Origin of the sequence: Variovorax ureilyticus (assembly GCF_037889935.1) — a bacterium.
Classification (GTDB): Bacteria; Pseudomonadota; Gammaproteobacteria; order Burkholderiales; family Burkholderiaceae_C; genus Variovorax; species Variovorax ureilyticus.
Window position 1 is genome coordinate 54120 of the sequence record NZ_JBBKZU010000004.1, and the last position, 221755, is coordinate 275874.

Below are 221755 nucleotides of genomic sequence, written 5' to 3' on the forward strand. Positions count from 1 at the left end.
CCGATCTACCGCTGGCCCGCACAGCCGGCGCTGTTCGAGGAGATCAACGCATGGTGGCGCGCGAACGCGGCGCAGGGGAGGGCGTCGGTGCTGCTCTGCTATGCCTTCGGCAAGGCGCAGCGCATCCTGCATGGCGTGGATGCACAGATCGGGCCGATCATCGTGCATGGCGCGGTCGAGCCGTTGAACCAGATCTACCGCGCGGCGGGCGTCGCGCTGCCGCCCACGCTGCGGGTCACCGATCCCGGCGTCGACGCGGCGACGATCCAGCGATCGCTCGTGCTCGCGCCCCCATCGGCGCACGGCACGCCGTGGATGCGGCGCTTCGGCCACTATTCGGACGCTTTCGCGAGCGGATGGATGCAGCTTCGTGGCACCCGGCGGCGGCGCGGCGTCGATCGCGGCTTCGTGATGTCGGATCACGCCGACTGGCCCGGCCTGCAGGCGGCGATCGCGAGCACCGGCGCCGAGCGCGTCTTCGTGACGCACGGCAGCGTGGCGGTGATGGTGCGATGGCTCGCCGAAGCGGGACTGGATGCGCAGTCGTTCAAGACCGAGTACGGCGACGAGGATGCGGTCGAAGGCGCGGCGGAAGTGCCCTCGGAAGTGCCCGTGCGAGGATCGCCCGAGTCATGAAGCAGTTCGCCGCCCTCTACCGCGAGCTCGATGCCACAACGTCCAGCCTCGGCAAGCAGACGGCCTTGCAGCGCTACCTGATGGCCGCCGAGCCACGCGATGCGGCATGGGCGGTCTACTTCCTGGCCGGCGGCAAGCCGCGCCAGCTCGTGCCCAACAAGATGCTGAGGCTGCTCGCGCAGGAGTCCGCCGGCTTGCCCGAATGGCTCTTCGACGAAAGCTACGAGGCGGTCGGCGACCTCGCGGAAACGATTTCGCTGCTGCTCCCGCCGCCGACCGATGCGCACGACCTCGGCCTCGCGGACTGGGTCGAGCAGCACCTGCTGCCGCTTCGCCACACGCTGCCGGATGCGCTGGCCGACAAGCTGCGCCGGCAATGGCAGCGGCTCGCGGTGGAAGAGCGGCTGGTCTATTTCAAGCTCATCACCGGCGGATTCCGCGTCGGCGTCTCGCGCCTGCAAGTCACGCAGGCGCTGGCGGCGGTCGGCGGGCTCGACCCCAAGCGCGTCGCGCAGCGGCTGATGGGCTACACGCACATCGGCGGCCAGCCGGGCGCCGGCGACTACGCCGCCCTCATCGCGCCCGAGAACAACGGCGAGCTCGACCAGCAGACCAGCGGCCAGCCGTATCCGTTCTTCCTTGCGCACCCGTTCAACCTCCCACTGGCGGAGTTCGAGGCTGCGCTCGGGCCGCCCTCGGACTGGGTCGTCGAATGGAAGTGGGACGGCATCCGGGCGCAGCTCGTCAAGCGCGCGGGACAGGCGTGGCTCTGGTCGCGCGGCGAAGAACTGGTGACCGATCGCTTTCCCGAACTTGCCACGATGGGCGAGTCGCTGCCCGACGGCACCGTCATCGATGGCGAGATCGTCGTCTGGCGCGAGGACCGCGTGCAGCCCTTTGCGGAACTGCAGAGGCGCATCGGCCGCAAGACGCTCGGCGCGAAGCTGCTGCGCGAAATTCCCGTGGTGGTGCTGGCCTACGACCTGCTCGAGCGCGAAGGCCGCGACCTGCGCCAACTGCCGCAGCAGGAACGCCGGGAGATGCTCGACGCACTGATCGCGGACGCGCAGCATCCCTCGCTCATCGCCAGCCCGATGCTTTACGGCGAGGACTGGAACGACCTTGCAAGACAGCGCGAGGCGGCGCGCTCGATGGGCGTCGAGGGCCTGATGCTCAAGCAGCGCCATGCGCGCTACGGCGTCGGCCGCACCAAGGACGTGGGCGTGTGGTGGAAGTGGAAGATCGACCCGCTCTCCATCGATGCGGTGCTCGTCTACGCCCAGCGCGGCCACGGCCGGCGCGCGAGTCTCTACACCGACTACACCTTCGCGGTGTGGGATGCGCCGCCCGAGGCGCCCGACCGAAAGCTCGTTCCGTTCGCCAAAGCCTACTCGGGCCTCACCGACGCGGAGATCGCGCGCGTGGATGCGGTGATACGCCGGACCACCGTCGAAAGCTTCGGCCCGGTGCGCAGCGTCACGCCCACGCTGGTCTTCGAGCTCGGCTTCGAAGGCATCGCGCGCAGTAGCCGGCACAAGAGTGGCATCGCGGTGCGCTTCCCGCGCATGCTGCGATGGCGCGAGGACAAGCCGGTCGAAGAGGCCGACACGCTGCAGACGCTTTCGGCGCTTCTGCCGGCCTGAAGCCGCGATGCGTGCGCCCGGCGAATGGCTCCGGGAGCCGGTGTCGCGGACAATCGGACCCATGGACGCCTCCGGAAGCCCACGCACCGACCTTCGCGAACACGCCGTCTTCATGCTGACCCGGGCCGCGCCGAAGTCTGGCATGAGCATGGAAGAAGCCGAACTCGTCGTGGATGCGATGCGCCCGGTGCAGGTGCCGGCCGACACGCTCCTTTTCGAGGAAGGCGACGCAGAGGACACCGACTACATGGCGCTGGTGCTCGAAGGCCAGGTGCGCGCCGAGACCCGCACCGGCATGCCCGGCGAGGAAGTCGTGATCTCGATCATCGGACCCGGCAGCCTGATCGGCGAGATGGGCGTCATCGACGGCGAGCCGCGCTCGGCCAGCTGCACCGCGCTGACCGACATCAAGCTGGGCGTGCTGTCGCGCGAGGCGCTCATGAAGCTGCTGAACGACCATCCGGCCGCGGCCTCGCGCCTCGTTCTCGCGCTGTCGAAGGGGCTCGCCGAGCGCCTGCGCGAAAGCAACCGCCGCCTTCGCACGCTGTCGCAGGTCACGCGCGCCCTGCAGGCCGAGCTGGACGCGGTGCACGCGGTCAACCGCAGATTGCTGGACGCGAGCGAATCCTGAGCGTGCGGCGTCGGATCAGAGGATCACCGGCGCATCCGGAAGCTCGTTGCGGTCCGGCTCACCCTCGGCGAGCGGAAAGTGCTCGACCAGCAAGGCAGACACCTCCTCGAGCGCCTGCGTGAGCCCGTCCTCGAAGCGCCCTTCGCGAAACGCCGCGCCCATGCGCCTAGCCATCGCCGCCCACGCCTCGTCTTCCACATGCAGGTCGATGCCGCGATCGGCCACGATCTCGATCGCGTGCTCGGCCAGCAGCAGGTAGATCAGCACGCCGTTGTTGTGCGCGGTGTCCCAGACGCGCAGCTTGCTGAACATCATGATCGCGCGCTCGCGCGCCGTCGCATCGCGCCAGAGGTAGGACATCGGCAGGCCCGCCTCGACACAGATGCGGATCTCGCCGCTATGTCGCCGTTCGCTTGCGCCGACGCGCTGTTCCAGGCGCCCCAGCATGTCGGCCGGCAGCGCCCGGCGCACGTCGGCATCGTCGACCCAGCGATGGCGCCAGATGCGTGCGAGGCGTGAAGTCAGTGATGCCATGTCACCAGTCCCCCGAGGCGCCGCCGCCGCCGAAATCGCCGCCACCGCCGGAGCTGAAGCCACCACCGCCGGAGGAACCGCCGCCCCAACCGCCGCCGCCCCGACCCGCGCCCCAGCCTCCGCCGAGTCCACCACCCAAGCCGCTGCCGCGCCGCAGCGGGCCGGCGCCGAAGGCCATCGACAGCAGCGTGAACAGCAGGGCGGCCAGCCCGGCCAGCACCGCGATCACGATGCTCGACGTGACCATCATCACGACGAATCCGGCGATGCCGCCCACTGCCAGCGAGCCCAGGGTCTTGCCGAGGATGCGGCGCGCGATCGGCCCGCCGACCATCACCGCGATGAAGAAGAACACCGCGAGGTCTTGCCAGTTGAAGCCACCGCCGCCGCGGCCCTCGCCGCCGAAGTCGCCGCCGCGCGCATCGACTTCCGGCAGCGGCTCGCCCTTGACGCGCGCGATGAGCTGGTCGGCCGCCGCATCGAGCCCGCCCGCGAAATCGTTCTGGCGGAAGCGCGGCTTCATCGCGTCGTCGATGATGTGCGCCGCCGCGAGGTCGGGCACCGCGCCTTCGAGCGTCTTGGCGACCTCGATGCGCATCTTGCGGTCGTTCTTCGCGACGATCACGAGGATGCCGTCGCCGACCTCGCGTCGCCCGATCTTCCAGGTGTTGCCGACGCGGTTGGCGTAGCTCGCGATGTCCTCGGGCGCGGTGGTCGGCACCATGAGCATCACGATCTGCGAGCCCTTCTGTTGCTCGAAGGCGGCCAGCTTGGCGTCGAGCGCAGCGCGCTGCGCGGGGGTGAGCGTGCCGGTCTGGTCGATGACGCGCGCATCGAGCTTCGGCACCGGCAGCAGGCCCTGCGCATGCACCTGCGCGCCGAGCAGCGCCGCCGCAAACAACAGCAGCGCCGCCAGTACGCGCCAGAGGGTGACCATCTTCTCAACTTCTCCCGTCGCCATGTTCTGCCTGCACCCCGTGCAACCGGTCCAGCCCGAGCCAGAGCACCCGCGGAACCGGCTTCGCCGGGCCGCTGGGTGCGCCCCCTGGAGGGGGAGCGCCGAAGGCGCATGGGGGTGGCTTCACTTCTTCGGCGCGCTGAAGTCGACCGTGGGCGGCGTCGAGATCTGGGCCTCGTTCTGCACCGAGAAGTTGGGCTTGGGGTCGTAGTTGAAGATCTTCGCCGTCAGGTTGGTCGGGAAGCTGCGCGCGAGCACGTTGTATTCCTGCACCGTCTGGATGTAGCGGTTGCGCGCCACGGTGATGCGGTTCTCGGTGCCTTCGAGCGTCACGCGCAGGTCGCGGAAGGCCTGGTTGGCCTTGAGGTTCGGGTACTGCTCGGCCACCACCATCAGCCGCGACAGCGCGCTCGACAGCTCCCCCTGCGCCTGCTGGAACTTGTTGAAGGCCTCGGGGTTGTTGAGCGTTTCCGGCGTCACCTGGATCGACGTGGCTTTGGCCCGCGCCTCGATCACCTTGGTGAGCGTCTCCTGCTCGAAGTTGGCCTCGCCCTTGACCGTGGCCACGATGTTCGGCACGAGATCCGCGCGCCGCTGGTACTGGTTGAGCACCTCGCTCCACGCCGATTTGCTGGCCTCGTCGAGCCGCTGGAAGTCGTTGTAGCCGCAGCCCGAGAGGGCGAGCGCGGCGAGGATGATCAATAGCCAGCGTTTCATCATCGCGAGGTCCCTTGTTGTGAAGTGGGCAAAGGTAGCATAGCGGGATGCCCGTCGACACCATCCATGCGTTGCAGGCGGGCCAGCGGGGCCCGGCGCAGGGCACGGCCGATGCGGGTACCGGGACGCTCCTCGTCGCCGGCGCGACCGGCATGCTGGGCCAGGAACTGGTCCGGCGCCTGGCCGGCAGGCACCGCTTCGACCACACCCGCGTGCTGGTGCGCGAGCCGATCCGCGAAGGTTTGAGCGGCGTCGAGACCGTGCTGACGCCCGACGCCCCCATCGACGAATGGCCGCTGGTGGAAGCAGACACCGCAGTGGTTCTGTTCGAGCCGCCGCGCCTCTATTACGACCGCGAGCGCGCACTCTGGACGCCGACGCCGCAACAGTTGCCCGCCCTCGCGCGATGGCTGCGCGCGAGTGGTGTCGAATCGCTCGCGGTCGTGCAGCCGCACGCGCAGGGGCGCCTGCCGGAGGCGCTCAAGCGCGGCCTCGCCTCGCTCGACGAGCAGGCCGTGGTCGCCGAAGGCTTCGAGCGCGTGATCCTCGTGCGCACCGCGCAGAAGCCGGCGAAGGTACGGCAGACGAATCCGGCGGAGCGGCTCGCCGCCTGGATGCTGTCGATCACGCGCTTCATGGTGCCTTCGAGCGAACAGCCGGTGCGCGCATCCAAGGTCGCCGAGCTGGTCGACGTCGCGCTGCGCCTTGCGCCCCCGGGGGCGCGCGTGATGGCGCCGGAGATGGTCTGGCGCGCATCCCAGGGCGATGTGCGCGAGGTCATCGAGGCGTGGCTGGCCGGGTCGCCCTGAGTCGCCCCGAGCACCCGGCGGTGCGGTCCGAGGCAAAATCCACCCTTCCGGCAGATCCACCCATGTCCACCAAAACCAGACTCCGCGCCGCGACGATCGGCGGCACCGCCGACGACGTCGAAGCGGCTTTCTACGAGGCGCTGCAGCGCGGCGACGTCGACGCGCTGATGGACTGCTGGGCCGACGAGGACGAGATCTTCTGCGTCCACCCCGGCGGCCCCCGGCTGGTGGGCGCCGACGCGATCCGGTCGGCCTTCGAGAACATGTTCGGCCACGGCGGCGCGATCCACGCGACGCCCGCGCGCGTGCGCAAGGTCGAGTCGCTGGCAAGCGCCGTGCACAATGTGCTCGAACGCGTCGACGTGCTGACCACCGAAGGGCGCAAGCACGCCTTCGTGCTGGCCACCAACGTCTATCACAAGACCGCGCAGGGATGGCGCATGGTGGCGCACCATGCGAGCCCGGGCAGCGCACAGGAGCCGGGCGACGCCCCCGAGGCGCCGCAGACCCTTCATTGATGCAGTACGTCGCACCGCGCTGGTTGCCGGGTGGCAACCTCCAGACCATTTGGGCCGCCCTGTACGGCCGGCGCGTGATGACGCCGCTGCCGCCGTACCGGCGCGAACGCTGGTCCACGCCCGACGGCGACTTCATCGACGTCGACTTCCTCGACGCGCAGGGCGAGGGCCAAGGCCCCCGGCCGCTGCTGGTGCTTTTCCACGGGCTCGAAGGCTCGTCGCACAGCCACTACGCCGAGGCCTTCGCGGCTTTCGCGCTGGAGCGCGGCTGGGACTACGCGGTGCCGCATTTCCGCGGCTGCAGCGGCGAGATCAACCTCGCGCCGCGCGCCTACCACTCCGGGGATTTCGAGGAGATCGACTGGATCCTCGCGCGCCTTCACCAGGGCCGCAAAGCCGTTCGCGCGGTCGGCGTCTCGCTCGGCGGCAATGCGCTGATGCGCTGGGTGGAAGAGTCGGGCACCGAAGCCTCGAAGCGCGTGCGCGCGGCGGCGTCGATCTGCGCGCCGCTTGATCTCGCGGCCGGGGGCGCTGCCATCGGCCGGGGCTTCAACAAGCTCGTCTACACGCGGATGTTCCTCGCGACCATGAAGCCCAAGGCACTCGCCAAGCTGGCGCAGCACCCGGGCCTGTTCGATCGCGACAAGCTCCTGGCGGCGCGCGACCTGTACGACTTCGACAACATCTTCACCGCACCCCTGCACGGCTTTCGCGACACCGACGACTACTGGTCGCGCGGCTCCGCGAAGCCTCACCTGCATCGCATCCGGATCCCGGCGCTGGTCGTCAATGCGGCCAATGACCCTTTCGTGCCCGCCGCGAGCCTGCCGCGCGCCGGGGAGGTCGGCCGCCACGTCACGCTCTGGCAGCCCGCCCATGGCGGCCACGTCGGCTTCCCGCTCGGCTTTCCACCCGGCCACGTGCGCGGCATGCCCGAGAGCGTCATCGGCTGGCTCGCGGACAGGTAGCCGCGCAAAATACCGGTATGGACGACATCGTCAAGCAGGCCTTGGCCAAGTGGCCGAACGTTCCCCACTGCTACGGCTGGCTCGGCCTCGATGCGCGCGGCAACTGGTATCTGCGCGATGCGCCCACGCAGGCCGCCGGCCCCTTCGCGGCATCGAAGGGCTCGATGCTCCGGCACGAGAAGCTCATCGAATTCATCCAGCGCAACTACGAGCACGACGAAGAGGGCCGGTGGTTCTTCCAGAACGGACCGCAGCGCGTCTACGTCGAACTCGAAGCCACGCCGTGGATCTGGCGCATCGCGGAGGATCTCTCGGTGCGGTCCCATGCAGGCGAGCAGGTCGAGCCTTCTGCCTGCCTGCTCGACGAGGACGGCAAGCTCTACCTGGCCGCGCCGATCGGCCTCGGCCTCGTTCACACGCTCGATGTCGGCCTGGCGGCGGAGGCGATCGAGCAGGGCCGGTGGGTGCCCGAGGAGGTCCGCGCCGCGGACCTGCCGGCCCGCTTCGGCTACGTGCCGAGCCCGGCTGCAGGTCAGCCGGCCGGCGCTCCCGCGCCGCGCTGAGCGCCGCGCAGGCAAAAAAAGAGCCCGCTTGTGCGGGCTCTTCTTGATTCTGGGGAAGGGCCGTTTACTTGGCGGCGCCTTCGGCCGGCTTGGCCGCATCGGCCGTCGTCGCGCCATCGGCCGGCGCTGCGGCGGGCCGGTCCGGCACCGGGAAGGTGGCGCCGCCGGCGTTGGCCATGTAGACCACGGCGCGGCCGATTTCCACGTCCTCGAAGTCGCCGCCGCCTTGCGGGGGCATCGCGTTCTTGCCCTTGAGCGCGTGATCGAGCAGCGTGGCATAGCCCTGGCCGATGCGGGGGCCCCAGGCCGCGGCGTCGTTCAGGTGCGGTGCGCCGGGAATGCCGGGCGAGCCGTGGCAGGTCACGCACTGCGCCTTGAACACGGCTTCGCCGGTGGCCAGCGCCCGGTTGGCGTCGCGGATTTCGATGGAGCCGACCTTCTTGAGACGCTCGGCGACTTCGCGGTCGCGGACGTCCTTCGACACGCCGTAAAGCGACAGGCCTTCACCCTGTTCGGACCCCGAAGGCCGGGTGCCCGAGACCACGTACGAGACCAGGCCCGCAATGATCAGGATGGGAGCGATGAATGAGAAAAATACCGCCAGCAGGAGCTGCCTGGGATTCTTGATCGGTCCGGTGTGGGCTTCTTCTGTGGCCTGGTAGTGCACTTCGTCGCTCATTGGGTCCTCAGTGTGGGGCTCGTCGGGGGCTTTTTAGATCACGGCGGATTATAGGGATCGCCTCAAGACCCAGGCTGTCGCCGATGAGGACCGTGCCAGGGATACCGCGGAACCGGCTTTGCCGGGCCGCTGGTATCACCCCCTGCAAGGGGGTGGGCGAAGCGACACGAAGTGCGCGCAGCCTGGGGGTGTGCCTACCGCGTGCTCCAGCCGCCGCCCAAGGTCTTGTACAGAGCCACCTGGTTCTGCAGCTTCGCCTGACGCGCCTGCGCCGTCGCCAACTGCGCCGTGTACAGCGACCGCTGCGCGTCCAGCAGATCGAGTCCGCTCGCGATGCCGTTGCGATAGCGCATGTCCGACAGCTTGAAGCGGATCTCCTCCGCGTTGGCCTGTGCGATCAGCGCGCGCAGTTGCTCGTCGTAGGTCGCCTGGCCGGCGAGCGCATCGGCGACTTCGCGGAATGCGGTCTGGATGGCCTTCTCGTACTGCGCCACCGCGATCTCGCGCTGGGCCTGCGCCGAATCGAGCCCCGCGCGGTTGCGGCCCGCATCGAAGATCGGCAGCGTGATCGCCGGCGCGAAGCTCCAGGCCTTGGTGCCGCTTTGGAAGAGCCCCGAGAACTCGTTGCTCGCGGTGCCGATCGACGTCGTGAGCGTCACGCGCGGGAAGAACGCGGCGCGCGCCGCGCCGATGTTCGCGTTGGCCGCGATCAACTGCTGCTCGGCCGCGCGGATGTCCGGCCGCTCCGTCAGCAGGTCCGAAGGCAGTCCCCCCGGCAGGTCCTGTATCGGCGCGAGCGCCTGCAGGCCCGCCGCGCTACCCGCGAACGCTTCCGGCGGCACCGGCGAGCCGAGCAGCAGCGCGAGCGCGTTCTCGTCCTGCATGCGCAGGCGTTGCTGCTGCGCATACGCGGCGCGCGCGGTTTCGGCCTGCGATTCGGCGAAGCGGTAGTCGATCTCCGACGCCACGCCGTTGTCGAAACGCAGCTTGGTCAGCTTGAGCGACTCGTCGCGCGTCTCCATCGTGCGGCGCGTGATCTCGAGGAACTCGTCGTCGCTCAGCACCGTGAGCCAGCCCGTCGCGACCGCGCTGACGAGGCTGATCTGCGCCGCCTTGCGCGATTCCTCGGTGGCGAGGTATTGCGCGAGCGCCGCGTCCTTCAGGCTCGTGATCCGGCCGAAGAAGTCGATCTCCCACGACGTGATGCCGACGCTGACCTGATCGACTTCCGACACGTTGCCGATCCCCGTCGCCGAGGGCCGCTGCCGCGTCTGGCTCGCCGAGGCATTCAGGGTTGGGAACAGCGCCGAACGCTGGATCTGGAACTGCGCGCGCGCCTGCTCGATGTTGAGCACCGACACACGCAGGTCGCGGTTGTTCGCCAGCGCGATCTCGATGAGCTTTGCCAGGCGCGGATCGGTGAAGTAGTCCTGCCACGCGATCGTCGCGGCCGGCGGCTGTTGCGCAGCCGGCGCAGCGGTGTTCGGGAAGGCCGAAGGCACCGGCAGTTCCGGACGTTCGTACTTGGGTGCCAGCGAGCACCCGGCCAACACAAGGGCCGCCGCGACAGCGGAAAGGCCCGTTCGGGAAACACCGCGGAACCGGCTCTGCCGGGCCGCCGGTGTTGCCCCCTGCAAGGGGGTGGAGAGCGACACGAAGTGCGCGAGCCTGGGGGTGTGCCTATTGACCTTCATGTGCTTCCTCGATGCCCGCGGCTTCCGCATGGCGCTTATCCATCTGGTGCTGCCGTTCGCTGCCCTTGAACAGGCTGCGCACGACCACGAAGAACACCGGCACGAAGATCACCGCGAGCGCGGTGCCGGTCAGCATGCCGCCCAGCACGCCGGTGCCGATCGCGCGCTGGCTCGCCGAGCCCGCGCCGGTGGCCGTTGCCAGCGGCACCACGCCCAGGCCGAAGGCGAGCGAGGTCATGATGATCGGCCGGAACCGCAGGTGCGCCGCGGCCAGCGCCGACTCGATCACGCCCTTGCCCTGCGCCTGCAGGTCCTTCGCGAACTCGATGATCAGGATCGCGTTCTTCGCCGACAGGCCGATGATCGTGATCAGGCCCACCTGGAAGTACACGTCGTTGGAGTACGCCCGCAGAAGCGTCGCCAGCAGCACGCCGAGCACGCCCAGCGGCACCACCATGATCACCGACAGCGGAATCGTCCAGCTCTCGTACAGCGCCGCCAGGCACAGGAACACCGCCAGGATCGCGAAGCCGTACAGGATGATGGCCTGCGAACCCGCGAGCTTTTCCTCGCGCGACTGGCCGGTCCATTCGAAGCCGAAGCCTGCCGGCAGCTGCGCCGCCAGCTTCTCCATCTCGGCCATCGCGGCGCCCGAGCTGTAGCCCGGCGCGGCCGAACCCGAGATGCGCGCCGCCGGATAGCCGTTGTAGCGAACCGTCTGCTGCGCGCCCGTCACCCAGCGCGTGCTTGCGAAGGCCGACAGCGGCACCGGCACGCCCTTGGTGTTGCTCGCGTTGAGCTTCAGCAGGTTTTCCGGCTGCATCCGTGCCGGCGCATCGGCCTGCACCACCACGCGCTGCAGGCGGCCGCGGTTCGGGAAGTCGTTGACATAGGACGAGCCCAGCGCCGTCGACAGCGTCGTGTTGATCGCATCGAAGGTCACGCCCAGCGCGTTCGCCTTGTCGCGGTCGATGTCGATCTGCAGCTGCGGCGCGTCTTCGAGCCCGTCCGGACGCACCTGCGTGAGCAGCGGGCTCTTGCTCGCCATGCCCAGCATCTGGTTGCGCGCGGCGATCAGCGCCTCGTGGCCTGCGCCCGAGCGGTCCTGCAGACGGAAGCTGAATCCGCTCGCGTTGCCGAGCTCGGGAATCGGCGGCGGGCTCAGCGGATAGATGAACGCGTCGCGGATGCCGGAGAGCGCCCCGAAGGCGCGGCCCGCCACCGCATCGGCCGAGTGCTGTGCGTCCTTGCGCTGCTCCCAGTCCTTGAGCGTCACGAAGGCGAGGCCCGCGTTCTGCCCCTGGCCCGAGAAGCTGAAGCCCAGCACGCCGACCATGTTCTCCACTTCGGGCTGCTTGAGCATGTAGTCCTCGACGCTGCCCATGACCGACAGCATGCGCTCCTGCGTCGCGCCCGGCGGGAGCTGCACGTTCACGATGATGTAGCCCTGGTCTTCCTGAGGCAGGAAGGAGGTGGGCAGGCGGCTGTAGACCAGCGCGACCGCTCCGATGATCGCCGCGTAGATGATCAGATAGCGCGCTGCGCGCTTGAGGATGCGCGCCACCAGGCTTTCATAGCCCTTGGCCGTGCGCGTGAACCCGCGGTTGAACCAGCCGAAGAAGCCGGTCTTCTCGTGGTGATGCCCCGCCTCGACAGGCTTCAGCAGCGTCGCGCACAACGCCGGCGTGAGCGACAGCGCCATGAACGCCGAGAAGCCGATCGACGCCACCATCACCGCCGAGAACTGGCGGTAGATGTTGCCGGTCGAGCCCGCGAAGAAGGCCAGCGGCACGAACACCGAAATCAGCACCACCGTCACGCCGATGATCGCGCCGGAGATCTGGCGCATCGCCTTGCGCGCGGCTTCGAGCGGCGAGAGACCTTCCTCGCTCATGATCCGCTCGACGTTCTCGACCACCACGATCGCGTCGTCCACCACGATGCCGATCACCAGCACCATGCCGAACATCGTCAGCACGTTGATCGAGAAGCCCAGCGCCAGCAGCATGGCGAAAGTGCCCAGGAGCGAGATCGGCACCACGATCGTCGGGATGATCGTGTAGCGCCAGTTCTGCAGGAACAGGAACATCACCAGGAACACCAGCGCGATCGCCTCGAACAGCGTCTTCACCACTTCCTTGATGGAGATGCTCACGAAGCGCGAGCTGTCGTAGGGGATGGTCCACTTCACGCCCTGCGGGAAGAACTTCGAGAGCTCGTCCATCTTGGCGCGGATCAGCTTGGCCGATTCGAGCGCGTTGCCGCTCGGTGCGAGCTGCACGCCGATACCCACGGCGGACTGGCCGTTCAGGCGCGCCGACGTCGAATACGCCTGCCCGCCCAGCTCGATGCGCGCCACGTCGCGCAGCCGCACGGCCGAACCGTCGGTGTTCGCTCGCAGCACGATGTTGCCGAACTGCTCCACCGTCGTGAGCTGGCCGTTGACCACCACCGTGGCCGAGATCGCCTGCCCCGGCACGTTCGGCAGATCGCCGATCACGCCCGAAGACACCTGCGCGTTCTGCGCCTTGATCGCGCTGTTCACGTCGGCCGCCGACAGGTTGAAGCCCTGCAGCTTCGCCGGGTCGATCCACACGCGCATCGAGCGCTCGGTGCCGAAGAGCTGCGCCTGGCCGATGCCGGTGATGCGCTGCAGTTCGGGCACCACGTTGCGCGATGCGTAGTCGCCCAGCGCGATCGTGTCGAAGGCCGGGTTGTCCGACGAAAGCATCGTGAACAACAGGAAGTTGTTGCGCGACTTGTCCACGCGCACGCCCTGCTGCGTCACCGCCGCCGGCAGGCGCGGCGTGGCGCGCGACAACCGGTTCTGCACGTCCACCTGCGCGAGATCGGCGTTGGTGCCGGTCTCGAAGGTGATGGTGATCGTGCCGGTGCCGTCCGCCTGCGCGACCGACTCCATGTAGATGAGGCCGGGCGAGCCGTTCATTTCGCGCTCGATCACCGACAGCACGCTGTCTTCCAGCGTCTGTGCCGACGCGCCGGGGTAGGCCGTGCTGACGACGATCGCGGGCGGCGCCACGGGCGGGTATTGCGAGATCGGGAGCTGCGTGATCGCCACGCTGCCCATCACGATGATGAACAGCGCGATCACCCACGCGAAGATCGGTCGATCGATGAAGAACTTGGCCATGCGGGCGCGCTCCTTACTGCTTGGCGGCAGGAGCCGGAGCGGCCGCCGCGGCAGCAGGAGCAGGCGCTGCGCCCGCGGGCTTCCAGGGCACCGGCTTCACCGGCGTGCCGGGCGGCATCATCTGCAGCTTCTGGAAGCCGTCGACCATCACCTTCTCGCCGGCCTTCAGGCCGTCGATCACCACCCACTGGTTGTTCTGCGCGGCGCTGATCTTGACGGTGCGCTTGCTCAACTTGCCGTCGTCGCTCACCACCGTGACCGTGTCGCCCTGCTGCGTGCGCGTGACCGCCTGCTGCGGCAGCGTGATCGCGTCGGAGGCCTGCGCCTGCTCCACGCGCACACGCACGTACAGGCCCGGCAGCAGGTTCTTGTTGGGGTTCGGCACCTCGGCGCGCAGCGTGACCTGGCCGGTCGTCGAATCCACCGTCAGGTCGGAGAACAGCAGTCGGCCGGGCAGCGGATATTCGCTGCCGTCTTCGAGCACCACGCGCACGCTCGCCGCGTTCGCGCCCTCGGCGCGCTTGAACTGGCCGGCCTCCATCTGGCGGCGCAGGCGCATCACGTCCGTGGCGGACTGCGTGAAGTTCACGTAGATCGGGTCGATCTGCTGGATCACCGCGAGCTGCGTCGCGTCGCCCTGGCCCACCAGCGCGCCTTCGGTCACCAGCGCGCGGCCGATGCGCCCGGAAATCGGCGCCGTCACCGCGGCATAGCCCAGGTTGATCTTGGCCGTCGTCAGCGCGGCGCGGCTCACGCCCACGTCGGCCTCGGCCGTCTTCTGCGCGGCGACCGCGTTGTCGTATTCCTGCTTGCTGACCGCATTGGCCGCCACCAGCGGCTTGTAGCGCTCGGCCAGCGCCTTGGCCTGCGCCGCATTCGCTTCGGCACGGTTGAGGCTCGCTTCGGCACTGCGCGCGGCGGCCGCATACGGCGCGGGATCGATGCGGAACAGCAGCTGGCCGGCCTTCACGTCGCTGCCTTCCTTGAACAGACGCTCTTGCATGATGCCGGCCGCACGGGCACGCACCTCCGAGATGCGCGAGGCCTCCAGCCGGCCCGGCAGCTCCGTGATCAGGCCGACGCTCGTCGGCGTGGCAACGACCACGCCCACTTCAGGCGCCGGCGGTGCCGCACCGCCATGGCCGCCGGCTGCGGGGGCTTCGCTCTTGCCGCAGGCCGCGAGCATCAGGACCACGACGGCGGCGGCGGAAACGGCCGCAACACGCGGCGAGAACAAAAAGGGGCGCGAGACATGCAGTGTGGGCATGCGAATCCTTTGTAGCGAGGACGGGGACAGCGATCTGCCCGCGCGGGTGCCTAAAGCAGCACGGCGAAGCTGGCTATCGGGAAAGGGCGCTAGTTTACATACATTCGTGCATGTATAGTGACGCCCTTGACGCGCAAAGGGCCGATTTTAGAAACGGGAGACAAAAAATGGTGAGACGTACCAAGGAGGAAGCGCAAGAGACGCGCCAGCGCCTGCTGGATGCCGCCGAGGTGCTGTTCCAGTCGCAGGGCGTATCGCAGACCACGCTGCAGCAGATCGCCCAGCAGGCCGGCGCCACGCGCGGCGCCATCTACTGGCACTTCAAGGACAAGGCCGACCTCTTCAACGCCATGATGGAGCGCGTCACCCTGCCGCTGGAGGCCGCGGTGCAGCAGGCGACCAAGGACGACGGCTCGATGGAGAGCGTCGAAGCCATGATGGTCGAGGCCCTCAAGCTCGTGACCACCGACCCGCAGATGCGCCGCGTGTTCGAGGTCGCCACCCACAAGGTCGAATACACGCACGACATGCAATCGGTGCACCGCCGGCACCTGGACGCGCGCAACGAATGCGTGGTCGATTTCGAGAAAGCCATGGTCGCCGAGGCCCGCCGCCTGCGCATCAAGCTGCCCATTCCGGCTGCCGCCGCAGCCAACGGCCTGCACGCGCTGATCGACGGGCTGATCAAGAACTGGCTGCTCGACCCGGAGGCTTTCGACCTCGTCTCGACCGGGCGGCGGACCTTCCGCGTCTACCTGGCGGGGCTGGGTTTCGGCAAGTCCGAACCAAGCGGCGGCTGATAGGCGATAATGTGAGGCTTCCGACCACGTCGGAGCCCAGATCCTCGCTGTATTTCAATGGATAGAATTCGGCCCTCCGAAGGCTGAGATCCAGGTTCGATTCCTGGCGGCGGGACCAGATATGAAGCCGGACACTTGCAAAGGTGTTCGGCTTTTTTGTTTCCCCTTTGTAGACGTCTCGCCGGTCGTGTGAGTGAGTCCATAGAAGCGTGCATCCATTCGGGGTCACGCGGGGGCATTTCTGGGACAGGTCTCTCGATTTTGGGTATGCGATCCACCGATCCCGGCACCCGCGGTACTTTGTGGACTTCCGGCTCGGCGAGTGCTTCGTGCTCCTTCGCGGACGATGACGCAAGCCCTGTTCGCCGCCTTCCAGCTCGCGAGCGGCGACAACCATCCGGCGCACTACGACGTCGCGGTGGCCGATCTCGACGACTTGTGCAGCGACGCGCGATTCACCACCAATGCCGCGCGGGTCGCGAACTTCCGCGGCGCGCCGTTCGCCCGGCGCCGCTGCTCGGCGAGCACTCGCGCGAGATCCTGCGTGAAGCCGGGTATTCGCCGGAGCGGATTGATGGGTTGATCGAGGCGGGGACGGTGGGGGTGGCGAGTTGACGGCGGGGCCGGTCAAGCGGCGCACGTTGGTTGGGGCTGCACCAGAGTGCGCGAGCAGCAGGGGGTCTAACGCCCCTCCGCCTGCGAGAACTCCTGAAACGCGGCGACCGCGCTCGCCGCATACATCAGCGACGGCCCGCCACCCATATAGGTGACCACGCCGAGCGTCTCCTCGAGCTCCTGCCGCGTGACCCCGAGCTTGACGAGCGTCTGCATGTGGAAGGCGATGCAGGGGTCGCATCGTGCGGCCACACCGAGCGCCAGCGCGATCAGCTCCTTGGTCTTGCGGTCGAGCGCACCCTCCGACGTCGCATGCCGGCCGAGCTCGCTGAAGCTCTTCATGACCTCGGGGGTGCCGGCCCGCAGGCTGGCAAGGCTGGCGGAAACGGTCTGCGTCAGATCGCGGTACTTGGTGGTGGGCGGGTTCGACAAGGTTGGCTTCCGGTGCAGGAGAACTCGTTGCATCATGGGGGCGAGCGGGAAACAGGCCATGACGCAGATCAAGAAAAGGAACGGGTCGCAGGCCCCATGGACGAAGGCGCGCTCGGCGGACGGGGGGCGCGTAACCACGATGGCGCGTTGTCCGAAATAGCGTAGACACTCCCTTCCATCGACCGCGACCCAGTCCATGACGACCCGAACCGCTTTCGTATTCGCCGGCGGCGGCAGCCTGGGCGCCGTGGAGGTCGGCATGCTGCGCGAACTGGTTCGCGCCGGCGTTCGACCGGACTTCGTCGTCGGTGCGTCGGCCGGGGCGATCAACGCGGCCTACTTCGCAGGCGCGCCGCACGCGGAGGGCGTTGCGGCCCTCCAGGCGCTGTGGTGCAACATCCGGCGCCGCGACGTGATGCCCTTCAGTTTCACGTCCTTCCTGCGCATCCTGCTGCGCCGCCAGGAGCACCTGGTGCACAACGGCGCGCTGCGAAGCCTGCTTCAGCGTTCGCTCGATTACCACGCGATCGAAGACAGCTTTCTTCCGTTGCACGTGGTGGCCAGCGAACGCGTGACGGGCCATGAGGTCGTGCTGTCCCGCGGGCCGGTCGTCGAAGCCGTTCTGGCGAGCAGCGCGATCCCGGGCGTGTTCCCGCCGATCTCGATCGAAGGCCGTGAACTGGTGGATGGCGGCGTGTGCAGTAACACGCCCATCGCGGCGGCGGTGCGACTGGGCGCGACGGATATCGTCGTGCTGCCGGCCGGCTTCGCCTGCGCGGTGCGGACGCCGCCTCGCGGCTGGATCGGCCACACGCTCCACGCCCTCAGCCTCGTGGTGGCGCGCCAGCTGGTGCAGGACATCGAGCACTTCGCGTCGCGGGTCCGCATCTGCGTCGTGCCCGCGCTGTGCCCGCTCGAAATCTCATCCTATGACTACGACCACTGCGCCGCGTTGATCGAACGCGCGGCCGACACCACGCGATCCTGGCTGCACGGCGGCGGTCTGCGGGCCGAGCCGAATCCGGGTCCGCTGGTTTTCCATACCCACTGAAGCGCAGGTCGTCATCCTTGCGCTTGCGCAAGCAACTCGTCCACCATGGCGCGCATCCGCTGCCAGTGCGAGCCCTCCCAGAAGACGCGGCGGCATGTATCGCACGTGCTGAAGCGCTGATAGCGTTCGCGCACCCTCGCCGGCAAGGCCGATTCGACCAGCGACTTGTCGATCTCGCGCAAGGGGGTGTTGCACTCCAGGCATCGCGTGAACGGCCGCGCGCCGCGCGCGAGGTCGAGCCGATCGAAGACTTCGCGCAACTGCTGGGCGGATCGCAACGCATGCACGTAGCAGCCATGCGTCACGCCCCGGCGCTTGAGCAGTTCCAGGTCTCTGGTCAGCACGATGCGTCCTTGCGCGCCGGCAATGCGCTCGATCTCTTCGTCGCGAAAGCCGTTGTCATACAGCGTGTCGAACCCGGTCATGCGAAGCAGGTGCGCGAGCCCGCCCAGGTGCGCGTCCGCGATGAACCGGGTCTCGCGCAACGCACGCTCGCGAACGCGCAGCAGCGGCGTGATGTCGAGCGCTTCGAACTTCGGAAAGACGGCGACCCGGTCGCCATCGCGCAGCAAGGTATCGAAGCCGACCGACTCGCCGTTGAGCAGCACCAGTTCGACCTCGGTATGCGGAACGCCGAGCGCCTCGATCATGTGCTTGGTGGTCGCCATCCGCGCGCACCGGCACGAGAACTCGCGCCGTCGCCGCTCGCGCGCGAGGAAGTCGTTCAGCTCCTCATAGAACCGGAAGGTCGCCGTGACCATCGCTGCCCGTCGGCCTTCCGTCGCCTTGCCTGCTCAGTGCTCAACGGTCCTTGAAAAACTCCCGTGCGGCTGGGCCTGCATCAGCGCGCGAAACTGTGCGTGCGACATCCGAAGCAGCCGCTCGTGATCGCCACCTTCCATGTAGACGACTTCATTGGATTCGAGTTCGTCGTCGACGATGGTGGGCACGCCCCATGCCATCCCGACCGGCGGTATCGCGCCGGGCTCGCAGTCACCGAACAGCGCTGCAATCCGTGCCTCGCCGGCCAGCTTCAGGTTGTGTCGGCCGACAAAGCGGGAGAACTCGCCGAGCATGACCATCTTGTCCGCGGGCACGACGGCCATCACGCAGCCCTTTTCGTCCTCCAGGATGACCGATTTGGCCAGCTGACCCAGGCTGACGTTGGCGCAGCGGGCGGTTTCCAGGCTGCTATGGCTTTTGCCGTGCACGGAGATCTCGTAGTGCGCGCCACGCTGGTCGAGATAGCTGGACAGATGGGAAGGGATGGACATGGCAATCCTCCTGCGCAAACACGGCGGTGTCGCCGCTCCGTCAGTTTGCTCCCGCCGGCGGGGGATCGCAAATCGTCGGGTTCCGGGGGCCTGCGGCCTCGCGCGTCAGAGCTCGCTGGCGTCGCGCAGCTGTCGTTGCTTGTAGATCAGCCGCAGGTTGGCCCTGCGCGCGTCGCCGGTGCGTTGCAGGATGACATCGAGCTCGCCGCTGCTCCACGACACATAGGTGCTGCCCGGGTCGAGGGCTGCGAGTTCGTTGCCGAATTCGCTTCGACCCCATTTCAGCAGGGTCGAGAACGCGGTCTCACCGCCGTCTGGCAAGCCTTGGGTGGAGGCGTCGTATTCGATGCGCCTCAGTTCCCCACCGGCGAAGTAGTAGGTCGGCTTGAACATCAGCCCGTCGATGGGCGCGGGCTCGCCGCGCCAGCTGCCCAGCAGTCCGCCCGACAGCCGCTGCGGGCGCGACACCGGCTCGGCGGTGGGCAGGGCGGCCTGCAGCTCCTGCGCGGTCATGCCGAGGTGGACGCCGGGTGGCAGCGCCTGGGCGTGCGCGGCAACCGAAGTCGCGCCGACGAGTGCGCCGACGGACAGGATGCGGCTCGCGCGGGCGAGCGAGGCCCGTGAAAGACGAAGGTGCAGGAGCAGGCGTGGCATGGTCAGCACCCGGTGTTCTGCACCCGCTCCACTTCCAGCCCGAACAGCGGCCGCAGCCGCGTGCCGAGCACGTTGCCCGCAAACGCGCAGACCAGCCACAGCCATCCGTGGATGCTGCCGGAGACGATGCCGCTGAAGTACGCGCCGATGTTGCAGCCGTAGGCGAGGCGCGCGCCGTAGCCAAGCATCAGCCCGCCGACCACGGCCGCGACGATCGAGCGCATCGGGATGCGCCACACCGGCGCATAGCGGCCCGCGAGCGCGGCGGCGGCCATGGCGCCGAGCACGATGCCGATGTCCATCACGGTCGTCACGTCGAAGCTGAGCGGTGCAGAAAGCGCGGCGGCGTTCGGGCCGGCGCTCCAGTACTTCCAGCTCGCGATGTCCACGCCGAGTGCGGCGGCGCCCTTGGCGCCCCAAAGCGCAAACGCCGAGGTCACGCCCCAAGGACGGCCCGCGAGTGCGAGCGTCGCGAAGTTGAGCACCGCCAGCGCCACTGCGCCCGCGACGAGCGGCCAGGGGCCATGCAGCCACGGCGATGCGTGCGTGGCGCGTGCGGGTTCGTTGACGAGGCGGCCATGGCGGCGCTTTTCGATGATGACGGTGAGCGCCGCGATGCCGGCGAACACCAGCAGGTTGAGCACGAGCGCAGTGCCGACGCCGAGCGTCCTCACCAGCGACAGCGGCGCGAGCTGCGGCATCGAGGTCCAGAAGGGCATGTGCGCGGTGGCGATGACCGATCCGACGATGAACCCGATCAGCGTGATGACCATGCGCGTGCTGCCGCCGCCCACGGTGTAGAGCGTGCCCGACGCGCATCCACCGCCGAGCTGCATGCCGACGCCGAAGATGAAGGCGCCGACGATGACCGATGTGCCAGCCGGCGAGACGAGGCCGGCCACCGGCTGGCCGAAGAGCGTGCCGGCCGAGAGCGCCGGGAAGAACAGCATCACGCCGACGGCGAGCATCACCATCTGCGCGCGCAGGCCCGCGCCGCGGCCGTCGGCGATGAAGACGCGCCACGCGGAAGTGAAGCCGAAGGCCGCGTGGTACAGCGTGACGCCCAGCAGTGCGCCGACCACGTAGAGCGCGGCCTGGCGGATGCTGACGGTCTGCGCGAGGTACACCGCGCCGAGCGCGACGAGCAGCACGGCGATGCCGAGGGGCTTGGGGTTGATGGGGACCAGGCCGCGCGGCGGCTGGCCCGCGGTCGGGGAAATGGAAGACATGGAGAAGCCTGTTTTTCTTGACTGAGCGGCTGAAGGACCGGGCTTGTCGCCCGGCTCAGCCCGGGAGCCGGCGATTCTCCAGGATTCGCGGAGAGCCTGATGCCAGCGCGGCAATCAGCGGGGCGATACCCCGATCAGCCACGCATGCCCCCAGAACAGGAACACCACGTACACCACCAGTCCGCCGACCAGTGCGATGACGTCGTTCATCGCGCTCGGCGGTGCGCCGGGCACCTTGCGCGGCACGGCGCGGCGCTTGACCGAGATGCGGTCGGCCACCGCCCACACGAGAAAGCCGCCGAACAGCAGCACGTCGGCCAGCGTGCCGTTGGCCAGCAGGTGCGCCGTGGCCCAGAACTTGACCGCGAGCAGCATCGGATGCTTTGCCGCGCGCTGGATGCGTCCGGGCATGTAGGCCGCGAAGAGCAGGGGGAAGACCGGCAGCATCAGCAGCAGCGCGAGATGCCGCAGCGCGACCGGCGGCGAGTAGATGAGCACCGGCGCCTGCCGGGCCAGGCCGTAGCCGTAGATCAGCAGCGCGAACCCGATGATCGAGACGAGCGCGTAGACGCCCTTGAAGGCGCGCTCGTGCTGCGCGACTTGCGCGTCGCGCCAGGCGGGCGCGACGATCGACACCGAATGCACACCGAGGAACAGGACGAGGCCGAGGACGAGCAGGGTCATGGAATTGCTCCGACGAACGAACGGCGCATTGTGGGCGATTGCCGCGCCGGCGTGCGCCCGTATGCTGGATGCCTGAACTGCGTTGGAGCGACTCATGGCCTATCAACTGCACTACTGGCCCACGATCCAGGGCCGCGGCGAATTCGTCCGTCTCGCGCTGGAGGCGGCGGGGGCCGAGTATGTCGACGTGGCGCGCGAGCCGCCGGCCAAGGGTGGGGGTGAATCGGCACTCATGCGCGACCTGGACGCTCCGGGCAACCCGCGCCCTTCGTTCGCGCCGCCGTTCCTGGTCGATGGCGATGTGGTCGTGGGGCAGACGGCGGCGATCCTGCTGTACCTCGGTCCGCGCCTCGGGCTCGCGGGCGCGGGCGAGCTGGACGCGCTCTGGACGCATCAGATCCAGCTCACCATCGCCGACGCCGTGGCGGAAGCACACGACACGCACCATCCGCTGTCGACGGGGCTCTACTACGAGGACCAGCGTGAAGCGGCGCTCGCGCGGGCGAAGGCGTTTCGCGATGAGCGGATCCCGAAGTTCCTCAACTGGTTCGAGCGCATCCTCCAGCGCAACCCGCTGGGCGATGTGCATCTGGTCGGCGATTCGTTGACCTATGCCGACCTGTCGCTGTTCCAGCTCGTGGCGGGTCTGCGCTATGCGTTTCCCAAGGCGACGGCGCGCGCGCTGGCGCACACGCCGGCCATCGTCAAGCTGTATGCCAACGTCGCCCGGCGCCAGCGGGTGCATGACTACCTGCAGAGTCCCCGGCGCATTCCTTTCAACGAGGAAGGGATCTTCCGGGCGTATCCGGAGCTCGACGGCTGAGTTTTGCTGCCTTGCCCGAAGGGTTGCCCCGCAAAGGCGGCGTCTGCGGCGTTGCAAATCCTCGCCGGGCAGACAGCCCGGCTGCGGTTTGCGCCTTGCAGCCACCACCTTTGCGGGGCAACGGGCACTATGAAAATAGTGTGAACAGGCCCTTAGTCGCTCGGTTCGTCGCGCATCCGCAAGCCCGCGTCGTAGAGCGCGTTGCGCGGCGCGCCGGTGATTTCCGCCGCGATGCGCACGGCGCTCTTGAGCGGCAGCTCACCCAGCAGCAGGCGCAGCACGCGCTCGCCTTCGGCGTTCTCGCCGGTGACCACCGGCTTGGGATGCAACACCATTGCAAACTCGCCGCGCGTGCGGTCGCGGCTCTCGGCAAACCAGTCGGGCAACGAAGCCGCGGGTCCGGTGGCGATTTCCTCGAACTGCTTGGTCAGTTCGCGGCCAACCGTCACGCGCCGATCGCCCAGTGCCGCGAGCGAGCGCGCCAGCGCCTCGATGCGGTGCGGCGCTTCGAGCAGCACCACGCTGCGCGGCTCGTCGGCCAGCGCGAGCACGGCGGCGTCGCGCTCACCGGCCTTGCTCGGCAGGAAGCCGGCGAAGACGAATGCGCTGGATTGCTCGCCTTCCGAAACGAGCCCGGCCGCGCCCACCAGTGTCGTGACGCTGCTCGCGCCCGGCAGCGGGAGTACGCGATGCCCCGCCTCGCGCACCGCCGCGACGAGTCGCGCCCCCGGATCGCTCACGCCGGGCGTGCCGGCGTCGCTCACATAGGCGATGCGCTCGCCGTTCGCGAGCCGGTGGATCACCGCCTCAGCCGCTTCCGCTTCATTGTGCTGATGCACCGCCAGCAGACGCGACGACGGGCTCTCGATGCCGTAGGCGCGCAGCAGGCCTTGCGTGTGGCGCGTGTCCTCGCACGCGATGGCGTCGACGAGCTGCAGCACGTGCAATGCGCGCAGCGTGATGTCGGCCAGGTTGCCGATCGGCGTGGCGACGATGTAGAGCGTCCCCTGCGGATAATGCTGCGCGCCCGCAGCGTCGCTCGCGGCCTGAAGCGCGGCGCCGAACGAAGCGGGAGCGAGGGAGTTCAATGGGTTTTCTCCAGAACGACAAGACAACGACCAAGGCGCGCGGCGATGCCGCCGAGGACACCGCGCTCGATCACCTCCAGGCCGCGGGCCTGCAACTGATCGCGCGCAATTATCGAACGCCGGGCCGCGGCGGCGGCGAGATCGATCTCATCATGCGCGTGCCGCGCGACGGCACGCTGGTGTTCGTCGAAGTGCGGCAGCGCGCATCGGGCACGCATGGCGGCGCGGGCGGAAGCATCACCGGTGTGAAGCAGCGCCGCATCATCTTCGCGGCGCGGCACTACCTGAGCCGCCTGCGCACGCTGCCGCCATGCCGCTTCGATGTGGTGCTGGTCGAAGACCGCATCGAGTGGATCCAAGCCGCCTTCGACGCTGGGTAACGCGACGCCGAACCCGGGAATCCCGCGGAACCGGCTCCGCCGGGCCGCTGGGATTGCCCCCTGGAGGGGGTGCCCGAGCCACACGCAGTGGGCGAGGCTGGGGGTGGGCCAGGAATCCCGCGGAACCGGCTCGCCGGGCCGCTGGGATTGCCCCTTGGAGGAGGTGCCCGAGCCACACGCAGTGGGCGAGGCTGGGGGTGGATATCATTCACGCCCATGCTTGAGCAACGGATCCAGCAGCACTTCATCGACAGCGCCGACCTGAAATACCAGGCCGGCCCCCTTCTCGAAAAACCCATCGCCCAAGCCATGCAGGCCCTGCTCGCCTGCGTGACCAGCGGCGGCAAGATCCTTTCATGCGGCGCCGGCGTCTCCAGCTATCTGGCCGCGCAGTTCGCAACGCAGTTCGTCGGCCGCTTCGAACGCGATCGCCCCGAGCTGGCCGCACTCGCCCTGCAGGGCGATGCCAGCGATCCTGCCGCCGACACGCCCGGCGCAGCCGATGCCGACCGCTATGCGCGGCAGGTGCGCGCGCTCGGCCAGGCCGGCGACGTGCTGCTGGCGCTGAGCGCGAGCGGCCAGGCCGCCACGGTGCTGGCGGCCGTCGAGGCCGCGCATGCGCGCGACATGACCGTGATCGCGCTGCTCGGCAATGCGGGCAACGCGGGCGGTGGCACTGGCGGCGCCGTCGGACGCGCATTGCGCGAAACCGACGTGCTGGTGTGCGTGCCGCATGAGCGCGCAGCGCGCATCCAGGAAGTCCACCTGCTCACGCTGCATTGCTTCTGCGACGGCGTGGATGCCCAACTGCTGGGCGACCAGGACACGGACTCGTCGCTGCTCTCCGCCTGAGCCGCTTCAGGGCTGGGCCGTCGCCCGCTTCGAGGGCGGGGCGCTTTCGCTCACATCCCGCTCCAGCCGCCTGAAGGCCGGCGATTCGCGCAGCAGCCGGCCGCCCAGTTCGCGAAGCCGGTCCACGGCCTCCTCGGGCAGCACGAAGCTGGTCGGCAGGTTCATGAAGTAGCGCCGCTCCTCGGGGTCCGTGATGGATTCGAAACTCACGTCGATCGCGTCGAAGCGCAGCTTGGGCACCGAGGCTTCCGCCTGCGCCTTGGACATGCCCGCGAGCCGGCGCTCGGCCACTTCCAGTTCGCGCTTGTCGGCCCAGCGCTGTGCGATGTCCTTGAGCAGCTCCACCGACTCGGATGAGAAATGATCGATCGGCACGCTCGACGACTGGAAGAGCTGCGACACGATGCCCGGTGCGTTCGGCCGGCGGTCCCAGTCGGTGTCGGGCGACGAGCGCGAGTTGACGACCACCACCACGATCCTGCGCAGGTCCTTGAAGCCCACCTGCTCCTGGAACGCGCGGCTGGCTTCCACTTCTTCGAGCGCCTCCAGTAGTCCGCGCAGGCCGAGATTGTCGGAAACGCCTCCGTCCACCACGTGAAGGTACGGGCGGTTCTCGCTGTCCTGGAAGCTCTGGATGTCGCGATAGCGAAGCAGCGCGCGGCCGGCCGGGCGGGAAGGGTTCTCCGGGCGGGTGACGTCGCTCACCCACGGCGGCATCACCGCATCGCAGTGGCCGCCGTAGTTCTGATACGTGACCGGTGAAAGCACCGCGGGCACGGCAGACGAGGTCGCCGCCGCGCGGGCGAGCCGCACCTTGCCGAGATCGGAGCACAGCAGGTCGAAGTGGTCCTGCGAGAACGGGAAGCGCGCGCCGGTCGAAAGGTCGGTCCCCGTGACGGCGGTGACCGGCGTGGGCTTGTCCATCAGGTCGTCGAAGGTCGCGCCGTTGAAGAGGATCTCGTCGTAGTAGTCGGCAGCGAGTTCCGAGCGACCGTAGGAGCCGCTGCCGAGCGCGAACCAGTTGAGCGGATTCAGCGCACGCCGCGTCAGCGTGCCCTGCACGTCGCGCTTGAGGAAGCGGGGCTCGTATTCGGTGAAGAGCCTGTCGCCGTACAGCGCATAGGCGAGGGCGGTGAAGCTGCCGCCCGAAACGCCGGCGATGGCGTCGACCTCGTCGAGCAGATTCACGCTCTCGCCGTGGACCTTCACGTTCGTGCGGCGGAGTTCCTCGAGCACGCCGTACGAAAAGGCCGCCGCACGTGTGCCGCCGCCGGAGAACGTGAGCAGGAACAGCGTTTCGGAATCGTTCTTGACACCGTGCGATCGCTTGAGCTTGTTGCCGACGCGGTAGCCGCTGTCCAGATCGACATGGTCGATGCGCGGATTGACCGGCGCGACCGAGGTGCATCCGCCGAGGATCAATGCCGCCAGCGGCAGCAGAAGGCTGGTCTTTGGATTCAAGTGAGTTCCCCTTCCTCGCTCGATCGCATACGGATGGACAAGGGCTGCGCTTGCAACAACCGCGCCATCGATCGCGGTGCGGGGACACAGCCGTGGCGAATTGTAGGGACGCCACTGCGATGACACGTCGTAACCGGCGGTCGATTTCGCTGGGCTACCATCGACGATCCCGTTCACCCGCACAGGAAGGCACCGATCCATGACGACCACTACCGCACGACGAATCGCAATCGCATTGGCTGCAGGCGCCGTCACGCTCGCAGGCCTTTCCGCTTGCGCGCCGCTGGTGGTCGGTGGCGCCGCGGTGGCGGGCGCCGGCATGGTGGCGACCGATCGCCGCAGCTCGGCCGCGCAGGTCGACGACCAGGCCATCGAACTGCGCGGCGCGGCGCGCATCCGCGACATCGCCAACGATGACATGAACGTGACCGTCACGAGCTTCAACCGCCAGGTGCTGCTCACCGGCACCGTGGGCTCGGAGGCCGACAAGCGCAAGGTCGAGGAAGCGATCCGCCGCGTGGACAACGTGCGCTCCGTCGTCAACGAAGTGGTGGTCGGTCCCGGCAGCAGCTTCCCGGATCGCTCGAACGACGCCTTCATCACCGGCAAGGTGAAGGCCGCGCTGCTGGACCAGAACGACATCTTCGCGAACTCGTTCAAGGTGGTGACCGAGCGCGGCGTGGTCTACCTCATGGGCATTGCCACCCGCACCGAGACCGATCGCGCGACAGACGTGGCGCGCGGCACCTCGGGCGTGAAGAAGGTCGTGCGCATGGTGGAAGTGATCAGCGACCAGGAACTCGCGAACCTGAAGGCGCAGCAGCCGCTTTCGCAGATGAACGGATCGGGCTCGACGTCGACAGGATCAGGTTCGTCGGCGCCAGCTTCGACGTCGTCGTCTACATCGACCTCGCGCGTTCCGCTGCCGCCGATGGAGCCGCTGCCCGGATCCCCGTCAGCGGCGCCCGCCGCCACGCCGGCCGCGAGCGGCGTCGTGACAACCCCGGTCCGCTGATCAGCAACGGCGAAACCGCCGCGCCCCAGCCCAGGGCACCCGCGGAACCGGCTTGGCCGGGCCGCCGGGTGCGCCCCCCTCCCGCCGAAGGCGAGAGAGGGGGGAGCCGCGAAGCGGCTTGGGGGGTGTTTACTTCAATCTCGTGATCAGGCTCGACGTGTCCCAACGGTTGCCGCCGGCCTGCTGCACGTCGGCGTAGAACTGGTCGACCAGCGCGGTCACCGGCAGGCGCGCGCCGTTGCGCTTGGCTTCGTCGAGCACCAGGCCGAGGTCCTTGCGCATCCAGTCGACCGCGAAGCCGAAGTCGAACTGGCCTTCGATCATCGTCTTGCCGCGGTTGTCCATCTGCCAGCTCTGGGCCGCGCCCTTGCCGATCACGCCGAGCACCTCGTTCATGTCGAGGCCCGCGCGCATGCCGAAGGCAATGGCTTCCGACAGGCCCTGCACGAGGCCCGCGATTGCGATCTGGTTCACCATCTTCGCGAGCTGGCCCGCGCCGCTTTCGCCGAGCAGCGTGCAGGCCCGCGCGAATGCCGAGATCACGGGCTTGACGCGGTCGAAGGCGGCCGAGTCGCCGCCGCACATCACGGTCAGCACGCCGTTCTGCGCGCCCGCCTGTCCGCCGGACACCGGCGCATCGATGAACTGCAGGCCCTGCGCGTTCGCGGCCTTGGACAACTCGCGCGCGACGTTGGCGGAGGCGGTGGTGTGGTCGACGAACACCGCGCCCTTGGGCATGTCCGCGAAGGCGCCGTTCTCGCCGAGAACCACCGAGCGCAGGTCGTCGTCGTTCCCGACGCAGCAGAAGACGATGTCGGCATTCGATGCCGCGCCTCGCGGCGTGGCCGAGTGCGCGAGCGTGCCCTTGGCCTGCGGCTTGAATTCATCGATCCAGGCATTGGACTTGGTGTCGGTCCGGTTGTAGACCGTCACGCTGTGACCGGCCAGCGCCAGATGGCCGGCCATCGGATAGCCCATTACGCCCAGGCCGAGGAAGGCGACCTTTTGTGGGGGGATGGCGTCGTAGATTTTGGGGGTAAGGCTTGTCATCGCCCCAAGCTTAGCGCGGGCAGGAACACCGCGGAACCGGCTTTGCCGGGCCGCTGGTGTTGCCCCCGGTCGGGGGTTGGCGAAGCGACACGAAGTGCGCGCAGCCTGGGGGCGAGCTAAACGATCGCGAAGTGTTCGGTGCCGGCCGAGAGGTCAGTGGTCCGCGCGCGCTGGCTGTTGAGCTTGATCTGCAGCCGCAGGTCGTTCGCCGAATCGGCGTTGCGCAGCGCATCCTCGAAGGAGATCGCGTGGCCTTCGAACAGGTCGAACAGCGCCTGGTCGAAGGTCTGCATGCCGAGGTTGCGGCTCTTCTTCATGATCTCCTTGATCTCGCCGACCTCGCCCTTGAAGATCAGGTCGGAGATCAGCGGCGTGTTCAGCAGCACCTCGACCGCGGCGATGCGGCCGTGACCGTCTTCCGTCGGAATGAGCCGCTGCGAGATCAGCGAGCGCAGGTTGAGCGACAGGTCCATCAGCAACTGCGCACGGCGCTCCTCGGGGAAGAAGTTGATGATCCGGTCCAGCGCCTGGTTGGCGCTGTTGGCGTGCAGCGTGGCCATGCAGAGGTGGCCGGTTTCCGCGAAGGCCACCGCGTGCTCCATGGTCTCGCGGTCGCGGATTTCGCCCATCAGGATCACGTCCGGCGCCTGCCGCAGCGTGTTCTTGAGCGCCGCTTCCCAGCTGTCGGTGTCGATGCCGACCTCGCGCTGGGTGACCACGCAGTTCTTGTGCGGGTGCACGAACTCGACCGGGTCCTCGACCGTGACGATGTGGCCGTACGAGTTCTCGTTGCGCCAGTCGATCATCGCGGCGAGCGTGGTCGACTTGCCCGAGCCGGTGGCGCCGACGAGGATGCAGAGGCCCCGCTTGGTCATCGAGACGTCCTTCAGCACCTGTGGCATGCCGAGCCCGTCGATGGTCGGCAACTTGGCCGGAATGGTCCGCAGCACCATGCCGACCTTGCCCTGCTGCACGAAGGCGTTCACGCGAAAGCGCCCGATGCCGGTCGGCGAAATCGCGAAGTTGCACTCCTTGGTGCGCTCGAACTCGGCCGTCTGGCGGTCGTTCATGATCGAGCGCGTGAGCGCCAGCGTGTGCTGCGCACCCAGCGCCTGCTGCGACACCTTGGTGACCTTGCCGTCCACCTTGATCGCCGGCGGGAAGTCGGCGGTGATGAACAAGTCGCTGCCGTTGCGGCTCACCATGAGCTTCAGCAGGTCGTTGATGAACTGACTGGCCTGATCGCGTTCCATGAGAGCTCCTAATTAACTACCTCGAGCAGCCTGCGCGCCGCTCCGATGCCAGGGATGCCGCGGAACCGGCTTTGCCGGGCCGCTGGCATCGCCCCCTGCAAGGGGGTTGGCGAAGCGACACGAAGTGCGCGCAGCCTGGGGGTGTGCCACATCATCCGGGGAAATTCTCGGGGATCTTGGCTTTGCCGCGTGCCTCTGCCGAAGAAATGACATTGCGGCGCACAAGGTCCGTCAGATTCTGGTCCAGCGTCTGCATGCCCTGGCCGCTGCCGGTCTGGATCGACGAGTACATCTGCGCGACCTTGCCTTCGCGGATGAGGTTCCGGATCGCGGGCGTGCCGAGCATGATTTCGTGCGCGGCCACGCGGCCTTGGCCGTCCTTGGTCTTGCACAGCGTCTGCGAGATCACGGCCTGCAGCGATTCGGACAGCATCGCGCGGATCATTTCCTTCTCTTCGCCGGGGAAGACGTCGATGATCCGGTCGATGGTCTTGGCCGCCGACGAGGTGTGCAGCGTGCCGAAGACCAGGTGGCCGGTCTCGGCGGCGGTCATCGCGAGACGGATGGTTTCGAGGTCGCGCATTTCGCCGACCAGGATCGCGTCCGGGTCTTCGCGCAACGCGGAGCGCAGCGCGTTGGCGAAGGAGAGCGTCATCGGCCCCACTTCGCGCTGGTTGATCAGACACTTCTTGGATTCGTGCACGAACTCGATCGGGTCCTCCACCGTGAGGATGTGGCCGTACTCGGTTTCGTTGAGGTAGTTGATCATCGCCGCCAGCGTGGTCGACTTGCCCGAGCCGGTCGGGCCGGTCACGAGCACGAGGCCGCGCGGCTTGAGCGCCAGATCGCCGAAGATCTTGGGTGCGTTGAGCTGCTCGAGCGTGAGAATCTTCGACGGAATGGTCCGGAACACGGCGGCCGCGCCGCGCGACTGGTTGAACGCGTTCACGCGGAAGCGCGCGAGGCCGTCGATCTCGAAGGAGAAGTCGACTTCGAGGAACTCTTCGTAGTGTTTGCGGTGGGTGTCGCTCATGATGTCGTACACCATGGCATGCACCGCCTTGTGGTCGAGGGCATCGACGTTGATGCGGCGCACGTCGCCGTGAACCCGGATCATGGGCGGCAGACCGGCCGACAAGTGCAGGTCGGACGCCTTGTTCTTGACGCTGAAGGCCAGCAGTTGGGTGATGTCCACGAAGCTCCTCGGTGACGTTTTGATACGCTTTGACGATTATGACGATGATTGGCGACAACCTCCAGCAGGTTCGGGAGCGGATCGTGAAGGCGTGCACGACCGTCGGGCGCGATCCCGCGAGCGTGCACTTGCTTGCGGTGTCGAAGACATTTCCCGCGGAGGTGGTGCGGGAGGCACACGCGGCCGGCCAGACGGCATTCGGCGAGAACTACGTGCAGGAGGGTGTCGCCAAGATCGAGGCGCTCCGTGATTTGCGCCAGACGCTGCAGTGGCACTGCATCGGTCCGCTGCAGAGCAACAAGACGCGCGTGGTGGCCGAACATTTCGACTGGGTGCACAGCATCGACCGGCTGAAGATCGCCCAGCGCTTGTCCGAGCAGCGCCCCGAGCATCTTCCGCCGCTTCAGGTGTGCCTGCAGGTCAATGTCGATGCCGGTGCCAACAAGTCGGGCGCGGCGCCCCATGAAGCGCTTGCGCTGGCGCGATCCGTGGCGTCGTTGCCACGTTTGCGGCTGCGCGGGCTGATGGCGATCCCCGAGCCGGCGCCGGATTTCGAGTCGCAGCGCGACCTGTTCCTCGCGGCGGCCCGGGTGTTCGAGGCGATACGGCAGGACGGCATCGAACTCGACACGCTGTCGCTCGGCATGTCCGCCGACCTCGAAGCGGCGATCGCGGCGGGCAGCACGATGGTGCGTGTCGGCACCGCGATCTTCGGGAGGCGCTAGGTCGATCGCGGCCTTGCGGCCGCCTGCGCGCGGCGCCACTCCGCGACGGGCAGGCTGCCTACGCCCCAGTTGTCGAGATCCACTTCATCGATCACCACGAAGGTGGTCGCCGGGTCCTTGTTGAGCACGCGCACCAGCAACTCTGTGGCGCCTGCAATCAACTGCTTCTTCTGTTCCTGCGTCACGCCTTCGCGGGTGACCTCGATCCTGACGTAGGGCATGGTCGTCTCCTTACCAGTGACCGGCGGCCTGCCCGCCGTCGACATGGAGTATCTCGCCGGTCACGAAGCTCGCCCTCTCGAGGAAGAGCACCGCGTCGATGATCTCCTGCATCGTCCCCATGCGGCCCAGCGGATGCAGGCCGCTGAGCGCGGCGTGCGTTTCCGGCGGATGCATCGGCGTCTTGATGATGCCGGGCGCCACCGCATTCACGCGGATGCCGCGCGAGGCGTATTCGATCGCCAGGGACTTCGTCGCCGCATTCAGTCCGCCCTTGGTCAGCGACGCGAGCACCGCGGGCACGCCGTTGATCGGCTGGTCCGCGAGGCTGGTCGTGATCTGCACGATGTGGCCGCCGCCCTGGGCTTCCATGCGTTGCACCGCCTGTTGAGTGACGTGGAAGAAGCCGGTGAGGTTGGTGGCGATGTTGGCGGCCCAGTCGGCTTCGGTGAACTGGGTGAACGGCTTGGCGGTGAAGATGCCCGCGTTGTTGATCAGTGTGTCGATGCGGCCGAACCGGTCGACGCCTTCCCGGAAGATGCGCTCGGCCGTCTCGGGCGACGCGATGTCGCCGGCGACCGCGACGATGCCTGGATCGCTGCTCGGCGCGATCGAGCGTGAATTCGCGACCACGCCGTAGCCGGCCTCGCGGAAGGCCTTGACGAGTGCTGAGCCGATGCCGCTCGAGGCACCGGTGACGACGGCGACTTTGGAAATGCTGCTCATGAGACTGTCCTTTCGAAGTTGAAGCCTGGGGAGGCGGATTCGGCGTGTTGCCAGGACAGAACTCTATTGATGCGTTCAGTGAAGATAAATTGGCTTAGATGCAATTCACTGACTACATGGTGTAATGAATGGCAACCTGCGGAGCCCTTCCATGAACCGCCAATTCGATGACCTGATGCTCGGCAGCATCGAACTGTTCTGCCTCGCGGCGGAGCAGGGCAGCTTCACCGCCGCCGCCAACATCGCCGCGGTCACGCCTGCCGCCGTCAGCCGGTCGGTGTCCCGACTCGAAGAGCGCATCGGCGTGCGGCTCTTCGTGCGGACCACGCGCCAGATGCGGCTGACGGAGGAGGGGCGTGTGTATTTCGAGCAATGCCGGCAGGCGCTGAACCAGCTGATCGAGGCCGAGCGGGAAGTCAGCGGCCATCAGGTCGAGCCGTCGGGCCTGCTGCGCATCAGCGCGCCGAGCACCTATGGGCACTACCGCCTGCTGCCCCTCGTGCCGGGGTTTCGCGAGCGCTATCCGGGCGTCAAGGTCGAGGTGAACATCAGCAACCGCAACATCGACTTCGCCGAGGAGGGCTACGACCTCGCGGTGCGGGCGCGCGTCACCGCCGATTCGGGACTGATCGCCCGGCACCTCGAGGACACGCCGCTGGTGGTGGTGGCATCGCCCGACTACCTCGCGCGGCGCGCCACCCCCAGGTCCCTCGAAGATCTGGCGCAGCACGAGTGCATCCAGTTCGAACTGCCCAGCAGCGGGCGGAGCATTCCCTGGCTGTTCCGGCGCGATGGGCAGGACATCGAATGGCCGACCACCGGCGGCTATGCGTGCTCGGACGACGTGACCGCCGGCGCCACGCTCGCGCGGCACGGGGCGGGCGTCTTCCAGTCCTATCGCTTCGTCGTGGAGGAAGACCTGCGCGCAGGGCGGCTCGTCGAACTGCTCAGCGACTTCGGCGGCCGTTCGCGGCCGCACAGCCTGCTGTATCCGCATCGGCGCTTCGTGCCGCTGCGGGTGCGCGTGTTCGTCGACTACGTGACGGGGCTCGGGAAACCACCGGGCGTCGCGGGCGTTCACGCGGCGCGGCTTGCCGCAAGCGCATAACCGGAAAAGCAACGCGCATAGCCGTGGCGCGGCGGGCGGCGGAGGACTATCGTCGCGCCTATCGTTCAACACCACGAGACCGCCATGAGTTCCTCCACCCTTTCCTACGTCCAGCCGACCGCCAACAGCCCGTGGGGCACGTACCTGTCGCAGGTCGACCGCGTCGTGCCGTACCTGGGCGAACTGGCCCGCTGGGTCGAGACGCTCAAGCGCCCGAAGCGCGCGCTCATCGTCGACGTGCCGATCGAGATGGACGACGGCACCATCGCGCACTTCGAGGGCTATCGCGTGCAGCACAGCCTCTCGCGCGGGCCGGGCAAGGGCGGCGTGCGCTTCCACCCGGACGTCACGCTCGAAGAGGTCATGGCGCTCTCGGCCTGGATGACCATCAAGACCGCGGCGGTGAACCTGCCCTACGGCGGCGCCAAGGGCGGCATCCGCGTCGATCCCAAGAAGCTCTCGCTGAAAGAGCTTGAAAAAGTCACCCGCCGCTACACCAGCGAGATCGGCATCATCATCGGCCCGCACAGCGACATCCCCGCGCCCGACGTGAACACCAACGCGCAGATCATGGCGTGGATGATGGACACCTACTCGATGAACGTCGGCGGCACGGCGACCGGCGTCGTTACCGGCAAGCCGCTGCACCTGGGCGGCTCGCTCGGCCGCGTCAAGGCCACCGGCCGCGGCGTGTTCGTGACGGGTCGCGAAGCCGCGCGGCGTCTCGGCCTCGATCTGAAGGGCGCGCGCGTGGCGGTGCAGGGCTTCGGCAACGTGGGCTCGGTCGCGGCCGAGCTTTTCGCGGAAGCCGGCGCGAAGATCGTCGCGGTGCAGGACCACACCGGCACCGTCATCAACGACAAGGGCCTCGACATGGCCAAGCTGGTGGAGCAGTCGCGCAAGGAGGGCGGCATCGTCGGCTTCAAGGGCGGCGACACGGTCTCCAACGAAGCCTTCTGGGACGTGGCCTGCGACATCCTGATCCCGGCCGCGCTCGAAGGCCAGATCACCGCCGAGCGCGCGAAGCAGACCAAGGCGAAGCTGGTGCTCGAAGGCGCGAACGGCCCGACCGTGCCGGAAGCCGACGACATCCTCGCCGATCGCGGCGTGCTGGTCGTGCCCGACGTGATCTGCAACGCCGGCGGCGTGACGGTGAGCTACTTCGAGTGGGTGCAGGACTTCTCGTCCTTCTTCTGGGGCGAGGACGAGATCAACGAGCGCCTCGACCGCATCATGATGAATGCGCTCAACAGCATCTGGGACAAGGCCGACCACCACAAGATTTCGCTGCGTACCGCGACCTACGCGGTGGCCTGCGGCCGCATCCTCATGGCGCGCCAGGAGCGCGGCCTGTACCCGTGATCGAGCTGCCGGCCTCGGCGCTGGCGCGCATCGATCGCCTGCTGGCCGGCGGGCAGCGCAGGCTGCTCGGCCTGGTCGGCGCGCCCGGGTCCGGCAAGTCCACGCTGGCCCAGGCGCTGCTGGCTGCGCTGTCTCCGGGCCGCGCGCAGGTGGTGCCGATGGACGGCTTCCACCTTGCGAACGTCGAGCTTCGGCGCCTCGGCCGGGCCGACCGCAAGGGCGCGCCGGACACCTTCGACAGCGCGGGCTACGTCGCGCTGCTGCGGCGTCTGCGCGAACAGCGCGAAGAAGAGACCGTCTATGCGCCCGAGTTCCGGCGCGAGATCGAGGAGCCCATCGCGGGCGCCATCGCCGTGTTGCCGCAGACGCAACTGGTCATCACCGAAGGCAACTACCTGCTGCTGCGCGAAGGCCCGTGGGCCGGGGCAGCGCCGCTGCTCGACGAAGTCTGGTACGTCGATGTGGACGACGATCTGCGGCGAGAGCGCCTCGTGCGGCGCCACGAGCAGTTCGGACGCAGCCGGGACGCGGCGCTCGCGTGGGTCGCGCACACCGACGAGCCCAACGCGCGCCGCATCGCGGCGACGCAGGACCGGGCGCAGCATGTGATCCGGCTCGACTGAATCGCGCATTCAACGGGAACGTCCGCTGCGGCGTGATATCCAAGCGGAGCCGCTCGCCGGCGGCTTGCCGCTAGCATTGCCCCCGTTTTGCTTTTTCCCTGCCGACATGCGCCCTTCGTCTTCCCTTGCAACCGCCGCCGCGTTGCTCGTCGCCGTCCTCGTCTCCGGTTGTGGCGTCACCGAACGCCAGCGTCTGACGTACGAGCCGGAAGAATTCGATTCCACCACCACCCATACCCGCAGCTACACCGCGAGCGAGGCGCAGACCTGCGAGGCGGCGCGACGCGCGCTCCTGAGCCAGGGCTACATGGTCACCGCGGCCAACCAGGAACTGGTGACCGGCCGCAAGAGCTTCCAGCCGGCCACCGAGGTCCATGTGGAGGTGGAATTCCGCGTGGTCTGCGCGCGCGAGGGCGGCAAGTCGCGCAGCACCATCGCCTTTGCCAGCGCATTGCAGGACCGTTACGGCGTCAAGAAGGTCAACAACTCGGCGAGCGTCGGCGTGGGCGCGATCGGTTCGCTGTCGCTGCCGTTCTCGTCCAGCGACGACGCGATGGTCAAGGTCGCGAGCGAAACGCTGACCGACGACCGCTTCTACGACCGCTTCTTCTCGCTGATCGAGCGCTACCTGCCCGAGTCGATCGAGCCGGCGGCGCCCCCGGCCGAAGCGCGCCCCGTCGCTCCGCAGCGACCGCCAGCGGGGGTCCCGCTGCAGCTGCAGTCGGTCCCGCTCTCGCCGAGTCGCGGCTAAAGCACCCCTTGGCGCGGCCGCCGCGTTGTGCAATTCTGCGCGGATGATCAAGATCGGCACGCTCTGCTACGTGGTCCCGAGCTGCGTCGCGAGCCCATTCACGCAACGGGCGGTCTGCAGGATCGTCGAGGTCGTCTCCGAGCCGTACGACGCACCGGACTGGACGTACCTGCCGGGCATCTACTACGACGTGATGTTCGAGGGCTGGACCTTCTTCTGCCGCAGCGACAAGCTGCGTCCGATCTCGGACCCGGACGCCGAGGTGTTCGAGTCTTCCCTGGAGGAAGCCCCCGATCCTGTCCGGCCCTGAGCGGCGAGTGCTTCAGGGCACGTTCGCAGAGTTCATCTGGAAAGGCTTGCCCGGCAGGAGCATCGCGCCGCCATATTCGGCCACGGGGCCGTTGACCGGGCAGCCCGCCGGTGCGGGGCAGGCGCCGCCGTCGCGGAAGATCACCGGGCCATAGCGGTAGTTGCGCACTGCCTTGCCGGCGTAGTCGAGCGCCGTAAGCACGTAGCCGAAGTTCGCGAAGTTGTCCGCGTCCTCGACCGCGATCAGATCCTTCATCTCGTTGTGCCGGATCGTGCGCACGATCCTGCCGCTGTTGCCGTTGGAAGCGAAACGCACCCAGTTGATCCTGTTGTCGCCGCGGGAGGCCACGATGACCTGCTGGTTGCTCGAATCGATGCTGTCGTCGGCCGGCTCGCCTTTGGAGACGGCGAGCGACGTCGGATTGCGGCCGATGCCGGTCACCGTGCCCACTTCGGCGATGTTGCCCGCCTGCGGGTTGCCTTTCGCCACGTTCCATCCGTCGCCCGGCGCGAAGCCGTCGAGGCGGTAGATGCGCAGCGTGCCATCCTGCGTCGCGATCCAGGCGCGCGGGGTGGGGCCGAAGATCGACGTCCTCACCGCAGTCGGGCGCGCACCCAGCGACACCGTCTTGACCACCGCCGGCTTCTGCGAGGCCTGCACGTCGAAGGTGAACGGCCACTGGTCGGCTGCCTGACCGAAGCGGGTCGTCTGGCTCACGTTCGAGCTGAAGTACATGCCGTTGAAGTAGCTGAACAGCGGCTTCAGGTCGATGAACGCGGCCTTCTGCTCCGACTTGGAAATCACCACCGCGACGCCGCCCTTGGCGTAGTGGTACTCGTGGGCGCCGCCGCTCGCGAACTTCCGCCAGTGGCTCGTCAGTGGCGAATTCGCGCGGCCGACGAACTGCCCTGCCGTCGAGCCGCCCTGGAAGAGCGACCTGAACTGGTCCATGCCGGTCGTGACGGCGATTTCGGTCGGCGCCGCCATGCCCGGCAGGTCGACGTAGCCCAGGATCTTCATGAAGGCGATGTCGCCCATGTTCGGCAAGCCGGGGTAGACGCCCATCCACTCCTCCCAGTAGTTGTACCAGCGGGAGGCGTCGCGCGGATCGCAACCGTCGCACAGGCCTGCGAGTGCGATGACCGCGACCTGGCCCTTGAGGGCGCGCGTATCCCAGACCGTGACCAGGGCGAACTCGCTGTCGTTGGTCATCGCGATGGCCGTCGGCACCTTGTTGGCCGGCAGCTTCACCGTCGCGCGGTTCTGGGCGGTGTTGCTGCCGACCGTCCCGATGACGCCGTTCTGGAACGCGACGAGGCCTTGGGCGCAGAAGCCGGGCCTGCCGGTGCAGCGGCCCATCGCGACAGGGTCGCCGCTCACGATACCCTGCTCGCGATAGCTCATCACGGTGATGCTGTCGATGCCGCCGCCGTCGACGGTCGCACGCGTCCAGCTCAACTGCGGCGACTGGGCGAATACGCCGTGCATGTAGTTCGAGACCTGAATGTCCGCCACGCCCACGCGCTGCGCCGGAGCGTCCGCCACGAAGGCGATCGAACCCTGGTTCGACGAGTAGGAGCCGGCATCGCTGGACGGCCGTCCGACCTGCCACCAGAACGGATAGCTGGGCGCCGGTGCGTCGAGCCTGATGTCCGCATGCTTGTAAAGCGCCGGGCCGGTATGGGCCGTGCCGGAGGAGATGGCGTCCGGGCCATACCGGTAGGCGATGCCTGCGTCCTTGCCGAGCTGGGCCGCCATGGCGGTGTATTGCGCCGGAATGATGTTCAGGGCGCTGTCCACGATGTCGCCGGACGCGGGCGTGGATGCCGGCCCGCGTGATGGCGTGGGGCTGCCGGGGCCCGCGACGGGCGCCGCGAACGCGTCGAACCCGCTGAATCCGCCACGGCCTTCATTGCCGCCGATTGCCAATATCCCTGCCGCAACAAACAGCAGAAGAGAAGCGCGCTGCATCATCGAGGAACCTCCGGCCAACGACATCCGGGTCTTACCGCGACAAGGTCGACTTGCCGAACAGGCTTTCGATCAGCTCCACCGCCACTTCCGCCGTGCGATTGCGCACATCCAGCGCGGGGTTGAGTTCGACCACATCCAGCGACGACAGCCGCCCGGTGTCCGCGATCATCTCCATGCACAGCTGCATCTCCCGCCAAGTGGGGCCGCCGCGCACTCCGGTGCCGACGCCGGGCGCGTAGTCGGGGTCGAGGCAGTCGAGGTCGAAGCTCACGTGCAGGTGCGTGTCCTCGTCCACGTCCTGCAGCGCCTCGACCATCGTGGTGCGCATGCCGTGCTCGTCGATGTGGCGCATGTCGAAGACGTTGAGTCCCATCGTGCGGATCGCCGCCTTCTCATGCGCATCGACGCTGCGGATGCCGATGAAGCGGATCGCATCGTGCTCGAGCGCGGCGCGTTCGCCGCTCCAGCCTGTCAGTGCATCCGGGCCATGGCCCAGCAGGCAGGACACCGGCATGCCGTGCAGATTGCCGCTCGGGCTCGTGGTCTCGGTGTTGACGTCGGAATGCGCATCGAGCCACAGCACGCGCAGCTTCTTGCCGCGACGGCGCGCATGCCAGGCGATCGCGCTGATCGAGCCCACCGCGATGCTGTGGTCGCCGCCCAGCAGGATCGGCAGGTGACTGGCCGTGAGCGCGGCATTCACCGCGTCGTAGACCGCCCGGTTCCACGCCACGACCTCGTCGAGGTGATGCAGTTCGGTGGTCGGCGCGATCCACGGCGTCGCCGGTCCGGAAAGATTGCCCTGGTCGATCACTTCGAAGCCGAGGCGCGCCAGCATCTGCGCGATGCCGGCCACGCGCAGGGCATCGGGCCCCATGCCGGCGCCTCGCGTGCTGGCGCCGATGTCGGTGGGTGCACCGATGAGTTGCAGGGTTGCGGTCATGAGCGCTGGCCTCCGGGTGTGCGGTACCTAACGGTACAACACCAGGGCCTCCGCGTCATGACGGTCAGGGCTGCGCCATCTTGCAGTCCGTGCCCTGCGCGAGTTCGTTGCCGCTGTACACGGCATCGGTGCGGAAGCCGTAGTTGGTGCCTTCCCAGCCGACCTTCACCGTCTTGCCGTCCACTGGCGCGATGGTGTTGACCACCTGCGGGATCAGCAGCTGATGGTCTTCGGCGCGCATGCGGACCGGGCCTACGACCGAATCGAACGTGAGGTTCTCCATGGCCTTCGCCACCTTGGGCGTATCCGTGCTGCCGGCCTTGTTGATCGCTGCGGCCAGCAGGCGCGGCGTCATCTCGATGCGGGGCGCGAGGAAGTCCTTGCCGGTCTTGGCCTTGTAGGCCTTGGCGAGCGCATCCACCTTCGGCGAATCGGCCTGGCCCGGATGCCATTCGGCCACCCAGGTGAGCTGGCCGAGCTTCGCCTGGGACACCGCGAGCACCGTGCCCGGCACCGAACCGGCGCTGTGGTTGAAGTAGTGCAGGTCGTAGCCCGCATCGCCCGCGGCCTTGAGCAGCAGGGTCATGTCCTGCCCCCAGTTGCCGGTGATCACCGAATCGGCGCCCGACTGGCGGATGTTGGCGACATAGGGTGCGAAGTCCTTCACCCGGCCGATCGGGTGCAGCGTCTCGCCGACGAACTGGATGTCGGGACGCGCGAGGCCGACGAGCTGGCGCCCGTAGCTCGCCCACTGCTTGCCGTGCGCGTAGTCCTGGTTCAGCAGGTAGACCTTCTTCACCTCCGGCGTCTTCTTGATGTAGTTGGCGATGGCCTTCATCTTCATCGCCGTGTTCGCATCGGTCTGGAAATGCCAGAAGCTGCATTGCTTGCCGGTGAGCTCTGGGTCGATCGACGAGTGGTTGAGTACCAGCAGCTCCTTGCCCGGATTGCGCTGGTTCCACTTGTTGACCGCCTGCACGATCGCGCTCACCACCGACGAGCCCGAGCCCCCGGTGACGATCGCGCGCGCACCCTGGTCGATCGCCGCCTGCAGCGCGCTCTGGCTTTCCTGCGCGGAGAGCTTGCTGTCGAACTGGAGCAGTTGCAGCTTGGTGCCGCCGAGCACGCCGCCCTTGGCGTTGATGTCCTCGATCGCGAACTGCGTGTGCGTGAGCATCAATTCGCCCACGTTCGCGAAGGGGCCGGAGAGCGGGTCGATGTAGGCGATCTTGTAGGTCTGCTGCGCGTACGCCGAACCAGCGGTGAGGAGCGCCGCAGCCGCCACGGGCGCGAGCAGAAGGGGGAACTTCATTGAACTGTCTCCGGTAGGGTTGGAAAGGTCAGGTGCGTTCGCGCAGGCCGATCACGCGCCATGCGAGCTTCGAGAGCTCGGCCGTCATCTCTTCGGGCGAGAAGCGGCCGTCGGGCTTGTACCAGCTGAAGAGAAAGCCCGGCAGGCTCAGCGCCGCGAAAGCGGTGATCTTGGTTTCGTCGAAGTCGAGGTCGCCGTCGCTTCGCGCCTGTTCCAGCAGCGGGAAGAGCTGGTCGTAGAAGTGATGGGCGAGCTTCTTCTGCGCCTCGAGGTACTCGGGGCGATACACCTGCGGCTCCTTGTAGGCGAAGAAGGCGCAGGGATAGTGAGAGATGGTCGCGCGGATCAGCCGCTCGATGCCTTCCTTGACCTTCGCGACTGCGGGCCGCGGGTCGTTCGCGGCGAAGTCCAGGGCGGTGAAGCAGTCGACCGCGGGCCGCCACGACAGCGTCTCGAAGATCTCCTGCTTGTCGCGGAAGTAGTAGTAGACGAAGGGCTTGGTCGCGTCGAGCGCGCGCACGATCTGCGCCATGGTGGTGTTGGCGTAGCCCTGCGCCGCGAAGAGCTGCGCGGCCGCCTGGAGGATGCGCTCGCGCTGCACGTCGGTGCCCGCGGTGGCGGTGCGCTGGCGGCCCGTGCCCTGCGGGCGGTCGGGCCGCGCGGCAGGCGGAGGGGCTTGCTCAGAGGGTTTGTGCGGTGTCGCCGAAGTTATACCCATGGGTAGGATTGTTCGTGCACCATGCGGCGCTTGGCAAGCGGCCAGCCCTATCGATAACCCTGTGAGAGTGACGCCATGGAGACAACCCAGCTTCCCGACCGCCCGCAGCAGCCCCTGCACGAGTACCTGCGCACGCATGCGCGCGAGCGCGGCGACCATCCGGCCTGCATCTGGTACGGGCACGCGACCAGCTACGCCGAACTCGATGCCGCGAGCGATGCCTTCGCCGCGCGTCTGCAGGCGATCGGCGTGCGCAAGGGCGAGCCGGTGGTGCTCTTCCTCAACAACTGCCCGCAGTACCTGGCGGCCCACTACGGCATCCAGAAGATCGGCGCGATCGTGTGTCCGAGCGGCCCCCTCAACAAGGAGCACGAACTGGCCTACCAGGTCAACGACCTCCGGGCGCGCGTGATCGTCGCGGCCTCGTCGCTGATGCCGGTGGTGGAGAAGGTGCGCGCGGAAAGCGCGCTGGAGCACGTCTTCGTCGTGCACTACGCGGATCTGCTGCCCTCGGCCTCCACGCTGGATCTGCCTGCGGAACTGGCGGCGGCACAAGACGAGGCGCGCAGCGTGCCCGCCGGCTGCGAAGATTTCCTCGCGGTGATGAAGAGCGGCGCGCGGCCTTCGCCGGTAGATCTGTCGCTCGACGACGTCGCCCTGATGACGTACACGTCCGGCACCACCGGCCTGCCCAAGGGCGCGATGCTGAGCTACGGCAATGCGCTGTTCAAGACGCGCGCCGCGGCGGACTGCAACGGCGTCAACGGCGACGACGTGCTGCTGTCGATCGCGCCGCTCTATCACATCGCCGGCATGCTGATGGGCGTGAACGTGCCGGTGCTCACCGGCGCCACCTCGGTGCTGCTGCATCGCTTCGAGCCGCGCGCCGCCCTGCAGGCGATCGAGCGCTACCAAGTCACCTGGTGGTACAGCATTGCGCCGATGAATGTCGCGTGCATGCAGGTGCCGGGCATCGCCGGCATGGAGCTGTCGAGCCTGAAGATGAATCCCGTGACCAGCTTCGGCATCGCCTTCACCGAGCCGCTGGCGCAGCAGTGGCGCAGCTTCGCGCCGAACTGCAGCTCGTTCGAGGCCGCCTACGGCCTGAGCGAAAGCCACACCTGCGACACCTACACGCCGCACCACGCGCCGCGCTGGGGCACGCAGGGGGTCGCGGTGCCGGGCGTGACGATCCGCATCATCGACCCCGACACCGGCTCGGACAAACCGACCGGCGAGGTCGGCGAGATCGTGCTCGCGAGCCCGGGCACCTTCAAGGGCTACTGGAACAAACCAGAGGCCACTGCCGCGACCCTGCGCGACGGCTGGGTGCACACCGGCGACATGGGCAAGCTCGATGCGGACGGCTACCTCACCTTCATCGGGCGCTTCAAGGAAATGATCAAGGTCTCGGGCTACAGCGTGTTCCCCGAGGAAGTCGAGACGATCCTCATCAAGCATCCGGCGGTGGCGCAGGCCGCCGTCGTCGCGCAGCCCGACGCGGAGAAGGGCGAAGTGGTCAAGGCCTTCATCGTGAAGAAGCCAGGCGGGGACATCGACGCGGACGCGCTGGTCGCCTGGTCCCGCGAGAACATGGCCAGCTACAAGGCGCCGCGCGTGGTGCGCTTCATCGACGCATTGCCGACCACCGGCGCGGGCAAGGTGCTGCGCCGACTGCTGAAGGACTGACCGAATGCTGAAGAAAGTTCTGATCGCCAATCGCGGCGAGATCGCGGTCCGGCTGGTGCGCGCGATGCGCGACCTCGGAATCGCGAGCGTCGCCGTGCATGCCAGGGACGATGCAACCGCATTGCACGTGCAGCTCGCGGACATCGCGGCGCCCCTGTCGGCCACCGGCCCGTCGGCCTATCTCGACACGGCCGCACTGATCGCCGTTGCGCGCGAGCAGGGCTGCGATGCGGTTCACCCCGGCTACGGCTTCCTGAGCGAGCGTGCCGACTTCGCGCAGGCCTGCGCGGATGCGGGGCTGCGCTTCATCGGCCCCACGCCCGAGCAGCTCTCGCTCTTCGGCGACAAGGCGCGAGCGCGAGCGCTGGCCGAACAGTGCGGCGTTCCGGTGATGCCGGGCAGCGCGGGCGCGGTGACGCTCGCCCAGGCGCAGGCTTTCTTCGCGGCCCAGCAGGCCGATGGCGCCGGCGTGATGGTCAAGGCGATCGGCGGCGGCGGTGGGCGCGGCATGCGCGCAGTGCAGAGCGCCGACGACCTGCCCGAAGCGCATGCGCGCTGCATGTCCGAAGCCAGGGCTGCGTTCGGCGTCGAAGGTGTCTATGTCGAGCGCCTGATGCGCAACGCGCGTCACATCGAGGTGCAGGTGCTCGGCGACGGCCAGGCGGTCGCGAGCCTGGGCGAGCGCGAATGCACGCTGCAGCGCCGCTTCCAGAAGCTGGTCGAGATCGCGCCCAGTCCTTCCTTGCCCGAAGCGTTGCGCGACAAGATCACGCAGGCGGCGCTGCGCATGGCGAAGGCGGTGGGCTACCAGAGCCTGGGCACGTTCGAATTCCTCGTCGACGAGCACTCATCGACGCTGCCCTACGTATTCATCGAAGCCAATCCGCGCCTGCAGGTCGAGCACACGGTGACCGAGGCGGTGACCGGGCTCGACCTTGTGCAGCTTCAGGTAAGCGTCGCGAGCGGACAGACGCTCGCGGACCTCGGCATCGACACCGCGCGCACTGCAGCGCAGAGGGGCTTCGCGGTGCAGTGGCGCATCAATGCCGAGACGCTCGATGCGCAAGGCCATGCGCGGCCTTCCGGCGGCACGCTCACGAGCTTCGATCTGCCGGCCGGGCCGGGGGTGCGGGTCGATTCGCACGGCTATGCGGGCCTGGCGCCGTCGCCGCACTACGACACGCTGCTGGCCAAGCTCATCGTGCATTCGTCCTCGCCACGCTTCGCCGATGCGGTCAGGCGATCCCTGCGCGCGCTCGAAGAGTGTCATGTCGACGGCATCGCCACCAACCTGTCGCTCCTTCGCGCAATCGGCACGCGGCCCGAGTTCGCCACGCAGGCGGTGCACACGCGCTTCGTCGAAGCGCACCTGGCGGACCTGCTGGCGGCCGCGTCGCATATCGACGCCGCGGTGGCGAAGCATGCGCGGCCCGCGGCCATCCAGCCCGACGTGCGCGTGCAGCCGGACCACGAAGACGGCCTCGGCGTCAGGGCACCGATGCCCGCGAAGCTGGTGCAGTTCGAAGTCGACGTCGGCGATGTCGTGCCGGCCGGCGCCCAGATCGGCGTGCTCGAAGCGATGAAGATGGAGCACCTGCTGCATGCGCCGGCCGCCGGCCGCGTGGTCGCATTGCTTGCCGAGCCGGGCGACTACCTCGTCGAAGGCCAGTCGCTGGTCAAGCTCGAACCTGTCGACGCGCATTCGGTCGAAGCGGAGGCGCGCGCCGAGCAGGATCTCGACGCCATCCGCCCCGATCTCCAGAAGGTGATCGATCGCCACGCCTTCACGCTTGACGAGAACCGCACGGCCGCCGTTGCAAAACGCCACGCACAGGGAGGCCGCACCGCGCGCGAGAACATCGCGGACCTGTGCGAGCTGGCCGATGACCCGGGCAACTTCACCGAGTACGGCGCGCTCGCGATCGCCGCGCAGACGCGCCGCCGCTCGCTCGAAGACCTGATCGCCAACACGCCGGCCGACGGCATGGTGACCGGCATCGGCAGCATCAACGCGAAGCAGTTCGGCGCGGAGAAGTCGCGCTGCGTGGTGATGTCCTATGACTACACGGTGCTCGCCGGCACGCAGGGCATGCGCAACCACCACAAGACCGACCGCATGCTGGGCATCGCGCACCAGTTGCAGTTGCCGGTGGTGCTGTTCGCCGAGGGAGGCGGCGGCCGGCCGGGCGATACCGACATGCCGATCGTGGCGGGCTTGAACAACCACACCTTCAGCCAGTTCGCGGCACTGTCCGGCAAGGTGCCGGTCGTCGGCATCGTGCACGGGCGCTGCTTCGCGGGCAATGCGGCGCTGCTGGGCTGCGCGGACGTGATCATCGCGACCGAGGCCAGCAACATCGGCATGAGCGGCCCCGCGATGATCGAGGGCGGCGGGCTCGGCACCTTCGCGCCGGAGCAGATCGGGCCGAGCAGCGTGCAGTCGCGCAACGGCGTGATCGACATCCTCGTGAAGGACGAGACCGAAGCGGTCGCGGCGGCGAAGCAGTACCTCTCGTACTTCCAGGGCCCGACGAGCGACTGGGAATGCGCCGATCCGCGTGCGCTGCGCCATGCGGTGCCCGAGAACCGGCTGCGCGTCTACGACGTGCGCGCGGCCATGCGCGGCGTGGCCGACACCGGCTCGCTGCTGGAACTTCGCGCCGGATTCGGCGCCGGCATCGTGACCGCGCTCGCGCGCATCGAAGGCAAGCCTGTCGGATTGCTCGCGAACAACCCGCACCATCTCGGCGGCGCGATCGATGTCGAGGCGGCGGACAAGGCGGCGCGCTTCATGCAGTTGTGCAATGCACACGGCCTGCCACTGATCTCGCTGTGCGACACGCCGGGTTTCATGGTCGGGCCAGAGGTGGAAGCGCAGGCACAGGTGCGCCATGTGTGCCGCATGTTCATGGTGGCTTCGCATCTGCGCGTGCCGTACTTCGCGGTGGTGCTGCGCAAGGGCTACGGGCTCGGCGCGCAGGCGATGACTGCCGGCGGCTTCGATGCACCGGTGTTCACCGTCGCTTGGCCGACCGGCGAGTTCGGCGCGATGGGGCTCGAAGGCGCGGTGCGGCTCGGCTTCCGCAAGGAGCTCGAAGCCGCCGCCGAAGGGACGGAGCGCGACGCGCTCTTCAAGAAGCTCGTCGCGCAGCAGTACGCGAACGGCGAGGCGATCCACATGGCGCAGACACTGGAGATCGATGCGGTGATCGATCCTGCCGACACGCGCGCCTGGCTGGTGCGCGGCCTGGCGTCGGCGGCTGCTCCGAAGCGCGAGGTCACCGCCTACGTCGATACATGGTGAAGCGCAGGCGCCTCCGAAGGCCGAATGCCCAACACTGCGCGGGTGTTCGCTGCACTGCGGAGCGCTTGCGCATGAACGTCTTCCGTCGATTCGTCGGTCTATTGCTGCTGGGCCTCCTGCTGTTTCCTCCGCAGGTGCAGGCCCAGCCGCGCGCGCCGCGTGCTGGAACGCACTGGATCGCGAGCTGGGCCGCGGCGCCGCAGGACTGGGCGCTCGTGCCGCCCTGGGCCAAGGCGGATCGGTCCGCACGGGCTGAGCTCGCCGACCAGACACTCCGCCTGCAATTGCAGCCCACGCTCGGCGGCCAACAGGCGCGAATCCGGTTCTCGAACCGCTTCGGCAAGGCGCCGCTGCACATCGCCTCGGCCAGCGTCGCGCTCGGCACGGGCGGGGCCTCGGCGTCGCCTTCCACCCTGCGAAGCCTGCGGTTCGGCGGGAGGGCGGGCATCACCATTGCGCCGGGCGCGGAGGCCTGGAGCGACGCAGTGCGCTTGGCCGTCGACCCCGCGCGCACCCTGATGGTGAGCTTCCGCGTCGATGCGGCGGTGCCTTTCGCGACCGTGCACACGCTGGCGCCGGGCTCGACCTGGACCACGACGGGGGACCGCGTGCGACAGCCCGCATGGCCCGATGCGACACGTTCGACATGGAACCACATCGTGACCGGGCTGGACGTCGCTCGATCGACGCCCGCGCGCGTCGTGGTCGCGTTCGGCGATTCGATCACCGAAGGCGCGGGCGTCGAGGACGCCGCGGCGCACTATCCCGAGCGGCTCGCATCGCGTCTGCGGGGACAGCCGCGCACGGCGGGCCTCCATGCGGTGCTCAACACCGGCATCTCGGGCAACCGGCTGCTCGCCGACGGCATCGGGCCGCGCGCAATCGACCGCTTCGGGCGGGATGTGCTGGCGCAAAGCGGCGTGTCGCACGTGATCATCCTCATCGGCATCAACGACATCGGCATGAGCATGCCGACCGGCGGATCGCCGCCTGCGCCGGGGCCGCCTTCGGCCGAGCAGTTGGAAGCCGGGTTGCAGCAACTGGTCGCCGAGGCGCGTGCCAAGGGCGTGAAGGTTCTGCTGGGCACGCTGCTGCCCTTTCAGGGGGCACCCTACTGGAGCGCGGAGAAGGAACTGCGCCGGCAGACCCTGAACCGCTGGATCCGCGGGCGGCTCGATGTCGATGCCGTGGTGGATTTCGATGCGGCCTTGCGCGACCCGGCGAATCCCCTCCGGCTGAAACCCGAATACGACAGCGGCGATCACCTGCATCCGGGAAAAGTCGGTCAGGCGGCGATGGCCGACAGCATCGATCTACGCGCGTTGCAGGAATAGACCTACCGCGGCGGATGGCGGGCGACGAGGGGAGTCACAGCGCTACACAACACTTCGTCACAGACTTACAAGCAGTACACATGGGGCGTGGAGGATGAAGTCTCCAGCAACTCAAAAGGAGTTCTCCATGAAGAAACTCGCTGTCACCCTGGTCATGGGAGCCGCATCTTTCCTGACGCTCGGCACCGCCGCGGTCGCGCCGACCAGCGCGATGGCGCAGCCGGCGGTCTCCGTGCATGTCGCGCCACCGCCGCCGCGCCATGAGCCGATGCCGCCACCGCGCCGGGGCTATGTCTGGGCGCCCGGCCACTACGAGTGGAACGGCCATCGCTATGTGTGGAACCGCGGCAACTGGATGCGCGAACGGCCGGGTTATGCCTATCGCGCTCCGGAATGGCGTGAACGCGAAGGCCGCTGGGAATACCACTCCGGCCGCTGGGACAACGATCATGACGGCGTGCCGAACCGGTACGACCGCCGGCCCGACGATCCGAACCGGAGCTGACGCTTCCGCCGTTCTTCGTTCCTAGAAGAACAGGCGGAACACCAGGGGCATGAGAAGTGCGGCCAGCACCACCTGCATGCCCAGCGCCAACCCTGCGTAGGCGCCCGCATCGGCGTTCACGTGCAAGGCACGTGCTGCGCCGATGCCATGCGCTGCAGTGCCCAGGCCGAAGCCGCGTGCGGCGAATCCGGCCGGGCTGGTGCTGATCCGCAGCACGTCGAACAGGTACTTGCCCGACAGTGCGCCGATCATCCCGGTGAGCACCGCGAACACCGCCGAGAGCGCGGGGATGCCGCCGATCTTTTCCGAGATGCCCATCGCGACGGGCGCGGTCACCGACTTCGGTGCGAGCGACAGCACCACGTCGTGCGGCAATCCGAATGCCCATCCCAGGGCGACGGCCGAGCCGCCGGCCGCCGCGCCGCCGAGCAACGAGGCGAGCAGCAGCCGCCCGAAGCGTGCACGCAGTTCGGCGCGCCGCTGCCACAGAGGCCACGCGAGCGCGACCACCGCCGGTCCGAGCAGGAAGTGAATGAATTGCGCGCCCGCGAAGTAGGTCTGGTAGTCCACGCGCGTGAGCAGCAGGCCGCCCGCGAGCACGATCACCGACCAGAGCACCGGGTTGGCCCACGGCGCGCCGCCGAGCCGCGCGTACACCGCCGTCGCGATCAGGTAGACGACCAGCGTCGCCGTGAGCCCGAACAGCGGCGTGGCGGAAAGATAGATCCAGAGTTCGACGAAGCGCGGCACGGCGGTCCTCAGGGCTCGTTGCGTGGTTCGCTCTTGCGGTCCGGCCACCAGAGCACCAGCGCGGTGACACCGAGCCCGATCCACGTCGACAGGGCGATGATGATCAGCATGCGTCCGCCGTACTGGCTGAGCAGCGCGAGATGCGTCATCACGCCGACGCCGACCGGCACGAAGAGCAGCGACAGGTGCGTGAGCAGAAAGCCCGCGCATTCGGCCACCGGCTCGCGAACGACCTGGAAGCGCAGGCCCACGAGCATCAGCATCATCCCCAGCACAGGGCCCGGGAAGGGAAGCGAGAGTCCGCGCGAGAGAACTTCGCCGATCGACTGGAACACCAGCAGCCAGGCCAGCCCCTGCAACCCCTTCATGCTCAGAAACGCGGAATGTCCGCGAAGGGCTGCGGCTGGCCGGCGCGAAACACCTGCTTGCCGTACTCGGCGCAGCGCTGCAGCGTCGGAATTACCTTGCCGGGATTGAGCACGCCGGCCGGATCGAACGCGCGCTTGATGCCGAACATCTGCTCGTTCTCCTCGGGCGTGAACTGCACGCACATGCTGTTGAGTTTCTCGACGCCCACGCCGTGTTCGCCCGACACCGTGCCGCCCATCGCGACGCTGGTCTCGAGGATGTCGGCGCCGAACAGTTCGCAGCGATGCAGTTCGTCCGGGTCGTTCGCATCGAACAGCACCAGCGGGTGCAGGTTGCCGTCGCCCGCATGGAAGACGTTGCAGCAGCGCAGGTTGTATTTCTTCTCCATGCCCTGGATCGCGAGCAGGATGTCGGCGAGCCGCTTGCGCGGGATCGTCGAATCCAGGCACATGTAGTCGGGGCTGATGCGGCCCGAGGCGGGGAAGGCATTCTTGCGGCCGCTCCAGAACTTGAGGCGCTCGTCTTCGTTCTCGCTGCAGGCGATGGCGGTCGCACCGCAGTCGCGCAGCACCTCGGTCATGCGGCCGATTTCTTCCTCGACTTCTTCTGGCGTGCCGTCGGATTCGCACAGCAGGATAGCGGCAGCGTCGAGGTCGTAGCCGGCATGCACGAAGTCCTCGACGGCGGCGGTCATGGGCTTGTCCATCATCTCCAGGCCGGCCGGGATGATGCCGGCGGCGATCACGGCCGCCACCGCATCGCCTGCTTTGCGCACATCGTCGAAGCTGGCCATGATGCAGCGCGCCAGTTGCGGCTTGGGCACCAGCTTGACCGTGACTTCGAGGGTGACCGCGAGCATGCCTTCGCTGCCGATCACCAGCGGCAGCAGGTCCAGGCCCGCGCAGTCGAGGGCCTCGCCGCCGAACTCGAGCGGATCGCCCTCGGCAGTGAAGCCGCGCACCCGCAGCACGTTGTGCAGCGTCAGCCCGTACTTCAGGCAGTGCACGCCGCCCGAGTTCTCGGCCACATTGCCGCCGATGGTGCAGGCGATCTGGCTCGACGGATCCGGCGCGTAGTAGAGGCCGAAAGGCGAGGCCGCCTCGCTGATCGCGAGATTACGTACACCGCACTGCACGACGGCGGTGCGGCTCACCGGGTCGATCTTCAGGATGCGGTTGAACTTGGCGAGCGACAGCGTCACGCCCATCGCGTTGGGCATCGCGCCGCCCGAAAGCCCTGTGCCGGCGCCGCGCGCCACCACCGGAACGCCGAGTGCGTGGCACGCCTTGAGCACGGCGGCGACCTGCGCTTCGGTCTCCGGCAGCGCCACCACGAGCGGACGCTGGCGGTAGGCGGTGAGCCCGTCGCATTCATAGGGGACGGTGTCCTCCGCGTTCCAGATCAGCGCATGAGCCGGCAGGTGCGCCTGCAGGGCCTGGACGATCCGGGACTGCCGTTCGGACTTTTCCAGCGCCGATTGCTGGAGAGGCGTGGTGGGCGCGTTCATGGCGGATGACTCTACGCCAAAGAAAAGGCAACGGTCGCGGATTCGTTTCAGGAATCCCGCGGAACGGCTCGGCCGGGCCGCGGGGATTGCCCCCGGAGAGGGGGTGTCCGAGCCACACGAAGTGGGCGAGGCTGGGGGTGAGGCCCTCTCTTTACTTGAAGACCACGGTCCGGTGGCCGTTGAGCAGCACGCGATGTTCGCTGTGCCATTTCACCGCACGCGCGAGCACCTGGCTTTCGGTGTCGCGGCCGCGTGCGGTCAGGTCTTCGACGGTGTCGGTGTGGTCGGCGCGCTCGACATCCTGTTCGATGATCGGGCCTTCGTCGAGATCGGCGGTCACGTAGTGCGCCGTGGCGCCGATCAGCTTCACGCCGCGGTCGTGCGCCTGGTAGTAGGGCTTCGCGCCCTTGAAGCTGGGCAGGAACGAATGGTGGATGTTGATGGCGCGCCCGGCCAGCTTGGTGCAGAGGTCGTTGCTCAGGATCTGCATGTAGCGAGCGAGCACCACCAGGTCTGCGCCTTCGGACTCGATGATCTCGAGCTGCTTCGCCTCGCCCTGCGCCTTGGTCGCGGCGGTCACCGGGATGTGGTGGAAAGGCACGTTGTAGCTGGCCGCGAGTTGATAGAAGTCGCGGTGGTTCGAGATGATGGCGCGGACGTCGATGGCGAGCAGACCGCTCTTCCAGCGGAACAGCAGGTCGTTGAGGCAGTGGCCTTCCTTGCTCACCATGATGACCGTCTTCATCGGCTCGGCGGCCGGGTAGAGCTTCCAGCGCATGCCGAACTTCGACGCGAGGTCTGCGATCTGCTCGCGCAGCGAGGTCTCGGTCTGGCTGCAGGCGAAGCGCACGCGCATGAAGAACAGGCCCGTGCCGTGGTCGTTGTACTGCGCCGCTTCTTCGATGTTGCCCTCCCGTTCGAGCAGGAAGCCGGACACGGCGTGGACGATGCCGGTACGGTCGGGGCAGGAGAGGGTGAGGATGTACGCGGAGGTCATAACGGCGGCAATTGTCGCAGGGAGCCCGAAACCGGATGCCGGTGCCAAAATGCCCTTTCCGGCAGGAACTCATCCGAGAGGAGCGATATGGCTTACAACGACTTCAGCATGGACAACCAGTGGTTGCCCTTCACCCCCAACCGCCACTTCAGGAAGGACCCGCGGGTCTTCGTGGCGGCGGACGGCATGGAGTTCACCACGCACGACGGGCGCAAGGTGATCGACGGCATCTCCTCCCTGTGGTGCGTGGGCGCCGGGCACAACCGCAAGCCGATCAACGAGGCCATCAAGGCGCAGCTCGACACGCTCGACTACGCGACCGCCTTCCAGGTGAGCAACGACAAGGCGTTCCGGGCCGCCGAGATGATCAGCGCGATGGCGCCGGGCGACCTCAACAAGGTGCTGTTCTGCAATTCGGGCAGCGAGGCGGCCGATACCTCGCTGAAGGTGGCGCTGGCCTACCACCGCGCACGCGGCGAAGGGCACCGCAACGTCTTCATCGGCCGCGAGAAGGGCTACCACGGCGTGGGCTTCGGCGGCATGTCGGTGGGCGGCATCCCAGGGAACCGCAAGGTGTTCGGCTCGGCCTTCCTGCCGCGCGTCGACCACATGCGCTTCATCCACGACCCGGTCAACCACGCCTACATCCACAACGAGGAACCGGTGTGGGCCGAGGATGCGCTGGCCGACCTCGAACAGCGCATCCTGCCGCTGCACGACCCGAGCAACGTGGCGGCGATCATCGTGGAGCCGATCGCGGGTTCGGCCGGCTGGTACATCCCGCCCAAGGGCTACCTGCAGAAGCTGCGCGAGATCTGCGACAAGCACGGCATCCTGCTGATCTTCGACGAGGTCATCACCGGCTTCGGACGCATGGGCACCAACTTCGCGTCGGACTACTACGGCGTGGTGCCCGACATGCTGAACTTCGCCAAGTGCGTGACCAACGGCGTGATCCCGCTCGGCGGCGTGATCTGCCGCGACAAGCTCTACGACGCGATGATGAACACCTCCGCGCCGGAGCACGTGGTGGAGTTCTTCCATGGCTACACCTACTCGGGCCACCCAGTCGCCTGCGCGGCGGCGATCGCGACGCTCGATCTGTTCCAGAAGGAGCAGCTCTTCAAGCGCGCGGGCGAGATGGGCAAGGTGCTGGGCGATGCCTTCCACGGCACCTTCAAGGGCCTGCCGAACGTCATCGGCATCCGCAGCCTGGGCCTGGCGGCGGCGGTGGAACTCGCGCCGGTGGCGGGCCTGCCGGGCAAGCGCGCCTACGACATCTTCCTGGACTGCTTCCACAAGGGGGCGCTCGTCCGCCCCGCGGGCGACGTGCTGGTGATCGCGCCGCCCTACGTCGTCGAGAAGTCGCACATCGACACGCTGGTCAACACACTCGCGGACGCCATCAAGAAGCACGCCTGACCGGCGGGCGGACGTCGGCGCAGTAGTCCTTCTCGGGCACCGGCGGCGTGGGCCACGCGGCGTCGAAGACGCCGGCGGTGCCGCGCGGCGTGCCGGCCTGCATCTGCACCACCTTGACAGACACGTCGGTCGGCAGATGCTGCGGCACGCCGAGCGCCTTGTTGGCGTGCCCGGCCCCGCTCACCAGCAGCACGGTCTTGCCCGGCGCGCGCGACTTGATGATCGCCTGGGCCATCGCCCGGTCGCGGGCGATCTGGATGCGCGTCATCGGCACGATCTGGGATTCGGGCAAGAGGTCGCAATGGCCGGCGCGCACCGCGTCCTGCTGGGCGGTGCGGGCCTCGGTCGTCAGCTGGGCGTCGAGCGACACGTCGGCCATCGCGTCCTTCATGTGCTCGCGCGGCAGGTTGGCGCCGACCACCGGAACGCCCGCGCGCACGGCCGCCATCACCGCGGGGCCATAGGCGTTCCAGGGCCAGGCCTTGTCGTTCCAGGCCAGCGCAGTCCGGACCTGCTCCTCGGTCGCATCGCGCGGCAGGTAGCCGGTGGCATTGCCTTCCTCCGCCATCTCGATCGCCAGCGCGGCCAGCCGGCCCCTGGCGGCGAGCGCCTCGACGGTCTCGCGCTCGATCACCTGGTGTTCCGGCGCGTCATGTTGTTCGCCGAGGAGCAGCGCGTCGACCGGCAGCAGCGCGTCGACGCGGCGCACGATCGGCACGTGAGCCGAGGGCGAGGCCGCACAGGCCATGAGCAGGGTGGCGCCGACGAGCGGCACGAGGCGGCGGAGCGCGCGGTCGGGGAGGATGGGCATGCCGTACTATGCCCCGGCCAGCCACGGTTCGGCCGCAAACGAAAAGGAGCGCCGAAGCGCTCCCGTCACGAAAGTGAGACGGCGTCAGTGCACCAGGACGGGGGTGTGCGCCAGCTCGGCGTAGCCTTCCAGCGTGTCCTCGACTTCTTCCTGCGTGGGCGTGTTGAGCTGCCAGGCGGCGATCTGCTGCTGGAAGAGCTCGGCCCAGGAGCCATCGAGGTAGACCTCCTTGCCCGAGCGCTTGTCCACGATCTCGAAGCCGTGGCGCGCCAGGGCGGGGACGTTCGGCGCCACCGGCGCATCGCCTTCCGTCGGCTGCACGTGCACGACGACGAAAGAGTCGGAGTCGTAGAGCATTTGCATTGCGGGTCCTGTGAGGATTTCGATAGCGTTCATGGTCGTTAGATAGCAATCAACGCGCCAGTTTCAATATCCGTCGTCACAGCGTAGGAATGCGCCTGTATCTTTTTGTGACTTTTTACCTGGCCGTTGCCGAAAGTGGCTCCGGATCGTCCAGCCAGGCAACCATGAGGGTGTACGAGACGGCCAGCAGCACCGGCCCGACGAAGATCCCGACCAGCCCGAAGCCGAGCAGCCCGCCGATGACCCCCGCGAAGATCAGCAGCAGCGGCAGGTCCGCGCCGCGCTTGATCAGGAACGGGCGCAGGAAGTTGTCCATCGTCCCGACGATGAGGGTCCAGACCAGGAGGAAGATTCCCCAGCCGGTCGAGCCGCTCCAGAACACCCAGACCACCGCCGGCGCCAGCACCAGGGTCGGGCCGATCTGGACGATGCAGAACATGAACATCACTGCGGTCAGCAGCGCCGCGAAAGGCACGCCGGCGATGGCGAGGCCGATGCCGCCCATCACGGCCTGCACGATCGCCGTGACGCCCACGCCCAGCGCGACGCCGCGGATGGCCTTGCCGGCCAGCACGACCGCGTCCTCGCCGCGCTGGCCGCCGAGCTTGCGGCCGAACTGCCGCATCGTGGCCGCCGCGTTCTCGCCCTGTGCGTACATCAGGCCCGCGATGACCACGGTGAGCAGGAACTGCAGCGTGAGCGCGCCCACCACGCCCGCTTGTGCGAGGAGCCAGCCGGTGACCTGCTTGGCATAGGGCGCGATCTGGGATTCGAGCCCGGAGACGCCCGAGGCGACCTGGGCGTTCCAGGCCGCCGTCAGCCTCGGTCCGACGAAAGGCAGGCTGCCGACCCACGCCGGCAGCTCGGGCGCGCCCCGGCTGATCAGCGCCTTGACCCAGGAATACACCTCGTCCGCATTGGCGGCGATGGTCGAGATCGCCATCGTCAGCGGCAGCACGAACAGCAGCAGCAGGATCAGCACCATCACCAGTACCGCGAGGCTGCGGCGCCGCCAGAGCTTCTCTTCGAACCACAGCAGCGCCGGCCAGCTCGCCACGACGACCATCGCCGCCCAGATCGTGGCGCCCAGGAACGGGCGCAGGATCCACAGCGACGAGCCGATGAGCAGCGCGATGCTCAGGACGCTGAAGGTGATCTTGGCCAGGTCGGATCGGATATCGGGCATGGTGCGGCGCTCGTTGCTGGAACGCCTCGCAGTGTCACCGATGTCGGCCGGCCCGGGGCCTCCGATCGTCACGCCACCGGCACGGCCCAGGCGTCGTAGCCGTACACCCAGTCGGCGTTGCCGCCGGCCTTGAGCCACTGGTTGCCGCGCGAGCCGACCTGGATGCTGCTCGCGCGCTCGATGCGCATCGCCTCGTAGCGTGCCAGTGCCGCCGGAACTTGAGCCGGCTTGTCCACGCCAGCGAGATTACGCGCCAGCACCACCGCGTCCTCGATCGCCATGCCCGCGCCCTGCGCCATGAAAGGCATCATCGGATGGCAGGCATCGCCGAGCAGCGTCATGTGGCCGCGCGACCAGTTCTTGAGCGGATCGCGCTCGTACAGCGCGGTCTTGAGCACGGTGTCGCAGGCATCGAGCAGCGCGCACGCATCGGGGTGGAAGCCGGCGTAGAAGCCGCGCAGCTCCTCCACGTTGCCGGCGGTGGTCCACGATTCCTCGTGCCACGAATCCTGCGCGGTGGTCGCAAAGATGAAAGTGTCACGTCCCTGATTCAGCGGGAAGGTCACGATCTGGCTTTCCGGCGACGGGCCCCACCACTTGGTGAAGGCGGCGATGTTCGGCACGTCCTTGACGCGCTCGGTCGGCACCACCGCGCGGAAGGCCACCACGCCGGTGAAACGCGGGCTCTCGGCGCCGAACATCGCGTTGCGCACCACGGAGTGGATGCCGTCGGCGCCGATCAGCACGTCGAGCTCGGTGGCTTCGCTCTGGTCCTTGAAGCGGATGCACACGCCCTCGTCGCTCGCTGCGATCGATTCGGCGCGCTTGTCGAAGCGCACGCGATCGAGCGGGAAGGCATCGGCCAGCGCCGCCAGCAGATCGGCGCGGTGGATGGTCAGCTGCGGCGCGCCGTACTTGCGCTCGGCCTCGTCGCTCATCGGAAGGCGCGAGGTCTCCTCGCCGGTGTCCCACATGCGGCTGATGCGGTGCGTGGGGCGGGCACCGGAGGCACGGGCGGCTTGCGCGATGCCGGGGCCCAGCCCGTCCAATGCCCGCACCGCGTTCGGCGTGAGGTTGATGTCCGCGCCGACGCGGAAGAACTGCTTCGCCTGCTCGAAGACGACGACGTCGTGCCCCGCCTGATGCAGCGCGTTCGCCGCGGCCAGACCGCCGATGCCGGCGCCGACGATGCCGATTTTCAAATGACCCATGGTGTCTCCAGTCGTGAGGAAGGCAGGAATCGATATGTCAAGATCGCTTCCCGATGAGGTGGGTCGATTCTTCGGAAAGGGCCGCCGTGCCTCAACCGCCGTGCGTCCGCAAAGAGGCACGATTCATCCCATCCTCCCGCACGGGCCGCTGGAGCCGCGAACCTTGGACGTCCTGAGCGAAGTGCTCGCCATCTGCCGGTCCGAGCGCGCGGTCACCGCGCGTTTCTCGCTCGGCGCGCCCTGGGGGCTGCGCTCGGACGGTGTTCCGGGCGCGATGATCCGGCTGTCGCGCGGCGCGCCGCACTGGCTGCGGCTCGATGGTGCCGAGCCCCTCCGGGTGGAAAGCGGCGATCTCGTGATGCTGCCGCTCGGCGCGGCGCACACCATGTCCTCGTCGCCGGACGCACCGGTCGAACCCTTCTCGGCGCTCATCGCACGGCACGCCGACGGGCCGAAGGACGAGAACCCGCTCGTCTTCAGCCACGGCGGCGGCGGCGAGACCACCGAGATCTTTTCGGCGCTGCTATGGTTCTCCGCGTACTGCCGCCACTCGGTCTTCCGCATGCTGCCGCCGCTGATCCACATCCGCGAAAGCGAGATGCCGATGGCCGGATGCCTCGCCACGACGATGCAATCGCTCATCATGGAAACGCTCGACCGCCGACCCGGCTGGCGTCTGTCGGCGGGGCGCATGGGCGAACTGCTGCTGGTCAACATCCTGCGCGAACGCCTCGGCCGCCAAGCCGCGCAGGACCCCGGCTGGCTGCGCGGCTTGGCCGATCCGGCGATCGCGCGCGCGATCATGGGCATCCACCGCGCGCCGCAGCAGGCATGGAGCGTGGAGCAGCTCGCCAGCGAGGCGGCGATGTCGCGGTCGCGCTTCTGCGCGCGCTTCAAATCCCTGGTCGGCGAAACCCCGATCGGCTATCTCACCGCCCACCGCATGGCGCTGGCCGCCGAGCAGCTCGAAGCCGGCGCGCTGCATCCGGCGCACATCGCCGAGCAGGCGGGCTACGAGTCGGAGAAGGTGTTCGCGCGCGCTTTCCGTCGCTGGTCGGGCGTGACGCCCAGCGCCTATCTGCGGCGCGAACGCGAGCGCCGCAGCCGCGTGCTCGACATCCAGGCGCGCGAGGCCGGCGAGGCCTGAGCGCGGGGCTTACATCGCGACTTTCTCGCGCAACTGCAGGTCGATGAAGTCGCCGTTGGGCTGCGTCTGGCGGATGCGTACCGGCAAGTAGCCGAGATCGGGCGCGAGCCACAGCTCGATCTTGTCGTCGAAGGGCTTGCGGGGATTGCGCGTGAGCTTGCGCGCGGTGAATTCGCCGGCCTGCACAGCGACCTGCTCGTTGCCCGAGAGCGTGAAGGTCCAGATCTCCGCATCGCTGGTGCCGACGGTCTGCACCGCGATGACCGAGTCCGGCGGATAGCGTCCCGGATCGCCCGCCATCAGCGCGCCGAGCTGGAGCACGACGCTCAGGCGGTCCTGCGCGCCCGCGAGCAAGGGCACGGCGGGCGAGTTGTTGCTGAAGATCACCGCCTTCTGGTCGCGCACGAAATGCGAGGCGACCTCGGTGCGGCGCTTGTCCGAATAGCGCAGCGGCTCGATGCCTGTCGGCCCGATCACGCCGGTGCTGCGCGTGTTGCGGAAGGTCACGAACAGGAACTTGATCGACAGGCTGGCGTCGTAGCGCGTGCCGTCCTGCTGCCAGACCAGGTCGCCGAACGCGCCCTGCATCGGTTGCGCGCCCTGCTGGGCGGTCGCCGCGAAAGCGAGCCGCACCGATCCCGAGATCCGCAGCGGCACGGAACCCGGGATATTGCCGCCGGAATCGCCCGCGCCGCTCCCCTGGCCCGCACCTTGCCCGTTCCCGCTGGATGCTCCCCCAGAGGCCGATTCCCCCGCTGTGGCCGCCGTTTCTGTCGGAACCTGCGAGATCAGGTTCTGCGAGTCCGGTTGAGTCGGCGCCGTCGCTTCGGGCGCGGGCGCCGGGGCTGGCGCGACGGGCCGCGGGCGCGCAACCGGGCGAGGGCGCGGCGGCTTCGGCGCTGGCCGGATTTCTGCCTTGGGCGCAGGCGCCGATGCGGGCGGCTCGCTTGCAGCGGGCGGCGCGACGACGATGGTCCGCGTGACGAACTTGTCGATCTCCGGCGTGGGCGGCGTTCCCACGCTGACCGGCGCCAGCCCCAGCACGGCCAGATGGCCGGCCAGCACGATCGCCGTCACCACGGCCAGCGTTCGCCAGCGGGGCCGCGGCGCATAAGACGAGGGAAGAACGGCGGATGTCGGCATGCGGAGTCGGACCCGGCGCCGGCCGCGAGGTTCACCTCGGTAAACTGCCGCCCGGTCAACCAGTTTAGTCACGATGCCGCGCCGGCATCCGCCGCCACCCATGAAACTCGCCACTCTCAAAGACGGCTCGCGCGACGGCCAGCTGGTCGTCGTCTCGCGCGACCTGACGAGCGCCCACTACGCCACCGGCATCGCCAACCGCCTGCAACAGGCGCTGGACGACTGGGGCTTCGTCGGCCCGCAGCTGCAGGACCTGTACGACGCGCTCAACGCCGGGCGCGCGCGGCATGCGTTCCCCTTCGATCCGGGGCAGTGCATGGCGCCCCTGCCGCGTGCCTACCAGTGGGCCGACGGCTCGGCCTACATCAACCACGTCGAACTGGTGCGCAAGGCGCGCAACGCCGAAGTACCGAAGAGCTTCTACACCGACCCGCTGATGTACCAGGGCGGCAGCGACGATTTCATCGGCCCGTGCGATCCGGTGGTCGTGCAAAGCGAAGCCTTCGGCATCGACTTCGAGGCCGAGATCGCCGTCGTCACCGGCGACGTGAGGATGGGCGCCACGCCGGCCCAGGCGCTGGACGGCATCCGCCTCGTGATGCTCGCCAACGACGTGAGCCTGCGCAACCTCATCCCGGCCGAGCTGGCCAAGGGCTTCGGCTTCTTCCAGAGCAAGCCCGCGACCGCGTTCAGCCCGGTCGCGGTGACGCTCGACGAGCTCGGCGACGCCTGGCAGGGCGGCCGGGTGCATCTCACGCTGCAGAGCACCTGGAACGGCCGCAAGGTCGGCATGTGCGATGCGGGCGAGGAAATGACCTTCCACTTCGGCGAACTCGTCGCGCACATCGCCAAGACGCGCAACGTGCGCGCCGGCAGCATCGTTGGCAGCGGCACCGTCAGCAACAAGGGCGTCGAGAAGGACGGCCGCATTGAATGGCCCAAGGGCTACAGCTGCATCGCCGAGAAGCGCTGCATCGAGACCCTCCAGGACGGCCAGCCCAGCACCGAATTCATGAAGTTCGGCGACACCATCCGCATCGAGATGAAGGGCCAGGACGGCCAATCGATCTTCGGCGCGATCGACCAGGAAGTGGTGTCGCCCGCGGGTTCGGCGGCCGGCGCTGGCGGCTGACGACTGGCGACTGGCGACTGGCGAACGCGTCGGCCGGTGAGCGGTACATCCGCTCATTCTCGGCAGCGCGAATGGCGTCGCGGGTCATGCTTGCGGTCCACGCAGCAGTTCCTTCAACGTCTTGATGCCCAGGCGGCGAAACGCGCGGTACTGGTGCGTGCGCGCGGTGGTGAGTTCGATGCCGACCGCGCGCGCCGCTTCCTTGGCGGTCTTCCCCGCGAGCAGATGGCCGATGACCTCGCGTTCGCGCAGGCTCAGCACCAGGAGGCGCGAGGCGAGCAGCGGCTCGGCCGCCTCGTGCCGCGCGGCGGTGCTGCGGGCATGCGCGACGGTGGCGTCGGCCAGAAGCTGCGCGTGTGCTTCGAGGCGGGCGAAGTCCTCGGTTCCGAAGTCCGGCTGCGCGAGGCTGCGGTAGAAGCTCACCGCCGCGCGCTGGCCCGTCGGCAGCAGCAGCAGCACCGACGCGCGCTCGCGAATGCCGACATCGGTGTAGCAGGCGGCTCGAAACGCGGGATCGGCGACGTCCTCGGCGGTGTGATGCCCCATCCACAACTGCGGCCGCTTCGGCAGCTTGCGGGACGCGAGCCACGCCATGTTGGGATCGAGCAGGTCGAAGCGTTCCGCCACGTAGCGCTCGGCAGTGCGTTCGGCGGTGTTGCCGTAGGTGCTCGCGGCGGAGACGGTTTCGATGCGCCCCGATGCACTGGCCGCGAACACCGTGCAGAAGGTCACCGGCAGCACGCGATGCATCGCGGTGAGATAGCTCGCGGCAAGGTGCGAGGTGCCGATGCCGGCCAGTACCCCGCTGACCAGTGCAGGCGAAAGAGGGGTTTGATCGGCTTCGCGCACGGGCCAGCGCTTCATCGGATTCCTGGGGATCGGGTTAATACCTCGTACGAAGTTATGACATCGCGCGCCGCCTCGCATCGGGACAATCCCGTCGCATGAACACCGCAGCCGTCTCTCCTCCCGCCGCACGCGCCGGCGATGCCGCGACAGGCCCGCTTCCGCCGGTCGCAGGCGATCTGCCGCCCTCCGTCGGCGCCTTCGACTACACACGCTTCGCGCCGCGCCTGCCGCAGCTGGAAGGCGGCATGGAGCCCGGCCGTCATCCGGTCGTGATCGCCGGCGGCGGGCCGGTCGGCATGTCGCTCGCACTCGGGCTGGCCAACCATGGCGTGCGCAGCGTGATCCTCGAGGCGGACGACACCGTCTGCGTGGGCAGCCGCGCGGCCTGCATCTCGCGGCGCAGCCTGGAGATCGTCGAACGCCTCGGCGCACTGCCGGCGTTCCTGTCCAAGGGGCTCCCCTGGACCGGCGGGCGCAGCTTCTACAAGACCGACGAAGTCTTCCGCTTCGAGATGCCGACCAGCGCGCAGCAGAAGCTGCCGCCCATGATCAACCTCGAGCAGTACTACATCGAGCAATACCTGCTGGACGAGATCGTGCGCCGCAACGCGAAGACGCCGGGGCTGATCGACATCCGCTGGGGCACCGAACTCACCGGCTTCTCGGAAGAGGGCGAGGGCCTCGTCCTGTCGGCGCGCAATGCGCTGGGGGCGTACCAGCTGCGCGGGCAATGGCTCGTCGGCTGCGACGGCGGGCAGAGCTTCGTGCGCAAGTCGCTCGACCTCAATCTCGAAGGCACGGCCTACGAAGGCCGCTACGTGATCATCGACATCGAGCTGCACAGCGACCATCCGACCGAGCGGCGCGCGTGGTTCGATCCGCCGTGGAACCCCGGATCGACCGTGCTGATGCACAAGCAGCCCGACGACATCTGGCGCATCGACTACCAGCTGCGCGCCGGCCAGAGCACCGAGGAGGCGCTGCAGCCTGCGGCGGTGACCGAGTTCGTGCAGCGTCATCTCGACGCGATCGGCGAAGGGCAACTGCCCTGGAAGACGGTCTGGACCTCGGTGTATCGCGCCGGCGCGATGACACTGGAGAGCTATCGCCACGGCCGCGTGCTGTTCGCCGGCAATGCCGCGCACGCGATGCCGATCTTCGGCGTGCGCGGGCTGAACTCGGGCTTCGACGATGCCGACAACCTCGCCTGGAAGCTGGCGCACGTGGTGCGCGGCCTGTCCGACGTCGCATTGCTCGACAGCTACTCGCAGGAGCGCATCGCGGCCTTCCACATCAACGCCGAGAGTGCGATGCGCAGCACCGAATTCATGTCGCCGCCGTCGCGCGGCTTCGATCTGCTGCGCGAGGCGGCGCTGTCGCTGTCCGGCGCGCATCGCGGCATCGCCAACCTCATCAACCCGCGGCAGACGCAAGCGGTCGAGTACCGCGATTCGGTGCTGTCGACCGAAGGCGACGATCTCACGGAAGGCCCGGGTCCCGGCGAGGCGATGCCCGAGCAGCCGCTCGCGCACGATTTGCACCTGACGGACCGCCTGCGGCCGACCTTCATGGTCCTCGTGCTCAACACCGAGGTGGATGAAGCCCTCGCCGCCGAGATCGCCGATGCGCAGGCCGGTCCGCTCGCCGTCAACGTGTGCGAACTGCCGGCCGGCAGCGCCGATGCATCGGTGTTCGCCGCGCTCGGTGCGCAGCAGGGCGCGGTATATCTGCTGCGCCCGGACGGCCACATCGCCGCCCGCTGGCGCCGCGTGCCCCGAGGCGCGCTGCGAAGCGCGCTGGCGCGCGCCTCCTACCTTGTCGAAACGGAACGCTCATGACTGCCCTTGATCACGACGCGCGTGACCGCGTCTATGCCGAATGCGCCCGCGCGATCAGCGAGGCCGGCTCCGAGCGAGAATCGCTCTTCCTCGCGCGGCTGGCCCTGCTGCTGTTCGAGCAGGTCGGCGACGAAGCGCGCTGCCGCGTCGCACTGGCGCAGGCGCTCGACGGCCTGCCCGTGCCATCGCTGTCCGCGGGGGGCTGAGGCTTTTCATTCCAACATCCAGAACACCAGGAGACCATTCGATGGATCGCAGAACTCTGCTCACGACGCTGGCCGCGACCGCAGCCTCAGGCGCAGCGCCGTGGGCGCGGGCCCAGGACTATCCCACCCAGATCATCAAGTGGGTGGTGCCTTACCCCGCAGGCGGCGGCACCGACGTGATCGCGCGCACGCTCTCCGAGGCCATGCGCCAGACGCTGGGCCAACAGATCGTCATCGACAACCGTCCCGGCGCATCGACCAACATCGGCGCCGACATCGTGGCCAAGTCCAAGCCCGACGGCTACACCATCCTGTCGGCCGACAACGCGGTGCTGGCCTTCAACGAGCACCTGTTCAACAAGCTGCCGTTCAATCCCGAAAAGGACTTCACCTACATCGGGGCGATCGGCAAGTTCCCCCTCGCGCTCGTCGTGCATCCGGACTTCCCGGCGCAGGACTTCAAGGCCTTCCTGGCCTACGTGAAGGCCAACCCGGGCAAGGTCAACTACGCATCGCCCGGCAACGGTTCGCCGCACCATCTGGCGATGGAGATGTTCAAGAACCGCACCGGCACCTTCATCACGCACATCCCCTATCGAGGCGCCGCGCCGGCGATGGCCGACGTCATGGGCGGGCAGGTGCCGTGCATGTTCCTCGACCTCGCCTCGGGCCTGTCGATCATGCAGGGCAAGAAGGTGCGCGTGCTGGCGATCGGTTCGGGCGCGCGCTCGAAGCTGCTGCCCGACGTGCCGACGCTGGCCGAAGTGGGCGTGCCGAATTCGGAAGTGTTCGCCTTCCAGGGCATCCTCGGCCCGGCCGGCATGCCGCCTGCTGTGGTCAACCGGCTCAACGCCGACTTGAACAAGGCCTTCACCACGCCCGCGGTGCAGAAACGGTTCGCCGACTTCGGCATGGAAGCGATGCCCGGCTCGCCGCAGCAGTTCTTCGCGCTGTCGCGCGCGGAGTCGCAGCGCTGGGGTCCGATCATCAAGGCGGCGAACATCAAGCTGGACTGAGCCCGATGTTCACTGGCTCGTGAACGCCTTTCGCGAGCCGTCCTCGAACACCTGGTCGTCGCGCTCGAGCTTGCCGTTGATGTCCCACGCGCGCTCGCGCGTGATGCGGCCGTTCTCGTCGTAGACCGACTCGGCGATCAGCGTGCCTTTCTCGTTGAAGCGCTGGTGCGTGCCGACCGGCGCCTGGCGGAAGCGATCGGTGGCGACATAGCGGCCCACCGCCGCGCGCTGGCCGTTGTCGTAGTACTCGGTGACTTCGATGAGCCGGCTGCCGCCATCGACGCCATACACGGCCTTGCTGCGCGGCTGCCCGTTCAGGTAGAAGCTTTCGTCGGTGACCGGATCGCCCGCGCTGTTCCAGCGCTGTTCGCGCACCAGCGTGCCGCGCTCGGAGAACTCCTGGTCGCGCTGCCGGATCGCGCCGCGCTCGGTGAGCAGCGAGACCACTTCGCGGCGCTTGATGCCTTCGGACGAGAAGCGCCGCTCGGTGCGCTGGTTGCCGACGAGTTCGTCCTGCGCCGCGGGCTTGCCGTTGTCGTAGAAGTCCTCGCTGCGCACGCGCTTGCCGGAGAGATAGGACACGCGCGATCGCAGGATGCCCTTGTTGTCGAACAGCTCGACCCGCGATGGGCTGCCGCCGAAGCCGCAGAGCTTCGCGTCGTCGGCCACCGGTGCGAGCACCGGCTTGTCGCCGCAGCGCAGCGCCGAGAGCTGTCCGCGTTCGGTGAACTCGGCAAAGGCGCGCTCGCCGGCCGAATCGGCGAAGTAGGTCGCGCGGCGCAACTGGCCCGAGGGGTAGAAGCTGCGGACCAGCCCGGTCTCGTGGCCGTCGTCGTAGCTGGCTTCGCGCAGCACCTTGCCGTTGGGCGCGAATTCGCGCGCGGGGCCGTGCATGTTGCCGGCCGCGTTCACGCTGTATTCCTTCGAGAGCTTGCCCTTGTCGTACTGGCGCACGACGCCCTGGAAGGTGCCGCTCTGGATCTGCTGCTCGCGCACCAGCTCGCGGCTGTCGCGATCCCTGCAGCGCATCAGGCCGGACTTGCCGGCGGTCGTGGCGCCGTTGGCAGGGTTCACGGCGACGCCGTTGATCTCGCAGTCCTGCACCGCGTGCGCCGCGCCGTGCGCGAGCAGCAGCGCGGCCGCGATCGGACTCGCGACACGCACGCAGAGCGCCGTGCGGTGGGTCATGCGGCGTAGACGGTGTCCAGCGACCGGAAGCCCTTGACTTCGATCGGGTTGCCGAAGGGGTCGCAGAAGAACATCGTCCACTGCTCGCCCGGCTGGCCCTCGAAGCGGACCTGCGGACGGAGCACGAAGTCGGTGCGGGCGGCCTCGAGCCGGTCGGCCAGGGCGCGCCAGGCGGGCAGCTCGAGAATGATGCCGAAGTGGGGCATCGGCACCAGCACATCGCCGACGTGCCCGGTGCGGGCAGTGGTGAAAGGCTCGCCCAGGTGCAGCGAGATCTGGTGGCCGAAGAAATCGAAATCGACCCAGGTGTCGGTGCTGCGGCCTTCGGCGCAGCCGAGCACGCCGCCGTAGAAGCGCCGGGCTTCGTCGAGGTCGCGCACGTTGAAGGCTAGGTGAAAGATGGACATGTGACTTTCTGTGTCTGGTGGGGCATTTTCCACAAGCAGGGGGGGCGTGGCGAGTCCAATCCATAATGCCGGCCCATGTATCCCCTGCGCCGCGCCCGCCGCCTCGTCAGCTTCGTGCTGGTGTGGTTCGCGTTGTCGCTCGGCGTCGCGATCGCGTCGCCGGTGGTGCATCCGCAAGCCATGGAGCTTCTGTGTTCCGGCTCCGGCGCGGTGAAGGTGGTCGTGCATACCGACGACGGCATCCAGGAAATGGGCGCCACCCATCTCGATTGCGCGATGTGCCTGGTGGCTGGTGCGCCGCCGCCCTCCCCGGTCGTTTCTCTTCCCTCGGTCCAGCCGCTCTCGCATGCGGTGCAACCGATCCCGGCTGCGCGCCTTGCCGCGGCCACTGCCGCGCCGCTGCCCGCGCGCGGCCCTCCCAGCCTGCTCTGACATCGGTCGGCCTTGCCTCGCGCGGCGCTCTCACGAGCGCGCGCGGCGGCTTTCCCGCAATTGATCGGCGTTCCCTCGCGAACGCCGAGGAGCAGTTTCCGGATGAACAAGAAAACCGTGCTGTAGCTTGCCCTGGGCGCAGCATTTCCCTGGCTGGCAGGGCCCGCGTTCGCGCAGGCCGCGTCCGGCAGCACCGCGGACGACGCGCCTGAACGGGTGAAATCGCTCGGCGTCGTGACCGTGACCGGCGGGCAGCCGACCTCGCTGCCCACGCAGATCCCGACCACCATCGAGGGCGTCACCCGCGAGGACATCGAGACGCGCATCAACGCCACCGACAGCGAGGATGCCCTCAAGTACCTGCCGAGCCTGCTGGTGCGCAAGCGCTACATCGGCGACTACAACCACGCGATCCTGTCCACCCGCGCGTCCGGCACCGGCAACAGCGCGCGCTCGGCGGTGTATGCCGACGGCATCCTGCTGTCGAACTACCTCGGCAACGGCATCGCCAACGGCACCAACTACGCGCCGCGCTGGTCGATGGTCGCGCCGGAGGAAATCGAAAGGGTCGACGTGATGTACGGCCCCTTCTCCGCGGCGTACCCCGGCAATTCGGCGGGTGCCGTGGTCGACTACGTGACCCGCATACCGACGCAGCTCGAAGCGCACGTGAAGGCCGGCTTCTCGTCGCAGCCCTTCGACCTCTACAACACCCACCAGACCTTCAACAGCTGGCAGACCAGCGCGTCGATCGGCAGCAGGAGCGGCGACTGGTCGTGGTGGATCGATCTCAACCGCACCGACAGCCAGGGCCAGCCGCTGACCTTCACCACCGCGACGGTGGCCTCGGGCACGCCGGGGCGCGCCGGCACGCCGGTCACCGGCTGGGTGCCGGGGCTGAACACGACCAACACGCCGTGGTACATCCTCGGCACCGGCACGCAGTACCACACGGTGCAGGACCACGCGAAGCTGAAGCTGGCCTACGACTTCTCCCCGACCGTGCGTGCGACCTACACGCTCGGCTGGTGGCAGAACACCGCCGAAGGCCGGCCCGAGAGCTACCTGAGCAATGCCGCCGGGCAGCCGGTCTACAGCGGGCCGATCAACATCGGCGCACGCACCTTCAACCTCGCGCCGACGGCATTTCCGCTCACCAACGACAGCCAGACGCACACCATGCACGGCCTCTCGGTCAAGAGCAACACGCAAGGCGAATGGGACTGGGAGGTTGCCGGCAGCCTGTACGACTACGCGACCGACCAGCAGCGCCAGCCGACGGTCGCGCTGCCACTCGCAGCGATCGGCGGCGCGGGCACCTTGCAGGACCAGGGCGGCACCGGCTGGAACACGCTCGCCGCCAAGGCGACCTGGCGGCCGCAGGGCGTGGGTGGTGGGCATATCGTCGATCTCGGCGTGGGCCGCGATGCCTACAAGCTGCTGATCGTGAAGAACAACGTGCTCGGAACCTGGCTCGGCGGCGCGCCGTACTCGCCGGTGAGCAACGTCGGCGGCCGCGCCGAGACGCAGAGCGCCTGGGCGCAGGACACCTGGTCCTTCGCGCCGAAGTGGAAGGCCGTGCTCGGCCTTCGCTACGAGGACTGGAAGACGACGGACGGCTTCACCTCGAACGCCAGCAGCTTCCTGTCGTACCCCGCGCGCAGCGAATCGGACCTGTCGCCCAAGGCCGCGCTGGCCTACCAATGGACCTCCGACACGGTGCTGAAGGCCTCGGTCGGCCGCGCGGTGCGCTATCCGACCGTCGGCGAGCTCTACGGCGCCACGTCGGGCGGTGCACTGGCGTTCATCAACGACCCCAACCTGAAGCCTGAGAAGTCGTGGACCGGCGAGTTGTCGGCCGAGAAGGACCTGGGCAACGGGATCGCACGCGCGACCTTCTTCCACGAGACGACCGACGATGCGCTCTACAGCCAGCTCATCCCGAACACGAGCATCTCGCGGGTGCAGAACGTCGACAGGGTACGCACCAACGGACTGGAGGTGGCCTACACGGGCGAAAACGTCTTCGTGCGCGGCCTGGACCTCGGCGCGAGCCTCACCTATGCTGATTCGGAGATCGTGGCCAACGCGGCCTTTCCCGCCAGCGTCGGCAAATGGCAGCCGCGCGTGCCGCAATGGCGCTCGACGGTCTACGGCACCTACAAGCCCGACGCGCAGTGGGCCTTCACCGTGGCCGCGCGCTACAGCGGCAGGCAGTATTCGACCCTCGACAACAGCGACGTGAACGGCTTCGCCTACTTCGGCGCGAGCAGGTACTTCACCGTCGACCTGCGCGTTCGCTACCAGATCGACCGCCGCTGGGCGGCGGCCTTCGGCATCGACAACGCCAACAACGACCAGTACTGGAATTTCCACCCGTATCCGCAGCGCACCTACACCGCAGAACTTCGCTACGACCTCTGACCCGACATACAACACTTCACGAAAGTCTCCGATGAACACCTCCATGAACGCCTCCTTCCCGCTTCGCCGGCTCGCCGCCTGCATCGTGTTCGCCTGGACCGGCAGCGCCTTCGCCCATGTGAGCCTGCCGCCGGGCGGCGCCACCGCCGGCAGCGAGTACGAAGCGGCTTTCCGCGTCGGCCATGCCTGCCAGGGCGCGAAAAGCACCACCGGCATCACCGTTCGCCTGCCCAAGGGCTTTGCCTTCACCGACGCGCAGGCGCGCAAGGGCTGGAAGCTCGAAGCACCGCCGGCCGGCGACAACGGCGGCGAAGTGCGCTGGAAGGCGGAGAACGCCCAGGCCGCGCTGCCCACCGGCGAGCGCGCGGAATTCGTGCTGCGCGGCAAGCTGCCCGCCACGCCGGGCGTGCTGTGGTTCAAGGTGCTGCAGGACTGCGACACGGGCAGCTCGGACTGGGCGCAGGTTCCCGCCAGCGGCACCTCCACCGCCGGCCTCGACAGCCCGGCCGCGCGGCTCGACGTGCTGGCAGCCGGCGTCGCGCCGGTCGATGTGCGCGATGCGTGGATCCGTGCTTCCGTGCCCGGCCAAAGCGGCACCGGCGCTTTCATGAAGCTCAGCGCGCCCTCGGGTGCCCGGCTCGTCGGCGCTTCCACGCCTGCGGCGGGCGTCGCCGAAGTCCACGAGATGAAGATGGAAGGCGACACCATGCGCATGCGCGGCCTGCCGAGCCTGGAACTGCCCGCGCGCCAGACAGTCGAGTTCAAGCCCGGCGGCTACCACCTGATGCTGATGGATCTGAAGCAGCCGCTCGTCAATGGAACGAGCGTTCCGCTGACGCTGCTCTTCGAAGACGCGAAGGGCCAGAGGAGCTCGCTCGAGCTCAAGGTGCCGGTTCAGACGGCCTCCGGCGCGGCCGCGGCAGGCGAGCACAAGCATTGACGGACAGGGCGGCGCGGGCCGCCCAAAACGCGGCCGCCTTGGAGTAAGCTGGCCGCACAACAACTCTCGTCCCGAGGCCCTTCATGAGCGACACGAGCAAGCCTTTCGCCTTCAGCCAGTTCGTTCCCGGATTCGATTTCCTCAAGAACCTGGCCAGCGGAAGCGCGGCAGCGGGCGCGACGCCCGGCATGCCGAGTCTCGCGAGTTGGGTCGCCCCGACACTCAGCGTCGAAGAAGTCGACAAGCGCATCCAGGAGCTCAAGACCGTGCAGTTCTGGCTCGAGCAGAACGGGCATGCGCTCAAGGCCACCATCCAGGCGCTCGAAGTGCAGAAGATGACGCTGTCGACCCTGCGCGGCATGAACGTGCAGATGGAGGATCTCGCGAGCGTCTTCACGCGGCAGGCGATGGCTGCGTCCGAGCCCGCGGCGGCACCCGCACCCAAGCCGGAGCCGAAGAAGGCCGAACCGGTCGTTGAAGCAGAAGAAGCGGAACAAGCGGAAGAAGCGGAAGAAGCGGAAGCCCCCGCGACCGCGAAGCCCTCCCGGCGCACGCGCGGCAACGGCGGCGACGCTGCGGCCGAGGAAGCGGGCGTGGTCGACCCGCTGCAATGGTGGGGGGCGCTCACGCAGCAATTCCAGCAGATCGCCAGCGCAGCCCTGCAGGAAGCTTCACAGTTGAAGATGCCCGTGATAGCCCAGCCGGCCACCGGCGCGGCGACGCGAAAGGCGCCGGCAGCCAAATCGGCCAAGCAGCCGGCTTCCGCGGAGAGCAAGGCGTCGGCCGGCGGCCAGCGTGCCGCCGCTGCCGGCAAGACGCGGGCTCCGGCGCGCAAGCGGGCGCGCTGAAGCCGGCACCGTATCCCTTCCCGCAGCGAAAGCCGTGCCCATGAAGATGTTTCCCTCGGGCCACGCCACCCATCCGCAATGGCGCATGGCCGCAGGGCTGGTGCTCGCGCAACTTCGGGCACAGATGGCGCTGCCCGACTACGCGCAGTCGCCGACGTTGGGCCTGCTCTACATCACCGACCACTATTCGGCCGATGCGCAGGAGATCCTTGATCACCTGGGCGCCGAACTGCCCGAGGTGACCGACTGGTCCGGCACGGTGGGCGTCGGCGTCTCGGCCAACAACGCCGAATATTTCGACGAGCCGGCCCTCAGCGTGATGCTTTGCGAGCTGCCGAGCGACCAGTACCGGGTGTTCTCCGGCGTGGCGCCGCTCGCGAGCACCGAGATGAGCGGCTTCTCGGCGCACACGGCACTCGTCCATGCCGACCCGCACACGCCCGAGCTCGCCGAGCTGATCGCCGAGATGGCGGAGCGCACCGATACCGGCTATCTCTTCGGTGGCCTCTCGTCTGGCCGTGCCGGCTCGCTGCAGTTCGCTGTCGGCGGCAACGGCAACATCCCGGGCCACGGCGCGCACGGCGGGGTGTTTTCTGGCGGCCTCTCAGGCGTGGTGTTCGGCGAAGGCGTGCGACTGGTGTCGCGCGTCACGCAGGGCTGCCAGCCGGTGTCGGAGGAACGCGAGATCACGGAGGCCGACGGCAACCTGCTGCTCAAGCTCGATGGCCGGCCGGCCCTCGACGTGCTGCTGGAGGATCTGCACGTGTCGCTCGACGAGCCCGAGCAGGCCATCGCCGCAGTCCGCGCCACGCTGGTGGGCCTCGCGGAAGCCGGCACCGATCGTGTTCGCCGCACGCGCGATCTGGGTTCCGACGTGCGGGTGCGGCACATCATCGGCCTCGATCCGACCCGGCGCGGCGTGGCGATCGCGGACGTCGTCGAGCCCGGCATGCTCATGTCCTTCTGCCGACGCAACGCGCAGGCCGCGCGCGCCGATCTCATGCGCGTCTGTGCCGAGATCCGCGAGGAACTGGAGCCCGAGGAGCAGACGCTCGCCACCGCGCGCGCGGTCGCCGGCGATGAAACCGGTGCGGGGCCGCATCCGGCGCGCCGCGTCGCAGGTGCGGTGTACGTGAGCTGCTCGGGCCGTGGGGGGCCGCACTTCGGCGCGCCGAACGCCGAGTTGCAGATCGTGCGCCACGCGCTTGGCGACGTGCCGCTCGTCGGCTTTTTCGCCGCCGGCGAGATCGCGCGGCATCACCTCTACGGCTACACCGGCGTGCTGACGGTCTTCACGGCCGGCGACTGAGCGGCACGCAGCCCGGTGAACGCGAAATCCACCTCGGGCGCGAGCCCGCTCACGATGCGCGCGATCGACTTTCCGGAGCCGCACGCGTGCGTCCAGCCGAGCGTGCCGTGGCCCGTGTTGAGGAACAGGTTCGGCAGCTTGGTCGCGCCGATCAGCGGCACGTTGCTCGGCGTCGCGGGGCGCAGGCCGGTCCAGAACTGCGCCTTCGATGCATCGCCCGCGCCGGGGAAGAGCTGCTCCACCCGACGCACGATCGCTTCGCAGCGCACGCGGTTGAGGTCGCGGTCGTAGCCGTTCAGCTCCGCAGTGCCGGCGATGCGCAGGCGGTCGCCGTTGGCCGATGTGTAGCGCGAGAAGACGAGCTTGAACTCATCGTCGGTCAGCGAGACCTGGTGCGCCTTCGTGGGATCGATCACCGGCATCGTGACCGAGTAGCCCTTGGCCGGATAGATCGGCAGGCGGATGCCCAGCGGCGCTGCGTAGAGCGGGCTGAGCGAGCCCATCGCGAGCACGTAGGCGTCGCCGCGGATGCGCTGGAAGCGGCCTTCGCTGTCGGTGGCTTCGACGTGATCGATGGTGCCGCCGGCTTCGCGCAGCGCGGTCACGGTGTGGCTCATGAGAAAGCGCACGCCAGCGGCTTCGGCGAGCTTGACGAGCTCGCGCGCGAAGCGGTTCGCATCGCCCGATTCGTCTTCGGCGGTGTAGGTGGCGCCGGCGAGCTGCGGGCGCATGTGAGCCAGCGCAGGCTCGAGTGCCACGGCCTCGTCGGCCGAAATCACGCGGCGCTCGCAACCGAGGGCGCGCATCTGCTCGGCCGGCTCGAGCGCGCCATCGAATTCCTTCTGGTTCGTATAGAAGTGCAGGATGCCCTGGGTGCGTTGTTCGTAGCCGATGCCGGTGTCGCGCCGCAGTTGCTGAAGCGTGTCGCGGCTATAAGTGCCCAGGCGCACGATCTGCTCGATGTTGTGGCGGGTGCGCGCCGGGGAGCATTCGCGCAGGAACTGCAGTCCCCAGAGCCACTGCCGCATGTCGGCGCGCAGACGGAAGAGCAGCGGCGCGTCTTCCTTGCCGAGCCATTGCAGCACCTTGAGCGGTGCGCTGGGATTGGCCCACGGCTCGGCGTGGCTCACCGAGATCTGGCCGCCGTTGGCGAAGCTGGTTTCGGCGGCCGGGGTGGCCTGCCGGTCGATCACGGTCACTTCGTGGCCGAGCTGCTGGAGGTAGTAGGCTGAGGTCACGCCGAGCAGGCCGGCGCCAAGAACGATCACGCGCATTTCAGAACCCTTTGAGGTTGCAGCGCTTGGACGAATGGAAACCGGTGCTGTGAAAAAAGAAAAGCAACCGGACTCTCGCGTCCAAGTTGCCGCTCCCCCTGTCCTCGGTACCTGAGAGATTCACCCGTTGCACCCGCAACAGGGCTTGCTCCTTCGGTGCATCACATGGCGTGATGGCTCTCCAGACGGCTCTGACAGTCGATTGCAGTACGGGCCCGTTGCGAGCCGACCTGAGCGTTTATGGGAGTTTGCGCCTTCGGTGGGGCCGCCTTCGCGGCCCGCTCTCCTGCAAGTGGGGCGATTGTAGGGACTTCGCCGCGCGCCGGCTACAGGTCTACAGGCCGCGGAACGCGAAATCGAGCTCGGGCCGCAAGCCGCTCACGATGCGCGCGATGGACTTGCCCGCGCCGAGCGCGTTCGTCCAGCTCGGCGTGCCGGGGGCCGTATTGAGGAAAAGGTTGGGCAGCCGCGTCTTGCCGATCATCGGCAGGCGGTTGCTGCTGACCGCGTGCATCGCGGTTTCGAGCGACGCGCGGCTGGTGTCGACCACGCCCGGAAAGAGGGTCTCGACGCGGCGAAGGATTGCATCGAAGCGGTCCGAATCGGGTTCGTTCTCCTCGTCATCGGAGACGCGGACCGTGGAGGTGATGCGCAGGTGGTGGCCGCCGGCGTTCTCCACCCGCCGGATGCGCAGCTTGCCCTGGCGGTCGTGCAGCGCGATGCGGGGCGCCATCGAGAGATCCTTGGTCGGCAACGTGACCACGTACTCGCGCACAAAGCGCAGCGGCATGTCGATGCCGAGGTGCTCGGCATGCAGCACGCTCGATGCGCCGAGCGCCAGCACATAGGACTGCGCACGCACGATCATCGGCTGACCCTGTGCATCCAGCAGCTCGACGTGGTCGATGCGGCCGTCGCGCTCCTTCAGCGAGACCACGGTGTGCTTCATCATGAAGCGCACGCCTGCCGCGCGGCACAGGAAGACGATGCCTGCCGCGAACTGCGAAGGGTCGCGCGCCGGATCGTCGGGCGAGTAGGTCGCGCCAGCCAGTCGGCCGCCCAAGAGATGCAGGGATGGCTCCAACCCGATCGCCTCGTCGGCCGACAGCAGGCGGTCCTCGCAGCCCAGTTCCGACCAATGCGGGGCCCGTTCGATGCGTCCCCGGAACGACTTGGCATCGGTGTAGACGGTCATATGACCGGTCGAGCGCGGGCGCTGCGGCATGCCGGATTCATCGCGCAGCGCGAGGGCGCTCCGGCGGCTGTAGGCGGCCAGGCGGACCAGGTGATCGAGCGGATTGCTTCCGGGAGGCATCGCCGCGCGGTCGAGCAGCTTCCCGAAACGACGACGCACGAAGGCCCGAAGGCGCGACCAGGGACCTGGCGCCGGCTTCGTCGGCAACGATACGTGGCCGGTGTCGGGCGCCGCAGTGCCTTCGGGGGAGGGAATCCGGCCCCGGGCCTTGGCAGCCGGCGTCGCATGGCGATCGATCACGATCACCTCGTGACCGAGCTGCTGGAGGTAATAGGCCGTCGTGACGCCGTGCAGGCCGGCGCCGAGTACTACCACGCGCATGTCCGAATCCTTTTGGGAGGGCATGAACGGCCGGGGCGAGTACTCACTGTGCGGAGCGTCGGACCGGGGGTTCAGATCGCCGCTCCCTCTGTCTCTTGTACCTGAGAGATTCATCGGCTGCGGCATGCAGCGGACTTGCTCCTTCGGTGCGCCGCGTCGGTGCGGCGTCTCTCCAGTCGGCGTTGTCTAAAAAGGGGGCAGTCAACGAACCGCGCTGCGGTTCACCTGAGCGTTCATGGGAGATTGCGCCACCGGTGGGACGGGTGCCGTCCGCTTTTCTGCCCGCCGAATTTTATCGAGGAAACCGGTTTCTGTCTTTTTCTGGCGTAGGTCAATTCCTGCGTAGACGGGTGAAAAGTTCGAACTCCCAGTTGCGCATTCCAAGCAGAAGGGTGTAGCCCTCGCGCTCTTTCGGTGACAGTTTCTGGTCGGTCTGATGCTGCTGGGCGAAGTCCTGGGCGACGCGCTGGAGGCGATCCAGAAAAGCGGGCGCGAGCGACTTGCTGATCGAGCCGTGCACCAGTAGCAGCCCTTCCGACGGGCCGTCGAAGCCGCCGCGGTAGTAGTCGAGCACGACGTTCTCGCGGAAGAAATCCATCACCGGCCCGTGCGGACGCCACCGGAAGGTCTTCGCGAGCTTCAGGCGATACCGGTTCAGCGGGCGCAGTTCGATGATGCCGATGCGATCGAGCTGCGCGAGGTAGCCGATGCACTCGGCCTCGGTCATGCGGTAGGCCGCGACGATCTGTTCCAGGGTCCATTGGCTCAGGACGCAGATCGCGACGAGCAGCAGCTTCTTGTCCTTGACCACCGCTTGTTCCTGCTCCAGCGTCAGTTCCTTGAGCAGCGGCTGCGAATCCGCCACGCGGCGCGCGAGTTCGGCGAAGTCGATCTTCAGGGCGCGGCAGATGGCGTCGACCCGGGTGAGCGGCATGTCACCCTTGGCGAGCATCCGCTTGACGCTGGATTCGGCCATGTCGAGCGACTTGGCGAGATCCGCGTAGGTCATGCGGGCATTCTTGAGTTCGTTCTTGAGAGCGACGACCAGGTCGACGGTGGTACTCATGGGAGAGGAGGGTATAGCCCGGCGATACCGGTGGTGGTGGATAAGTGCTCCGTATCGATTTTCGATGCCATGGAGAGGGTTGGCAACCTAGATTGCGCCCATCGAGTTATCTGTTGGAGTCCGCCATGTCGCTCTCGTCCCTCTCGAATCGCGAACGTTGCCTCCTGTCGCTGTTCGCGTTGCTTCTGCTGGCCGCAATCGCCGGGCCGGCGATTCCCGTTTCCGCCCCTGCCGGCGCGCCGTTCGCCGACGAGCAGGCCTGGGGCGCCGTGCCGAACGCCATGGACGTGCTGAGCAACCTGCCTTTCGCCGCGATCGGCATCTGGGGCCTGCGCTGGCTCCGCTGGCTCGACTGCGCGCACGAGGAAGCACTGGACGCCGCGCCGGTGCAGCATGCCGGATGGCACCAGCCGGTGAACACCCTCGATTGCGCCTGGATGTTCTTCGCGGGCCTGATCCTGACTGCGCTCGGCTCTGCCTTCTATCACCTGCAGCCCGACAGCGTGCGACTGGCCGCGGATCGTGCCGGTATGGCCGTCGCGTTCGCGGGCCTGATCGGCTTCGCAACCTGCGAGCGGGTGAGCGCCCGCGCCGGATGGCCCGCTGCATGGTTCACGCTGATCGGCGGATTGCTGGCCGCCGCGGTGTGCCACGAGACCGGCAACGCGCTTCCCTGGGCGCTGGTGCAGTTCGGCGGCATGGCCCTGGTCGCGCTGCTGTCGTTCGCGCGGCCGACAAGCGGCGCAGTGGGGCTCCGTCTGGGCTGGGTGATCTTCTTCTATGCCCTCGCGAAGCTCTTCGAACTCGCGGACCACGCGATCTTCGAGGCCACCCATCACCTGATTTCGGGTCACAGCCTCAAGCACCTGACGGCCGCGCTGGCCGCGTTGCCGGTGCTGCACGCGCTTCAGTCCATCGGCCGTCAGACGCTGCGGCACAATCCGGGCGCCGTCACCGTGACGGCATGAGGAAGGCCGCCAACCAGGCATTGCGAATGACAACGACCGCCAACGCATCATCCTCCGCCGGGCTCGACGCCGAGGCGCATGCCAACCAGTTCGCGCTGCTGGGGCAGCGGCGCTTCGCGCCGTTCTTCTGGACGCAGTTCGCCGGGGCGGCGAACGACAACCTCTTCAAGTTCGCGTTCACCGTGATGGTGACCTACCAGCTCCAGTTGAACTGGATGCCGCCGGCCATGGCGGGGCTGGTGATCGGCGCGCTCTTCATCCTGCCCTACCTGCTGTTCTCCGCGACCGCCGGACAGCTCACCGACAAGTTCGACAAGACGAAGATGATCCGCTTCGTCAAGAACATCGAGATCGTGATCATGCTCATCGCCGCGTGGGGCTTCATGCGCGCCGATGCCGTGGTGCTGCTGGCATGCGTGTTCCTGATGGGGCTGCATTCCACGCTGTTCGGGCCCGTCAAGTTCGCCTATCTGCCGCAAGTGCTGGATTCGCGCGAACTCACCGGTGGCAACGGCATGGTCGAGATGGGCACCTTCGTCGCCATCCTGCTCGGCCAGGTCGCGGGCGGCCTGCTGGTCGCGGTGCCCGGGATCGGGCACACCTCGGTGGCGGCGGCCTGCGTGCTGCTGGCGCTGGCCGGGCGCGCGGTGGCGCAGGCGATTCCGGCCGCGCCGGCCACCGATCCGGGGCTGCAGATCAACTGGAACCCGGTCAGCGAAACCTGGCGCAATCTCAAGCTCGCGCACGGCAACGTCGTGGTGTTCCGCTCGCTGCTCGGCATCTCGTGGATGTGGTTCTTCGGCGCGACCTTTCTGAGCCAGTTCCCGAGCTTCGCCAAGGAGGTGCTGCACGGCGACGAACAGGTGGCCTCGCTGCTGCTGGTGGTGTTCTCGGTGGGCATCGGTATCGGCTCGCTGCTGTGCGAGACGCTCAGCCGCCGACAGGTCGAGATCGGGCTCGTGCCGCTCGGTGCGATCGGCATGAGCGTGTTCGCGATCGACCTGTACTTCGCGTCGCGCGCGCTGCCGGCGCTCGGCGATCTGGGGCTCGGCGCATTCCTGCACCAGCCGGCCCACTGGCGCGTGCTGGCCGACCTCGGCCTGCTGTCCCTCTTCGCGGGCCTCTACAGCGTGCCGATGTATGCGCTCATCCAGATGCGAAGTCAGCCGACACACCGCGCGCGCATCATCGCAGCCAATAACATCCTCAATGCGCTCTTCATGATCGCCAGTGCGGTGATCGCCGGGGCGCTCCTGAAGACCGGCTTCACGATCCCTCAGATCTTCCTGATCATCGGCATCGCGAATGCGGTCGTCGCGTTCTACATCTTCATGCTGGTGCCGGAATACCTCCTGCGTTTCGTTTCGTGGCTGCTGTCGAATGTCGTCTACCGCTTCGGCGTGAAGGGCGGCGAGCACATCCCGGCCGAAGGCGCGGCGGTGCTGGTCTGCAACCATGTGAGCTTCATCGATGCGGTGCTGCTGATGGCGGCAAGCCCGCGCCCGATCCGCTTCATCATGGATCACCGCATCTTCGCGGTGCCGGTGCTCGGATGGCTCTTCCGGCTCGCGAAGGCCATTCCGATCGCGCCACAGAAGGAAGATCCCGTCGCCTACGAAGACGCCTTCAGGCAGGCCGTGCAGGTGCTGCGCGAAGGCGACCTGCTGGCGATCTTCCCGGAAGGCGCGATCACGCGCGACGGCCAGCTCCAGCCCTTCAAGGGCGGCGTGATGAAGGTCCTCGAGGCCGCGCGCGCCGAAGGCATCGCGCCCCCCGTGGTGCCCATGGCATTGACCAATCTGTGGGGTTCCTTCTTCAGCCGCATCGAAGTGCGCCAGGGGCAGAACGTCGCGATGGTGCGGCCTTTCCGGCGCGGCTACTTCAGCCGCGTGGGACTCAACGTCGGCAACGCGGTGCCCTATTCCGATGTGCAACCCGATGTCTTGCAGCAGCGCGTGAGCGGACTCATGGGGGCATGAGTCTCGCCTGATGCTCGCGTTGCACGACCTCGCACTCTGGCCCGCTGTCACCTGGTTCGGTGACAGCGGCTTTCTGCTGCCTGCGTCCCTGTGGATCACCGCGTGGCTCGGATTGCCCCGCGGCACGCGCCCATCCGCACGGCGCTGGGTGCTGCTCTTCGGGCTCGGGTGCAGCGTGATCCTGGTGTCCAAGCTCGCGTTCCTGGGCTGGGGCATCGGCATCGCCGCGATCGACTTCACCGGGTTCAGCGGACACACGGCGCTGTCGGCCAGCATCTGGCCGGTCGCCGGCTGGCTGATGGCTTCGCGGCAGGACCATCGCCTCCGCGTCGGGGCTGCCGTGGCGGGGCTGATGTTCGCGGCCGTCATCGGTGTCTCGCGCATTGCGCTGGACGCGCATTCCCACTCGGAAGTTGCAGCCGGCTTCCTGCTCGGCGCGGCAGTGAGCGGGCTGTTCCTGTGGTGGCAGCATCGTTCGCCGCATCCGCGGCTGAGCTGGCTGCTCGTCGCACTGAGTCTCGCGACGCCGGCACTCCTCCAGCGCCCCGGCACCGCGGCGCCGACGCAGAGTGCCCTGGAGGTCATTGCCATGCGCCTGGCGGGGACCGACCGCGTCTACACACGCGCCGACCTGCTGGCCCGTCGGAACGGTTCGCCGATCGGTATCGAATAGAGATACCTGAGGCGTTGGAAGGCGCCACCGGTTCGTTAGTTTGTGCCTTGCTGCACGGGAGCGAACCATCATCCGCGCACCTTCACTTCGCCGCGAGGCCGACATGCAAACCTACTCTTCGAACGTCTCCACCCAGCGCGATACCCGCGCCTGGCAGCTCCAGGTCTGGATCTCGTTCGGGCTGGCGGTCTTCCTGTGCGCCACCGGCCTCGGCTGGCTGCCGGGCCAGGCGCTCGATCGCGCGTTCATGGTGATGGGGTACGTGTTCTGCCTCTCGGCGGCGTTCGTCCTGGCCAAGTTCGTGCGCGACAACCAGCACGGCAGCGTGCCCTCCGCCGGCGACACGCCGATGTGGAAGCTGGTCGTCTGGGGCGGCTTCTTCACTGCGATGGGGCTGACCGGCTGGGGGCTGCTTCGGATGGAGATCAGCGAAACCTCCAAGGCCTTCCTGGCCGTGAGCTGGCTGTTCCTCATCAGCTCGGCCTTCACGCTCGCCAAGACCCTGCGCGACCGGCACGAGGCCGACATCGCCCTGGACCGCATGCAAGGTCGCCGCGAAGCGCGCGGCGAGATGCACTCCGAGATGCGCGAGGCCGAATGAAACACCCATTCCCACCCCCCACGTCGAACGGAGAGCCCATCATGAAGCAGTACCTCTGGACCTTTCTCCTTGCCGTCTTCGCGGCGACCGTCAACATCTCGATTCCCCTGCCTGCGCGCGCGCAGAGCGAGGCATCGGTGGCGCTGTCGATGCTGCCGGTCGCCTCGGTGGTCGGCGCGGCGTCGGTCACGGGGGCCGCGGTGAGCACCGTCGCCGCAGTGCCGGCGGCACTGTCGGTCGGCAGCGCGACGCTGGCCGTGGTGGCCGTCGAAGCGTCGGTCGACGGCACCGTGTACGTGCTCGAACGTGTGTCGGATGGCGCCAGAGCGAGCGTGAAGGTGCTCGATCGGGCGGCGCGGGGTGCGTCCGTCGCGATCGGCAGCACGGTGACCGTCACGGTGCTTGCGAGCGGCGTCGTCATCTCGGCCGCCGGCGAAGTGTTGGCGTTCGTACCCAACGCGCTCGGCCGAGCGCTGCTCTACAACGAGAAACTGTCATGACACGGATCCCCACGAACTTCGGTCCCTACGAACGCGAATACCAGGCCCGCGTCTCGCGCACGCGTCGGCTGTTGAAGGGCGCGGCGCAGGCGATCCTGGCGGCGGCCGCGGTCGTCCTGGCGGGCGTGTTCCTTTTCCCGCTCAACGCGCATGCCGGCCGCTCCTGCGAGGAGGGCAAGCCCACCGCGGCCACGATCGTGAAGGGCATGCAGCTCGCGGAGCGCACTTCGCAGCAGCTCGACGCGAGCGGGGCGAAGGCGGTCCTGCTGGCGCGCGCCGGACAGGACCTCGGCAAGTACGGGCTGCGCTATTCGCACCTGGGGCTTGCGTACAAGACGGCCGACGGCAACTGGCGCGTGGTGCACAAGCTCAACCAATGCGGTACGGCAATGGCCACGGTCTACCGGCAGGGCCTCGGCGAGTTCTTCCTCGACGATCTCTACCGCTACGAGGCCGCGTGGATCGTCCCGACACCGGCAGTGCAGGCGCAATTGCTGGCCGCGCTCAACGAGCCGCCGGCGCGGATCACGCGGCTGCACACCGCGCCCTACAGCATCGTGAGCTACGCATGGGGGCACAAGTACCAGCAGTCGAACCAATGGGTCATCGAGACCTTCGCCGGCGCCATGGAACCCGGCACCATCGTCAATCGCGACCAGGCGCAGGCGTGGCTGCACTTCAAGGGCTACGAGCCGACGACGCTGCGCCTTGGCCCGCTCACCCGCCTCGGCGGTCGGGCGAGTTCGGCCAATGTCGCCTTCGACGATCATCCCAACGAAAAGCGCTTCAACGATCGCATCGAGACGGTGACCGTGGATTCGGTGTTCGCGTGGATGCCGAGGGTGGGCCTCGGGTCTGCGCCGGTGGTGCTCAAGCTCTAGACCAGAATCCGCAACATTCGAGAGAAGGACCTTCATGAGCAAATCCCTGCGCCTGTCCGAAAAGTGGTTTCGTCGCGGCCTCTGGCTGGTGGCGGTGATCTTCGCGAGCTTCCTGATCGGACTGGGCAGCACCATCGTCGGCGACCTGCCGAGGGTCGAGCACCGGATCGAACTGGACGATTTCATCGACCGCGCTTCCGCAGACCCGCTGCGCAACACGGTTCGCGAAGCCGAGCGCGTCGAGCAGGAAGCCGTGCGCGATCGCGAGCAGGCCGACCTCAAGCTGCTCGCGGCGCGGCAGGCCAGCCGTGCGGCGAGGGAGACCTTCTCGAACTGGCTCGCGACCCGGCATGCGACGGCACAGCCGGACCAGGACACCGAACTCATCGCCCGCACCAAGGCGCTCGATGCCCTCAAGCAGAAGGAGGATGAGGCCGAGCGGGCCGTCGGCGCGCAGCGGCAGATCGCGCTCGATGCACGCCAGTCGCGCCAGCGCGCCGCGGAGCAGCTTGCGAAGCTGGAGGACACAGCGCGCACCCGGATGGATGCGGAGAACCGCCGCGTCGAACTGCGCGTCTTCCTCTACCGCCTCGCGCTCACGCTGCCGCTCCTCGTGATCGCTGGCTGGCTGTTCGCGAAGAAGCGCAAGAGCACCTGGTGGCCCTTCGTCTGGGGCTTCATCTTCTTCGCGCTGTTCGCGTTCTTCGTCGAGCTCGTTCCGTACCTGCCGAGCTACGGCGGATACGTCCGCTACGCGGTGGGCATCCTGATCACGGTGCTCGTGGGGCGCTATGCGATCGTCGCGCTCAACCGCTATCTCGAACGCCAGAAGGCCGCGGAATCACAGCCCGACACGGTGCGCCGCAACGAGCTGAGCTACGACACCGCGCTCGCGCGGCTCGCCAAGGGCGTGTGCCCGGGATGCGAGCGGCCGGTGGACCTGAAGAACACCGAGATCGACTTCTGCCCGCACTGCGGCATCGGCCTCTTCGACCACTGCCATGCGTGCAAGACGCGCAAGAGCGCCTTCGCGCGCTTTTGCCACGCCTGCGGAGCCGGCGCGATGGCGGCCGCGCCGCGCGATCCGTTGCTGCCTCAGGTCCAGCCGGCGTCCACCACGTAGTCCTGCGCGGTGCACATCTTCGAATCGTCGGCGGCAAGAAAGAGCGCCATGCTGGCGATGTCCTCGGCCATCACGCGCCCGGGGAGGCACTGCGCCGCATCGATCTCCGCATGCGACTCGGGCTTGACCCAGAGCTTGAGTTGCCGCTCGGTCATCACCCAGCCGGGCACGAGCGAATTGACGCGGATGTTCTGCTTTCCGAGATCGCGCGCCAGGGCCCGCGTGAGGCCGCGCGCGGCCGATTTGCACGCCTGGTAGACCGGGTAGCCGCGCCCCTTGATCATCCAGCTCACCGAGCCGAAGTTGATGATCGAGCCGCCGCCGGCCGCACGCATGTCCTCGGCGACCGCCTGCGCGGCGAAGAACTGATGCTTGAAGTTGATCTCGGTCATGCGATCGAAGGCCTCGCTGGTGACGTCTTCCATGTTGTGCCGCTGGTCGTTTGCCGCATTGTTGAGCAGCACCCGGATCGGGCCGAACTTCGCGCGTACCGCCGCGATGGTGGCCTGCAGCGCCGCCACGTCCGTGACGTCGCATTCGAGGAAGAGCGGCGCGTTCTCGCCGCCCAGCTTGGCGGCCAGCCCGCGGCCCGCCTCGGCGTCGAGATCGCAGAATCCGACGCGCGCGCCCTGCGCGTGGAAGGCGCGCACCAGGGCCTCGCCGATCCCCGTGGCGCCGCCGGAGATGAACACGGTGCGCCCCGCAAGCGACGGGTAGCGCGCCGAGGGCGCGGGAGAAGTCGAATCGGTCATGAACGATTTCCCATGAAAGATCGGCGTGGAAGAGGGGCCGGGCTCGCGCGATTCTGACGCGCGGCTGCGCCGTGTGCCACTCGTGTGAACGAGAATGCCGCGATTCCCTGCGAACCGTGGTGCGATTCGATGAAAGACAACGCAACAGAACGCGTTCAGCTTGAAGCAGGCGCGCTGCGCCTCGAGCTGGCGCCGGCGGTCGGCGGCGCGGTGGCCGCGCTCTACGACGTTCAGGACGGGGCCCGCTTCGACTGGCTGCGTCCCGCGACCGACGACGCGCTGTCGCGGCGCGATCTCTTCGCGATGGCGAGCTTCGCGCTCCTGCCGTGGTGCAACCGCATCCGCGAGGGCCATGCGCATTTCGGCGGCCGCGAAATCGCCATCCGCGCGGGCCATCCTGCCGGGCCGTCGGGCAGGCATCCGCTGCACGGCATCGGCTGGATGCGACCATGGCGCGTCGCGCAGGCAGCGCCGGCGCGGACTTTGCTCGAACTCGCGGTCGATGCCGACGCGCAGTGGCCGTGGCGATTCGAGGCCTCGCAAAGTTTCGAGCTCGACCCGTCGGGGCTCCGCTGCACCGTCGCGTTGACCAACCGCGACACCGCCCCCATGCCCGCGGGGATCGGGCATCACCCTTACTTTCCGCATCGCGCCGGCACGCGGCTGCAGACCACGACCGCGGCAATGTGGCGCGGCGATTCGGAAGTGATGCCCGTCGGCCTCGAACCCACCGCCGAAGTGGCCCGACTGCGCCATGGCGTGCGCCTGTCCGAGCTCGACCTGGACAACAACTTCACGGGCTGGCAGCACGCCGCGCGCATCGACTGGCCCGGGTCCTCACGCGCGCTCGAGATGTCGGCCGACCCGCCGCTCGACTTCTTCGTGCTGTATTGCCCGAGCGGCGCGGATCACTTCTGCGCCGAGCCGGTGAGCCAGTGCACCGATGCGATCAACCTCGCGGACCGCTACGGACCGGGCGAGGTGGGCGGCACCGTGTTGGCGCCGGGCGAAACGCTCTCGGGAAGCTGGACCCTGCGCTCGGCGCGCTAGACGCCGCGGGCGCGGTCCGCCTTGAACTGCGCGCGGAATTCGGCGAACCGGCCTGCGTCGAGCGCCTCGCGGATTTCGCGCATCAGGTTCAGGTAGTAGTGCAGGTTGTGGATGGTGGTGAGCATCGGCCCGAGCATCTCGCCGCAGCGGTCCAGGTGATGCAGGTAGGCGCGGCTGAAGCCGTCGCGCCCGCCTTCGTTCCATGGCACGCCCGATGCGCCCGCGCAGGCGTGGCAGGTGCAGCTCGTATCGATCGGCTGCGGATCGCTCTTGTGGCGCGCATTGCGCATCTTGAGGTCGCCGAAGCGCGAGAACAGTGTGCCGTTGCGCGCATTGCGCGTGGGCATCACGCAGTCGAACATGTCGACGCCCTGCGCCACGCCTTCGACGAGGTCCTCGGGCGTGCCGACGCCCATGAGGTAGCGCGGCTTGTGCGCCGGCAGCCGGTGCGGCGTGTGGGCCATGATGCGCAGCATCTCGTCCTTGGGCTCGCCGACGCTGACGCCGCCGATCGCATAGCCGGGGAAGTCCATCTCGACCAGCTTGGCGAGCGACTCTTCGCGCAGGTTCTCGAACATGCCGCCCTGCACGATGCCGAAGAGCGCATTGGGGTTTTCAAGGCGCGCGAATTCGTGCTGGCAGCGCAGCGCCCAGCGCAGGCTCAGTTCCATCGACTTGCGCGCCTCGGCCTCGGTGGTGATGTGGCCCTGCGTCTCGTACGGCGTGCATTCGTCGAACTGCATGACGATGTCGCTGCCCAGGATGGTCTGGATCTGCATCGAGACCTCGGGCGTGAGGAAAAGCTTGTCGCCGTTGACCGGCGAGGCGAACTTCACGCCTTCTTCGCTGATCTTGCGCATCGCGCCGAGCGACCAGACCTGGAAGCCGCCCGAGTCCGTGAGGATGGGCTTGTTCCACTTCTCGAACTGGTGCAGCCCGCCAAAGCTCGACATGACGTCGAGGCCCGGGCGCATCCACAGGTGGAAGGTGTTGCCGAGGATGATCTGCGCACCCATCTCCTCGAGGCTGCGCGGCATCACGCCCTTGACGGTGCCGTAGGTGCCCACGGGCATGAAGATAGGCGTCTGCACCACGCCGTGGTTGAGCGTGAGCGTGCCGCGCCGCGCGTGGCTCGAAGGGTCGGTGGCGAGGAGTTCGAAGTTCAGCATGTCTTTCTCTCAAGCAGCATCGCGTCGCCGTAGCTGAAGAAGCGGTAGTGCTCGCGGATCGCGTGGGCATAGAGCGCCATCACGTCCTCGTAGCCCGCGAGGGCGCTCACCAGCATCATGAGCGTGCTCTTGGGCAGATGGAAGTTGGTGATGAGCACGTCGACGTGCTCGAAGATGAAGCCGGGCGTGATGAAGATGCTCGTGTCGCCCGAGGATTCGCCGCTTTTCGCCCACGATTCGAGCGTGCGCACGGTGGTCGTGCCGACCGCGACGATGCGGCCGCCGCGCGCGCGGGTCTCGGCGATCGCGCGCTGCGTGGCAGCGGGCACCTCGTAGCGCTCGGCGTGCATCGTGTGCTCGGCGATGTTCTCGGTCTTCACCGGCTGGAAGGTGCCGGCGCCGACGTGCAGCGTCACGTTCGCGCGCCGGATGCCGCGCGCTTCGAGTTCGGCCAGCAGGGCATCGTCGAAGTGCAGCGCCGCAGTCGGCGCCGCGACCGCACCGGGCACGCGGGCGAACACCGTCTGGTAGCGGCTCTCGTCGTCCGCCGAATCGGTGTGCGTGATGTAGGGCGGGAGGGGCACGTGGCCGCAGCGGGCCATGAGCGCGTACGGGTCTTCGCCCGCGGGGCTCTCGAAGCGGAAGCGGAAGAGGGCGCCGTGCTCGTCGGGCCAGCGGCCGAGCAGCGTCGCGCTGAAGCCGCCGGTCATCGTGAGCGTGGTGCCCACCTGCGGCTTCTTGCTGACCTTCATGTGCGCGACCACCTCGTGGTCCTGCAGCACGCGCTCGACCAGGAGCTCGAGCTTGCCGCCCGTCGGCTTCTCGCCGAAGAGCCGTGCCTTCACGACGCGCGTGTCGTTGAAGACGAGGAGGTCGCCGGGCCGCAGCAGCGAGGGCAGGTCCCGGAAGATCCTGTCGACCGGTGTGCTTCCGGTGCCGTCGAGCAGTCGTGAGGCGCTGCGTTCCGCCGCGGGATGTTGCGCCACCAGTTCGGGCGGCAAATGGAAATCGAAATCGGAAAGCGTGAAATCGCGCATGTTGTTGAGGGCTGGACAGGCCCGTGCCAATGGTTGCCGGAGGTCTCGCATACCCCTTCGCGAAATACCGCGGAACCGGCTTTGCCGGGCCGCTGGTATTGCCCCCTGCAAGGGGTTGGCGCAGCGACACGAAGTGCGCGCAGCCTGGGGGTGTGCGTGATGAACCCGGGCAGAATTGTCCCATGCCCGCAGCCGCCAAGTCCCCGCCGACGGAAAAGCCCGTACCCGCGCCCGCACCCGGCACCGGCCCGAGTGCGGTGCAGCGCGCGCTGCGCAAGCTGGGCTTGCTGCGGGACATCGACTTCGCGCTCTATCTGCCGATGCGCTACGAGGATGAGACACGTCTCGTGAGGCTCGCTGACACGCGCGACGGCGAGATGGCGCAGATCGAGGCCGTGGTCACCGAATGTGAAGTGGTCTATCGGCCGCGCCGGCAACTGATCGTCACGGTCGACGACGGCAGCGACACCTGCCAGCTGCGCTTCTTCAATTTCTACCCGTCGCAGCAGAAGCAGTTGGCCGTTGGCGCGCGGGTGCGCGTGCGCGGTGAAGTGCGTGGCGGGTTCGTCGGGCGGCAGATGATGCACCCGGCGGTCAAGGCCGTCGGCACCGCATTGCCCGAGGCCTTGACACCGGTCTATTCGACCATCGCGGGGCTGGCGCAGCCGGTGCTGCGCCGCGAAGTGCGTTCGGGGCTGGCGCGCGCGGTGCTCGACGAAACGCTGCCGCCCGGCGCGGCGTCTCACGGCATGTGGGACCTGCGCCGCTCGCTGAACTTCCTGCATTACCCCGCGCCCGATGTCGCGATCGCCACGCTGGAAGATCACAGCCATCCTGCGTGGCAGCGCCTGAAGGCCGACGAACTGCTCGCGCAGCAACTCTCGCAACTGCAGGCCCGTCGTGTGCGCGCGGCGCAACGTGCGCCGGTGCTCGAAGTGGATTCGAACGGCGGGAAGCTGCACGGGGATCTGCTGGGCGCGCTGCCCTTTGCACTCACGGGTGCGCAGCAGCGCGTGGGCGAGGAGATCACGCGCGATCTCGCCCGCGAAGTGCCGATGCATCGGTTGCTGCAGGGCGACGTCGGCTCCGGCAAGACCGTGGTCGCTGCGCTCGCGGCCGCGCGCTGCATCGACGCAGGCTTCCAGTGCGCGCTGATGGCGCCGACCGAAATCCTCGCGGCGCAGCATTTCGGCAAGCTGGTGGGCTGGCTCGATCCGCTGCTCGCCGGGCGCGGTTTGCGGGTCGCATGGCTCACCGGCAGCCAGAAGAAGAAGGAGCGCGACGAGATGACCGCCGCCGTCGAGAGCGGCGAAGCAGCGCTCGTGGTCGGAACTCATGCGGTCATCTCCGAGAAGGTGCGCTTTCGCCGTCTCGCACTCGCGGTCATCGACGAGCAGCATCGCTTCGGCGTGGCGCAGCGGCTCGCGTTGCGCGGCAAGGCCGGCGACGATGTCGAGCCGCACCTGCTGATGATGAGCGCCACCCCGATCCCGCGCACGCTGGCGATGAGCTACTACGCCGACCTCGATGTCTCGACGCTCGACGAGCTGCCGCCCGGCCGCACGCCGATCGTCACGAAGCTGGTGGCCGATCATCGAAGGGACGAGGTCGTCGACCGAATCCGCGCGCAGCTCGAACAGGGCCGGCAGGTTTATTGGGTGTGCCCGCTGATCGAGGAAAGCGAGGCCGTCGACCTGCGCAACGCCACCGAGACGCGCGATGAATTGGCAGAAGCGCTCGGGGAGCAGGTCGGCGTCGGCCTCTTGCATTCGCGCATGCCGACCGCCGAGAAGCAGTCGGTGATGGAGGACTTCACCGCCAACCGGCTGCAGGTGCTGGTGAGCACGACCGTGATCGAAGTCGGCGTCGACGTGCCCAATGCCTCGCTGATGGTGATCGAGCACGCCGAGCGTTTCGGTCTCTCGCAGCTGCATCAGCTGCGCGGCCGCGTGGGCCGCGGCGCCGCGGCTTCGGCCTGCGTGCTTCTCTATGCGCCGAACGAGGGCGGCCGCGTCGGCGAAGCGGCCCGGGCCCGCCTCAAGGCCATGGCCGAAACCAGCGACGGCTTCGAGATCGCGCGGCGCGACCTGGAGATCCGCGGCCCCGGCGAATTCCTCGGCGCCCGCCAGTCCGGCGCGCCGCTGCTGCGCTTCGCCGACCTGACGAACGACGCTTTGCTCCTGGACTGGGCGCGCGAACTGGCCCCGGAGATGCTCGACCGCCACCCCGACTTGGCAGCCCGCCACGTCGATCGCTGGCTGGGCAGCAAAGCCGAATACCTGAAGGCCTGAGCTGCCAGGGCGAGCGATAATAGCCTTTAGCTATGACTTTGACTGAGCTCAAATACATCGTTGCGGTCGCGCGTGAGCGGCATTTCGGCAAGGCCGCCGAGGCCTGCTTCGTGTCGCAGCCGACCCTGTCCGTGGCGATCAAGAAGCTGGAGGACGAACTCGAGGTCAAGCTGTTCGAGCGCAGCGCGGGCGAAGTCACCGTCACGCCGCTGGGCGAACAGATCGTCCAGCAGGCGCAGAGCGTGCTGGACCAGGCCGCGAGCATCAAGGAAATCGCCAAGCGCGGGAAGGACCCGCTGTCGGGGCCGCTGAACCTTGGTGTGATCTACACGATCGGCCCTTATCTGCTGCCCGATCTGGTGCGCCAGAACATCGCCCGCACGCCGCAGATGCCGCTGGTGCTGCAGGAGAACTTCACCGCCAGGCTGCTCGAGATGCTGCGTTCCGGCGAGATCGACTGCGCGATCATGGCCGAGCCCTTTCCCGACACCGGACTCGCGATGGCGGCGCTCTACGACGAGCCGTTCATGGCCGCGGTGCCGGCGCATCATCCGCTGGCCGCCAAGGAATCGGTGACCTCGGACGAACTGAAGAAGGAGACGATGCTCCTTCTGGGCACCGGCCATTGCTTTCGCGACCATGTGCTGGAGGTCTGCCCGGAATTCGCGCGCTTCTCCAGCAATGCGGAAGGCATCCGCAAGAGCTTCGAAGGCTCGTCGCTGGAAACGATCAAGCACATGGTGGCGTCGGGCATGGGCGTCACGCTGGTGCCGCGGCTGTCGGTGCCGGCCGATGCGCTCAAGCCGAGGTCGAAGAGCCGCAAGGAGCCGGAACAGATCGTGCGCTATCTCCCGGTGCTCGACACGCAAGGTGGCGATCCGCCGACCCGGCGCGTGGTGCTGGCGTGGCGCCGCAGCTTCACGCGCTACGAGGCCATCGCCGCCTTGCGCAACGCCATCTATGCCTGTGAGCTGCCGGGCGTCAAGCGACTTTCCTGAAGATCGCCGCTGGCCTGCGAATCGAAGGGCCGCCCCGGACGATGCCTGCGCTAGAGTGCGGTGTTGCCGTCAACCCATCTGAAGAAAGAGCTCATTGCCATGGCGAAAGCTGCTAAGAAAGCCAAGTCGACCGCCCAGGCGCCGGCCGGATCTGCCGGCAAGGCGCCCAAGAAGGGCGGCATAGCGGTTGCGGAGTCCGGCAACGGCGGCGCGCCGGTCATCAACATCGGGATCGAGCGCCAGGACCGCGCCGCCATCGCAGAAGGGCTCGCCCGCGTGCTGGCCGACACCTACACGCTTTATCTGACGACCCACAACTTCCACTGGAACGTGACCGGTCCGCATTTCAACTCGCTGCACGCGATGTTCATGGCGCAGTACACCGAGCTGTGGGCCTCGACCGACGTCATCGCCGAGCGCATCCGCGCGCTCGGGCACTATGCGCCGGGCTCGTATGCCGAGTTCGGCAAGATCGCCACCGTGCCCGACGTTCCGCAGACGCCGCCCAAGGCCATGGAAATGGTGCGCATCCTGGTCAAGGGTCACGAGACCGTGTCGCGCATCGCGCGCGAGTTCATTCCCGTGGCCCAGGAAGCCGGTGACGATCCCACCGCCGACATGCTGACCGCGCGCTGCACAGTGCACGACCAGACCGCGTGGATGCTGCGTTCGCTCCTGGAAGACTGAGGTTTCCGCCATGGCCGCCGCAGGGTCGATCCAACCCACGCCCGCACCCCGCCGCGGGCGTCTTGCCCTCTACCTCGACCTGATCCGCTGGAACCGTCCGGCTGGCTGGCTGCTGCTGCTCTGGCCGACGCTGGGGGCGCTATGGTTCGCCGCCGGCGGCTGGCCGGGCTGGCATCTGCTGGCGGTGTTCGTGATCGGCACCATCCTCATGCGCAGCGCGGGCTGCTGCGTGAACGACGTCGCCGATCGCGATTTCGATCGCCACGTCAAGCGCACCGCGAAGCGGCCGGTCACCAGCGGCGAGGTCTCGGTGCCCGAGGCGCTTACGGTGGGCGCCGTGCTGGCGCTTGCCGCCTTTGCGCTGGTGCTGACCACCAATCGCCTGACGGTCCTGATGTCGTTCTCGGCGCTTGCGGTGACGCTGGTCTATCCGTTTGCCAAACGTTTCGTTTCGGTGCCGCAGGCGGTGCTCGGGATCGCCTTCAGCTTCGGCATCCCGATGGCCTTTGCCGCCGTTCGCGACAGCGTGCCGCCGGTGGCGTGGTGGCTGCTGGCCGGCAACCTGTTCTGGGTGCTGGCGTACGACACCGAGTACGCGATGGTCGATCGCGACGACGACCTCAAGATCGGCATGAAGACCTCAGCCATCACCTTCGGCCGCCTGGACGTGGCGATCGTCATGGCGAGCTATGCGATCTTCCTCGCGATCTGGACCGTCATCGGCGCCGCGGCCGGGCTCGGCGCGGCGCTTTATCTGGGGATCGGCATTGCCGCGGCGCAGGCGCTGTGGCATTGGCGGCTGATCCACGACCGCACGCGCGAAGGCTGCTTCAGGGCCTTCCGGCTCAACCACTGGCTGGGCTTTGCCGTTTTCGCCGGCATCGTTGCAGGCTACGCCTTGCGTTGAGGCGCGATTCCTGTCGCGTCGCCGCTCTTGTCAGGCCTTGCCGAACTCCTGGCCGAGTTCGGCGGCACGCTGATGGGCGGCGCGAATCGCAGTCTTGAACTTCGCTTTCACAGCGTCGCTTTCCATCGAGGTGATCGCCGCGTAGGTGGTGCCGCCTTTCGACGTCACGCGCTCTCGAAGGACGGCCGGCGGCTCGGCGGCATCGGCCGCCAGCGCGGATGCGCCGGTGAAGGTGCCCACGGCGAGCTGATGCGCCTGCTCGGGCGTCAGACCCAACTCGACGCCGGCCTCGGTCATCGCCTCGATGAAATAGAACACATAGGCCGGACCGGACCCCGAAACCGCCGTCACGACATCGAGCGACTCCTCGGCGTCGACCCACATCAGTTCGCCGGTCGCGTCGAGGACCTGCTCGATGAGCTTGCGGTCGCCCATGTCGACGGCCGCGCGAGCGAAGAGCCCGGTCATGCCCTGGCCGACCAGCGCCGGCGTGTTCGGCATGGCCCGGACGACGCGCTCGGTGTCGAGCCAGCGCGCGATGCTGCCGGACGGAATGCCCGCCGCCACGCTCAGGTGCAGGGCGTCGGGCGCCAGGCCGCGCACGGGCCGCGCCGCCTCGGCAAAACTCTGCGGCTTGACGGCCCAGACGATCACCTTGCAGCGCGCCAGCGCGGGGCCCGCCGCGGGCTGGGCCAAGATGCCGAAGTCGTTGGCGAGCCGGGCGCGCGCCTCGGCGAAAGGCTCGACGACCTCGATGCTTGCGGCAGGTACGTCCTGCTTGATCAGCCCGCCGATGATCGCGCTGGCCATGTTGCCGCCGCCGATGAAGCCGATGGGGGGGAGGGGAATCGGTTCCCGCCGGGGCAGGAAGGTGACTGCGATGTTCATGATCTATCCGGTGAATTCGAATGCCGCGAACTGGGTGATCTGCAGCGGATTGAAATTGTCGTCGCTCACGGCGACCAGCAGCCGATGGCCGTTCGGCAGATCAGGTCCCCAGCACAGGCCCTCGGTGTTGTCGAGCCGTGACAGGCCGAGGGCGGCGAAATCGGCCACCAGCGTCTTCGGCGCCGGCCTGTGATTGTCCGACGCGAGCGCGTCGAGGGCCAGGACATCGGATCCGTGGCGCGTATCGATCTCGTAGAGCCGCAGCGAATTGCCGGCGCCCACCGCGTAGGCGCGCTCGAGCACCAGCATCCGGTCGGCGTCGATCATCAGGATCTCGCTGACGCCGTTGTCGGCGTAGGTGCCGGGCAGCAGGGGCCGGCGCGGGATCGGGTCCGGCACGTAGGCGATCTGGCGGACTGCCTTTCCGCTCGACAACTCGATCTGCGTGAAGCGGCAAGGTCCGCCGGGCGACGTGAACGAGGGGACCGGACCGTCCTGGCGCAGCGCGGCCTCCATCGCGAGCCATGCGTGGCGGCCGTCCGGCGTCAAGGCCAGGCCTTCGAGGCCCAAGTTCTCCCGGGGGCCGCGACCGCGATCGTCGGCTGCGTCGAACATGGCAGGCAGGGCGATCTGCCGCACGAGCGAGCCGTCCCGCCGGCATTCGTAAAACGCCTGGCCGAACCCTCGCTGCGGATCGCCCTCGCTGGTCCAGAGCAGCGTGTCGGTTTCTGGGCGCCACCGGATCGCCTCCGGGTCCGGGACGGCGACTTCGGGGGCGGCCTCTCGCCGTCGAGGCCAAAGTGCGCCGTCCGCCTGCCGCAGGTAGGTGACGCCAACCGGTCGGGGTGGTTCGGCGTTGGCGACGGGCGACCACTGCATCGCATAGAAACGCGCTGGAGCGAAATCCGACCGATCGTCGCTCAGAAGCAGGTACTCACCTCTGCGCCGGTCGTAGTCGATTCCGGATAGCCCGCCAACACTTGTTCCGTCAAAAGAAAGGCGGTGCTGCAGCCGCGATTCGGCGACCAGGTGCAGCCGGCGCGACCCGTTTCCCGCCGGCTCGACCCCGCTTCTGCAGCCTGCCGCCGCGAACGCCAGCGCACCCGCGGCCCAAAGGGCTCGGCGGCGCGTGAAACCAGGCAAGGCAAGATCGTGCACCGCGAGGAGTCTAAGAGCTCGCCGGCCGGGCGATATGGAAGTAGTTGACGCGAAACGGACGCTATGCCACAATCGCTGGCTTCGCTTCAAAAAGGCGAAGCTTCTGCCCAGCGGAAGCGCATTGGAGTGGTTTCAATGCGTGGACGACGGGCCCAAGACTGATCGTTTGGTTGCTCCGGAGCGTCCGGGTGGCAAGCGGTACAAGTTGGGAATATCACGAAATGATCCAAACTGAATCCCGGCTCGATGTGGCCGACAACACGGGCGCGAAATCCGTCCTGTGTATCAAGGTGCTCGGTGGCTCCAAGCGGCGCTATGCCAGCGTCGGCGACGTCATCAAGGTCTCCATCAAGGAAGCCGCTCCGCGTGGTCGCGTCAAGAAGGGCGAGATCTACAGCGCTGTGGTGGTCCGCACCGCCAAGGGCATCCGTCGCGCCGACGGTTCGCTCGTCAAGTTCGACGGCAATGCCGCCGTGTTGCTCAACGCCAAGCTGGAGCCGATCGGCACCCGCATCTTTGGACCGGTCACGCGCGAACTGCGTACCGAGAAGTTCATGAAGATCGTGTCGCTGGCCCCCGAAGTTCTCTAAGGACAACAACGCCATGAACAAGATTCGCAAAGGCGACCAGGTCATCGTGTTGGCCGGGCGCGACAAGGGCAAGCGTGGCACCGTCACGCTGCGCGCAGACGACTCGCACCTCCTCGTCGAAGGCATCAACCTGGTCAAGAAGCACACCAAGCCGAACCCTCTGAAGGGCACGACGGGTGGCATCGTTGAAAAGGCCATGCCGATTCACCAATCCAACGTGGCGATCTTCAATGCCGCGACCGGCAAGGCCGATCGCGTGGGCATCAAGGTCACGGACGGCAAGCGCGTGCGCGTCTTCAAGTCCAGCGGCGAAGAAATCAAGGCCGCCTAAGGGGTACTCACATGGCACGTCTCCAACAACACTATCGTGAAAAGATCGCGAAGGATCTGACCGAAAAGTTCGGCTACACCTCGCCGATGCAGATCCCCCGCCTGACCAAGATCACGCTCAACATGGGTGTGGGCGAAGCAGTCGCCGACAAGAAGGTGCTCGACAACGCTGTGGCCGATCTGACCAAGATCGCTGGCCAGAAGCCCGTGGTGACCAAGTCGAAGAAGGCAATCGCCGGCTTCAAGATTCGCGAGCAACAGCCGATCGGCTGCATGGTCACGCTGCGCGGTGTGCAGATGTATGAATTCCTCGATCGCTTCGTGACCGTGGCTCTGCCGCGCGTTCGCGACTTCCGCGGGATCTCCGGTCGTGCGTTCGATGGTCGTGGCAACTACAACATCGGCGTCAAGGAACAGATCATCTTCCCCGAGATCGAGTACGACAAGGTCGACGCCCTGCGCGGTCTGAATATCAGCATCACGACGTCGGCCAAGACCGACGAGGAAGCCAAGGCGCTTCTCGCCGGCTTCCGTTTCCCGTTCAAGAACTGAGGTGGTTTGTGGCTAAAGTAGCTTTGATCGAGCGCGAGCTCAAGCGAGAAAAACTGGTCGCAAAGTACGCCGCCAAGCATGCGGAACTGAAGGCGATCGCCAACGACGCAAAGAAGAGCGACGAAGAGCGCGCAGCTGCCCGCCTGGCACTGCAGAAGCTCCCGCGCAATGCGAACCCGACGCGCCAGCGCAATCGCTGCGAAATCACGGGTCGTCCGCGCGGCACCTTCCGTCAATTCGGTCTGGCCCGCGCCAAGATCCGCGAAATGGCCTTCAACGGCGACATCCCCGGTGTCACCAAGGCCAGCTGGTAAGCCAGGCAGGAGCAAACAACATGAGCATGAGTGATCCCATTGCCGACCTGCTGACGCGTATCCGCAACGCGCAGATGGTGGCGAAGCCCACCGTGTCGGTTCCGTCTTCCAAGGTGAAGGTTGCAATCGCACAAGTCCTGCAGGACGAGGGCTACATCGACGGTTTCAAGGTCAAGACCGAAGCCGGCAAGAGCGAGCTCGAAATCTCGCTGAAGTACTACGCTGGTCGCCCGGTCATCGAGCGCATCGAGCGCGTGAGCCGCCCCGGCCTGCGCGTCTACAAGGCCAGCGCCGCGATCCCGCAAGTCCAGAACGGCCTCGGCGTTGCCATCGTCACGACCCCCAAGGGCGTGATGACGGACCGCAAGGCACGCGCCGCCGGTGTCGGTGGCGAAGTTCTGTGCTACGTCGCCTAACGAGACATCAAGGAGAAACTGAATGTCCCGCGTAGGAAAAATGCCGGTTGCCATCCCCGCAGGCGTGGATGTGTCGATCAAGGAAGACCAGATCAGCGTCAAGGGCTCGGGCGGCACGCTCAGCCTCGCGCGCAATGCGCTGGTCAATGTCGTCAACAAGGACGGCAAGCTGAGCTTCGAGCCCGCCAACGATTCGCGTGAAGCCAACGCGATGAGCGGCACGGTTCGCCAGCTGGTGAACAACATGGTGGTCGGTGTGACCAAGGGCTTCGAGAAGAAGCTCAACCTGATCGGCGTGGGCTACAAGGCCCAGGCGCAAGGCGCCAAGCTGAACCTGTCGGTCGGTTTCTCGCATCCGGTCAACAAGGACATGCCGCAAGGCATCACGGTGGCAACGCCCACCCCGACCGAAGTCGTGATCAAGGGTGCCGACCGCCAGCGCGTCGGCCAAGTGGCCGCTGAGATCCGCGCCATCCGTCCGCCTGAGCCCTACAAGGGCAAGGGTATCCGCTACGCGGACGAGAAGGTCGTGATCAAAGAGACCAAGAAGAAGTAAGGGGCAGCAAAATGATGTTGACCAAAAAAGCACAGCGTCTCCGCCGCTCGCGTCAGACCCGTATCCGCATTGCAACGCAAGGCGTGGCCCGTCTGACCGTGAACCGCACCAACCTGCACATCTACGCCACCGTCATCTCCGGCGACGGCTCGAAGGTGCTTGCAAGCGCCTCGACCGCAGAAGCCGAAGTGCGCGCCGCCCTGGGCGGCTCGGGCAAGGGTGGCAACACCGCTGCCGCGACCGCCATCGGCAAGCGCATCGCCGAAAAGGCGAAGGCCGCTGGTGTGGAAAAGGTTGCCTTCGATCGCGCAGGTTTCGCATACCACGGCCGCGTCAAGGCGCTGGCCGATGCGGCCCGCGAAGCCGGCCTGCAGTTCTAACCGGACACGAGATTCAAAATGGCAAAGATTCAGGCAAGAACGCAGAACGAAGGACCCGAGGACGGTCTGCGCGAGAAGATGATCGCGATCAACCGCGTCACCAAGGTGGTGAAGGGTGGTCGTATTCTGGGTTTCGCAGCGCTCACCGTGGTGGGTGATGGCGACGGTCGCGTCGGCATGGGCAAGGGCAAGTCGAAGGAAGTGCCTGCTGCCGTGCAGAAGGCCATGGAAGAAGCGCGTCGCAATCTGATGAAGATTTCGATCAAGAACGGCACGCTGCATCACCAGGTGACGGGTCACCACGGTGCTTCGTCGGTCGTGATGTATCCGGCCCCGAAGGGGACCGGCATCATCGCCGGCGGTCCGATGCGCGCCGTGTTCGAAGTCATGGGCATCACGGACATCGTGGCCAAGAGCCATGGTTCCTCGAACCCCTACAACATGGTTCGCGCGACCCTGGACGGTCTGCGCAATTCGACGACCGCTTCCGAAGTGGCTGCCAAGCGCGGCCTCACCGTTGAGCAACTCTTCGCCTAAACCGGGAGTTACGAAATGACGACGCAACAACAAACCGTCAAGGTGCAATTGGTCAAGAGCCCGATCGGCACCAAGCAATCGCATCGCGCCACCGTTCGTGGCCTGGGTCTGCGCAAGCTCAACAGCGTGAGCGAGCTCCAGGACACCCCCGCGGTCCGCGGCATGATCAACAAGATCAGTTATCTGGTCAAAGTGCTCTAAGCAGAGTCACTGAGAGAGACGCATATGGAACTCAATGGCATCAAGCCGGCAGCTGGCGCCAAGCACGCCAAGCGCCGCGTCGGCCGCGGCATCGGCTCCGGCCTTGGCAAGACCGCGGGTCGCGGTCACAAGGGTCAGAAGTCGCGCGCGGGCGGTTTCCACAAGGTGGGCTTCGAAGGCGGCCAGATGCCGCTGCAGCGCCGCCTGCCGAAGCGCGGCTTCAAGTCGCACCTGCTGAAGTTCAACGCTGAAGTGACGCTCGCCTCGCTGGAACAGCTGGGCCTGGCGGAAGTCGACGTGCTGGCTCTCAAGCAGGCCGGCCTGGTGGGTCAGATCGCCAAGGTCGTCAAGGTCGTGAAGTCGGGTGAGATCACCAAGGCCGTCAAGCTGACGGGTATTGGTGCGACGGCCGGCGCCAAGGCGGCGATCGAAGCCGCCGGTGGCAGCATTGCCTGAACAAACGGACTGAAAGAAGTTCTTCGTGGCAACCAACGCGGCAACGCTCGCAAAAACTGGCAAGTTCGGTGACCTGCGTCGCCGGCTTGTCTTTTTGCTGCTCGCTCTCGTGGTCTATCGCGTCGGGGCTCACATCCCGGTGCCCGGCATCAACCCGGACCAACTGGCGCAGTTGTTCCAGGGGCAGCAGGGCGGCATCCTGAGCCTGTTCAACATGTTCTCGGGCGGGGCGCTGTCGCGCTTCACCGTGTTCGCGTTGGGCATCATGCCTTACATCTCCGCGTCGATCATCATGCAGTTGATGACCTACGTGCTTCCGACCTTCGAGCAATTGAAGAAGGAAGGCGAGGCGGGCCGCCGCAAGATCACCCAGTACACCCGCTACGGGACGCTGGCTCTGGCGCTGTTCCAGTCGTTCAGCATTGCCGTTGCGCTCGAGTCCTCGCCGGGTCTCGTTCTGGTCCCCGGGTTCGGTTTCCGCCTCACCGCGATGATCAGCCTGACCGCCGGCTCGATGTTCCTGATGTGGCTCGGCGAGCAGATCACCGAACGGGGCCTCGGCAACGGGATCTCGATCCTGATCTTCGCCGGCATCGCTGCCGGCCTGCCGAATGCGATCGGCGGCTTGCTCGAACTGGTTCGCACTGGCGCCATGAACGTGCTGGTGGCACTGTTCATCGTGGCAGTGGTCGTTCTGGTGACCTACTTCGTGGTGTTCGTGGAACGTGGCCAGCGCAAGATCCTCGTGAACTATGCGCGGCGCCAGGTGGGCAACAAGGTGTACGGCGGCCAGTCGTCGCACCTGCCGCTCAAGCTGAACATGGCCGGCGTGATCCCGCCGATCTTCGCGTCGTCGATCATCCTGCTGCCGACCACCATCGTGGGCTGGTTCAGCACCGGTGAGAGCTCGCGCTGGATCCGCGATATTGCGAGTGCCCTGCATCCGGGTCAGCCGATCTACGTTCTGCTGTACGCCAGCGCGATCGTGTTCTTCTGCTTCTTCTACACGGCGCTGGTTTTCAACAGCCGCGAGACCGCAGACAACCTGAAGAAGAGTGGCGCGTTCATCCCGGGCATTCGTCCGGGTGACCAGACCGCGAGGTACATCGACAAGATCCTGGTTCGCCTCACGCTGGCTGGCGCGGTGTACATCACCTTCGTCTGCCTGCTGCCGGAGTTCCTGATCCTGAAGTACAACGTGCCGTTCTATTTTGGCGGCACCTCCCTGTTGATCATCGTGGTGGTCACGATGGACTTCATGGCCCAGGTGCAGAACTACATGATGTCTCAGCAATACGAGTCCCTGCTCAAGAAGGCGAACTTCAAGACCTCGTAGGTATGAGATGTCGAAGGACGATGTCATCCAGATGCAAGGAGAGGTTCTGGAGAACCTTCCCAACGCGACATTCAGGGTGAAGCTCGAAAATGGGCACATCGTTCTTGGTCATATTTCCGGAAAGATGCGGATGCACTACATCCGCATCCTTCCAGGTGACAAAGTCACCGTTGAGTTGACGCCCTACGACTTGAGCCGGGCGCGCATTGTGTTTCGGGCGAAATGAGTCGCCGGGTTGAAGAGTTTTAGGAGAAAGAAATGAGAGTTTCGGCTTCGGTCAAAACCATCTGCCGTAATTGCAAGATCATCCGCCGCAAGGGTGTGGTGCGTGTGATCTGTTCCGACCCGCGCCACAAGCAGCGCCAGGGTTGATTGATAGAGTACTAGAGGACGCACATGGCACGTATTGCTGGCATCAACATTCCGCCGCACAAGCACGCTGAAATCGGCCTGACGGCCATCTTCGGCATCGGTCGCACGCGCGCTCGCAAGATCTGCGAAGCGAGCGGCATCGAGTACTCGAAGAAGATCAAGGATCTGACCGACGCCGATCTCGAGAAGATCCGCGACCAGATCGCGCTCTTCACGATCGAAGGCGACCTGCGCCGCGAAACGACGATGAACATCAAGCGTTTGATCGACATCGGCTGCTACCGCGGTTTCCGTCATCGTCGCGGCCTGCCGATGCGCGGCCAGCGTACGCGCACCAACGCCCGCACTCGCAAGGGTCCGCGCAAGGCTGCGCAGTCCCTGAAGAAATAAGGATAGACCAGCATGGCTAAAGCTCCTGCCAACAACGCCGCACAACGCGTTCGCAAGAAGGTTCGCAAGAACGTCGCGGACGGCATCGCGCACGTGCACGCTTCGTTCAACAACACGATCATCACGATCACGGACCGCCAGGGCAACGCCCTGTCGTGGGCTTCGTCGGGTGGTCAGGGCTTCAAGGGTTCGCGCAAGTCGACGCCGTTCGCTGCGCAGGTGGCCTCTGAAGTCGCCGGCCGCGCTGCGGTCGAGCAAGGCATCAAGAACCTCGACGTCGAGATCAAGGGCCCCGGCCCGGGTCGCGAATCGTCGGTGCGCGCGCTGGCCGCGCTCGGCATCCGGATCAACTCCATTGCCGACGTGACCCCGGTGCCGCACAACGGCTGCCGTCCGCAGAAGCGTCGTCGCATCTAAGGCGATGGCGTTCGGCGCAGACCGCTTCACGGCGGCTGCGCATTTTGTTTTTTAACAAGCCCACCGCCGTCGGCCCACGCTGATGGCTCCCGCAGTCCGCTGCGGCAGATGAACAAAGGAAGATCAAGTGGCACGCTACCTCGGCCCCAAGGCCAAACTTTCCCGCCGCGAAGGCACCGACCTGTTCCTGAAGAGCGCCCGTCGTTCGATCCAGGACAAGGCCAAGTTCGACTCCAAGCCCGGCCAACACGGCCGCACTTCGGGTCAGCGCACCTCGGACTTCGGTCTGCAACTGCGCGAAAAGCAGAAGGTCAAGCGCATGTACGGCGTGCTCGAGAAGCAGTTCCGCCGCTACTTCGAAGAAGCTGACCGCCGCCGTGGCAACACGGGCGCCAACCTGCTGTTCATTCTCGAATCGCGCCTGGACAACGTCGTCTATCGCATGGGGTTCGGCTCGACACGCGCGGAAGCCCGCCAGCTCGTGTCGCACAAGGCGATCACGGTCAATGGCCAGTCCGTGAACATCCCGTCGTACCTGGTCAAGACCGGCGACGTGATCGCTGTCCGCGATAAGTCGAAGAAGCAGAACCGCGTCGTCGAAGCACTCCAGTTGGCTCAGCAAGTCGGCATGCCGGCCTGGGTCGAAGTGAATGCCGACAAGGCCGAAGGCACGTTCAAGAAGGTGCCGGATCGCGACGAATTCGCCTCGGACATCAACGAGTCGCTGATCGTCGAACTGTATTCGAGGTAAACGGACGATAACGTGCCGCGCTTTGCGCGGCCCGTCCTTGTGTTTTTTTGTTCCCGGCGAGAACGTCGCCGGGCACTTCACCAGCCTTACCGGTGTAACGAGCCGGGGGTATTGAGAGGAAGTCTGCATGCAAACCACCCTGCTGAAACCCAAGACCATCCAGGTCGAGCAACTCGCGCCCAACCGCGCGAAGGTCACGCTCGAGCCATTCGAGCGCGGCTATGGCCATACGCTCGGCAACGCGCTGCGTCGCGTTCTGCTGTCTTCGATGGTCGGCTATTCGGCGACGGAAGTCACCATCGCAGGCGTGCTGCACGAGTACTCGTCCATCGATGGCGTGCAGGAAGATGTGGTCAACATCCTCCTGAACCTCAAGGGCGTGGTGTTCAAGCTGCACAACCGCGATGAAGTCACGCTGAGCCTGCGCAAGGATGGCGAAGGCGCCGTCACCGCGTCGGACATCCAGACGCCCCACGACGTCGAGATCATCAATCCCGACCACGTGATCGCTCACCTGTCGCAGGGCGGCAAGCTCGACATGCAGATCAAGGTCGAGAAGGGCCGTGGCTACGTGCCGGGCACGATGCGCCGCTATGCCGACGAGCCGACCAAGTCGATCGGCCGCATCGTTCTGGACGCGTCGTTCTCGCCGGTCAAGCGCGTGAGCTACACCGTCGAAAGCGCGCGTGTGGAACAGCGCACCGACCTGGACAAGCTGCTGGTCGAAATCGAGACCAACGGCGCGATCACCGCCGAAGATGCAGTTCGCGCTTCGGCAAAGATCCTGGTCGAGCAACTCGCCGTGTTCGCGCAGCTCGAAGGTGGCGAACTCGCCGCGTTCGATGCACCGGCACCGCGCAGTGCCCAGCAGTTCGATCCGATCCTGCTGCGCCCGGTCGACGAGCTCGAACTCACGGTCCGTTCGGCGAACTGCCTGAAGGCGGAAAACATCTACTACATCGGTGACCTGATCCAGCGCACCGAGAACGAGCTGCTCAAGACCCCGAACCTGGGTCGCAAGTCGCTCAACGAAATCAAGGAAGTGCTTGCCTCGCGCGGCCTGACCTTGGGCATGAAGCTCGAAAGCTGGCCGCCGGCTGGCCTGGATAAGCGTTGATTTTTTGAATTGGCCCGCTTGGGCCTGTGCACCGGGCAGTACCTGACACGGCTGCCTGTTCTTATAAGGTAAAGGAAAAGCACCATGCGTCACGGACACGGACTCCGCAAACTCAACCGCACCAGCTCGCACCGCCTTGCGATGCTGCAGAACATGATGAATTCGCTCATCGAGCACGAAGTCATCAAGACCACGGTCCCGAAGGCCAAGGAACTGCGTCGGGTCATCGAGCCGATGATCACGCTCGCCAAGAAGCCGACGGTTGCCAACAAGCGCCTCGCCTTCGACCGCCTGCGCGATCGCGACAGCGTCGTGAAGCTCTTCGGTGAACTCGGCCCGCGTTACCAGGCTCGTCCTGGTGGCTACACCCGCATTCTGAAGATGGGTTTCCGCGTGGGTGACAACGCCCCCATGGCACTCGTCGAGTTGGTCGATCGCCCTGAAGTTTCTGAGGCTTCCGACGAGCAAGCCGCTGCGGAATAAGCTATAATTTCTGTCTGCCGCGCGATGGAGCAGCCTGGTAGCTCGTTGGGCTCATAACCCAAAGGTCGCAAGTTCAAATCTTGCTCGCGCAACCAAATTTCCGGCGATTCAAAAGATCGCCGCTGAATTGAAAAAAGCCCACTTCGGTGGGCTTTTTCTTTTCTGCGATTCGATGTGTTCCGTCGAACCGTCGACTGCACACGTCGAGAAACCGGCTCCGCCGGGCCGCTGACGTTGCCCTTGAAGGGGCCGAGAGCCGCAGCTACGCGCCTACCTGCGCAGCCCGAACACCAGCCGCCTCTGGCAATCGCAAGAGAGAGACACGCAGTGCGCGAGCCGGGGGCTCAGTCCGGCACGACGGCAGTCACCTCGATCTCGACCTTGGCGCGAGCTTCTACCAGCGCCGCCACCTGCACGCACGTCATCGCAGGGAAGTTGCGCCCCATCGCGTCCCGGTACACCGGGCCGAGTTCGGAGAGGCGCCTGTTGTACTCATCGCGGTCGGTCACGTACCAGGTCATGCGCACCATGTGCTCGGGGCCGGCGCCGGCTTCGCGCAGGACTTCGACGATGTTTCGCAGGGCCAGGCCCGTCTGTTCGATGAAGTCGTCGGACTCGAATTGCTGCTGTGCATTCCAGCCGATCTGTCCGCCGACGAAGACCATGGTGCCGCGTGCGGCCACGCCGTTCGCATAGCCCTTCGGAGGGGCCCAGCCAGGGGGTTGGAGAAACTTGATCATGGGAGTTGCCTCAGTTTGAATCGTTGGAGTTTTCCGGTTTCGGTGCGCGGCAGGTTCGCCACGAACGCGACTTCACGGGGATATTTGAAAGGGGCGATGGTTGCCTTCACGTGGTCCTGCAGCGCCTTGACCAGCGCCGCATCGCCGGCGTGCCCCGGCTTGAGCACGCAGAACGCCTTGACGATCATCCCGCGCTCCTCGTCCGGCTTGCCGATGACGCCGCACTCCGCCACCGCAGGATGCTTGAGCAGCGCGTCTTCGACCTCGGGGCCGCCGACGTTGTAGCCCGCGGTGACGATCATGTCGTCGGCGCGCGATTGATAGAAGAAGTAGCCGTCCTCGTCCTCCACGAACGCATCGCCGGGGTAATTCCAGCCCTTCTTGACGTAGTTGGCCTGGCGCGGGTCGTCGAGGTAGCGGCAACCCACCGGCCCGATGATGGCCAACTTGCCGACCGTTCCGCGCGGCACCTCGTTGCCGTCGTCGTCGACGATCCTGGCGGTGAAGCCCGGCACCGCCTTGCCGACCGCGCCTCGGCGCACCTCGTCGCCGGCAGCCGAGATGTAGATGTGAAACACCTCGGTGCCGCCGATGCCGTCGAGCATCTCGATGCCGGTCGCCTGCTTCCACATCTGCCGCGTCGCGTCGGGGAGTGCTTCGCCGGCGCTGACACTGATGCGAAGACTCGGCACGCCGTGCTGTTTCGCGAACGCAGCCATCTGCCGATAGAAGGTCGGCGCGGTGTAGCAGATCGTGGCGCCGACGTTCCGGATGACCTGGACCATCGATTCCGGCGAGTACGGGCCATCGTGGAAATACACCGAGGCACCGGCCCACATCGGGAAGATCAGCAGGCCGCCCAGGCCGAACGTGAAGGCCAGCGGCGGCGAGCCGATCACGATGTCGTCGCTGCGGGCGCGCAGGATGTGGCGAGGCCAGGTCTGGCACATCGCGAGCACATCGCGATGCGTCGTGACCGGTGCCTTCGGCTTGCCGGTCGTCCCCGAGGTGAAAGCCAGCAACGCGATGTCGTCCGCGGACGTGGGGCATGCCTTGAACACCCCGCTCTTCGACGCCGCCCGTGCCGACAATGAATCCGGCGCGTCCGGCTGGTTGAACGCGACGATCGTCTTCAGAACAGGATGCGCCTGCTGTGCCGTCTGCAACTCGTCGAGAAGCTTTCCGTCGCACAGCGCGGCCGAAGGCTGCGACTTCTCCAGGATCTCGCCGAGCTCCTTGGCCCGAAGCAGCGGCATGGTCGCGACCGCGATCATGCCGGCTTTGACCACTGCCAGCCACGCCAGTGCCATCGCGATCGAATTGCCGCCACGCAACAGCACGCGATTGCCGGGCACCAGCCGCAGGTCCTCGGTGAGCACCTGCGCGATCCGGTTGACCTCCACGGCGGCCTCGGCATACGTCAGCGTCCGCACCGGCGAGCGCAACATCGGCTTGTCGGCGAAACCTCTGTCGGCCGCCTTGTCGAGCAACTCCTCGACCAGGTTCGCCTGATCAGGCAGCTGAAGCTCGGGCAGGTCGTACCGGAAGATCGGCAGTTGGTCGGCCGGCGGCAGCCGGTCGTGCACGAAGCGGTCGATTTGCGCACTTGCGGTCATGGCTGGTCCTTCTGCCCCGACGCTCCGCGCTTCGCGTCGTCGCCGCCCCCCGAGGGGGCGTCGTCCGTCTTGGGGCGGCCCGGCGCCGGGCGCAAGACGGACTTGCCGATGATGAGCTGCTGAACCTCCGTCGCACCTTCGTAGATGCGCAGCGAGCGGATGTCGCGATAGAGGCTTTCGACCTTGGTGCCCACCTTGACGCCCAGGCCGCCATGCATCTGCAGCGCCATGTCGATCACCCGGCTGGCGTTCTCGGTGGCGGTCATCTTGGCCATCGCGGCGGCGGCGGTCAGATCGCCAACGGCGGGCTCGCCTCGATGCTCGCTGTCGTCGCGCATCCAGGCCGCCCGATAGGTCAGCAACGCGCCGGCGTCGATCAGGGCCGCCATCTCGCCGAGCTTGGCTTGCGTGAGCTGGAAGTCGGCCAGCGTCTGTCCGAACATCTTTCGCTTTTGCGCGTGCCGGACGGCTTCCGAAAGCGCGCGGCGTCCCATGCCCAGGGCGGCACCCGCGACCGAGGCGCGGAAGATGTCCAGCGTGCGCATGGCCAGCTTGAAGCCGCCGTTCAGTTCGCCGAGCTGCGCGCTGCGCGGAACCACGCAGCCGTCGAAGCGCAGCGTGGCGAGCGGGTGGGGCGCCATCACGTCGATGTGCGATGAGGTGTCCAGGCCCGGCGTCCTGGCATCGACGATGAAGGCGGTGATGCCGCGCGAACCGGCGGTCGGGTCGGTCTTGGCGAACACGCAGTAGAAGTCCGCGAGCCCGCCGTTGCTGATCCAGGTCTTCTCGCCGGTCAGGCGCCAGCCGTCCGCGGTGGGCTCGGCGCGCATGGCCATCGCGCCCACGTCGGAGCCGGCGTCCGGCTCGCTCAGCGCAAAGGCCGCGATCTTGTCGCCGCGACCCACGGGAGCCAGGTAGTTCGCATGCTGCAGGGCGGTGCCGGCGAGCGTGATCGCGCCGCTGCCGAGGCCCTGCATCGCAAAGGCGAAATCGGCGAGCGGCGAATGGAACGCCAGCGTCTCGCGCAACAGCACCAGCGCGCGCGAGTCGAGACGCTCAAGCGCGCCACCCGATGCGGCGGGCACGCAGTAACGCAGCCAACCGGCATCGCCGAGGCGGCGCACCCAATCGCGGCAGGCGGCGCGATCGTCGCGCTCGTCCACCGACTGCGCGCGCGCCCACGGCAGCAGGTCGCGTGCGAGCGCGCGATGCGCTTCGTCGAAGAAGGGCAGCGCGAGGTGTGTCGTGGAGGGATCGACAGAGGAGGCGGCCATCGATCAGTCTCCTTCGAACACCGGCTTGCGCTTGGCCGCGAAGGCCTCGAACGCGCGTTTGAAGTCCTCGGTCTGCATGCAGATCGCCTGGGCCTGCGCTTCGGCCTCGATGGCCTGGTCGATGGTCATGGCCCATTCCTGCGAGAGCATCGTCTTCGTCATGCCATGCGCGAACGTCGGCCCCTGCGCGAGTTCGCGCGCCATCGCGGTCGCGGCATCGAGCAGCGCATCGCCTTCATGCAGTGCATTGAAGAAGCCCCACGCGAGCCCCTCCTGGGCATTCATCGCGCGGCCGGTGAACAGCAGTTCCGACGCGCGGCCCTGGCCGATCACGCGCGGCAGGAGCGCGCAGGCACCCATGTCGGCGCCCGCCAACCCGACGCGCGTGAAGAGGAAGGCGGTCTTCGTCGACGGCGATCCATAGCGGATGTCGCAAGCCAGCGCGATCATCGCGCCCGCGCCCGCGCAGACGCCGTCGATCGCGCCGACGATCGGCTGCGGGCAATGGCGGATCGCCTTCACCAGGTCGCCGGTCATGCGCGTGAATTCCAGCAGTTCGGGCATCTGCATCTTCGTCAGCGGGCCGATGATCTCGTGCACGTCGCCGCCCGAGCAGAAGTTGCCGCCCGCGCCGGTGACGACGATCGACTTCACGTCGGTGGCGAAGTACAGCGCGCGGAACAGGTCGCGCAGCTCGGCATACGAATCGAAAGTCAGGGGGTTCTTGCGCTCGGGCCGGTTGAGCGTGACCGTGCCGACGCCGTCCTCGAATGACCAGGAGAAATGCTTGGCCTGGTAGCCCGCCTTCGGATCGAACTGGGCGCGCATGGGATTGTCCGCGCCGATGTAGTGCTTCATAGAGCCTCCGCCAATTGTTGATGTGAGTGCTGCTTGACCTTGCCGAGCAGCTTGTGAAGTTGCGCGATCTCCTTCGGGTTCAGCGCGGAGAACGCTTCGCAGATCCAGGCTTCGTGCTGCTGGGCCATCTCGTTGAAGAGCTTGCGTCCTCGAGACGTGAGGCGTACGCGCCAGGCGCGGCGATCGCCTTCTACGTCGACCCGCTCCACGAGGCCTTCCGACACGAGCTGGTCGGTGATGCCGGTGACGTTGCCACCGGTGACCATCATGCGGCGCGAAAGCTCGTTCATCTTCAGCCCCTCGGGCGCGCGCTCGAGCTGCGACATGAGGTCGAAGCGCGGCAGCGTCGTCGCGAACTGCTCGCGCAGTTCGTTGCGGACCTGCTTCTCGATCAGCTGGGTGCAGGTCAGCAGGCGCAGCCAGAGGCGCAGTTCCTCCGGATGCTCGCTGTGGGCTCGGGCTTCGAGGTCCATCTCAGCGCCCGCCCGGCCGCCCGAAGGGCGCTGAGCGCCCCCTCTGGGGGCAGCGACACACGAAGTGATGAGCGTGGGGGCTTCTCATATCAATGGCTTTCTTCGGCCGCCGGGCGCTGTCCTGCCGCCATCGCCGCAGCGAGTTGCTGCTGCTTGGCGATCTCGCGGTACATCTGGTCGCGGCCGCTGAGGTATTGCTTCGGCCAGTCGACGTCGCGGTTCTGCAGCTTGGCCGTCTCGTGTAGCGTCCAGGCCGGATCCGCGAGGTGCGGTCGCGCGAGGGCGCACAGGTCGGCCCGACCCGCGGCAATGATGCTGTTCGCCTGGTCGGCATCGGTGATCGCGCCGACCGCGATGGTCGAGATGCCGACTTCGTTGCGGATGCGGTCGGCAAACGGCGTCTGGTACATGCGGCCATACACCGGCTTGGCGGCGCGCGTGGTCTGGCCGGAAGACACGTCGATGAAGTCGGCGCCGGCTTCCTTGAAGGTGCGCGCCATCTCGACCGCGTCGTCGGCGGTGTTGCCGCCGGGCGCCCAGTCGTGCGCCGAGATCCGCACGCTCATCGGGCGCTCTTGCGGCCATGCGGCACGCATGGCGCGGAACACTTCGAGCGGATAGCGCAGGCGGTTCTCGAGGCTGCCGCCGTACTCGTCCGTGCGCAGGTTCGTCAGCGGGCTCAGGAAGGACGAGAGCAGGTAGCCGTGTGCGCAATGCAGTTCGAGCCAGTCGAAACCCGCTTCCGCGGCGCGCTTCGCGGAGGCGACGAACTGGTCGCGCATGAGGTCCATGTCTGCGCGGGTCATCTGCGCCGGCGTCTGGTTCTGTTCGCCGTAGGGCAGGGCGCTGGCGGAGAGCAGCGGCCAGTTGCCCTGGGGCAGCGGCTCGTCGGAGCCTTCCCAGCCGACCTGTGTCGAGCCCTTCGGCCCGCTGTGGCCGAGCTGCATCGCGATCTTCGCGGTCGACTGCGTGTGCACGAAATCGACGATGCGCTTGAACGCGGCCTGCTGCTCGTCGTTGTAAAGGCCCGTGCATCCGGGGGTGATGCGGCCTTCGGGCGTCGGGCTTGTCATCTCGACGAAGACCATGCCGGCGCCGCCGAGCGCGCGTGCGCCGAGGTGCACCAGCAGGAAGTCCTGCGGCACGCCGTCGACCGCGCTGTAGGTCGCCATCGGTGAGACCACGATGCGGTTCTTGAGCGTGAGCCCGCGCACCGTCAGCGGCATGAGCATCGGAGGCAGCGGCTTTCCGCCAGCGAGCCATTGCTCGTAGCCGTTGAGCCAGGTCGCGTCGCGCAGGCGCAGGTTCTCGTGGCTGATGCGCTGCGAGCGGGTGAGCAGCGAGTACGCGAACTGCTCGATCTCCATGCCGGTGTAGCGATCGACGTTCTCGAACCATTCGGTGGAGTTGCGCGCCGCATTCTGGATCTTGAGCACTTCGACGCTGCGGCGTGCCTCGTAGGCGGTCAGCACCTCGTCGATGGCGTGCCCGGTGCCGAACTCGTTCGCGAGGTCGATCGCGTCTTCCAGCGCCAGCTTGGTGCCGGAGCCAATGGAGAAGTGCGCGGTGTGCGCGGCATCGCCCATGAGCACGACCGGTACCTTGCGGCCGTTCACGTCGATGCGATGCGTCCAGTTCTTGCAGATGACGCGCGGGAAGCGGATCCAGTTGGCCGAACCGCGCAGATGTGTCGCGTTGCTGATGAGCGGGTTCCCGCCGAGGTACTTTGCGAACATCTTCTCGCAGAAGGCGATCGCCTCCGGCTGCTCCATCTTGTCGAGGCCGTGGGCCTTCCAGACTTCCTCGGGCGTCTCGACGATGAAGGTGGAGGTGTCGTTGTCGAACTGGTAGGCGTGCGCCTGGAACCAACCGTGCTCGGTCTCTTCGAACGCGAAGGTGAATGCATCGAAGGTCTGATGCGTGCCGAGCCAGACGAAGCGGCACTGGCGCAGGTCGATGTCGGGGTCGAACACATCCGCGTAGCGCTGGCGGATACGGCTGTTGAGTCCGTCGCTTGCGATCACGAGGTCGGCGTTGTACTGCGCGGCCAGTGCCTGGTCGTCCGTGACGTCGGTCTCGAACACCAGCTTGACGCCGAGCGCGAGGCAGCGCTCCTGCAGGATGTTCAGGAGGCGCTTGCGGCCGATGCCGCAGAAGCCGTGCCCGCCCGAGCGCACCTGCCGGCCCTTGAAGAACACCTGGATGTCGTCCCAGTGATGGAACTCGCCACCGATGAGCTTCGCCGTTTCCGGATCGGCCGCGGCCAGGTTGTCGAGCGTCTGGTCGCTGAGCACGACACCCCAGCCGAAGGTGTCGAAGGGGCGGTTGCGCTCGACCACGGTGATGTCGAGGGCCGGATGCCGGGCTTTCATCAAGAGCGCGAAGTACAGGCCGGCGGGGCCGCCGCCGATGCACAACACGCGGTGAAGGTTCGGGGTTGAGCTATTCATGGATAAATAGTTTAGACATAAACGATCTGGTGTCAACCCACGTTGCCACCGGGTTTGCCCGAGGACCCCAGTTGACGCGGCCGCGTGCGCTCGCAAGAATCAGTAACATGCAAAGCCTGTTGCCGAAGATCGAGTCCCAGCTTTCCGCGCTGCCCGTTCCCATCACGCTGCAACTGCCTGACGGCCGGCAGGTCGCCAAGCCCGGTTCCCGCATCACCCTGGCTTTCACCGAGTGGTCCGCGCTCGCCAAGCTCGCGACCCGGCAGGTCGGCGCCATCGGCGAGGCCTATGTCGAAGGCCGCGTCCAGATCGAAGGCGCGATGCGAGATCTCATCGACGCCACCGTCAGCCTGCTGCCGGGCAACCCGGCCGAGACCAACACCACCTGGTGGAGCCGCGTGCAGCGGCGCGCCAAATCGCGTGGCTCGCACTCGCTCGGCAGGGACGCCCGCCAGGTCGAGTTCCATTACGACGTCTCCGACGACTTCTACGCGCTGTGGCTCGATGAGCGCCGCGCGTACTCCTGCGCCTACTTTCGTGACGCGAACATGACGCTCGCCCAGGCGCAGGAAGCCAAGCTCGATCACATCTGCCGCAAGCTGATGCTCAAGCCCGGCGAGCGTTTTCTAGATATCGGCTCAGGCTGGGGTGCCCTGCTGATGTGGGCGGCCGAGCACTATGGCGTCGACGCGACCGGCATCACGCTGTCGAAGAACCAGCACGCGCATGTGCAGCGGCTGATCGAAGCGAAGGGCCTCCAGGGCCGCGTGCGCGTGGAGCTGCGTGACTACCGCGAGCTCGACCCCGCCAAGCCTTTCGACAAGATCTCGTCGGTCGGCATGTTCGAGCACGTCGGCGCGGCCAACATGCCGGTGTATTTCCGCAAGATCCACTCGCTGCTCGTGCCGGGCGGCCTGGTGCTCAATCACGGCATCACGTCGGGGGGGCTCGACTACAAGCAGCTCGGCGCCGGCATGGGCGACTTCATCGAGAAGTACATCTTTCCGGGAGGCGAACTCCTCCACGTGACGCATGTGCTGCGCGAGACGGCCGCGGCTGGGCTGGAGATGGTCGACACCGAGAACCTGCGCCCGCACTATGCGCGCACGCTCTGGGCATGGTCCGACGCGCTCGAATCGCAGCTCGACAAGGCGCGCGAAGTGCTCAGGGGCAGCGGCGGCAAGCAAGGCGAGAACGCCGAGCGCATCCTGCGCGCATACCGCCTGTATCTGGCGGGATCGGCAATGAGCTTCGAGCAGGGCTGGATTGCGCTGCACCAGATGCTTTCCACCAAGCCGGACGGCAAGGTGGACGACGGCACGATCCGCGGCGCGCAGTCGCAGTACCCGTTTGTCCGCGATTACATCTACAAGTAAGAGAGAGAGGCACCATGCTGTATCGATTCAACTCCCGTGCGACGCCACCCTTCGTGATGCTCGAAGTGCACGCGCGCCAGATGTTCGACATCATCGGCAAGGCGCCTGCGCCCAAGGGCGTCATCACGGTGGAGCAGATGCCCGCGGCCATCGCGGCGCTCGAATCCGCCATGCAGCGCGAAGCGGCCAATGTCCACAACGACGACGACTACGCCGTCGAAGGCCACGACAACGAGGCCGAGAAGCACCACATCGGCATCCGCCAGCGTGGCGCGCCGCTGCTGCACATGCTGAAGGACTCCCTCGCCGACAAGAAAGACGTGACCTGGGAGGTCTAGCCAGGCTCGCCCCCAGGCCCGCGCACTTCGTGTCGCTCTCCACCCCCGACCGGGGGCAACACCGGCGGCCCGGCCAAGCCGGTTCCGCGGTGTTTCTGGCTTCAGGGTCTTAGTCCACTTTCGCGCCGGAAGCTTTCACTACCTTTGCCCACTTTTCGTGCTCGCTGTCGATGAGCTTGGCGAACTCGGCGGGCGTGTTGCCGCTCGGGATGGCGCCCTGGGCTTCCATCTTTTCCTTGATCGCGGGAGTCGACAGCGACTTGGCGACTTCGTGCTGGATGCGGTTGATGATGTCCGGGGACGTGCCGGCGGGCGCGAGCAGGCCGAACCACGAGCTGGCTTCGTAGCCCTTGAGCAGCGGCCCGCCAGCTTCTTCGACGGTCGGCACGTCGGGCAAGGCCGGGGAGCGCTTCGCGCTGGTGACGGCCAGCGCCTTGAGCTTGCCGCCCTTGATCTGCTGCATCGACGAGGGCAGGTTGTCGAACATCACGTCCGCATTGCCGGCCACCATGTCCATGAGCGCCGGGCCGGAGCCGCGATACGGGATATGCGTCATGTAGCTGCCGGTCATGCTCTTGAACAGTTCGCCCGCGAGGTGGATCGAGGTGCCGCTGCCGCTCGACGCCATGTTGAGCTTGCCGGGATTGGCCTTGGCGTACTTCACGAAGTCCGCGACGTTGTTGATGCCCAGCGCCTTCGCCTTGTCGACATTCATCTCCATCACGTTCGGCACCGCGGCGACCAGCGTGATCGGCGCGAAATCCTTGATCGGGTCGTACGGCAGCTTGGGGTAGAGCGCGCGGTTGATGCCGTGCGTGCCGACCGTGCCCATCAGCAGCGTGTAGCCGTCGTTCGGCGACCGCGCGACGATCTCGGCGCCCACGTTGCCGCCCGCGCCCGCGCGGTTGTCGACGATGAACTGCTGGCCGAAGGCCTTCGACAGTTCGGGCGCGACCGCGCGCGCAAGGATGTCGGTGGTGCCGCCGGGCGCGAACGGCACGACGATGCGCACCGGCTTGTTCGGCCAGCCGGACTGCGCGGCAACCGGACCCGCGACGAGGGTGACTGCAGTCAATGCGGCGAGGTTCAGCGCAGTGCGTCGGCGCAGCGGAAAGGATGGAGGCATGGGGTTCCCTGTGGGTTCGAATGCAGGGTTTTTACAGGGGAAGCACCCGTCGCGTCGCGGGTGGAAACCCCCGTCGCCCGGTCCGGTTCAGGCGGGCCGGTCGGCACGGTCCGCAACCGATTCGATCAGCCTGTCGAGGATCGCGTCGAGCTGCCCGAGTTCGTCCGGCGCCACCCCGGCGAACAGCTCGGCCTCGCGCTGGCGTGCCTGCGCCTTGACGGTCGCGAAGAGCGACTTGCCGACGCTGCTGAGATACAGGCGCGTGCACCGCAGATCGGTCGGGTCCTCGTGCCGATGCAGTCGCTTGTGGCGCTGCAGGCCTCCCAGCGCGCGGCTCACCGCCATCTTGTCGAGTCCGGTGAGATCCGCCACCTGCCTGGCGGTGAGGCCCGGCCGCGTGCCCAGCACCGCCATCGTCCGCCATTCGTTGAGCGTGAGCTGATGCTGCCGCCCGACGCGCTGCTGGAAGGGCCGCGCCGTCAGGTTCACGACGCGCACGAGCTTGAAGAAGACCGAGTCCGGCAGATCGGCCGGTTCCGGCGCGGGCGTCATGGTCAGCCCAGCAGCGATCGGGCAGCCCGCGCGATTTGCTCCGCGCTCACGCGCGATTGCGCTTCGAGCACCGGCGCATAGCCGACCGGAATGCGCGGCGCGCCGAGGCGGGCGACGCGGCAGCCGGTCGCTTCGGCTGCCGTGGCGGCAATCTCGGCGCCGAAACCGGCGGCCTGCACCGCCTCGTGCACGACGAGCAGGCGCCCCGTGCGTGCGCAGGAAGCGAGCACCGTCTCGCGATCCCACGGCCAGAGCGTGCGCAGGTCGATCAGATCCATCTCGATGCCCTCGGCCGCGAGCGTGTCGCACGCGGCCGCGCAGACGTGCATCTGCCGGCTCCAGCTCACCAGGGTCAGCGCGTTGCCGCGCCGCACGCGCGCGGCCTGGCCGAGCGCAATGTCCAGCGACGGATCCACCGCGCCGCGCGTGCCCCACAAGGTCTTGTGCTCGATGTAGACCACCGGATCGCCGCAGCGCAGCGCCGCACGCATCAGCGAATGGTTGTCCTGCGGTGTCGACGGGCACACGACGACGACACCGGGGAGATGGGCGAACCACGCCTCCAGCGACTGCGAGTGCTGCGCTGCCGAGGCATCCCAGATGCCGCCCGGCATCCGCGCCACCAGCGGCACGCGGCCCTGTCCGCCGAACATGAAGCGGTTCTTCGCCGCCTGGTTCACGAGTTCGTCCATGCCGCAGAGCGCGAAGTCGACCACCCGCATCTCGACCACCGGCCGCAGTCCGGCGAGCGCCATGCCCACGCCGGCGCCCATGATCGCGGCTTCGGAGATCGGCGTGTCGATCACGCGCTCGCTGCCGAAGTGCTGCTGCAGGCCCTTGTACTGGCCGAAGATGCCGCCGCGCCCGACGTCTTCGCCGAGCACGACCACGCGCGGATCGGCTTCCATCTCGCGCCGTACCGCCAGCGCGGCGGCCTCCGCGTAGCTGAGTTCGATGGTCGATTCGGCGCGTGCGCCGGCGCCTGCCGCGGCGCTGCCCATGTCCATCATGTCCATTGACCTTCTCCGGTGGTTTGAACGTCGCTGAAGGCCGCACTCGCCTCGGGCCAGGGCGCGGCATCGGCGGCGGCGAGCGCGGCTTCGACTTCCGCGTGCGCTTCGTCTTCGATCGCCTCCAGCAAAGCCGCGTCGATGTCGCCCGCAAGGAGCGCGCGCGCATGCGCGATCGGATCGGTTTCTAGCGCGGCGGCCACCTCGGCCGGATCGCGATAGGCCGCAGGGTCCACCGAGACGTGCCCCTTCACACGGTAGGTCAGCGCGTGCAGCAGGCGCGGCCCGCTTCCGGCGCGCACCTCGGCCACCAGCCTGCCCGCCGCCCCATGCACCGCGAAGACATCGTTGCCGTCGACCTGCGTCGCCGCGATGTCCATCGCCTGCGCGCGCACCGAAGCGCCGTCGCCGGCGGTCATGGGGCCGCTCGCGGTGGTGGCGCTCCAGCGGTTGTCCTCGCAGACGAACAGCACCGGCAGCCCATACACGCGCGCCCAGTTGAGCGATTCGAGAAACGGTCCGCGATTGATCGCTCCATCGCCGAAGAAGCAGACGGTGATCGCGTCCTGCTTCAGCAGCTTCTGCGCATGCGCCGCGCCGACCGCGATCGGCAACCCTGCGGCGACCACGCCGTTCGCGCCCAGCATGCCGACCGAGAAATCGGCGATGTGCATCGAGCCGCCCTTGCCGCCGTTGAAGCCGCATGCCTTGCCGAAGAGCTCGCACATCATGCGCACGAGGTCCGCACCCTTGGCCAGCGTGTGGCCGTGGCCGCGGTGCGTGGAGGTGAGGTAGTCGACTGGCGTGAGATGTGCGCAGACGCCGGCCGGCACGGCTTCCTGTCCCGTCGAGAGATGCAGGGGCCCGCGCACCTTCGCGACACCTGCCGCCTGTTGGCCGTAGGCGCTGACGCCGCCCTGGCTGGCCGCCTCGGCGGCGTTCTCGAAGGCGCGGATTCGCACCATCGTGCGGTAGAGCGCGATGCGCTCCGGCACTGGGATTGCAGTCTCCATATCGTCTCCAGCCCGCGCGGGGCATGCGTTGTGCTGGAAATCGTATCGGTCGTGACCAATCCAAAAGTAGCGCATTTACCCGCAGGGATAGTCCCGATGCCACGCGCCACGGACCGCTGCGATAGTTAGTTCGGCACTCGAACTAACTGCCGTTCAATGGTTGCGGCAGGTCGGTCCCGAGCCATACCCATCCATCACAAAGCCTGGAGACCCGCATGAAGCTCGCCCGTACCCTGACCACTCTCGCCTTCGGATTGACCGCCATCGGCGCCTGCGCCCAGACCGTGGTGGGCGTGAGCTGGTCCAACTTCCAGGAAGAGCGCTGGAAGACCGACGAGGCCGCGATCAAGGCGCAGCTCGAGAAGCTCGGCGCGAAGTACATCAGCGCCGACGCGGGCGGCTCGCCGGAGAAGCAGCTCGGCGACATCGACGGCCTGATGTCGAAGGGCGCCAAGGCGCTGATCGTGCTGGCGATGGACAAGGACGCGATCCTCCCCGCCGTCAACAAGGCGCTCAAGCAGAAGGTGCCCGTGGTGGCCTACGACCGGCTGATCGAAGCGCCCGGCGTCTTCTACATCACCTTCGACAACGTCGAGGTCGGCCGCATGCAGGCGCGCGCGGTCTACAAGGTCCAGCCCAAGGGCAACTACGTGATGATCAAGGGCTCGCCGACCGACCCGAACGCCAACTTCCTGCGCGCCGGGCAGCAGGAGGTGATCGACGAGGCGGTCAAGAAGGGCGACATCAAGATCGTCGGCGACGAATACACCGAGGGCTGGAAGCCCGAAGTCGCGCAGAAGAACATGGAGCAGATCCTCACCAAGGTCGGCAACAAGGTCGATGCGGTGGTGGCGGCCAACGACGGCACTGCGGGGGGCGCGGTGGCGGCGCTCACGGCCAAGGGCATCCGCGGCATTCCGGTGTCCGGGCAGGACGCGGACTTCGCGGCGCTCAACCGCGTGGCGCTCGGTACGCAGACCGTGACCGTATGGAAGGACTCTCGCGAACTCGGCCGCGAAGCCGCCTCCGCGGCCGTCGCGCTGGTGCAGGGCAAGCCGGTCGAGAAGGCCGCCGAATGGAGCGCCGGCGAGAAGAAGATCCCCCTTTCGTCGCGCCTGCTCACGCCGGTGCCGATCACGCGCGACAACCTCGACGTGGTCGTGAAGGCCGGATGGATCAAGAAGGACGAGCTCTGCAAGGGCGTTCCGGCCGACAAGGCCCCTGCTGCCTGCAAATGATCCCCACCCCTAGGCTGCGCGCACTCCGTGTCGCTACGCCAACCCCCTTGCAGGGGGCAACACCAGCGGCCCGGCGGAGCTGGTTCCGCGGTGTTTCACGCATTGAGGTCCAACCACCATGACATCGTCTCCTTCTCTCTGGCGCCGCACGGGCGTCGACCTCCGGCTGCTGCTGATGGGCGTGCTGCTGGTGGTGATGGCGGTCGTGTTCCACGTCATGTCGGGCGGCGTGTTCCTGTCGCCCGAGAACCTCTACAACATCGCCCAGCAGACCGCGGTGGTGGGCATCGTCTCGACGGTGATGGTGCTGATCATCGTGGCCCGCCACATCGATCTCTCGGTCGGCTCGGTGATGGGCTTCGTCGGCGTGCTGGTGGCCTACCTGCAGTACACGTCGGGGTGGTCGTGGCCGGCGGCGAGCCTCGCGGGGCTGGCGGTGGCGCTGCTGGTGTCGCTCTACCAGGGCGGGCTCACGGCGGTGCTGGGCGTGCCGTCGTTCGTCGTCACGCTGGGCGGGTTGATGTCGTTCCGCGGTGCGGCCTTCCTGGTGGCGGACGGCAAGACGCAGCCGGTGAACGACGAGTTCTTCCAGCGCCTGGGCGGCGGCTACGACGGCGGAATCGGCACCACCGCGAGCTGGGTGCTCGCAGCGGTCGTCGGTGTCGTCCTCTTCGCCCGCATGCTGCAGAAGCGCCGCGCGCGCCAGCGGCACGAGATGCCGGTCGAGCCGCTGTGGATCGAGCTGCTGCTTACCGCGGTGCCGGTGGTGATCGTGTGCGCCTTCGCGGCGGCGATGAACAGCTACCAGATCGCCTCGAAGACCGAGCCGCAGGGCATGCCAATCCCGGTGCTGATCTGGGCAGCGGTCGCGGTCACGCTGTCGTTCATCGTGCATCGCACGCGCTTCGGTCGCTACGTGTTCGCGATGGGCGGCAATCCGGATGCGGCCGCGCTGGTGGGTATTCCGGTCAAGCGCGTGACGCTGATGCTCTTCGCGCTGCTCGCGGTGCTGGTGACCATCGCGGCCATCGTGTCCATCGCGCGGCTCAACGCCGGGACCAATTCGCTCGGCACCGGCATGGAGCTCTACGTGATCGCGGCGGCCGTCATCGGCGGCACCGCGCTCGCGGGCGGCAGCGGGTCGATCCTCGGCTCGGTGCTCGGGGCGCTCATCATGCAGTCGCTCGACAGCGGGATGCTGCTGCTCGACGTGCCGATCGGCAAGCGCATGGTCATCATCGGGCAGGTGCTGATCATCGCAGTCGTCTTCGACGTCCTTTATCGCAAGCGCTTCGGAGAAACGTCATGAACGCGCCACTGGTCGAACTGCGCAACATCCGCAAGGCCTTCGGCGGCGTGAAGGCGGTGGACGACGTCAGCGTCAATCTCTATCCCGGCGAAGTGGTGGCGCTGCTCGGGCACAACGGAGCGGGCAAGTCGACGCTGATGAAGATGCTCGCGGGCGCCTATCCGATCGATTCGGGCGACACGCTGATCGCGGGCGAGAAGGTCAACATCCGCACGCCCTCCGAAGCGCAGGCGCAGGGCATCGAGACCATCTACCAGACGCTCGCGCTCGCGGACAACCTCGATTCGGTCGCCAACCTCTTCCTCGGCCGCGAGAAGCTCACGCCCTGGCGCACGCTCGACGATCACTTCATGGAAGGGCAGGCGCGCAAGGTCTTCCAGCGGCTCAACAAGAACTTCACCAACATCCGCGTGCCGGTGCGGCGGCTGTCCGGCGGCCAGCGGCAGGTGGTGGCGATCTCGCGTGCGCTGTATTTCAACGCGCGCATCCTGATCATGGACGAGCCCTGCGCCGCACTCGGGCCGGAAGAGACGGCGATGGTCGGCGCGCTGGTCAAGCAGCTGAAGGCCGACGGGGTCGGCATCTTCCTCATCACCCACGACATGCCGGATGTGTTCGGCCTGAGCGACCGGCTCGCGGTGATGAAGAACGGCAAGCTGGTCGGCACCTACCGCACCGCGGACGTGACCGAGGACGAGGTGCTCGGAATGATCATCGCGGGCAAGCGCCCCGAGGGTAAGGCGCAGGCGGAACATTCGGCATGAACCTGGCTTAGGCGCGGCATGAAGACCAAGGGCGACCAGCAACTGGTCCGGCGAATCAACCGCAGCGTGCTGCTGCGCCTGGTGCGTGCGCAGCCGGGCCTTTCGCGTGCCCGCCTCGCGGCGGAAAGCGGACTGACCAAATCCACCGTCAGCCTGCTGGTGCGCGAACTGCTCGACGAAGGCTGGCTCGACGAGGCCGGCGCCTCGGTCGGCGACGGCATGGGGCGGCCTTCGACGCCGCTGCACATCAACGTCGGCGTGCGTGCGCTGGTCGGGGTCGAGATCGCGATCGAGGTGCTGCGCGTGGTGTGCGTTTCGCTGCAGGGCGACGTGCTCCATTCCGATGCGCAGCCGCTCGCCGATCACACGCCTGCGGTGGTGTGCGCGCAGGTGGCGCGCATGGTCGCGGCCGCCCATCGTCATCTGCTCGCGTCGGGACTGCGGCTGTCGGGCATCGGCGTCGGCGTGCCGGGCGCGGTGCACGATGCGACCGGCGTGGTGCGCTTCGCGCCGAACCTCGGCTGGCGCGACGTCGACCTGCTGCCGCGACTTTCGCGCGCGCTCGCGCGCGAAAAGGTCCCGGACGTCGCGGTGCAGCTCCAGAACGATGCCGACGCAGCGGTGCTCGGCGAGTTCGAGTTCTCGGACGGCGAGGGCGAGGACCCCTTGATCTTCGTGAGCTGCGACGTCGGTGTCGGCGCCGGCATCGTGCTCAACGACCGGCTCTTCATCGGCGCGCAGGGCATGGCCGGCGAGATCGGACACACGGTGCTGCAGGTCGACGGGCCGCGATGCTCGTGCGGCCGGCTGGGCTGCGCCGAGGCCTTCATCAGCTCGCGCGCGCTGGAGCAGGCGGGCGGCGACACAGTTCGTGCCGCGCGCTACCTCGGCGTGCTGCTCCAGAACCTCTGGGTGACGTTCGAGCCGCGCGCGATCGTGGTCGGCGGAAAATCGTGCGAAGCCCATCCGGAGTTTCTTCGTGGCGCGATCGACACCGTCGCGCACTACGCGCAGAGCGCGGGCCTCGTGCCGCCGGTGATCCGCTCGCCGCGCTATGGCGCGTGGACGCCCTCGGTCGGCGCCGCCGCGCTGGCCTTGCACGAATACCTGCGCCCCGTGCGCACGGACGCGCAGGCGCGGCGCGTGCGCCCCGCTGGCGCGGAATCGCTGGCCTGAAGCCTCAGCCGGCGCCGCGTTCTCGCAGACTCTTGAGATGGCGATACAGCGTGCCGCGCGACACGCGCAACTGGCGCGCGGCGTGCGAGACGTTGCCGCCATGAAGGGCCAGCGTGTCTTCGATCAGCTTGCGGCTGTGTCCGCGCAGGGTGCCATCTGCGTCGTGCGCCGATGGCGCGGCATCGACCGCCTGCTGCGGGGTCGCGCCCGCCGCCTCGGCCTTCTCTTCCGGCAGCGCCATGGCGACGGCGACCGCGTGGCCGAAGTCCACGCCGTCGTGCCCCTGCAGTCGCGCCTGCAACCACACGCCGAGTCCGCTGGCAAGCCGCACGGGCTGCGCCGCTTCCCTGCGCGTCAGGCGCAGCAGCGCAGCGAGGTCGAGGCCGAACAGCATCTCGACATCGCACGGCCCCGCCTCGGGGACGCCGCCGATCAGGCGCGCGCCCGCCGCGTTGAGCCACGCCACGGTGCCATCGGGCGCAATGCCGGCGAGCGCTTCGAGGGGCGTGCCAAGCAGCGCGGGACTGGCCTGGAAGTGCAGCACCAGCCGGTCCTGCGACTGCGCGAGCATCAACCGGTTCTCGATCGTGGTCGCATACAGCGCGACCATCGATGCCGCGTCGAACCCGAAGCGGCGCGCTTCCACCGTGAGATCGAGCACGCCGGCGAGTTGCCCGTGCACATCGCGGATCGGCGCGGCCGCGCATTGCATGTGGCACAGGTACTCGAAGTAGTGCTCCGCGCCATCGACGGTGCAGGCCTGGCCGGTGGTCGCGACGATGCCCGGTGCGGTGGTGCCCACCACGCTTTCGGCGATGTTCACGCCGATGCGCGCAGTCTTGCGCAGGATCGGCTGTTCGGCCGTCCCCGGGTGCTGCGTGACATGCACGATCACGCCCTGCCCGTCGGTCAGCAGCACGCGGCAGTCGGTACCGGCGAGCGAGCTTTCCATGCCGACCAGTTCCTGCCGTGCGGCGTCGAGCAGTTCGCGGTTGCGGCCCATGGTGGCGTGCAGCCGGCTCGGCGTCACTGCATCGAAGGCGATCACGCGCTGCCGGTCCGCGTGGATGCGGGCGCACCGCATCCACGACTGGATGACGGCTTCGCCAACGAGCCCTGAAGGACGCACGCCCTCCTCGAAGAACTGCCGCCGCGCCAGCGCCACGCGCTCCGCGGGCGACCTTGCGAAAAGCTGCCGGGGACCCCCCGCCGGGTTGCGCGTCGACAAGGGCACTTCCGCCTCCAGAGTGGGGAAAGACGTCGAATCTGTTCCGCAATAGAACAGTCGGGGTCTAGGGAAATCCCGAAGATGAACAAAGCGCCCGGGCGGACCATCCTTCGCTCACAACGAAGGAGACGACACGATGACCAACACGCACGCCACGCTGGCGCTGGGCGCGTTGCTGTGCCTGGGCGCAGCAACCGCCGTGGCTCAGCCCGCGAAGGGCTCGCCCGAGCACATCAAGGCCGCGACGCAGAAGGTGGATGGGGGCTTCATCCGCGCCAACGCGGCCAGGACGCCCGACTGGCCGAGCTACGGCCTGGACTATGCGGAGACGCGATTCAGCAAGCTCGACCAGGTCAATGCGGCCAACGTGAAGGACCTCGGGCTCGTGTGGTCGTACGACCTGCAATCGACTCGCGGCGTGGAGGCCACGCCGCTGGTGGTCGACGGCATCATGTACGTCACCGCGTCGTGGAGCGTGGTGCATGCGATCGATGCGCGCACCGGCAAGGCGCTCTGGACCTTCGATCCGAAGGTCGATCGCGCCAAGGGCTTCAAGGGCTGCTGCGATGTGGTCAACCGCGGCGTGGCGATCTACCAGGGCAAGGTGTACGTGGGCGCCTATGACGGCCGCCTCATCGCGCTCGATGCGGCCACGGGCAAGGTGGCTTGGGAGAAGGACACGCTCATCGATCACGCGCGCTCCTACACCATCACCGGCGCGCCGCGCGTCTTCAAGGGCAAGGTCGTCATCGGCAACGGCGGCGCCGAGTACGGCGTGCGCGGCTACGTCACTGCCTATGACGCCGCGACCGGCGAGCAGAAGTGGCGCTGGTTCACCGTGCCCGGCGATCCGTCCAAGCCCTTCGAAGACGCCTCGATGGCCAAGGCCGCGAAGACCTGGGACCCGAGCAACAAGTACTGGGTCTCGGGCGGCGGCGGCACCCCATGGGACACCTTCGCCTTCGACCCCGAACTCAACCTGATGTATGTCGGGACCGGCAACGGTTCGCCTTGGGCGCGCAGCCAGCGCAGTCCGAAGGGCGGCGACAACCTGTATCTCGCATCGATCGTCGCGCTCAACCCCGACACCGGCAAGTACGTCTGGCACTACCAGGAGACGCCCGGCGACAACTGGGACTACACATCGACCCAGCCGATGATCCTGGCCGACCTCAAGATCGACGGCAAGCCGCGCAAGGTGATCCTGCATGCGCCGAAGAACGGCTTCTTCTTCGTCATCGATCGCACCAACGGCAAGTTCATCTCGGCGAAGAACTTCGTGGAGGTGAACTGGGCGACCGGCTATGACAAGAACGGCCGGCCGATCGAGGTGGCCGCCGCGCGCGACGGCACCAAGCCGAACGACAGCATTCCAGGCCCGTTCGGGGCGCACAACTGGCATCCCATGTCGTTCAACCCGCAGACGGGGCTGGCCTACCTTCCGGCGCAGCATGTGCCGCTGAACCTGATGGACGACAAGGACTGGAAGTTCAACGAGAACGCGCCGGGCCGGCCGCATTCGGCGTTGGGCTGGAACACCGCCAAGTTCGCCAATGCCGAACCCCCTGCGAGCAAGCCGATGGGCCGGCTGGTCGCGTGGGACCCGATCGCGCAGAAGGAAGTCTGGGGTGTCGAGCATGTGTCGCCATGGAACGGCGGCACCCTCACCACCGCCGGCAACCTCGTGTTCCAGGGCACGGCGGATGGGCGGCTCGTCGCCTACAACGCCAAGACCGGCGAGAAGCTCTGGGAAACGCCCACCGGCACCGGCGTGGTTGCGGCACCCGCGACCTACATGGTCGACGGCAAGCAGTACGTCTCGGTCGCGGTGGGCTGGGGCGGCGTCTACGGCCTCGCGCAGCGCGCCACCGAGCGGCAGGGGCCGGGCACGGTCTACACCTTCGCCGTCGGCGGCAACGCGCCGAAGCCCCAGTTCGTGGAATACCGCATGGGCAAGCTGCTGCAGGGCGTGAAGTACGACCCGGCGAAGGCCGAGGCCGGCACGATGCTCTACGTGAGCAACTGCGTCTTCTGCCACGGCGTGCCCGGCGTCGATCGCGGCGGCAACATCCCGAACCTCGGCTACATGGACCCGAACTTCATCGAGAACCTCGACAAGTTCATCTTCAAGGGCCCGGCGATGGAGCGCGGCATGCCGGATTTCACCGGCAAGTTGACTCAGGAAGATGTCGAGAAGCTGAAGGCTTTCATCCAGGGTACTGCCGATGCGATCCGCCCCAAGTAGATGTCAGCAAACAGAAAAGAGAAAAGGCCCCGCGAGGGGCCTTTTCTTGTTCGCGAAACCCCGCGGAACCGGCTCCGCCGGGCCGATGGGGTTGCCCCCTGGAAGGGGGTGCCCGAGCTACACGAAGTGAGCGAGGCTGGGGGTGAGCTTAATCAGCATAGACACCGGCAGCCTTGATGATCGGGCTCCACTTGGCGATCTCGGCCTGCACGAACTTCTTGTGGCCTTCGGGCTCGATGCGGCCGTCGCTTGCGACCACCGCGCCGAGGCCTTCCTGCTTGCGGATGAACTCGGGGTCCTTCAGGGCCGTCTTCAAGGCTTCGTTGAGCTTCTTGGCGATCGCCGGCGGCGTGCCCTTGGGCGCATAGAGGCCGTGCCAGATCGTGACCTGGAAGTCCTTCAGGCCTGCTTCCTGCAGCGTGGGCAGGTCCTTCAGCAGCGGGGTGGTGAGCCGCTTGGAGGTGGTCACCGCGAAGGCCTTCACCTTCTTGGCTTCGATCTGCGGCGAGGTGTTCGTGGTCTGGTCGCACAAGAGGTCGATCTGGCCGCCCATCAGGTCGGTGATCGCCGGCGCGGTGCCCTTGTACGGCACGGGCGTCATCTCGGTCTTGGTCGCGCTCTGGAAGAGCAGGCCGCACAGGTGCGATGCCGAGCCCACCCCTGCGTTGCCGAGGTTGATCTTGCCCTTGTTGGCCGCGATCCAGGCGCTGAGTTCCTTGTAGTTGTTCGCCGCCATCGTGGGACGCGAGATCAGCGTCATCGGCACGTCGTTCACGATGCCGAGGTATTCGAAGTCGGTCTCGACCTTGAAGGGCACGTTGCGCACCAGCGTCGGGATCGTCGACATGCCGATGTGGTTGAGCAGCAGCGTGTAGCCGTCGGGCGCGGCGCGCGCCACCTTGGCCGCGCCGATCGAGCTGCCGGCGCCCGGCACGTTGTCGACCACGATGGTGGCGCCGCCGAGCGGCTTGCGCAGCGCTTCGGCCAAGTCGCGGGCCACGCGGTCGGTCGGGCCGCCGGCGGCGAATGGCACCACCATGGTGATGGTCTTGGAACCGGGGAAATCCTGGGCATGGACGCCTGCGACGGCCGCGGCGATCGCGGTGAAGGCGAGCAGTTTCTTCATAGTCTCTCCGAGTACGGATGGGGTAAGCAGTTGGACCGGCGATCTTATCGGCTGACCCCTTGCCGACTCATCGCGGTATCTCCCTAGGAGACAGCAGGGTCACTCGCCCTTGAGGATCGTCTCGCCCCGCAGCGGACCCATGTCGCGGATGTTGAACCGGTGCCGCCTCCAGCCCGCGACGGTACGGCGCCAGTTGAGGACAGAGATGAAGTAGTACAGCACCTTGAACATGAACAGCGAACGCCGGTAGGCGGGCCCGTGGTGGATGTCGGCCGCCAGCAGCGACATCAGCCCCTGCTTGGCCTTGAAGGCATTGTTCGGGTGCATGAACATGTCGCGGATCGTCGGATTGGTCACGCGGTAGATGAACCACGAATAGTCGCGCGGCCCCACGCGCATGCGCTTCTCCAGTGCCTTGCGCGCCGCGGGCAGTTCGGCGGGGCGGTCGAGCGCGGTTTCCACCAGCTTCGCGCCGTCGAACGCACTCTGCATCGCAAGGTACACGCCCGACGAGAACATCGGGTCGATGAAGGTGAAGGCGTCGCCCACCATCAAATAGCGCTCGCCGGTGGCGTGCGTGCTGCTGTACGAGAAATTGCCGGTGGCGTGCACCATGTCGTCCACCAGCGTGGCGTCCTTCAGGCGATCGTGCAACTCGGGGCACATCGCGATGGTGTCGAAGAAGTAGTCCTTCAGCGGCTTGTCTCGCGCCTTCAGGTAGTAGGCCCAGCACACCGCGCCCACGCTGGTGGTGCCGTCGGCCAGCGGGATGAACCAGAACCAGCCATGCTCGAACCAGCAGATGCTGATGTTGCCTTCGCGCTTGCCTTCGAGCCGGCGCGCATTGCGGAAGTGGCCGAACAACGCGGTGCTGTTGTGGTCGGGATTCTTCTGCTTGCTCTTGAGCTTGTTGGCGAGCACCGTGTCGCGCCCGCTCGCGTCGACCACGAAACGGGTGCGCCAGGTGCGGCGGGTGCCGTCTTCGAGCGTCGCCTGCACCGTCGCGCCTGCGTCGTCGAAATCCACCTGACGGACGCGCGCGCCTTCGAGCGTCACCGCGCCCTGTCTGGCCGCATGGCGGAAGAGCAACTCGTCGAGTTCGGAGCGCCGCACCTGCCAGGCCGAATCCTTGCGCGGGTTCCAGCCCTCGGAGAAGTCGACATAGCTGCGGTAGTCGAGGTCCGGCGGCACGAACTCGATGCCGAACTTGGGCATGCCGATCCTGTCGACTTCCTCGCGCACGCCGAGCTTCTCGAAGAGCTCCACGTTGCCCGGCAGCAGCGATTCGCCGATGTGGAAGCGCGGGTGATGGTCCTTCTCGAGCATCACGACGCGGCGGCCCTGCCGCGCGAGCAGGGCGGACACCGTCGAGCCCGCTGGGCCGCCGCCGATCACGAGCACATCGCAGTCCTGCGGGCTTGCTTGCATGGTCTTTCCCTTCTTGCCGTTGGTTGGAACAGTTGACATCGAACGGGTGCGGATTGTGCCGTCGACCGCGCGCCCCCCGTGCAAGAATCATGGCCCCGCCGGATGCCCCGATCCATCGATGACCGAAAGCCGAGAACCGCTGGCGACCGCCATCGCGTTGCTGCGCGAGGCGCGCCGCGTCGTCGTCTTCTCGGGCGCGGGGCTGTCGAAGGCCTCCGGCATCCCCACCTACCGCGATGCGGACGGCCTGTGGATGAACCAGAACGCGTTGCAGTATTCGCATGCCGACGATCTCCAGCGCGATCCCGCGGGCTTCTCCAGGTTCTGGTCGCAGCGGCTCTCCGCCGTCGAAAGCGCGCGGCCCAATCCCGGCCACCTGGCGTTGGCGCAACTGCAGCGGCTGCGCCCCGCGACGCGGCTCATCACGCAGAACGTCGACGGGCTGCTCACCGCCGCGGGCTGCCTGGACGTGCTCGAACTTCATGGTTCGCTGCGGCGCTGGCGCTGCGACCACTGCGGCAACCGCCGCGGCCCGTGGCTGCTGAACCGCTGCAAGCGCTGCGGGGCGCGCGCGCGGCCCGACGTGGTGATGTTCGGCGAGATGCTCAACGCGGGGGTGCTTCTCGACGCGCGCACGGCCGCGCAGGAGTGCGACGTCTTCGTCGTGGTCGGCAGCACTGCGGTCGTCTATCCGGCGGCCGATCTGCCGCTGGAGGCGCTGTCCGCGGGCGGCCGGCTCGTTACGCTCAACACGGAGCCGTTGCACCTCGACACGTCCGCCAGCGCCGTGTTGCGCGGCGCGTCCGAGGATCTGCTGCCGAGGCTGCTCGCAGGCCTGGCGCCACCGGGTGCAACGTCCTGAAAGTAGAACTGCCGTCGTAATTTCGACGCTCTCGTCAGTGTTTGTCTTGTGAGCGCCGTGCGCGCCGCGCAGAATGGAAGCGCTTGCCATCCCGGAGGACGAAAAGCATGAAGACAGTGGCTGAAATTCTCAAGGCCAAGGGTAGCTCGTCGGTGTACTCGATCGCGCCCTCGGCGACGGTCTTCGAGGCCGTCAAGCTGATGGCCGAAAAAAACGTCGGTGCGCTGCTGGTCATGGAGGGAGATCGCATCGTCGGTGTCGTGACAGAGCGCGACTACGCGCGAAAGGTCGTGCTGCTGGCGCGCTCTTCCAAGGACACGCCGCTGCGCGAGGTGATGACCAGCGCGGTGATCTACGTGCGGCCGAACCAGACCAGCGAGGAGTGCATGGCGCTGATGACCGAGAACCGCGTGCGGCACCTGCCGGTCATGGACGGCGACAAGCTGGTCGGGCTGATCTCGATCGGCGACATCGTCAAGGGCATCATCTCGGAGCAGAGCTTCATCATCGAGCAGCTCCAGAACTACATCGCCGGATAACCAGGCAGCAGCCGTCGCCTGCAAGCGTGTGGCGCAGGCCGTGAAGTGGGCGGGGGGCTGCGCTTCAGTCCGCCGCTTCGCCGCCCCTGACGCCGGAGCCACGCGCCAGCAGCTGGCGCAGGCGGTCGCGCAGCACCGCAATGGACTGGCCGGTCTCGACGGCGGCATCCCACTGCCGGTAGATCGCACGCTCCCGTTCGAGGCAGTGGCACAGCGCCGCCAGGTTGCGCTCGTTGTAGGCCCAGACGCCCTGCACCACGAAGTTGCCCGGCGTCTCGGAGTCCGGACGCGGCGAGATCGCGACCGCCTCGGCGCCGATCGCCTGCAGCAGCGCGACCTGCATGCCGTCGCCGTGCAGCTCGATCTCGCGGCTCAGCAGGTAGCTCACCGCCTGCAGCCCCTGGAACTGCTCGGCAAGATAGGTGGTGACCTCCAGCAGCACCAGCGGGCCGAAGTTCCGCTTCTCTTTCTTGAGGAAGGCCGAGGGGATGAAGCGCTGGATCAGCACCTCGGTGCCGTCGCGGCTGACGCTGACCGGGTCGAGCGTGCCGAGGAAAGTCTCTCTGTCATGGACTTCCATGGGCTCGCCGAGCCTGTAGGGTTGTCCTTCTCGTCCGGATATCCGCAGTTTCTCAAAAGCCATCGTCTGCCGCGTCGCGCGGTGTCTGCCTGTTGCGCGATCGAGGATGCCATGGCGCTGCGCACCGGCGCGGCCGGCGTCGGTGCGCGCCGCGCCGGCACCGTCAAGACCGCACGAAAGCGCGCGAAAGTTGGGGCGGATTTCTACGGTCCGTGATCAGACGGCCATCAGGTCGTCGAGCAGCCGATAGTCGGGCAAGGTGGTGTCGATCGCACGTCCCGAACGAACGACCGTGCGATCGAACTGCATGCGCGACAGCATCTCGGAATAGTTGCGCGCCTTGAGCACCAGGAAGTCCGCACCCGCGCCCGCCTTCAGCACGCCCCGGTCGATGCCCATGATCGCGGCCGGCGTCTCCGTGGCCGCGCGGATCCAGTCGCCCGGCGGGTGGTCCAGGTGCAGGATCTTCACCGCCTGGGTGAAGGTGTCGAGCATGTCGTGGTCGCCGTATGCATAGAAGGGATCGCGGCAGTTGTCGCCCGCCACCGCCACGCGCAGGCCGTGGGCCTTCATCTCGTGCAGCACGGTCACGCCGCGCCAGCGCGGGGTTCGCCCGGCCGGGCTGCGGTCCTGCAGGTACATGTTGACCGTCGGCAGGCTCACGATGTCGATGCCGGCATCCCGGCACGCGTCGAGCGTCTCTTCGATGAATTCGTCCGTCTGCAGCGCGAGCGCCGTGCAGTGGCCGCACAGGATGCGCCCCGCGAAGTCCTCGGCGACCGCGGTCCGCGCGACGCGGATCAGCGCACGCGCGTTCGGGTCGGTCGATTCGTCCACGTGCAGATCCAGATCCAGCCCGCGTTCGGCGGCGAGGCGGAACACCTGCACCAGCGCTTCGTCCATGTCCGGCGGCATCGTCTCGCCGGGGAAGCGGCCCGAGCGCGTGACGCAACCGAGCCGGCCGCCGCTCTCGGCCACGATGTCGGCGAGCTGGCGGCCTTCGCCCGTGAGGAAGATGTCCAGCGGCGCGATCGACGAGACCTGCAGGTCGACGCGCCCCGCCCAGCGTTCGCGCACTTCGCGAAAGACGGGGAAGGAGATCGATGCCTGCGGTGCGAGCGAGTCGAGATGCGTGCGGATCGCGACCACGCCCTTGGCGTAGGCGGTCGCGAGGCCGAACTCCATGCGGCGGCGCACATCCTCCGCGGTCCAGCGGGCGGTGCGGTCGCGCATCGTGGCGGCCGATGCGCCGGCGCCGTCGCCGGTCGGATTGGCCTGGCGCGGCCAGATGTGGCCCTTGTCGAGATGCGTGTGGCAATCGACCATGCCGGGCAGCACCATCGATGCGTCGAGATCGGGGCCGAGCTCCGCAGGCATGCGGCCCGCGGCATCGATGGAGGCGATGCGCCCGCCGTCCACCAGCAGGTCGACGGCCACGAGATCTTCGGCCGCGCCGGCCGGCAGGTCGGCCTGCACGAGGCAGCGGGGCGCGCGCAGGTTGCGCAGGGCGTAGCGGGAAGCGGTCGGCGGCTGGAAGAAGGAGTGGGTCATCGCGAAGACGCCGCAAGGAGCATGCCCACGCCCGCGCGATCAGTGCGCTGTCCGGTCGTTGAGGATGCGCATGACGATCGGCTTCAGGATCTGGCTGCCCGCGTAGCGGTCGTCCGCGGTGGGCGCCTGCCGGTCGGTGAGGTTGCTCACGAAGATGTAGTGCTCGGCGCCGCCCTCGACGAAGCCGACGAACCAGCCGTCGCGCAGCTTGCTGGGCGTGCGGTCGCTGGTGCGCATGCGGTGGCGGCCCGCGCCGGTCTTGCCGTAGATCTCGGCGCCGTTCTCGAGCTTGCCGAGCGCCATGTTCTGCCGCGTCTGGTCGATGGCTTCGCGCGACACCGGCAACGCGTGCGCCTCCATCGCCTTCAGGAAGTCGAGCTGTTCGTACGCCGAGATCTGCAGGCTGCTGCTCAGCCACGCGTTGGTCAGGCCGTTGTTCTTGCCGATGTCGCCGCTGAAGTCGAGGTTGCCGTAGTTGAAGTCGTCGAGGTACTTGCCGACGCGTGCATACCCGAGCGACGGCGCGATGTCCTGCGACACCCAGAGGGCCGAGTGCTGCAGCCAGCTGCGCGGCGTCTGGTCGCGGTTGAGTTCGGGGCGGTCGTACTTCTGGCCGCTCCACTTGAAGACGGTTTGCTGGTCGATGAGCTTTTCGTTGAACGCCATCAGCGACAGCGGCACCTTGAAAGTCGAGTTCGGCGCGATGCGCTGCTTGCAGCGGCCGCCGGGGTTGTATTCGGCGACGAGCTTCTTCGCGCTCACGTCATAAAGCAGGAAACAGGCGTCGTAGCCCTTGAAGGCTTCGTTGAAGGCGGGCGCGTCCGAGGCGGTGGCGGCCGCCCATGGGGCGAGCATGGCGGCCGCGAGAGCGAGTGGGGAAATGCGAAGGAGCTTCTTGATGTTCATGTTGGCGGCCTGGAGCCTCTGATCCGGCGCTTCCGGCAGGTAGCGCTCAGGGATAATTCTCGCCGACCGAGCGAGGATCCAAATTGACCACCGACAACGCTTTTTCCGAACTGGGACTGGGCTCCGACGCCACCGAGCGTGAAGTCAAGGCCGCTTGGCGGCGGCTCGTGTCGCAGTGGCATCCGGACCGCAACAACAGTGCCGACGCGGTGGCACGCATGCAGCGCATCAACCGCGCCTTCGAGGAAATCCGCAATGCCGGATTCCGCGCGCCCCCCGAAGTGGCGGAGCCGCCGGTCCACGAGACCGCCCCGCAGCATGCCGAGGAAGACGCCGCGCAACCGCGCCGCCGTCCGATCCAGCGAAAGATCAAGCTCACCCTCGAAGAAGCCGCGGCAGGTTGTATCAAGGCGTTGCGCGGTCGCACGACATTGACGTGCACCACCTGCGACGGCGCCGGGCACCAGGTGCTCGGCGGCAATTGCGCGCAGTGCGGTGGATCGGGCGCGATCCCGAAGCGCAGCTTCTTCGGCTGGCCCGGCGGCATGACCGAATGCGCCGCCTGCCACGGCGGCGGCATCGCGCAGCGCACCTGCCCGGACTGCCAGGGTGCCGGAACGCTGACGCGCACCTACCAGCTCAAGGTCCGCATCCCGCCGGGTGTTCGGCAGGGCGACCTGTTGCATGTGGACGGACGCCGCGCGCGCGGGAACCCGCCGCCGGCCGATCTCGAGATCCGCGTCGAGCTGCTCGCGCACGAATTCTTCGAGCTCGACGAGGACGGCACGATCCGCTGCGAGGTCCCGGTCGATGGATTCGCATGGATTGCCAACCGGACCATCGAGGTGCCCACGCTGATGGGGCTGAAACCAGTGGCGCTGCGTCGCGACCGCCTGAACTACAGCCTGCCGGGGCTGGGTTTCCCGGTGACGCGGCGCGGCGCGAACGCGGACCACGTCGTCATCGTGAAGCCTGTCTTCCCGGAAACGTTGAGCGCCGAGCAGCAGCACCTGCTCAGCCATCTGATCGCCAGTGCGTCGGGCGAGAGCGGCGAGCCCACCGACAAGCGGCTGCGCGAGTGGAATCGCAAGCAGCGCGCCTGGGCGCGTGGTGCGGCCCGCGGATCAAAGGACGAGTGACCGCGTCTTACGTGCGCGCGGCGTGACGCCGTTCACTTGCGTCCCCGGGCCTTGTCGTACTTGCGCCAGTACTGGAACTCGTCCTCGTGCACCTCGATGTCCAGCTCCATCACCCGGGCCTGGATCCGCTCCTGCACATCGGCCACGGCCTTGTTGTAGATCACCGGGCCGATTTCCTCGAGAAAGAAACCGAGCAGCGCGCCGGCGGCGATGTTGCCGATGGGTTCGTCCATGTTCGCGCGGAAATAGCGCTCGATCGAGGCGATGGCTTCCTGGCGGGCTTCCTTGTTCAGCTCGATGGTCATGGCGGTCTGCGCGTTGGGGATCCACCGGCATTCTGCCGGGCCTCGCCGGGTCAGCGGTAGGAGCGCAGGTCCTCGATCACCTTGCCGTCATTGGGCAGATTGCCTGGCGCGACGAACTCGACGGCGCCGCGCAGCTTGGTCACCTCGCGGATCGCCTCGCCGATGCGGTCGGCCAGCCCGTCCGGCGCGTTTGCGCATTCGAGCTTGAGCGTCATGCGGTCGTCGGCCATCTCGCCTTCGACCACCAGCCGCGCGCGCTGCACTTGCGGAAAGCGCCGGGCGATCTCCGCGATCTGGCCCGGGTGGACGAACATGCCGCGCACCTTCGTCGTCTGGTCGGCGCGGCCGAGCCAGCCCTTGATGCGCTGGTTGGTGCGCCCGGTGGGGCACTGGCCCGGCAGTACCGCCGACAGGTCGCCGGTGCCGAAGCGGATCAGCGGATAGTCGGGGTTGAGCGTGGTCACGACGATCTCGCCGACTTCGCCTTCCGGCACCGGATCGCCGGTGCCCGGGCGCACGATCTCCACGATCACGCCTTCGTCGAGCACCAGCCCTTCGCGCGCGGAAGTCTCGTAGGCGATCAATCCCAGGTCCGCTGTCGCGTAGCACTGCATGCCGGTCACGCCGCGCTCGGCGATCCAGTCGCGCAGGCTCGGCGGGAAGGCTTCGCCCGACACCAGCGCCTTGGTGAGCGAGGGCAGCGCGACGCCTTTCTCGGCCGCCTTCTCGATGATGATCTTCAGGAAGCTCGGCGTGCCTGCATAGCCCGCCGGCTTGAGATCGACGATCGCTTCGACCTGCTGCTCGGTCTGGCCGGTGCCGCCCGCGAACACGGTGCAGCCGAGCGCATGTGCGCCGCTTTCCATGATCGAGCCGGCCGGCGTCATGTGATAACTGAAGCAGTTGTGCACCAGCTCCCCGCCGCGAAAGCCGGCCGCGAAGAGTGCACGCGCGGTGCGCCAGTAGTCGCGCGCCTCGCCCTCGGGTTCGTAGATGGCGCCGGGGCTCGCGAACACGCGCGTCATGCGCGGGCCGAAGCGGATCGCGGAGAAGCCGCCGAAGGGATCGCCCGCGCGGCGCGCCTTCTGCAGCGCGAGCAGTTCGGACTTGCGCGTGACCGGCAACTTCGCCAGGGCCTCGCGGCTCGTGATGTCTGCGGGCTTCACGCCATCCAGCAATTGCGCGAAGGCCGATGCCGCCGTCTGCGCCTGCAGGACCTGCTTGGGCAGCGCCGCGAATAGATCGCGCTCGCGCTCTTCGGGGTCGCGCACTTCGAGTGCGTCGTAATACTCAGTCATGAACCGTCGCTCCCTTTCAAATCCGCGCGGCCAATGCGGGAAACACCGCAGAACCGGCTCCGCCGGGCCGCCGGTGTTGCCCCCTGGAAGGGGGTGTCAGAGCCACACGAAGTGGGCGAGGCTGGGGTGGGGTCATCAAGCCAGCCAACGCTTTCTTCGCTTGTAGCTTTTCACATCCCTGAAGCTCTTGCGATCGGCGCCGCCGACGCCGAGATAGAACTCCTTCACATCCTCGTTCTCGCGCAGGCTCTTCGCCTCGCCGTCCATCACGATGCGGCCGTTCTCGAGGATGTAGCCGTAGTCGGCGTAGCGCAGCGCCATGTTGGTGTTCTGCTCGGCGAGCAGGAAGGTCACGCGCTCTTTCTCGTTCAGGTCCTTCACGATGCCGAACACTTCCTCGACGATCTGCGGCGCGAGGCCCATCGAGGGTTCGTCGAGCAGCACCATGCTCGGGTTCGCCATCAGCGCGCGGCCGATGGCGCACATCTGCTGTTCGCCGCCTGATGTGTACGCGGCCTGCGAGGTGCGCCGCGTCTTCAGGCGCGGGAAGTAGGCGTAGACCTTCTCCAGCGTCTCCTCCACCGCGGCCTTGCCGTCGGTGCGGGTGTAGGCGCCGGTCATCAGGTTGTCCTCGATCGACAGGTGCGCGAAACAGTGCCGCCCCTCCATCACCTGGATCAGCCCGCGCTTGACCAGCTCGGCGGGCGACAAGGCTTCGATGCGTTCGCCGCGCAATTCGATCGTGCCCTTGGTCACCGCGCCGCGCTCGCCGGCCAGCAGGTTCGACACCGCGCGCAGCGTGGTCGTCTTGCCCGCCCCATTGCCGCCGAGCAGCGCCACGATGCCGCCTTCGGGCACCGTGAGCGACACGCCCTTGAGCACGAGGATCACGTGGTTGTAGATGACCTCGATGCCGTTGACGTCGAGGAGGACCTTGCGTTCGCTCATGGTGCTTCGAAGTGCTTGGGGTCAGGCTCCGCAGTCGGAAGAGTCGCGGCGATTGAGCTTCTTCTCTCCGGCGTACTTCTCGCCGGCCGCCTTCACCATCGGCTTGAGGATCTGCTCGTCCGCCTGATACCAGTCCGCGCCCACGTTCCACTTGGCGCCGTCCCACGTCTCGATGCGCGCCCAGCTCGATCCCATGTGGTCCTGGCAAGAAGTGCTGATCGGCCGCAGCACGCCCGCGAAGCCCAGCGCATCGAGCTTCTTCTGGTCGAGCGCGAGGTTCTCCAGGCCCCAGCGCACCTGCTCGCCGGTCATGACCTTGCCCTTGCCGAAGCGCTCCTGCGCGCGCCGCACCGCCTCGATGCCGAGCATCTGGATGATCACGCCGCGTGTGTAGAGCACCGAGCCGACCTCGTCGCGCGGGCCGGTGCCCTGCCCCTTGTCGTGCACGTTCTTCAGGATGTCCTGGATCACCTTCGGCTCGGTGCCCGAGGTGTTGAGTGCGAGCGCGTTGTAGCCCTTGGCGTTCGCGCCGACGTCCTTCACGTCCGGCTCGGCGCCGGCCCACCACACGCCGTACATCTTCTCGCGCGGGTAGCCGGTGGCGACCGCTTCCTTCAGCGCGGTGGAGTTCATCACGCCCCAGCCCCAGAGCAGCACGTAATCGGGCCGCTGCTGGCGCACCTGCAGCCAGGCCGACTTCTGCTCGATGCCCGGTGCCGCGACCGGGATCAGCGACAGCTCGAAGCCGTTCATCTTCGCGCGCTCCTGCAGGAGCGGAATCGGCTCCTTGCCGAACGGCGAGTCGTGATAGACCAGCGTGATCTTCTTGCCCTTGAGCTTGTCCGCGCCGCCTTCTTTCTTCGCGATGTGCTGGATCAGGATGTCGGCCGCGGTCCAGTAGCTGCCCATCAGCGGGAAGTTCCACTTGAAGACGTTGCCGTCCTGCGACGCCGAGAGGCCATAGCCGAGCGTCAGCAGCGGGATCTTGTCGTTGGGCGCCTTGTCGGTCAGCGCGAAGGTGATGCCGGTGGCCTGCGGGTCGATCATCGTCGCGCCCTTGTCCTTCAGGCGCTCATAGCATTCCACGCCCTTGTCGGTGGCGTAGCCGGTCTCGCATTCCTCGAAGCTGATCTTCACGCCGTTGATGCCGCCGGTCGCGTTGATGAGCTTGATGTAGTCCTGCTTGCCGTTGGCCCACGGTGTGCCGTTGGGCGCATACGGGCCGGTGCGGTAGACCAGCAGCGGGAAGAACTGCTCCTTGGCCTGGGCCTGCGCGACCGAGGGCGCGAGCGACGCACCGATGGTGGCGGCCACCATGGCGGCCAGAGCGAGCGATTTCACTTTCATGCCTGTCTCCTTATGGGTTTGCGAACGAAATCAATGCGGGAAGGGCCAGAGGCGGAGCTTCTCTTTGGCCGTCGACCACAGCCGTGCAAGCCCGTGCGGCTCGACGATCAGGAAGAAGACGATCAGCGCGCCGAAGATCATGAATTCGAGGTGCGACTGGAATGCGGTCGAGATCGACAGCCCGAACCACCCCGGCAGGTTGTTCAGCAGGATCGGCAGCAGCACGATGAAGGCCGCGCCGAAGAAGCTGCCCATGATCGAGCCCAGCCCGCCGATGATCACCATGAAGAGGAGCTGAAACGAGCGATCGATGTTGAACGCGGCCGGCTCCCAGGTGCCCAGGTGCACGAAGCCCCAGAGCGCGCCCGCCACGCCGACGATGAACGAGCTCACCGCGAAGGCGGAGAGCTTGGCGTACACCGGACGGATGCCGATGACCGCGGCCGCGACGTCCATGTCGCGCATCGCCATCCATTCGCGGCCGATCGCGCTGCGCACGAGGTTCTTCGCGAGCAGCGCGAACATGGCGAGCAGCGTGAGGCAAAGCAGGTACTTCTGCGCCGCCGTCTGCACCGGAAGGCCGAAGAGGCTCAGGCTCGACACGCTCACCGAACCCGAGGCCGAGTTGTTGGTGAGCCAGTTGATGCGCAGGAAGGCCCAGTCGATGAAGAACTGCGCGGCCAGCGTCGCGACCGCGAGATAGAGGCCCTTGATGCGAAGACTCGGAATGCCGAACAGCACGCCGACCGCGGTCGAGCACAGCCCGCCGAGCAGCAGCGAGAAGATCAGCGGCATGCCGTCGATGCGCACATGGAAGTTGTAGGCCGCATACGCGCCCACGGCCATGAACGCCCCGGTGCCCAGCGAGATCTGTCCGCAGTAGCCCACCAGGATGTTGAGCCCGAGGGCGGCGAGCGCAAGGATCAGGAAGGGAATCAGGATCGCGCGGAACCAGTAGTCCGACGCGATCGCCGGCACCACCGCGAAGGCGACGACAAGCAGCGCGAGGATCGCGATGCGGTCCTGCCGGATCGGGAAGATCTGCTGGTCGGCGCGGTAGGTCGACTTGAACTGGCCGTTTTCCCGGTAAATCACATACACCCCCAGTCTTCGCGGACTTCGTTCCGCTTCGCCAACCCCCTTGCAGGGGGCAATGCCAGTGGCCCGGCAAAGCCGGTTCCACGGCATTCCTGGCGAAGACAGTGACGCTTCAACCGCACGGCTACACCCGATCGATGATCTTTTCGCCGAACAGGCCTTGCGGCCGGACCAGCAGGAACACAAGCGCCAACACGTACGCAAACCAGATCTCGATCCCGCCGCCGAGCATCGGCCCGAGATAGATCTCCGAGAGCTTCTCGCCCACGCCGATCAGGAGGCCGCCGACGATCGCGCCCGGAATCGAAGTGAGCCCGCCAAGGATCACCACCGGCAGCGCCTTCAGCGCCACCAGCGAGAGCGAGAACTGAACCCCGAGCTTCGAGCCCCAGATGATTCCGGCCACCAGCGCCGCGAAGCCCGCGACGGACCACACGATCACCCAGATGCGGTTGAGCGGGATGCCGATCGACTGCGCGGCCTGGTGGTCGTCAGCGACGGCCCGCAGTGCGCGGCCGGTCGAGGTCTTCTGGAAGAACAGCGCCAGCACCACCACCAGCGCGGCGGCGATCAGCGCCGCGATCAGGTCTTCCTTGCTCAGGAGCAGGCCGCCCTGGAAGACGTTCTCCAGCACCATCAGCGGGTCCTTGGGCATGCCGACGTCGATCTTGTAGATGTCGTTGCCGAAGATCGACTGTCCGAGACCATCGAGGAAGTACGCGATGCCGAGCGTCGCCATCAGGAGCGTGATGCCTTCCTGGTTGACCAGCTTGCCGAGCACCAGCCGCTCGATGAGCCATGCCACCGCGATCATCACCGCCATCGCCGCGAAGAAGGCCAGCAGGTTCGCGAGGATCTGGCTCTCGAAGCCGAGCCACTTCGGAATCCACTCCGAGAAGCGCGCCATCGCGAGTGCCGCGAACAGCACCATCGCGCCCTGCGCGAAGTTGAAGACGCCCGAGGCCTTGTAGATCAGCACGAAGCCGATCGCGATCAGCGAATACAGCATGCCGACCATCAGGCCGCCGAAGAGGGTCTCGAGGAAGAAGCCCATTTCAGTGCTCCGTGATGCCGGTTGAAAATCGCGTTGCGGCGTTCGGGGTGCGTGGCGAGGACGCAGAGTGGTCCCCTCCGCGAATGTCCCCCGGCTTCGCCTCCTCCTTTATTTCGCTGCGGGGACCACCCGGCATCCTCGCCACGGGAAACGGTGTGTCGTGCCGGCCGATCAACCACGGCCGTGACGGATCGCGACGATGGTGTGCTCTGCGCAGCGAAATAAAGGAGGAGCCCGAAGGGCGGGGGACATTCGCGGAGCAGGGTACGCCGTCGGCGCGATCCCGCCCCAAACCCAAACCCTGCGTTGCAGTGGAACGCGTCATTCCTAATGCTCCGTTCCAAGGTAGGCCCGGATCACGTCCGGATTGCTGCGCACTTCATGAGGCGTGCCATCGCCGATCTTCTTGCCGTAGTCGAGCACCACCACGCGGTCGGAGATGTCCATCACCACGCCCATGTCGTGCTCGATCAGCACGATGGTGGTGCCGAACTCGTCGTTCACGTCGAGGATGAAGCGGCTCATGTCCTGCTTCTCCTCCACGTTCATGCCCGCCATCGGCTCGTCGAGCAGCAGCACCTGCGGCTCCATCGCGAGCGCACGGCCGAGATCGACGCGCTTCTGCAGCCCGTAGGGCAGGCGGCCCACCGGCGTCTTGCGGTGCAGCTGGATCTCGAGGAAGTCGATGATGCGTTCGACGAACTCGCGGTGCGCCAGCTCCTCGCGCTCGGCCGGCCCCCAGCGCAGCGCCTGTGCGAGCAGGCCGCTCTTCATCTTGAGATTGCGGCCGGTCATGATGTTGTCGAGCACGCTCATGCCCTTGAAGAGCGCGAGGTTCTGGAAGGTCCGCGCGACGCCCATCTCGGCGACCTGCCGCGAATTCATGTGCTTGAACTGCCGGCCGCGGAAGGTGATCGAGCCCTGCTGCGGCTGGTAGACGCCGTTGATGCAGTTGAGCATCGAACTCTTGCCCGCGCCGTTCGGACCGATGATCGCGCGCACCTCGTGCTCGCGCACGTTGAAGCTGATGTCGGTCAGCGCCTTCACGCCGCCGAAGCTGAGCGAAATATTCTGGACATCGAGGATGACCTCGCCGATCTTGCGGTTCATGTTGGCCCCCACGCTCGGCACTTCGTGTCCTCGCTGCCCCCCGATGGGGCGCGAGCTTGCTTGGGGCGGCCCGGCGCTGCGCTCGTCATGCTGCGGCCTTCATCGGAGCGAAGCGCTTGGCCTCGACGACCTTGAGCGTCGCACTGACGACGCCGGTACGTCCATCCTCGAACTTCACCTGCGTCTCGACGAACTGCTCTTTCTTGCCACCGTAGAGCGCATCGACCAGCACCGCGTACTTGCCGGCGATGAAACCGCGCCGCACCTTGCGGGTGCGGGTCAGCTCGTCGTCGTCCGGGTCCAGTTCCTTGTGCAGCACGAGGAAGCGAGCGATCTGCGTGTCGGCCATGCCTTCCTCGGCCGCGAGGTCGGCGTTGACCTGCGCGATGCAGTCGGCCACGAGTGCCAGCACCTCCGGCTTGCCCGCGAGATCCACGTAGCCGCCGTACGGCAGCCCGCGCCGCTCGGCCCAGTTGCCCACGGCCTCGTAGTCGATGTTGATGAAGGCGCACACCTCGTCGCGCTCGTGGCCGAAGCACACCGCTTCCTTGATCTGCGGGAAGAACTTGAGCTTGTTCTCGATGTAGTTCGGGGCGAACATCGCGCCGGCGGTCGCACCCTGCGGCGCGGCCATGCGGCCCACATCCTTCGCGCGGTCGATGATGCGCAGGTGCCCTTCGGCATCGAGCACGCCCGCATCGCCGGTGTGGAAGTAGCCATCGGCGTCGAGCACTTCCGCCGTCGCATCGGGCCGCTTGTAGTACTCCTTGAGCACCGACACGCCACGCACCAGCACCTCGCCATCGGGCGCGATCTTCAGCTCGATGCCCGGCGCGGCGCTGCCCACCGTCTGCAGCTTGACCTTGCCGTCCTGCTGCAGGCAGACGTAGGCGCAGGTCTCGGTCTGGCCGTAGAACTGCTTGAGGTTGACGCCGATCGAGCGGTAGAAGCGGAACAGGTCCGGCCCGATCGCCGCGCCGGCGGTGTAGGCCACGCGGATGCGGCTCATGCCCAGCACGTTGCGCAGCGGGCCGTAGACAGCCAAGTCGCCCAGCTTGTAGAGCAGCCGGTCGCCGAGACTCACTGGAGCGCCGTTCAGGATGTCCGCGCCGACGCGACGCGCGAGCGCCATGAACTTCGCGTAGAGCCAGCGCTTGGGCGCGGCCGCGTCTTCCATGCGGATCGACACCGCGGTGAGCAGGCCTTCGAAGGTGCGAGGCGGGCCGAAGTAGTAGCTCGGGCCGATCTCGCGCATGTCGTTCATCACCGTCTCGGCCGACTCGGGGCAGTTGAGCGTGAAGCCGCCGACCAGCCACTGCGCGACCGAGAACAGGTGGTCGCCGACCCAGGCCATCGGCAGGTAGCTCATGATGTTGTCGCCGGGGCCGAGCCTGTCGGTCTCGACGCCGCCGCGCCCCGCCGCGATGAAGCTCGCGTGCGTCTGACACACGCCCTTGGGACGGCCGGTGGTGCCCGAGGTATAGAGGATCACCGCGACATCGGAAGGCTCGCCGGAGGCCGCCGCGGCATCGAAGGCCCCGGGGTTCGCCGCATCCCATGCGCGGCCGAGCTCGCAGAGCTTCTCGTAGCTCAGCAGCCCGGGCTGGTCGTAGTTGCGCAGGCCGCGCGGATCGTCATAGACGATGTGGCGGATCGCATGGCCGCGGTCCTTCTGGAGGTCGCGGCATTCGAGCAGCTTGTCGACCTGCTCCTGGTCCTCGGCGATCACGAACTCGACCGAGGCATCGTCGAGCATGAAGACCATCTCGCCGGCCACCGCATCCTGGTAGAGCGGCACCGGCACGCCGCGCAGGCTCTGCGCCGCGACCATCGCCATGTAGAGATGCGGGCGGTTGGCGCCGACGATTGCGAGGTTGTCGCCGGCCTGGAAGCCCAGGCTCGCGAGCCCGCAGGCGATCTCGCGCACGTCCCGCGCGACCTGCGACCAGGTCCAGGTCTGCCAGATGCCGAGGTCCTTCTCGCGAATGGCCGGCGCGTCGGATTGCCGCTGGGCGTGGCCTTGCAGCAAACGGGGAAAGGTGTTGGCTGTGGTCTGCACGATGGGGCGGACTGTAGAACCAACTTTGACGCCAACTTGTCGTTACGACGACAATCCTAGGGACACTACTCCCCGGAGTTTCCCCATGCCCCAAGGCAAGGAAGGCGGCGCCTCGACACTGCGCGATCGCGTGCGGCCGGCCACCGTCGAAGAGCTGGACAACATTCCCTGGATGCAGACGCTCACGCCGGTCGAGCGCCGCCGCGCCGAGTCCGCGGTGGTCGTCGGCGAGGCCGAGCCGGGCGATCTCGTCTGCCGCATCGGCCGGCCGCCGACCTACTGGTTCGGCGTGGTCGAGGGCCTGCTCAAGATGAGCAACGACAACGCCGACGGCACCTCGATGACCTACAGCGGCCTGCCGCCCGGCGGCTGGTTCGGCGAGGGCACGGCGCTCAAGCGCGAGCCCTACCGCTACAACATCCAGGCATTGCGGCGCAGCGTGGTGGCGGGGCTGCCGGTGGACGACTTCCATTGGTTGCTGGACCACTCCATCGGCTTCAACCGCTTCGTGATGAACCAGCTCAACGAGCGGCTGGGGCAGTTCATCGCGGCGCGCGAGGCGGACCGGCTCAACAACCCGGATGCGCGCGTGGCGCGCAATCTGGCGGCGTTGTTCAACCCGGTGCTGTTTCCCGGCGTGGGCGAATTGCTGCGCATCACGCAGCAGGAGCTGGCCTATCTGATCGGCCTGTCGCGCCAGCGGGTGAACGAAGCCCTGCGCACGCTGCAGGCGCAGGGCGCGATCCGTGTCGAGTACGGAGGCCTTCGTGTGCTCGATCTCGCCGCGCTGCGCGTGAACGGGATGAGCGGCAGAAATTAGGGCCTGTTCACACTACTTTCATAGTGCCCGCAAGGCAGCAAAAAGCCGCAATCCAGGCGCGTGCCGCAGTCCATGCTGATGCATGGAAGTGTGAACAGGCACTAACGCGGCAGGATTTCCCGCACCAGCTTGTCGTCGGCGTAGGGCCGCAGATACGCGGCGGTTTCCTCGACCGGGCAGTGGAGCCAGTCGTCGACCCAGGCATCGCGCAGGATCGCGGAGCGGCGCTGCTCGGGGCGCTCGGGCAGGCAGAAGGTGAGCAGCGCGAAGCTTTCGACGCAATCGCCATTCGGTGCGCGCCAGCCGTTCCAGAGGCCGGCCAATGCGAGCGGCTCGCCGTCGGAACGCGAGACGCGCACGACCGAACCCGGTTCTTCGCCCCGCTGGAAGAGCGCGTCGGCCAGGATCACGCAGCGATGGCCGCGCTTCCAGGGCTGGTAGAAATTACGTTCGGCGGCGGCGGTTTCGCTTTGCGCCTCGAAGGTGTCCTGTTCCTGCCCGTCCTTCGAGAAGAGGGGGATCAGCCCCCAGCGCCCGGGGGCGACCTCGAAGCGTTCGAGTTGGGCCTTGCTGCTGGCGTCGGCGCGCGGCCGGCGCACGAAGTGGCCCTGCTGACCGGGTTGCACCAACGACGACTGCGGCTGGAAGGAAATACCGAAGCGCCGCGCGAAAGGGCCTGGATCACTCGCTGCTTGGTAGTGCGTGGGCATGTTCTGTCGAGGAAAGCGGGCCAATTCTAGTCAGCGCCTGTCGCCGCGCCGATACCATCGCAGGCGCGGCACGTCCCGTCCGCAAGATGTTTCTCACGAAATCCGCCATGACTTCTTCGCATCTCACCGTCATCACCGGCGCATCCCGCGGGCTGGGCCGCGCCATGGCCGAACAGCTTCTGCAACCGGGCCGACGCCTCTTGTGCATCTCGCGCCACAGCGACGACGCGCTGGCCCGGCGGGCCCGTGAGGCCGACGCCGAGCTGGAGCAGTGGCAGCTCGATCTCGCGGAGCCGGTGGCCGCCGCCGAGCGGCTTTCGGCTTGGCTCGCAACACTCGACGCCGCGTCCTTCGACAGCGCCACCCTGATCAACAACGCCGGCACCGTGGGTCGCATCCGTCCGCTGGCTGAAGCCGTGCCCGCCGATCTGTCACAGGCGCTGCGGGTCGGCCTGGAATCGGCCATGCTGCTCACCGCGGCCTTCCTGGGTGCGACCAAGGCCTGGCGCGCCGACCGCAAGGTGCTCAACATTTCGTCCGGTCTCGGCCGCAATGCGATGGGAAGCCAGGCGCCTTACTGCGCCGCCAAGGCCGGCATGGACCACTTCTCGCGCGCCGTGGCGCTGGAAGAAAAGGGGCCCGGCGCCGCGCGGATCGTGTCGCTCGCGCCGGGCGTGATCGACACCGACATGCAGGTGGAGCTTCGTGGCGGCGATCCGGACCTGTTCCCGGACCGCGTGCGCTTCGAGCGCCTCAAGGCCGACGGAAAGCTCGATTCGCCGCAATCCGCCGCGGCAAAGGTCCTGAAGTACCTGGACCGCGCCGACTTCGGCAGCAACCCCGTCGCCGACGTGCGCGACTGACGCGCTGCAACCTCAAGGCCGGCGAAGCCAGGCCCGTTCGGGAAACACCGCGGAACCGGCTTCGCCGGGCCGCCGGTGTTGCCCCCTGCAAGGGGGTGGCGACACGAAGTGCGCGAGCCTGGGGGTGCTACTCGATGGTTGCGCCGGAAGCTTGAACGATGCCCTTCCACTTCTGGTAGTCGTTCTTCAGCAGCGTGCCGAACTGCTCCGGCGTCATCGCCTGCGGCTCGGCGCCCTGGCCGATGATCGCGTCCTTCATCTCCTGTGTCGCCAGGAGCTTGTTCACCTCGGCGTTGACCTTGGCGACGATGTCCTTCGGCGTGCTGGCGGGCATGAAGAGGCCATACCAGGTGCTCACGTCGAAGTCCTTGTAGCCCAGCTCGGCCACGGTCGGCACGTCGGGCAGCGAGCTGCTGCGGCGCAGCGAGGTCACCGCCAGCGGGCGCAGCTTGCCCGACTTGATCTGGGCCATCGCCGACGGCACCGACGACACCATCAGGTCGACGTTGCCGGCCAGCACGTCCATCATCGCGGCGTTCGAGCCCTTGTAGGGCACGTGCCGCAGCTTGATGTTGGCCGCGCTCTTGAAGATCTCACCCGCGAGGTGGATGGTGGTGCCGTTGCCCGGCGAGCCGTAGGTGATCGCATCGGGCTGCGCGCGCGCCGCGTTGACCACGTCGGCGAGCGTCTTGAACTTCGATTCGCTGCGGGTCACGATGATCACCGGCGTGTAGGCCACGTGCGCGACGGCGACGAGGTCCTTCGTCGGGTCGTAGCTCAGGTTCTTGTAGAGCCAGGGCGCGACGACCATGTTGTCCTTCTGGCCCATGACCATCTCGTAGCCCGAGGGCGCGGCGCGCGCCGCTTCGGCGATGCCGATGGTGCCGCCCGCGCCGGCGCGGTTGTCGGCCACCACGGTCCACTTGCTGGTTTCGGTGAGCTTGTTGGCCACCAGCCGCGACAGGATGTCGGTGCCGCCGCCGGGCGGGAAGGGCACGACCATGCGGATGGGCTTGGAGGGATAGGTGTCGGCGTGTGCGGTGGCGGCAAAGGCCAATGCCAGCGTGCAGAGGGTGAGGAGCTTTCGGATCATGGGTGTCTCGTCGTGGAATGGCGCCGTGTTCCGGCGCATGAAGCGCCGGAGTGTGCCGGAACGAGACGGCCGGAGGGCTCTGGATTCGAGATGCCCGCCGTATCGAAACAAGAACTCAGTGGATGGTGGGCGGGCCGAGATCCTCTTCGGGATCGACGTAGGTGGTGATGATCGGCGCGCCGCCTGCATCCGTGCCTCGCGCATCCGCCCGGCGCTGCAGCGCCTCGATGCCGGCCATCATGGCCGCGCCATAGGTCGGCATCGGCCCCGCCGCTGCATCGATGGGCTTGCAGTCGGCGCCGTCCTGCTTCTGCAGCACCCAGTAGAAGTGGCCGGCGATGGGTTCGTCGACCACCAGTGCAATCGATTCGCTGTCCATGATGTTCCCTTTCCACAGGTCGCGAAAAGGGTTGTAAGCGTCCGGCGGAAGAGAGGGTATCGACAAATTCACGCTGCGGCCCATGCCATTGCAACAGCCGAGGGTTGCGTGAAAAACGCAACGCGCGGCGACCTGCGCGCGGGTGGCATTTACGCTTTCTTTACGGCCCCGCACGGAGTCTGTTCCCCCTTTTTACGCGTGCCTGCCGAGACTGCACGGCATGTCTTGTACTGAGGAGTGAATCGAATGGACATCGTGTGGTTGGCCTCGCTGGCGGCCTTCTGGATCGCCATGGTGGCGATGGTGGCCGGCCTGACCAGGCTCGAAACGCCACGGAGGGCGCGGCCATGATCAGCCTTGAGATCCTCTACGGATTCGGCGGCCTCGTCGCCCTTGTGCTGCTCGCCTACCTGGTCTTCGCGCTGATCTGCGCTGAGGAATTCTGAAATGAACGCCTCCGCCTGGGCCCTGCTGGGCCTCTACCTCTTCGTGCTGGGCGTGCTCGCATGGCCGCTTGGGCGCTATCTGGCCGCACTGTGCGAAGGGCGACTGCCGCGCTGGATGCAGGCGGCCGAAGCGCCGTTCTACAAGCTCGCGGGCACGTTGCCCGGCCGGTCGATGCACTGGCGCGGCTACGCGATCGCGCTGCTCGCCTTCAACACCCTCGGCGCGCTGGCGGTCTACGCGCTGCAGCGGATGCAGGCATGGCTGCCGCTCAATCCGGCGGGCCTGACGGCGGTCTCGCCGGATTCGGCCTTCAACACGGCGGTGAGCTTCGTCTCCAACACCAACTGGCAGGGCTACGCCGGCGAATCGACGATGAGCTATCTCACGCAGATGCTCGGGCTCGCGGTGCAGAACTTCTTCTCCGCGGCCACGGGCATCGCGGTCGCGTTCGCATTGGCGCGCGGCTTCGCGGCGCACAGCACCGACGGCAGGGGCTTCGTCGGCAACGTCTGGGTCGACATCACGCGCATCACGCTGTGGCTGCTGGTGCCGCTGTCCTTCGTGCTCGCGATCTTCTTCGTGGGCCAGGGCGTGATCCAGAACTTCGATGCGTACAAGACCGTGACCACCGTCGAAGCGACCGCCTACCGGAACCCCAAGCTGGACGCCGCAGGCGAACCGCTCAAGGATGAGCATGGAAATCCGGTGACGGAAGACGCGAGCACGACGACGCAGACGCTCGCGATGGGCCCCGTCGCGTCACAGGAGGCCATCAAGATGCTGGGCACCAACGGCGGCGGCTTCTTCAACGCCAACTCGGCGCACCCCTACGAGAACCCCTCGGCGCTCGCCAACTTCGCGCAGATGCTGGCGATCTTCCTGATCCCGGCCGCGCTGTGCTTCGCGTTCGGCCGCGTGGTCGGCGACCTGCGCCAGGGCTGGGCCGTGCTCGCGGCGATGACGGTGATCTTCGTCGCCGCGGTCCTCGTGGTGATTCCGGCCGAACAGGCCGGCAATCCGCTGCTGGGCACCCTCGGCGCGGACCAGGCCGCAAGCGCGCTGCAGTCGGGCGGCAACATGGAAGGCAAGGAGGTGCGCTTCGGCATCGCCGCGTCGGGCCTCTTCGCCGCGATCACCACCGCGGCCTCGTGCGGCGCGGTGAACGCGATGCACGACTCGTTCACGCCGCTCGGCGGCATGGTGCCGATGGTGCTGATGCAGCTCGGCGAAGTCGTCTTCGGCGGTGTCGGTACGGGGCTCTACAGCATGCTGATCTTCGCGATCCTAGCGGTGTTCATCGCGGGGCTGATGATCGGCCGCACGCCGGAGTACCTCGGCAAGAAGATCGAGGTCCACGAGATGAAGCTGACCTCGATCGCGATCCTGGTGACGCCGATCCTCGTGCTGGCTGGCACCGCCATCGCGGTGATCGCGGACGCGGGCAAGGCTGGCATCGCCAATCCGGGGGCGCATGGCTTTTCCGAGATCCTTTACGCGCTCACCTCGGCGGCCAACAACAACGGCAGCGCCTTCGCGGGACTGTCGGCCAACACGCCCTTCTACAACGGCCTGCTCGCGGTGGCGATGTGGTTCGGGCGCTTCGGCGTGATCGTGCCGGTGCTCGCGATCGCGGGTGCGCTCGCGGCCAAGAAGCGCATCCCCGCCACCGCCGGGACCATGCCCACGCACGGGCCGCTGTTCGTGGCGTTGCTGATCGGCACCGTGCTGCTGGTGGGCCTGCTCAACTACGTGCCGGCCCTTGCATTGGGTCCGGTCGTCGAGCACCTGATGCTCTGGAAATAGATAGGACCCACCCCCAGGCTGCGCGCACTTCGTGTCGCTCCGCCAACCCCCTTGCAGGGGGCAACACCAGCGGCCCGGCAAAGCCGGTTCCGCGGTGTTCCTGGAAAGGTACCGATATGCATACGAAAACCTCCTTGTCTTTGTTCGATGCCCAACTCGCCAAGCCGGCGCTCCGGGCCGCCGTCACCAAGCTGAGCCCGCGCGTGCAGTGGCGCAATCCGGTGATGTTCATCGTCTACATCGGCAGCATCCTCACGACGGTGCTGTGGGTGCATTCGCTGAGCTTCCCCGGCGACACCGGCATGCCGCCGGCCTTCGTGCTCGCGATCTCGGTCTGGCTGTGGTTCACCGTGCTCTTCGCCAACTTCGCCGAAGCGCTGGCCGAAGGCCGCAGCAAGGCGCAGGCGGCTTCGCTGCGCGGCCTGCGCAAGGACACCTGGGCCAAGAAGATGGCCGAGCCCTTCCACGGCGGCAAGTGGTTGCCGGTGAAGTCGACCGACCTGCATCGCGGCGACGTGGTGCTGGTCGAGACGCACGACGTGATCCCGCTCGACGGCGAAGTGATCGAAGGCGTGGCCTCGGTCGACGAGAGCGCGATCACCGGCGAATCCGCACCGGTGGTGCGCGAGTCGGGTGGCGACTTCTCGGCCGTCACCGGCGGCACGCGCGTCTTGTCGGACTGGCTGGTGGTGCGCATCTCGGTGAACCCGGGCGAATCCTTCCTCGACCGCATGATCGGCATGGTCGAGGCCGCCAAGCGCCAGAAGACGCCGAACGAGATCGCGCTGACGATCCTGCTGGTGGCGCTCACGATGGTGTTTCTGGTCGTCACCGCGACGCTGCTGCCGTACTCGGTGTTCAGCGTCGGCGCGGCGGGCGCGGGCACGGTGGTGTCGCTCACGGCGCTGGTCGCGCTGCTGGTGTGCCTGATCCCGACCACCATCGGCGGGCTGCTCTCGGCGGTCGGCGTGGCCGGCATGAGCCGCATGATGCAGGCCAACGTGATCGCCACTTCGGGCCGCGCGGTCGAGGCGGCCGGCGACGTCGACGTGCTGCTGCTGGACAAGACCGGCACCATCACGCACGGCAGCCGGCAGGCCAGCGCCTTCATCGCCGCGCCTGGCGTGTCGCAGGAGCGCCTCGCGCGCGCCGCGCTGCTGGCATCGCTGGCGGACGAAACGCCCGAGGGCCGCAGCATCGTCGAACTCGCGCGGCGCGGCGGCACCGCCGATGCGCCGGTCGAAAGCGTGCATGTCGTGCCCTTCACGGCGCAGACGCGCATGAGCGGCGTCGATCTCCCGGCGGCCTCGAACAGCCTCGACGCGCATCCGATCGTGCTGCGCAAGGGCGCGGTGGATGCGGTGCGACGCCATGTCGAAGCGCTCGGCGGCACGATGCCCGCCGCGCTCGCGAATGCGTCCGATGCGGTCGCGCGTCGCGGCAGCACGCCGCTCGCGGTGGCCGAGGGCGAGCGTGTGCTCGGCGTGGTCGAGCTCAAGGACATCGTGAAGACCGGCATCCGCGAACGCTTCAATGAGCTGCGCCGCATGGGCATCAAGACGGTGATGATCACCGGCGACAACAAGCTCACCGCCGCCGCGATCGCGGCCGAGGCCGGCGTCGACGACTTCCTGGCCGAAGCCACGCCGGAAGACAAGCTCGCGCTGATCCGCCGCTACCAGGCCGATGGCCGCCTCGTCGCGATGACCGGCGACGGGACCAACGACGCGCCCGCTCTCGCCCAGGCCGACGTCGCCGTCGCGATGGGCAGCGGCACGCAGGCAGCGAAAGAGGCCGGCAACATGGTCGACCTCGACTCCAACCCGACCAAGCTGCTGGAAGTGGTCGAGACCGGCAAGGCGCTCCTGATGACGCGCGGCTCGCTCACCACCTTCTCGATCGCGAACGACGTGGCGAAGTACTTCGCGATCATCCCGGCGATCTTCATCTCGACCTATCCGCAGCTGGGTGCGCTCAACGTGATGCGGCTCGCGAGCCCGTCGTCGGCGATCCTGTCGGCGGTGATCTTCAACGCGGTGGTGATCGTGTTCCTGATCCCGCTGGCGTTGAAAGGCGTGCGTTATCGGCCGGTGGGCGCGGCGTCGCTGCTGCGGCGCAACCTCGCGATCTACGGACTCGGCGGCCTGCTCGTTCCCTTCATCGGCATCAAGCTGATCGACTGGCTATTGGTGGCCATCGGTCTGGTCTGAGGACATCTCCATGAAAGACACCCTTCGTCCCGCCATCGTGCTCTTCGTGCTTCTCAGCGCGATCACGGGCATCGTCTACCCCTTCGCCGTGACCGGCGTGGCGCGCACCGCGTTTCCCGAGCAGGCGGCCGGCAGCCTCATCATCCGCGACGGCAGGCCGGTCGGGTCGACGCTGATCGGCCAGAACTTCACCGACCCGAGGCACTTCTGGGGCCGTCCTTCGGCCACCGCGCCGATGCCCTATAACGGCGCCGCGTCCACCGGTGCCAACCAGGGGCCGCTCAATCCGGCGCTGGCCGATGCGGTCAAGGCGCGGATCGAAGCGCTGCGGGCGGCCGATCCGGGCAATACCGTGCCGGTGCCGATCGACCTCGTCACCGCATCGGCGAGCGGTCTCGATCCGGACATCAGCCCGGCCGCCGCGCGCTATCAGGCGCCTCGCATCGCACGTGCCCGCAACCTGCCGGTGGAGCAGGTACTGGCGATGGTCGATGCGCGCACCGAGCGGCCGCTGTTCGGCCTGTTCGGCGAAGCGCGCGTGAACGTGCTGGCGCTCAATCTCGCGCTCGATGCCCAACCGGCCCCCTGATCCATGGGGTAACCTGCGCCGCCCGACCCGATGAACGACGACGCCCGCCCCGACCCCGACGTCCTGCTCGCGCAATGGCGCGCGGACGAGGCACGGGCGCGGCGGGGGCGGCTGCGCATCTACTTCGGCGCCAGCGCGGGGGTCGGCAAGACATGGGCGATGCTGAGCGCGGCGCAGCGCGAGCGCGCGGCCGGCCGCGACGTGATGGTCGGCGTCGTCGAGACCCATGGCCGCAGCGAGACGGCGGCGCTGCTCGCGGGGCTCGACGTGCTGCCGCTGCGCGGCGTGAGCCATCGGGGCCGCACGCTCGCCGAGTTGGACCTCGACGCCGCGCTCGCCCGCAAGCCCGCCGTGTTGCTGGTCGACGAACTCGCGCACACCAACGCGCCCGGTTCGCGCCACGCCAAGCGCTGGCAGGACGTGGAGGAACTGCTCGCCGCCGGCATCGACATATGGTCGGCCCTCAACGTCCAGCATCTTGAAAGCCTCAACGGCACGGTCGGCGCGATCACCGGCGTGCGCGTGCACGAGACGGTGCCCGACTCGGTGCTCGACGATGCCGACGAGGTGGTGCTGGTCGACGTCACGCCCGACGAACTGACCGCGCGGCTCGCGGCCGGCAAGGTCTATGTGCCGCACCAGGCCGAGCGCGCGGCGCAGAACTTCTTCCGCAAGGGCAACCTCATCGCCTTGCGCGAGATCGCGCTGCGCCGCACCGCCGAGCATGTGGAAGACGACGTGCGCAACTGGCGCGTCGAACAGTCCGGCCCGCTCGGCGATGCGGGTCCGCCGGCCTGGAACACGTCGGGCGCGATCCTGGCCTGCGTCGGCCCGGACGAAGGCGCGGCGCAGACGGTGCGCACCGCGGCGCGACTGGCCGGCCAGCTCAACGTGCGCTGGCATGCGGCCTACGTCGAAACGCCGCGCCTGCAGCGGCTCGATGCGGCCCGGCGCGACCGCATCCTCGCGGTGCTCAAGCTCGCGGAAGGCCTCGGCGCGGAGACCGCGGTGCTGACCGGCGAGGACATCGCCGCTGCGCTCGCCGCGCAGGCGCAGCGGCTGAACTGCGCGACGCTCGTCGTCGGCCGCGCGACGCCGGCGACGGGCTGGGCGCGCTGGTGGCCTGCGCCTTCGCTCGCACACCGGCTCGCACGCGAAGCGCCGGGGCTCGACATCGTCGAAGTCGCGCGGGCCGAGAGTTCGCGCCGGCTGTCGAGCGGGCCGGTGGCTGCGCGGCGCTCCGGGGCGGCGATGGAGGACCGCCCCCGCGCGCGCTGGCCCGCCTACGCGTGGGCCGCCGCGATCAGCGTCGCGGTCACCTTGCTGGCGGTGCCGCTCGTGGGCGTGCTGGAACTCGCGAACATCGTGATGCTGTTCCTGCTCGGCGTGGTGGGGGTCGCGATGCGCTTCGGCCGCGGTCCCGCGGCGCTGTCGGCGCTGCTCAACGTCGCGGCATTCGATTTCTTCTTCGTCCCGCCGCGCCTGTCGTTCGCGGTGGGCGATATCCAGTACCTGCTGACTTTCGCGGTGATGCTCGCGGTCGGCCTGCTGGTGGGACAGCTCACCGCGGGGCTGCGCTTTGCGGCCAGCGTTTCGGCGAGCCGCGAGCGGCGCGCGCAGTCGCTCTTCGAGCTCACGCGCGAGCTGTCGGCGGCGCTCGAGAGCACGCAGGTCGCGGAGCTCGGCGCGGCCGCGGTCCAGGGGCATTTCGGCGGCCGCGCCCGGGTGCTGCTGACCGATGCGAACGACCGGCTCGTGATCCCGCAGGATGCTGCGCCCGGCTTCGACGCCAGCGTGGCCGACTGGGCCTTCCGCCATGGGCAACCGGCCGGCCTCGCCACCGCCACTTTGGCGGCGCAGCCGTGGCACTACGTGCCGCTGAAGGCGCCGATGCGTGTGCGCGGCGTGCTCGCACTCGAACCGGCGCAGCCGCGCTGGCTGCTGATCCCCGAGCAGGCACAGCAGCTCGACACGCTCGCGCGGCAGATCGCGATCGCGCTGGAGCGGGTGCACTACGTCGACGTGGCGCAGCAGGCGGTGGTCGAGATCGAGTCGGAGCGGCTTCGCAATGCGCTGCTCGGCGCGATTTCGCACGACGTCCGGACGCCGCTCACCGCACTGATCGCGCTCGCCGAATCGCTGCAGACGCTGCCCGAGGGCGGCGAACAGCGCGAGGCCGCGCGCGCAATCGTCTCGCAGGCGCACCAGCTCCATGCGCTGGTCAGCAACCTGCTGGACATGGCGCGGCTCGAAAGCGGCATCGCCGGCGGTGCGGTCCACCTGCGGCGCGACTGGCAGTCGGTCGAAGAAGTGGTCGGTTCCGCCATCCGCGCCGCGCGGCCGGCGCTCGGCAACGGTGCGGTGCAGACCGATCTGCCGCCGGACCTGCCACTCGTGGAATTCGATGCGGTGCTGATCGAGCGCGTGCTGGTCAACCTGCTGGAGAACGCGGCGAAGTACGGTGCGCCGCCGGTGGTCGTCACCGCGCGCGCGCCCGAAGGTTCGCTCGTGCTCGGCGTGCGCGACCACGGGCCGGGCCTGCCTGCCTCGCTGAAGGGCCGCGAGCAGACGCTGTTCGACAAGTTCACGCGTGGCAAGGCCGAGTCCGCGACGCCGGGTGTCGGGCTCGGGCTCGCGATCTGCAAGGCGGTGGTGAGTGCGCACGGCGGCCGGATCGCGGCGGCGAATGCGGAAGGGGGCGGTGCAGAATTCACGGTGACCCTGCCAAGACGAGACCCACCCCCGTTGCTTGCTCACTTCGCGTAGCCGCCTCCCCCTCGAGGGAGCGCACCCGGCGGCCCGTCGAAGCCGGTTCCACGGGTGCCCTGGGCTGTTGACCCCGCCAAGAACTGAAGCCATGCCCAATCCCACTGCCATCATCATCGAGGACGAGCCGCAGATCCGCCGCTTCGTGCGCGGCGCGCTGGAGGCCGAAGGCTGGCAGGTGCACGAGGCCGGCACCTTGCGCGACGGGCTGGCCGCGGCCGGCACGCGCCAGCCCGACCTGCTGGTGCTCGATCTCGGACTGCCCGATGGCGATGGCGTGAACCTCATCCGAGATGTGCGCGGCTGGTCGGGCGTGCCGATCATCGTGCTCTCGGCCCGCAGCGACGAAGCCGACAAGATCGCCGCGCTCGATGCCGGCGCCGACGACTACCTCACCAAGCCCTTCGGTACCGGCGAGCTGCTTGCACGCGTGCGCGCGAACCTGCGCAGGCCGCGCGCCGCAGCCGGCGGCGAGGAGCCCGAGCCGGTGTTCCGTTTCGGCGACGTCGAGGTCGATCGCGCCGCGCGGCTCGTGCGGCGCGGGGGCGCGGACGTGCATCTCACGCCCACCGAATACCGGCTGCTGTCCGTGCTGGTCGCCAATGCGGGGCGTGTGCTCACCCAGCGGCAGCTCCTGCGCGAAGTGTGGGGGCCGTCGCATGGCGAGCAGAGCCACTACCTGCGCATCTACATGGGCCACCTGCGCCAGAAGCTGGAAGCCGATCCGGCGCAGCCGCGCCATCTGCTGACCGAGACGGCGGTCGGCTATCGGCTGGTGGCCTGACGGGTGCGCACCAGCAGCACGATCGCCACGCCGCCGAGCACGAGCACCGAAGCGACCAGCAATCGCAGGCTGGCGGATTCGCCCAGGAAGGCCACGCCGCCGAAGGCCGCGATCACCGGCACGCTGAGCTGTACCGTGGCGGCGCTGGTCACCTTGAGCTCACGCAGCGCCGCATACCAGATCACGTAGCCGAGCCCCGAAGTGAGCGCGCCCGACGCGACCGCGTAGGCGACGCCGGCGGGGCTCCAGCGCATCGACGACAGCATCGCGGCGCTGACGATCAACGCCATCGGCGCGGATCGCGCGAAGTTGCCGGCGGTCACCTGCGTCGGGTCGCCTGCCCCCTTGGCACGCAGCGAATACACGGCCCACGCGATCCCCGCCACGATCATCAGCAGCGCGCCTTGCAGCGGCGGCGACGCGATCCCCGGCAGCAGCAGGAAGACCAGCCCGCCCACCGCCAGCACGAAGCCGATCACCTGCCAGCGCGAGAACTTCTCGCCCTTCGACAGGCCCCACCCGAGCATGCTGATCTGCACCGCCGCGAACAGCAGCAGCGCGCCGGTGCCTGCCGGCAGGCTGATGTACGCAAAGGAAAACGCCTCGGCATAGGCGAAGAGGGCCAGCGCCGAAAGCCATCCGCCCGCGAGCCGCCGCGGCCCCGGGGCCGACTGTCGCGACGCGATCGCCCAGAGCACCAGCGCGCCGGACACCAGCCGCACCGACGTGAAGGTGGCGGCATCGATGCCGGTGTGCTGCAGCGCAATCCGGCACAGCAGCGAGTTGCCCGCGAAGGCCAGCATGGCGAGCGAAGTGAGGACGACGATGTTCATCGGGGCGGCGCAGCGGCGAGGAAGCTGCGATTGGAACATCCGCGCGTGGATGTCGGAAAATCGCCGCAATCCGAGCCCGCCGATCCCCATGTCCGACACCGCCGCACCTTCCCGCCTCAACAAACGCATGGCCGAACTGGGCCTGTGCTCGCGCCGGGAGGCGGACGACTGGATCGCCAACGGCTGGGTCAAGGTCAACGGGCAGGTGGCGGAGATGGGCGTCAAGGTCATGCCCGCCGACCGCATCGAGGTCGACCGCAAGGCGCAGAGCCAGCAGCAGCAGCAGGTGACGATTCTGCTGAACAAGCCCGTCGGCTATGTGAGCGGGCAGGCCGAGGATGGCCACGATCCGGCGGTGGTGCTGATCAATTCACGCACGCACTGGCGCGAGGACCAGAGCCGGAACCGCTTTTCTCCGCAGCAGCTCAAGGGGCTCGCCCCGGCCGGCCGGCTCGACATCGACTCCGTGGGGCTGCTGGTGCTGACCCAGGATGGACGCGTGGCGCGGCAGCTCATCGGCGAAGACTCGTCGATGGAGAAGGAATACCTCGTGCGAGTCTCCTACGGCCCGGTGGCGCAGAACTCGCAGGCCGCCTTCCCGCGCGAACAACTCGCGAAGCTGCGACACGGCCTGAGCCTCGACGGCCAGGCGCTGAAGCCGGCCAAGGTCGACTGGCAGAACCCGGAGCAGCTGCGCTTCGTGCTGACCGAAGGCAAGAAGCGGCAGATCCGCCGCATGTGCGAACTGGTGGGGCTCAAGGTCGTCGGCCTGAAGCGCATCCGTATCGGGAATGTGGTGCTCGGCAACCTCCCGGTCGGCCAATGGCGCTACCTCGCCCCCGGCGAGCGCTTCTAGCTCAGGCCAGGAACCCCGCGGAACCGGCTTTGCCGGGCCGCCGGGGTTGCCCCCGGAGGGGGGTGTCCGAGCCACACGCAGTGGGCGAGGCTGGGGGTGAACTCAGCTACATGCTTTGTTGTGCGAGGCGTGCATGCCCTTGGCCTTGGCGTCGGCTTCGGTCATGTATTCGCCCTTCTTGGTCTTGCCGTAGTAGCGGTCGCCCATGCAGTGGTAGACCTTGGTCTCGTCGTTGGCCCAGACCTTGCCGGCGCCGCCGCCGGGTGCCGCGGCCATCTTCGACGGGTCTGAGGCTGCGGGCGCCTTGGCTGCGGGTGTCGCAGGCGCGGCGGCAGGGGCGCCCGCCGGTGCTGCTGCTGCCGGTGCCGCCGCAGCCGTGCCGGCCTTGGCGTCGGCCCTGCCGTACCAGGTCTTGATGCCCTTGTGGCCTCGGCAGGCGCCGGACTTCGTGTCGGGCGCGGCGTAGCTTCCGTCCTTGCACTGCACCGTGGTGCCGGCGGGCGCATCGGCCGGGAGCTGTTGTGCCTGGGCGCCCAGCGCGGCCAGCAGGGCGGCGCCGACCAGTAAAGCCTTGAGTTGGAACTTCATCCCGATGTGCTCCTGAAGCGGTGTGTGGACAGACACCCCCATGTTCTGGACCCAATCCCAGCAGAAGCTGACCAAGTGCCATCTCCGCCCGCCAACGCACTCATGCAAGGCTAAGAAAACGGGCGTAGCCTCCCGGGGACTCTGTTCCCGTCACGAGGAGACCCCGTGCGCGCACTGCTGGTGGAAGACGACGAAATGATCGGCCGCAGCCTCGTTCATGCGCTCGACAACGCCGGCTGGTCGGTCGATTGGGTGCGCGATGGCGCATTGGCCCACAGCGCGCTGGCCGATGGCGGCTACACCTGCGTGCTGCTCGACATGGGCCTGCCCAGGATCGACGGCACCGAGGTGCTGCGTCGCGCCCGCAAGCGCGGCGACGCGACGCCGGTGCTGGTGCTCACCGCGCGCGACGGCCTCGACGACCGCATCGAGACCCTCGACCTCGGCGCAGACGACTACCTGCTCAAGCCCTTCGAGTTGCGCGAGCTGCTGGCACGCATGCGCGCCGTGGTGCGGCGGCGCGATGGCGCGGCGCATTCCGTGATCGGCACGGCCACGCTGCAGCTCGACCTGACCACGCGCGACGTGATCGTCAACGGGGTGCGCGAGGTGCTCACCGCGCGCGAGTTCGCACTCCTTCACGCGCTGCTGGAGCGCCCCGGCGCGATCCTGTCGCGCGAGCAACTGGAGGACCGCATCTACGGCTGGGGCGAGGAAGTCACGAGCAACGCGATCGACGTGCTGATCCACGGCATGCGGCGCAAGCTCGGCGCCGAGGCGATCCGCAACGTGCGCGGCCTCGGCTGGCGCGTCGCGCCGGCGTGAGAAAAGCACCGCGTGTTGCCTAGCTTCAGGCTCCGTTCGCTGCGCAGCCGGCTGCTGCTGTGGCTGGTGGCGCTGTACGTGGTGGCGATCGCCGCGACGGTGTGGTTTTCATACGGCGCCTACGGGCGGCTGGTCAACAGCTTCATGGACGACCAGATGCGGCTGGTGGCCGAGTCGCGCGCGACGCATCATCGCGCGCCGCCACTGCAGCCGGTGACGAGCGACGACGTGCTTCGCCGCGGCACCTTCGTCGTGCAGGTCTGGAGCGGCGACGGGCGCACGCTGCTGGGCACGTCCTGGCCGGATCTCGCGATTCCGCTTCAGTCCGATGCAGGGTTCAGCGATCTGCGCACCGGGCCGCGAAACGAGGATGCCTGGCGAGTCTTCACCGCCGAGCCCGGGGCGCTTGCCGACATGCCCCGCGTGCAGGTGGTGCAGAACGATGGCTTCCGCCGCAACCGCATCGTGCGCCGCGCCTTGCTGGAGAGCCTGCCGATCTTCCTGATGCTGCCGGTGACGCTGCTGCTGCTGCTGTTCATCGTCGCCGCGGCTTCGCGCTCGCTGCGCGTGGTCGCGCGCGACGTGGCGGCTCAGCAGGTGGGCGACACGGCCGAAGTCGCGACCGCACGCGTGCCCGAGGAGATCGCGCCGCTCGTCGGTGCCTTCAACAGCGTGCTCGGCCGTTTGCGCAGCGCCTTGTCGACGCAGCGCCGCTTCATGCAGGACGCCGCGCACGAGTTGCGCACGCCCATGGCGGCGATCCGGCTGCAGATCGAGAACCTGCGCGGTCACGTGCCGGCCGGCGATGCGGCCGAGCGCTTCGCACAGCTCGAAGGCGGCGTCGAGCGCGCCCAGCATCTCATCGAGCAGCTGCTGCGCCTGTCGCGGCAGGAAGGCCCGCCGCCGGTTGCACGTGGGCCGGTCGACGTGGCTGCGCTGCTGCGCGACAGCGTGGGCCAGCTCATGGTGCTGGCGGACCAGCGAAACATCGACGTCGGCTTCGAAGGCCGGGTCGCGCCCCTGGTGTCGGCGCCGCCGTCGGAGCTGCGCAGCGTGTTCGACAACCTCATCGACAACGCGGTGCGCTACGCGCCCGAAGGCGGCGTCGTGGACGTGCGGCTGCACATGATCGATGGGCATCCGGTGGTCGATGTGCTGGACGATGGTCCCGGCATCCCTCCGGAGCAGCTCGACCGCGTGTTCGATCGCTTCTTCCGCATCACCGGCGCGCCCGCCGGGGGCAGCGGACTGGGGCTGGCGATCGCGCGCACCGCGGCCTTGCGCAACGGATTGCGCATCGTGCTGGCGAACCGCGCCGACGGGCCGGGGCTGCTGGCGCGCGTGTACCTGCCGGCCTCATCCTGAGCTCATTTTTCGCTCATGCCGGTCTCAGATTGCCTGCCTAGAGTGGCAGGGGCAACTTCAGGAGACCCACATGCATGCTTCCCTCAAGGTTCTGGTACTCGGAACCTTCGCGACCCTGGCCGCTTTCGCTTCGTTCGGCGCAAGCGCGCAGTCGCAGACCTCATCCGACGGCTCCGACTACCGCCCGATGCAGACGGGCAACACGGCGTCGATGCCGGAGGTGGACGCCGGCGCCATGGCCGCGGCCCGTCCGACCGGGACCGAGTCGATCGGCCAATCGACCAGCGCACCGCTGCCGGGCCAGCTCTCGCGAGCCGAGGTGTACAGGGGTGCGGTCGAGGCGTCGCATCCGATGCAGACGGAGGCGATCGGCCAGTCCACCGGCATGGCCGGCATCACCGGCGGCGCACCGCACTGACCCTGATTTCGCGCGCGGCGCGTGACGCTATCCTGCGGTTTCCTCGTGAAACCCGGGATGGCCCATGTACGTTCTCGCTTCCAGAAGAATCCTTGCTGCCGCCGGCACATTGCTCGGCCTGCTGGCGGCAACAGGCGCCGATGCGCAGGGCACGGTCAACGCGCTGTGCAGCACCGACGCCAGCTGGTGCGAGGCCGCGGCCGCCGAGTTCACGCGCGCCACCGGCATCCGCGTGCTGCAGGCCCACAAGGGCACCGGCGAGATCGGCGCGCAGCTTCGCGCCGAAGCGGCCAACCCCAAGACCGACATCTGGTGGGGCGGCACCGGCGACCCCTTCCTGCAGGCGGCCGAACAGGGCCTGCTCGATCCCTACCGGCCGGCCTACATCAATGACCTCTACGACTGGTCGGTGCGCCAGTACGCGATGTCGCAGAACATGGTCGGCGGCTTCTACACGAGCGCGATGGGCTTCGGCTTCAACACCGACGTGCTCAAGAAGAAGAAGCTGCCCGAGCCCCGCTGCTGGGCCGACCTCATCAAGCCCGAATACAAGGGCGAAGTCGAGATGTCGCACCCCGCGACCAGCGGCACCGGCTACACGATCGTGGCCGGCCTCGTGCAGCTCATGGGCGAGGAGCAGGCCTTCGACTACCTCAAGAAGCTGCACCGCAACACCACCGCCTATACCCGCAGCGGCCAGGCGCAGGCGCCCAACGTCGCCAAGGGCGAGGTCGCCATCGGCATCAGCTTCATCTTCGGCTTCGACCGCTGGCGCTACGACAAGTACCCGGTCAAGTCCGTCGCACCCTGCGAAGGCACCGGCTACGAGATCGGCGGCATCGCGCTGGTGAAGGGCGCGCGCAACAAGGCCAACGCGATCCGCTACTACGACTGGCTGATGAGCCCGGCCGGGCAGTCGATCGGCGCGAAGGCCGGCAGCCTGCAATCGCCGGCCAACAAGACTTTCAAGCCGGACCCGCGCATTCCGTCGATGAGCGACGTGCGGCTCATCAAGTACGACTTCGAGAAGTACGGCAGCGCGGCCGAGCGCAAGCGGCTGATCGACCGCTGGACGCGGGAAGTGGAATCGCAGCCGAGGTAGGGGCTTCGCGCCCCGAAGCCGCGGGGCGTGTAAGTTTTTGCAACACTTCCTGCCGGCGCCCCGCTGCGATCGTGAATCCGGTCGCGGTTGGTTGCGCCGAGAGCGTCCAGTAAAGTTCTCACTTCGCCACCGGCGATGTGTTCACTCCCGACTGACAACGTGTCATGACCATTTCCAAGACCAAACTCCCCTTCCAGGCCGAAGTCGCACAACTGCTGCACCTCGTCACGCATTCGCTCTACTCGAACAAGGAAATCTTTCTCCGCGAGCTGATCTCGAACGCGTCGGATGCGTGCGACAAGCTGCGCTTCGAAGCCATCGACCAGCCGGCGCTCTACGAGGACCAACCCAACCTCGAAGTGCGCGTGTCCTTCGACCCCGCTGCCAAGACCATCACCATCGCCGACAACGGCATCGGCCTCAGCCAGCAGGAAGCCATCGACAACCTCGGCACGATCGCCAAGAGCGGCACGCGCGAGTTCATGAGCAAGCTCTCGGGCGACCAGAAGGCCGATGCGCAGCTCATCGGCCAGTTCGGCGTGGGCTTCTATTCGGGCTTCATCGTGGCCGACAGGATCACCGTGGAATCGCGCCGCGCGGGCCTGCCGGCGGCAGAAGGCGTGCGCTGGGTGAGCGCTGGCGCCGGGGACTTCGAAGTCGATACCATCGATCGCCCGCAGCGCGGCACCAGCGTCACGCTGCACCTGCGCGACGACGCGAACGAATACCTGAACGCGTGGAAGCTCAAGTCGGTGATCGGCAAGTACTCCGACCACATCTCGCTGCCCATCCTCATGGAGAAAGAGGAATGGAAGGAGGGCGAGGACAGCAAGGGCGGCTCGATGGTCAAGACCGGCGAGTGGGAAACCGTCAACCAGGCGAACGCACTCTGGAGCCGCGCGAAGAAGGACATCACCGAAGAGCAGTATGTCGAGTTCTACAAGAACATCAGCCACGACTACGACGCGCCGCTCGCATGGAGCCACAACCGCGTCGAAGGCAACACCGAGTACACGCAGCTGCTCTACATCCCGGCCAAGGCGCCGATGGACCTCTGGAACCGCGACAAACACGCGGGCGTGAAGCTCTACGTCAAGCGTGTCTTCATCATGGACGACGCCGAATCGCTGCTCCCGAGCTACCTGCGCTTCGTCAAGGGCGTGATCGATTCGGCCGACCTGCCGCTCAACGTGAGCCGCGAGCTGCTGCAGGAAAGCCGCGACGTGAAGGCGATCCGCGAAGGCAGCACCAAGCGCGTGCTCGGCATGCTGGAAGACCTCGCGAAGAAACAGAAGACCGGCAGCGAAAGCGGCGAAGGCAAGATCGACGTGGGTTCGGGTGAATCCGTGCCCTCGCCCGAGCCGACCGAGGGGGTGACCGATGTTGTCGACAAGAACGCGCAGCCCACGCCCGCCGCCGAAGCCGCCGCGGAGTTCGGGGACGAATCGGGCAAGTACGCGAAGTTCTACGCCGAGTTCGGCGCGGTGCTCAAGGAAGGCCTGGGCGAGGACTTCGTCAACCGCGACCGCATCGCGAAGCTGCTGCGCTTTGCATCGACCACCAGCGACACCGTGAGCGTGAGCCTGGCCGACTACAAGTCGCGCATGAAGGAAGGCCAGGACGCCATCTACTACATCACCGCCGACTCGCTGGCGGCCGCCAAGAACAGCCCGCAGCTCGAAATCTTCAGGAAGAAGGGCATCGAGGTGCTGCTGATGACGGACCGTGTCGACGAATGGGCGCTCAACTATCTCACCGAGTTCGACGGCACGCAGTTGCAGAGCGTGGCCAAGGGCGCGGTCGACCTGGGCAAGCTGCAGGACGAGGCCGAGAAGAAGGCGGCCGAGGAAGCCGCCGAATCCTTCAGGCCGGTGCTGGAGCGCCTCAAGGAAGCGCTCAAGGACAAGGCCGAGGACGTGCGCGTGACCACGCGTCTCGTCGATTCACCGGCCTGCCTGGTGGTGCAGGACGGCGGCATGAGTACGCAGCTCGCGCGCATGCTCAAGCAGGCGGGCCAGCCGGCGCCCGAAGTGAAGCCGGTGCTGGAAGTCAACGCCGAGCACCCGCTCGTGAAGAAGCTGGAAAGCTCGGCGCACTTCGACGATCTGGCGAACATCCTGTTCGATCAGGCACTGCTCGCCGAAGGCGGCTTGCCGGCCGATCCGGCGGCCTATGTGAAGCGAGTGAACGCACTGCTGGCCTGAGGCGGTGCGGCATGCCGGCCGGCGCCGAAAGCGTTCGGTCGGCTCTCCTGAGGAGGCGATATGGATGCCTTGTCAGAGGTCCTGAAGGTCCTGCAATTCAACAGCGCGATCTTCTTCAAGGCCCGGTTCACCGCGCCGTGGTGCCTGGCCTCCCCGGAGGCCGACACGGTGGCCAGACAGGTCAACGCCGGGTCCGAGCGCCTGCTCTTCTATCACCTGTTCGTGGACGGCTCGTGCACCGTGACGCTGGACGGCTTGCCGCCGCTTCACCTGCAGGCCGGCGACATCATTCTTCTTCCCCACGGCGATGCGCACACGATGGCGTCGTCCATATCGAACGGGCCCATGCCGATGCTCGACGTGCACGGCCTGTTGCGCGAAAGGCCCGAGGAACTGCAGCTCGGCGGCGGGGGCGCGCCCACGCGAATCATCTGCGGCTACCTGTCGTGCGATCCGGTGCTGTGCGAGCCGATTCTCGCGACGCTGCCGCGGGTGCTGACGGTCAGCCTGAGGCGGAACGAAAGCACCGACTGGGTGGAGCGTTCCTTTGTCTATGCGGTGGCGGAGGCGGCGGCCACGGAGCCCGGCGGCGAAGGCGTGCTGGCCAAGCTGTCCGAAGTGCTGGTGGTCGAGACACTGCGCCGCTACATCTCCCAGATGCAGGAGGGCCACACCGGCTGGTTCGCCGGCTTGCGCGATCGTGTGGTCAGCAGAAGCCTCGCCCTCATGCACGAGAAGCCGGCGCATCCGTGGACGCTCGAAAGCCTGGCCCATGACGTCGGAACCTCGCGATCGGTTCTCGCCGAGAAGTTCACCCACTACGTGGGGCAGCCTCCGATCCAGTACCTCGTCAAGTGGCGCATGGCGCTCGCGTCGAACCTGCTGCGGCGCAGTGCCCTGAGCATGATGCACATCGCGCTGGAGGTCGGCTATGAAACCGACACTGCCTTCAGCCGTGCGTTCAAGCGCGAGTTCGGCATGCCTCCGGCCTCCTGGCGTCGTGAACACGGGCTCAGGAGTCAGCACGACCTCAGCGATGCAACACGATCAGCGCGATCACCCCGAAAAAGCACGCGAACTGGACGAAGAACAACGCAAAGCGCACCGACACGACACGATCCGTCTGCTCGAAGCAGACATGGACCAGCGACTGGGGGATCCGCGCCGCCAGGATGAGCACGCACAGTGCGTCCACCGCGGGCTCGGAGATCGAGAAGGCGCGCAACGCATAGACCAGCACCGCGAACACCGGCAGGTTCTCGAGGCAGTTGGCATGGGCGCGCATCGCGCGCCGGTACCAGTCCTGCCCTTCGACACGGTCGGCCGGGAACTCGCTCATACCGGCCCGGCCCAGGAAGACCCGGCTCAACCTGTAGGCGCCCACCGTGGTGAGCAGAAGAAGCAGGGTCCAGGCCGCGAAACCCAGCAGCATCAGTTCCGGCAGCATGTCGTCCTCCTTTCGGGACCCTGGCGAAAGTTGCGGTGCGCTAGTGGCGAGTCATGCCGGACGTCGGCGCGGGCATCGCATGGAGCAGCGGCTGCAATGCGTCCGTCACCCGGGCGGCCTGGCTGTCGTCCAGCACGCCGAACAGGATCTTCTGAAAGCGCGGCGCCGTCACGCCCGACACGATGTACTGCCAGCGATAGGCCTTCAGGATCCCCTCCGCGATGGCCGCGCGCTGCGCATCGTCGTAGCGCGTGCCCGCGATCGATGCGAAGTAGCTCGCATCGGCGCTTGCCTGCGCGGTGAGGATGCCGTCCACCGCCACGACCAGGTCGATCAGGTCGCCGACGGCGGCATCGCGCTCGGCGGCGGTGAGGTGCGCGTCCTCGCGCAGGAACTCCAGCTCGTCCAGCATCGCGTGCTGCGACTCTTCCTTCCAGTGGGCCAGGAAGACGTCCTTCCACAGCGCGCAGAGGTCATCCTCCGGTTCGATGCTCGCGCGATAGTGGGCCTGCGTGAAGAGCTCGATGTCCAGCGTCAGCGCGAGCACCGACCAGGTGCTTTTGCTGAGCACGGCCGCGGCGACCGCGTCGGGGTCGGCGGTGGCCATGTACCCCGCCGGCATGTCCTCGGCCATCATCGATTCCATGCGCCGGAACAGTTGCTGGTGCTTCAGTTCCTCGTCGGTCATGCGGACCAGCGCTTCGAGGGCGGTCTGGTCGCCCAGTGCGTGCTGCCGGCTCACCTCGAGCATCTTGGCGCCGATGAAGCGTTCCACGAGGCCGAAGATGTAGGCATAACTCCGGCCCTGCACCTGGCTGAGCAGGCGGCGATCGCCGGGCGCCATGAAATCCAGCTCGTCGACCAGCGACAGGCCGGCCGGCAGGAAGGTCTTCTCGAGATCGAATCGCCGGTTGCGGATGACGTCCTTGTCGATGTCCCAGCGGACGCGCCTGGAGTTCTCGATGACCTTGGCGTACTGGCTTGCAGAAGGAGCGCTTTGCATGATGGCCTCTTTCAATGTCGTTGAAGGAGACTCGATGATCCAAGCGGGGTGCCCGTCACGTCGGGCCAGGCGTCTGCAAAACTTACCCGATCATCCGGACGCGGGCTATGGTGGGATCACGACGGTCGTCCGTTCAGCCACACGGTCCCGATGCCGCCCAGCCCGATGAGGCAAATGCCGGCGACCGCCCAGATGTCCGGCGCGTGGGCGAACAGCAGCCAACCGATCGCCGTCGCGAAGACGATCTGCGCGTAGGCGAAGGGCATCAGCACCGACAGCGGTGCCACCCTCACGGCGCCCGCCATGCAGACATGGCCCGCGGTGGCGAACGTGCCCATCAAGAGCAACAGGGCCCACTGCTTGCCGCTCGCGAGTCGAAGCGTCGGCGCGAGATCGAGCGGAAGTGCCCACAGCACCGCGCCGAGCACCGATGTCACGAGCAGCGCCGACAGAAAGTTCGTGACGACCAGATCGTCCGCGCTGGCGATGCGGCGCGTCACCAGTTGGAACGCCGCGTAGCAGAGCGCGCTGGAGATGGGCAGCAGCGCACTCCAGCCCAGGGCGCCTGCGCCCGTCGGCCTCACGACCGCCAGCATGCCGGCGACGCCGAGCGCGACCATCGCCCATCGCGCGGGCGAGACGGACTCCTTGAGCACGAGCGCGCTCAGCACGGTGGTCGCCACGGGGGCGAGCAGCATCAGCGCTGTGAACTCGGCCAGCGGAAGAGCTTGAACACCGTAGAAGGAAGCCGCCGAGTTGCACAGCAGCAAGGCGCCGCGAAGGCACTGCAGCGCGGGAACCCGGCTGCGGATCTTCATGGGGCCGCCCCGCAGCAAATGCCATCCGGCCATCGTGGCGGTCTGGAACATGTAGCGCACCCACAGCAGCACCAGCACGGGAATCGATCCGCCGAGGTATTTGATCGTCGCATCGCTGCCGGCGAACATGCACGTGGTCAGGAGGACGAGCCCGATGCCGGTGCTCAGGTCCGGGGCTGGGGGCGCCTTGTTCGCGGGGGACATTCCAGGAGAGGTGAGGTGGTCGCAGGCAGCGCATCGCGATCACGTCGGCACCTGGCCGCACATTATCTCCGCCTGAAGCAGGGTCCTCGGAAAGGACGCAGTACTTGATGGGCGTCAAACATCGGCGATGCGGACTGACTATGCTGGACATCGCGCCGGGGCACGGCGAAGGAGTGTGCGCGATGGAACATCCGCTCGACAGTCAATCCTTTCTGGAGGCGCCCGCGGTGCGCCGCGTCAGCGTGCTGCGGCCCTTCGCCTGGCTGTGGATGGGGGCGCGGGATCTGGGGTTCCGTCCCGCCGCGAGCTTCGGCATCGGTGCGGTGGTGGCGGTCATCGGGCTGATCCTGATGACTGTGACCTGGCACGCCACTTATCTCGCGCCGGCGCTGCTCGGCGGATTCCTGCTCGTGGCTCCGTTCATCGCGATGCCTCTGTATGCGCTGTCGCGCCAGCGGGCGCAGTCCGCCGCGCCTGACACCCCACAGGCCTTTCGCGCGTGGCGCGGCAACGCCGATTCGATTGCGCTGTTCGGTCTGATGCTCGCGCTGGCGTACCTGGCCTGGGAGCGCTTGGCGGCGATCGTCTTCGCATTGCTCTTCACCGAGCAGGTGCAGCAGGTGCCGAACCTGCCGCCGGCGCTGCTCCTGTCGGGCCAGCCGGCCAGCCTGGTGCTTGCCTTCTTCGCGGTGGGCGCTACGGTGGCCGCGCTCGTCTTCGCGCTCGGGGTCGTGAGCGTGCCGTCGCTGATGGACCGCCCCCTGGACGTGATCACCGCGGCGCTCACCAGCCTGCGCTGCTGCGGCCGCAATCCGGTCGCCATGCTGCTGTGGGCGGCGTTGATCGCAACCCTGACGACCTTGGGCTTCGCGACGTTCATGCTCGGGCTCGTCGTGATCTTCCCTTGGCTCGCACACGCGAGTTGGCACGCCTACCGCGAGATGGTTGACACCTGAGCCCGTGGGCAGCGGGCTCGACGCCTTACTCGTCGAGGAACCGATCGCCCTTCGTCAGCGGCGCATGCCGGTAGGTCGCCGGCGTGCGGCTGAGCTTGACCGGCGAGCCGATGCCGCGGTAACCGCCTTCGAGTTCCACCACCATGCCGCGATGCGCCGTGTGCGGATGCGTGAGTGCCGCATCCACCGGCAGCACCGGCGCGGCGGGAACGCCGGCGGCCATCAGCGTGTCGACCAGCGTGCGTCCGTCGAAGCCGGCCAGCGCGGCTTCGAGCTGCTGCTTGAGCCCGTCGCGGTTCACCGATCGTTGGCCGGCCGTGGCGTAGCGCGGGTCTTCCGACAGCGCCTGCTGCCCGATGCACGCGCAGAAGCTCGCGAACTGCCGGTCGTTGCCGACCGCGACGAAGATCGGATCGGTGCGCGTCTTGAGCGCGTCGTAGGGATAGATGTTCGGATGCGCATTGCCGGTGCGCTTCGGCTCGGTCCCGTCCATGAACCAGTTCGCCGCATGCGGGTGCAGCAGTGAAAGGCCGCTGTCGTACAGCGCCGCTTCCACGAACTGGCCGCGACCGCTGCGCTGGCGTTCGTTGAGCGCGAGCAGCACGCCGATCACCGCGTTGAGGCCGGTCACCATGTCCACCACCGGCAGGCCCACGCGCAGCGGGCCACCGTCCGCTTCCCCGTTGATGCTCATGATGCCGGTCATCGCCTGAACCGCCGCGTCGTAGCCGGGCAGCGCACCGAGCGGGCCATCCGCTCCGAAGCCCGAGACGCGGCACCAGACGAGGCGCGGGAAGCGCTTCGACAAGGTTTCGTAGCCGATGCCCCAGCGCTCCATCGTGCCGGTCTTGAAGTTCTCGATCAGCACGTCGGCTTCGGCGACCAGGGCCAGCAGCACCTCGCGCCCCTCGGGCGTGCCGAGGTCCAGGTGCTGGATGCGCTTGTTGCGGTTGAGCCCGTGGTAGTAGGAGGCCACGCCGTCGCGGAAGGGCGGCCCCCAGGTACGGGTGTCGTCGCCTTGCGGCGGCTCGACCTTGAGCACGTCGGCGCCGTGATCGCCGAGGATCTGCCCGCAGTACGGGCCGCCGAGGATGCGCGAGATGTCGAGCACGCGGACGCCCGCGAGGGCGCCGGTGGAGGGGGCGTTGATGGTCATGGGGTCTGCTCCTTGGCCGGCTTCAGTCGAGCTGTGCGCCCGATTGCTTGACCACCGTTGCCCACATGCTCATCTGCGCGGGGATGAACCTGGCAAGCGCCTCCGGCGAGGTCGACGGTGCCGGTTCGAGGCCCTGGCTCGCGAACTGCTGCTTCACCTTCGGCGTTGCGAGCACCTTCGCGAAGGCTTCGTTGAGCTTCTTCACGCGATCCGTCGGGGTGCCGGCAGGCGCGACGATGCCGAAGAACACACTCACGTCGTAGCCCTTCAGGCCCTGCTCGGCGAGCGTGGGCACGTCGGGCAGCGCCTGCGAACGTTCGGCGGTGGTGACGCCCAGCGCGCGCAGCTTGCCGGCCTTGAGGTAGGGCATCGCGGTCAGCACGTCGGTGAAGCTCATGCTCACCTGGCCACCGAGCAGGTCGTTCAGCGCCGGGCCGGTGCCCTTGTACGGAATATGCTGCAGGTCCACGCCGGCCATCGAGTTGAACAGCACGCCCGCCAGGTGCGACGACGCGCCGTTGCCCGACGAGGCGTAGCTCAGCTTGCCCGGATGGCTCTTGGCGTAGGCGATCAGTTCCTGGACGTTCTTGGCCGGCACGGACGGATTCACGACCAGGATGTTCGGCAGGTGGCCGACCTGGATCACCGGCGCGAAGCTCTTGACCGGGTCATAGTTGATCTTGCGGTAGAGGCTCGAATTGATCGCGAGCGGCCCCGAGGTGCCGAACAGCAGCACATACCCGTCGGCCGGCGCGCGCGCGACGAACTCGCTGCCGATGTTGCCGCCGGCGCCGCCGCGGTTCTCCACGATCATGGTCTGGCCGATGTGCTCCTTGATCTCGGCGGCGAGCGTGCGCGCCATCGCGTCGGTGGGGCCGCCCGGCGGGAAGGGGACGACCAGCATCAGTGGCTTGTCGGGGAAGCTCTCGGCGTGAGCCGCCGGCACCATGGGCAGCGCCGAGGCGCAGGCAACGAGAAGGGGTGCGAGGAATCTTTTCATCTATGTCTCCGTGTCGTGATCGTGAAAGGCGCGGTTCAGGCAGTCGCGAGCGCGGGTGCCGCCTTGGCGGACCAGTCGGCCGGCACTGCGTCGGGCGTGAGCGGATCGCGCGGCAGCACGCGGTGCAGCAATACGAGCTGCGCCCACTCGACGCGCTGAGGGGAACCGGTGCGCGAGCCTTCCCAGGCCATCGCGATCGCACTGCAGGTGTGATAGAGGGCGGACGCCGCCTGGCGCGCGATCACGTCGCCGCCTTCCTGCATGGCGGTCGCGGCCAGTGCGGCTGCGCGCGCCAGTGCATCGCGAAGGGCGTCTGCAAAGGCCGGGGCGACCGTGGCTTCGTCCAGCAGCTTGCCGAAGTGCGCCTGCAGCGCGGTCAGCGAATCCTCGCGCTTGATCGCGCGCAGCACGTCGAGCGCGACGATGTTGCTCGTGCCTTCCCAGATCGAGCCCAGGTGCGCGTCGCGCACGAGCCGCGGATCGGACCATTCCTCGATGTAGCCGCAGCCGCCGCGCACTTCCATCGCATCGCCGGTGACCTTGCGCGCGTCGCGGCAGGCGCGAAACTTGATGAGCGGCGTGAGGATGCGCAGCAGCGAATAGGCGCTCTTGTCGCCGCCGTCCGAGCGCGCGAGCGCCAGCGCCGTCTGGAACACCATCGTGCGCGCCTGCTCGGCCGGCAGGCGCAGCTTGGTGAGCTGGCGCTGCATCAGCGGCATGTCGGCCAGGCGCTTGCCGAAGGCGCGGCGTTCGCTCGCGATGTATTCGGCTTCGGCGACTGCGCGGCGCATCAGGCCCGCGGCGCGCACGCCGTTCGACAGGCGTGAGTTGTTGACCATGTCGGCCATCTGCTGGAAGCCGCGCCCCGCCTCGCCGACCAGATAGGCCACCGCGCCTTCGAGGCGGATCTCGCCGCTCGCCATCGAGCGCGTGCCCAGCTTGTCCTTGAGGCGGACGATGCGGTAGTGATTGGCGCTGCCGTCATCGAGCTGACGCGGGAGCAGGAAGAGCGACACGCCCTTCATGCCGGCGGCCGCGCCATCCGCGCGCGCCAGCACCATCGCGAAGTCGGCGTCGGGGTTGGAGCAGAACCACTTGTCGCCGGAAAGGCGCCACTGGCCCGCTTCGTCCTGCCACGCACGGGTGACCGTGGCGGCGATGTCGGAACCGGCAGCCTGTTCGGTCATGAACATCGCGCCCTGCGCGAGCGTGTCGAAGTCCAGCGAGGTGAGCCGGCCGATGAAGCGCTCGACCAGTTCGGGGCTGCCGAACTTCTTGAGCGTGCGGGTGAGCGAATCGGTCATCGAGACCGGGCAGCACAGGCCGAACTCGGCCTGCACGAAGAGATAGGTCAGCACGTACTTGACCAGCGGTGGCATCCTGCCTTTCCAGCCCAGCGTCTCTTCGCGGTGCGAGATCGCCGCGAGGCCGAATTCGCTCAGCGCGAGGCGTTCCATCTCGACGTAGGCCGGATGCTTGACGACCTTCTGCTCGTCGATGCCGGTGCGGGTGCGCAGCTTGAGCGTCGGCGGGTTGCGGTCGGCCGTCTGCGCCAGATCGTCGAGCGGGCCGCCGGCCAGCGCGCCGAGCCGCTCGAAATGCGGCTGCATGTGTCGCGCCAAGTCCGCCGGCAGATACAGCGCGATGAGCTGGTGCAGCTCGGTGTCGCTCGTGAAGAGGTTCTGCCCGTGGCGGTCGGGCACGGGGTGGGTGGCGTTCGCTCCGGCTGGGCCGGTCATCGCTGTGGTGCTGGACATGGCTCGTCTCCTTGGTGGGCGGATGTTCGAGCGTGCGACGATTCTTGTCCAATATCGAATAGGTCTTGATTGATCCGGTTTGCCTATCGTGGGAGACTGCGCCGCATGGAACTGCGACACCTGCGCTACTTCGTCGTGCTGGCCGAGGAACTGCATTTCGGCCGCGCCGCGCGCCGGCTCTCGATCTCGCAGCCCCCGCTGAGCGTCGCCATCCGGCAGTTGGAGGAATCGGTCGGCGCGCGCCTGTTCGATCGCAACAGCAAGGAAGTGCGCCTGACGCCGGCGGGCCATGCGCTGCTGGCTTCGGCCCGCGCGCTGTTGCGGCAGGCCGAGGAGGCGGCGCTCGAGGCACGCGACGTGTCGCAAGGGTCGGCGGGACGCCTGCGCATCGGCTTCGTGGGGGCGATGCTCTATCGCGGGCTGCCCCAGGCGCTGCGCAAGTTCCAGGCGAAGCACCCGGCGGTGCGCGTCACGTTGTCCGAGCTCAATTCGGGCGAACAGATCGCCGAACTGCTGCATGACCGTCTGGACTTCGGCTTCGTCCACACGAGCCGGATGCCGGCGGAACTGCGGCACGTGCTGCTGATGTCGGAGTCGTTCGTCGTGTGCCTGCCCGTGGGGCATCGCCTGGCGCGGCGGCGCACCGTGCCCGCAGCGAGCCTGCGCGACGAGCCGTTCGTGCTCTTCTCACGCAACGTGTCGCCGGACTACCACGAGCGGATCCTGGCCATCTGCGCGGATGCCGGCTTCCGGCCGGAGGTGCGTCATGAAGTGCGCCACTGGCTGTCCGTGGTGTCGCTGGTGTCCCAGGGCATGGGGGTTGCCCTGGTGCCGAACGCGATGCGCCATTCGGCGCTGCGCGGCGTGGCCTTCCGGCCGCTGGAGGAGCCGGTTGCGCAGTCCGAGTCCTATGGCGTGTGGCGCGACGGGCCCGAGAACGCCGTGGTCCAGGCCTTCCTGCGTACGGTGCAGGCGGGGCGTGCCGGTTGAATCTCTTCGGGCGTCAAGATGCACCGCCGCCATCGCCTCGCACTGTGCCGGATAGGCCGAGGGAAGCGTCGACTTTTCTCGGTCGGCGAGAAGCGGGCATGCACGGTCCGGCAACGCCGCAAATGAACCAGCCAGCATCGGACCTGATTCAGGCAGCCACGCTTGCTGCAGTCTTGGTCGAGCAGAAGGACGAGTTCATGGTCGAGAGGGCGCTCGATTCGTGACGACGGCAGAACCCGGCCATGGCACTGGTGCGCTTTATGTTCGCGGTCACCGCCACGCTCATCGAGTGAACGTGTTCTTCACTCGCTTCGCGGCCTGGAAGTACCACGTCCAAAGACCGGCTTCCAACAACAGAATCGAATTCAATGACGGCAGCTTGTCGTGACTGTCGAAGATTGGTGCGATCAGGTGATGCAAGTGCTGTGCGAGCTGATCCTCGAGGACATACAGCGTGCAGGCGAAAGCCATGTGTGCGACATACAGCTTTGGCGCCCGCTTGCTCTTTGCGAAGAAGGTCCACCCGACACAGATTGAAAAGGCGACTCCGATCAAGTAGTGGATGAGCCGCAGCGTGCACAGCGGCTCGATCAGCGCGAGCGCGCGCCGGTCGGCGCTCAGAGGGTGTTGCCCGATGAACGTCGCCGTGCAGGCGGAGTTGGGCGAGCGATGGGGCGGCGTCCGTCGTCAGGCCGGTCGCCCCGCGCGGTGGCCGCGATCATGACGAAGGCCTCGTTCCGCAGGCAACTTCCCATTCGCGCTGCACATCGAGCGACGGCCGCGCGGCGAACGGCTTCCGGGTGCCGACCGCGTGAATGCGAGCGAGAAAGCGGCCGATCAGCCTGCCGCCGTCGCCCGCCTTGTCGCCACCGGCGACCATCGCGGCTCAACGCCGCGCGGGCTCGAGAAGGAACGCGGCGAAGAAGTCGCTCAGTTCATTGCGCGCGGACAGCGGCAGCACGTGCGCGACGTACTGGTCGGGCCGCACCACCACGATCGCGCCGGCGCTGGAGATCCCGCGGGCGCTGAAGATGTCGTCGCGCGGGTCGATCGCCCACACCTTTTCCCAATCCTGCAGTCCCAGCGGCCCCGAGCAGGGACGCAGGATCGCGGGCACCGTGCCGATGTCGACGTCGTGGTGGCCGCTGCGGAAGATGCCGTGCACGTCGACGATCGCGTCGAGGTCCGCGCCCGCAGGGGCGAATCGCAGCGCCGGCGAAGCGGGCGATTCGCTGAGCCAGCGCGCGAAGTCGCGCAGGCCTTCGCCGGTGTCGCCGAAGGCGTAGAGACGCCAGCGCCCATCGGCGGCGTGGACGTGGCCGAGATGCAGCCGCCTGCCGTCGGCGACGCGGATCACGGGCGACGAGTGGAAGCGCGTGCCGATCTCGAAGCCCGTCGCCAGATGCTGGTAGGTGTCGTTCCCGGTCAGCAGCGACGGCTTGTACCTCGTCGCCTGGCCGGCAACGTAGCGCAGCTGCCGCCCGTACTCCGCCTTCATCTGCTCGGAAGTCACGCCGCCGCGTTCGGGATGTGCCGGATCGACCGTGGGCTGCGCGATGAAGGCCGACCAGTGCCGGTCGAAATCGATCAGGTCCTGAGCGACCGACTGCCGCTCGGCCGAGTAGCTGTGCAGCAGCGACGCCGGCGATCGGCCTTCGAGCACCGCGGCGAGCTTCCAGCCCAGGTTGAAGGTGTCCTGGATCGACACGTTCATGCCCTGACCGGCCTTCGCCGAGTGCGTGTGGCAGGCGTCGCCGGCGATGAACACGCGCGGCAGGCGACCGCTGGCATCGCCGACGGGCACGTCATCGAACCGGTCCGTCACCCGCTGCCCCACCTCATACACCGACGACCACGCGACCGACTTCACGTCGACGGAGTACGGGTGCAGGATCCCGTTGGCGATCGCCGTCATCTGCTCCACCGTGGTCTTGCGGATATCCGAATCGCCCGCGGGCACCTCGCCGAGATCGACATACAGACGCACCATGGTGCCGCCTTCGCGCGGAATCATCAGCAGGCTGCCCTTGCCCGCGGACTGGATCACGTTCTTGGTGCGCCAGTCGGGAAAGTCGGTGTTCGCGAGCACGTCCATCACGCCCCATGCGTGGTTGGCGGCATCGCCGTGCAGTTCCCGCCCGATCGCGCGGCGCACATTGCTGCGTGCGCCGTCGCAGCCGACGACGTACTTGGCGCGCACCGTGAACTCCTTGCCCTCGTCGGCGCCGCTCACGTGCCGCAGCGTGACTGTCACGGGGTGCTCGCCTTCGCCGACCTCGAGGGCGACGCACTCGATGCCGTAGTTGGTGGTGAGCCGGCTCGGCGACTTGGCCATGTAGTCCTGCAGGTACTCCTGCATGCGCGCCTGGTTCACGATGACGTGCGGGAACTCGCTCAAGCCCTCGGGGGCGTCCGGCACCCATCCGGTGCGAACGATCTTCGAGCGGTCCTGCTCTGAAGGACCCCAGAACCGCACCTCGTTGATCCAGAACGCCTCGCGCATCAGCGCATCGGCGAGCCCGAAGGTCTGGAAGGTCTCGACCGTGCGGGACGCGACGCCATCGGCATGGCCCACCTCCAGCGGCCCTGCGCGGCGCTCCACGATGCGGGTCTCGATGTCCGGAAACACCGACAACTGGGCGCCGAGCACCGTGCCTGCGGGGCCCGTGCCGACGATCAGCACATCGACCTCGGCGGGAAGCTCCGCCGTGCGGGCGAGCGCCCGAGGGGCGGCGGGGCGGATATCCGGATCGCCGGGGCGGTATCCATCGCGATAGAACTGCATGCGTCTGCTCCGATTGAAGTGTGAGGGGAAAACTGAGGTTGATGCACTGATTATCAGTGTGCTGATGATTAGTGTAGGGATAGAATGCGTTTTGATCAATCAAGGGTTAACCCTGATCCCTCACCCCATGACCCCGACCGATTCAGCGGACATCGACCTCCAGGACCTTCCCGGCCACTTCATTCGCCGGCTGCAACAGATCGCCGTCGCGGTGTTCCTGCAGGAAACCGAGCCTTTCGGCGTGACGCCGGTGCAGTACGCCAGCCTCCGCGCGGTGCAACGCACGCCCGGAGTGGACCAGCGCTCGCTCGCGCGCTCGATCGGGCTCGACACCTCGACGATGGCGGGTGTGATCGACCGGCTGGAGTCGCGCGGCCTGATGGTGCGCAGCGCTTCGCCGGACGACCGGCGGGTCCGGCTGCTGAGCCTCACGGATGAAGGACAGGCCCTGCTCGGCCAAGTCGCGCCGGCCGTGCTGCGGGCCCAGAAGCGCATGCTCGAGCCGCTGCCCCGGAAGGATCAGCAGGCTTTCATGCGCATGCTGCGCGAGATCGTCGAGGCCAACAACGACCTGAGTCGCGCCCCGAGCCAGGCGGACGCGGCGGCTTGAGCGCCGCAGGTCAGGCGTAGAGGGGATCTTCCGACATCGCCTCGCACTGGTCCTGCAGCATCTGGATCTGCCCTTTCCAGTAGTCGCTGCTGCCGAACCATGGGAAGTTGATCGGGAAGATCGGGTCTTCCCAGCGCCGCGCGAGCCATGCGCTGTAGTGGATGAGCCGCAGCGTGCGCAGCGGCTCGATCAGCGCCAGTTCGCGCCGGTCGAAGTCGCGGAACTGCTCGTAGCCGTCGAGCAGCCCGCTCAATTGCCCCGTGCGCTGCGCGCGATCACCGGACAGCAGCATCCACAGGTCCTGCACCGCGAAGCCGGTGCGCGCGTCGTCGAGGTCGACGAAGTGCGGGCCGCCCTCGGGCCGGTCGGTGGGCGTCCAAAGGATGTTGCCCGGGTGCACGTCGCCATGAAGGCGCAGCTTCGCCAGTGCCGGATCGGCGTCGCCGGCCCCTTCGCCGAGCGCCGTGGCTGCGATCATCCCGAAGGCTTCGTTGCACGCCGCTTCCCATTCGCGCTGCACGTCGAGCGGCACCATGTGATGCCCGATGAGCCAGTCGCGCGACGCGATGCCGAAGGTCTGCAGGTCGAGCGCCGGGCGTGCGACGAAAGGCTTCTGCGCGCCCACCGCGTGAATGCGCGCGAGGAAGCGTCCGACCCATTCGAGCACCTCGAAGTCGTCCAGCTCCGGCGCGCGCCCGCCGCGATAGGGGCTGACGCTGAAGGCGAAGCCGCCGTGATGGTGCAGCGTGCGCCCGTCGATCGCCATCGGGGGAACGGCCGGCACTTCGGCCGCCGCGAGTTCGATCGAGAAGCCGTGTTCTTCCAGAATCTCCGCTTCGCTCCAGCGGCCCGGCCGGTAGAACTTGACGACCACCGGCACGCGGTCCTCCAGGTACACCTGATAGACGCGGTTCTCGTAGGAATTGAGCGCAGTGAGCCGGCCGTCGCCGTGCAGGCCAAGCGCGGCCAGCGCGTCGAGCACCACGTCCGGCGTGAGGCTTTCGTAGGGATGGGCGTTGGCGGGTGCCGCAGACTGGGTCATGCGGCGATTGTCGCTAGCTTGTGGCGGGCTGCCTCGAAAGCGACACGATGTGTCCGACTCGCGGGTCGCCCTTGCCGGCCAGCACTTCGGCATAGACGGCTTGCGCCGCGACGTCGCCTTCGTGATGCGTCACGCGCAGCCATGGCGTCTTCGCGTCCATGACCCGGCCGGTGAAGGCCCGCCAGGCCTGCCCCAGCCGCTGGCCGAAGGAATCTTCGCCCCATTCGCCGACCCGCTTCTTGATCTGCGCCGGCGCGAAGAAGAAGGTCGCGCGCGGGCCGGGAAGCGCCTTGGCGCTGCCGCTCGGCGCGAGTTGCTCGACGTGCGTGCCTCCGATCACCGCGCTGTGCCTGAGCTGCGAGAAGCGCGTATGGATCGCCTGGCGCAACTCGCCGTTGCCCGCGAAATCCACGTAGATGCAGGGCGTGTCGGCGGGAATCTGGTCGAGTTCCGCGTAGGCGAGCACGCGGTGGTAGCAGCCCAGGCTCGTGCAGAAGTCCTTGTTGGCGGCCGAAGTGAGTCCTACGACCTGGATACCTTCGCGCTGCGCAAGCTGGAACGCGGTGCCGTACGCGGTCTTGCTCGATGCGCTCGACAGCAGCACCGCGCCGGGCCGTGCGCCGAAGAAACCGTTGTCATCGAGAAAATCATCGATCAGCCACGACGTGATGAAGAGCGGCCGCAGCAACGACTGCACGTCTTCGGTGTCGGCGGTGTAGAGCGGGTCGGACTTGCAGCGGAAGTACTGGTTGTAGACCGCCGGCAGCGCCGCCCGGTGCTCCGAGCCTTCGGAGAGCAGGCCGGGCGAGAGGCGTCTGGGCGTCAGCACGGCGCCCGAGGCCATCGGGAAGTAGCCGTACAGCCGCTCGCCGACCGCGACGCCGGGGTGCAGCGATGCGACCACCGTCGCGAAACCCCATACGGGAATGACCCCCCAGCCTTCTTCGCCGCTCGGGAAGAACTGCCAGTAGCTCATCGAGTCGCCGAACGCCGCGTAGGTGATGTTGTTGGAGGTGAGGGCGAAGCTGTCGATGCGCACGCGGACCTGCCCATCGGCGAGACGCTGGTCCTCGGCGGCGTGCAGGCGCGTGGAAGAGAGGTCGTCCTTGCGGACCAGGAAATGGGTCGTGCTCACGAGGTTCTCCTGTTGCCTTGGGCGGGGAGCACCTTAGCGCAGTGCCGGGTCGGTTGCATGAAAAAAGCCCGCCGGGCCGTCGCGTAGGCGACGCCCCTGGCGGGCTCTGGCGAAGCGCCGGCGCGGATCAGTTGATCGCGAGTTCGACTTCGACGTTGCCGCGCGTGGCGTTGGAATACGGGCACACCTGGTGCGCGGTTTCGACCAGCAGTTTCTTCTGCGCATCGTCGAGGCCCGGCAGCGTGATCGCGAGCTTGACCGCGATGCCGTAGGCCGCGCCGCCGTCGATCGGGCCGAGCGACACGCTGGCGTCGACCGCCACGTCTTCCGGCACCTTGACACTGATCTTGGGCGACACCGCCTTCATCGCGCCGATGAAGCAGGCCGAGTAGCCGACCGCGAAGAGCTGTTCCGGGTTGGTGCCGGCCTTGCCGGAGCCGGGCGGGTTGAGCTTGACGTCGAGCGCACTGTCGCTGCTCTTGCCGGCGCCGCCGTCGCGGCCGCCGGTGGTGTGGGCTTGCGCGGTGTAGAGGACCTTGTCGAGTTTCTTGACCATGATGCTTCCTTCAGGTTGGTGGGTGGAGCGGAAAAAACGGGGGGCTACGCCGCCTTGATGCGGTCGCGCAATTGCTGCACCTGCTGCGTGAGCGATGCGATCTCGTCGAGCGAGCATTGCGAGGCCGCCAGGAGGCAGGCGGGAACGCTGGCGGCGCGCGACTTGAGCTTGCGGCCTGCGGCGGTGAGGTTGACGTGCACGCGGCGCTCGTCCGCCACGTCCCGAATTCGGGCCACGAGGCCGTTGGCTTCGAGCCGCTTCAGAAGCGGGGTCAGCGTGCCGGAATCGAGGGAGAGCTTTTCGCCGAGCTCCGACACCATGAGGCCGTCGCGCTCCCAAAGCACCAGCATCACGAGGTATTGCGGGTAGGTGAGATTGAGCTTCTCGAGCAGCGGCTTGTACAGCTTGGTCATCGCCAGCGAGGCGGAATAGACCGCGAAGCACAACTGGTTGTCCAGGCGCAGCATCTCGTCGGCGGAGGGGAGAGCGGATGGCGAAGAGCGCATGGGCTGAATTGTAGTCAGCAATTTAATTGCGTGCAATGTAATTTGTAGCCGGATGTTCGGGAAGCTCGCTGAGGCGCAGCCCGAAGGCCGCACCGGATCAACGACCGCTGAAGCGCGCCGGACGCCGTTCGACGAACGACCGCACGCCCTCGGCCGCGTCCTCGCTGTTCGCGAGATGCTGTTGCACGGGGATGAAATCCTCGACCGCGGCAAGAGGCCCTTCCTCGATGGCCTTCATCACGTTGAGTCGCGTCGCGACCACCGCGAGCGGGGCCTGCGCCGCGATGCGTTGCGCGATGCGCAGGGCTTCGTCGAGTTCCTTGCCTGCCGGGACGACTCTCTGCACGAAGTTGAGGCGAAATGCCTCGGCGGTGTCGAACTCGTCGGCCGTCAGCAGATGCAGCATCGCGTTGCCGAGCCCCGCGCGCTCGGCCATGCGCAGCGTCGCGCCGCCGGTGGCCATGATGCCGCGCTGCACTTCCATCTGCGAGAAGCGGCAGTTGTCCGCGGCCACCACGATGTCGGCGCCGAGCATCAGCTCGATGCCCACCGTGAAGCAGATGCCCTTGACGGCCACCACCATCGGCTTGGTGCGCCTGCGGTAGCCCGGCAGGCCGAAGTCGTGCGGCTCGACCAGCCCTTGCGGCACGGCCTTCTCGCCGCGCTTCATGAACTCGGCGACCGCCGGCAGGTCCAGTCCCGCCGTGAAGTGGTCGCCGAAGGCGTGCAGCACGCCCACCCTCAGCGATGGATCGTCGTCGAGCTGCGTGTAGGCCTCCGCGAGCTGGCGGAACATCGGCGGCGTCCAGCCGTTGCGCTTGGCGGGGCGGTTGATGCCGATCAAGAGCACATGGTCGAGCACCTGCGTGTCGATGCAGCCTTCGGGCGGCGGCGAGGTTGGCGTGGCGGTCATTCGCTTGTCTCCAGGTTCTTCAAAAGGTGTGCAGCTCCATGCCAGGGATACCGCGGAACCGGCTCCGCCGGGCCGCCGGTATCGCCCCCTGGAAAGGGGGTCAGTACGTATACACGCCGCGGCCCGTCTTGCGGCCGAGCTGGCCGGCGGACACCATCTCCTTGAGCAGCGGGCAGGGGCGGTACTTCGAGTCACCGAATTGCTCCAGGTACACCTCCATCACCGCGAGACAGACATCGAGGCCGATCATGTCCGCCAGCGCGAGCGGGCCGATCGGCTGGTTGCAGCCGAGCTTCATGCCCGCGTCGATGTCCTCTGCCGTGGCCAGCCCTTCGGCGAGCACGAAGAAGGCCTCGTTGATCATCGGCACGAGGATGCGGTTGACCACGAAGCCCGGTGCGTTCTTCACCGTGATCGGCGACTTGCCCAGGCGCTCGGCCAGCGCCTTCACCGTGTCGTGCGTCGCATCACTGGTGAGGTAGCCGCGGATGATCTCCACCAGCGCCATCATCGGCACCGGGTTGAAGAAGTGCATGCCGATGAAGCGGTCCGGGCGCGAGGTCGCGGCGGCCAGTTGGGTGATCGAGATCGACGAGGTGTTCGACGCGACGATGACCTCGGGCGGCAGCAGGGCGTCCACCTGCTTGAGGATCTTGAGCTTGAGCTCGTGGTTCTCGGTCGCCGCCTCGATGACGAGCTGCGCGCTCTTCAGGGCGTCGTAGCTGGTCGATCCCTTGATCAGCGCCAGTGCAGCGCTCTTCTGGGCCTCGGTGAGCTTTTCCTTCTTGATCAGCCGGTCCAGGCTGCCCGCCACGGTGGCGATGCCCTTGTCCACGGCGGCCTGCGCGATATCGATCATGATGACGTTGACACCGGCCACCGCGCACGCCTGCGCGATGCCGTTGCCCATCGTTCCTGCACCAATGATTCCGACGGTCTGAATGGTCATGGGATAGCTTTCCTTGAGATGAAAAATGAAGGGACGCCGAAATCACTGTGGCGGCGCCGCGTGCATCGATTGTGAAACAGCCCCGGGCGGTCCCCGTTGCCGCGTGTGACAGCCCGGGGTGATTTACAGTGCCGCGTTCTCCCTGCAAGCGACGGAACCGCACCATGACCACCCTCGGCACGCCCCTTTCCCCCTCCGCCACCCGCGTGATGCTCCTCGGCTCCGGCGAGCTCGGCAAGGAAGTCCTCATCGCCCTCCAGCGCCTCGGCGTGGAGACCATCGCGGTCGACCGCTACGACAACGCGCCCGGCCAGCAGGTTGCGCACCACGCGCGGACCATCACGATGAGCGACCCGGACCAGCTCAAGGCGCTGATCGAGGCCGAGAAACCCCAGCTCGTCGTGCCCGAGATCGAGGCGATCGCCACGCCGATGCTCCAGCAGCTGGAGGAAGCCGGTGTGGTGCGCGTGATTCCCACCGCCCGCGCCGCGCGCCTCACGATGGACCGCGAAGGCATCCGCCGCCTCGCCGCCGAGACGCTCGGCGTGCCGACCAGCCCTTACAAGTTCTGCGATTCGCTGGCCGAGCTGCAGGCCGCGATCGACGGCGGCATCGGCTACCCCTGCATCGTCAAGCCCGTGATGAGCAGCTCCGGCAAGGGCCAGAGCAAGATCGACGGCCCCGCGGACGTGCAGAAAGCCTGGGACTACGCCATGGCCGGCGGCCGCGTGAGCCACGGCCGCGTGATCGTCGAGGGCTTCATCGACTTCGACTACGAGATCACGCTGCTCACCGTGCGCGCCCTCGATGCCGGCGGCGTGGTGCAGACGCATTTCTGCGACCCGATCGGCCATGTGCAGGTCAGCGGCGACTATGTCGAAAGCTGGCAGCCGCACCCCATGTCCCCGGTCGCGCTCCAGAAGGCGCAGGACATCGCCCGCAAGGTCACGGCCGACCTCGGCGGGCAGGGCCTCTTCGGCGTCGAGCTGTTCGTGAAGGGCGAGCAGGTCTGGTTCAGCGAAGTCAGCCCGCGCCCGCACGACACCGGCATGGTGACCATGGCCACCCAGTGGCAGAACGAATTCGAACTGCACGCCCGCGCGATCCTCGGCCTGCCGGTGGACACCAGCCTCAAGAGCCCGGGCGCGAGCGCCGTGATCTACGGCGGCGTGGATGCCAAGGGCATCGCCTTCGACGGCGTCGCGCAGGCGCTCGCGGTGCCGGGCGTCGACGTGCGGCTCTTCGGCAAGCCGGAGAGCTTCGTCAAGCGCCGCATGGGCGTGGCGCTTGCGCACGCCGCCGATGTCGACACCGCGCGCCGCAACGCCAAGGAAGCAGCGTCGCGCGTCAAGCCTCGCCAAGCCTGATCTGATTCCATCCCAACCGGAGCCACGCATGCTGCATCCCCAAGCCAAGGCTTTCATCGACCTGCTGATCGAGAAAGGCGTTCCGCCGACGCACACGCTGCCGTACACCGACGCCCGCAGGTTCTACCGCGAGCGCCGGGCCCTCGCGCAGCCGGAGCCGGGCGAGGTGGCAGAGGTGCGCGACCTGAGCGCCGATGGCCCGCACGGGCCGATCCCCCTGCGTTACTACCGTCCATTGGGTTCGCACGCGGCTGCGCTGCTGCCGGTGCTCGTGTACTACCACGGCGGCGGCTGGACGATCGGCGACCTGGACACGCACGACACCCTCTGCCGCGAGCTTTCCAATCTCTCCGGCTGTGCGGTGGTCGCCGTCGACTACCGCATGGGGCCGGAGCATCGCTTCCCCGCCGCAGTGCACGACGTGCTCGCCGCCACGCGCTGGGTGCGCCAGCAGGCGGCCTCGCTCAAGGTCGACGCCAACCGGCTCGCCGTGGGCGGCGACAGCGCCGGTGGCAACCTCGCCGCAGTGGTGGCGATCGCTGCGCGCGACGCAGGCGACCTGCCGATCTCCTTCCAGCTCTTGATCTACCCCGCCACAGACATGCGCCGGGGCCACGCCTCGCACACCACCAACGGTCAGGGCTACGTGCTGACCAGCGACAGCATCACCTACTTCCACGACCACTACATCGACGACCCGAAGCACGACCACGACTGGCGCGCCTCCCCGCTCCTGCACGAGAACCTCGAGGGCCTGCCGCCGGCATTGGTGATCACCGCCGGCTACGACCCGCTGCGCGACGAAGGGCTGGACTACGCCCGCGCGCTCACCGAGGCCGGCAACCGCGCGAGCTACGTCTGCTTCGAGCGCCAGATCCACGGCTTCATCACCATGGGGCGCATCCTCGACGAAGCCAATACGGCCGTGGGCCTTTGCGCCGCCGAACTGCGCCGTGCGCTGAAGCCCTGAGAGAGCGTCGTTCGAGTCACCTTCGCGACAGCGAGGTGACCGTTTAAGGGAAAGCCCTCGCGTCGCGGTTGCACGCCGCGAGCCCGCCCGCCGCTACGATCGGTCGCGCGGAGGGCGACATCTTGGCCAGTACCCAGTCGACGCTTGCACCACGCAGCAATGCCCGCGGCGAGCGCCTCATGTGGATCACGCCGGAGCGCGTGTTCTACGCCGGGCTTCTCGGCGATGCCGCCGAGCGCACCATGGGCGGGCATGGCGTCTACGTCTCGCCCACCGGGGCGTCGCTTTCGATCCGGATCGGCGGAGGCGCATGGCAAAGCGGCGAGCTGCTGGTGGTGCCGTCGCAGGTGCCGCACCAAGTCAGGACCGAACACCGGCTGGTGCTCAACCTTCTCATCGAAGCCGAATCGGTGGACCCTTCGCGCCTGCCGCCTTACCTGCAGCACTGCGGCCCGGTCGATGCGCCAGCCTTCGTGCAGCGTGTGCGCGACGCGCATGCCCGGCTGCTCGACGCCTCCGGCAGCGGCAGCTTCGAGGGCTTCGCGTTCGACATGCTCTTCTTCGACGAACGGCTCGCCGCGCGCACCATGGATGCGCGCATCCGCGCGGTGGTCGACCGCATCAACGCCGATCCGGCAGCGCAGATGTCGGCCGAGGAGTGTGCGACGGCAGTCAGGCTCTCGTTCTCGCGATTCCTGCACCTGTTCAAGCAGGAAACCGGGGTGACCTTCCGCGCCTTGCGCGGCTGGAAGCGGGCACGCAGCCTGTTGCGCCACGTGCGGCAGACCGCGACGCTGACCGACATCGCGCTCGACACCGGCTACCCCGATTCGACCCACTTCAGCCACTCGATCCGGCAGGTCTACGGCCTGCGGCCCAGCGACATCCTCGCCGGGTCCAGGCGCCTCATGCTGTACCAGTGACGCGCGCCGGCCGCGGCCGTCGAATGCGGGACAACCCTCTGCGCCGCGTGTCGAACCCCCCGCTATAAACCGCGAAACCCGGACGAGACCCTCCTTGCAACTCCTCCAGCTCTTGCTTTCAGGCATCGCCCAAGGCTGCATCTACGGCCTGATCGCGCTGGGCTTCGTGCTGATCTACAAGGCCACCGAGACGGTGAGCTTCGCGCAGGGTGAACTCATGATGCTCGGCGCGTTCGCGGCATTCGCGGGCATGTCGCTGTTCGGGCTGCCGTTCTGGCTCGCGGCGCTCCTCGCCATCGGTGCGATGGTGGCTTTCGGCGTGCTGCTGGAGCTCGTCGTGATCCGGCCGATCCTCGGCCAGCCGCAGTTCTCGATCGTGATGCTGACCATCGGCATCGGCTACGTCGCGCGCGGGCTGATCACCATGATCCCGGCCATCGGCACCGAGACGCACACGCTGGCCGTGCCCTACAAGGACGAGATCTGGAAGCTCGGCGAGCTGGTGCTCAACGTCGAGCAGATGGCCATCATCCTCGCGACCGCGGTGCTGTGCGGGCTGCTGTTCGCGATGTTCCGCTACAGCAAGCTCGGCATCGCGATGCAGGCCTCGTCGCAGAACCAGCTCGCGGCCTACTACATGGGCATTCCGGTGAAGCGGCTCAACGGGCTGGTGTGGGGACTCGCGGCGGCGGTGGCGGCGATCGCCGGCATGCTGCTCGCGCCGATCACCTTCGTGCACGCCAACATGGGCTTCATCGGGCTCAAGGCCTTTCCGGCGGCGGTGGTGGGCGGCTTCGGCAGCCTGCCGGGCGCGATCGTCGGTGGGCTCGTCATCGGCATCGTCGAATCGCTCGCGGGCTTCTACCTGCCCGATGGCTTCAAGGACACGGCGCCCTACATCGTGGTGCTGGTCATGCTGATGGTGAAGCCCAACGGGCTCTTCGGCGAAAAACTCCGGAAGAAGGTCTGAGCCGATGCGCTTCATCTTCAAGACCAGCTACGCGCAGGACATCAGCCTCGCCAAGCACGGCGGGCATGTGTTCTGGTACAGCCTCCTCGGCGTGGCGCTGATCGCCGCACCATGGGTGCTGCCCGAATACTGGCTCGCGCAGCTGACCTTCGTGCTGATCTACGGCATCGTCGGGCTGGGGCTGATGCTGCTTGCGGGCTTCACGGGGCAGTTCTCGATCGGCCATGCGGCCTTCCTGGGGACGGGCGCCTACACGCAGGCGGTGCTGGCGAACATGGGCATGCCGTTCCCGCTCGCGCTGGTCGCGGCGGCCGCACTGTCGGCCGCGGTGGGCGTGGTGGTCGGTCTGCCGGCACTGCGGGTGAAGGGTATCTACCTCGGCATTGCGACGCTGGCCTTCGGCTTCATCGTGGAAGAGGTGTTCGCGCGGTGGGAATCGGTCACCGGCGGCAATTCGGGGCTGCACGTGAAGTCGCCGACCTTGTTCGGCACCGAGTTGGGATCGAGCGAGAACTTCTACCTCGTATGCCTGATCGTCGCCGTGCTGTGCACGCTCGCGATCCTCAACCTGCTGCGTTCGCCGACCGGGCGCGCCTTCGTGGCGATCCGCGATTCGGAGATCTCGGCGCAGAGCATGGGCATCCACCTGGCGCGCTACAAGACGCTGTCCTTCGCGATTTCGGCGGCGCTGGCGGGCCTGGGCGGTGCGCTGTACGCGCACAAGCTGAGCTTCATTTCGCCGGACCAGTTCAACATCCTGCAATCCATCGATCTGCTGCTGCTGGTGGTGATCGGCGGGCTCGGTTCGGTGCACGGCGCGTTCCTCGGCGCGATCTTCCTGATCGCGATGCCGCAGTTGATCGCGCTGGGCAAGGACTGGCTGCCGCCGGTGATCGGTCAGGCGCCGGGGCTGCAGGGGCTGGTCTATGGCCTCGTGCTGATTGCCTTCGTGCTGTTCGAACCGCTGGGGCTGTATGGGCGCTGGCTGAAGATCCGCACCTGGCTGCAGCTCTTCCCGTTCTATCGCCGGGGCCTGTTCAAGCGGCAGAAGTCCTTCACCAAATCGGATCGCCTGAGATGAGCGAGTCGGACATTCTTCTGTCGGCGAAGGACCTGAGCGTGCGCTTCGGCGGCGTGCTCGCGGTCAACAAGGTCAGCTTCGACGTGCGGCGCGGCGAGGTGTTCACGCTGATCGGGCCCAACGGCGCGGGCAAGACGACCGTGTTCAACCTCATCAGTCGCATCTACACGCCGACCACGGGGGAGATCGTGTGGCATGGCGAGGGATCGCCGTTGCCGCTCACGCAGCGCGCACCGCACGAGATCGCGGCGCTGGGCATCGCGCGCACCTTCCAGAACATCGAGCTGTTCGAGCATGCGACGGTGCTGCACAACCTGCTGATCGGGCGGCATACGCATCGCAAGACAGGCTTCTGGAGCGAGGTGTTCTTCACCCAGGCCACGCGACGTGCCGAAATCGAGGCGCGCGAGGTGGCGGAGCGGGTCATCGATCTCCTGGACCTGCAGCACCATCGCGACTCGATGGTGGCGGGCTTGCCCTACGGCGTGCGCAAGGTGGTCGAACTCGCACGGGCGCTGTGCACCGAGCCGAAGCTTCTCTTGCTCGACGAGCCTTCGTCGGGCCTCAACGTCGAAGAGACGGCGGACATGGCGTTCTGGATCCAGGACATCCAGCATGAACTCGGCATCTCGGTGCTGATGGTGGAGCACGACATGTCGCTGGTGTCCAAGGTGTCGGACCGGGTGCTGGCGATGAACATGGGGGAGGCCTTGTCTACCGGGACGCCGCGTGAGGTCCAGTCGGATCCTCGGGTTGTCGAGGCGTACCTCGGGACTGTCGATGACGTGAGCAGTTTGCGGAGGGCCGCTTGATGCCTGCACCTCCTGGAAGCGTGCCCGGCATGCGGAGCCCTGCGAGCGACCCCACTGCGCCGGCCCTTCGGGCTGCCCTGCGCCGCTCGCCTTTCGCGGGGTCACGCGCAAACTCGCTTCGCTCGGACAAGCGCGCGCCCTTGTCCGCGAAAGGCTGCGCTGCCCGGCGGCGCAGAGGGGATCGCCCGCAGGGCTCCGCATGCCGGGCATGGTCGAAGCGCGACGGATTTGCGCGCCTCCAACGTTCGCAGCCCGTGTGCTCCGCGCAGGCATGGGGGCGAACAGTTCATCCCCAACGCATCTGCATTGGCGGGGGGTGTGCCTTGGGCCGGTCGTTGAGGCACCGCCGAGCAGCGCAGCGGTACGCGGAAAAAGGGCCGCGCGTGTTCGAGCGAAGCGAGTTTCGCGCGGACCCCGCGTACCGTGAGCAGCGCAGGGCAGCCGCGAAGCGGCCGGTGACGTCGGCCGGCCCAAGGCACACCCCCCGCCAATGCCACCCCGAACAAGGGAGGACCACAAGGTGACGGACACCGTCCTCCAACTCCTCAACGTGGAAAGCGCCTACGGCCCCATCAAGGCCATCCGCGGCGTCAGCCTGAAAGTCCGCCAGGGAGAAATTGCGACGGTCCTGGGATCGAACGGCGCAGGCAAGACGACGATCCTCAAGACCATCTCCGGAATCATCGACCCCCGAAAAGGCAGCATCGAGTTCCGCGGCCAGAACATCACGGCCAAGGACCCGGCGTACATCGTCCAACAGGGTCTGAGCCACGTCCCCGAGGGCCGCGAAGTGTTCCCGCTGCTGTCGGTGCGCGACAACCTGCTGATGGGCGCCTACACCCGCAAGGATCGCGACGGCGTGGCGCGCGACATCGAAACCGTCTTCGGCTACTTCCCCATCCTCAAGGAACGCGCGACGCAGGATGCGGGGCTGCTTTCCGGCGGCCAGCAGCAGATGCTCGCCATCTCGCGCGCCATCATGGCGGCGCCGCAGCTCATCCTGCTCGACGAACCCAGCCTCGGCCTGTCGCCCAAGCTCACCAAGGAAATCTTCGAGATCGTCGTGCGCATCAACCGCGAGCGCGGCACCACCATCCTGCTGGTCGAACAGAACGCCAACATGGCGCTCAACGCCTCCGACTACGGCTATGTGCTCGAAAACGGCCGCATCGTCATGGAAGACACCTGCGAGCGCCTGCGCGAGAAGGAAGACATCAAGGAGTTCTACCTCGGCCTCAAGGACGACGGCGTGCGCGGCGAACGCCGGTGGAAGAAAAAGAAGACCTGGAGGTAGCGAGCGATGAACACGAAGGCGGCCACATCCCCCGGGCTCTGGGACATGAGCCACATCCAGCCGCGCAGGGACATCGTCGTGCCGGGCGAAACCATCCCCGCCATGTTCTGGAACGCGGCTCGCATGCGCGCCGACAAGGTGTGGATGCGCCAGAAGGAGCTCGGCATCTGGAAGAGCTGGACCTGGCGCCAGACCGCCGGTGCCGTCGCCGAAGTGGCCGGCGGCCTCATGGCCATCGGCTTCGCGGCCGGCGAATGCGCGTCCATCCTCTCCAACACCGTCATCGAATGGGTCCTCGCCGACCTCGCGGTCCTCAGCTGCGGCGGGGTCGCCAACGGCATCTACCCGACCGACGCGCCATCGCAGGTGCACTACCTCTGCGAAGACTCGCGCACCACCGTCCTCTTTGTCGAGGACGACGAGCAGCTCGACAAGGCCCTCGAAGTCCGCGCCGACCTCCCGCTGCTGCGAAGGATCGTCGTCTTCGACATGGAGGGCCTGCGGGAACTCGACGACCCGGATGTGATGAGCCTCGATGACCTGCGCGCCCTCGGCCGCGACTACAACAAGGCCCATCCCGACGCGCTGGAGCAGCGCGTCGCCGCCTGCCGGCCCGACGACCTCGCGATCCTGGTCTACACCTCCGGCACCACCGGCAGGCCCAAGGGCGCGATGCACAGCCACCACGGCCTCGTCTACACCGCGCGCGGCTACAACACCCTCGTCGCGCAGGACGAGCGCGACGAGCGCATGTGCTTCCTGCCGCTGTGCCACATCGCCGAACGCATGGGCGGCGAGTACTTCGCGCTCTACGCGGGATCGGTCCTCAACTTCGTCGAGAACCCCGAGACCGTGCCCGAGAACGTGCGAGAGATCGCGCCCACCGTCTTCACCGCGGTGCCGCGCGTGTGGGAGAAGTTCTATTCCGGCGTGATGATCGCCCTCAAGGAAGCCAGCCCGCTGCAGCAGGCGGCCTATCGATGGAGCATCGGCGTCGGCACCACGATCGCCGACCGCGTGCTCGCGGGCCAGCCGGTGGGCGGCCTGCTGCGCTTCAAGTTCCGCATCGCGCGCTGGCTGGCGCTCGACAACGTGCGCAAGATGATCGGCATCCACCGCTCGCGCTTTCTCGTCACCGGCGCGGCGCCGATCTCGCCGGACCTCGTGCGCTGGTATCTCGCGCTCGGGGTGCCCATGCTGGAGGTGTGGGGCATGACCGAATCCTGCGGCGCCGCCACCGGCGTGCCCGCGACGCGCATCAAGCCCGGCGCGATCGGCCCGGCCGCCGAATACAACGAAGTCCGCATCGACGAGGCCACCGGCGAGATCCTCGTGCGCGGCCCGAACGTCTTCATGGGCTACCTCAACCTGCCAGAGAAAACGGCGGAGACCATCGACGCGCACGGCTGGCTGCACACCGGTGACGTCGGCACCGTGGACCAGGACGGGTATTTCCGCATTACCGACCGGATGAAGGACATCATCATCACGGCAGGCGGCAAGAACGTCACACCCAGCGAATTGGAGAACGAACTCAAGTTCAGCCCCTACATCACCGATGCGGTCGTGATCGGCGATGCCAAGCCCTACCTGACGGTGATCATCATGATCGACCAGGAGAACGTCGAGAAATTCGCGCAGGACCATGACGTGCCGTTCAGCAACTACCAAAGCCTCACGCGCTCGCGCGAAGTGCAGGACCTGATCCAGTCCGAGATCGACCGCGTCAACGCCAAGTTCGCGCGGGTCGAGCAGATCAAGAAGTTCTTCCTCCTCGAAACCCAGCTCAGCGCCGAAGACGAAGAGCTCACGCCCACGATGAAGCTCAAGCGCAAGCTGGTGCAGACCAAGTACGCCGATCGCATCGAGGCGATGTACGCGTAGCCCCTTTTCAGCCAACCAGGAGACAGCGGTATGAAGATCAAGAAGACTCTCTTCCCCATTGCCGCGGCCACCGGCCTCGCGATGGCTTCCGGCGCAGCCTTCGCGCAGCAGCAGGGCGTGAGCAAGGACGAGATCCGGATCGGCACGATCCAGGACCTCTCCGGTCCGCTCGCGGGCTTCGGCAAGCAGGCGCGCAACGGCATGCAGCTTGCCGTGGACGAACTCAACGAGCAGGGCAGCGTGCAGGGCCGCAAGCTCAAGCTCTACGTCGAGGACTCGGGCTACGACCCCAAGAAGGCGGTGCTCGCCGCGCAGAAGCTGGTCAACCAGGACAAGATCTTCATCATGGCCGGCCACATCGGAACCGCCCAGAACATGGCGGCCATGCCGGTGCAGTTCGAGAAGAACGTGATCAACTTCTTCCCGATCACCGCCGCGCGCGAGATGTACGACCCCTTCCACAAGCTGAAGTACTCCTTCGCGGCGACCTACTACGACCAGATCCGCCTCGCCCTGCCCAAGATGATCAAGGACAAGGGCGCCAAGAAGGTCTGCACCATCTACCAGGACGACGAGTTCGGGCTCGAGGTGCAGCGCGGCGCCGAAGCCGGTCTCAAGGCCGCCGGCATGGAGCTGACCGAGAAGACTTCATACAAGCGCGGCGCGACCGACTTCTCCTCGCAGGTCGCGAAGATGAAGGCCGCGGGCTGTGATCTCGTCGTGCTCGGCACCATCATCCGCGAGACCATCGGCACCGTGGGCGAGGCGCGCAAGACCGGCTTCAACCCGACCTTCCTCGGATCGAGCGCGGCCTACACCGACCTCATCCACAAGCTCGGCGGCAAGCCCATGGACGGCATCTATGCCACCATGACCGTGCAGAACCCCTACACCGACGAGCAGGCGCAGAACATCCGCTTCTGGGCCAACAAGTACAAGACCAAGTTCAACGAGGACCCGACGGTGTTCTCGGTGTACGGCTACTCGATCATCCAGGACTTCATCCAGGCCGCGAACAAGGCCGGCCCGAACCTGACCACCGACAGCTTCGTCAAGGCGATGGACGGCATCACCTTCGAGCCCGACATGTTCGGCAGTCCGAAGATGACGTTCAGTGCGACCAAGCGACTGGGCAATGACCAGTCGCGCCTGTCGCAGATCGTGGACGGCAAGTGGAAGGTGGTGTCGGACTACGTGGCGCCGTGATGCGCCCCGGCGCGCGGACGTCGCGGCCGCACGCCTGAATCGCGCGCGGCGGACTGCGGTCGTCGCGCGGCTTCTTGTCGGCCATCTCGATCCGCACCTCGATCGGGCCGGGCGCGCGAAACGCCTCGATGCCCGCGTCGATCCGGCCCAGCACCTGGATCGCGCCGCTGATCGTCTGCCCGTCGTGCCCGTGGAAGATCGTGAGATCGGGCCCGGGCGACCAGCAGACCATGTCGCCCACCTCGTAGTGTTGCGTGCTTGTTCCCCGGCCCGAGATCGCCCGCGGCAGCGGTCCGAATTTCTCGCGCCGGAACATGTCGTGCATCGTGATCGTCATCGGCAGCATCAGTGCGAACTCGCGTGCCGTGTCGTTGTCGGCCAGCGTGGCCTCGATCACCTTGTCATTCAAAACCAGATGAATCTTCATGTGAACCTCGTCTGTCAATCGGTTGGAGCGCGCGCGAGGGGCGACGGCCTCTCGCGGCGGACGCCTCGCGGCGCCGCTGGATTCAGGGATCGGAAATGCGCAGCCGGCCGTCGCCTGCGCCCTGGCAACGGCCGGCTTGCGCGTTGTCTCAGTTGTTGGTGCGGGCGCCGAGCTGAAGCTCGCGCAGGCGCTTCACGTCGCGCGCCGGCGGCATGCCGAAGAAGCGGCTGTACTCGCGGTTGAACTGGGATTGGCTCTCGTAGCCCACCCGGTGGCCCGCGGTCGCGGCATCGACATGCTCGCTCATCATGATCCGCCGCGACTCCTGCAGCCGAAGCTGCTTCTGGAACTGCAGCGGGCTCATCGCGGTCACCGCCTTGAAGTGCAGGTGCAGCGACGAGACGCTCATGTGCACCGCATCGGCGATGTCCTCGACCCGCAGCGGCTCCTGGTAGCGCTGCGACAGCAGGCTGATCGCCTGCGCGATGCGCTGCGAATGGCTGTCCACCAGCGCCATCTGCGCCAGCCGCCAGCCGTCGGGCGACTTCAGCAGGCGGTAGAGGATCTCGCGCGTGATCAGCGGTGCGAGCGCCGGCACGTCCTCGGGCGTGTCCAGCAGCTTGACCAGCCGCAGCAGCGGATCGAGCAATGTCGCCGACAACTCGCCGGTGAAGATGCCGCGCTCCGATGCGCGCCGCTGCACCTGTTCGCCGAGCTTGAGCTCCAGCCCCAGCGCCGCGATGTCCTTCGGATCGAAGTTCAGGCGCAGGCCGAGATAGGGGGCCTCGGGCGAGGCGTCGATCACCTGGCCCGACACCGGCAGGTTCTGCGACACCACCAGGTACTGGCTGCTGTCGTAGACATAGACCTCGTCGCCCAGCAGCACGCGCTTGCTGCCTTGCGCCAGCACGCAGAAGGCCGGCTCGTGCATCGCGCGAACCGGCTTCTGCATCTGCGAGGCGCGGGCGAGCGCGAGACGCGGGATCACCGTCTCGTGCGCGCCGTCGGTGGCGGTTGCGCGGTCGATCATCGCGGCGAGCTCGGCCCGCATCACCGTGGCCTGCAAGGGGCCGGAGGGGCGATCGCTGCGCAGTGCGTGGGGGGTGGAAGTGAGCATGGGTGGAAGCTTAGGCGTCCGGCCGCCGCTTGTCTGCGGCTGCGCGCGATGGCCGGACGATCGTGCAAATATCTTCAACGATTCTGCAAGCGGCACGGGCCGTGGCAGGATGGATGCTCGTCTCCACTCCTCGAAACTTCCATGGGCGACCTTCATCAGCGCATCGCGGGCAGCTTTTCCGCTCAAGGGATGATGACCACCATGGGTGCGCGCCTCGCGCTGGTCAGCGATGGCGAAGTTCATATCGAACTGCCGTTCTCGAGCACCCTGTCTCAACAAAACGGATTCCTGCATGCCGGTGCGACCACGAGCATCGTCGACAGTGCGTGTGGCTACGCGGCCTTGACCAAGGCCCCGCCGGGATTCGATGTCGTCACGGCGGAGTTCAAGCTCAATCTCATGCGGCCCGCCGTGGGCCAACGCTTTCTGGCGATCGGGCGCGTGGTCAGCGCGGGCAGGTTCCTCACCGTCTGCACGGGCGAAGTGAGGGCCTTTCCCGACGCCGGTGAGGCATTCAAGGTCGTCGCGCTGATGCAGGCGACGATCGCCAGCGTGAACGCCGAGGCGGGTTCGAGGCAAAAGCCGGCCTAGAAATCCCATGCGTCGCTTCGGCAGTCTCACGACTCTTGCGCTGGCCCTCCTGATCACAGGTTGCTCGCTGCCGCCGCTCGAAGGACGCAGCCAGTCGCAGGCCTTGCCGGCGGCCGAAGCCCGCAACACGAGCCTGGGCCAGTCGGTCGATGCGGCCGTGAAGCTGCATGCGGGACTGACCGGGGTTCATCCGCTGACCGACGCGCACGAGGCGTTCGCCGCCCGCGTGCAACTGGCGCAGCACGCCGAGCGCACGCTGGATGTGCAGTACTACATCTGGCGCAACGACATCACCGGCCACTTGCTGCTGGAGGCGCTGCGCGCGGCAGCCGACCGCGGCGTGCGCGTGCGCCTGCTGCTGGACGACCACGGTGTTGGCGGTCTGGACGAAGAGCTGGCCGCGCTCGATGCCCATCCCAATATCGAGGTCCGGCTGTTCAACCCGTTCGTGTTCCGGGCCTTCAAGCCATTGGGCTTCGTGACCGACTTCTCCCGCGCCAACCGGCGGATGCACAACAAGAGTTTCACCGCCGACAACGCGATCACGATCCTCGGGGGCCGTAACGTGGGCGACGAGTACTTCGGCGCGACCGACGGCGTGCTCTTCGCCGACCTCGACGTGCTGGCGACCGGGCCGGTGGTCGAAGAGATCTCGAATTCGTTCGATGCGTACTGGGCGAGTGCATCGGCCTATCCGATTGCGTCGCTGGTGAAGGCGCCTGCCGCAGAGACCGTCGCCGCGATCGCGGCGCGCGAAGCCCTGATCGATCGCTCGGAACCCGCTGCGATCTACAAGAAGGCGGTGCGCGAGCTGCCTTCCTATGGCGCGTTGATTCGCGGGGACCTGCTGCTGATCTGGGCCCCTGCGCATCTGCTGGTGGATCCCCCGGCCAAGGGACTGGCGCTGGCCGAGCCCGAGCAACTGCTGCTGCATCACATGAACGAGGCCGTCGGGACCCCGGTCCGCGCGCTGGATCTGGTGTCGCCGTACTTCGTGCCGACCGATTCCGGAACCGACTATTTCGTGGACCTGGCCCGCCAGGGCGTGCGCGTGCGCATCCTCACCAACTCGCTGGCCGCGACCGACGTGCTGCCGGTGCATTCGGGCTACGCGCGCCATCGGCAGCGGCTGCTGGCCGCGGGCGTGGTGCTGTACGAGCTCAAACCCGAGCCGGGCGAGCCGGTCACGAAGCCCGTGCGAAGGGATGACGGTTCCTGGATGCCCGGCGGTTCGGGCGGCAGCGGCAGTTCGGGCTCCAGCCTGCATGCCAAGACCTTCGGCGTGGACGAGGAGCGAATCTTCGTCGGCTCCTTCAACTTCGATCCGCGCTCGGCCCGCCTGAATACCGAGCTGGGGATCATCATCGACAGCCCCGAACTCGCCGCGAGCATGGCGGAGATCTTCGAGAAGCGCGTGCCTCTCAGCAGTTGGGAGGTGCAGCTCGATCCCCGCAACGGCGCGCTGCAGTGGTTCGACGCCGCAAGCACGCCGCCGCAGACCTTGTCGGTCGAGCCCGGCACCACATGGTGGGAGCGCGCCGCGGTGCGGCTGCTCGAGCCTTTGCCGATCGACTGGCTGCTCTGAGGCGCCAGCCCCGTCAGCGCAGGACCAGCACCGGCGTGTGCGAGTGGGTGAGCACCTGCAGCGTCTCACTGCCCATCAGCATCCGCTTGATGCCCTTGCGGCCGTGTGAGGCCATGACGATCAGGTCGCACTGCTGGTCGCGCGCGGTCTCGATGATGGCGTCGGAGACGGTCTCCGACTGCACGACGATGGCTTGCGTCTTCTTGACGCCCTTGGCGTCGGCCTCGGCCTTGACCTTGTCGAGTGTGCTCTGCGCCTCGGCGTTGATCTGCTCGACGAGCCGGGCGACGTCCACTTGCGGGAGCACGACCGAGCCTTCGAAGTAGCTGTTGGGATCGCGGCGCACGACCCTGACGGCGACCAGCTCCGCCTGCATGGAGAGGGCCAGGTCGATCGCGGCCTGAACCGCCCGCTCCGCGAGCTCGGAGGCGTCGGTGGCAACGAGGATGCGTTTGTACATCGCCATGATGTGTTGCTCCATAGGCTGGAAAAGGCAGCCGCGGAACCCAGCCTAGCGCACCGGCGAGCGGCGGGCAAGGCGCATGAACGGAGAGCACGAATAGCGCGCTAGCCCCGTTCTTCCGCCAGCCGGATCGGCACGCGCGCGTCATGCGTTTGTGGCGTTCGTGTCGCCCGCGCCCGCAACTGCCCGCAGCCGCCATCCACGTCCTGCCCCGCGGAGTAGCGCAGCTTCGTCAGGATGCGCCTGTCGAGCAGCGTGCGGGCGATCTGCTTGCAGCGCTCGAACGACGGGCGGGTGAAGTCCGTGCCGTCGACCGAGTTGAAGGGGATCATGTTCAGCACGCAGTACTTGCCGGACAGCAGGCGCACGATGCCTTCGATCTCGTCCTCGCCGTCGTTGATGCCTTCGAGCAGCGTCCACTGGTACTGGATGGGGTAGCCGGTGGCGCGCGCATAGCGTTCGGCTTCGTCGACCAGTTCCTCGGGCGTCAGGTCGGGCGCGCGCGGCAGGAGCTTGCGGCGCAGGTCGGCACGGGTCGTGTGCAGCGACAGCGCGAGCGCCGGTTTCACGCGGCCCTGCTTCAGCCGCTCGAACGCACGCGGATCACCGACCGTGGAGAACACCAGGTTCTTGTGCCCGATGTCGCCCGCGGTGCCCAGCAGGTCGATCGCCTCGATCACGTTGTCGAGGTTGTGCGCCGGCTCGCCCATGCCCATGAAGACCACCTTGCGCACCGGCCGGCGCTGGCGCGCGAGGGCGACCTGCGCCACGATCTCCGCACTGCCGAGCTGGCGCAGCAGCCCCTCGCGACCGGTCATGCAGAACTGGCAGCCGACCGCGCAGCCGACCTGCGACGACACGCACAGGCCATCGCGCGGCAGCAGCACGCTTTCCACGGTCTGGCCGTCGGCGAGCGCGACGAGCAGGCGCTCGGAGCCGTCGGCGCCAGGGTGCACCGAATGGATGCGCGCCAGCGCCGCCAGATCGGCTTCGATGGACGGCAGAGCCGCGAGCAGCGATGCGGGAAAGAAGCTCTCCGGCAGACGCCTGCCGCTGTTGCGCGGCAGCGCGTGGGACCACAGCCGCAGCACCCGGTGCTCGTGGAGCGGGCCTGCGCCGGCTTCCTGCAGCCGGCGCTTCAATTCTTGGATTCGCATGGGGGCCGATATTGTGCCTATGGCCGTCCTGGGGGCCCTCACTGGATCACCTTGTCCGCCCGCGCCAGGACCGAGCGCGGAATTGCGTAGCCCAGCCGCTTGGCAGTCTTCAGGTTGATCAGCAGCTCGAACTTCGTCGGCTGCTCGATCGGCAGGTCGGCCGGCTTGGCGCCTTTCAGGATACGCACCACATAGCGCGCGCCGTCCTTGCCCTCGTTGCCATAGCCGGGGCCGTAGGCCATCAGGCAGCCGTTCTCGGCATAGTCGCCGCGCGCGCAGATGGAGGGCAGCTTGTTCTCGATCGCCAGTTCCGCGATCAGCTTCTGGTTGGAATTGGCGACCGGGTTCAGGGTGACCCACACCGCATGGCTGCGCGCCTTGACCGCCTCCTTGAAGGCGGCGGCATAGCTCTCCGCGCTGCTCGCTTCCATCGAATAGAGCTCCAGCCCGAGTTGCTGCGCGGGCTGCCGGCTGGCTTCCCATTGCGGAATGGAGCCGGGCGCCTTCGGGTCCCACAGCACGGCGACGCGGACCATCTTCGGGTTGGTCTCCTTCAGGATCTCCAGCCGCTTGCCGGTGAGGATCGCGGCCACGTTGGTCACGCCGGTCGCGTTGCCGCCGGGCCGCGCGAGGCTTTCGGCGAGGCCGGTGGTGATGGGGTCGGTCACGCCCATGAAGACGATCGGCACGGTGCTGGTCGCCTTCTTCGCCGCCTGCGCCGCGTTGGTGGTCACGGCCACCAGCACGTCGATGTTCATCGCCACCAGATCGGCGGCGTGCCTTGGGAGCCGCCCGAGATCCTCGCTTTCGTGGCGGTAGTCGATCCGGAGGTTCTGGCCTTCGACGTAGCCGAGGTCGCGCATGCCCTGCCGGAAGGCCTCCAGCCGCGGTGCGTCCGCGGCGGCCGAGACGGCTGCGAGGTAGCCGATGTGCACCGCCCTCTTGGCCGGCTGCTGCGCCGGCGCCGGAGACGCACCCGCCAGCAGCGCGGCGCAGAAAAGGAACCGCAGGAACTTGCTGCGCATCGGCGTCTCCTGGTTGCCAGCGTGCTTCGGAGTTGGATTTTGCGCCGCTTCGGCCGCTTTGCCTGTGCCACTTCCGTGCTGCCCGGATGGCCTTGCCTCGGCCAATCGGTGTAGCGGCGCGGTCTTCCCAGGGCGCGGACGCCGATGTCCAATGGCAGGGCCATGACGCCCCCGGATTCGTCTCCCTCCTCGCTTTCGGGCGATTCGGGCGAGCTTGCGCCGACGGCCGGCGGCAACGGCCGTCGCTTCACGGTCTTCTCGCAGGCTACGCGGGAGGTGCATCGCGGGCGGCTGTTCCGCAAGTACTTCCTGCTGATCCTTTCGCTGGTCACCATGGTGCTGCTCGCATCGAGCGCGATCAGCCTCTATTTTTCCTACCAGGAGAACAAGGCCGCGCTCGCCAGCCTGCAGCACGAGAAGGCGCTCGGCGCCGCATCGCGGATCGAGCAGTACGTGCAGCACATGACCGAGCAGCTCGCGTATGCGTCGCTCGCGCAACTCGATGCGTCGGACCTGGAATCGCGCCGCACCGAGTTCTGGCGGCTGCTGCGCCAGTCGCCGGAGGTGACCGACATCGCGCAGATCGGCCGCGACGGCCGCGAGCAGATCGCGGTGTCGCGGCTCGGCATGGACGTGATGGGGTCGGGCCGGAATCGCTCGCGCGACGCTGCCTTCCTCGGCGCGGTCCCGGACGCGGCGTGGTTCGGCCCGGTGTACTTCAACCGCGACACCGAGCCCTACATGACGGTCGCGATCCGCGCCGGCGGCGAGAAGGGACCGGTGACGGTGGCCGAACTCAACCTCAAGTTCATCTGGGACGTGGTCTCGCGCATCCAGATCGGGGAGAAGGGCAAGGCCTACGTGGTCGACAGCAACGGTCTGCTCATCGCCGACCCCGACATCGGCCTCGTGCTGCGCAAGACCAGTTTCGCGGGGCTGCCGCACGTTCAGGCGGCGGAGGCCGACGCCGGCGCGCTGGAAGACGACGCGATGGTGTCGCGCGACCTGCAGGGCAGGGCGGTGCTGACCTCGATGGCACCCATCAAGCCGCTGGGCTGGAAGGTGTTCGTCGAGCAGCCGATCGGCGAGGTGTACGCCAAGCTCAACGCCTCGTTCCTGCGCGCCGCGGTGCTGCTACTCGCGGGCCTCCTGATCTCGGCGGTGGCGGCGTCGGTGCTCGCGCGCAGCATGGTCCGGCCGATCCGCACGCTCGCGCGCGGTGCGCGGCACATCGGGCAGGGCGATCTCAACCAGCAGATCGTGGTGAACACCGGCGACGAACTCGAAGGACTGGCGGAACAGTTCAACAGCATGTCGGCCAAGCTGCGCGAGTACTACGGCGGGCTGGAGCGCAAGGTCGAGCGCCGCACCGCCGAGTTGAGCGCGGCGCTGGAGCACCAGACCGCGACGGCCGAGATCCTGCGCGTCATCAGCCGCTCGCCGACCGATCTGCGGCCGGTGCTCCTGGCCGTGGCGGAACGCGCGGCCACGCTGTGCAAGGCATACGGATGCCGGATCTGGCTGCCCGAGGATGACCATCTGCGATCGGTGACGGGCTATCTGGGGGCCAGCGGCGACGTGGTTTCGGGGCGCGACGAGGTGCTGCCGCTCACGCGCGGGTCGGTGGTCGGCCGTGCCTTCCTCGACCACCGCACGGTGCACGCCGAGGACGTGGTGAGCCTGCTCGACACCGAGTATCCGGACTCGCGCGAGCCGCAATCGCGCCACGGCTTCCGCACCGTGCTGGGCGTGCCGATGATCCGCGAGGGCGCATCGCTCGGCGTCCTCGCGGTCATCCGCAAGGAGGTGCAGCCGTTCTCCGCCGGGGAGATCCGCCTGGTCGAGACCTTCGCCGACCAGGCGGTGATCGCGATCCAGAACGCGCGGCTCTTCCAGGAGATCGAAGACAAGAGCCACCAGCTCGAAGTCGCGAACCAGCACAAGTCGGAGTTTCTTGCGAACATGTCGCACGAACTGCGCACGCCGCTCAACGCGATCATCGGTTTCTCCGAAGTGCTGGTGGAGCGCATGTTCGGCGACGTCAACGACAAGCAGATGGAATACCTGCGCGACATCCACTCGTCGGGCCAGCACCTGCTGACGCTCATCAACGACGTGCTCGACCTGTCGAAGATCGAGGCCGGCCGCATGGAGCTCGACCTGAGCAGCTTCGACCTCGGCCTCCTGCTCGAAAACGCGCTCACCCTGGTGCGCGAGCGCGCGCAGCGCAACGGCATCGCGCTGTCGCTGGAGGTCGGCGAAGGGCTGCAGGCGTGGGTGGCCGATGCGCGCAAGGTCAAGCAGATCATGGTGAACCTGCTCTCCAACGCGGTGAAGTTCACGCCGTCGGGCGGGCAGGTGCGCGTGACGGCGCGGCGCATCGACTCCGGCGGCCAGCCCGCGGCCGAAGTGTGCGTGGCGGACACCGGCCCGGGCATCGCACCGAAGGACCATGCGCTGATCTTCGACGAGTTCAAGCAGGTCGGCGGCGACTACCTGCGCAAGTCCGAGGGCACCGGGCTCGGCCTGTCGCTCGCGCGGCGGTTCGCGCAGCTGCACGGCGGCACGCTCACCGTCGACAGCCGGCTGGGCGAAGGTGCCGTCTTCACGCTGGTGCTGCCGCTGAAAGACGAGGAGGTTGCCCAATGAGCAGAATTCTCATCGTCGAAGACAACGAGAAGAACATGAAGCTGGTGCGCGACATCCTCCGGCACCAGGGCCACGAGACACGCGAAGCCACCAACGGCGTGGACGGCGTGCGGCTGGCGATCGAAAGCCCGCCCGATCTCATCCTCATGGATATCCAGCTCGCCGGCATGGACGGCATCGCTGTGCTGCAGCGCCTGCGGCAGGAGCGGGCACTCGATGCGGTGCCCGTCATCGCGGTGTCGGCGTCGGTGATGCCCGACGACCAGCGCGTGATCGCCAGTTCCGGCTTCGATGCCTATCTCGCCAAACCGATCTCGCTCAAGCCGTTCCTGGCGGTGGTGGAGCGACTGCTCAACGAAGGGCGACAGACATGAACGCGCACATCCTCGTGGTGGACGACGTCCCCAGCAACGTCAAGCTGCTGACCGACATCCTCACCGCGCGCGGCTATCGCACGAGCACCGCGACCTCGGGCGAGCAGGCGATGGCGAGCATCGCGGCCGATCCGCCGGATCTCGTGCTGCTCGACGTGATGATGCCGGGCATGAACGGCTACGACGTGTGCCGCGCGATCCGTGCCGATCCGCATTTCGCGGTGCTGCCGGTAGTGCTGGTCACCGCGCTCGACCCGGAGCGCGAGCGCGTCAACGGCCTGAACGCGGGCGCCGACGATTTCCTGAGCAAGCCGATCCACCAGGCGGAACTGATGGCGCGGGTGCGATCGCTCCTGCGCGTGAAGACGCTCTACGACGAGGTGCAGCGCCAGCGCGCCGAACTGCAGGCCTGGAACAACACGCTCGAAGAGCGCGTCGCGGAGAGCGTGCAGCAGCTCGAGCGGGTGGGGCAGCTCAAGCGCTTCTTCTCGCCGCAGCTCGCGGAAGCGATCCTCGCGGGCGGCGCGGACGATCCGCTCAAGAGCCATCGGCGCGAGATCACCGTGGTGTTCCTCGACCTGCGCGGCTTCACCGCCTTCACCGAGACCGCCGATCCGGAGGAAGTGATGGCGGTGCTCGCGCAGTACCACGCGGCCATGGGCCGGCTCGTGATCGAGCACCAGGGCACGCTGGAGCGCTTCTCGGGCGACGGGATGATGATCTTCTTCAACGACCCGCAACCGGTGCCCGACGCGCCCGCGCGCGCCCTGCGCATGGCGGTGCGCATGCAGCGCGAGATGGTCGCGCTGTGCAACCAGTGGAGCCGCCGCGGCTACGACCTGCACATGGGCGTGGGCATCGCGCAGGGGTTCGCGACGCTCGGCGGCATCGGCTTCGACGGGCGCATCGACTACGGCGCGATCGGCACCGTCACCAACCTCGCGGCGCGGCTGTGCGGGGAAGCGGCCGGCGGCGAGATCCTGATCTCGCAGCGCGTGCACGGCGCGCTGCAGGATCTCTCCCCCAACGGCGAATGGAGCTTCGGGGAGGCGGGCGAGCTGGAACTCAAGGGCTTCCAGCGCAAGGTGCCGGCGTGGCGGGTGGTGCCGGCGGGCGTGGCCTAGGGCCTGTTCACACGACTTCCGGGGTCGCGAAGGTCTGCCAGGACGGGCCAATCAAGGCGCGCGACGCCGCATGTGCGTTGGCACATGCAAGGAGCGCAACGCCGAGTGGCCCGTCCTGGCACACCTTCCCTTCGGGTTGTCGTGCAAAGGGGCCGTCTGCGGCGTTGCCCGCGCTTGCAAGGCCAAAGCCTTGCTGCGCGCGGGCGCCTTGCATCCAGCCCCTTTGCACGGCAACGCGATCCCCGGAAGTCGTGTGAACAGGCCCTAGCCGGCGCCCTTCGCTGCCATCGCGAGCAGCTCGGGCGCGCGCGCCGTGGCCTGTGCCGCCCGCGCGGCGATGGCGGCGAGCTTGTCCTTCACTTCGGGCGTGAATTCCACGCCCCGGAGGATCACGGCCTGCGCGTTGAGGCGGCATTTCGACAGCCAGGCCATGAGCTCCGGATGCTGGCGCCACCGCGCCGCGTTGGCGAGCGTCTCCACCCACATGAGGACGAAATCGGCCGGCCGCTCCGGCCCCCGCACGGCCTTGCACAGCGCGCGCTGCTCCGCCGTGTCGTCGATGTGGGCCTCGATCCATGCGATGACGCTGGCGCTCATCAGCGGCTGGCAGAAGCGCACCATCAGCAAGTTGATGGCGTCCGGCGCGAAGATCGGCACGTCCGGCAGCGGCTGGATCGCCGAGGCCGAGCAGTCGATGTAGAGCGTGTCGGCGTCCGACGCGAGTTCGCCGCGTTCGAGCACCATGCGTGATGGCGAGATGCTTCGCACCCGGCCGAGCCGCACGATTCCGCCGACCTCGGCGATGCGCCGGAGCTGCCCGAGTTCGCCGCGCGAGACCACGGCGCAGCGGTAGGTGGTGGGCGCCACCGCAGGGTCGATGCGCATCAGCGCGCCGCTGTCCTCGAGGCGCCGGAACAGGTCCGGCAGATCGGTCGCCTCGCACAGTGCGTCGAACTGCGCCATCGAGAACGCGAAATTGTTCCGCCAGCCGTCCGGGCCCGGCTGCAGGTTGGCACGATCCATCATCCACGGGTCGCGCGGCACGATCCAGCGGATGCGCTCGTGCGGCACGCCGTTCTCCACCAGCCAGATGCAGGCGTCCATGCCGGTCTTGCCTGCGCCGACGACCGTGTAGTTCGCCCAGGCGCGCGTGACGCCGGGCAGCCCGTTCAGCGGGATGCAGGTCACGCCCGGCGTCAACGCGTACTTCGGCGCATGGGTGGAGGGCACTTCGATGCGCGCGTGCGTCGCGTTCACCAGCTTCCGGCGCACTTTCACCGTGTGGGATTCGCCGGCCATGAGGGAGCGGACGCGATGCGCGCCATCTTCCGCGCCCAGCCATTCGCATTTCGGCAGCCACCGCACGCGCCCGCTGGAAAGAAAGCGGTGCTTCATCACGTGCTCGAAATGCGCGAGCACTTCCGGGCCCGAGGCGAGGCTCCACATGCCGGCGTTGAAGCCGGTGGTCTCGCGGTGCCAGTCGCTCAGTTCGTACGACGCGACGCCGTACCACGCGGCGGGTTGGTGCAGCCGCACGAAGGAATACGCGTCGTTCCACTGGCCGCCCGGGCGGTGGTGCCGGTCGACCATCACGACCTGTGCCCCGGGGTCCTCGGTGAGCAGCGTATCGACGAACGCCATCGCGCTGCCGCCGGTGCCGATCACGAGGTAGTCGGTCTCGAGTGCTGCCATGGGGCGCTCCTGTCGAGCAAGGGGACGAAGAGGGTATCGGCAGCGCCGCGCCGACCGAGCGTGAACAAACTCACGGCATTGTTTGATACAAATGAATTACATTTGCTACCGTTTTAGAACGAATTGCTTCCTTCTCCGCCATGAACAAGACCTTCCGTACGCTCTGGAATCCATCGCTTTCCACCTGGATCGCCGCGCCCGAAACCGCGCGGGGCCACGCCCGCACGCGCAGCGTCGGCAGCGCCTGCGCTGCGGCGGTCGCCGTCATCGGGCTATGGGGTGGACCGGCGCTGGCTGCGGGCGGTGCGGGTGGCGCGGCCATCGGAAGTAACCAGACCTACTACGCGGGCAACGGGGGAAGCAGCGGGCAAGGCGGTGGAGGCGCACTGAACGACCTCGGCAGCGGGGCCCATGGCGGAGCGGGCGGATCGGCCAACGAATCGACCTCCACGGCGGGCGCGAGCGCGGTCATCGGCCTTGCCCCCGGCGGGATTGCGGGCGCGGGCGGTGCGGCCGGCGCCTCCTTCGGTCAAAGCGGCGCGCCGGGCCAGAGCCAGGCGGTGGCCAACGGCTACGGCGGCGGCGGTGGCGCAGGTTTCGTCGGCGATCAGCTGCCGACCGGTATCAGCAGCGTGTTTGGGGCGATCACGGGCGGCAACGGCGGCAACGGCGGCGATGGCGATTGGGCCGCGGGCGGTGGGGGCGCCGGAGGTTATGGCGCCACGGTCTTCTCCCCCTCGTTTGCCTGGTCGGTGACCGGATCGCTGACCGGCGGTGCCGGCGGCAAGGGCGGTGACACCTGGTCGCAGGCCGGCGGCGGTGGCAGCGGCGGCGGCGGGTTGTTCATGAGCGTCGGCAACGCGGCAGCGCCGCTCTCCGTCTCAGGGAGGATCGTCGGGGGCGCGGGGGGTGCCGGCGGTTCGGAGTTCGCGGTCGGTGCGCACGGCAACGCCACGGGCGGTGGCGGCGGGGAAGGCGGGTTCGGCGTGGTCTTCGCCGGAAATCGCGGCACCTTGAGCATCGGCGCCGCGGGCGTGGTCTCGGGCGGCGCGGGCGGCGCGGGCGGTGCCGGCGGCGGAGAACGGGCCGATGGCAGCGGCGCGCCCGGCGCCGGCGGCGATGGCGGTGTCGGCCTCCGGTCGCAGGGTGCGGGCCTGAGCGTCACCAACGCCGGGCTCATCACCGGCGGCAACGGCGGCGTGGGCGGTGCCAGCAGCAACAGCGGCCCGAACGGCGCGAACGGCGTCGGCGGCGTGGGCGTCCTGGGCGCCAACGTCGACATCACCAACACCTCCGGCGGCACGATCTCGGGCGGCCTCGGCGGCGATGGCGTCACGCGCGCCGCGGCCGTGCAGTTCACCGGCGGCGCCAATTCACTGACGCTCAGCGGCGGCGCGCTGGTCGGCGCGGTGGCGATCGACGGCGCCGCGACCGCGACGATCCGCGCGGGCAGCACCAACCAGAGCGCAAGCAGTGCGCTGGTCCTCGGCGGCGCCGGCACTTTCGACACCAACGGCAACGACATGACCTGGGCGGGAGCGATCTCCGGCGGCGCCGGGCTGACGAAGGCCGGCTCCGGCGCGCTCACGCTCAGCGGCAACAACACCTACACCGGCGGCACCGCCCTCAAGCAGGGTCGCCTGAACGTCGGCAGCAACACCGCGCTCGGCACCGGCGAACTCGCGATGGACGACGGCACCACGCTCGGCTTCGCGGCCGACGGGCTCACGATCGGCAATGCGATCCGCCTGACCGGCACGCAGGACCCCGTCATCGATACCGGCGCCTTCAACGCGACGGCGGCCGGCGCGATCACCGGCGCCGGCTTCCTCACCAAGCAAGGCACCGGCACGCTGACGCTCACCGCCGCCAACAACTACACCGGCGCGACGAACGTCGCGGCAGGCACGCTGCGCGCGGGTGCGGCCAATACCTTCAGCGCGGCTTCGGCACACACCGTCGCCGCTGGTGCGACGCTGGATCTCGCGGGCTTCAGCCAGACCGTGCAGTCCGTCACCAATGCCGGCACGGTGTCGCTGGTCGGCGGGGCGCCGGGCACCACGCTGACCGTCACCGGCCCCTGGATCGGCAACGGCGGCACGCTGCGCGTGGGCACCGCGCTCGGCACCGACGGGAGCGCCACCGACCGGCTGGTGCTGCGCGGCGCGACGGCCGTCGCGAGCGGCACCACCGGCGTGCTCGTGACCAACCTGGGCGGCCTCGGCGGCCAGACCACCGGCAAGGGCATCGAGATCATCAGCACCGAAAACGGCGGCGGTATCCAGTCCGGCGCGTTCGCGCTCGCCGCGCCGGTGGCGGCCGGGGCCTTCCAGTACCGGCTGGACACGACCGGTACCGCGGCCTATCTGAGCAACACGATCACCGTGGTGCCGCCCGCCGCGCCGACGACTTCGACCGCACAGGCTGCGTCGTTGCCCACGGCGGCCGCGGCCGTGGTGCCCCTGTACCGCGCGGAAGTGCCGCTCTTCGCCGCGCTGCCGGCCCAGCTGCGTCAGGCCGACACCGCGATGCTCGGCAACATGCACCAGCGCATCGGCGACACCGACGTGGTCGCCGGCGGCGCGGCGCCGTCTGCGGCGGGCCAGCGCCGTGCCTGGGGCCGCGTCATCAGCACCGACATGGACATCCGCCAGGAGGGCACCGTGAGCCCTTCGAGCGACGGACGCCTCAACGGCTTCCAGGCCGGCACCGACCTCTGGGCCGATGGCCGCTGGCGCGCGGGCGTCTACGCGGGCCAGCTCGACGGCAATGTCGACGTGACCGGCTTCGCGCGCGGCGTCAGCAACCTCGCCGTGGGCTACAACGACCTGCGCAGCCAGTACCTGGGGATCTACGGCACGTACATGAGCGAAGGCGGCTTCTACGCCGATGCGGTCCTGCAGGGTTCGCGCCACCGCTACACCGTCAACCCGGTGTCGGCGCTGTCGGTGGACGGCAAGGGCAGCGGCTTCCTCGCCTCGCTCGAAGTGGGACAGGCCTTCGCGCTCGCGCCGGGGTGGACCATCGAACCGCAGCTGCAGGTCGCGCACCGGCAGCAGAGCCTGGACGACACGCTGATCTCGGGTGCGCTGGTGCAGAACGACAGCGAGAACGGCTGGCTTCTGCGCGCCGGCGTGCGCGTCAGGGGCGAGATCGCGACCGGGGCGGGCCTGCTGCAGCCGTACGCGCGCGTGAACATCTATCACGCCGGCAGCGGCACCGACGTGGCGCGCTTCGTCGGCCCGGCCGCCTTCACCGACATCAGCTCGCGCACCGGCTACACCACCACCGAGGTGGCCGTGGGCGCCACGCTGCAGCTCAGCGCAGCGACCAGCGTCTACGGCGAACTGGGCCAGCTCTTCGATTCGGGCGGCGACCAGCGGCTCAAGAGCGGCGTACAGGGCTCGGTCGGCTTGCGCGTCAACTGGTAGGCGCGGTAGGCGCGCCGCGGACGCTTGCGGGACAAACGCGCCCGCCGGTTCCCTACCGCCCCATGTAGCGGTCGTAGCTGCGCGAGATGCGATCGATCAGCGCCGGGTCGCGCGGACCGTTGGCATCGAACTGCACCCGGACGCTGCCGTCGGCCTGCTGGCGCACGCTGGCCGTCACGCTCGCGTTGCCTTGCGTCCCGACGATGGTCCCGCTGGACCGGTCCTCCGTGCGGATCGCGAGGCCCTGTTCGCGCATCGCACTGGAGGCGGCGTTGAACGAGCGGTCGAAGCTCGCGGGGGCCGGCGCGGGATACGCGACCGGCGGGTAATAGCACCCCGACACCGACATCGAAAGGGCACAGATCAGGGCGCCTTGGATCAACCAGCGGTTCATGCAGTCTCCAGTCAGAACGAGAGTCACGGTCGTCGCAAAGTGTAGGGCCCGCAAGAAAAAAACGGGTCCCGAAGGACCCGTTGAAACTGCGCCGCATCCGCGACCAGGGAGACACTCGCCCTCGAAGGCGAGCCGCCATTGTTGGCGAAGGCTCCCGGCGGTCGAACGAAGGATTTCGCATACCCGTTTTCGTTTTCTGCCTGAAGCCGGAAACCCCGCGGAACCGGCTCTGCCGGGCCGCTGGGGTTGCCTGGGGGTGGGTCAATCCTCGACGAACGCTTCTTCGCGCTTCGACTTCACTGCGGGCAGCAGCACGATCCCCAGCAGCAGGCACGCGGCCACGAGCAGGCCGGCCGACAGCGGCCGCGTGACGAAGACCGCCCAGCTGCCGCGCGACAGCAGCAGCGCGCGCCGCAGGTTCTCTTCCATCATCGGACCGAGGATGAAGCCCAGCAGCAGCGGCGCGGGCTCGGCCCGCAGCTTGATGAACAGGTAGCCGATGAAGCCGAAGGCCGCGACCATCCAGACGTCGAAGGTGTTGTTGTTGGTCGAGTACACCCCGATCGCGCAGAACAGCACGATGGCCGGGAACAGGAACTTGTAGGGCACCGTCAGCAGCTTGATCCACATGCCGATCAGCGGCAGGTTCAGGATGATCAGCATCGCGTTGCCGATCCACATCGAGGCGATGAGGCCCCAGAACAGCTCGGGGTTGCTGGTCATCACCTGCGGGCCGGGCTGGATGTTGTGGATGGTCATCGCACCCACCATCAGCGCCATCACCGCGTTCGGCGGAATGCCCAGCGTCAGGAGCGGGATGAACGAGGTCTGCGCGCCGGCGTTGTTGGCCGATTCCGGCGACGCGACGCCGCGGATGTTGCCCTTGCCGAACGCGATCTCGCCGGGCCGCATGCGGATCTTCTTCTCGAGCGCATAGGCGGCGAACGACGCCAGCAGCGCGCCGCCCCCCGGCAGGATGCCGAGCGCCGAGCCGAGCGTGGTGCCGCGCAGCACGGCAGGCGCCATGTTCTTGAAGTCTTCCTTGGTCGGCCACAGGCCCTTCACCTCGGAGGTGAAGACCTCGCGCTCCTCGTCCGGCTGCGAGAGGTTGCCGATGATTTCTCCGTAGCCGAACACACCCATGGCGATCACCACGAAGCCGATGCCGTCGGTGAGTTCCGGCACGTCGAAGCTGAAGCGCGCCACGCCCGAGTTCACGTCGGTGCCGACGATGCCGAGCAAGAGGCCCAGCACGATCATCGCGACCGCCTTGAGCAGCGACCCCGAAGCCAGCACCACCGCGCCGATCAGGCCCAGCACCATCAGCGAGAAGTACTCGGCCGGGCCGAACTTGAAGGCCAGCTCGGTCAGCGGCGGCGCGAACGCCGCCAGGATCAGCGTGCCGACGCAACCCGCGAAGAACGAGCCGAGGCCGGCCGCCGCGAGCGCGGGGCCCGCACGGCCCTGGCGCGCCATCTGGTAGCCGTCGATACAGGTCACGACCGAGGACGACTCGCCCGGCAGGTTGACCAGGATCGCGGTGGTGGAGCCGCCGTACTGCGCGCCGTAGTAGATGCCGGCCAGCATGATCAGCGCCGACACCGGAGGCAGCGCATAGGTCGCCGGCAGCAGCATCGCGATCGTCGCGACCGGGCCGATGCCCGGCAGCACGCCGATCAACGTGCCCAGGATGCAGCCGATGAGGCAGTAGAGAAGATTGGTGAGCGTGAACGCGACGCCGAAACCGGTCGCGAGGTTGTGAATCAGATCCATGGTGCCCTCCTCAACCCGCGACGAAGGTCGGCCAGACCTGGATCTGCAGCTTCAGCGCCCAGATGAAGGCGACGTAGCTGCCGGCAGCCAGGATGGTCGCGAGGATGAGCACGTCCTTCAGGTTGAAATGCTCGCCTGCGAGGCTCGAGATGATGGTGAGCGCGTAGATCGCGAGGATCATCCCCATGGCCGGCACGCCGATGCTTGGCAGGCCGCCCAGCAGCACGCCGAACGCGAGGTTGGCCGCCAGCACGAAGAACAGCGGCTTCCACGCCCACTTGCCGATCGGGTCGCCATCGACCGTCTCGACCACCAGCGACTGGAACAGCACCGCCGCCCCCAGGATCGCCAGGAGGATGCCCAGCATCAGGGGAAAGTAGCCCGGCCCCATGCGGGCGCCGTCGCCGATGTTGTAGGACGTGGCGCCGATGGCGAAGGCGCCGCCCGCGGCCATGAACATGACCCCTGAATAGAAGTCCGCTTGACTCTTGATACGCATGTCTCTTGTCTCTCGACCCTCGTTGTTATGAACGCGATCAGAGTCATCCTGCGTACCTGACCCCGGGCTGACTTGTCCGGTACGGACTTACACGTACCAGCCGGAACCCTTCAGCCCTTGCGACGCAGCGGCGCGAGCAAGCCCTTGAGACCGTTGTGGTCGATCTCCTGCATGAGCGCCAGCAGCCGGCCGATCTCCCCCTTGGGGAAGCCTTCGCGCGCGAACCAGTTCAGGTAGTTGCCGGGCAGGTCGGCGATCACGCGGCCCTTGTACTTGCCGAAGGGCATCTCCAGGGTGACGAGCTTCTCGAGGTCTTCGGGCTTCATGGCGAGGGGGCGGGTTGTCGTGTCTTCCGCCTTGCGCGGCTGGTGCGGGTGTCGAAGGCGGCGACGCCGATGATCACGATGGAGGTCAGCACGTTCATCGTCAGCAGATCGAGCTTCGATGCGATTGCGATCAGCGCCAACGCGGCGAGCAGCCCCGCGATGTGCGACAGAGGGAAGCGCCCGTACACGATGCGCTTGTAGAGCCCGTTGCCGAGCAGGTAGGCCACCGGCGCGCCGACCATCACGATCAGTTCGGCAAGGTCCATGGGGCCATGCGGATGCGCGATGACGAGCTCGTTGCCCACCGCGGTGACGATGATGCCGCCCACCAGCAGCACATGCACGTAGTGGAACCACGCGCCGATGCGCCCCGGGTCGTCGGAATGCTCGATCACATGGCTGCCGTCCGCGCTGCTGGTGTCGAAGTAGAGCCACCACATCGCGAGGCTGCCGACGAAGGCGCAGAGAAAGGCGGCCGTCGACAGCGTGCCCAGCGCCTCCGTCTTCGCGAAGGTGTCGCCGGTCAGCAGGATCGACTCGCCCAGCGCGATGATCACGAAGAGCTGGCAGCGCTCGGCGAGATGGCCGCCTTCGATGGTCCAATCCGAAGTCTGCGAGCGTCCCAGCCCCGGCAGGCGGAAGCCGAACATCGGCGAGAGGTACTCGCACGCGACCGCCACCGCCCACCATCCGATCCGCGCCGGCCCGGCCGCGAAGGCGCCCGCGATCCAGAACACCGCCGCGATGCAGTTCCAGCCGAGGATGCGCACGAAGTTGGCCGCCAGCACATGCCGGTCGCGCAGCATCAGGTAGACCATGATCGAGCGCCCGACCTGGATCGTGACGAAGGCCGCCGCGAACGTGGCGCCCCGTTCCGCGAAGGCGCCCGGGATCGCCGCCGACATCACGAGGCCCACCAGCATCACCCCGAACAGCAGCAGGCGCACCGGCGCCGAGCGCGGGTCGAACCAGTTGGTCACCCAGGCCGTGTACTGCCAGCCGAGCCACACCGCGAACCAGAGCAAACCCGTTTCGAGCGCACCGAGCGGCGTGAGATGGCCGAGCAGGTAGTGCGACAGCTGCGTGACCGCGAAGACGTACACCAGGTCGAAGAACAGTTCCTCGTAGGTGACCTTGGCTTCGCCACCGTTGCGGCGCCGCAGCGCGGGATGGGTGTCGGGGTTGGCGTGGCCGTGCATGGCCGGATTCTCTCCGGCCCCATTCATCTGCGCGCCAGGCTCTGTTCCAATCCACCATGTCTTTCGAAACCCTGGGGCTCGACCCCGCCCTGCTGCGCGCCGCCGCCGACAGGGGCTATGCCGCGCCCACCGCCATCCAGCGCGAAGCCATCCCACCGATCCTGCAGGGCCGCGACCTGCTGGGTGCGGCGCGCACCGGTTCCGGCAAGACCGCGGCATTCGCGCTGCCGTTGCTGCAGCGGCTTGTGCAGCAGCCGCAGGCGCCTCGGGTGCTGCGCGCATTGGTGTTGGTGCCCACGCGGGAACTCGCGGCGCAGGTCGGCGAGGCGATGCGCGGCCTGGCGCAGCACCTGCCCGTGCGGCCGAAGATCGCCGTCGCTTTCGGCGGCGTGTCGATCAATCCGCAGATGATGGCCCTGCGTGGCGGCGCCGACGTCATGGTCGCCACGCCGGGCCGCTTGCTCGATCTGGTCGATCGCCGCGCACTCCGGCTGTCGGCGGTATCGATGCTCGTGCTCGACGAGGCCGACCGGCTGTTCGACCTCGGCTTCGCCGACGAACTCGGGCGCATCCTGGCCCTGCTGCCGGCGCGGAGGCAGAACCTGCTGTTCTCGGCCACTTTTCCGCAGGCGATCCAGTCGCTGGCCGAAGCGCAGCTTCACGACCCGGTGCGCGTGGAGAGCACCGAGGAGAAGACCGCCGAGCCCGCGATCCTCCAGCGCGCGATCGAAGTCGACGCGGCCAAGCGCACGCAGCTCCTGCGGCAGCTCATCGAGAAGAGCGGCTGGGCGCGCGTGCTGGTCTTCGTCGCGACGAAGCACGCCGCCGAGACCGTGGCCGACAAGCTGCGCAGGGCGGGCGTCGAGGCCGAGGCCTTCCACGGCCTGCTGAGCCAGGGCAAGCGCACGCAGGTTCTCGCGGATTTCAAGGCGTCGCGGATCAAGGCGGTGATCGCGACCGATCTCGCGGCGCGAGGGATCGACGTCATCCAGTTGCCGGTGGTCGTGAACTACGACCTTCCCCGTTCGGCGGTCGACTATGTGCACCGCATCGGCCGCACCGGCCGCGCCGGCCAGAGCGGCCTGGCCGTGAGCTTCGTCAGCGCCGCCACCGAGGCGCATTTCAGCCTCATCGAGAAGCGACAGGGCCTCACCGTGCCGCGTGAACGCGTGGCGGGATTCGAGCCGGCGGAAGCCGCCCCGCCCCCCGGTGCAGGCACGGGCGGCATCAAGGGCAAGCGTCCGAGCAAGAAGGACAAGCTGCGCGCCGCTGCTGCGGCCGCGTCGCGCTGACCCTCATTCCCTCGGCGGCTTCTTCGCAATCCCCATCGTCTTCGCGAGGATGCCGAGCATCACCTCGTCCGCGCCGCCGCCGATCGAGGCCAGCCGTCCATCGCGGTACAGGCGCGAGACGCGGTTCTCCCAGGTGAAGCCCATGCCGCCCCAGAACTGCAGGCAGGTGTCCGCCACCTCGCGGGTGAGGCGGCCGGTCTTGAGCTTGGCCATCGACGCCAGCTCGGTCACGTCCTGGCCTTGCACATGGAGCTCGCAGGCCCGGTAGGTGAGGGCGCGCAGCGCCTCGATCTCGGTCTTGAGCTCGGCGAGCTTGAACTGCACCCACTGCTGGTCCGCCAGCGTGCCGCCGAAGAGCTTGCGCTGCTGCGCCCATTCGATGGTCTCGGCGATGCATTCCTCCATCGGCAGCAGCGAACTCGCGGCGCACCACAGCCGCTCTTCCTGGAACTGCTGCATCTGGTAGACAAAGCCCTGGCCTTCCTCGCCGATGCGATAGCGCTGCGGCACCCGCACCTCGTCGAAGTAGATGAGGCCCGTATCGCTGGAGTGCATGCCGATCTTGCGGATCTTCTTCGCCTTGGTGATGCCGGGGGTGTTCATGGGCACCATCACCAGCGACTTGTTGCGGTGCACCGGGCCGTCGCTCGTGTGGACCAGCATGCACATCCAGTCGGCCTGCAGGCTGTTGGTGATCCACATCTTCTGGCCGGTGATGACGTAGTCGCCGCCGTCCTTGCGCGCATGGCTCTTCAGCCCCGCGACGTCGCTGCCGGCGCCGGGTTCGCTCACGCCGATGCAGCCGACCGTCTCGCCCGCGATCGCGGGCGCGAGGAACTCGCGCCGCAGCGCATCGCTGCCGAAGCGGGCGAGCGCCGGCGTGCACATGTCGGTCTGCACGCCGATCGCCATCGGGATGCCGCCGCAGCTCACATGGCCCAGGGCCTCGGCCATCGCCATCGCGTAGGAGTAGTCGAGGCCCGAGCCGCCATAGGCCTCGGGCTTGTTCAGCCCCAGCAGGCCGAGCGCGGCCAGCTTGCGGAAGAGCGGGTGCGCCGGAAACTGCTCGGCCGCTTCCCATTCGTCGACATGCGGGTTGATCTCCTCGTCGATGAAGCGGCGCAGCGTCTTCTGGATTTCGAGGTGTTCGTGGGTGTACTGCATGCTGTCTCCGGTCGATCCGGAGACTGTAGGGCGCGCCCCGCGCGGCGCGCTTGCGGCAATTGGCTACAGCCTGTTACGCCGCCTGCTGCTGGCCATTGGCACCGGGTGCCTGCAGGCACCCCAGCCCTTCGAGCGTGGTGCGGACCGCTGCGTCGAACGGCGTGTGGGGCTCGGCGCCCAGGAGCGCCACCAGCCGTGCATTGCGCATGCGAACCGGCTTCTGCCACAGATACCGCATCTCGCGCAGCTCGCGCAACGTCGGCACGAAGGGCGAGGCCAGCGCGGCGAGCCACCACGGAAAGCGCTTCACCGGCAGGTCGGGCCGGCCGCTCGCGTGCCGGATGGCGGCCTGCATGCGGGTTCCGTCGGCGTCCCAGTGGCCGTCCATGTGGAAGGTGTCGAAGGTGGCAAGTGCGCTTTCGCGCTCGACGAGCTGCGCGATGGTCTCGGCCACGTCCGGCAGGTACGCCCATTGGTGGCCGACGCCCCGCCGGGCCGGATCGGCGATCGCCGACACCGGCTTGCCCGGTTTCACCAGCCCCTGCGAGAACCAGTTGTTGGCCGCCCGCGGCCCGAAGAAGTCGCCGGCGCGCACTACGAGCGTCCGCACGCCGCGCGCGGCGGCTTCGCGCAGGCGCTGCTCCATCTGCACGCGGATCGCCCCCTTGCGCGTGACGGGGTGTTGCGGCGCGCTTTCGTCGATGTCGGGAAAGGCGTCGGGCCCGTAGTTGTAGACGTTGCCCGGCAGCACGATCCGCGCGCCGGTCGCCTCGGCGGCGCGGAGGGTGCTTTCGAGCATCGGCAGCACGAGGGTCTCCCAGTTGCGATAGCCGGGCGGATTGACCGCATGCACGATCAGCGCAGCGCCGCGCGCGGCGGCGATCACGCTGTCGGGATCCATCGCATCGCCGGCGACCCACTCCGGGCGCGGCGTGCCTGCGGGCCATTGCGCCGCCGCCCGGGCCGGGTCGCGGGCCAGCGCCCGCACTTTCCAGCCCCGCCGCAGCAGGGCAGTCGCGGTCTCCCCGCCGATGCCGCCCGTTGCGCCGAGCACCAGTGCCGTACCTCTTTCCATGACTCGTTCCTTTCGTGTTGCGTGATGGAGCGATTCTTCGGCCCGGCATGGATAAACACAATTGTCTGAACTGTGCAGTCGGCTAGTATGAAATGTATGAACCTCGACCCTCTGGACTGGGAAAGCCAGCGTGCCTTTCTCGCCGTGCTGCGCGAAGGCAGCCTCTCCGCCGCCGCACGTGTGATGGGGGTGGCGCAGCCCACCGTGCGGCGCCGCCTCGATGCGCTGGAGCGCTCCATCGGCGTCGCGCTCTTCACGCGCTCGCCCTCCGGACTCACGCCGACCGATGCGGCGCGCGACCTCCGCGCGCATGCCGAGGCCATGGCCGCCGCGGCCGATGCGTTTGCGCGCGCGGCATCGGCCGACACCGGCGCGGCTTCCGGCACCGTGCGCATCACGGCCAGCGATGTCGTCGGCGCCGAAGTACTGCCCTCGATCCTGGCCGGCCTGCAGCGCAAGCACCCGGGCCTCGCATTCGAGCTGAGCCTGACCAACCGAAACGAGGACCTGCTGCGGCACGAGGCCGACATCGCGGTCCGCATGGCGCAGCCCACGCAGGCGGCACTCGTCGCGACACGCGTGGGCACGGTCGAGCTCGGCTTCTTCGCGCGGGCGGACTATTTGAAGCGGCACGGCACGCCGAAGCGCCTCGACGATCTCGCCCGCTTCGCGTTGATCGGGCCGGATCGCGAGACCGGCGTGCTGCGCTGGTTTCGCGATCTCGGCATCGACCTCAAGCGTTCGATGTTCAGCTGCCGCACCGACAACCAGATCGCGCAGCTCGGTGCGATCCGCGCCGGGCTCGGCATCGGCGTGTGCCAGAAGGCGCTGGCCGCGCGCGACCCGAGGCTGGTGCCGGTGCTGCCGCGCGCGTTCAGCCATGGGCTCGACACGTGGGTCAGCATGCACGAGGACCTGCGACGCATGGGGCGCGTGCGCGTGACTTTCGCGCACCTGGTCGCCGCGCTGTCCGCTTACTACGGCAAGGCGGCGCCCGGCGCGTGAAGCCGGCGAGAATTCAGCGCTGCGGCCGGATGCGCAAGAGCGCGTTGTTGCGGTCGGCGGTCATGTAGATGGTCCCGTCCTTGCCCACCGCCACGCCGGTGGGCACGTAGGGCGGCGGCATGCCGGGGCCGCCTTCGAGCCCGATCGGCAGCCCTTCGGCGACGATGCGCCGCGTGCCGGTGGCGAGGTCGATCTCCACCAGCCGGCGCGCCGCGCTTTCCGCGACGATGAAGCTGCCCCACGGCGTCTGCGCCACGCCTTCCGGCAGCGCCAGCCCCTCGGCCACCGCGCGAAGCGGCGCGCTGGCATCGAGCGGAATGCGCGTGAGCTTGCCCGCGGCTTCGGTGACGTAGAGCGCGCCGTCCTTGCCGAGCGTTATCTGCACCGGGCCGCCGAGTCCGCTCGCGATGACTTCCTTGTGCTCGAACTTCGGGCCGCTCGCGCGCGTGATGCTGCCGGTCGCGATCTCGGCGTAGATCACGCTGCCGTCGGGCATCGGCATGGCGTCGTAGGGCGCCTTCAGGCCGTGGATCACGGCGGTGGTCTTCAGGCTCTTGCGGTCGACCAGTTGCACCGTGCCGGTGAACCACGACGCCAGCGCGAAGTGCGTGGACGAAAGTCCGACCGAGAACGGGTATTCGAGATCCGGATCGCGCTGCATGCGGAAGATGTCGCGCACCGCGCCGGTGCTCGCGTCGACCTGCCGGAAGCCGAAGACGTCGGCGACGAACAGATCGTTGCCGTCGATCTTCAGGCCCGCCGGCACCGCGAGCTTGCCGCTGGTGAGCGTGCGCAGCGTGCCGGTGTCGGGGTCGAAGGCCTCGACGGAGTTGTCGGCCATGTTCGAGACATAGATCGTGCCGTCGGGAGCGATCGCGAGGTTGTCCAGCGAAGGTTTGAGCTGCCTGACCACCGTCTTGCGGCCGCTGGCGAGTTCGACGCGGACCAGCTCGCCGCTGCGTGCGTCGACCACCCACAGGTTCCCCTTGCCGTCGAGATTGGCGGCCGCGGGGATCTTGAAGCCATCGGCGATCACGGTCATCGCGCCGTTCGCCGGGTCGATCTTCACCACCTGCCCCTTGAACCACAGCGGTCCGTAGAGCATGCCGTCCGGCCCGACCTCGAAGCCGTTGAAACCGCCCATGTCCTTCTTGATGAGCCGCGGCGGCTTCTGGCCGGCGGGATCGATCTCCCACAGCGCGTCGCCGAGGAACACCTGCGACGCATAGAGCTTGCCGCTCTGGCGGTCGAAGTCCAGCGAGTTGAGGCCGGGCAGGTCCTTCGCGACCACGCGGATCGGCGCTGTGTCGCTGTCGCGCATACGCAGCATGCCCATGAGGTAGTTGGTCCAAGCGAGCTCGCCCCTGGGCCCGACCGCGATGTCGTCGGCCTGGCCTTCCATCGCCGGGATCATCACGCGCGTGGCGCCGGACTGCCGGTCGACCTCCCAGATGGCGTTGCCCACCACCGAGCCCGCGAGCAGCCGGCCCTGCTTGTCGATCGCCAGGCCGTGCACGCCGCTGAAGGACGAGGGCGCGACGATCGCTTCGGGTGCAGCCCACGCCGACGGCCGTGCGGGCGGTGTGGTCGGCGCCGTGGTGCACGCGCCGAGGAGAAGTACCGAGGCCGCAAGGGCACCGCCGATGATCCGCTTCATGCTGTCTCCTGGTTGTGGTTGTTGGCCGGTCGCAGTCTAGGAGCCGCTCCGGCCTTTGCAGTCACCCGCGGGACAAGGTGCCTCAGGCCCGGAAACGCTTGCGCGTGAGGCCGAGCGCGATCCAGTACGCGGCGACCGTGTAGACCACCAGCACGAGCGCATGCCGCAGCCAGTCGTCGGGCCATTGGTCCATGAAGAGCGGCCGCACCAGCATCACCGCATTCGTCAGCGGCAGCCACGCGGCCACCGCGCGCACCACGCCCGGCAGTTGCTCCAGCGGAAAGAACACGCCCGACAGGAACATCATCGGCGTCATGAACAGCGTGAAGTAGTAGGTGAAGAAGTCGTAGCCCTTCGCGAGCGCGTTGAAGATCAGCGCGATGCACGAGAAGGTGATGCCGCAGCCCACCAGCACGAGCCACGCGATGACGAGCTTCGGCGTGTGGCTGATGCCCAGCGCGAGCATCACGAAGAGGATCGCCGTCGTGGTGAAGATCGCCTTGAAGCCGGCCCAGAGCATCTCGGCCAGCACCACGTCGTCGAGGCCGACCGGCGCGTTCATGATGCCGTCCCAGGTCTTCTGCACATGCATGCGCGAGAAGGCCGAATAGAGCGCCTCGAACGAAGCCGCGTTCATCGCGCTCATGCAGATCGAGCCACTCGCGAGGAAGAGGATGTAGGGGATGCGCGTGCCCTCCACCTCGACCTGCCCGACCAGCGCGCCCATGCCGTAGCCGAAGGCCACCAGCCAGATCAGCGGCTCGGCGATGTTGCCGATCAGGCTCGGGATCGCGAGCTTGCGCCACACCAGCAGGTTGCGCAGGAACACCGGCCACCAGCGCATCGAGAGCTCGGGCGGGCGCCAGACGGAGCGCGTGGGCGGTGCGGCATCGATCACTGCGGACATGGCTCTTGGTCTCCTTGGTCGCGATCAGCCATCCTCACGAATCTGCCGACCGGTCAGTTTCAGGAACAGGTCTTCCAGGTTCGCCGGCCGATGAAAGGTGCGCAGGCCGCTCCGATCGCCGAGCGCCGCCATCAGGCCGCGCGCATCCTGCGTGTAGAAGAACACCGTCTCGCCGCTCACTTCCACGCGTGCGGCGTAGTCCTTCAGCGGCGAGTGCGCAAGTTCGAGCGCGCCGTCGCCGTAGAGCTCGACAACGTCCGGTTCCAGATGCTGGGCGATCAGGTCGCGCGGCCGGCCTTCGGCGATCTTGCGGCCGTGGTCGAGCACCAGCAGCCGCGAGCAAAGCCGCTCGGCCTCGTCCATGAAGTGCGTGGTCAGCAGGATCGACTTGCCCTGCTGCAGCAGCACCTGAAGGCGTTCCCACATCAGATGCCGCGCCTGTGGGTCGAGCCCGGTGGTGGGCTCGTCGAGCATCAGCAGCTTGGGATCGTTCACCAGCGCGCGCGCCAGCGACAGTCGCCGCCGCATGCCGCCGGAGAGCTCGCCCGGCTTCGCGTCGGCCTTGTGCGACAGCGCCGCAAACTCGAGCAACTGCGGGATGCGCGGCATGATCTGCGCGCGGCGCATGCCGAAGTAGCGCGCGTAGACCATGAGGTTCTCGGCGCAGGTGAAGTCGGGGTCGAGCGTGTCGAACTGGCTCACCACGCCGAGCTGCGCCTTGATCGCGCGCGCATCGCGCGGCATCGTGAGCCCGCCCAGCGCCTCGATCGTGCCGTGGTCCGGCGCGGTGAGGCCGAGGCACATGCGGATGGTCGTCGTCTTGCCGGCGCCGTTCGGGCCGATCACGCCGAGGCATTCGCCGGGCGCGATCTCGAACGAGAGGTCGTTGACCACCACGGCTTCGCCGTAGCGCTTGTGAAGGTTGTGGGCCTGGAAGAGGGGTGTCGGCACCGGCCCATTGTGGCGCATGACACTCAGAGGCGGATGCCTGCGAACTCCTGCTTCATCCAGTCGACGAAGACGCGCGTGCGGGCCGGAAGCAGCCTCGCGTGCGGATAGATCACGCTCACCGGGCGCGGCGGCGGCTCGAATTCCTCGAGGACGATCTCCAGGCGCTTCTGCGCCACCAGCGGCAGCACCTGGTAGGAGAAGAAGCTCCCGAAGCCCATGCCCGCGGCGCACGATTCGATCGCCGGCGCGATGTGGTTGAACTCGAGGTTGCCTTGCACCGCCACCGACAAGGTGCGTCCGCGGTCGCGGAACCGCCAGGGGCCGATGGTGGTGGGGTGGATGCGCACGCAGTTCGCGTGCATCAGCTCGTCCGGATGGCGCGGCCTGCCATGCCTGTGCAGGTAGTCCGGGCTTGCCACCACCACGCGGCGGACGCTGCCGAGCTGCTGCGCCACGAGGGAGGAATCCTCCAGCGCGCTGATCCGGATGCCGACATCGACACCTTCCTCCAGCAGGTTCACGGGCCGGTCGTGCAGGAGCACGCTGCAGCGCATCTTGTCGTAGCGCTGCAGGAATCGAACGATCGCCGGCGATACGTACATGTGGCCGAAGAGCACCGGCGCGGTGACGGTGAGCTGCCCTGTGGGCTCGGTCGCGCCCTGGGTGAGCGCGCGATCGGCCGCATCCGCCGCGGCCAGAACCTCGCGCGCGCTCTGCAGATAGGTGCGGCCCTCGGCCGTGAGCGAGATGCGCCGGGTGGTCCGGTGGAACAGGCGCACGCCCAGGTGCGCTTCGAGCGCGGCGAGCGAACGCACCACCGCCGGAAGCGAACTGTCGAGCGCATCGGCGGCCCGGGTCAGGCTGCCCTGGTCGGCGATCTGCACGAAGGTCTGCATGGCTTTGAGTCGGTCCATGGCCGCGATTAGACCGGAAAGTGGAGCAGTCAAGTGCGGTCCGCGCCATTGTTCCCCGAAGGGAAGCAAACAAGAATGCCTTCATCACAGCCCGACAGGAGAACCCCATGAGTGCCAAGCGTCCCGCCCAGCCGATCAAGGTTTACAGCGCATCCCTTTCCGGCCACGCGCATCGTGTGCGCCTCTTCCTTTCGCTGCTCGGCCTGCCGTTCGAGGTCGTCGAGGTCGACATGCGCGCCGGCGCGCATCGCGGGCCCGAGTTCCTGCGACGCAACGCCTTCGGCCAGGTGCCGGTCATCGAGGATGGCGAGGTGACCGTGGCCGACTCGAACGCGATCATGGTGTACCTGAACGAGCGCTATGCGGACGATCCGGGCCGGTGGTATCCGCGCGATCCGTTCGGCGCCGCGCAGGTGCAGCGCTGGCTGTCGGTCGCGGCCGGGCAACTCGCGGGCGGGCCTGCAATGGCGCGCATCACCGTGCTGTTCGGCCTGCAAAAGGACCCGGCCGAGATCGTTGCGCGATCGCACGATCTGCTGCGCGTGATGAACGACGAACTCGCGACGCGCCCCTACCTCGCGGGTGCGACGCCGACCCTGGCCGATATTGCGAATTACAGCTACGTGGCCCACGCGCCGGAAGGCAACGTGTCGCTCGCGGAGTATCCGCACGTGCGCGCCTGGCTCGCACGCATCGAAGCGCTGCCGGGCTTCCTGCCGATGGCCGCATCGCGCATCGGGTTGGCGGCATGAACGCCGGCCCCTGGCACGAAGGCGAACGCGCGATGCAGGCGCGCGTGGGCGTGGCCGAGAAGCTCGCGGAGTTCGGCCCGCGCATCATGCGCGGCTTCATGCCGGACCAGCACCGCACGTTCTTCGCGCAACTGCCCTTCATGATCGTAGGTAGTCTCGACGAGGCGCGCCAGCCCTGGGCGAGCGTGCTCGCCGCGCCGCCCGGCTTCGCGCATTCGCCGGACGCGCATCACCTGCGCATCGATGCGCTGGCGAGTGCGGGCGATCCGCTGTCGAGTGCGCTCGTCGCGGGTGTGCCGGTAGGGCTGCTCGGTATCGAGCCGCACACGCGGCGGCGCAATCGCATGAACGGCGTCGTGTCGGAGATCGACGCGCGGGGCTTCATGGTCGACGTAGGGCAGAGCTTCGGCAACTGCCCGAGGTACATCCAGGCGCGCGAGCCGGTGTTCGTGAACGAGAGCCGTCCTGTGCTCGAAGCCCGTCGCATGGACCATCTGGATGTGGCCGCCCGGCGCATCGTCGAAAAGGCGGACACGTTCTTCATCGCGACCGCGCATCCCTCGGTGGGGGATGGCGACGCCTCGCACGGGATCGACGTGTCGCATCGCGGCGGCCGGCCGGGCTTCGTGCGGGTGTCGCGCGACGGCATGCTCGCCGCGCCGGATTTCAACGGAAACACCTTCTTCAACACGCTCGGCAACATCGTGGTGAACCCGCGCGCCGGCCTGCTGTTCATCGACTTCGAAACGGGCGATCTCTTGCAGGTCGCGGTGAGCGGCGAAGTGGTATGGGACGGCCCCGAACTTGCCGCATTCGAAGGGGCGGAGAGGTTGCTGCGCATGCAGGTCGTCTCGGTGCTGCACCGTCCCGCGGCACTTCCCCTGCGCTGGGGTCGCGCGGAGATGTCGCCCTTCCTCGCGGATACGGGCGACTGGGCCGACGTCGCGCGGCTCAGTGAAAGCGCGGAATCCGCGCGTTGACGGACGGCTGATAGTCCCAGCCGCGCTCCAGCAGCGCATCGGTGCGGAGATCGCCGGCGAGCAGCGCCTGGAGCCCAGCCGCCGCGATGGTGAACGCGAGCACCTGGCCGGGGCACGCGTGCGGGCCATGGCCGAAGCCGAGCGTCTGGCGATGGGCCCGCATCAGCTCGAAGGTCGCGGGCGCGGGGTTGAGCGCAGGGTCGCGGTTCGCGGCGGCGAGCACGAGCAGGATCGCGTCGCCCGGTGCGAGCACGGTTCCACAGGCGGTGGTGGGCTGCGCGACGAAGCGGCGCGTGTTCTGCACCGAGGGATCGTGCCGTGCGACTTCCTCGACCAACGCGGGCAGAAGCTCCCAGCGGGAGGCGAGCCTGCGCCGAAGATCGGGCTCGCGCGCCAACGCCGCGAGGCTGTTCCCCAGGAGGCCTGCGCTTGCTTCGCAAGTCTGCGACAGCAGCCCGACCAGATTCGCCCGCAACGTGCGCGACCGAGCATCCGGCGCCTCGGCCTGCACCGCGGCGAGCAGACTGCCGTGCGGTGCGGGCCGGGCATGCGCGAGACGCTCGAAGCGGTCCATCAATGCGGCGGCCGCGCTGCTCGCTGCGTCGAGTTGCGTGGGCGTCGACAGCGGCGACAGGCAGGCCACGAAGTCACGCATCCAGTCCGACAGGTGCGGCAGTTCCCCATCGGCGAAACCCAGCAGGTGGGCCGCCGCGCGCACCGGATAGGCCAGGCAGAAGCCGGACAGCGGCGCGTGCGGGGTGTGGTGCGCCGCGACGCGCAGCGCGGCCCCGTGGGCCGATCCGAGGTCCAGCCGGGCCAGCGCGCGCTGCAGCACGGGCTTGTGCGTCGCATGCGTGTCGCCCTCGTTCATCCGCACCAGCCGCCCGAACACTTCGCCCGCGGGCGTTCCGGCGATCGCGTGGGGCACGGGCTCGGCGAGGGGGCGCACCCGCAGCGCATCGTTCGTCAGCAGGTCGCGCACCACGTCGGCGCGGCTGGCGATCCAGAGCCGGAGACCTTCGTCGCGGACCAGCGCCGGCCCGCTTCGCAGCGCGGCATACCAGGGGTAGGGATTCGGATGCGTGACGGCCGCGATGGCGTCGCCGGGTGGGGCAGTGTGTGTCATGGCGCAAGTGTGGTTCTTCCCGCGCGAACACACTTCGCTTACCATCGAAATGTGGATGCAAATGCCGACACCCATCTCTCTCGTCTGGCTGGAGCCATTGCCGAGCCCGCACGCGCCCGCATGCTGTGCTGCCTGATGGACGGCCACGCACGCACCGGGACCGAACTCGCCGCCGTCGCCGACGTCGCGGCATCGACCGCCAGCGCGCATCTGTCGCGCCTGAAGGAACAACGCCTCGTCGAGTCGGTCGCGCAGGGCAAGCACCGTTACTTCCGCCTCGCGAGCACGCAGGTGGCGGCCGCACTCGAAAGCCTGCTCGTCGTCGCCGGTACTCCGCGCGGCGAATTCCGTCCGACGACACCGACGCGCCTGCGCAGCGCGCGCACCTGCTACGACCACATGGCCGGCGCCGCCGGCGTCGCGCTGCACGACCGCCTGCACGAGCAAGGCTGGCTGCAAGGCGCGTCGGACGATGGCGACTAC

Annotated in this window: 217 protein-coding genes, 2 tRNA genes, 2 pseudogenes and 3 riboswitches (2 of these 224 only partly in view); of the genes and pseudogenes, 116 read left to right on the plus strand and 105 right to left on the minus strand. The window is 67.7% G+C overall.

What is annotated here, in order from left to right:
- The 3 genes from WKW77_RS10420 to WKW77_RS10430 form a co-directional block, all read left to right on the plus strand.
- Window positions 1-636, plus strand: partial view of a ligase-associated DNA damage response exonuclease gene (locus WKW77_RS10420; RefSeq protein ID WP_340356775.1) — the 3' portion only. It extends 441 nt beyond the left edge of the window; 636 of the gene's 1077 nt are visible here — the last part of the coding sequence; the start codon falls outside the window, past its left edge; its stop codon occupies window positions 634-636.
- Window positions 633-2279: an ATP-dependent DNA ligase gene (locus WKW77_RS10425; protein ID WP_340356776.1), complete on the plus strand. Its 1647-nt coding sequence runs from the start codon at window positions 633-635 to the stop codon at window positions 2277-2279. The genes WKW77_RS10420 and WKW77_RS10425 overlap by 4 nt, the downstream gene beginning before the upstream one ends.
- A gap of 61 nt (window positions 2280-2340) precedes the next feature.
- Window positions 2341-2910: a Crp/Fnr family transcriptional regulator gene (locus WKW77_RS10430; protein ID WP_340356777.1), complete on the plus strand. Its 570-nt coding sequence runs from the start codon at window positions 2341-2343 to the stop codon at window positions 2908-2910.
- A 15-nt stretch (window positions 2911-2925) separates the two neighbouring features.
- Here WKW77_RS10430 and WKW77_RS10435 read toward each other — a convergent pair whose 3' ends face one another.
- The 3 genes from WKW77_RS10435 to WKW77_RS10445 form a co-directional block, all read right to left on the minus strand.
- Window positions 2926-3444: a TPM domain-containing protein gene (locus WKW77_RS10435; RefSeq protein ID WP_340356778.1), complete on the minus strand. Its 519-nt coding sequence runs from the start codon at window positions 3442-3444 to the stop codon at window positions 2926-2928.
- A gap of 1 nt (window position 3445) precedes the next feature.
- Window positions 3446-4381: a TPM domain-containing protein gene (locus WKW77_RS10440; protein WP_340356779.1), complete on the minus strand. Its 936-nt coding sequence runs from the start codon at window positions 4379-4381 to the stop codon at window positions 3446-3448.
- A gap of 144 nt (window positions 4382-4525) precedes the next feature.
- Window positions 4526-5122 (minus strand): LemA family protein, encoded by a 597-nt coding sequence (locus tag WKW77_RS10445; RefSeq protein ID WP_422823171.1) that lies wholly within the window; start codon window positions 5120-5122, stop codon window positions 4526-4528.
- 44 nt (window positions 5123-5166) lie between these two features.
- Here WKW77_RS10445 and WKW77_RS10450 point away from each other — a divergent pair, with 44 nt between their 5' ends.
- From WKW77_RS10450 to WKW77_RS10465, 4 genes are all read left to right on the plus strand, one after another.
- On the plus strand, window positions 5167-5928 hold the full coding sequence (locus tag WKW77_RS10450; RefSeq protein WP_340356780.1) for a Rossmann-fold NAD(P)-binding domain-containing protein: 762 nt from the start codon (window positions 5167-5169) through the stop codon (window positions 5926-5928).
- A 62-nt stretch (window positions 5929-5990) separates the two neighbouring features.
- Window positions 5991-6446 carry a YybH family protein gene (locus tag WKW77_RS10455; RefSeq protein ID WP_340356781.1) on the plus strand — a complete coding sequence of 152 codons (456 nt, stop codon included), beginning with the start codon at window positions 5991-5993 and terminating at the stop codon, window positions 6444-6446.
- Entirely contained in the window at window positions 6446-7414 is a 969-nt protein-coding gene (locus WKW77_RS10460) for a YheT family hydrolase (RefSeq protein WP_340356782.1), read from the plus strand. The genes WKW77_RS10455 and WKW77_RS10460 overlap by 1 nt, the downstream gene beginning before the upstream one ends.
- A gap of 17 nt (window positions 7415-7431) precedes the next feature.
- Window positions 7432-7977: a DUF2946 family protein gene (locus WKW77_RS10465; RefSeq protein WP_340356783.1), complete on the plus strand. Its 546-nt coding sequence runs from the start codon at window positions 7432-7434 to the stop codon at window positions 7975-7977.
- 64 nt (window positions 7978-8041) lie between these two features.
- Here the strand turns inward: WKW77_RS10465 and WKW77_RS10470 are convergent, their stop codons facing one another.
- From WKW77_RS10470 to WKW77_RS10485, 4 genes are all read right to left on the minus strand, one after another.
- The gene (locus WKW77_RS10470; protein ID WP_340356784.1) at window positions 8042-8656 is read right to left on the minus strand and encodes a c-type cytochrome; all 615 of its coding nucleotides are present in this window, start codon (window positions 8654-8656) and stop codon (window positions 8042-8044) included.
- A gap of 194 nt (window positions 8657-8850) precedes the next feature.
- Complete coding sequence (locus tag WKW77_RS10475; protein WP_340356785.1) at window positions 8851-10350, minus strand: efflux transporter outer membrane subunit; 1500 nt, start codon at window positions 10348-10350, stop codon at window positions 8851-8853.
- Window positions 10337-13501, minus strand: coding sequence for an efflux RND transporter permease subunit (locus WKW77_RS10480; RefSeq protein ID WP_340356786.1), 3165 nt, complete (start codon window positions 13499-13501; stop codon window positions 10337-10339). Before WKW77_RS10480 ends, WKW77_RS10475 begins: the two co-directional genes overlap by 14 nt.
- 13 nt (window positions 13502-13514) lie before the next feature.
- The gene (locus WKW77_RS10485; RefSeq protein ID WP_340356787.1) at window positions 13515-14768 is read right to left on the minus strand and encodes an efflux RND transporter periplasmic adaptor subunit; all 1254 of its coding nucleotides are present in this window, start codon (window positions 14766-14768) and stop codon (window positions 13515-13517) included.
- Window positions 14769-14935: 167 nt separating this feature from the next.
- Here WKW77_RS10485 and WKW77_RS10490 point away from each other — a divergent pair, with 167 nt between their 5' ends.
- From WKW77_RS10490 to WKW77_RS10500, 3 genes and pseudogenes are all read left to right on the plus strand, one after another.
- Window positions 14936-15568 (plus strand): TetR family transcriptional regulator, encoded by a 633-nt coding sequence (locus WKW77_RS10490; protein ID WP_340356788.1) that lies wholly within the window; start codon window positions 14936-14938, stop codon window positions 15566-15568.
- Between the two features lie 43 nt (window positions 15569-15611).
- A tRNA-Arg gene (locus WKW77_RS10495) sits at window positions 15612-15686 on the plus strand.
- A 154-nt stretch (window positions 15687-15840) separates the two neighbouring features.
- Window positions 15841-15983, plus strand: a pseudogene (locus tag WKW77_RS10500) (dehydratase); the annotation flags it as partial.
- 266 nt (window positions 15984-16249) lie between these two features.
- On the opposite strand, the gene WKW77_RS10505 reads toward WKW77_RS10500, so the two are convergent.
- Window positions 16250-16813 (minus strand): carboxymuconolactone decarboxylase family protein, encoded by a 564-nt coding sequence (locus WKW77_RS10505; protein ID WP_479694167.1) that lies wholly within the window; start codon window positions 16811-16813, stop codon window positions 16250-16252.
- Between WKW77_RS10505 and WKW77_RS10510 the strand changes: the two genes are divergently transcribed.
- Window positions 16812-17666 (plus strand): patatin-like phospholipase family protein, encoded by an 855-nt coding sequence (locus WKW77_RS10510; protein ID WP_340356789.1) that lies wholly within the window; start codon window positions 16812-16814, stop codon window positions 17664-17666. The two genes, WKW77_RS10505 and WKW77_RS10510, sit on opposite strands and share 2 nt — an antisense overlap.
- Window positions 17667-17677: 11 nt before the next feature.
- Here the strand turns inward: WKW77_RS10510 and WKW77_RS10515 are convergent, their stop codons facing one another.
- The 5 genes from WKW77_RS10515 to WKW77_RS10535 form a co-directional block, all read right to left on the minus strand.
- Window positions 17678-18427: a Mut7-C RNAse domain-containing protein gene (locus WKW77_RS10515; RefSeq protein WP_340356790.1), complete on the minus strand. Its 750-nt coding sequence runs from the start codon at window positions 18425-18427 to the stop codon at window positions 17678-17680.
- A 33-nt stretch (window positions 18428-18460) separates the two neighbouring features.
- The gene (locus WKW77_RS10520) at window positions 18461-18940 is read right to left on the minus strand and encodes an aminoacyl-tRNA deacylase (RefSeq protein WP_340356791.1); all 480 of its coding nucleotides are present in this window, start codon (window positions 18938-18940) and stop codon (window positions 18461-18463) included.
- A gap of 105 nt (window positions 18941-19045) precedes the next feature.
- Window positions 19046-19594: a hypothetical protein gene (locus WKW77_RS10525; protein WP_340356792.1), complete on the minus strand. Its 549-nt coding sequence runs from the start codon at window positions 19592-19594 to the stop codon at window positions 19046-19048.
- Window positions 19595-19596: 2 nt separating this feature from the next.
- On the minus strand, window positions 19597-20823 hold the full coding sequence (locus tag WKW77_RS10530; RefSeq protein ID WP_340356793.1) for a YeeE/YedE family protein: 1227 nt from the start codon (window positions 20821-20823) through the stop codon (window positions 19597-19599).
- A gap of 114 nt (window positions 20824-20937) precedes the next feature.
- Window positions 20938-21507 carry an NnrU family protein gene (locus WKW77_RS10535; RefSeq protein ID WP_340356794.1) on the minus strand — a complete coding sequence of 190 codons (570 nt, stop codon included), beginning with the start codon at window positions 21505-21507 and terminating at the stop codon, window positions 20938-20940.
- Window positions 21508-21601: 94 nt separating this feature from the next.
- Here WKW77_RS10535 and WKW77_RS10540 point away from each other — a divergent pair, with 94 nt between their 5' ends.
- The gene (locus WKW77_RS10540) at window positions 21602-22330 is read left to right on the plus strand and encodes a glutathione S-transferase (protein ID WP_340356795.1); all 729 of its coding nucleotides are present in this window, start codon (window positions 21602-21604) and stop codon (window positions 22328-22330) included.
- A 152-nt stretch (window positions 22331-22482) separates the two neighbouring features.
- Here WKW77_RS10540 and rsmI read toward each other — a convergent pair whose 3' ends face one another.
- Window positions 22483-23418, minus strand: a complete 936-nt coding sequence (rsmI, locus tag WKW77_RS10545; RefSeq protein WP_340356796.1) for a 16S rRNA (cytidine(1402)-2'-O)-methyltransferase — start codon at window positions 23416-23418, stop codon at window positions 22483-22485.
- Here rsmI and WKW77_RS10550 point away from each other — a divergent pair.
- Both WKW77_RS10550 and WKW77_RS10555 read left to right on the plus strand, forming a co-directional pair.
- Window positions 23418-23798: a YraN family protein gene (locus WKW77_RS10550; RefSeq protein WP_340356797.1), complete on the plus strand. Its 381-nt coding sequence runs from the start codon at window positions 23418-23420 to the stop codon at window positions 23796-23798. The two genes, rsmI and WKW77_RS10550, sit on opposite strands and share 1 nt — an antisense overlap.
- Before the next feature lie 216 nt (window positions 23799-24014).
- On the plus strand, window positions 24015-24650 hold the full coding sequence (locus WKW77_RS10555; protein WP_340356798.1) for an SIS domain-containing protein: 636 nt from the start codon (window positions 24015-24017) through the stop codon (window positions 24648-24650).
- A gap of 6 nt (window positions 24651-24656) precedes the next feature.
- Here WKW77_RS10555 and WKW77_RS10560 read toward each other — a convergent pair whose 3' ends face one another.
- The gene (locus WKW77_RS10560) at window positions 24657-26111 is read right to left on the minus strand and encodes a patatin-like phospholipase family protein (protein ID WP_340356799.1); all 1455 of its coding nucleotides are present in this window, start codon (window positions 26109-26111) and stop codon (window positions 24657-24659) included.
- 199 nt (window positions 26112-26310) lie between these two features.
- Here WKW77_RS10560 and WKW77_RS10565 point away from each other — a divergent pair, with 199 nt between their 5' ends.
- A complete protein-coding gene (locus WKW77_RS10565; RefSeq protein WP_340356800.1) occupies window positions 26311-27126 on the plus strand; it encodes a BON domain-containing protein in 816 nt (271 codons plus the stop codon).
- 129 nt (window positions 27127-27255) lie between these two features.
- Here WKW77_RS10565 and WKW77_RS10570 read toward each other — a convergent pair whose 3' ends face one another.
- The 3 genes from WKW77_RS10570 to WKW77_RS10580 all read right to left on the minus strand — a co-directional run bounded on the left by WKW77_RS10570 (window position 27256) and on the right by WKW77_RS10580 (window position 30624).
- Window positions 27256-28176 carry an NAD(P)-dependent oxidoreductase gene (locus WKW77_RS10570; RefSeq protein ID WP_340356801.1) on the minus strand — a complete coding sequence of 307 codons (921 nt, stop codon included), beginning with the start codon at window positions 28174-28176 and terminating at the stop codon, window positions 27256-27258.
- 116 nt (window positions 28177-28292) lie between these two features.
- The gene (locus tag WKW77_RS10575; protein WP_340356802.1) at window positions 28293-29429 is read right to left on the minus strand and encodes a PilT/PilU family type 4a pilus ATPase; all 1137 of its coding nucleotides are present in this window, start codon (window positions 29427-29429) and stop codon (window positions 28293-28295) included.
- Between the two features lie 151 nt (window positions 29430-29580).
- Window positions 29581-30624, minus strand: coding sequence for a type IV pilus twitching motility protein PilT (locus tag WKW77_RS10580; RefSeq protein ID WP_088954845.1), 1044 nt, complete (start codon window positions 30622-30624; stop codon window positions 29581-29583).
- A 38-nt stretch (window positions 30625-30662) separates the two neighbouring features.
- Between WKW77_RS10580 and WKW77_RS10585 the strand changes: the two genes are divergently transcribed.
- On the plus strand, window positions 30663-31349 hold the full coding sequence (locus tag WKW77_RS10585; RefSeq protein WP_422823172.1) for a YggS family pyridoxal phosphate-dependent enzyme: 687 nt from the start codon (window positions 30663-30665) through the stop codon (window positions 31347-31349).
- Here WKW77_RS10585 and WKW77_RS10590 read toward each other — a convergent pair.
- Window positions 31346-31570, minus strand: a complete 225-nt coding sequence (locus WKW77_RS10590; protein WP_340356804.1) for a tautomerase family protein — start codon at window positions 31568-31570, stop codon at window positions 31346-31348. The genes WKW77_RS10585 and WKW77_RS10590 overlap by 4 nt on opposite strands.
- Window positions 31571-31580: 10 nt before the next feature.
- The gene (locus WKW77_RS10595; protein ID WP_340356805.1) at window positions 31581-32294 is read right to left on the minus strand and encodes an SDR family NAD(P)-dependent oxidoreductase; all 714 of its coding nucleotides are present in this window, start codon (window positions 32292-32294) and stop codon (window positions 31581-31583) included.
- Between the two features lie 151 nt (window positions 32295-32445).
- Here WKW77_RS10595 and WKW77_RS10600 point away from each other — a divergent pair, with 151 nt between their 5' ends.
- The 5 genes from WKW77_RS10600 (at window position 32446) to WKW77_RS10620 (ending at window position 36448) form a co-directional block, all read left to right on the plus strand.
- A complete protein-coding gene (locus WKW77_RS10600) occupies window positions 32446-33402 on the plus strand; it encodes a LysR family transcriptional regulator (RefSeq protein WP_340356806.1) in 957 nt (318 codons plus the stop codon).
- An 84-nt stretch (window positions 33403-33486) separates the two neighbouring features.
- On the plus strand, window positions 33487-34764 hold the full coding sequence (locus WKW77_RS10605) for a Glu/Leu/Phe/Val family dehydrogenase (RefSeq protein WP_340356807.1): 1278 nt from the start codon (window positions 33487-33489) through the stop codon (window positions 34762-34764).
- Complete coding sequence (locus WKW77_RS10610) at window positions 34761-35387, plus strand: nucleoside/nucleotide kinase family protein (protein ID WP_340356808.1); 627 nt, start codon at window positions 34761-34763, stop codon at window positions 35385-35387. Before WKW77_RS10605 ends, WKW77_RS10610 begins: the two co-directional genes overlap by 4 nt.
- A gap of 106 nt (window positions 35388-35493) precedes the next feature.
- On the plus strand, window positions 35494-36138 hold the full coding sequence (locus WKW77_RS10615; protein WP_340356809.1) for a DUF2242 domain-containing protein: 645 nt from the start codon (window positions 35494-35496) through the stop codon (window positions 36136-36138).
- Window positions 36139-36181: 43 nt separating this feature from the next.
- Complete coding sequence (locus tag WKW77_RS10620) at window positions 36182-36448, plus strand: hypothetical protein (protein ID WP_340356810.1); 267 nt, start codon at window positions 36182-36184, stop codon at window positions 36446-36448.
- Between the two features lie 12 nt (window positions 36449-36460).
- Here the strand turns inward: WKW77_RS10620 and WKW77_RS10625 are convergent, their stop codons facing one another.
- The 4 genes from WKW77_RS10625 to WKW77_RS10640 form a co-directional block, all read right to left on the minus strand.
- Entirely contained in the window at window positions 36461-38422 is a 1962-nt protein-coding gene (locus WKW77_RS10625) for a hypothetical protein (protein ID WP_340356811.1), read from the minus strand.
- Window positions 38423-38453: 31 nt separating this feature from the next.
- Complete coding sequence (gene rocF, locus WKW77_RS10630) at window positions 38454-39365, minus strand: arginase (RefSeq protein ID WP_340356812.1); 912 nt, start codon at window positions 39363-39365, stop codon at window positions 38454-38456.
- 64 nt (window positions 39366-39429) lie between these two features.
- Window positions 39430-40677, minus strand: coding sequence for a branched-chain amino acid ABC transporter substrate-binding protein (locus WKW77_RS10635; RefSeq protein ID WP_340356813.1), 1248 nt, complete (start codon window positions 40675-40677; stop codon window positions 39430-39432).
- 28 nt (window positions 40678-40705) lie between these two features.
- On the minus strand, window positions 40706-41395 hold the full coding sequence (locus tag WKW77_RS10640) for a TetR/AcrR family transcriptional regulator (RefSeq protein WP_340356814.1): 690 nt from the start codon (window positions 41393-41395) through the stop codon (window positions 40706-40708).
- A 75-nt stretch (window positions 41396-41470) separates the two neighbouring features.
- On the opposite strand from WKW77_RS10640, the gene WKW77_RS10645 reads away from it, so the two are divergent.
- The 4 genes from WKW77_RS10645 to WKW77_RS10660 all read left to right on the plus strand — a co-directional run bounded on the left by WKW77_RS10645 (window position 41471) and on the right by WKW77_RS10660 (window position 48227).
- The gene (locus tag WKW77_RS10645; protein ID WP_340356815.1) at window positions 41471-43084 is read left to right on the plus strand and encodes an AMP-binding protein; all 1614 of its coding nucleotides are present in this window, start codon (window positions 41471-41473) and stop codon (window positions 43082-43084) included.
- Window positions 43085-43088: 4 nt separating this feature from the next.
- Entirely contained in the window at window positions 43089-46388 is a 3300-nt protein-coding gene (locus WKW77_RS10650) for a carboxyl transferase domain-containing protein (protein WP_340356816.1), read from the plus strand.
- Between the two features lie 71 nt (window positions 46389-46459).
- On the plus strand, window positions 46460-47722 hold the full coding sequence (locus tag WKW77_RS10655; RefSeq protein WP_340356817.1) for an SGNH/GDSL hydrolase family protein: 1263 nt from the start codon (window positions 46460-46462) through the stop codon (window positions 47720-47722).
- Between the two features lie 127 nt (window positions 47723-47849).
- The gene (locus WKW77_RS10660; RefSeq protein ID WP_340356818.1) at window positions 47850-48227 is read left to right on the plus strand and encodes a YXWGXW repeat-containing protein; all 378 of its coding nucleotides are present in this window, start codon (window positions 47850-47852) and stop codon (window positions 48225-48227) included.
- 21 nt (window positions 48228-48248) lie between these two features.
- Here the strand turns inward: WKW77_RS10660 and WKW77_RS10665 are convergent, their stop codons facing one another.
- The 4 genes from WKW77_RS10665 to purU all read right to left on the minus strand — a co-directional run bounded on the left by WKW77_RS10665 (window position 48249) and on the right by purU (window position 51850).
- Entirely contained in the window at window positions 48249-48977 is a 729-nt protein-coding gene (locus WKW77_RS10665) for an LrgB family protein (protein WP_340356819.1), read from the minus strand.
- An 8-nt stretch (window positions 48978-48985) separates the two neighbouring features.
- Complete coding sequence (locus tag WKW77_RS10670) at window positions 48986-49345, minus strand: CidA/LrgA family protein (protein WP_340356820.1); 360 nt, start codon at window positions 49343-49345, stop codon at window positions 48986-48988.
- A 2-nt stretch (window positions 49346-49347) separates the two neighbouring features.
- A complete protein-coding gene (locus tag WKW77_RS10675) occupies window positions 49348-50853 on the minus strand; it encodes an FAD-linked oxidase C-terminal domain-containing protein (protein ID WP_340356821.1) in 1506 nt (501 codons plus the stop codon).
- Window positions 50854-51004: 151 nt separating this feature from the next.
- Window positions 51005-51850: a formyltetrahydrofolate deformylase gene (gene purU / locus WKW77_RS10680; RefSeq protein ID WP_340356822.1), complete on the minus strand. Its 846-nt coding sequence runs from the start codon at window positions 51848-51850 to the stop codon at window positions 51005-51007.
- An 87-nt stretch (window positions 51851-51937) separates the two neighbouring features.
- Between purU and aptA the strand changes: the two genes are divergently transcribed.
- On the plus strand, window positions 51938-53272 hold the full coding sequence (gene aptA, locus WKW77_RS10685; protein ID WP_340356823.1) for an omega-aminotransferase AptA: 1335 nt from the start codon (window positions 51938-51940) through the stop codon (window positions 53270-53272).
- Here aptA and WKW77_RS10690 read toward each other — a convergent pair.
- From WKW77_RS10690 to WKW77_RS10705, 4 genes are all read right to left on the minus strand, one after another.
- Window positions 53256-54083, minus strand: a complete 828-nt coding sequence (locus WKW77_RS10690) for a ChaN family lipoprotein (protein ID WP_422823173.1) — start codon at window positions 54081-54083, stop codon at window positions 53256-53258. The two genes, aptA and WKW77_RS10690, sit on opposite strands and share 17 nt — an antisense overlap.
- An 84-nt stretch (window positions 54084-54167) precedes the next feature.
- The gene (locus WKW77_RS10695; protein WP_172843856.1) at window positions 54168-54446 is read right to left on the minus strand and encodes a BTH_I0359 family protein; all 279 of its coding nucleotides are present in this window, start codon (window positions 54444-54446) and stop codon (window positions 54168-54170) included.
- A 115-nt stretch (window positions 54447-54561) separates the two neighbouring features.
- A complete protein-coding gene (gene ydiK, locus WKW77_RS10700; protein WP_340356824.1) occupies window positions 54562-55632 on the minus strand; it encodes an AI-2E family transporter YdiK in 1071 nt (356 codons plus the stop codon).
- A 68-nt stretch (window positions 55633-55700) separates the two neighbouring features.
- On the minus strand, window positions 55701-56843 hold the full coding sequence (locus WKW77_RS10705) for an FAD-dependent monooxygenase (protein ID WP_340356825.1): 1143 nt from the start codon (window positions 56841-56843) through the stop codon (window positions 55701-55703).
- 163 nt (window positions 56844-57006) lie between these two features.
- Between WKW77_RS10705 and WKW77_RS10710 the strand changes: the two genes are divergently transcribed.
- Window positions 57007-57990, plus strand: a complete 984-nt coding sequence (locus tag WKW77_RS10710; RefSeq protein ID WP_340356826.1) for an AraC family transcriptional regulator — start codon at window positions 57007-57009, stop codon at window positions 57988-57990.
- Window positions 57991-57999: 9 nt separating this feature from the next.
- Here WKW77_RS10710 and WKW77_RS10715 read toward each other — a convergent pair whose 3' ends face one another.
- Window positions 58000-59133, minus strand: a complete 1134-nt coding sequence (locus tag WKW77_RS10715) for a DUF3108 domain-containing protein (protein WP_340356827.1) — start codon at window positions 59131-59133, stop codon at window positions 58000-58002.
- Window positions 59134-59233: 100 nt separating this feature from the next.
- Here WKW77_RS10715 and WKW77_RS10720 point away from each other — a divergent pair, with 100 nt between their 5' ends.
- Complete coding sequence (locus WKW77_RS10720; protein ID WP_340356828.1) at window positions 59234-60265, plus strand: fumarylacetoacetate hydrolase family protein; 1032 nt, start codon at window positions 59234-59236, stop codon at window positions 60263-60265.
- Between the two features lie 84 nt (window positions 60266-60349).
- On the opposite strand, the gene WKW77_RS10725 is transcribed toward WKW77_RS10720, so the two are convergent.
- On the minus strand, window positions 60350-61129 hold the full coding sequence (locus WKW77_RS10725; protein ID WP_340356829.1) for a helix-turn-helix transcriptional regulator: 780 nt from the start codon (window positions 61127-61129) through the stop codon (window positions 60350-60352).
- An 80-nt stretch (window positions 61130-61209) separates the two neighbouring features.
- Here WKW77_RS10725 and WKW77_RS10730 point away from each other — a divergent pair, with 80 nt between their 5' ends.
- From WKW77_RS10730 to WKW77_RS10740, 3 genes are read left to right on the plus strand one after another with little or no spacing between them, the layout of a single operon-like run.
- Entirely contained in the window at window positions 61210-62952 is a 1743-nt protein-coding gene (locus WKW77_RS10730; RefSeq protein ID WP_340356830.1) for an FAD-dependent monooxygenase, read from the plus strand.
- The gene (locus WKW77_RS10735) at window positions 62949-63158 is read left to right on the plus strand and encodes a hypothetical protein (protein WP_340356831.1); all 210 of its coding nucleotides are present in this window, start codon (window positions 62949-62951) and stop codon (window positions 63156-63158) included. The genes WKW77_RS10730 and WKW77_RS10735 overlap by 4 nt, the downstream gene beginning before the upstream one ends.
- A gap of 41 nt (window positions 63159-63199) precedes the next feature.
- Window positions 63200-64174 carry a Bug family tripartite tricarboxylate transporter substrate binding protein gene (locus WKW77_RS10740; protein ID WP_340356832.1) on the plus strand — a complete coding sequence of 325 codons (975 nt, stop codon included), beginning with the start codon at window positions 63200-63202 and terminating at the stop codon, window positions 64172-64174.
- A 9-nt stretch (window positions 64175-64183) separates the two neighbouring features.
- Here the strand turns inward: WKW77_RS10740 and WKW77_RS10745 are convergent, their stop codons facing one another.
- Window positions 64184-65362, minus strand: coding sequence for a toxin-antitoxin system YwqK family antitoxin (locus WKW77_RS10745; protein ID WP_340356833.1), 1179 nt, complete (start codon window positions 65360-65362; stop codon window positions 64184-64186).
- The gene (locus tag WKW77_RS10750) at window positions 65359-65769 is read right to left on the minus strand and encodes a VOC family protein (RefSeq protein WP_340356834.1); all 411 of its coding nucleotides are present in this window, start codon (window positions 65767-65769) and stop codon (window positions 65359-65361) included. Before WKW77_RS10750 ends, WKW77_RS10745 begins: the two co-directional genes overlap by 4 nt.
- Window positions 65770-65844: 75 nt before the next feature.
- Here WKW77_RS10750 and WKW77_RS10755 point away from each other — a divergent pair, with 75 nt between their 5' ends.
- From WKW77_RS10755 to WKW77_RS10775, 5 genes are all read left to right on the plus strand, one after another.
- Window positions 65845-66201 carry a DUF2946 family protein gene (locus tag WKW77_RS10755; RefSeq protein WP_340356835.1) on the plus strand — a complete coding sequence of 119 codons (357 nt, stop codon included), beginning with the start codon at window positions 65845-65847 and terminating at the stop codon, window positions 66199-66201.
- Between the two features lie 132 nt (window positions 66202-66333).
- Window positions 66334-68625, plus strand: coding sequence for a TonB-dependent receptor (locus tag WKW77_RS10760; protein WP_422823178.1), 2292 nt, complete (start codon window positions 66334-66336; stop codon window positions 68623-68625).
- A 31-nt stretch (window positions 68626-68656) separates the two neighbouring features.
- The gene (locus WKW77_RS10765) at window positions 68657-69565 is read left to right on the plus strand and encodes a copper chaperone PCu(A)C domain-containing protein (protein ID WP_340356836.1); all 909 of its coding nucleotides are present in this window, start codon (window positions 68657-68659) and stop codon (window positions 69563-69565) included.
- Window positions 69566-69648: 83 nt separating this feature from the next.
- Complete coding sequence (locus WKW77_RS10770; protein ID WP_340356837.1) at window positions 69649-70413, plus strand: PhaM family polyhydroxyalkanoate granule multifunctional regulatory protein; 765 nt, start codon at window positions 69649-69651, stop codon at window positions 70411-70413.
- A 40-nt stretch (window positions 70414-70453) separates the two neighbouring features.
- Window positions 70454-71722 (plus strand): FIST signal transduction protein, encoded by a 1269-nt coding sequence (locus WKW77_RS10775; protein ID WP_340356838.1) that lies wholly within the window; start codon window positions 70454-70456, stop codon window positions 71720-71722.
- On the opposite strand, the gene WKW77_RS10780 is transcribed toward WKW77_RS10775, so the two are convergent.
- The 3 genes from WKW77_RS10780 to WKW77_RS10790 form a co-directional block, all read right to left on the minus strand.
- Window positions 71683-72996, minus strand: a complete 1314-nt coding sequence (locus WKW77_RS10780) for a D-amino acid dehydrogenase (RefSeq protein ID WP_340356839.1) — start codon at window positions 72994-72996, stop codon at window positions 71683-71685. The genes WKW77_RS10775 and WKW77_RS10780 overlap by 40 nt on opposite strands.
- Window positions 72997-73084: 88 nt before the next feature.
- Window positions 73085-73191: riboswitch (glycine riboswitch) on the minus strand.
- A riboswitch (glycine riboswitch) is annotated at window positions 73192-73295 on the minus strand.
- Window positions 73296-73330: 35 nt separating this feature from the next.
- Entirely contained in the window at window positions 73331-74572 is a 1242-nt protein-coding gene (locus WKW77_RS10785) for an FAD-dependent oxidoreductase (RefSeq protein ID WP_340356840.1), read from the minus strand.
- A 78-nt stretch (window positions 74573-74650) separates the two neighbouring features.
- Window positions 74651-74758, minus strand: a riboswitch (glycine riboswitch).
- Window positions 74759-74903: 145 nt separating this feature from the next.
- A complete protein-coding gene (locus tag WKW77_RS10790) occupies window positions 74904-75638 on the minus strand; it encodes a helix-turn-helix domain-containing protein (RefSeq protein WP_093162376.1) in 735 nt (244 codons plus the stop codon).
- A gap of 125 nt (window positions 75639-75763) precedes the next feature.
- Here WKW77_RS10790 and WKW77_RS10795 point away from each other — a divergent pair, with 125 nt between their 5' ends.
- The 7 genes from WKW77_RS10795 to WKW77_RS10825 all read left to right on the plus strand — a co-directional run bounded on the left by WKW77_RS10795 (window position 75764) and on the right by WKW77_RS10825 (window position 82363).
- Window positions 75764-76606: a hypothetical protein gene (locus WKW77_RS10795; RefSeq protein ID WP_340356841.1), complete on the plus strand. Its 843-nt coding sequence runs from the start codon at window positions 75764-75766 to the stop codon at window positions 76604-76606.
- Between the two features lie 26 nt (window positions 76607-76632).
- Window positions 76633-78585, plus strand: a complete 1953-nt coding sequence (locus tag WKW77_RS10800; RefSeq protein WP_340356842.1) for an MFS transporter — start codon at window positions 76633-76635, stop codon at window positions 78583-78585.
- A 10-nt stretch (window positions 78586-78595) separates the two neighbouring features.
- Window positions 78596-79258, plus strand: coding sequence for a phosphatase PAP2 family protein (locus WKW77_RS10805; RefSeq protein WP_340356843.1), 663 nt, complete (start codon window positions 78596-78598; stop codon window positions 79256-79258).
- Window positions 79259-79361: 103 nt separating this feature from the next.
- Window positions 79362-79859 (plus strand): YiaA/YiaB family inner membrane protein, encoded by a 498-nt coding sequence (locus WKW77_RS10810; RefSeq protein ID WP_340356844.1) that lies wholly within the window; start codon window positions 79362-79364, stop codon window positions 79857-79859.
- A gap of 41 nt (window positions 79860-79900) precedes the next feature.
- Window positions 79901-80359 (plus strand): hypothetical protein, encoded by a 459-nt coding sequence (locus tag WKW77_RS10815; RefSeq protein ID WP_340356845.1) that lies wholly within the window; start codon window positions 79901-79903, stop codon window positions 80357-80359.
- A complete protein-coding gene (locus WKW77_RS10820) occupies window positions 80356-81240 on the plus strand; it encodes a DUF2145 domain-containing protein (protein ID WP_340356846.1) in 885 nt (294 codons plus the stop codon). Before WKW77_RS10815 ends, WKW77_RS10820 begins: the two co-directional genes overlap by 4 nt.
- A gap of 34 nt (window positions 81241-81274) precedes the next feature.
- Complete coding sequence (locus WKW77_RS10825) at window positions 81275-82363, plus strand: zinc ribbon domain-containing protein (RefSeq protein ID WP_340356847.1); 1089 nt, start codon at window positions 81275-81277, stop codon at window positions 82361-82363.
- Here the strand turns inward: WKW77_RS10825 and WKW77_RS10830 are convergent.
- Window positions 82336-83115: an SDR family NAD(P)-dependent oxidoreductase gene (locus WKW77_RS10830; protein WP_340356848.1), complete on the minus strand. Its 780-nt coding sequence runs from the start codon at window positions 83113-83115 to the stop codon at window positions 82336-82338. The two genes, WKW77_RS10825 and WKW77_RS10830, sit on opposite strands and share 28 nt — an antisense overlap.
- A 129-nt stretch (window positions 83116-83244) precedes the next feature.
- Between WKW77_RS10830 and WKW77_RS10835 the strand changes: the two genes are divergently transcribed.
- Window positions 83245-84165 carry an aldose 1-epimerase gene (locus WKW77_RS10835; protein WP_340356849.1) on the plus strand — a complete coding sequence of 307 codons (921 nt, stop codon included), beginning with the start codon at window positions 83245-83247 and terminating at the stop codon, window positions 84163-84165.
- On the opposite strand, the gene tgt is transcribed toward WKW77_RS10835, so the two are convergent.
- Together tgt and queA are read right to left on the minus strand one after the other, a co-directional pair.
- Window positions 84162-85334, minus strand: a complete 1173-nt coding sequence (tgt, locus tag WKW77_RS10840) for a tRNA guanosine(34) transglycosylase Tgt (RefSeq protein ID WP_340356850.1) — start codon at window positions 85332-85334, stop codon at window positions 84162-84164. The genes WKW77_RS10835 and tgt overlap by 4 nt on opposite strands.
- Window positions 85328-86371 carry a tRNA preQ1(34) S-adenosylmethionine ribosyltransferase-isomerase QueA gene (gene queA, locus WKW77_RS10845; protein ID WP_340356851.1) on the minus strand — a complete coding sequence of 348 codons (1044 nt, stop codon included), beginning with the start codon at window positions 86369-86371 and terminating at the stop codon, window positions 85328-85330. The genes tgt and queA overlap by 7 nt, the downstream gene beginning before the upstream one ends.
- Window positions 86372-86553: 182 nt before the next feature.
- Between queA and recG the strand changes: the two genes are divergently transcribed.
- From recG to ubiA, 4 genes are all read left to right on the plus strand, one after another.
- The gene (recG, locus tag WKW77_RS10850) at window positions 86554-88662 is read left to right on the plus strand and encodes an ATP-dependent DNA helicase RecG (RefSeq protein WP_340356852.1); all 2109 of its coding nucleotides are present in this window, start codon (window positions 86554-86556) and stop codon (window positions 88660-88662) included.
- A 32-nt stretch (window positions 88663-88694) separates the two neighbouring features.
- Complete coding sequence (locus WKW77_RS10855) at window positions 88695-89660, plus strand: LysR substrate-binding domain-containing protein (protein WP_340356853.1); 966 nt, start codon at window positions 88695-88697, stop codon at window positions 89658-89660.
- 99 nt (window positions 89661-89759) lie between these two features.
- Complete coding sequence (locus WKW77_RS10860) at window positions 89760-90347, plus strand: Dps family protein (RefSeq protein WP_340356854.1); 588 nt, start codon at window positions 89760-89762, stop codon at window positions 90345-90347.
- Window positions 90348-90357: 10 nt separating this feature from the next.
- Complete coding sequence (gene ubiA, locus WKW77_RS10865; protein ID WP_340356855.1) at window positions 90358-91254, plus strand: 4-hydroxybenzoate octaprenyltransferase; 897 nt, start codon at window positions 90358-90360, stop codon at window positions 91252-91254.
- Window positions 91255-91284: 30 nt separating this feature from the next.
- On the opposite strand, the gene proC is transcribed toward ubiA, so the two are convergent.
- Window positions 91285-92142 (minus strand): pyrroline-5-carboxylate reductase, encoded by an 858-nt coding sequence (proC, locus tag WKW77_RS10870; RefSeq protein ID WP_340356856.1) that lies wholly within the window; start codon window positions 92140-92142, stop codon window positions 91285-91287.
- A 3-nt stretch (window positions 92143-92145) separates the two neighbouring features.
- Entirely contained in the window at window positions 92146-93300 is a 1155-nt protein-coding gene (locus tag WKW77_RS10875; RefSeq protein ID WP_340356857.1) for an esterase-like activity of phytase family protein, read from the minus strand.
- 221 nt (window positions 93301-93521) lie between these two features.
- Here WKW77_RS10875 and rplN point away from each other — a divergent pair, with 221 nt between their 5' ends.
- From rplN to WKW77_RS10970, 19 genes are all read left to right on the plus strand, one after another.
- Complete coding sequence (gene rplN, locus WKW77_RS10880) at window positions 93522-93890, plus strand: 50S ribosomal protein L14 (RefSeq protein ID WP_068674584.1); 369 nt, start codon at window positions 93522-93524, stop codon at window positions 93888-93890.
- A gap of 13 nt (window positions 93891-93903) precedes the next feature.
- Entirely contained in the window at window positions 93904-94221 is a 318-nt protein-coding gene (rplX, locus tag WKW77_RS10885) for a 50S ribosomal protein L24 (RefSeq protein WP_340356858.1), read from the plus strand.
- A gap of 11 nt (window positions 94222-94232) precedes the next feature.
- Window positions 94233-94772 carry a 50S ribosomal protein L5 gene (gene rplE / locus WKW77_RS10890; protein WP_340356859.1) on the plus strand — a complete coding sequence of 180 codons (540 nt, stop codon included), beginning with the start codon at window positions 94233-94235 and terminating at the stop codon, window positions 94770-94772.
- Window positions 94773-94780: 8 nt separating this feature from the next.
- On the plus strand, window positions 94781-95086 hold the full coding sequence (rpsN, locus tag WKW77_RS10895; RefSeq protein WP_088954788.1) for a 30S ribosomal protein S14: 306 nt from the start codon (window positions 94781-94783) through the stop codon (window positions 95084-95086).
- A 20-nt stretch (window positions 95087-95106) separates the two neighbouring features.
- On the plus strand, window positions 95107-95502 hold the full coding sequence (gene rpsH, locus WKW77_RS10900) for a 30S ribosomal protein S8 (protein WP_340356860.1): 396 nt from the start codon (window positions 95107-95109) through the stop codon (window positions 95500-95502).
- A 22-nt stretch (window positions 95503-95524) separates the two neighbouring features.
- Window positions 95525-96058, plus strand: coding sequence for a 50S ribosomal protein L6 (rplF, locus tag WKW77_RS10905; protein ID WP_088954786.1), 534 nt, complete (start codon window positions 95525-95527; stop codon window positions 96056-96058).
- A 14-nt stretch (window positions 96059-96072) separates the two neighbouring features.
- Window positions 96073-96438, plus strand: coding sequence for a 50S ribosomal protein L18 (gene rplR / locus WKW77_RS10910; RefSeq protein WP_340357155.1), 366 nt, complete (start codon window positions 96073-96075; stop codon window positions 96436-96438).
- A gap of 18 nt (window positions 96439-96456) precedes the next feature.
- Window positions 96457-96975, plus strand: coding sequence for a 30S ribosomal protein S5 (rpsE, locus tag WKW77_RS10915; RefSeq protein WP_093162406.1), 519 nt, complete (start codon window positions 96457-96459; stop codon window positions 96973-96975).
- Between the two features lie 15 nt (window positions 96976-96990).
- On the plus strand, window positions 96991-97176 hold the full coding sequence (rpmD, locus tag WKW77_RS10920; protein ID WP_088954784.1) for a 50S ribosomal protein L30: 186 nt from the start codon (window positions 96991-96993) through the stop codon (window positions 97174-97176).
- A 24-nt stretch (window positions 97177-97200) separates the two neighbouring features.
- Entirely contained in the window at window positions 97201-97632 is a 432-nt protein-coding gene (gene rplO / locus WKW77_RS10925) for a 50S ribosomal protein L15 (protein WP_340356861.1), read from the plus strand.
- Window positions 97633-97657: 25 nt separating this feature from the next.
- Entirely contained in the window at window positions 97658-98968 is a 1311-nt protein-coding gene (gene secY / locus WKW77_RS10930; RefSeq protein WP_340356862.1) for a preprotein translocase subunit SecY, read from the plus strand.
- Between the two features lie 7 nt (window positions 98969-98975).
- A complete protein-coding gene (infA, locus tag WKW77_RS10935) occupies window positions 98976-99194 on the plus strand; it encodes a translation initiation factor IF-1 (protein WP_086919801.1) in 219 nt (72 codons plus the stop codon).
- A gap of 32 nt (window positions 99195-99226) precedes the next feature.
- Complete coding sequence (gene rpmJ / locus WKW77_RS10940) at window positions 99227-99340, plus strand: 50S ribosomal protein L36 (protein WP_068641696.1); 114 nt, start codon at window positions 99227-99229, stop codon at window positions 99338-99340.
- 24 nt (window positions 99341-99364) lie between these two features.
- Complete coding sequence (gene rpsM, locus WKW77_RS10945) at window positions 99365-99730, plus strand: 30S ribosomal protein S13 (protein WP_093162412.1); 366 nt, start codon at window positions 99365-99367, stop codon at window positions 99728-99730.
- Between the two features lie 12 nt (window positions 99731-99742).
- Window positions 99743-100147, plus strand: a complete 405-nt coding sequence (gene rpsK / locus WKW77_RS10950) for a 30S ribosomal protein S11 (RefSeq protein WP_009124825.1) — start codon at window positions 99743-99745, stop codon at window positions 100145-100147.
- Between the two features lie 127 nt (window positions 100148-100274).
- Complete coding sequence (rpsD, locus tag WKW77_RS10955; RefSeq protein ID WP_340356863.1) at window positions 100275-100898, plus strand: 30S ribosomal protein S4; 624 nt, start codon at window positions 100275-100277, stop codon at window positions 100896-100898.
- Window positions 100899-101025: 127 nt separating this feature from the next.
- Window positions 101026-102015 (plus strand): DNA-directed RNA polymerase subunit alpha, encoded by a 990-nt coding sequence (locus WKW77_RS10960; RefSeq protein ID WP_093162415.1) that lies wholly within the window; start codon window positions 101026-101028, stop codon window positions 102013-102015.
- 84 nt (window positions 102016-102099) lie between these two features.
- Entirely contained in the window at window positions 102100-102498 is a 399-nt protein-coding gene (gene rplQ / locus WKW77_RS10965) for a 50S ribosomal protein L17 (RefSeq protein ID WP_340356864.1), read from the plus strand.
- Between the two features lie 18 nt (window positions 102499-102516).
- Window positions 102517-102593: transfer RNA gene (locus tag WKW77_RS10970), tRNA-Met, on the plus strand.
- A 249-nt stretch (window positions 102594-102842) separates the two neighbouring features.
- Here WKW77_RS10970 and WKW77_RS10975 read toward each other — a convergent pair.
- From WKW77_RS10975 to WKW77_RS11000, 6 genes are all read right to left on the minus strand, one after another.
- Window positions 102843-103238: a RidA family protein gene (locus WKW77_RS10975; protein ID WP_340356865.1), complete on the minus strand. Its 396-nt coding sequence runs from the start codon at window positions 103236-103238 to the stop codon at window positions 102843-102845.
- Window positions 103235-104854, minus strand: a complete 1620-nt coding sequence (locus WKW77_RS10980; protein ID WP_340356866.1) for an AMP-binding protein — start codon at window positions 104852-104854, stop codon at window positions 103235-103237. The genes WKW77_RS10975 and WKW77_RS10980 overlap by 4 nt, the downstream gene beginning before the upstream one ends.
- Window positions 104851-106128, minus strand: a complete 1278-nt coding sequence (locus WKW77_RS10985) for an acyl-CoA dehydrogenase family protein (protein ID WP_340356867.1) — start codon at window positions 106126-106128, stop codon at window positions 104851-104853. Before WKW77_RS10985 ends, WKW77_RS10980 begins: the two co-directional genes overlap by 4 nt.
- Window positions 106129-106131: 3 nt before the next feature.
- On the minus strand, window positions 106132-106986 hold the full coding sequence (locus tag WKW77_RS10990; protein ID WP_340356868.1) for an enoyl-CoA hydratase family protein: 855 nt from the start codon (window positions 106984-106986) through the stop codon (window positions 106132-106134).
- Entirely contained in the window at window positions 106983-107459 is a 477-nt protein-coding gene (locus WKW77_RS10995) for a MarR family winged helix-turn-helix transcriptional regulator (RefSeq protein ID WP_340356869.1), read from the minus strand. The genes WKW77_RS10990 and WKW77_RS10995 overlap by 4 nt, the downstream gene beginning before the upstream one ends.
- Window positions 107460-107548: 89 nt before the next feature.
- On the minus strand, window positions 107549-109909 hold the full coding sequence (locus WKW77_RS11000; RefSeq protein ID WP_340356870.1) for a bifunctional salicylyl-CoA 5-hydroxylase/oxidoreductase: 2361 nt from the start codon (window positions 109907-109909) through the stop codon (window positions 107549-107551).
- A 107-nt stretch (window positions 109910-110016) separates the two neighbouring features.
- On the opposite strand from WKW77_RS11000, the gene WKW77_RS11005 reads away from it, so the two are divergent.
- Entirely contained in the window at window positions 110017-111285 is a 1269-nt protein-coding gene (locus WKW77_RS11005) for a class I SAM-dependent methyltransferase (protein WP_340356871.1), read from the plus strand.
- Between the two features lie 14 nt (window positions 111286-111299).
- Window positions 111300-111623, plus strand: a complete 324-nt coding sequence (locus WKW77_RS11010; protein WP_340356872.1) for a DUF1840 domain-containing protein — start codon at window positions 111300-111302, stop codon at window positions 111621-111623.
- Window positions 111624-111732: 109 nt separating this feature from the next.
- Here the strand turns inward: WKW77_RS11010 and WKW77_RS11015 are convergent, their stop codons facing one another.
- The 4 genes from WKW77_RS11015 to WKW77_RS11030 all read right to left on the minus strand — a co-directional run bounded on the left by WKW77_RS11015 (window position 111733) and on the right by WKW77_RS11030 (window position 115324).
- Entirely contained in the window at window positions 111733-112749 is a 1017-nt protein-coding gene (locus WKW77_RS11015) for a Bug family tripartite tricarboxylate transporter substrate binding protein (protein WP_340356873.1), read from the minus strand.
- Window positions 112750-112836: 87 nt separating this feature from the next.
- Window positions 112837-113301: a MarR family winged helix-turn-helix transcriptional regulator gene (locus tag WKW77_RS11020; RefSeq protein ID WP_340356874.1), complete on the minus strand. Its 465-nt coding sequence runs from the start codon at window positions 113299-113301 to the stop codon at window positions 112837-112839.
- Window positions 113302-113303: 2 nt separating this feature from the next.
- Window positions 113304-114311: an alpha-ketoacid dehydrogenase subunit beta gene (locus tag WKW77_RS11025; protein ID WP_422823179.1), complete on the minus strand. Its 1008-nt coding sequence runs from the start codon at window positions 114309-114311 to the stop codon at window positions 113304-113306.
- The gene (locus WKW77_RS11030) at window positions 114308-115324 is read right to left on the minus strand and encodes a thiamine pyrophosphate-dependent dehydrogenase E1 component subunit alpha (RefSeq protein WP_340356875.1); all 1017 of its coding nucleotides are present in this window, start codon (window positions 115322-115324) and stop codon (window positions 114308-114310) included. Before WKW77_RS11030 ends, WKW77_RS11025 begins: the two co-directional genes overlap by 4 nt.
- Window positions 115325-115539: 215 nt before the next feature.
- On the opposite strand from WKW77_RS11030, the gene xylF reads away from it, so the two are divergent.
- The 4 genes from xylF (at window position 115540) to WKW77_RS11050 (ending at window position 119811) form a co-directional block, all read left to right on the plus strand.
- Complete coding sequence (gene xylF, locus WKW77_RS11035; protein WP_340356876.1) at window positions 115540-116562, plus strand: D-xylose ABC transporter substrate-binding protein; 1023 nt, start codon at window positions 115540-115542, stop codon at window positions 116560-116562.
- Window positions 116563-116680: 118 nt separating this feature from the next.
- Window positions 116681-117871, plus strand: coding sequence for a sugar ABC transporter permease (locus WKW77_RS11040; protein WP_340356877.1), 1191 nt, complete (start codon window positions 116681-116683; stop codon window positions 117869-117871).
- A complete protein-coding gene (locus WKW77_RS11045; protein ID WP_340356878.1) occupies window positions 117868-118635 on the plus strand; it encodes an ATP-binding cassette domain-containing protein in 768 nt (255 codons plus the stop codon). The genes WKW77_RS11040 and WKW77_RS11045 overlap by 4 nt, the downstream gene beginning before the upstream one ends.
- Window positions 118636-118653: 18 nt before the next feature.
- Window positions 118654-119811, plus strand: coding sequence for an ROK family transcriptional regulator (locus WKW77_RS11050; protein WP_340356879.1), 1158 nt, complete (start codon window positions 118654-118656; stop codon window positions 119809-119811).
- A 4-nt stretch (window positions 119812-119815) separates the two neighbouring features.
- Here WKW77_RS11050 and WKW77_RS11055 read toward each other — a convergent pair whose 3' ends face one another.
- Entirely contained in the window at window positions 119816-121039 is a 1224-nt protein-coding gene (locus WKW77_RS11055; RefSeq protein ID WP_340356880.1) for a helix-turn-helix domain-containing protein, read from the minus strand.
- 136 nt (window positions 121040-121175) lie between these two features.
- Between WKW77_RS11055 and WKW77_RS11060 the strand changes: the two genes are divergently transcribed.
- Window positions 121176-123284, plus strand: a complete 2109-nt coding sequence (locus tag WKW77_RS11060) for a PQQ-dependent dehydrogenase, methanol/ethanol family (RefSeq protein WP_340356881.1) — start codon at window positions 121176-121178, stop codon at window positions 123282-123284.
- A gap of 148 nt (window positions 123285-123432) precedes the next feature.
- Here WKW77_RS11060 and WKW77_RS11065 read toward each other — a convergent pair whose 3' ends face one another.
- Window positions 123433-124410, minus strand: coding sequence for a tripartite tricarboxylate transporter substrate-binding protein (locus WKW77_RS11065; protein ID WP_340356882.1), 978 nt, complete (start codon window positions 124408-124410; stop codon window positions 123433-123435).
- 99 nt (window positions 124411-124509) lie between these two features.
- The gene (locus WKW77_RS11070; RefSeq protein WP_340356883.1) at window positions 124510-125838 is read right to left on the minus strand and encodes an NAD(P)/FAD-dependent oxidoreductase; all 1329 of its coding nucleotides are present in this window, start codon (window positions 125836-125838) and stop codon (window positions 124510-124512) included.
- Between the two features lie 118 nt (window positions 125839-125956).
- Between WKW77_RS11070 and WKW77_RS11075 the strand changes: the two genes are divergently transcribed.
- Both WKW77_RS11075 and WKW77_RS11080 read left to right on the plus strand, forming a co-directional pair.
- Window positions 125957-126700 carry an SIR2 family NAD-dependent protein deacylase gene (locus WKW77_RS11075; RefSeq protein ID WP_340356884.1) on the plus strand — a complete coding sequence of 248 codons (744 nt, stop codon included), beginning with the start codon at window positions 125957-125959 and terminating at the stop codon, window positions 126698-126700.
- 107 nt (window positions 126701-126807) lie between these two features.
- Complete coding sequence (locus tag WKW77_RS11080) at window positions 126808-127239, plus strand: CBS domain-containing protein (protein ID WP_340356885.1); 432 nt, start codon at window positions 126808-126810, stop codon at window positions 127237-127239.
- 64 nt (window positions 127240-127303) lie between these two features.
- Here the strand turns inward: WKW77_RS11080 and WKW77_RS11085 are convergent, their stop codons facing one another.
- Window positions 127304-127819, minus strand: a complete 516-nt coding sequence (locus WKW77_RS11085; protein WP_340356886.1) for a hypothetical protein — start codon at window positions 127817-127819, stop codon at window positions 127304-127306.
- On the opposite strand from WKW77_RS11085, the gene WKW77_RS11090 reads away from it, so the two are divergent.
- Window positions 127808-128035, plus strand: coding sequence for a hypothetical protein (locus tag WKW77_RS11090; RefSeq protein WP_340356887.1), 228 nt, complete (start codon window positions 127808-127810; stop codon window positions 128033-128035). The two genes, WKW77_RS11085 and WKW77_RS11090, sit on opposite strands and share 12 nt — an antisense overlap.
- Here the strand turns inward: WKW77_RS11090 and WKW77_RS11095 are convergent, their stop codons facing one another.
- Both WKW77_RS11095 and WKW77_RS11100 read right to left on the minus strand, forming a co-directional pair.
- Window positions 128036-129370, minus strand: coding sequence for a cytosine deaminase (locus WKW77_RS11095; RefSeq protein ID WP_340356888.1), 1335 nt, complete (start codon window positions 129368-129370; stop codon window positions 128036-128038).
- 39 nt (window positions 129371-129409) lie between these two features.
- Window positions 129410-130276, minus strand: coding sequence for a penicillin-binding transpeptidase domain-containing protein (locus WKW77_RS11100; protein WP_340356889.1), 867 nt, complete (start codon window positions 130274-130276; stop codon window positions 129410-129412).
- 83 nt (window positions 130277-130359) lie between these two features.
- Between WKW77_RS11100 and WKW77_RS11105 the strand changes: the two genes are divergently transcribed.
- Window positions 130360-131415 (plus strand): DnaJ C-terminal domain-containing protein, encoded by a 1056-nt coding sequence (locus WKW77_RS11105; protein WP_340356890.1) that lies wholly within the window; start codon window positions 130360-130362, stop codon window positions 131413-131415.
- A 32-nt stretch (window positions 131416-131447) separates the two neighbouring features.
- On the opposite strand, the gene WKW77_RS11110 is transcribed toward WKW77_RS11105, so the two are convergent.
- From WKW77_RS11110 to WKW77_RS11145, 8 genes are all read right to left on the minus strand, one after another.
- On the minus strand, window positions 131448-131720 hold the full coding sequence (locus tag WKW77_RS11110; RefSeq protein WP_340356891.1) for a DUF2164 domain-containing protein: 273 nt from the start codon (window positions 131718-131720) through the stop codon (window positions 131448-131450).
- Between the two features lie 50 nt (window positions 131721-131770).
- Window positions 131771-133018, minus strand: coding sequence for a phenylacetate--CoA ligase family protein (locus WKW77_RS11115; protein ID WP_340356892.1), 1248 nt, complete (start codon window positions 133016-133018; stop codon window positions 131771-131773).
- 135 nt (window positions 133019-133153) lie between these two features.
- Window positions 133154-133966, minus strand: a complete 813-nt coding sequence (locus tag WKW77_RS11120; RefSeq protein ID WP_340356893.1) for an ABC transporter ATP-binding protein — start codon at window positions 133964-133966, stop codon at window positions 133154-133156.
- A 21-nt stretch (window positions 133967-133987) separates the two neighbouring features.
- Window positions 133988-135313: an ABC transporter substrate-binding protein gene (locus tag WKW77_RS11125; protein ID WP_340356894.1), complete on the minus strand. Its 1326-nt coding sequence runs from the start codon at window positions 135311-135313 to the stop codon at window positions 133988-133990.
- A gap of 30 nt (window positions 135314-135343) precedes the next feature.
- Entirely contained in the window at window positions 135344-136408 is a 1065-nt protein-coding gene (locus WKW77_RS11130) for a branched-chain amino acid ABC transporter permease (protein WP_340357157.1), read from the minus strand.
- A 127-nt stretch (window positions 136409-136535) separates the two neighbouring features.
- Entirely contained in the window at window positions 136536-137465 is a 930-nt protein-coding gene (locus tag WKW77_RS11135; protein ID WP_340356895.1) for a branched-chain amino acid ABC transporter permease, read from the minus strand.
- 327 nt (window positions 137466-137792) lie between these two features.
- Window positions 137793-138575 carry an ABC transporter ATP-binding protein gene (locus tag WKW77_RS11140; RefSeq protein ID WP_340356896.1) on the minus strand — a complete coding sequence of 261 codons (783 nt, stop codon included), beginning with the start codon at window positions 138573-138575 and terminating at the stop codon, window positions 137793-137795.
- Window positions 138576-138660: 85 nt separating this feature from the next.
- A complete protein-coding gene (locus tag WKW77_RS11145) occupies window positions 138661-140634 on the minus strand; it encodes an AMP-dependent synthetase/ligase (RefSeq protein WP_340356897.1) in 1974 nt (657 codons plus the stop codon).
- A gap of 85 nt (window positions 140635-140719) precedes the next feature.
- On the opposite strand from WKW77_RS11145, the gene WKW77_RS11150 reads away from it, so the two are divergent.
- Entirely contained in the window at window positions 140720-141454 is a 735-nt protein-coding gene (locus WKW77_RS11150; protein WP_340356898.1) for a Crp/Fnr family transcriptional regulator, read from the plus strand.
- Window positions 141455-141555: 101 nt separating this feature from the next.
- Here WKW77_RS11150 and WKW77_RS11155 read toward each other — a convergent pair whose 3' ends face one another.
- On the minus strand, window positions 141556-142164 hold the full coding sequence (locus tag WKW77_RS11155) for an SOS response-associated peptidase family protein (protein WP_340356899.1): 609 nt from the start codon (window positions 142162-142164) through the stop codon (window positions 141556-141558).
- Window positions 142165-142271: 107 nt separating this feature from the next.
- On the opposite strand from WKW77_RS11155, the gene WKW77_RS11160 reads away from it, so the two are divergent.
- Window positions 142272-143027: an SDR family NAD(P)-dependent oxidoreductase gene (locus tag WKW77_RS11160; protein WP_340356900.1), complete on the plus strand. Its 756-nt coding sequence runs from the start codon at window positions 142272-142274 to the stop codon at window positions 143025-143027.
- A gap of 127 nt (window positions 143028-143154) precedes the next feature.
- Here WKW77_RS11160 and WKW77_RS11165 read toward each other — a convergent pair whose 3' ends face one another.
- Complete coding sequence (locus WKW77_RS11165; protein ID WP_340356901.1) at window positions 143155-144120, minus strand: Bug family tripartite tricarboxylate transporter substrate binding protein; 966 nt, start codon at window positions 144118-144120, stop codon at window positions 143155-143157.
- 115 nt (window positions 144121-144235) lie between these two features.
- Window positions 144236-144499, minus strand: a complete 264-nt coding sequence (locus WKW77_RS11170; protein ID WP_340356902.1) for a hypothetical protein — start codon at window positions 144497-144499, stop codon at window positions 144236-144238.
- A gap of 347 nt (window positions 144500-144846) precedes the next feature.
- On the opposite strand from WKW77_RS11170, the gene WKW77_RS11175 reads away from it, so the two are divergent.
- The 6 genes from WKW77_RS11175 to kdpE all read left to right on the plus strand — a co-directional run bounded on the left by WKW77_RS11175 (window position 144847) and on the right by kdpE (window position 153098).
- A complete protein-coding gene (locus WKW77_RS11175; protein ID WP_340356903.1) occupies window positions 144847-144945 on the plus strand; it encodes a potassium-transporting ATPase subunit F in 99 nt (32 codons plus the stop codon).
- A 1-nt stretch (window position 144946) separates the two neighbouring features.
- Window positions 144947-146749, plus strand: a complete 1803-nt coding sequence (gene kdpA, locus WKW77_RS11180) for a potassium-transporting ATPase subunit KdpA (protein ID WP_340356904.1) — start codon at window positions 144947-144949, stop codon at window positions 146747-146749.
- A gap of 116 nt (window positions 146750-146865) precedes the next feature.
- On the plus strand, window positions 146866-148959 hold the full coding sequence (gene kdpB, locus WKW77_RS11185; RefSeq protein WP_340356905.1) for a potassium-transporting ATPase subunit KdpB: 2094 nt from the start codon (window positions 146866-146868) through the stop codon (window positions 148957-148959).
- 10 nt (window positions 148960-148969) lie between these two features.
- Window positions 148970-149548 carry a potassium-transporting ATPase subunit KdpC gene (kdpC, locus tag WKW77_RS11190; protein ID WP_340356906.1) on the plus strand — a complete coding sequence of 193 codons (579 nt, stop codon included), beginning with the start codon at window positions 148970-148972 and terminating at the stop codon, window positions 149546-149548.
- A gap of 30 nt (window positions 149549-149578) precedes the next feature.
- Window positions 149579-152314, plus strand: a complete 2736-nt coding sequence (locus tag WKW77_RS11195; RefSeq protein ID WP_340356907.1) for a DUF4118 domain-containing protein — start codon at window positions 149579-149581, stop codon at window positions 152312-152314.
- Between the two features lie 91 nt (window positions 152315-152405).
- Window positions 152406-153098 (plus strand): two-component system response regulator KdpE, encoded by a 693-nt coding sequence (kdpE, locus tag WKW77_RS11200; RefSeq protein ID WP_340356908.1) that lies wholly within the window; start codon window positions 152406-152408, stop codon window positions 153096-153098.
- Here kdpE and WKW77_RS11205 read toward each other — a convergent pair.
- A complete protein-coding gene (locus WKW77_RS11205) occupies window positions 153080-153931 on the minus strand; it encodes a DMT family transporter (protein WP_340356909.1) in 852 nt (283 codons plus the stop codon). The two genes, kdpE and WKW77_RS11205, sit on opposite strands and share 19 nt — an antisense overlap.
- Window positions 153932-154019: 88 nt before the next feature.
- Between WKW77_RS11205 and WKW77_RS11210 the strand changes: the two genes are divergently transcribed.
- Window positions 154020-154787: a pseudouridine synthase gene (locus WKW77_RS11210; protein WP_340356910.1), complete on the plus strand. Its 768-nt coding sequence runs from the start codon at window positions 154020-154022 to the stop codon at window positions 154785-154787.
- Between the two features lie 102 nt (window positions 154788-154889).
- On the opposite strand, the gene WKW77_RS11215 is transcribed toward WKW77_RS11210, so the two are convergent.
- Window positions 154890-155375 (minus strand): DUF3761 domain-containing protein, encoded by a 486-nt coding sequence (locus WKW77_RS11215; protein ID WP_340356911.1) that lies wholly within the window; start codon window positions 155373-155375, stop codon window positions 154890-154892.
- A gap of 165 nt (window positions 155376-155540) precedes the next feature.
- On the opposite strand from WKW77_RS11215, the gene WKW77_RS11220 reads away from it, so the two are divergent.
- The 6 genes and pseudogenes from WKW77_RS11220 to WKW77_RS11245 form a co-directional block, all read left to right on the plus strand.
- Window positions 155541-156200, plus strand: coding sequence for a response regulator (locus tag WKW77_RS11220; protein ID WP_340356912.1), 660 nt, complete (start codon window positions 155541-155543; stop codon window positions 156198-156200).
- Window positions 156201-156212: 12 nt separating this feature from the next.
- Window positions 156213-157565 carry a sensor histidine kinase gene (locus WKW77_RS11225; protein ID WP_340356913.1) on the plus strand — a complete coding sequence of 451 codons (1353 nt, stop codon included), beginning with the start codon at window positions 156213-156215 and terminating at the stop codon, window positions 157563-157565.
- Window positions 157566-157635: 70 nt separating this feature from the next.
- Complete coding sequence (locus WKW77_RS11230; protein ID WP_340356914.1) at window positions 157636-157983, plus strand: hypothetical protein; 348 nt, start codon at window positions 157636-157638, stop codon at window positions 157981-157983.
- Window positions 157984-158047: 64 nt separating this feature from the next.
- A complete protein-coding gene (locus WKW77_RS11235) occupies window positions 158048-159085 on the plus strand; it encodes an ABC transporter substrate-binding protein (RefSeq protein ID WP_340356915.1) in 1038 nt (345 codons plus the stop codon).
- Between the two features lie 164 nt (window positions 159086-159249).
- Complete coding sequence (gene htpG, locus WKW77_RS11240; RefSeq protein ID WP_340356916.1) at window positions 159250-161289, plus strand: molecular chaperone HtpG; 2040 nt, start codon at window positions 159250-159252, stop codon at window positions 161287-161289.
- Between the two features lie 60 nt (window positions 161290-161349).
- A pseudogene (locus WKW77_RS11245) lies at window positions 161350-162279 on the plus strand (AraC family transcriptional regulator); the annotation flags it as partial.
- Between the two features lie 40 nt (window positions 162280-162319).
- Here the strand turns inward: WKW77_RS11245 and WKW77_RS11250 are convergent.
- The 3 genes from WKW77_RS11250 to WKW77_RS11260 form a co-directional block, all read right to left on the minus strand.
- Window positions 162320-162736: an MAPEG family protein gene (locus WKW77_RS11250; protein WP_340356917.1), complete on the minus strand. Its 417-nt coding sequence runs from the start codon at window positions 162734-162736 to the stop codon at window positions 162320-162322.
- 40 nt (window positions 162737-162776) lie between these two features.
- Window positions 162777-163739, minus strand: a complete 963-nt coding sequence (locus tag WKW77_RS11255) for a hypothetical protein (RefSeq protein WP_340356918.1) — start codon at window positions 163737-163739, stop codon at window positions 162777-162779.
- 116 nt (window positions 163740-163855) lie between these two features.
- Complete coding sequence (locus tag WKW77_RS11260) at window positions 163856-164761, minus strand: DMT family transporter (RefSeq protein WP_340356919.1); 906 nt, start codon at window positions 164759-164761, stop codon at window positions 163856-163858.
- A gap of 182 nt (window positions 164762-164943) precedes the next feature.
- Between WKW77_RS11260 and WKW77_RS11265 the strand changes: the two genes are divergently transcribed.
- A complete protein-coding gene (locus tag WKW77_RS11265; RefSeq protein WP_340356920.1) occupies window positions 164944-165717 on the plus strand; it encodes a DUF2189 domain-containing protein in 774 nt (257 codons plus the stop codon).
- A 25-nt stretch (window positions 165718-165742) separates the two neighbouring features.
- On the opposite strand, the gene WKW77_RS11270 is transcribed toward WKW77_RS11265, so the two are convergent.
- Genes WKW77_RS11270 through WKW77_RS11280 form a run of 3 tightly spaced genes read right to left on the minus strand, consistent with a single transcriptional unit; the run spans window position 165743 to window position 169630 of the window.
- Entirely contained in the window at window positions 165743-166873 is a 1131-nt protein-coding gene (locus tag WKW77_RS11270) for a CaiB/BaiF CoA transferase family protein (protein ID WP_340356921.1), read from the minus strand.
- 22 nt (window positions 166874-166895) lie between these two features.
- Window positions 166896-167873 (minus strand): Bug family tripartite tricarboxylate transporter substrate binding protein, encoded by a 978-nt coding sequence (locus WKW77_RS11275; protein ID WP_340356922.1) that lies wholly within the window; start codon window positions 167871-167873, stop codon window positions 166896-166898.
- A 35-nt stretch (window positions 167874-167908) separates the two neighbouring features.
- The gene (locus tag WKW77_RS11280; protein WP_340356923.1) at window positions 167909-169630 is read right to left on the minus strand and encodes an acyl-CoA dehydrogenase family protein; all 1722 of its coding nucleotides are present in this window, start codon (window positions 169628-169630) and stop codon (window positions 167909-167911) included.
- 105 nt (window positions 169631-169735) lie between these two features.
- On the opposite strand from WKW77_RS11280, the gene WKW77_RS11285 reads away from it, so the two are divergent.
- Window positions 169736-170620, plus strand: a complete 885-nt coding sequence (locus WKW77_RS11285; RefSeq protein ID WP_340356924.1) for a LysR family transcriptional regulator — start codon at window positions 169736-169738, stop codon at window positions 170618-170620.
- Between the two features lie 282 nt (window positions 170621-170902).
- Here WKW77_RS11285 and WKW77_RS34990 read toward each other — a convergent pair whose 3' ends face one another.
- A complete protein-coding gene (locus tag WKW77_RS34990) occupies window positions 170903-171175 on the minus strand; it encodes a DUF2569 family protein (RefSeq protein ID WP_422823174.1) in 273 nt (90 codons plus the stop codon).
- A gap of 331 nt (window positions 171176-171506) precedes the next feature.
- Window positions 171507-173405 (minus strand): FAD-dependent monooxygenase, encoded by a 1899-nt coding sequence (locus WKW77_RS11290; RefSeq protein WP_340356925.1) that lies wholly within the window; start codon window positions 173403-173405, stop codon window positions 171507-171509.
- Between the two features lie 127 nt (window positions 173406-173532).
- On the opposite strand from WKW77_RS11290, the gene WKW77_RS11295 reads away from it, so the two are divergent.
- On the plus strand, window positions 173533-174015 hold the full coding sequence (locus WKW77_RS11295) for a MarR family winged helix-turn-helix transcriptional regulator (protein ID WP_340356926.1): 483 nt from the start codon (window positions 173533-173535) through the stop codon (window positions 174013-174015).
- A gap of 10 nt (window positions 174016-174025) precedes the next feature.
- Here the strand turns inward: WKW77_RS11295 and WKW77_RS11300 are convergent, their stop codons facing one another.
- The 6 genes from WKW77_RS11300 to WKW77_RS11325 all read right to left on the minus strand — a co-directional run bounded on the left by WKW77_RS11300 (window position 174026) and on the right by WKW77_RS11325 (window position 179116).
- Window positions 174026-175057: a serine/threonine protein kinase gene (locus WKW77_RS11300; protein ID WP_340356927.1), complete on the minus strand. Its 1032-nt coding sequence runs from the start codon at window positions 175055-175057 to the stop codon at window positions 174026-174028.
- 13 nt (window positions 175058-175070) lie between these two features.
- The gene (locus WKW77_RS11305) at window positions 175071-176192 is read right to left on the minus strand and encodes a DUF2855 family protein (protein WP_340356928.1); all 1122 of its coding nucleotides are present in this window, start codon (window positions 176190-176192) and stop codon (window positions 175071-175073) included.
- A 127-nt stretch (window positions 176193-176319) separates the two neighbouring features.
- Entirely contained in the window at window positions 176320-176748 is a 429-nt protein-coding gene (locus WKW77_RS11310; RefSeq protein ID WP_340356929.1) for an organic hydroperoxide resistance protein, read from the minus strand.
- Between the two features lie 44 nt (window positions 176749-176792).
- A complete protein-coding gene (locus tag WKW77_RS11315; protein ID WP_340356930.1) occupies window positions 176793-177254 on the minus strand; it encodes a MarR family winged helix-turn-helix transcriptional regulator in 462 nt (153 codons plus the stop codon).
- Between the two features lie 97 nt (window positions 177255-177351).
- On the minus strand, window positions 177352-178167 hold the full coding sequence (locus WKW77_RS11320; protein WP_340356931.1) for a crotonase/enoyl-CoA hydratase family protein: 816 nt from the start codon (window positions 178165-178167) through the stop codon (window positions 177352-177354).
- A gap of 100 nt (window positions 178168-178267) precedes the next feature.
- The gene (locus WKW77_RS11325; protein WP_340356932.1) at window positions 178268-179116 is read right to left on the minus strand and encodes a 3-hydroxybutyryl-CoA dehydrogenase; all 849 of its coding nucleotides are present in this window, start codon (window positions 179114-179116) and stop codon (window positions 178268-178270) included.
- Between the two features lie 164 nt (window positions 179117-179280).
- Here WKW77_RS11325 and purT point away from each other — a divergent pair, with 164 nt between their 5' ends.
- The 9 genes from purT (at window position 179281) to WKW77_RS11370 (ending at window position 189623) form a co-directional block, all read left to right on the plus strand.
- Entirely contained in the window at window positions 179281-180483 is a 1203-nt protein-coding gene (gene purT, locus WKW77_RS11330; protein ID WP_340356933.1) for a formate-dependent phosphoribosylglycinamide formyltransferase, read from the plus strand.
- Window positions 180484-180511: 28 nt separating this feature from the next.
- Window positions 180512-181453 carry an alpha/beta hydrolase gene (locus tag WKW77_RS11335; protein WP_340356934.1) on the plus strand — a complete coding sequence of 314 codons (942 nt, stop codon included), beginning with the start codon at window positions 180512-180514 and terminating at the stop codon, window positions 181451-181453.
- A 179-nt stretch (window positions 181454-181632) separates the two neighbouring features.
- Window positions 181633-182376, plus strand: a complete 744-nt coding sequence (locus WKW77_RS11340) for a helix-turn-helix domain-containing protein (protein WP_422823180.1) — start codon at window positions 181633-181635, stop codon at window positions 182374-182376.
- A gap of 94 nt (window positions 182377-182470) precedes the next feature.
- Window positions 182471-183346, plus strand: coding sequence for a branched-chain amino acid ABC transporter permease (locus WKW77_RS11345; RefSeq protein WP_340356936.1), 876 nt, complete (start codon window positions 182471-182473; stop codon window positions 183344-183346).
- 4 nt (window positions 183347-183350) lie between these two features.
- Entirely contained in the window at window positions 183351-184427 is a 1077-nt protein-coding gene (locus WKW77_RS11350) for a branched-chain amino acid ABC transporter permease (RefSeq protein WP_340356937.1), read from the plus strand.
- Complete coding sequence (locus WKW77_RS11355) at window positions 184424-185239, plus strand: ABC transporter ATP-binding protein (protein ID WP_340356938.1); 816 nt, start codon at window positions 184424-184426, stop codon at window positions 185237-185239. Before WKW77_RS11350 ends, WKW77_RS11355 begins: the two co-directional genes overlap by 4 nt.
- 490 nt (window positions 185240-185729) lie before the next feature.
- Window positions 185730-186533: an ABC transporter ATP-binding protein gene (locus WKW77_RS11360; RefSeq protein ID WP_340356939.1), complete on the plus strand. Its 804-nt coding sequence runs from the start codon at window positions 185730-185732 to the stop codon at window positions 186531-186533.
- Between the two features lie 6 nt (window positions 186534-186539).
- Window positions 186540-188417, plus strand: a complete 1878-nt coding sequence (locus WKW77_RS11365) for an AMP-dependent synthetase/ligase (protein WP_340356940.1) — start codon at window positions 186540-186542, stop codon at window positions 188415-188417.
- Window positions 188418-188447: 30 nt separating this feature from the next.
- Window positions 188448-189623: an ABC transporter substrate-binding protein gene (locus WKW77_RS11370; protein WP_340356941.1), complete on the plus strand. Its 1176-nt coding sequence runs from the start codon at window positions 188448-188450 to the stop codon at window positions 189621-189623.
- On the opposite strand, the gene WKW77_RS11375 is transcribed toward WKW77_RS11370, so the two are convergent.
- Together WKW77_RS11375 and WKW77_RS11380 are read right to left on the minus strand one after the other, a co-directional pair.
- Window positions 189529-190050 (minus strand): cyclophilin-like fold protein, encoded by a 522-nt coding sequence (locus WKW77_RS11375; RefSeq protein ID WP_340356942.1) that lies wholly within the window; start codon window positions 190048-190050, stop codon window positions 189529-189531. The genes WKW77_RS11370 and WKW77_RS11375 overlap by 95 nt on opposite strands.
- A gap of 148 nt (window positions 190051-190198) precedes the next feature.
- Window positions 190199-191167 carry an AraC family transcriptional regulator gene (locus tag WKW77_RS11380; RefSeq protein WP_340356943.1) on the minus strand — a complete coding sequence of 323 codons (969 nt, stop codon included), beginning with the start codon at window positions 191165-191167 and terminating at the stop codon, window positions 190199-190201.
- Between the two features lie 141 nt (window positions 191168-191308).
- Here WKW77_RS11380 and WKW77_RS11385 point away from each other — a divergent pair, with 141 nt between their 5' ends.
- Together WKW77_RS11385 and WKW77_RS11390 are read left to right on the plus strand one after the other, a co-directional pair.
- The gene (locus WKW77_RS11385; RefSeq protein ID WP_340356944.1) at window positions 191309-191758 is read left to right on the plus strand and encodes a PaaI family thioesterase; all 450 of its coding nucleotides are present in this window, start codon (window positions 191309-191311) and stop codon (window positions 191756-191758) included.
- A 7-nt stretch (window positions 191759-191765) separates the two neighbouring features.
- Entirely contained in the window at window positions 191766-193343 is a 1578-nt protein-coding gene (locus WKW77_RS11390) for a phospholipase D family protein (protein ID WP_340356945.1), read from the plus strand.
- A 13-nt stretch (window positions 193344-193356) separates the two neighbouring features.
- Here the strand turns inward: WKW77_RS11390 and WKW77_RS11395 are convergent, their stop codons facing one another.
- From WKW77_RS11395 to WKW77_RS11405, 3 genes are all read right to left on the minus strand, one after another.
- Window positions 193357-193809, minus strand: a complete 453-nt coding sequence (locus WKW77_RS11395; RefSeq protein ID WP_340356946.1) for a universal stress protein — start codon at window positions 193807-193809, stop codon at window positions 193357-193359.
- Between the two features lie 101 nt (window positions 193810-193910).
- Window positions 193911-194963: an RNA methyltransferase gene (locus WKW77_RS11400; RefSeq protein ID WP_340356947.1), complete on the minus strand. Its 1053-nt coding sequence runs from the start codon at window positions 194961-194963 to the stop codon at window positions 193911-193913.
- A 38-nt stretch (window positions 194964-195001) separates the two neighbouring features.
- Window positions 195002-195988 (minus strand): ABC transporter substrate-binding protein, encoded by a 987-nt coding sequence (locus WKW77_RS11405; RefSeq protein WP_340356948.1) that lies wholly within the window; start codon window positions 195986-195988, stop codon window positions 195002-195004.
- Between the two features lie 162 nt (window positions 195989-196150).
- Here WKW77_RS11405 and WKW77_RS11410 point away from each other — a divergent pair, with 162 nt between their 5' ends.
- Genes WKW77_RS11410 through WKW77_RS11420 form a run of 3 tightly spaced genes read left to right on the plus strand, consistent with a single transcriptional unit; the run spans window position 196151 to window position 200135 of the window.
- Window positions 196151-198637, plus strand: coding sequence for a sensor histidine kinase (locus WKW77_RS11410; protein WP_340356949.1), 2487 nt, complete (start codon window positions 196151-196153; stop codon window positions 198635-198637).
- A complete protein-coding gene (locus WKW77_RS11415) occupies window positions 198634-199011 on the plus strand; it encodes a response regulator (protein ID WP_340356950.1) in 378 nt (125 codons plus the stop codon). The genes WKW77_RS11410 and WKW77_RS11415 overlap by 4 nt, the downstream gene beginning before the upstream one ends.
- The gene (locus tag WKW77_RS11420; RefSeq protein ID WP_340356951.1) at window positions 199008-200135 is read left to right on the plus strand and encodes an adenylate/guanylate cyclase domain-containing protein; all 1128 of its coding nucleotides are present in this window, start codon (window positions 199008-199010) and stop codon (window positions 200133-200135) included. The genes WKW77_RS11415 and WKW77_RS11420 overlap by 4 nt, the downstream gene beginning before the upstream one ends.
- A gap of 264 nt (window positions 200136-200399) precedes the next feature.
- Here the strand turns inward: WKW77_RS11420 and WKW77_RS11425 are convergent, their stop codons facing one another.
- Window positions 200400-201827 carry an NAD(P)/FAD-dependent oxidoreductase gene (locus WKW77_RS11425; RefSeq protein ID WP_340356952.1) on the minus strand — a complete coding sequence of 476 codons (1428 nt, stop codon included), beginning with the start codon at window positions 201825-201827 and terminating at the stop codon, window positions 200400-200402.
- 140 nt (window positions 201828-201967) lie between these two features.
- On the opposite strand from WKW77_RS11425, the gene WKW77_RS11430 reads away from it, so the two are divergent.
- Window positions 201968-205258, plus strand: coding sequence for an autotransporter outer membrane beta-barrel domain-containing protein (locus WKW77_RS11430; RefSeq protein WP_340356953.1), 3291 nt, complete (start codon window positions 201968-201970; stop codon window positions 205256-205258).
- Between the two features lie 52 nt (window positions 205259-205310).
- Here WKW77_RS11430 and WKW77_RS11435 read toward each other — a convergent pair whose 3' ends face one another.
- The 5 genes from WKW77_RS11435 to WKW77_RS11455 all read right to left on the minus strand — a co-directional run bounded on the left by WKW77_RS11435 (window position 205311) and on the right by WKW77_RS11455 (window position 209449).
- The gene (locus WKW77_RS11435; RefSeq protein WP_340356954.1) at window positions 205311-205652 is read right to left on the minus strand and encodes a hypothetical protein; all 342 of its coding nucleotides are present in this window, start codon (window positions 205650-205652) and stop codon (window positions 205311-205313) included.
- Between the two features lie 261 nt (window positions 205653-205913).
- Window positions 205914-207425 (minus strand): tripartite tricarboxylate transporter permease, encoded by a 1512-nt coding sequence (locus WKW77_RS11440; protein ID WP_340356955.1) that lies wholly within the window; start codon window positions 207423-207425, stop codon window positions 205914-205916.
- A gap of 10 nt (window positions 207426-207435) precedes the next feature.
- On the minus strand, window positions 207436-207924 hold the full coding sequence (locus tag WKW77_RS11445; protein ID WP_340356956.1) for a tripartite tricarboxylate transporter TctB family protein: 489 nt from the start codon (window positions 207922-207924) through the stop codon (window positions 207436-207438).
- A gap of 110 nt (window positions 207925-208034) precedes the next feature.
- On the minus strand, window positions 208035-208250 hold the full coding sequence (locus tag WKW77_RS11450) for a DUF3820 family protein (protein WP_088954635.1): 216 nt from the start codon (window positions 208248-208250) through the stop codon (window positions 208035-208037).
- Window positions 208247-209449 carry a low temperature requirement protein A gene (locus WKW77_RS11455; RefSeq protein WP_340356957.1) on the minus strand — a complete coding sequence of 401 codons (1203 nt, stop codon included), beginning with the start codon at window positions 209447-209449 and terminating at the stop codon, window positions 208247-208249. The genes WKW77_RS11450 and WKW77_RS11455 overlap by 4 nt, the downstream gene beginning before the upstream one ends.
- A gap of 56 nt (window positions 209450-209505) precedes the next feature.
- On the opposite strand from WKW77_RS11455, the gene WKW77_RS11460 reads away from it, so the two are divergent.
- A complete protein-coding gene (locus tag WKW77_RS11460; RefSeq protein WP_340356958.1) occupies window positions 209506-210741 on the plus strand; it encodes a DEAD/DEAH box helicase in 1236 nt (411 codons plus the stop codon).
- Between the two features lie 3 nt (window positions 210742-210744).
- On the opposite strand, the gene WKW77_RS11465 is transcribed toward WKW77_RS11460, so the two are convergent.
- Entirely contained in the window at window positions 210745-211905 is a 1161-nt protein-coding gene (locus WKW77_RS11465; RefSeq protein WP_340356959.1) for an acyl-CoA dehydrogenase family protein, read from the minus strand.
- Window positions 211906-211978: 73 nt separating this feature from the next.
- Entirely contained in the window at window positions 211979-212980 is a 1002-nt protein-coding gene (locus tag WKW77_RS11470; RefSeq protein ID WP_340356960.1) for an NAD(P)H-binding protein, read from the minus strand.
- Window positions 212981-213076: 96 nt separating this feature from the next.
- On the opposite strand from WKW77_RS11470, the gene WKW77_RS11475 reads away from it, so the two are divergent.
- Window positions 213077-213985 (plus strand): LysR family transcriptional regulator, encoded by a 909-nt coding sequence (locus tag WKW77_RS11475; RefSeq protein WP_340356961.1) that lies wholly within the window; start codon window positions 213077-213079, stop codon window positions 213983-213985.
- 13 nt (window positions 213986-213998) lie between these two features.
- On the opposite strand, the gene WKW77_RS11480 is transcribed toward WKW77_RS11475, so the two are convergent.
- From WKW77_RS11480 to WKW77_RS11495, 4 genes are all read right to left on the minus strand, one after another.
- Complete coding sequence (locus WKW77_RS11480; RefSeq protein ID WP_340356962.1) at window positions 213999-215642, minus strand: hypothetical protein; 1644 nt, start codon at window positions 215640-215642, stop codon at window positions 213999-214001.
- A gap of 82 nt (window positions 215643-215724) precedes the next feature.
- On the minus strand, window positions 215725-216549 hold the full coding sequence (locus WKW77_RS11485; RefSeq protein ID WP_340356963.1) for an ABC transporter permease: 825 nt from the start codon (window positions 216547-216549) through the stop codon (window positions 215725-215727).
- A 24-nt stretch (window positions 216550-216573) separates the two neighbouring features.
- Window positions 216574-217518 carry an ATP-binding cassette domain-containing protein gene (locus tag WKW77_RS11490; RefSeq protein WP_340356964.1) on the minus strand — a complete coding sequence of 315 codons (945 nt, stop codon included), beginning with the start codon at window positions 217516-217518 and terminating at the stop codon, window positions 216574-216576.
- Window positions 217519-217523: 5 nt separating this feature from the next.
- Window positions 217524-218414 (minus strand): LysR family transcriptional regulator, encoded by an 891-nt coding sequence (locus tag WKW77_RS11495; protein WP_340356965.1) that lies wholly within the window; start codon window positions 218412-218414, stop codon window positions 217524-217526.
- 107 nt (window positions 218415-218521) lie between these two features.
- Between WKW77_RS11495 and WKW77_RS11500 the strand changes: the two genes are divergently transcribed.
- Both WKW77_RS11500 and WKW77_RS11505 read left to right on the plus strand, forming a co-directional pair.
- Window positions 218522-219166: a glutathione S-transferase family protein gene (locus tag WKW77_RS11500; protein WP_340356966.1), complete on the plus strand. Its 645-nt coding sequence runs from the start codon at window positions 218522-218524 to the stop codon at window positions 219164-219166.
- The gene (locus WKW77_RS11505; protein WP_340356967.1) at window positions 219163-220146 is read left to right on the plus strand and encodes a pyridoxamine 5'-phosphate oxidase family protein; all 984 of its coding nucleotides are present in this window, start codon (window positions 219163-219165) and stop codon (window positions 220144-220146) included. Before WKW77_RS11500 ends, WKW77_RS11505 begins: the two co-directional genes overlap by 4 nt.
- Here WKW77_RS11505 and WKW77_RS11510 read toward each other — a convergent pair.
- Complete coding sequence (locus WKW77_RS11510) at window positions 220118-221272, minus strand: cytochrome P450 (RefSeq protein ID WP_340356968.1); 1155 nt, start codon at window positions 221270-221272, stop codon at window positions 220118-220120. The genes WKW77_RS11505 and WKW77_RS11510 overlap by 29 nt on opposite strands.
- Before the next feature lie 51 nt (window positions 221273-221323).
- On the opposite strand from WKW77_RS11510, the gene WKW77_RS11515 reads away from it, so the two are divergent.
- Window positions 221324-221755, plus strand: partial view of an ArsR/SmtB family transcription factor gene (locus WKW77_RS11515; protein ID WP_340356969.1) — the 5' portion only. The gene runs 255 nt beyond the window's last position; 432 of the gene's 687 nt are visible here — the first part of the coding sequence; its start codon is at window positions 221324-221326; its stop codon lies beyond the right edge, outside the window.

Bases quoted from the DNA above. Each gene is read 5' to 3' on its own strand.
- WKW77_RS10425 (WP_340356776.1), top strand. From the start codon at position 633: ATGAAGCAGTTCGCCGCCCTCTACCGCGAGCTCGATGCCACAACGTCC.
- WKW77_RS10430 (WP_340356777.1), top strand. From the start codon at position 2,341: ATGGACGCCTCCGGAAGCCCACGCACCGACCTTCGCGAACACGCCGTC.
- WKW77_RS10435 (WP_340356778.1), bottom strand. From the start codon at position 3,444: ATGGCATCACTGACTTCACGCCTCGCACGCATCTGGCGCCATCGCTGG.
- WKW77_RS10440 (WP_340356779.1), bottom strand. From the start codon at position 4,381: ATGGTCACCCTCTGGCGCGTACTGGCGGCGCTGCTGTTGTTTGCGGCG.
- WKW77_RS10445 (WP_422823171.1), bottom strand. From the start codon at position 5,122: ATGATGAAACGCTGGCTATTGATCATCCTCGCCGCGCTCGCCCTCTCG.
- WKW77_RS10450 (WP_340356780.1), top strand. From the start codon at position 5,167: ATGCCCGTCGACACCATCCATGCGTTGCAGGCGGGCCAGCGGGGCCCG.
- WKW77_RS10455 (WP_340356781.1), top strand. From the start codon at position 5,991: ATGTCCACCAAAACCAGACTCCGCGCCGCGACGATCGGCGGCACCGCC.
- WKW77_RS10460 (WP_340356782.1), top strand. From the start codon at position 6,446: ATGCAGTACGTCGCACCGCGCTGGTTGCCGGGTGGCAACCTCCAGACC.
- WKW77_RS10465 (WP_340356783.1), top strand. From the start codon at position 7,432: ATGGACGACATCGTCAAGCAGGCCTTGGCCAAGTGGCCGAACGTTCCC.
- WKW77_RS10470 (WP_340356784.1), bottom strand. From the start codon at position 8,656: ATGAGCGACGAAGTGCACTACCAGGCCACAGAAGAAGCCCACACCGGA.
- WKW77_RS10475 (WP_340356785.1), bottom strand. From the start codon at position 10,350: ATGAAGGTCAATAGGCACACCCCCAGGCTCGCGCACTTCGTGTCGCTC.
- WKW77_RS10480 (WP_340356786.1), bottom strand. From the start codon at position 13,501: ATGGCCAAGTTCTTCATCGATCGACCGATCTTCGCGTGGGTGATCGCG.
- WKW77_RS10485 (WP_340356787.1), bottom strand. From the start codon at position 14,768: ATGCCCACACTGCATGTCTCGCGCCCCTTTTTGTTCTCGCCGCGTGTT.
- WKW77_RS10490 (WP_340356788.1), top strand. From the start codon at position 14,936: ATGGTGAGACGTACCAAGGAGGAAGCGCAAGAGACGCGCCAGCGCCTG.
- WKW77_RS10510 (WP_340356789.1), top strand. From the start codon at position 16,812: ATGACGACCCGAACCGCTTTCGTATTCGCCGGCGGCGGCAGCCTGGGC.
- WKW77_RS10505 (WP_479694167.1), bottom strand. From the start codon at position 16,813: ATGGACTGGGTCGCGGTCGATGGAAGGGAGTGTCTACGCTATTTCGGA.
- WKW77_RS10515 (WP_340356790.1), bottom strand. From the start codon at position 18,427: ATGGTCACGGCGACCTTCCGGTTCTATGAGGAGCTGAACGACTTCCTC.
- WKW77_RS10520 (WP_340356791.1), bottom strand. From the start codon at position 18,940: ATGTCCATCCCTTCCCATCTGTCCAGCTATCTCGACCAGCGTGGCGCG.
- WKW77_RS10525 (WP_340356792.1), bottom strand. From the start codon at position 19,594: ATGCCACGCCTGCTCCTGCACCTTCGTCTTTCACGGGCCTCGCTCGCC.
- WKW77_RS10530 (WP_340356793.1), bottom strand. From the start codon at position 20,823: ATGTCTTCCATTTCCCCGACCGCGGGCCAGCCGCCGCGCGGCCTGGTC.
- WKW77_RS10535 (WP_340356794.1), bottom strand. From the start codon at position 21,507: ATGACCCTGCTCGTCCTCGGCCTCGTCCTGTTCCTCGGTGTGCATTCG.
- WKW77_RS10540 (WP_340356795.1), top strand. From the start codon at position 21,602: ATGGCCTATCAACTGCACTACTGGCCCACGATCCAGGGCCGCGGCGAA.
- WKW77_RS10550 (WP_340356797.1), top strand. From the start codon at position 23,418: ATGGGTTTTCTCCAGAACGACAAGACAACGACCAAGGCGCGCGGCGAT.
- WKW77_RS10555 (WP_340356798.1), top strand. From the start codon at position 24,015: ATGCTTGAGCAACGGATCCAGCAGCACTTCATCGACAGCGCCGACCTG.
- WKW77_RS10565 (WP_340356800.1), top strand. From the start codon at position 26,311: ATGACGACCACTACCGCACGACGAATCGCAATCGCATTGGCTGCAGGC.
- WKW77_RS10570 (WP_340356801.1), bottom strand. From the start codon at position 28,176: ATGACAAGCCTTACCCCCAAAATCTACGACGCCATCCCCCCACAAAAG.
- WKW77_RS10575 (WP_340356802.1), bottom strand. From the start codon at position 29,429: ATGGAACGCGATCAGGCCAGTCAGTTCATCAACGACCTGCTGAAGCTC.
- WKW77_RS10585 (WP_422823172.1), top strand. From the start codon at position 30,663: ATGACGATGATTGGCGACAACCTCCAGCAGGTTCGGGAGCGGATCGTG.
- WKW77_RS10590 (WP_340356804.1), bottom strand. From the start codon at position 31,570: ATGCCCTACGTCAGGATCGAGGTCACCCGCGAAGGCGTGACGCAGGAA.
- WKW77_RS10595 (WP_340356805.1), bottom strand. From the start codon at position 32,294: ATGAGCAGCATTTCCAAAGTCGCCGTCGTCACCGGTGCCTCGAGCGGC.
- WKW77_RS10600 (WP_340356806.1), top strand. From the start codon at position 32,446: ATGAACCGCCAATTCGATGACCTGATGCTCGGCAGCATCGAACTGTTC.
- WKW77_RS10605 (WP_340356807.1), top strand. From the start codon at position 33,487: ATGAGTTCCTCCACCCTTTCCTACGTCCAGCCGACCGCCAACAGCCCG.
- WKW77_RS10615 (WP_340356809.1), top strand. From the start codon at position 35,494: ATGCGCCCTTCGTCTTCCCTTGCAACCGCCGCCGCGTTGCTCGTCGCC.
- WKW77_RS10620 (WP_340356810.1), top strand. From the start codon at position 36,182: ATGATCAAGATCGGCACGCTCTGCTACGTGGTCCCGAGCTGCGTCGCG.
- WKW77_RS10625 (WP_340356811.1), bottom strand. From the start codon at position 38,422: ATGATGCAGCGCGCTTCTCTTCTGCTGTTTGTTGCGGCAGGGATATTG.
- rocF (WP_340356812.1), bottom strand. From the start codon at position 39,365: ATGACCGCAACCCTGCAACTCATCGGTGCACCCACCGACATCGGCGCC.
- WKW77_RS10635 (WP_340356813.1), bottom strand. From the start codon at position 40,677: ATGAAGTTCCCCCTTCTGCTCGCGCCCGTGGCGGCTGCGGCGCTCCTC.
- WKW77_RS10640 (WP_340356814.1), bottom strand. From the start codon at position 41,395: ATGGGTATAACTTCGGCGACACCGCACAAACCCTCTGAGCAAGCCCCT.
- WKW77_RS10645 (WP_340356815.1), top strand. From the start codon at position 41,471: ATGGAGACAACCCAGCTTCCCGACCGCCCGCAGCAGCCCCTGCACGAG.
- WKW77_RS10650 (WP_340356816.1), top strand. From the start codon at position 43,089: ATGCTGAAGAAAGTTCTGATCGCCAATCGCGGCGAGATCGCGGTCCGG.
- WKW77_RS10655 (WP_340356817.1), top strand. From the start codon at position 46,460: ATGAACGTCTTCCGTCGATTCGTCGGTCTATTGCTGCTGGGCCTCCTG.
- WKW77_RS10660 (WP_340356818.1), top strand. From the start codon at position 47,850: ATGAAGAAACTCGCTGTCACCCTGGTCATGGGAGCCGCATCTTTCCTG.
- WKW77_RS10670 (WP_340356820.1), bottom strand. From the start codon at position 49,345: ATGAAGGGGTTGCAGGGGCTGGCCTGGCTGCTGGTGTTCCAGTCGATC.
- WKW77_RS10675 (WP_340356821.1), bottom strand. From the start codon at position 50,853: ATGAACGCGCCCACCACGCCTCTCCAGCAATCGGCGCTGGAAAAGTCC.
- purU (WP_340356822.1), bottom strand. From the start codon at position 51,850: ATGACCTCCGCGTACATCCTCACCCTCTCCTGCCCCGACCGTACCGGC.
- aptA (WP_340356823.1), top strand. From the start codon at position 51,938: ATGGCTTACAACGACTTCAGCATGGACAACCAGTGGTTGCCCTTCACC.
- WKW77_RS10690 (WP_422823173.1), bottom strand. From the start codon at position 54,083: ATGCCCATCCTCCCCGACCGCGCGCTCCGCCGCCTCGTGCCGCTCGTC.
- WKW77_RS10695 (WP_172843856.1), bottom strand. From the start codon at position 54,446: ATGCAAATGCTCTACGACTCCGACTCTTTCGTCGTCGTGCACGTGCAG.
- ydiK (WP_340356824.1), bottom strand. From the start codon at position 55,632: ATGCCCGATATCCGATCCGACCTGGCCAAGATCACCTTCAGCGTCCTG.
- WKW77_RS10705 (WP_340356825.1), bottom strand. From the start codon at position 56,843: ATGGGTCATTTGAAAATCGGCATCGTCGGCGCCGGCATCGGCGGTCTG.
- WKW77_RS10715 (WP_340356827.1), bottom strand. From the start codon at position 59,133: ATGCCGACATCCGCCGTTCTTCCCTCGTCTTATGCGCCGCGGCCCCGC.
- WKW77_RS10720 (WP_340356828.1), top strand. From the start codon at position 59,234: ATGAAACTCGCCACTCTCAAAGACGGCTCGCGCGACGGCCAGCTGGTC.
- WKW77_RS10725 (WP_340356829.1), bottom strand. From the start codon at position 61,129: ATGAAGCGCTGGCCCGTGCGCGAAGCCGATCAAACCCCTCTTTCGCCT.
- WKW77_RS10730 (WP_340356830.1), top strand. From the start codon at position 61,210: ATGAACACCGCAGCCGTCTCTCCTCCCGCCGCACGCGCCGGCGATGCC.
- WKW77_RS10735 (WP_340356831.1), top strand. From the start codon at position 62,949: ATGACTGCCCTTGATCACGACGCGCGTGACCGCGTCTATGCCGAATGC.
- WKW77_RS10740 (WP_340356832.1), top strand. From the start codon at position 63,200: ATGGATCGCAGAACTCTGCTCACGACGCTGGCCGCGACCGCAGCCTCA.
- WKW77_RS10745 (WP_340356833.1), bottom strand. From the start codon at position 65,362: ATGACCCACCGCACGGCGCTCTGCGTGCGTGTCGCGAGTCCGATCGCG.
- WKW77_RS10750 (WP_340356834.1), bottom strand. From the start codon at position 65,769: ATGTCCATCTTTCACCTAGCCTTCAACGTGCGCGACCTCGACGAAGCC.
- WKW77_RS10755 (WP_340356835.1), top strand. From the start codon at position 65,845: ATGTATCCCCTGCGCCGCGCCCGCCGCCTCGTCAGCTTCGTGCTGGTG.
- WKW77_RS10765 (WP_340356836.1), top strand. From the start codon at position 68,657: ATGAACACCTCCATGAACGCCTCCTTCCCGCTTCGCCGGCTCGCCGCC.
- WKW77_RS10770 (WP_340356837.1), top strand. From the start codon at position 69,649: ATGAGCGACACGAGCAAGCCTTTCGCCTTCAGCCAGTTCGTTCCCGGA.
- WKW77_RS10775 (WP_340356838.1), top strand. From the start codon at position 70,454: ATGAAGATGTTTCCCTCGGGCCACGCCACCCATCCGCAATGGCGCATG.
- WKW77_RS10780 (WP_340356839.1), bottom strand. From the start codon at position 72,996: ATGCGCGTGATCGTTCTTGGCGCCGGCCTGCTCGGCGTGACCTCAGCC.
- WKW77_RS10785 (WP_340356840.1), bottom strand. From the start codon at position 74,572: ATGCGCGTGGTAGTACTCGGCGCCGGCCTGCACGGCGTCACGACGGCC.
- WKW77_RS10790 (WP_093162376.1), bottom strand. From the start codon at position 75,638: ATGAGTACCACCGTCGACCTGGTCGTCGCTCTCAAGAACGAACTCAAG.
- WKW77_RS10795 (WP_340356841.1), top strand. From the start codon at position 75,764: ATGTCGCTCTCGTCCCTCTCGAATCGCGAACGTTGCCTCCTGTCGCTG.
- WKW77_RS10800 (WP_340356842.1), top strand. From the start codon at position 76,633: ATGACAACGACCGCCAACGCATCATCCTCCGCCGGGCTCGACGCCGAG.
- WKW77_RS10805 (WP_340356843.1), top strand. From the start codon at position 78,596: ATGCTCGCGTTGCACGACCTCGCACTCTGGCCCGCTGTCACCTGGTTC.
- WKW77_RS10810 (WP_340356844.1), top strand. From the start codon at position 79,362: ATGCAAACCTACTCTTCGAACGTCTCCACCCAGCGCGATACCCGCGCC.
- WKW77_RS10815 (WP_340356845.1), top strand. From the start codon at position 79,901: ATGAAGCAGTACCTCTGGACCTTTCTCCTTGCCGTCTTCGCGGCGACC.
- WKW77_RS10820 (WP_340356846.1), top strand. From the start codon at position 80,356: ATGACACGGATCCCCACGAACTTCGGTCCCTACGAACGCGAATACCAG.
- WKW77_RS10825 (WP_340356847.1), top strand. From the start codon at position 81,275: ATGAGCAAATCCCTGCGCCTGTCCGAAAAGTGGTTTCGTCGCGGCCTC.
- WKW77_RS10830 (WP_340356848.1), bottom strand. From the start codon at position 83,115: ATGACCGATTCGACTTCTCCCGCGCCCTCGGCGCGCTACCCGTCGCTT.
- WKW77_RS10835 (WP_340356849.1), top strand. From the start codon at position 83,245: ATGAAAGACAACGCAACAGAACGCGTTCAGCTTGAAGCAGGCGCGCTG.
- tgt (WP_340356850.1), bottom strand. From the start codon at position 85,334: ATGCTGAACTTCGAACTCCTCGCCACCGACCCTTCGAGCCACGCGCGG.
- queA (WP_340356851.1), bottom strand. From the start codon at position 86,371: ATGCGCGATTTCACGCTTTCCGATTTCGATTTCCATTTGCCGCCCGAA.
- recG (WP_340356852.1), top strand. From the start codon at position 86,554: ATGCCCGCAGCCGCCAAGTCCCCGCCGACGGAAAAGCCCGTACCCGCG.
- WKW77_RS10855 (WP_340356853.1), top strand. From the start codon at position 88,695: ATGACTTTGACTGAGCTCAAATACATCGTTGCGGTCGCGCGTGAGCGG.
- WKW77_RS10860 (WP_340356854.1), top strand. From the start codon at position 89,760: ATGGCGAAAGCTGCTAAGAAAGCCAAGTCGACCGCCCAGGCGCCGGCC.
- ubiA (WP_340356855.1), top strand. From the start codon at position 90,358: ATGGCCGCCGCAGGGTCGATCCAACCCACGCCCGCACCCCGCCGCGGG.
- proC (WP_340356856.1), bottom strand. From the start codon at position 92,142: ATGAACATCGCAGTCACCTTCCTGCCCCGGCGGGAACCGATTCCCCTC.
- rplN (WP_068674584.1), top strand. From the start codon at position 93,522: ATGATCCAAACTGAATCCCGGCTCGATGTGGCCGACAACACGGGCGCG.
- rplX (WP_340356858.1), top strand. From the start codon at position 93,904: ATGAACAAGATTCGCAAAGGCGACCAGGTCATCGTGTTGGCCGGGCGC.
- rplE (WP_340356859.1), top strand. From the start codon at position 94,233: ATGGCACGTCTCCAACAACACTATCGTGAAAAGATCGCGAAGGATCTG.
- rpsH (WP_340356860.1), top strand. From the start codon at position 95,107: ATGAGCATGAGTGATCCCATTGCCGACCTGCTGACGCGTATCCGCAAC.
- rplF (WP_088954786.1), top strand. From the start codon at position 95,525: ATGTCCCGCGTAGGAAAAATGCCGGTTGCCATCCCCGCAGGCGTGGAT.
- rplR (WP_340357155.1), top strand. From the start codon at position 96,073: ATGTTGACCAAAAAAGCACAGCGTCTCCGCCGCTCGCGTCAGACCCGT.
- rpsE (WP_093162406.1), top strand. From the start codon at position 96,457: ATGGCAAAGATTCAGGCAAGAACGCAGAACGAAGGACCCGAGGACGGT.
- rpmD (WP_088954784.1), top strand. From the start codon at position 96,991: ATGACGACGCAACAACAAACCGTCAAGGTGCAATTGGTCAAGAGCCCG.
- rplO (WP_340356861.1), top strand. From the start codon at position 97,201: ATGGAACTCAATGGCATCAAGCCGGCAGCTGGCGCCAAGCACGCCAAG.
- infA (WP_086919801.1), top strand. From the start codon at position 98,976: ATGTCGAAGGACGATGTCATCCAGATGCAAGGAGAGGTTCTGGAGAAC.
- rpmJ (WP_068641696.1), top strand. From the start codon at position 99,227: ATGAGAGTTTCGGCTTCGGTCAAAACCATCTGCCGTAATTGCAAGATC.
- rpsM (WP_093162412.1), top strand. From the start codon at position 99,365: ATGGCACGTATTGCTGGCATCAACATTCCGCCGCACAAGCACGCTGAA.
- rpsK (WP_009124825.1), top strand. From the start codon at position 99,743: ATGGCTAAAGCTCCTGCCAACAACGCCGCACAACGCGTTCGCAAGAAG.
- WKW77_RS10960 (WP_093162415.1), top strand. From the start codon at position 101,026: ATGCAAACCACCCTGCTGAAACCCAAGACCATCCAGGTCGAGCAACTC.
- rplQ (WP_340356864.1), top strand. From the start codon at position 102,100: ATGCGTCACGGACACGGACTCCGCAAACTCAACCGCACCAGCTCGCAC.
- WKW77_RS10975 (WP_340356865.1), bottom strand. From the start codon at position 103,238: ATGATCAAGTTTCTCCAACCCCCTGGCTGGGCCCCTCCGAAGGGCTAT.
- WKW77_RS10980 (WP_340356866.1), bottom strand. From the start codon at position 104,854: ATGACCGCAAGTGCGCAAATCGACCGCTTCGTGCACGACCGGCTGCCG.
- WKW77_RS10985 (WP_340356867.1), bottom strand. From the start codon at position 106,128: ATGGCCGCCTCCTCTGTCGATCCCTCCACGACACACCTCGCGCTGCCC.
- WKW77_RS10990 (WP_340356868.1), bottom strand. From the start codon at position 106,986: ATGAAGCACTACATCGGCGCGGACAATCCCATGCGCGCCCAGTTCGAT.
- WKW77_RS10995 (WP_340356869.1), bottom strand. From the start codon at position 107,459: ATGGACCTCGAAGCCCGAGCCCACAGCGAGCATCCGGAGGAACTGCGC.
- WKW77_RS11000 (WP_340356870.1), bottom strand. From the start codon at position 109,909: ATGAATAGCTCAACCCCGAACCTTCACCGCGTGTTGTGCATCGGCGGC.
- WKW77_RS11005 (WP_340356871.1), top strand. From the start codon at position 110,017: ATGCAAAGCCTGTTGCCGAAGATCGAGTCCCAGCTTTCCGCGCTGCCC.
- WKW77_RS11010 (WP_340356872.1), top strand. From the start codon at position 111,300: ATGCTGTATCGATTCAACTCCCGTGCGACGCCACCCTTCGTGATGCTC.
- WKW77_RS11015 (WP_340356873.1), bottom strand. From the start codon at position 112,749: ATGCCTCCATCCTTTCCGCTGCGCCGACGCACTGCGCTGAACCTCGCC.
- WKW77_RS11020 (WP_340356874.1), bottom strand. From the start codon at position 113,301: ATGACGCCCGCGCCGGAACCGGCCGATCTGCCGGACTCGGTCTTCTTC.
- WKW77_RS11025 (WP_422823179.1), bottom strand. From the start codon at position 114,311: ATGATGGACATGGGCAGCGCCGCGGCAGGCGCCGGCGCACGCGCCGAA.
- WKW77_RS11030 (WP_340356875.1), bottom strand. From the start codon at position 115,324: ATGGAGACTGCAATCCCAGTGCCGGAGCGCATCGCGCTCTACCGCACG.
- xylF (WP_340356876.1), top strand. From the start codon at position 115,540: ATGAAGCTCGCCCGTACCCTGACCACTCTCGCCTTCGGATTGACCGCC.
- WKW77_RS11040 (WP_340356877.1), top strand. From the start codon at position 116,681: ATGACATCGTCTCCTTCTCTCTGGCGCCGCACGGGCGTCGACCTCCGG.
- WKW77_RS11045 (WP_340356878.1), top strand. From the start codon at position 117,868: ATGAACGCGCCACTGGTCGAACTGCGCAACATCCGCAAGGCCTTCGGC.
- WKW77_RS11050 (WP_340356879.1), top strand. From the start codon at position 118,654: ATGAAGACCAAGGGCGACCAGCAACTGGTCCGGCGAATCAACCGCAGC.
- WKW77_RS11060 (WP_340356881.1), top strand. From the start codon at position 121,176: ATGACCAACACGCACGCCACGCTGGCGCTGGGCGCGTTGCTGTGCCTG.
- WKW77_RS11065 (WP_340356882.1), bottom strand. From the start codon at position 124,410: ATGAAGAAACTGCTCGCCTTCACCGCGATCGCCGCGGCCGTCGCAGGC.
- WKW77_RS11070 (WP_340356883.1), bottom strand. From the start codon at position 125,838: ATGCAAGCAAGCCCGCAGGACTGCGATGTGCTCGTGATCGGCGGCGGC.
- WKW77_RS11075 (WP_340356884.1), top strand. From the start codon at position 125,957: ATGACCGAAAGCCGAGAACCGCTGGCGACCGCCATCGCGTTGCTGCGC.
- WKW77_RS11080 (WP_340356885.1), top strand. From the start codon at position 126,808: ATGAAGACAGTGGCTGAAATTCTCAAGGCCAAGGGTAGCTCGTCGGTG.
- WKW77_RS11090 (WP_340356887.1), top strand. From the start codon at position 127,808: ATGGACTTCCATGGGCTCGCCGAGCCTGTAGGGTTGTCCTTCTCGTCC.
- WKW77_RS11085 (WP_340356886.1), bottom strand. From the start codon at position 127,819: ATGGAAGTCCATGACAGAGAGACTTTCCTCGGCACGCTCGACCCGGTC.
- WKW77_RS11095 (WP_340356888.1), bottom strand. From the start codon at position 129,370: ATGACCCACTCCTTCTTCCAGCCGCCGACCGCTTCCCGCTACGCCCTG.
- WKW77_RS11100 (WP_340356889.1), bottom strand. From the start codon at position 130,276: ATGAACATCAAGAAGCTCCTTCGCATTTCCCCACTCGCTCTCGCGGCC.
- WKW77_RS11110 (WP_340356891.1), bottom strand. From the start codon at position 131,720: ATGACCATCGAGCTGAACAAGGAAGCCCGCCAGGAAGCCATCGCCTCG.
- WKW77_RS11115 (WP_340356892.1), bottom strand. From the start codon at position 133,018: ATGACTGAGTATTACGACGCACTCGAAGTGCGCGACCCCGAAGAGCGC.
- WKW77_RS11120 (WP_340356893.1), bottom strand. From the start codon at position 133,966: ATGAGCGAACGCAAGGTCCTCCTCGACGTCAACGGCATCGAGGTCATC.
- WKW77_RS11125 (WP_340356894.1), bottom strand. From the start codon at position 135,313: ATGAAAGTGAAATCGCTCGCTCTGGCCGCCATGGTGGCCGCCACCATC.
- WKW77_RS11135 (WP_340356895.1), bottom strand. From the start codon at position 137,465: ATGGGCTTCTTCCTCGAGACCCTCTTCGGCGGCCTGATGGTCGGCATG.
- WKW77_RS11140 (WP_340356896.1), bottom strand. From the start codon at position 138,575: ATGAACCGCAAGATCGGCGAGGTCATCCTCGATGTCCAGAATATTTCG.
- WKW77_RS11150 (WP_340356898.1), top strand. From the start codon at position 140,720: ATGCCCCAAGGCAAGGAAGGCGGCGCCTCGACACTGCGCGATCGCGTG.
- WKW77_RS11155 (WP_340356899.1), bottom strand. From the start codon at position 142,164: ATGCCCACGCACTACCAAGCAGCGAGTGATCCAGGCCCTTTCGCGCGG.
- WKW77_RS11160 (WP_340356900.1), top strand. From the start codon at position 142,272: ATGACTTCTTCGCATCTCACCGTCATCACCGGCGCATCCCGCGGGCTG.
- WKW77_RS11165 (WP_340356901.1), bottom strand. From the start codon at position 144,120: ATGATCCGAAAGCTCCTCACCCTCTGCACGCTGGCATTGGCCTTTGCC.
- WKW77_RS11170 (WP_340356902.1), bottom strand. From the start codon at position 144,499: ATGGACAGCGAATCGATTGCACTGGTGGTCGACGAACCCATCGCCGGC.
- WKW77_RS11175 (WP_340356903.1), top strand. From the start codon at position 144,847: ATGATCAGCCTTGAGATCCTCTACGGATTCGGCGGCCTCGTCGCCCTT.
- kdpA (WP_340356904.1), top strand. From the start codon at position 144,947: ATGAACGCCTCCGCCTGGGCCCTGCTGGGCCTCTACCTCTTCGTGCTG.
- kdpB (WP_340356905.1), top strand. From the start codon at position 146,866: ATGCATACGAAAACCTCCTTGTCTTTGTTCGATGCCCAACTCGCCAAG.
- kdpC (WP_340356906.1), top strand. From the start codon at position 148,970: ATGAAAGACACCCTTCGTCCCGCCATCGTGCTCTTCGTGCTTCTCAGC.
- WKW77_RS11195 (WP_340356907.1), top strand. From the start codon at position 149,579: ATGAACGACGACGCCCGCCCCGACCCCGACGTCCTGCTCGCGCAATGG.
- kdpE (WP_340356908.1), top strand. From the start codon at position 152,406: ATGCCCAATCCCACTGCCATCATCATCGAGGACGAGCCGCAGATCCGC.
- WKW77_RS11205 (WP_340356909.1), bottom strand. From the start codon at position 153,931: ATGAACATCGTCGTCCTCACTTCGCTCGCCATGCTGGCCTTCGCGGGC.
- WKW77_RS11210 (WP_340356910.1), top strand. From the start codon at position 154,020: ATGTCCGACACCGCCGCACCTTCCCGCCTCAACAAACGCATGGCCGAA.
- WKW77_RS11215 (WP_340356911.1), bottom strand. From the start codon at position 155,375: ATGAAGTTCCAACTCAAGGCTTTACTGGTCGGCGCCGCCCTGCTGGCC.
- WKW77_RS11230 (WP_340356914.1), top strand. From the start codon at position 157,636: ATGCATGCTTCCCTCAAGGTTCTGGTACTCGGAACCTTCGCGACCCTG.
- WKW77_RS11235 (WP_340356915.1), top strand. From the start codon at position 158,048: ATGTACGTTCTCGCTTCCAGAAGAATCCTTGCTGCCGCCGGCACATTG.
- htpG (WP_340356916.1), top strand. From the start codon at position 159,250: ATGACCATTTCCAAGACCAAACTCCCCTTCCAGGCCGAAGTCGCACAA.
- WKW77_RS11250 (WP_340356917.1), bottom strand. From the start codon at position 162,736: ATGCTGCCGGAACTGATGCTGCTGGGTTTCGCGGCCTGGACCCTGCTT.
- WKW77_RS11255 (WP_340356918.1), bottom strand. From the start codon at position 163,739: ATGCAAAGCGCTCCTTCTGCAAGCCAGTACGCCAAGGTCATCGAGAAC.
- WKW77_RS11260 (WP_340356919.1), bottom strand. From the start codon at position 164,761: ATGTCCCCCGCGAACAAGGCGCCCCCAGCCCCGGACCTGAGCACCGGC.
- WKW77_RS11265 (WP_340356920.1), top strand. From the start codon at position 164,944: ATGGAACATCCGCTCGACAGTCAATCCTTTCTGGAGGCGCCCGCGGTG.
- WKW77_RS11270 (WP_340356921.1), bottom strand. From the start codon at position 166,873: ATGACCATCAACGCCCCCTCCACCGGCGCCCTCGCGGGCGTCCGCGTG.
- WKW77_RS11275 (WP_340356922.1), bottom strand. From the start codon at position 167,873: ATGAAAAGATTCCTCGCACCCCTTCTCGTTGCCTGCGCCTCGGCGCTG.
- WKW77_RS11280 (WP_340356923.1), bottom strand. From the start codon at position 169,630: ATGTCCAGCACCACAGCGATGACCGGCCCAGCCGGAGCGAACGCCACC.
- WKW77_RS11285 (WP_340356924.1), top strand. From the start codon at position 169,736: ATGGAACTGCGACACCTGCGCTACTTCGTCGTGCTGGCCGAGGAACTG.
- WKW77_RS11290 (WP_340356925.1), bottom strand. From the start codon at position 173,405: ATGCAGTTCTATCGCGATGGATACCGCCCCGGCGATCCGGATATCCGC.
- WKW77_RS11295 (WP_340356926.1), top strand. From the start codon at position 173,533: ATGACCCCGACCGATTCAGCGGACATCGACCTCCAGGACCTTCCCGGC.
- WKW77_RS11300 (WP_340356927.1), bottom strand. From the start codon at position 175,057: ATGACCCAGTCTGCGGCACCCGCCAACGCCCATCCCTACGAAAGCCTC.
- WKW77_RS11310 (WP_340356929.1), bottom strand. From the start codon at position 176,748: ATGGTCAAGAAACTCGACAAGGTCCTCTACACCGCGCAAGCCCACACC.
- WKW77_RS11315 (WP_340356930.1), bottom strand. From the start codon at position 177,254: ATGCGCTCTTCGCCATCCGCTCTCCCCTCCGCCGACGAGATGCTGCGC.
- WKW77_RS11320 (WP_340356931.1), bottom strand. From the start codon at position 178,167: ATGACCGCCACGCCAACCTCGCCGCCGCCCGAAGGCTGCATCGACACG.
- WKW77_RS11325 (WP_340356932.1), bottom strand. From the start codon at position 179,116: ATGACCATTCAGACCGTCGGAATCATTGGTGCAGGAACGATGGGCAAC.
- purT (WP_340356933.1), top strand. From the start codon at position 179,281: ATGACCACCCTCGGCACGCCCCTTTCCCCCTCCGCCACCCGCGTGATG.
- WKW77_RS11335 (WP_340356934.1), top strand. From the start codon at position 180,512: ATGCTGCATCCCCAAGCCAAGGCTTTCATCGACCTGCTGATCGAGAAA.
- WKW77_RS11340 (WP_422823180.1), top strand. From the start codon at position 181,633: ATGTGGATCACGCCGGAGCGCGTGTTCTACGCCGGGCTTCTCGGCGAT.
- WKW77_RS11350 (WP_340356937.1), top strand. From the start codon at position 183,351: ATGCGCTTCATCTTCAAGACCAGCTACGCGCAGGACATCAGCCTCGCC.
- WKW77_RS11355 (WP_340356938.1), top strand. From the start codon at position 184,424: ATGAGCGAGTCGGACATTCTTCTGTCGGCGAAGGACCTGAGCGTGCGC.
- WKW77_RS11360 (WP_340356939.1), top strand. From the start codon at position 185,730: ATGCCACCCCGAACAAGGGAGGACCACAAGGTGACGGACACCGTCCTC.
- WKW77_RS11365 (WP_340356940.1), top strand. From the start codon at position 186,540: ATGAACACGAAGGCGGCCACATCCCCCGGGCTCTGGGACATGAGCCAC.
- WKW77_RS11370 (WP_340356941.1), top strand. From the start codon at position 188,448: ATGAAGATCAAGAAGACTCTCTTCCCCATTGCCGCGGCCACCGGCCTC.
- WKW77_RS11375 (WP_340356942.1), bottom strand. From the start codon at position 190,050: ATGAAGATTCATCTGGTTTTGAATGACAAGGTGATCGAGGCCACGCTG.
- WKW77_RS11380 (WP_340356943.1), bottom strand. From the start codon at position 191,167: ATGCTCACTTCCACCCCCCACGCACTGCGCAGCGATCGCCCCTCCGGC.
- WKW77_RS11385 (WP_340356944.1), top strand. From the start codon at position 191,309: ATGGGCGACCTTCATCAGCGCATCGCGGGCAGCTTTTCCGCTCAAGGG.
- WKW77_RS11390 (WP_340356945.1), top strand. From the start codon at position 191,766: ATGCGTCGCTTCGGCAGTCTCACGACTCTTGCGCTGGCCCTCCTGATC.
- WKW77_RS11395 (WP_340356946.1), bottom strand. From the start codon at position 193,809: ATGGCGATGTACAAACGCATCCTCGTTGCCACCGACGCCTCCGAGCTC.
- WKW77_RS11400 (WP_340356947.1), bottom strand. From the start codon at position 194,963: ATGCGAATCCAAGAATTGAAGCGCCGGCTGCAGGAAGCCGGCGCAGGC.
- WKW77_RS11405 (WP_340356948.1), bottom strand. From the start codon at position 195,988: ATGCGCAGCAAGTTCCTGCGGTTCCTTTTCTGCGCCGCGCTGCTGGCG.
- WKW77_RS11410 (WP_340356949.1), top strand. From the start codon at position 196,151: ATGACGCCCCCGGATTCGTCTCCCTCCTCGCTTTCGGGCGATTCGGGC.
- WKW77_RS11415 (WP_340356950.1), top strand. From the start codon at position 198,634: ATGAGCAGAATTCTCATCGTCGAAGACAACGAGAAGAACATGAAGCTG.
- WKW77_RS11420 (WP_340356951.1), top strand. From the start codon at position 199,008: ATGAACGCGCACATCCTCGTGGTGGACGACGTCCCCAGCAACGTCAAG.
- WKW77_RS11425 (WP_340356952.1), bottom strand. From the start codon at position 201,827: ATGGCAGCACTCGAGACCGACTACCTCGTGATCGGCACCGGCGGCAGC.
- WKW77_RS11430 (WP_340356953.1), top strand. From the start codon at position 201,968: ATGAACAAGACCTTCCGTACGCTCTGGAATCCATCGCTTTCCACCTGG.
- WKW77_RS11435 (WP_340356954.1), bottom strand. From the start codon at position 205,652: ATGAACCGCTGGTTGATCCAAGGCGCCCTGATCTGTGCCCTTTCGATG.
- WKW77_RS11440 (WP_340356955.1), bottom strand. From the start codon at position 207,425: ATGGATCTGATTCACAACCTCGCGACCGGTTTCGGCGTCGCGTTCACG.
- WKW77_RS11445 (WP_340356956.1), bottom strand. From the start codon at position 207,924: ATGCGTATCAAGAGTCAAGCGGACTTCTATTCAGGGGTCATGTTCATG.
- WKW77_RS11450 (WP_088954635.1), bottom strand. From the start codon at position 208,250: ATGAAGCCCGAAGACCTCGAGAAGCTCGTCACCCTGGAGATGCCCTTC.
- WKW77_RS11455 (WP_340356957.1), bottom strand. From the start codon at position 209,449: ATGCACGGCCACGCCAACCCCGACACCCATCCCGCGCTGCGGCGCCGC.
- WKW77_RS11460 (WP_340356958.1), top strand. From the start codon at position 209,506: ATGTCTTTCGAAACCCTGGGGCTCGACCCCGCCCTGCTGCGCGCCGCC.
- WKW77_RS11465 (WP_340356959.1), bottom strand. From the start codon at position 211,905: ATGCAGTACACCCACGAACACCTCGAAATCCAGAAGACGCTGCGCCGC.
- WKW77_RS11470 (WP_340356960.1), bottom strand. From the start codon at position 212,980: ATGGAAAGAGGTACGGCACTGGTGCTCGGCGCAACGGGCGGCATCGGC.
- WKW77_RS11475 (WP_340356961.1), top strand. From the start codon at position 213,077: ATGAACCTCGACCCTCTGGACTGGGAAAGCCAGCGTGCCTTTCTCGCC.
- WKW77_RS11480 (WP_340356962.1), bottom strand. From the start codon at position 215,642: ATGAAGCGGATCATCGGCGGTGCCCTTGCGGCCTCGGTACTTCTCCTC.
- WKW77_RS11485 (WP_340356963.1), bottom strand. From the start codon at position 216,549: ATGTCCGCAGTGATCGATGCCGCACCGCCCACGCGCTCCGTCTGGCGC.
- WKW77_RS11490 (WP_340356964.1), bottom strand. From the start codon at position 217,518: ATGCGCCACAATGGGCCGGTGCCGACACCCCTCTTCCAGGCCCACAAC.
- WKW77_RS11495 (WP_340356965.1), bottom strand. From the start codon at position 218,414: ATGGACCGACTCAAAGCCATGCAGACCTTCGTGCAGATCGCCGACCAG.
- WKW77_RS11500 (WP_340356966.1), top strand. From the start codon at position 218,522: ATGAGTGCCAAGCGTCCCGCCCAGCCGATCAAGGTTTACAGCGCATCC.
- WKW77_RS11505 (WP_340356967.1), top strand. From the start codon at position 219,163: ATGAACGCCGGCCCCTGGCACGAAGGCGAACGCGCGATGCAGGCGCGC.
- WKW77_RS11510 (WP_340356968.1), bottom strand. From the start codon at position 221,272: ATGACACACACTGCCCCACCCGGCGACGCCATCGCGGCCGTCACGCAT.